The 227100-nt window shown below is 66.9% G+C and carries 201 protein-coding genes, 1 rRNA gene and 1 pseudogene (1 of these 203 only partly in view); 93 read left to right on the forward strand and 110 right to left on the reverse strand.

All coding sequences use genetic code 11. The features are described 5' to 3' along the window. Window positions 1–4 precede the first annotated feature (4 nt). A 5S ribosomal RNA gene (rrf, locus tag A9976_RS21385) occupies window positions 5–117 on the forward strand. A gap of 166 nt (window positions 118–283) precedes the next feature. On the opposite strand, the gene A9976_RS21390 is transcribed toward rrf, so the two are convergent. Then, window positions 284–1051: a class II glutamine amidotransferase gene (locus A9976_RS21390; RefSeq protein ID WP_183020850.1), complete on the reverse strand. Its 768-nt coding sequence runs from the start codon at window positions 1049–1051 to the stop codon at window positions 284–286. Window positions 1052–1150: 99 nt separating this feature from the next. On the opposite strand from A9976_RS21390, the gene A9976_RS21395 reads away from it, so the two are divergent. Then, on the forward strand, window positions 1151–1834 hold the full coding sequence (locus A9976_RS21395; protein WP_183020676.1) for a hypothetical protein: 684 nt from the start codon (window positions 1151–1153) through the stop codon (window positions 1832–1834). Between the two features lie 47 nt (window positions 1835–1881). Here the strand turns inward: A9976_RS21395 and A9976_RS21400 are convergent, their stop codons facing one another. From A9976_RS21400 to A9976_RS21410, 3 genes are all read right to left on the reverse strand, one after another. After that, window positions 1882–2070: a 4-oxalocrotonate tautomerase gene (locus A9976_RS21400; RefSeq protein ID WP_012202595.1), complete on the reverse strand. Its 189-nt coding sequence runs from the start codon at window positions 2068–2070 to the stop codon at window positions 1882–1884. A gap of 17 nt (window positions 2071–2087) precedes the next feature. After that, a complete protein-coding gene (locus tag A9976_RS21405) occupies window positions 2088–2342 on the reverse strand; it encodes a cysteine-rich CWC family protein (protein ID WP_183020677.1) in 255 nt (84 codons plus the stop codon). Between the two features lie 80 nt (window positions 2343–2422). Further along, window positions 2423–4615 (reverse strand): malate synthase G, encoded by a 2193-nt coding sequence (locus A9976_RS21410; protein ID WP_071954003.1) that lies wholly within the window; start codon window positions 4613–4615, stop codon window positions 2423–2425. Between the two features lie 304 nt (window positions 4616–4919). Here A9976_RS21410 and A9976_RS21415 point away from each other — a divergent pair, with 304 nt between their 5' ends. The 9 genes from A9976_RS21415 (at window position 4920) to A9976_RS21455 (ending at window position 13540) form a co-directional block, all read left to right on the forward strand. Continuing rightward, window positions 4920–5855, forward strand: a complete 936-nt coding sequence (locus A9976_RS21415) for a LysR family transcriptional regulator (RefSeq protein WP_013804758.1) — start codon at window positions 4920–4922, stop codon at window positions 5853–5855. Window positions 5856–5883: 28 nt separating this feature from the next. Then, complete coding sequence (locus tag A9976_RS21420; RefSeq protein WP_183020678.1) at window positions 5884–6489, forward strand: DUF3016 domain-containing protein; 606 nt, start codon at window positions 5884–5886, stop codon at window positions 6487–6489. A gap of 120 nt (window positions 6490–6609) precedes the next feature. After that, window positions 6610–7056, forward strand: coding sequence for a DUF2214 family protein (locus A9976_RS21425; protein WP_034389505.1), 447 nt, complete (start codon window positions 6610–6612; stop codon window positions 7054–7056). Window positions 7057–7110: 54 nt separating this feature from the next. Then, complete coding sequence (gene argS / locus A9976_RS21430; protein WP_183020679.1) at window positions 7111–8808, forward strand: arginine--tRNA ligase; 1698 nt, start codon at window positions 7111–7113, stop codon at window positions 8806–8808. A 20-nt stretch (window positions 8809–8828) separates the two neighbouring features. Continuing rightward, window positions 8829–9518: an SPOR domain-containing protein gene (locus A9976_RS21435; protein WP_012202602.1), complete on the forward strand. Its 690-nt coding sequence runs from the start codon at window positions 8829–8831 to the stop codon at window positions 9516–9518. An 81-nt stretch (window positions 9519–9599) separates the two neighbouring features. Beyond that, window positions 9600–10250 carry a thiol:disulfide interchange protein DsbA/DsbL gene (locus tag A9976_RS21440; protein ID WP_013804754.1) on the forward strand — a complete coding sequence of 217 codons (651 nt, stop codon included), beginning with the start codon at window positions 9600–9602 and terminating at the stop codon, window positions 10248–10250. A 171-nt stretch (window positions 10251–10421) separates the two neighbouring features. After that, window positions 10422–11084: a lipopolysaccharide transport periplasmic protein LptA gene (gene lptA, locus A9976_RS21445; RefSeq protein ID WP_183020680.1), complete on the forward strand. Its 663-nt coding sequence runs from the start codon at window positions 10422–10424 to the stop codon at window positions 11082–11084. Continuing rightward, on the forward strand, window positions 11081–11869 hold the full coding sequence (lptB, locus tag A9976_RS21450) for an LPS export ABC transporter ATP-binding protein (protein WP_183020681.1): 789 nt from the start codon (window positions 11081–11083) through the stop codon (window positions 11867–11869). Before lptA ends, lptB begins: the two co-directional genes overlap by 4 nt. A 54-nt stretch (window positions 11870–11923) precedes the next feature. Beyond that, on the forward strand, window positions 11924–13540 hold the full coding sequence (locus A9976_RS21455; RefSeq protein ID WP_183020682.1) for an RNA polymerase factor sigma-54: 1617 nt from the start codon (window positions 11924–11926) through the stop codon (window positions 13538–13540). Between the two features lie 38 nt (window positions 13541–13578). On the opposite strand, the gene rtcR is transcribed toward A9976_RS21455, so the two are convergent. Then, on the reverse strand, window positions 13579–15186 hold the full coding sequence (rtcR, locus tag A9976_RS21460) for an RNA repair transcriptional activator RtcR (RefSeq protein ID WP_183020683.1): 1608 nt from the start codon (window positions 15184–15186) through the stop codon (window positions 13579–13581). Between the two features lie 694 nt (window positions 15187–15880). On the opposite strand from rtcR, the gene A9976_RS21465 reads away from it, so the two are divergent. From A9976_RS21465 to rtcA, 4 genes are all read left to right on the forward strand, one after another. Next, window positions 15881–17020, forward strand: coding sequence for a slipin family protein (locus A9976_RS21465; RefSeq protein ID WP_183020684.1), 1140 nt, complete (start codon window positions 15881–15883; stop codon window positions 17018–17020). Between the two features lie 72 nt (window positions 17021–17092). After that, window positions 17093–17938: a hypothetical protein gene (locus A9976_RS21470; RefSeq protein WP_183020685.1), complete on the forward strand. Its 846-nt coding sequence runs from the start codon at window positions 17093–17095 to the stop codon at window positions 17936–17938. 31 nt (window positions 17939–17969) lie between these two features. Further along, a complete protein-coding gene (locus A9976_RS21475; RefSeq protein WP_183020686.1) occupies window positions 17970–19208 on the forward strand; it encodes an RtcB family protein in 1239 nt (412 codons plus the stop codon). Window positions 19209–19459: 251 nt separating this feature from the next. Next, the gene (gene rtcA, locus A9976_RS21480) at window positions 19460–20533 is read left to right on the forward strand and encodes an RNA 3'-terminal phosphate cyclase (protein ID WP_183020687.1); all 1074 of its coding nucleotides are present in this window, start codon (window positions 19460–19462) and stop codon (window positions 20531–20533) included. Between the two features lie 6 nt (window positions 20534–20539). Here the strand turns inward: rtcA and rocF are convergent, their stop codons facing one another. After that, window positions 20540–21511 carry an arginase gene (gene rocF / locus A9976_RS21485; protein ID WP_183020688.1) on the reverse strand — a complete coding sequence of 324 codons (972 nt, stop codon included), beginning with the start codon at window positions 21509–21511 and terminating at the stop codon, window positions 20540–20542. Between the two features lie 17 nt (window positions 21512–21528). Then, entirely contained in the window at window positions 21529–22602 is a 1074-nt protein-coding gene (locus A9976_RS21490) for an ornithine cyclodeaminase (RefSeq protein ID WP_183020689.1), read from the reverse strand. Between the two features lie 115 nt (window positions 22603–22717). On the opposite strand from A9976_RS21490, the gene A9976_RS21495 reads away from it, so the two are divergent. The 3 genes from A9976_RS21495 to sugE all read left to right on the forward strand — a co-directional run bounded on the left by A9976_RS21495 (window position 22718) and on the right by sugE (window position 24992). Then, a complete protein-coding gene (locus A9976_RS21495) occupies window positions 22718–23998 on the forward strand; it encodes a class I SAM-dependent RNA methyltransferase (protein WP_183020690.1) in 1281 nt (426 codons plus the stop codon). Next, window positions 23995–24483 carry a putative toxin-antitoxin system toxin component, PIN family gene (locus tag A9976_RS21500; protein ID WP_183020691.1) on the forward strand — a complete coding sequence of 163 codons (489 nt, stop codon included), beginning with the start codon at window positions 23995–23997 and terminating at the stop codon, window positions 24481–24483. Before A9976_RS21495 ends, A9976_RS21500 begins: the two co-directional genes overlap by 4 nt. 191 nt (window positions 24484–24674) lie before the next feature. Then, complete coding sequence (sugE, locus tag A9976_RS21505) at window positions 24675–24992, forward strand: quaternary ammonium compound efflux SMR transporter SugE (RefSeq protein WP_012202617.1); 318 nt, start codon at window positions 24675–24677, stop codon at window positions 24990–24992. Window positions 24993–25004: 12 nt separating this feature from the next. On the opposite strand, the gene A9976_RS21510 is transcribed toward sugE, so the two are convergent. From A9976_RS21510 to A9976_RS21520, 3 genes are all read right to left on the reverse strand, one after another. Continuing rightward, a complete protein-coding gene (locus A9976_RS21510; protein WP_183020692.1) occupies window positions 25005–25556 on the reverse strand; it encodes an N-acetyltransferase in 552 nt (183 codons plus the stop codon). Between the two features lie 402 nt (window positions 25557–25958). Next, the gene (locus tag A9976_RS21515; protein WP_183020693.1) at window positions 25959–28331 is read right to left on the reverse strand and encodes a cytochrome P450/oxidoreductase; all 2373 of its coding nucleotides are present in this window, start codon (window positions 28329–28331) and stop codon (window positions 25959–25961) included. A gap of 31 nt (window positions 28332–28362) precedes the next feature. Further along, the gene (locus A9976_RS21520; RefSeq protein ID WP_183020694.1) at window positions 28363–29343 is read right to left on the reverse strand and encodes a tripartite tricarboxylate transporter substrate binding protein; all 981 of its coding nucleotides are present in this window, start codon (window positions 29341–29343) and stop codon (window positions 28363–28365) included. Window positions 29344–29503: 160 nt separating this feature from the next. Here A9976_RS21520 and A9976_RS21525 point away from each other — a divergent pair, with 160 nt between their 5' ends. Continuing rightward, window positions 29504–30328, forward strand: coding sequence for an IclR family transcriptional regulator (locus tag A9976_RS21525; RefSeq protein WP_013804735.1), 825 nt, complete (start codon window positions 29504–29506; stop codon window positions 30326–30328). A 41-nt stretch (window positions 30329–30369) separates the two neighbouring features. Here the strand turns inward: A9976_RS21525 and A9976_RS21530 are convergent, their stop codons facing one another. Further along, the gene (locus tag A9976_RS21530) at window positions 30370–31194 is read right to left on the reverse strand and encodes a hypothetical protein (protein WP_180288354.1); all 825 of its coding nucleotides are present in this window, start codon (window positions 31192–31194) and stop codon (window positions 30370–30372) included. A gap of 194 nt (window positions 31195–31388) precedes the next feature. On the opposite strand from A9976_RS21530, the gene A9976_RS21535 reads away from it, so the two are divergent. Then, window positions 31389–32171 carry an IclR family transcriptional regulator gene (locus A9976_RS21535; protein WP_183020695.1) on the forward strand — a complete coding sequence of 261 codons (783 nt, stop codon included), beginning with the start codon at window positions 31389–31391 and terminating at the stop codon, window positions 32169–32171. Between the two features lies 1 nt (window position 32172). Here the strand turns inward: A9976_RS21535 and A9976_RS21540 are convergent, their stop codons facing one another. The 4 genes from A9976_RS21540 to A9976_RS21555 are packed head-to-tail and all read right to left on the reverse strand — an operon-like array spanning window position 32173 to window position 36317. Next, the gene (locus tag A9976_RS21540; protein ID WP_183020696.1) at window positions 32173–33297 is read right to left on the reverse strand and encodes a CaiB/BaiF CoA-transferase family protein; all 1125 of its coding nucleotides are present in this window, start codon (window positions 33295–33297) and stop codon (window positions 32173–32175) included. A 21-nt stretch (window positions 33298–33318) separates the two neighbouring features. Next, the gene (locus A9976_RS21545) at window positions 33319–34281 is read right to left on the reverse strand and encodes a tripartite tricarboxylate transporter substrate binding protein (protein WP_183020697.1); all 963 of its coding nucleotides are present in this window, start codon (window positions 34279–34281) and stop codon (window positions 33319–33321) included. A 46-nt stretch (window positions 34282–34327) separates the two neighbouring features. Continuing rightward, window positions 34328–35107, reverse strand: coding sequence for an SDR family NAD(P)-dependent oxidoreductase (locus A9976_RS21550; RefSeq protein ID WP_183020698.1), 780 nt, complete (start codon window positions 35105–35107; stop codon window positions 34328–34330). A gap of 22 nt (window positions 35108–35129) precedes the next feature. Then, a complete protein-coding gene (locus A9976_RS21555) occupies window positions 35130–36317 on the reverse strand; it encodes a thiolase family protein (protein WP_183020699.1) in 1188 nt (395 codons plus the stop codon). 162 nt (window positions 36318–36479) lie between these two features. Between A9976_RS21555 and A9976_RS21560 the strand changes: the two genes are divergently transcribed. The 4 genes from A9976_RS21560 (at window position 36480) to A9976_RS21575 (ending at window position 40680) form a co-directional block, all read left to right on the forward strand. Continuing rightward, window positions 36480–38045, forward strand: coding sequence for an AMP-binding protein (locus tag A9976_RS21560; protein ID WP_183020700.1), 1566 nt, complete (start codon window positions 36480–36482; stop codon window positions 38043–38045). Window positions 38046–38093: 48 nt separating this feature from the next. Next, window positions 38094–39236 carry an acyl-CoA dehydrogenase family protein gene (locus A9976_RS21565; protein ID WP_013804728.1) on the forward strand — a complete coding sequence of 381 codons (1143 nt, stop codon included), beginning with the start codon at window positions 38094–38096 and terminating at the stop codon, window positions 39234–39236. Window positions 39237–39507: 271 nt separating this feature from the next. Beyond that, the gene (locus A9976_RS21570; RefSeq protein WP_183020701.1) at window positions 39508–40332 is read left to right on the forward strand and encodes a UPF0149 family protein; all 825 of its coding nucleotides are present in this window, start codon (window positions 39508–39510) and stop codon (window positions 40330–40332) included. 33 nt (window positions 40333–40365) lie between these two features. After that, entirely contained in the window at window positions 40366–40680 is a 315-nt protein-coding gene (locus A9976_RS21575; RefSeq protein ID WP_034389565.1) for a helix-turn-helix domain-containing protein, read from the forward strand. On the opposite strand, the gene A9976_RS21580 is transcribed toward A9976_RS21575, so the two are convergent. The 5 genes from A9976_RS21580 to A9976_RS21600 all read right to left on the reverse strand — a co-directional run bounded on the left by A9976_RS21580 (window position 40661) and on the right by A9976_RS21600 (window position 45427). Further along, entirely contained in the window at window positions 40661–41152 is a 492-nt protein-coding gene (locus A9976_RS21580; protein WP_183020702.1) for a CinA family protein, read from the reverse strand. The genes A9976_RS21575 and A9976_RS21580 overlap by 20 nt on opposite strands. A gap of 10 nt (window positions 41153–41162) precedes the next feature. Then, window positions 41163–41663: a phosphatidylglycerophosphatase A gene (locus A9976_RS21585; RefSeq protein WP_012202641.1), complete on the reverse strand. Its 501-nt coding sequence runs from the start codon at window positions 41661–41663 to the stop codon at window positions 41163–41165. Window positions 41664–41793: 130 nt separating this feature from the next. Beyond that, a complete protein-coding gene (locus tag A9976_RS21590; protein WP_183020703.1) occupies window positions 41794–43458 on the reverse strand; it encodes a DUF4139 domain-containing protein in 1665 nt (554 codons plus the stop codon). 38 nt (window positions 43459–43496) lie between these two features. Beyond that, window positions 43497–44462 carry a thiamine-phosphate kinase gene (thiL, locus tag A9976_RS21595; RefSeq protein WP_183020704.1) on the reverse strand — a complete coding sequence of 322 codons (966 nt, stop codon included), beginning with the start codon at window positions 44460–44462 and terminating at the stop codon, window positions 43497–43499. A 65-nt stretch (window positions 44463–44527) separates the two neighbouring features. Then, window positions 44528–45427: a LysR family transcriptional regulator gene (locus A9976_RS21600; protein WP_183020705.1), complete on the reverse strand. Its 900-nt coding sequence runs from the start codon at window positions 45425–45427 to the stop codon at window positions 44528–44530. 70 nt (window positions 45428–45497) lie between these two features. On the opposite strand from A9976_RS21600, the gene A9976_RS21605 reads away from it, so the two are divergent. The 4 genes from A9976_RS21605 to A9976_RS21620 all read left to right on the forward strand — a co-directional run bounded on the left by A9976_RS21605 (window position 45498) and on the right by A9976_RS21620 (window position 50588). Beyond that, window positions 45498–46946, forward strand: a complete 1449-nt coding sequence (locus A9976_RS21605; RefSeq protein ID WP_183020706.1) for an acyclic terpene utilization AtuA family protein — start codon at window positions 45498–45500, stop codon at window positions 46944–46946. Beyond that, the gene (locus A9976_RS21610; RefSeq protein WP_183020707.1) at window positions 46943–47314 is read left to right on the forward strand and encodes a hypothetical protein; all 372 of its coding nucleotides are present in this window, start codon (window positions 46943–46945) and stop codon (window positions 47312–47314) included. The genes A9976_RS21605 and A9976_RS21610 overlap by 4 nt, the downstream gene beginning before the upstream one ends. A 48-nt stretch (window positions 47315–47362) precedes the next feature. Next, on the forward strand, window positions 47363–48346 hold the full coding sequence (locus tag A9976_RS21615; RefSeq protein WP_183020708.1) for a tripartite tricarboxylate transporter substrate binding protein: 984 nt from the start codon (window positions 47363–47365) through the stop codon (window positions 48344–48346). A gap of 121 nt (window positions 48347–48467) precedes the next feature. After that, complete coding sequence (locus tag A9976_RS21620; RefSeq protein ID WP_183020709.1) at window positions 48468–50588, forward strand: alpha/beta hydrolase domain-containing protein; 2121 nt, start codon at window positions 48468–48470, stop codon at window positions 50586–50588. A 20-nt stretch (window positions 50589–50608) separates the two neighbouring features. Here the strand turns inward: A9976_RS21620 and A9976_RS21625 are convergent, their stop codons facing one another. The 4 genes from A9976_RS21625 to apaG form a co-directional block, all read right to left on the reverse strand. Continuing rightward, complete coding sequence (locus A9976_RS21625) at window positions 50609–51733, reverse strand: YbdK family carboxylate-amine ligase (protein WP_013804717.1); 1125 nt, start codon at window positions 51731–51733, stop codon at window positions 50609–50611. Next, complete coding sequence (locus tag A9976_RS21630; protein ID WP_183020710.1) at window positions 51723–52985, reverse strand: cation:proton antiporter; 1263 nt, start codon at window positions 52983–52985, stop codon at window positions 51723–51725. The genes A9976_RS21625 and A9976_RS21630 overlap by 11 nt, the downstream gene beginning before the upstream one ends. Window positions 52986–53183: 198 nt before the next feature. Next, window positions 53184–55151: a site-specific recombinase gene (locus A9976_RS21635; RefSeq protein ID WP_183020711.1), complete on the reverse strand. Its 1968-nt coding sequence runs from the start codon at window positions 55149–55151 to the stop codon at window positions 53184–53186. Between the two features lie 52 nt (window positions 55152–55203). Continuing rightward, window positions 55204–55611, reverse strand: coding sequence for a Co2+/Mg2+ efflux protein ApaG (apaG, locus tag A9976_RS21640; RefSeq protein WP_183020712.1), 408 nt, complete (start codon window positions 55609–55611; stop codon window positions 55204–55206). 115 nt (window positions 55612–55726) lie between these two features. On the opposite strand from apaG, the gene rpe reads away from it, so the two are divergent. After that, window positions 55727–56410, forward strand: a complete 684-nt coding sequence (gene rpe / locus A9976_RS21645) for a ribulose-phosphate 3-epimerase (protein ID WP_183020713.1) — start codon at window positions 55727–55729, stop codon at window positions 56408–56410. Window positions 56411–56476: 66 nt separating this feature from the next. Here the strand turns inward: rpe and A9976_RS21650 are convergent, their stop codons facing one another. Further along, a complete protein-coding gene (locus A9976_RS21650; RefSeq protein WP_232245677.1) occupies window positions 56477–56866 on the reverse strand; it encodes a CzcE family metal-binding protein in 390 nt (129 codons plus the stop codon). A gap of 87 nt (window positions 56867–56953) precedes the next feature. Beyond that, complete coding sequence (locus tag A9976_RS21655; protein ID WP_183020714.1) at window positions 56954–58000, reverse strand: porin; 1047 nt, start codon at window positions 57998–58000, stop codon at window positions 56954–56956. Window positions 58001–58484: 484 nt separating this feature from the next. Here A9976_RS21655 and A9976_RS21660 point away from each other — a divergent pair, with 484 nt between their 5' ends. Together A9976_RS21660 and A9976_RS21665 are read left to right on the forward strand one after the other, a co-directional pair. Then, window positions 58485–59903 (forward strand): hypothetical protein, encoded by a 1419-nt coding sequence (locus tag A9976_RS21660; RefSeq protein WP_232245676.1) that lies wholly within the window; start codon window positions 58485–58487, stop codon window positions 59901–59903. Window positions 59904–59936: 33 nt separating this feature from the next. Continuing rightward, window positions 59937–60629: a winged helix-turn-helix domain-containing protein gene (locus A9976_RS21665; RefSeq protein ID WP_183020716.1), complete on the forward strand. Its 693-nt coding sequence runs from the start codon at window positions 59937–59939 to the stop codon at window positions 60627–60629. 47 nt (window positions 60630–60676) lie between these two features. Here A9976_RS21665 and A9976_RS31915 read toward each other — a convergent pair. Next, window positions 60677–60857 (reverse strand): annotated as a pseudogene (locus tag A9976_RS31915) (transketolase family protein); the annotation flags it as partial. Between the two features lie 85 nt (window positions 60858–60942). On the opposite strand from A9976_RS31915, the gene A9976_RS21675 reads away from it, so the two are divergent. Both A9976_RS21675 and A9976_RS21680 read left to right on the forward strand, forming a co-directional pair. Next, window positions 60943–61152, forward strand: a complete 210-nt coding sequence (locus tag A9976_RS21675) for a hypothetical protein (protein ID WP_183020717.1) — start codon at window positions 60943–60945, stop codon at window positions 61150–61152. A gap of 158 nt (window positions 61153–61310) precedes the next feature. Then, window positions 61311–63914: a bifunctional diguanylate cyclase/phosphodiesterase gene (locus tag A9976_RS21680; RefSeq protein WP_183020718.1), complete on the forward strand. Its 2604-nt coding sequence runs from the start codon at window positions 61311–61313 to the stop codon at window positions 63912–63914. A 26-nt stretch (window positions 63915–63940) separates the two neighbouring features. Here the strand turns inward: A9976_RS21680 and A9976_RS21685 are convergent, their stop codons facing one another. From A9976_RS21685 to A9976_RS21710, 6 genes are all read right to left on the reverse strand, one after another. Continuing rightward, window positions 63941–66466, reverse strand: a complete 2526-nt coding sequence (locus A9976_RS21685) for an ATP-binding protein (RefSeq protein ID WP_183020719.1) — start codon at window positions 66464–66466, stop codon at window positions 63941–63943. 24 nt (window positions 66467–66490) lie between these two features. Next, window positions 66491–67330, reverse strand: a complete 840-nt coding sequence (locus tag A9976_RS21690; protein ID WP_183020720.1) for an ABC transporter substrate-binding protein — start codon at window positions 67328–67330, stop codon at window positions 66491–66493. Between the two features lie 9 nt (window positions 67331–67339). Continuing rightward, complete coding sequence (locus A9976_RS21695; RefSeq protein WP_183020721.1) at window positions 67340–68104, reverse strand: HD-GYP domain-containing protein; 765 nt, start codon at window positions 68102–68104, stop codon at window positions 67340–67342. Next, window positions 68104–68475, reverse strand: a complete 372-nt coding sequence (locus tag A9976_RS21700; RefSeq protein WP_012202670.1) for a response regulator transcription factor — start codon at window positions 68473–68475, stop codon at window positions 68104–68106. Before A9976_RS21700 ends, A9976_RS21695 begins: the two co-directional genes overlap by 1 nt. A 268-nt stretch (window positions 68476–68743) precedes the next feature. After that, window positions 68744–69979: an HD-GYP domain-containing protein gene (locus A9976_RS21705; RefSeq protein ID WP_183020722.1), complete on the reverse strand. Its 1236-nt coding sequence runs from the start codon at window positions 69977–69979 to the stop codon at window positions 68744–68746. Between the two features lie 74 nt (window positions 69980–70053). Continuing rightward, window positions 70054–71751 carry a methyl-accepting chemotaxis protein gene (locus tag A9976_RS21710; RefSeq protein WP_183020723.1) on the reverse strand — a complete coding sequence of 566 codons (1698 nt, stop codon included), beginning with the start codon at window positions 71749–71751 and terminating at the stop codon, window positions 70054–70056. Between the two features lie 330 nt (window positions 71752–72081). On the opposite strand from A9976_RS21710, the gene A9976_RS21715 reads away from it, so the two are divergent. The 8 genes from A9976_RS21715 to A9976_RS21750 all read left to right on the forward strand — a co-directional run bounded on the left by A9976_RS21715 (window position 72082) and on the right by A9976_RS21750 (window position 80290). Further along, the gene (locus A9976_RS21715) at window positions 72082–72558 is read left to right on the forward strand and encodes a chemotaxis protein CheW (RefSeq protein WP_183020724.1); all 477 of its coding nucleotides are present in this window, start codon (window positions 72082–72084) and stop codon (window positions 72556–72558) included. Window positions 72559–72622: 64 nt separating this feature from the next. Further along, on the forward strand, window positions 72623–74368 hold the full coding sequence (locus A9976_RS21720) for a methyl-accepting chemotaxis protein (RefSeq protein ID WP_183020725.1): 1746 nt from the start codon (window positions 72623–72625) through the stop codon (window positions 74366–74368). A 152-nt stretch (window positions 74369–74520) separates the two neighbouring features. Continuing rightward, window positions 74521–75198 carry a phosphoglycolate phosphatase gene (locus A9976_RS21725; protein ID WP_043820118.1) on the forward strand — a complete coding sequence of 226 codons (678 nt, stop codon included), beginning with the start codon at window positions 74521–74523 and terminating at the stop codon, window positions 75196–75198. 146 nt (window positions 75199–75344) lie between these two features. Then, window positions 75345–76640, forward strand: a complete 1296-nt coding sequence (gene speE, locus A9976_RS21730) for a polyamine aminopropyltransferase (RefSeq protein WP_183020726.1) — start codon at window positions 75345–75347, stop codon at window positions 76638–76640. 235 nt (window positions 76641–76875) lie between these two features. Further along, window positions 76876–77568 carry a hypothetical protein gene (locus A9976_RS21735; protein WP_183020727.1) on the forward strand — a complete coding sequence of 231 codons (693 nt, stop codon included), beginning with the start codon at window positions 76876–76878 and terminating at the stop codon, window positions 77566–77568. A 170-nt stretch (window positions 77569–77738) separates the two neighbouring features. Then, window positions 77739–78239 (forward strand): hypothetical protein, encoded by a 501-nt coding sequence (locus tag A9976_RS21740; RefSeq protein ID WP_043820125.1) that lies wholly within the window; start codon window positions 77739–77741, stop codon window positions 78237–78239. Then, on the forward strand, window positions 78217–78903 hold the full coding sequence (locus tag A9976_RS21745; RefSeq protein ID WP_183020728.1) for a response regulator transcription factor: 687 nt from the start codon (window positions 78217–78219) through the stop codon (window positions 78901–78903). Before A9976_RS21740 ends, A9976_RS21745 begins: the two co-directional genes overlap by 23 nt. Continuing rightward, window positions 78872–80290 carry a HAMP domain-containing sensor histidine kinase gene (locus A9976_RS21750; protein WP_183020729.1) on the forward strand — a complete coding sequence of 473 codons (1419 nt, stop codon included), beginning with the start codon at window positions 78872–78874 and terminating at the stop codon, window positions 80288–80290. Before A9976_RS21745 ends, A9976_RS21750 begins: the two co-directional genes overlap by 32 nt. On the opposite strand, the gene A9976_RS21755 is transcribed toward A9976_RS21750, so the two are convergent. The 4 genes from A9976_RS21755 to A9976_RS21770 all read right to left on the reverse strand — a co-directional run bounded on the left by A9976_RS21755 (window position 80265) and on the right by A9976_RS21770 (window position 83038). Next, on the reverse strand, window positions 80265–80861 hold the full coding sequence (locus A9976_RS21755; protein ID WP_183020730.1) for a chalcone isomerase family protein: 597 nt from the start codon (window positions 80859–80861) through the stop codon (window positions 80265–80267). The two genes, A9976_RS21750 and A9976_RS21755, sit on opposite strands and share 26 nt — an antisense overlap. 355 nt (window positions 80862–81216) lie before the next feature. Beyond that, window positions 81217–82197: a CBASS cGAMP-activated phospholipase gene (locus A9976_RS21760; RefSeq protein ID WP_183020731.1), complete on the reverse strand. Its 981-nt coding sequence runs from the start codon at window positions 82195–82197 to the stop codon at window positions 81217–81219. Beyond that, the gene (locus A9976_RS21765; RefSeq protein WP_063327578.1) at window positions 82197–82646 is read right to left on the reverse strand and encodes a hypothetical protein; all 450 of its coding nucleotides are present in this window, start codon (window positions 82644–82646) and stop codon (window positions 82197–82199) included. The genes A9976_RS21760 and A9976_RS21765 overlap by 1 nt, the downstream gene beginning before the upstream one ends. Next, window positions 82643–83038, reverse strand: coding sequence for a hypothetical protein (locus A9976_RS21770; protein ID WP_013804688.1), 396 nt, complete (start codon window positions 83036–83038; stop codon window positions 82643–82645). Before A9976_RS21770 ends, A9976_RS21765 begins: the two co-directional genes overlap by 4 nt. A 357-nt stretch (window positions 83039–83395) precedes the next feature. On the opposite strand from A9976_RS21770, the gene trpE reads away from it, so the two are divergent. Then, window positions 83396–84895, forward strand: coding sequence for an anthranilate synthase component I (gene trpE / locus A9976_RS21775; RefSeq protein WP_183020732.1), 1500 nt, complete (start codon window positions 83396–83398; stop codon window positions 84893–84895). Further along, window positions 84892–85242: a chorismate mutase gene (locus A9976_RS21780; RefSeq protein ID WP_183020733.1), complete on the forward strand. Its 351-nt coding sequence runs from the start codon at window positions 84892–84894 to the stop codon at window positions 85240–85242. The genes trpE and A9976_RS21780 overlap by 4 nt, the downstream gene beginning before the upstream one ends. On the opposite strand, the gene A9976_RS21785 is transcribed toward A9976_RS21780, so the two are convergent. The 9 genes from A9976_RS21785 to fabI form a co-directional block, all read right to left on the reverse strand. Further along, window positions 85239–86471 (reverse strand): acetate/propionate family kinase, encoded by a 1233-nt coding sequence (locus A9976_RS21785; RefSeq protein ID WP_183020734.1) that lies wholly within the window; start codon window positions 86469–86471, stop codon window positions 85239–85241. The two genes, A9976_RS21780 and A9976_RS21785, sit on opposite strands and share 4 nt — an antisense overlap. Next, the gene (locus A9976_RS21790; protein ID WP_183020735.1) at window positions 86468–87940 is read right to left on the reverse strand and encodes a bifunctional enoyl-CoA hydratase/phosphate acetyltransferase; all 1473 of its coding nucleotides are present in this window, start codon (window positions 87938–87940) and stop codon (window positions 86468–86470) included. Before A9976_RS21790 ends, A9976_RS21785 begins: the two co-directional genes overlap by 4 nt. Beyond that, window positions 87937–90246, reverse strand: coding sequence for a DUF3141 domain-containing protein (locus tag A9976_RS21795; RefSeq protein WP_183020736.1), 2310 nt, complete (start codon window positions 90244–90246; stop codon window positions 87937–87939). Before A9976_RS21795 ends, A9976_RS21790 begins: the two co-directional genes overlap by 4 nt. Window positions 90247–90376: 130 nt before the next feature. Next, window positions 90377–90907, reverse strand: a complete 531-nt coding sequence (locus A9976_RS21800) for a hypothetical protein (protein ID WP_183020737.1) — start codon at window positions 90905–90907, stop codon at window positions 90377–90379. A 53-nt stretch (window positions 90908–90960) separates the two neighbouring features. Further along, entirely contained in the window at window positions 90961–92091 is a 1131-nt protein-coding gene (locus A9976_RS21805; RefSeq protein WP_012202690.1) for an ABC transporter permease, read from the reverse strand. A gap of 1 nt (window position 92092) precedes the next feature. Next, a complete protein-coding gene (gene rbbA / locus A9976_RS21810; RefSeq protein ID WP_183020738.1) occupies window positions 92093–94849 on the reverse strand; it encodes a ribosome-associated ATPase/putative transporter RbbA in 2757 nt (918 codons plus the stop codon). Continuing rightward, on the reverse strand, window positions 94846–95937 hold the full coding sequence (locus A9976_RS21815; protein WP_183020739.1) for an HlyD family secretion protein: 1092 nt from the start codon (window positions 95935–95937) through the stop codon (window positions 94846–94848). The genes rbbA and A9976_RS21815 overlap by 4 nt, the downstream gene beginning before the upstream one ends. A 17-nt stretch (window positions 95938–95954) precedes the next feature. Continuing rightward, window positions 95955–97430, reverse strand: a complete 1476-nt coding sequence (locus A9976_RS21820) for an efflux transporter outer membrane subunit (protein WP_183020740.1) — start codon at window positions 97428–97430, stop codon at window positions 95955–95957. Window positions 97431–97463: 33 nt separating this feature from the next. Then, window positions 97464–98231: an enoyl-ACP reductase FabI gene (fabI, locus tag A9976_RS21825; protein WP_183020741.1), complete on the reverse strand. Its 768-nt coding sequence runs from the start codon at window positions 98229–98231 to the stop codon at window positions 97464–97466. Between the two features lie 560 nt (window positions 98232–98791). Here fabI and A9976_RS21830 point away from each other — a divergent pair. From A9976_RS21830 to A9976_RS21875, 10 genes are all read left to right on the forward strand, one after another. After that, a complete protein-coding gene (locus A9976_RS21830; RefSeq protein ID WP_183020742.1) occupies window positions 98792–100288 on the forward strand; it encodes a hypothetical protein in 1497 nt (498 codons plus the stop codon). 153 nt (window positions 100289–100441) lie between these two features. After that, window positions 100442–101554, forward strand: coding sequence for a hypothetical protein (locus A9976_RS21835; protein ID WP_183020743.1), 1113 nt, complete (start codon window positions 100442–100444; stop codon window positions 101552–101554). Between the two features lie 22 nt (window positions 101555–101576). Beyond that, window positions 101577–102821, forward strand: a complete 1245-nt coding sequence (locus A9976_RS21840; RefSeq protein ID WP_183020744.1) for a toxic anion resistance protein — start codon at window positions 101577–101579, stop codon at window positions 102819–102821. A gap of 2 nt (window positions 102822–102823) precedes the next feature. Continuing rightward, complete coding sequence (locus A9976_RS21845) at window positions 102824–104434, forward strand: VWA domain-containing protein (protein ID WP_183020852.1); 1611 nt, start codon at window positions 102824–102826, stop codon at window positions 104432–104434. A 28-nt stretch (window positions 104435–104462) separates the two neighbouring features. Further along, window positions 104463–105086, forward strand: coding sequence for a hypothetical protein (locus A9976_RS21850; RefSeq protein ID WP_183020745.1), 624 nt, complete (start codon window positions 104463–104465; stop codon window positions 105084–105086). A 398-nt stretch (window positions 105087–105484) separates the two neighbouring features. Then, window positions 105485–106072, forward strand: coding sequence for an aminodeoxychorismate/anthranilate synthase component II (locus A9976_RS21855; RefSeq protein ID WP_183020746.1), 588 nt, complete (start codon window positions 105485–105487; stop codon window positions 106070–106072). A 29-nt stretch (window positions 106073–106101) separates the two neighbouring features. Beyond that, complete coding sequence (gene trpD / locus A9976_RS21860) at window positions 106102–107136, forward strand: anthranilate phosphoribosyltransferase (RefSeq protein WP_183020747.1); 1035 nt, start codon at window positions 106102–106104, stop codon at window positions 107134–107136. A 51-nt stretch (window positions 107137–107187) separates the two neighbouring features. Continuing rightward, complete coding sequence (trpC, locus tag A9976_RS21865) at window positions 107188–107991, forward strand: indole-3-glycerol phosphate synthase TrpC (RefSeq protein ID WP_183020748.1); 804 nt, start codon at window positions 107188–107190, stop codon at window positions 107989–107991. 165 nt (window positions 107992–108156) lie between these two features. Beyond that, window positions 108157–108393, forward strand: coding sequence for a hypothetical protein (locus tag A9976_RS21870; protein WP_183020749.1), 237 nt, complete (start codon window positions 108157–108159; stop codon window positions 108391–108393). A gap of 45 nt (window positions 108394–108438) precedes the next feature. Beyond that, the gene (locus A9976_RS21875) at window positions 108439–109170 is read left to right on the forward strand and encodes a uracil-DNA glycosylase (RefSeq protein WP_043780562.1); all 732 of its coding nucleotides are present in this window, start codon (window positions 108439–108441) and stop codon (window positions 109168–109170) included. Here the strand turns inward: A9976_RS21875 and A9976_RS21880 are convergent. Further along, complete coding sequence (locus A9976_RS21880; protein ID WP_183020750.1) at window positions 109164–111197, reverse strand: alkyl/aryl-sulfatase; 2034 nt, start codon at window positions 111195–111197, stop codon at window positions 109164–109166. The genes A9976_RS21875 and A9976_RS21880 overlap by 7 nt on opposite strands. A gap of 87 nt (window positions 111198–111284) precedes the next feature. Here A9976_RS21880 and A9976_RS21885 point away from each other — a divergent pair, with 87 nt between their 5' ends. Further along, entirely contained in the window at window positions 111285–111998 is a 714-nt protein-coding gene (locus A9976_RS21885; RefSeq protein WP_183020751.1) for a Crp/Fnr family transcriptional regulator, read from the forward strand. 48 nt (window positions 111999–112046) lie between these two features. Here A9976_RS21885 and A9976_RS21890 read toward each other — a convergent pair whose 3' ends face one another. The 5 genes from A9976_RS21890 to A9976_RS21910 all read right to left on the reverse strand — a co-directional run bounded on the left by A9976_RS21890 (window position 112047) and on the right by A9976_RS21910 (window position 115499). Continuing rightward, the gene (locus A9976_RS21890; RefSeq protein ID WP_183020752.1) at window positions 112047–112406 is read right to left on the reverse strand and encodes a hypothetical protein; all 360 of its coding nucleotides are present in this window, start codon (window positions 112404–112406) and stop codon (window positions 112047–112049) included. A gap of 97 nt (window positions 112407–112503) precedes the next feature. Continuing rightward, the gene (locus A9976_RS21895) at window positions 112504–112881 is read right to left on the reverse strand and encodes a roadblock/LC7 domain-containing protein (RefSeq protein WP_183020753.1); all 378 of its coding nucleotides are present in this window, start codon (window positions 112879–112881) and stop codon (window positions 112504–112506) included. After that, window positions 112871–113419: an ATP/GTP-binding protein gene (locus A9976_RS21900; RefSeq protein WP_183020754.1), complete on the reverse strand. Its 549-nt coding sequence runs from the start codon at window positions 113417–113419 to the stop codon at window positions 112871–112873. Before A9976_RS21900 ends, A9976_RS21895 begins: the two co-directional genes overlap by 11 nt. Next, a complete protein-coding gene (locus A9976_RS21905; RefSeq protein WP_183020755.1) occupies window positions 113412–114071 on the reverse strand; it encodes a hypothetical protein in 660 nt (219 codons plus the stop codon). Before A9976_RS21905 ends, A9976_RS21900 begins: the two co-directional genes overlap by 8 nt. A gap of 507 nt (window positions 114072–114578) precedes the next feature. Beyond that, the gene (locus A9976_RS21910) at window positions 114579–115499 is read right to left on the reverse strand and encodes a LysR family transcriptional regulator (RefSeq protein ID WP_183020756.1); all 921 of its coding nucleotides are present in this window, start codon (window positions 115497–115499) and stop codon (window positions 114579–114581) included. Between the two features lie 153 nt (window positions 115500–115652). Between A9976_RS21910 and A9976_RS21915 the strand changes: the two genes are divergently transcribed. The 4 genes from A9976_RS21915 to A9976_RS21930 all read left to right on the forward strand — a co-directional run bounded on the left by A9976_RS21915 (window position 115653) and on the right by A9976_RS21930 (window position 119260). After that, window positions 115653–116660 carry a tripartite tricarboxylate transporter substrate binding protein gene (locus A9976_RS21915; protein ID WP_043825478.1) on the forward strand — a complete coding sequence of 336 codons (1008 nt, stop codon included), beginning with the start codon at window positions 115653–115655 and terminating at the stop codon, window positions 116658–116660. An 18-nt stretch (window positions 116661–116678) separates the two neighbouring features. Continuing rightward, a complete protein-coding gene (locus tag A9976_RS21920) occupies window positions 116679–118280 on the forward strand; it encodes a gamma-glutamyltransferase family protein (protein ID WP_183020757.1) in 1602 nt (533 codons plus the stop codon). A gap of 97 nt (window positions 118281–118377) precedes the next feature. After that, a complete protein-coding gene (locus tag A9976_RS21925; RefSeq protein WP_034366457.1) occupies window positions 118378–118668 on the forward strand; it encodes a hypothetical protein in 291 nt (96 codons plus the stop codon). Window positions 118669–118678: 10 nt separating this feature from the next. Then, window positions 118679–119260 carry a DUF6036 family nucleotidyltransferase gene (locus A9976_RS21930; RefSeq protein WP_259649269.1) on the forward strand — a complete coding sequence of 194 codons (582 nt, stop codon included), beginning with the start codon at window positions 118679–118681 and terminating at the stop codon, window positions 119258–119260. 36 nt (window positions 119261–119296) lie between these two features. Here the strand turns inward: A9976_RS21930 and A9976_RS21935 are convergent, their stop codons facing one another. Genes A9976_RS21935 through A9976_RS21960 form a run of 6 tightly spaced genes read right to left on the reverse strand, consistent with a single transcriptional unit; the run spans window position 119297 to window position 125364 of the window. Beyond that, window positions 119297–119938, reverse strand: coding sequence for a nucleoside/nucleotide kinase family protein (locus tag A9976_RS21935; RefSeq protein ID WP_180318349.1), 642 nt, complete (start codon window positions 119936–119938; stop codon window positions 119297–119299). After that, entirely contained in the window at window positions 119935–120804 is an 870-nt protein-coding gene (locus A9976_RS21940; protein WP_183020759.1) for a sugar phosphate isomerase/epimerase, read from the reverse strand. Before A9976_RS21940 ends, A9976_RS21935 begins: the two co-directional genes overlap by 4 nt. Next, entirely contained in the window at window positions 120801–121838 is a 1038-nt protein-coding gene (locus A9976_RS21945; RefSeq protein ID WP_183020760.1) for an ABC transporter permease, read from the reverse strand. Before A9976_RS21945 ends, A9976_RS21940 begins: the two co-directional genes overlap by 4 nt. Beyond that, window positions 121835–122869 (reverse strand): ABC transporter permease, encoded by a 1035-nt coding sequence (locus A9976_RS21950; RefSeq protein ID WP_183020761.1) that lies wholly within the window; start codon window positions 122867–122869, stop codon window positions 121835–121837. The genes A9976_RS21945 and A9976_RS21950 overlap by 4 nt, the downstream gene beginning before the upstream one ends. After that, window positions 122862–124361 (reverse strand): sugar ABC transporter ATP-binding protein, encoded by a 1500-nt coding sequence (locus tag A9976_RS21955; protein ID WP_183020762.1) that lies wholly within the window; start codon window positions 124359–124361, stop codon window positions 122862–122864. The genes A9976_RS21950 and A9976_RS21955 overlap by 8 nt, the downstream gene beginning before the upstream one ends. A gap of 13 nt (window positions 124362–124374) precedes the next feature. Continuing rightward, entirely contained in the window at window positions 124375–125364 is a 990-nt protein-coding gene (locus A9976_RS21960) for a substrate-binding domain-containing protein (RefSeq protein ID WP_183020763.1), read from the reverse strand. 177 nt (window positions 125365–125541) lie between these two features. On the opposite strand from A9976_RS21960, the gene A9976_RS21965 reads away from it, so the two are divergent. Further along, entirely contained in the window at window positions 125542–126561 is a 1020-nt protein-coding gene (locus tag A9976_RS21965; RefSeq protein ID WP_310889408.1) for a LacI family DNA-binding transcriptional regulator, read from the forward strand. A 49-nt stretch (window positions 126562–126610) separates the two neighbouring features. On the opposite strand, the gene A9976_RS21970 is transcribed toward A9976_RS21965, so the two are convergent. From A9976_RS21970 to A9976_RS21980, 3 genes are read right to left on the reverse strand one after another with little or no spacing between them, the layout of a single operon-like run. After that, window positions 126611–127444: a DUF3037 domain-containing protein gene (locus A9976_RS21970; RefSeq protein ID WP_183020765.1), complete on the reverse strand. Its 834-nt coding sequence runs from the start codon at window positions 127442–127444 to the stop codon at window positions 126611–126613. After that, complete coding sequence (locus A9976_RS21975) at window positions 127441–128169, reverse strand: HipA family kinase (protein ID WP_183020766.1); 729 nt, start codon at window positions 128167–128169, stop codon at window positions 127441–127443. The genes A9976_RS21970 and A9976_RS21975 overlap by 4 nt, the downstream gene beginning before the upstream one ends. Continuing rightward, a complete protein-coding gene (locus A9976_RS21980; RefSeq protein WP_183020767.1) occupies window positions 128150–129187 on the reverse strand; it encodes a LysR family transcriptional regulator in 1038 nt (345 codons plus the stop codon). The genes A9976_RS21975 and A9976_RS21980 overlap by 20 nt, the downstream gene beginning before the upstream one ends. Window positions 129188–129298: 111 nt before the next feature. Here A9976_RS21980 and A9976_RS21985 point away from each other — a divergent pair, with 111 nt between their 5' ends. From A9976_RS21985 to A9976_RS21995, 3 genes are all read left to right on the forward strand, one after another. Continuing rightward, window positions 129299–130534, forward strand: coding sequence for an alpha-hydroxy acid oxidase (locus tag A9976_RS21985; protein ID WP_061289028.1), 1236 nt, complete (start codon window positions 129299–129301; stop codon window positions 130532–130534). A 51-nt stretch (window positions 130535–130585) separates the two neighbouring features. Beyond that, window positions 130586–131572 carry a tripartite tricarboxylate transporter substrate binding protein BugE gene (locus A9976_RS21990; RefSeq protein ID WP_183020768.1) on the forward strand — a complete coding sequence of 329 codons (987 nt, stop codon included), beginning with the start codon at window positions 130586–130588 and terminating at the stop codon, window positions 131570–131572. Between the two features lie 138 nt (window positions 131573–131710). Then, the gene (locus A9976_RS21995; protein ID WP_183020769.1) at window positions 131711–132214 is read left to right on the forward strand and encodes a carboxymuconolactone decarboxylase family protein; all 504 of its coding nucleotides are present in this window, start codon (window positions 131711–131713) and stop codon (window positions 132212–132214) included. Between the two features lie 15 nt (window positions 132215–132229). On the opposite strand, the gene A9976_RS22000 is transcribed toward A9976_RS21995, so the two are convergent. The 5 genes from A9976_RS22000 to A9976_RS22020 all read right to left on the reverse strand — a co-directional run bounded on the left by A9976_RS22000 (window position 132230) and on the right by A9976_RS22020 (window position 137842). Beyond that, entirely contained in the window at window positions 132230–133210 is a 981-nt protein-coding gene (locus A9976_RS22000) for a tripartite tricarboxylate transporter substrate binding protein (protein ID WP_183020770.1), read from the reverse strand. 42 nt (window positions 133211–133252) lie between these two features. Next, on the reverse strand, window positions 133253–134455 hold the full coding sequence (gene tcuB / locus A9976_RS22005; RefSeq protein WP_047328023.1) for a tricarballylate utilization 4Fe-4S protein TcuB: 1203 nt from the start codon (window positions 134453–134455) through the stop codon (window positions 133253–133255). Window positions 134456–134460: 5 nt separating this feature from the next. After that, complete coding sequence (gene tcuA / locus A9976_RS22010; protein WP_183020771.1) at window positions 134461–135885, reverse strand: FAD-dependent tricarballylate dehydrogenase TcuA; 1425 nt, start codon at window positions 135883–135885, stop codon at window positions 134461–134463. A gap of 87 nt (window positions 135886–135972) precedes the next feature. Beyond that, entirely contained in the window at window positions 135973–136935 is a 963-nt protein-coding gene (locus A9976_RS22015) for a LysR substrate-binding domain-containing protein (protein ID WP_012202727.1), read from the reverse strand. Window positions 136936–137035: 100 nt separating this feature from the next. Beyond that, entirely contained in the window at window positions 137036–137842 is an 807-nt protein-coding gene (locus tag A9976_RS22020; protein WP_183020772.1) for an IclR family transcriptional regulator, read from the reverse strand. A gap of 133 nt (window positions 137843–137975) precedes the next feature. On the opposite strand from A9976_RS22020, the gene A9976_RS22025 reads away from it, so the two are divergent. From A9976_RS22025 to A9976_RS22050, 6 genes are read left to right on the forward strand one after another with little or no spacing between them, the layout of a single operon-like run. Further along, window positions 137976–138986, forward strand: a complete 1011-nt coding sequence (locus A9976_RS22025; RefSeq protein WP_183020773.1) for a tripartite tricarboxylate transporter substrate binding protein — start codon at window positions 137976–137978, stop codon at window positions 138984–138986. A 55-nt stretch (window positions 138987–139041) separates the two neighbouring features. Beyond that, on the forward strand, window positions 139042–140541 hold the full coding sequence (locus A9976_RS22030) for a class I adenylate-forming enzyme family protein (protein ID WP_183020774.1): 1500 nt from the start codon (window positions 139042–139044) through the stop codon (window positions 140539–140541). A gap of 31 nt (window positions 140542–140572) precedes the next feature. Next, window positions 140573–141358: a citryl-CoA lyase gene (locus A9976_RS22035; protein ID WP_061289038.1), complete on the forward strand. Its 786-nt coding sequence runs from the start codon at window positions 140573–140575 to the stop codon at window positions 141356–141358. Between the two features lie 48 nt (window positions 141359–141406). Next, window positions 141407–142573, forward strand: a complete 1167-nt coding sequence (locus A9976_RS22040) for a CaiB/BaiF CoA-transferase family protein (protein ID WP_183020775.1) — start codon at window positions 141407–141409, stop codon at window positions 142571–142573. A gap of 36 nt (window positions 142574–142609) precedes the next feature. Next, the gene (locus A9976_RS22045) at window positions 142610–143614 is read left to right on the forward strand and encodes a tripartite tricarboxylate transporter substrate binding protein (protein ID WP_183020776.1); all 1005 of its coding nucleotides are present in this window, start codon (window positions 142610–142612) and stop codon (window positions 143612–143614) included. Between the two features lie 11 nt (window positions 143615–143625). Continuing rightward, window positions 143626–144396, forward strand: coding sequence for an enoyl-CoA hydratase (locus tag A9976_RS22050; protein ID WP_183020777.1), 771 nt, complete (start codon window positions 143626–143628; stop codon window positions 144394–144396). A 17-nt stretch (window positions 144397–144413) separates the two neighbouring features. Here the strand turns inward: A9976_RS22050 and A9976_RS22055 are convergent, their stop codons facing one another. Continuing rightward, window positions 144414–145340, reverse strand: coding sequence for a LysR substrate-binding domain-containing protein (locus tag A9976_RS22055; RefSeq protein WP_183020778.1), 927 nt, complete (start codon window positions 145338–145340; stop codon window positions 144414–144416). Window positions 145341–145442: 102 nt separating this feature from the next. Here A9976_RS22055 and mnmA point away from each other — a divergent pair, with 102 nt between their 5' ends. Together mnmA and A9976_RS22065 are read left to right on the forward strand one after the other, a co-directional pair. After that, a complete protein-coding gene (mnmA, locus tag A9976_RS22060; RefSeq protein WP_183020779.1) occupies window positions 145443–146561 on the forward strand; it encodes a tRNA 2-thiouridine(34) synthase MnmA in 1119 nt (372 codons plus the stop codon). Window positions 146562–146704: 143 nt separating this feature from the next. Continuing rightward, window positions 146705–148264 (forward strand): serine hydrolase, encoded by a 1560-nt coding sequence (locus A9976_RS22065; RefSeq protein ID WP_183020780.1) that lies wholly within the window; start codon window positions 146705–146707, stop codon window positions 148262–148264. On the opposite strand, the gene A9976_RS22070 is transcribed toward A9976_RS22065, so the two are convergent. Both A9976_RS22070 and A9976_RS22075 read right to left on the reverse strand, forming a co-directional pair. Beyond that, window positions 148233–150203, reverse strand: coding sequence for an ATP-binding protein (locus tag A9976_RS22070; RefSeq protein ID WP_183020781.1), 1971 nt, complete (start codon window positions 150201–150203; stop codon window positions 148233–148235). The genes A9976_RS22065 and A9976_RS22070 overlap by 32 nt on opposite strands. Before the next feature lie 5 nt (window positions 150204–150208). Continuing rightward, complete coding sequence (locus tag A9976_RS22075) at window positions 150209–150892, reverse strand: response regulator transcription factor (protein ID WP_183020782.1); 684 nt, start codon at window positions 150890–150892, stop codon at window positions 150209–150211. Window positions 150893–151083: 191 nt separating this feature from the next. Between A9976_RS22075 and A9976_RS22080 the strand changes: the two genes are divergently transcribed. After that, window positions 151084–151719 carry a TetR/AcrR family transcriptional regulator gene (locus A9976_RS22080; RefSeq protein WP_034389704.1) on the forward strand — a complete coding sequence of 212 codons (636 nt, stop codon included), beginning with the start codon at window positions 151084–151086 and terminating at the stop codon, window positions 151717–151719. 15 nt (window positions 151720–151734) lie between these two features. On the opposite strand, the gene paaN is transcribed toward A9976_RS22080, so the two are convergent. After that, the gene (gene paaN, locus A9976_RS22085; protein WP_183020783.1) at window positions 151735–153393 is read right to left on the reverse strand and encodes a phenylacetic acid degradation protein PaaN; all 1659 of its coding nucleotides are present in this window, start codon (window positions 153391–153393) and stop codon (window positions 151735–151737) included. A 148-nt stretch (window positions 153394–153541) separates the two neighbouring features. Between paaN and paaK the strand changes: the two genes are divergently transcribed. The 6 genes from paaK (at window position 153542) to A9976_RS22115 (ending at window position 160457) form a co-directional block, all read left to right on the forward strand. Beyond that, the gene (gene paaK, locus A9976_RS22090) at window positions 153542–154849 is read left to right on the forward strand and encodes a phenylacetate--CoA ligase PaaK (RefSeq protein ID WP_183020784.1); all 1308 of its coding nucleotides are present in this window, start codon (window positions 153542–153544) and stop codon (window positions 154847–154849) included. Between the two features lie 17 nt (window positions 154850–154866). Continuing rightward, window positions 154867–155526, forward strand: a complete 660-nt coding sequence (locus A9976_RS22095; RefSeq protein WP_183020785.1) for a TetR/AcrR family transcriptional regulator — start codon at window positions 154867–154869, stop codon at window positions 155524–155526. A 35-nt stretch (window positions 155527–155561) separates the two neighbouring features. Continuing rightward, window positions 155562–156713: an ABC transporter substrate-binding protein gene (locus A9976_RS22100; protein WP_183020786.1), complete on the forward strand. Its 1152-nt coding sequence runs from the start codon at window positions 155562–155564 to the stop codon at window positions 156711–156713. 83 nt (window positions 156714–156796) lie between these two features. Next, window positions 156797–157825, forward strand: coding sequence for a branched-chain amino acid ABC transporter permease (locus A9976_RS22105; RefSeq protein ID WP_012202505.1), 1029 nt, complete (start codon window positions 156797–156799; stop codon window positions 157823–157825). Beyond that, a complete protein-coding gene (locus tag A9976_RS22110; protein WP_063327652.1) occupies window positions 157822–159714 on the forward strand; it encodes an ABC transporter permease subunit in 1893 nt (630 codons plus the stop codon). Before A9976_RS22105 ends, A9976_RS22110 begins: the two co-directional genes overlap by 4 nt. After that, window positions 159711–160457: an ABC transporter ATP-binding protein gene (locus tag A9976_RS22115; protein ID WP_099751709.1), complete on the forward strand. Its 747-nt coding sequence runs from the start codon at window positions 159711–159713 to the stop codon at window positions 160455–160457. Before A9976_RS22110 ends, A9976_RS22115 begins: the two co-directional genes overlap by 4 nt. Window positions 160458–160557: 100 nt before the next feature. Here A9976_RS22115 and A9976_RS22120 read toward each other — a convergent pair whose 3' ends face one another. From A9976_RS22120 to A9976_RS22145, 6 genes are all read right to left on the reverse strand, one after another. Next, window positions 160558–161448: a hypothetical protein gene (locus tag A9976_RS22120; protein WP_259649270.1), complete on the reverse strand. Its 891-nt coding sequence runs from the start codon at window positions 161446–161448 to the stop codon at window positions 160558–160560. A 41-nt stretch (window positions 161449–161489) separates the two neighbouring features. Beyond that, window positions 161490–162578 carry a hypothetical protein gene (locus tag A9976_RS22125; protein WP_183020787.1) on the reverse strand — a complete coding sequence of 363 codons (1089 nt, stop codon included), beginning with the start codon at window positions 162576–162578 and terminating at the stop codon, window positions 161490–161492. A 1034-nt stretch (window positions 162579–163612) separates the two neighbouring features. Continuing rightward, complete coding sequence (locus A9976_RS22130; RefSeq protein WP_183020788.1) at window positions 163613–164584, reverse strand: tripartite tricarboxylate transporter substrate binding protein; 972 nt, start codon at window positions 164582–164584, stop codon at window positions 163613–163615. A gap of 104 nt (window positions 164585–164688) precedes the next feature. Then, window positions 164689–164955, reverse strand: a complete 267-nt coding sequence (locus tag A9976_RS22135; protein WP_013800326.1) for a DUF2783 domain-containing protein — start codon at window positions 164953–164955, stop codon at window positions 164689–164691. Window positions 164956–165100: 145 nt separating this feature from the next. Further along, window positions 165101–166777 (reverse strand): FAD-dependent oxidoreductase, encoded by a 1677-nt coding sequence (locus A9976_RS22140; protein WP_183020789.1) that lies wholly within the window; start codon window positions 166775–166777, stop codon window positions 165101–165103. Window positions 166778–166909: 132 nt separating this feature from the next. Further along, the gene (locus tag A9976_RS22145; protein WP_013800328.1) at window positions 166910–167875 is read right to left on the reverse strand and encodes an MBL fold metallo-hydrolase; all 966 of its coding nucleotides are present in this window, start codon (window positions 167873–167875) and stop codon (window positions 166910–166912) included. A gap of 149 nt (window positions 167876–168024) precedes the next feature. On the opposite strand from A9976_RS22145, the gene A9976_RS22150 reads away from it, so the two are divergent. After that, a complete protein-coding gene (locus A9976_RS22150; protein WP_380108133.1) occupies window positions 168025–168843 on the forward strand; it encodes an IclR family transcriptional regulator in 819 nt (272 codons plus the stop codon). Between the two features lie 42 nt (window positions 168844–168885). Here A9976_RS22150 and A9976_RS22155 read toward each other — a convergent pair whose 3' ends face one another. Further along, complete coding sequence (locus A9976_RS22155) at window positions 168886–170718, reverse strand: methyl-accepting chemotaxis protein (RefSeq protein WP_183020791.1); 1833 nt, start codon at window positions 170716–170718, stop codon at window positions 168886–168888. A 307-nt stretch (window positions 170719–171025) separates the two neighbouring features. Here A9976_RS22155 and A9976_RS22160 point away from each other — a divergent pair, with 307 nt between their 5' ends. Beyond that, complete coding sequence (locus tag A9976_RS22160; protein ID WP_183020792.1) at window positions 171026–171859, forward strand: GNAT family N-acetyltransferase; 834 nt, start codon at window positions 171026–171028, stop codon at window positions 171857–171859. A gap of 230 nt (window positions 171860–172089) precedes the next feature. Here the strand turns inward: A9976_RS22160 and A9976_RS22165 are convergent, their stop codons facing one another. From A9976_RS22165 to A9976_RS22180, 4 genes are all read right to left on the reverse strand, one after another. Next, the gene (locus A9976_RS22165; RefSeq protein ID WP_183020793.1) at window positions 172090–172599 is read right to left on the reverse strand and encodes a CoA-binding protein; all 510 of its coding nucleotides are present in this window, start codon (window positions 172597–172599) and stop codon (window positions 172090–172092) included. A 28-nt stretch (window positions 172600–172627) separates the two neighbouring features. Then, window positions 172628–173899: a Na+/H+ antiporter NhaA gene (gene nhaA, locus A9976_RS22170; protein WP_183020794.1), complete on the reverse strand. Its 1272-nt coding sequence runs from the start codon at window positions 173897–173899 to the stop codon at window positions 172628–172630. Window positions 173900–174134: 235 nt separating this feature from the next. Further along, complete coding sequence (locus A9976_RS22175; RefSeq protein ID WP_013800334.1) at window positions 174135–174668, reverse strand: hypothetical protein; 534 nt, start codon at window positions 174666–174668, stop codon at window positions 174135–174137. Between the two features lie 193 nt (window positions 174669–174861). After that, window positions 174862–177132, reverse strand: a complete 2271-nt coding sequence (locus A9976_RS22180) for a protein-disulfide reductase DsbD (protein ID WP_183020795.1) — start codon at window positions 177130–177132, stop codon at window positions 174862–174864. Between the two features lie 214 nt (window positions 177133–177346). Between A9976_RS22180 and A9976_RS22185 the strand changes: the two genes are divergently transcribed. Further along, on the forward strand, window positions 177347–178324 hold the full coding sequence (locus A9976_RS22185; protein WP_183020796.1) for a tripartite tricarboxylate transporter substrate binding protein: 978 nt from the start codon (window positions 177347–177349) through the stop codon (window positions 178322–178324). A 29-nt stretch (window positions 178325–178353) separates the two neighbouring features. Further along, entirely contained in the window at window positions 178354–179214 is an 861-nt protein-coding gene (locus tag A9976_RS22190) for a creatininase family protein (RefSeq protein ID WP_183020797.1), read from the forward strand. Between the two features lie 203 nt (window positions 179215–179417). On the opposite strand, the gene A9976_RS22195 is transcribed toward A9976_RS22190, so the two are convergent. From A9976_RS22195 to A9976_RS22215, 5 genes are all read right to left on the reverse strand, one after another. Further along, the gene (locus A9976_RS22195; protein ID WP_183020798.1) at window positions 179418–180392 is read right to left on the reverse strand and encodes a tripartite tricarboxylate transporter substrate binding protein; all 975 of its coding nucleotides are present in this window, start codon (window positions 180390–180392) and stop codon (window positions 179418–179420) included. Window positions 180393–180511: 119 nt separating this feature from the next. Next, window positions 180512–181195, reverse strand: coding sequence for a histidine phosphatase family protein (locus tag A9976_RS22200; protein ID WP_034398008.1), 684 nt, complete (start codon window positions 181193–181195; stop codon window positions 180512–180514). Window positions 181196–181286: 91 nt separating this feature from the next. After that, window positions 181287–182246: a PhzF family phenazine biosynthesis protein gene (locus A9976_RS22205; RefSeq protein ID WP_183020799.1), complete on the reverse strand. Its 960-nt coding sequence runs from the start codon at window positions 182244–182246 to the stop codon at window positions 181287–181289. 86 nt (window positions 182247–182332) lie between these two features. Continuing rightward, window positions 182333–183517, reverse strand: a complete 1185-nt coding sequence (locus tag A9976_RS22210) for a PLP-dependent aminotransferase family protein (protein ID WP_183020800.1) — start codon at window positions 183515–183517, stop codon at window positions 182333–182335. A 232-nt stretch (window positions 183518–183749) separates the two neighbouring features. Continuing rightward, on the reverse strand, window positions 183750–184352 hold the full coding sequence (locus A9976_RS22215) for a LysE family translocator (RefSeq protein WP_183020801.1): 603 nt from the start codon (window positions 184350–184352) through the stop codon (window positions 183750–183752). Between the two features lie 227 nt (window positions 184353–184579). On the opposite strand from A9976_RS22215, the gene A9976_RS22220 reads away from it, so the two are divergent. After that, window positions 184580–186031 (forward strand): PLP-dependent aminotransferase family protein, encoded by a 1452-nt coding sequence (locus A9976_RS22220; RefSeq protein ID WP_183020802.1) that lies wholly within the window; start codon window positions 184580–184582, stop codon window positions 186029–186031. 211 nt (window positions 186032–186242) lie between these two features. Here A9976_RS22220 and A9976_RS22225 read toward each other — a convergent pair whose 3' ends face one another. The 9 genes from A9976_RS22225 to motA all read right to left on the reverse strand — a co-directional run bounded on the left by A9976_RS22225 (window position 186243) and on the right by motA (window position 196038). After that, the gene (locus A9976_RS22225) at window positions 186243–186956 is read right to left on the reverse strand and encodes an RNA polymerase sigma factor FliA (RefSeq protein WP_012202528.1); all 714 of its coding nucleotides are present in this window, start codon (window positions 186954–186956) and stop codon (window positions 186243–186245) included. A gap of 5 nt (window positions 186957–186961) precedes the next feature. Beyond that, entirely contained in the window at window positions 186962–187843 is an 882-nt protein-coding gene (locus tag A9976_RS22230; protein WP_183020803.1) for a hypothetical protein, read from the reverse strand. Beyond that, a complete protein-coding gene (flhF, locus tag A9976_RS22235) occupies window positions 187836–189491 on the reverse strand; it encodes a flagellar biosynthesis protein FlhF (protein WP_183020804.1) in 1656 nt (551 codons plus the stop codon). Before flhF ends, A9976_RS22230 begins: the two co-directional genes overlap by 8 nt. Then, the gene (gene flhA / locus A9976_RS22240; RefSeq protein WP_183020805.1) at window positions 189488–191587 is read right to left on the reverse strand and encodes a flagellar biosynthesis protein FlhA; all 2100 of its coding nucleotides are present in this window, start codon (window positions 191585–191587) and stop codon (window positions 189488–189490) included. Before flhA ends, flhF begins: the two co-directional genes overlap by 4 nt. Then, window positions 191584–192759, reverse strand: coding sequence for a flagellar biosynthesis protein FlhB (locus A9976_RS22245; protein ID WP_183020806.1), 1176 nt, complete (start codon window positions 192757–192759; stop codon window positions 191584–191586). Before A9976_RS22245 ends, flhA begins: the two co-directional genes overlap by 4 nt. A 220-nt stretch (window positions 192760–192979) precedes the next feature. Continuing rightward, window positions 192980–193594 carry a protein phosphatase CheZ gene (locus tag A9976_RS22250; protein WP_183020807.1) on the reverse strand — a complete coding sequence of 205 codons (615 nt, stop codon included), beginning with the start codon at window positions 193592–193594 and terminating at the stop codon, window positions 192980–192982. Window positions 193595–193604: 10 nt separating this feature from the next. Next, window positions 193605–193991 (reverse strand): chemotaxis response regulator CheY, encoded by a 387-nt coding sequence (gene cheY, locus A9976_RS22255; RefSeq protein ID WP_012202534.1) that lies wholly within the window; start codon window positions 193989–193991, stop codon window positions 193605–193607. A gap of 124 nt (window positions 193992–194115) precedes the next feature. Next, window positions 194116–195153 carry a flagellar motor protein MotB gene (gene motB / locus A9976_RS22260; protein WP_183020808.1) on the reverse strand — a complete coding sequence of 346 codons (1038 nt, stop codon included), beginning with the start codon at window positions 195151–195153 and terminating at the stop codon, window positions 194116–194118. A gap of 24 nt (window positions 195154–195177) precedes the next feature. Beyond that, window positions 195178–196038, reverse strand: a complete 861-nt coding sequence (motA, locus tag A9976_RS22265) for a flagellar motor stator protein MotA (protein WP_183020809.1) — start codon at window positions 196036–196038, stop codon at window positions 195178–195180. A gap of 353 nt (window positions 196039–196391) precedes the next feature. Between motA and A9976_RS22270 the strand changes: the two genes are divergently transcribed. Beyond that, a complete protein-coding gene (locus A9976_RS22270; RefSeq protein WP_183020810.1) occupies window positions 196392–198044 on the forward strand; it encodes a glycosyltransferase in 1653 nt (550 codons plus the stop codon). Continuing rightward, window positions 198041–199210: a DegT/DnrJ/EryC1/StrS aminotransferase family protein gene (locus tag A9976_RS22275; RefSeq protein ID WP_183020811.1), complete on the forward strand. Its 1170-nt coding sequence runs from the start codon at window positions 198041–198043 to the stop codon at window positions 199208–199210. Before A9976_RS22270 ends, A9976_RS22275 begins: the two co-directional genes overlap by 4 nt. On the opposite strand, the gene A9976_RS22280 is transcribed toward A9976_RS22275, so the two are convergent. The 8 genes from A9976_RS22280 to A9976_RS22315 all read right to left on the reverse strand — a co-directional run bounded on the left by A9976_RS22280 (window position 199207) and on the right by A9976_RS22315 (window position 206729). Further along, on the reverse strand, window positions 199207–200460 hold the full coding sequence (locus tag A9976_RS22280) for a hypothetical protein (protein ID WP_183020812.1): 1254 nt from the start codon (window positions 200458–200460) through the stop codon (window positions 199207–199209). The genes A9976_RS22275 and A9976_RS22280 overlap by 4 nt on opposite strands. Window positions 200461–200471: 11 nt before the next feature. Further along, complete coding sequence (locus tag A9976_RS22285) at window positions 200472–201170, reverse strand: purine-nucleoside phosphorylase (protein WP_183020813.1); 699 nt, start codon at window positions 201168–201170, stop codon at window positions 200472–200474. Further along, the gene (locus tag A9976_RS22290) at window positions 201154–202386 is read right to left on the reverse strand and encodes a hypothetical protein (RefSeq protein WP_183020814.1); all 1233 of its coding nucleotides are present in this window, start codon (window positions 202384–202386) and stop codon (window positions 201154–201156) included. The genes A9976_RS22285 and A9976_RS22290 overlap by 17 nt, the downstream gene beginning before the upstream one ends. Before the next feature lie 93 nt (window positions 202387–202479). Continuing rightward, window positions 202480–203634 carry an aromatic ring-hydroxylating dioxygenase subunit alpha gene (locus tag A9976_RS22295; protein WP_183020815.1) on the reverse strand — a complete coding sequence of 385 codons (1155 nt, stop codon included), beginning with the start codon at window positions 203632–203634 and terminating at the stop codon, window positions 202480–202482. 389 nt (window positions 203635–204023) lie between these two features. Next, window positions 204024–204680 (reverse strand): NeuD/PglB/VioB family sugar acetyltransferase, encoded by a 657-nt coding sequence (locus tag A9976_RS22300; RefSeq protein WP_232245704.1) that lies wholly within the window; start codon window positions 204678–204680, stop codon window positions 204024–204026. 8 nt (window positions 204681–204688) lie between these two features. Further along, on the reverse strand, window positions 204689–205459 hold the full coding sequence (locus A9976_RS22305; protein WP_183020816.1) for an SDR family NAD(P)-dependent oxidoreductase: 771 nt from the start codon (window positions 205457–205459) through the stop codon (window positions 204689–204691). A gap of 2 nt (window positions 205460–205461) precedes the next feature. Beyond that, the gene (locus A9976_RS22310) at window positions 205462–206499 is read right to left on the reverse strand and encodes a ketoacyl-ACP synthase III (protein WP_183020817.1); all 1038 of its coding nucleotides are present in this window, start codon (window positions 206497–206499) and stop codon (window positions 205462–205464) included. Between the two features lie 5 nt (window positions 206500–206504). After that, window positions 206505–206729, reverse strand: coding sequence for an acyl carrier protein (locus tag A9976_RS22315; protein ID WP_183020818.1), 225 nt, complete (start codon window positions 206727–206729; stop codon window positions 206505–206507). 491 nt (window positions 206730–207220) lie between these two features. Between A9976_RS22315 and A9976_RS31780 the strand changes: the two genes are divergently transcribed. From A9976_RS31780 to A9976_RS22340, 5 genes are all read left to right on the forward strand, one after another. Beyond that, window positions 207221–209065 (forward strand): FkbM family methyltransferase, encoded by a 1845-nt coding sequence (locus A9976_RS31780; RefSeq protein WP_183020819.1) that lies wholly within the window; start codon window positions 207221–207223, stop codon window positions 209063–209065. Beyond that, window positions 209062–210288 carry a hypothetical protein gene (locus A9976_RS22325; protein WP_183020820.1) on the forward strand — a complete coding sequence of 409 codons (1227 nt, stop codon included), beginning with the start codon at window positions 209062–209064 and terminating at the stop codon, window positions 210286–210288. Before A9976_RS31780 ends, A9976_RS22325 begins: the two co-directional genes overlap by 4 nt. Before the next feature lie 150 nt (window positions 210289–210438). Next, complete coding sequence (locus tag A9976_RS22330) at window positions 210439–213240, forward strand: tetratricopeptide repeat protein (protein ID WP_183020821.1); 2802 nt, start codon at window positions 210439–210441, stop codon at window positions 213238–213240. Between the two features lie 272 nt (window positions 213241–213512). After that, on the forward strand, window positions 213513–214337 hold the full coding sequence (locus tag A9976_RS22335) for a flagellin domain-containing protein (RefSeq protein ID WP_183020822.1): 825 nt from the start codon (window positions 213513–213515) through the stop codon (window positions 214335–214337). 437 nt (window positions 214338–214774) lie between these two features. Continuing rightward, on the forward strand, window positions 214775–215602 hold the full coding sequence (locus A9976_RS22340; RefSeq protein ID WP_183020823.1) for a flagellin domain-containing protein: 828 nt from the start codon (window positions 214775–214777) through the stop codon (window positions 215600–215602). Between the two features lie 80 nt (window positions 215603–215682). Here the strand turns inward: A9976_RS22340 and A9976_RS22345 are convergent, their stop codons facing one another. After that, entirely contained in the window at window positions 215683–216285 is a 603-nt protein-coding gene (locus A9976_RS22345) for a methyltransferase domain-containing protein (RefSeq protein ID WP_183020824.1), read from the reverse strand. A gap of 246 nt (window positions 216286–216531) precedes the next feature. Here A9976_RS22345 and A9976_RS22350 point away from each other — a divergent pair, with 246 nt between their 5' ends. The 4 genes from A9976_RS22350 (at window position 216532) to A9976_RS22365 (ending at window position 219807) form a co-directional block, all read left to right on the forward strand. After that, window positions 216532–217413, forward strand: a complete 882-nt coding sequence (locus A9976_RS22350) for a flagellin domain-containing protein (protein ID WP_183020825.1) — start codon at window positions 216532–216534, stop codon at window positions 217411–217413. A gap of 165 nt (window positions 217414–217578) precedes the next feature. After that, complete coding sequence (gene fliD, locus A9976_RS22355; protein ID WP_183020826.1) at window positions 217579–218970, forward strand: flagellar filament capping protein FliD; 1392 nt, start codon at window positions 217579–217581, stop codon at window positions 218968–218970. A gap of 121 nt (window positions 218971–219091) precedes the next feature. Then, a complete protein-coding gene (gene fliS / locus A9976_RS22360; protein WP_183020827.1) occupies window positions 219092–219505 on the forward strand; it encodes a flagellar export chaperone FliS in 414 nt (137 codons plus the stop codon). Between the two features lie 2 nt (window positions 219506–219507). Further along, window positions 219508–219807, forward strand: coding sequence for a flagellar protein FliT (locus tag A9976_RS22365; RefSeq protein WP_012202553.1), 300 nt, complete (start codon window positions 219508–219510; stop codon window positions 219805–219807). 127 nt (window positions 219808–219934) lie between these two features. Here the strand turns inward: A9976_RS22365 and A9976_RS22370 are convergent, their stop codons facing one another. The 6 genes in view from A9976_RS22370 to A9976_RS22395 are tightly spaced (at most 23 nt apart) and all read right to left on the reverse strand, a layout consistent with a single transcriptional unit that may run on beyond the window. Next, a complete protein-coding gene (locus A9976_RS22370) occupies window positions 219935–221227 on the reverse strand; it encodes an HDOD domain-containing protein (RefSeq protein ID WP_183020828.1) in 1293 nt (430 codons plus the stop codon). Between the two features lie 21 nt (window positions 221228–221248). Continuing rightward, on the reverse strand, window positions 221249–222463 hold the full coding sequence (gene flgL / locus A9976_RS22375; RefSeq protein ID WP_183020829.1) for a flagellar hook-associated protein FlgL: 1215 nt from the start codon (window positions 222461–222463) through the stop codon (window positions 221249–221251). 23 nt (window positions 222464–222486) lie between these two features. Continuing rightward, a complete protein-coding gene (gene flgK / locus A9976_RS22380; protein WP_183020830.1) occupies window positions 222487–224475 on the reverse strand; it encodes a flagellar hook-associated protein FlgK in 1989 nt (662 codons plus the stop codon). 14 nt (window positions 224476–224489) lie between these two features. Further along, window positions 224490–225452, reverse strand: a complete 963-nt coding sequence (gene flgJ / locus A9976_RS22385; RefSeq protein ID WP_183020831.1) for a flagellar assembly peptidoglycan hydrolase FlgJ — start codon at window positions 225450–225452, stop codon at window positions 224490–224492. After that, window positions 225449–226597, reverse strand: coding sequence for a flagellar basal body P-ring protein FlgI (locus tag A9976_RS22390; RefSeq protein WP_183020832.1), 1149 nt, complete (start codon window positions 226595–226597; stop codon window positions 225449–225451). The genes flgJ and A9976_RS22390 overlap by 4 nt, the downstream gene beginning before the upstream one ends. A 20-nt stretch (window positions 226598–226617) precedes the next feature. Then, window positions 226618–227100: the 3' portion of a flagellar basal body L-ring protein FlgH gene (locus A9976_RS22395; protein ID WP_063327631.1), read on the reverse strand. It continues 225 nt past the right edge of the window; 483 of the gene's 708 nt are visible here — the last part of the coding sequence; its start codon lies off the right edge, out of view; it ends in the stop codon at window positions 226618–226620.

Here is a 227100-nt window from a genome sequence, read left to right on the forward strand (position 1 = left end):
TATGCCTGATGACCATAGCAAGTTGGTACCACTCCTTCCCATCCCGAACAGGACAGTGAAACGACTTTGCGCCGATGATAGTGCGGGTTCCCGTGTGAAAGTAGGTCATCGTCAGGCTCTTACAGCCCAAGAAACCCCGTAGCCCAAAGCTACGGGGTTTTTTGCATTGGGCTGCAGGAAACGGGGAAACAGGCAGAGCAGCCAAAACGAACATCCAAAACGGACATCCCAAAAAAAGAGAGCGCTGACGCGCTCTCTTTTTTCATCCTGAATGCGCAATGCTTCAGAGCGGCAGGCATTCACCCTGTACAAAGACCTTGAGTTCGCCCGACTGGATCGAGGTCCAGGCTTCATTCTTGGTCAACGGCGCAGTGACGATGATGGCGACACGGTCCTGGGGTGTGGTTTCCCGGGCGAAGTCCACGGTCAGGTCTTCATCCGACAGATGGGCCTGGGCAAAGGGATGGCGTCGTTCGATGTAGCACAGGTGCGTGGTGGCATGGGCCCACAGCGCTTCGCCGTTGGACAGCAGGAAGTTGAAGGTTCCGTGCGGCGAGATGCGCCTGGCCAGTTCGCGCAGCGTGTGCGTGAGTTCCTGCACGCTGGGCAGGCCGGCATGGGACTTCCAGAGCTCCTGAAGAATCCAGCAGAAGGCCTGCTCGCTGTCGGTGTTGCCTACCGGATGGAAGTGGGCATGCAGTTTGGGAGCAAAGCCCTTGAGATCCCCGTTGTGGGCAAAGACCCAGTTGCGGCCCCACAGTTCACGCACGAAGGGGTGGCAGTTCTGAAGGCTTACCGCGCCCTGCGTGGCCTTGCGGATGTGGGCGATGACGTTGCGGCTCTTGATCGGGTACTCGCGTATCAGCTTGGCGATGGGCGAGTCGATGGCGCGCTCATAGCCGACGAAGTGGCGCAGGCCCTTGTCCTCGAAGAAGGCGATGCCCCAGCCGTCCGTATGGTCGCCGGTATTGCCCGCCCGCTGGGTGAACCCCGAAAAGCTGAAGCGCACGTCGGTGGGCGTGTTGCAGTTCATTCCAAGCAGCTGGCACATGGCGGTATCGTTGTTTGCGTAGTTCAAGCCATAGCCTAACGCCTGGCGCGGCAGCTGCAAGCACAATGCGGGGCAAGGGCAAAAAAACGGAACAAACCCATGTCCATTCTCTGTCTGCACACGGCGCACAGCAACGCCGTGATCTTCGAACAGGCTGCTGCCGAACTGGGCTGGCCGGCCCACTCGATCATTCATCAGGTGCATGAGGCGCTGCTGTTGGAAGCGGAGGCTGCAGGTGGCATGAATGCGCCGCTTCGGCAGAAAACGGCAGGGCAGCTCGATGCGCTGGCAGACCATGCCGATATCGATGCCGTGCTGCTGACCTGCTCGACCCTGGGCCCTGCCGTGGCGGATTGCCGCAGTGGCAAGGTCTGGCGTGCCGATGGCATGCTGGCCCGCAAGGTGGCCGCTGCCTTGCAAAGTGACCCGGAATCGCGCATTGCACTGCTGTGCGCCGCTCCCACCACGTACGAAGCCACGCGCAATCTGTTCATGGAAGAACTGCAGCAAGGCAACGCAGATCAACGCATGCAGCTGCAGTGTGTCGAAGGGGCCTGGGCTCTTTTTCGCAGCGGTGATGCCGCCGGCTACGTGGCGTGCATGGCCGAGGCGGCTGTCCAGGCCCATGCCGCCGGTGCTACCCAGGTGGCCCTGACCCAGGTGTCCATGGATGGTGTTGCCAGACACTGGAAGCCAGATTCCACCATGCCCGTGCCCTGGACGGTGGCTGGGAGTGCACTGCAGGCACTCATGGAAATGCGGGATTTAGGCCCGGTTTCATGAAAAAAGGCAGCCAAAGCTGCCTTTTGCATGCATGGAGCGAAAGATCCTCAGCTGCGTTCGGACCAGAGCTTGCCGCCCGTGGCCCAGTTTTCGCGCTTGATGTCGGTGATCAGGATGTCCACCGATTCGGGCGAGCCGCCGAGGACTTCGACGGAGACGCGCGTGATCTCTTCGACCAGCTTGCGCTTTTGTTCGACGGTACGGCCTTCCATCATTTCGACGTGGTATGTGGGCATGTCAATCTCCTCAGGGATCAAGTTCTAGGGGGTTGGGTCGGCGACATCATATCGGCCGACGCGGGCGGTCGAGGCTTGTCGGTGCCAAGCGCGCAGGCGGGGCACAGGCAGGCCTTGTTGCGCATGGGCTCCGGAATGCGGGCCAGTGCATCGGGTGCCACCGGGGTGTCCATGCACCAGCAGTTCAGCGGATCAACGCCCGCAAGAATGGCGCACTGATTGCTGCGGCCGCACAGCGGACACAGGCTGGCATCGGGGGGAGGGGCACTCATCGTGATTCCGAGTGTAGGCCCATGAAAAAAGCACCTCAGGCAAGCCTGGGTGCTTTTGCAGCCTTGGGCGCCGCCAGGTGTCAGGCGGCTGCCTTGACCTTCAGGCGCCAGGCATGCAGCAGGGGCTCGGTGTAGCCACTGGGTTGCTCCTTGCCCTTGAAGACCAGGTCACAGGCGGCCTGGTAGGCCATCGAGGTGTCGAAGTGGCCGGCCATGGGCTTGTACAGTGCATCGCCCGCGTTCTGCTGGTCAACCACGGCGGCCATGCGCTCGAAGGTCTCGCGCACCTGGGCCTCGGTCACGATGCCGTGCTGCAGCCAGTTGGCGATGTGCTGGCTGGAGATGCGCAGCGTGGCGCGGTCTTCCATCAGGCCCACGTTGTGGATGTCGGGCACCTTGGAACAGCCCACGCCCTGGTCCACCCAGCGCACCACATAGCCGAGGATGCCCTGCACGTTGTTGTCCAGCTCCTGCTGCTTTTCAGCCGCGCTCCACTTGTCTTCCTTGACCACGGGCACCTGCAGCAGGTCGGCCAGGATGGTGGCGCGCTCGGCGTCGGCATTGGTTTGCTCCAGCTGCTTTTGCACTTCGGCCACGTTGACCTGGTGGTAGTGCAGGGCGTGCAGCGTGGCGGCCGTGGGCGAGGGCACCCAGGCGGTATTGGCACCGGCCTTGGGGTGGCCGATCTTCTGCTCCAGCATGGCCTTCATCAGGTCGGGCATGGCCCACATGCCCTTGCCGATCTGCGCCTTGCCGCGCAAGCCCAGGCCCAGGCCCACGAGCACGTTGCTGCGCTCGTAGGCGGCCAGCCAGGCGCTGCCCTTCATGTCGGCCTTGCGGACCATGGGGCCGGCATACATGGCGGTGTGCATTTCGTCGCCCGTGCGGTCCAGGAAGCCGGTGTTGATGAAGGCCACGCGCGATGCGGCAGCGGCGATGCAGGCCTTGAGGTTGACGCTGGTGCGGCGCTCCTCGTCCATGATGCCCAGCTTGACGGTGTTCTCGGGCAGGCCCAGGACCTTTTCCACGCGGCCGAACAGCTCGCTGGCGAAGGCGGCTTCCGCGGGGCCGTGCATCTTGGGCTTGACGATGTAGACGCTGCCCGTGCGCGAGTTGCGGATGCCGTTGGCGCCCAGGCCCTTGATGTCATGGACGGCAATGGCTGTGGTGACCATGGCGTCCAGGATGCCCTCGGGGATTTCCTTGCCGTTGCCCCAGAGGATGGCAGGGTTGGTCATCAGGTGGCCCACATTGCGCACGAACATCAGCGAACGGCCATGCAGCTTGACGCTCTTGCCATCGGCGCCCGTGTACTCGCGGTCGGCGTTCAGGCCGCGCGTCATGCTCTTGCCGCCCTTGTCGAAGGTTTCGGTCAGCGTGCCCTTGAGGATGCCCAGCCAGTTGGCATAGCCCACCACCTTGTCTTCGGCATCCACGGCGGCCACGGAGTCTTCCAGGTCCAGGATGGTGGACAGGGCGGCTTCGACCACAACGTCGGCCACGCCGGCGGCATCGGTCTGGCCGATGGCCGTGGTCTTGTCGATGCGGATGTCGATGTGCAGGCCATTGTTGAGCAGCAGCACGGAAGAGGGCGCTGCGGCATCACCCTGGTAGCCGACGAACTGGGCGGTGTTCTTCAGGCCCGTGGTGCCGCCGCTCTTGAGCGCGACGACCAGCTGGCCAGCTTCCACGCGATAGCCGGCGGCATCCTTGTGCGAGCCCGAAGCCAGCGGGGCTGCCTGGTCCAGGAAATCACGTGCGAAGGCGATCACCTTGGCGCCGCGCACGGGGTTGTAGCCCTTGCCCTTTTCCGCGCCGCCGTCTTCGCCGATGGCGTCCGTGCCGTACAGCGCGTCATACAGCGAGCCCCAGCGCGCGTTGGCGGCGTTCAGCGCATAGCGTGCGTTGAGAATGGGCACGACCAGCTGGGGACCGGCCTGGATGGCCAGTTCCGCATCCACGTTGGTGGTGGTGGCCTTGGCATCCTTGGGCTGCTCGACCAGATAGCCGATCTGCGTCAGGAACTGCTGGTAGCCGGCCATGTCGGTGATGGGGCCGGGATGGGCCTTGTGCCAGGTGTCCAGCTCGGTCTGCAGGCGGTCACGCTCGGCCAGCAGGGCGGCATTGCGGGGAGCCAGATCATTGACGATCGCGTCGAAGCCTTTCCAGAACGCCTCGGGAGCGACACCCGTGCCCGGGAGCACTTGTTCATTGATGAAACGGTGCAGCTCTGTAGCGACCTGCAGGCTGTGGGCTTGGGTGCGATCGGTCATGGTGGGAACCCCGGGTTGGATGGATGGAAAGGCTTGGCAGACCCTTTTCGGGCCTGACTATAAGGAATACTTTATTAGATTTATTTGCGTACATAAATAGACCATAAATCTTAAAACTCGTGACTTTTACGCAAAAATGTGGGAAGGTTATGCGCGCGCCAAAACCGGCCGGCTTTGGCGCGCAGCCCTATGCATGGTGCACATGGAGGACAGCCAGTGCCCACTATGCAAAAAGGCGAGTCGCAGGAGACGGGCGTGCGGTCGCATGCCCCACAAGAACACGGAAAAGAAACGGACAGCGGTCATGGACAAGCTCAAGGCATTCGAGTCATTCGTATCGGTGGCAACGCGCGGCAGCCTCACGGCGGCGGCCAAGGCGGAAGGCGTGGCGCCGGCCATCATGGGGCGGCGCCTCGATGCCCTGGAAGAGCACCTGGGCGTCAAGCTCATGGTGCGTACCACGCGGCGCATCTCCCTCACGCATGAGGGCAGCGCCTTCCTCGAGGATTGCCAGCGCCTGCTGTCCGATGTGTCCAACGCAGAGGCCAGCGTCAGTGCGGGCGGGGTCAAGGCCACGGGCCACCTGCGCATCACGGCGCCGGCGGGCTTTGGCAGGCGGCACGTGGCGCCCCTGGTGCCGCTCTTTCGGGATCTGCACCCGGATGTGACGATTTCCCTGAACCTCAGCGACCGCGTGGTCGATCTGGCCGGCGAAGGCTTTGACTGCGCGGTGCGCGTGGGCGATCTGCCCGACTCGGCCCTGGTCAGCGTGCGCATTGCCGACAACCGGCGCCAGTGCGTGGCCACGCCTGCCTATCTGGAGCGCCGGGGCACGCCGCGCCACCCGAGCGAGCTGACCCAGCACGACTGCCTGACGCTGTCCAGCGACGCTTCGCAGACGCGTGGCTGGGCCTTCCGCATTCCCCATCCCGACAGCGGCACCAGCGAGGTCGTGCACTTCAAGCCGGGCGGTCCGCTGGATTGCTCCGACGGCCAGGTGCTGCACGATTGGTGCCTGGGCGGCTGGGGCATCGCCTGGCGCAGCACCTGGGAGGTCGAGGCCGAGATCACCTCGGGCCGCCTGGTGGCCGTGCTAGAAACATTCGCGGCGCCGCCCAATGGCATTTTTGTCGTCTTTCCCCAGCGCAAGCACATGCCGCTGCGTGTGCGGCTGTGGATCGACTATCTCAAGCACCACTACGAGCAGCCGGATTTCTGGCGGCGTACCCACGCGGCCTGAGCGGGCCGCCCAGCAAGGAGGAATGAGCATGGCAGTGTCGATAGCGACGAAAGCGGTATCCGCAACGCAGGGCGCGGCCCCAGGACGGCGGCGCTGGATGCGCATGGCGCTGGAAGCCGCCTGCCTGGGCATGGTGGCGGGCTGCGCCGTCCAGGGGCCGGGGCAGGGCCGGCCGGACGGGATGCGGCAGGGCGCGGTGCCTGCCGGCATCGTGAGCGTGACCTTTGACGATCCCTCTCGGTTCGACGCCGGGCGCAACGGACCCCAGGAGTCCGAGAAGGCGCGCCGCGCCTGGGTCGATGCGCTGGCCCAGTTCCTGGCCGAGCGTGCCGCGCCCAGGCTGCCCCAGGGCCAGCGGCTTGAAGTTCACTTCACCGATGTGCAGCGCGCAGGCGGCTTCGAGCCCTGGCGAGGGCCCCAGGCTGCCGACGTGCGCATCGTGCGCGACATCTACCCACCGCGCATCGACCTGCGCTTCAAGCTGCTGGGAGCCGATGGAAAGCTGCTGCGAGAAGGCAGCCGCCAGTTGCGCGACGCCAGCTTCATGATGCGCCCGGACCTGTATCCCAACGATCCCCTGCGCTACGAGAAGACGCTGCTGGATGACTGGTTGCGCGCGGAACTGCCGAAGTAGGAGCCGACGCGACAGGAGGACCGCAGTGGTCTACCGATTGCCTCGGGCATCTCGATGGCAGTCCCTGTTTCTGGCGTAATGGAGCCTGGCCCGAGAGGCTCAATTCTGTACGGATTCCCCATGACGATAGAAGCCATCCTGGCCAGCCTCCACCTGCTGGCCATCCTCACCTTCGTGGTGTTCCTGTCCAGCCAGGCGGCGCTGTGCCGCAGCGAGTGGATGAGTGCCGCCGTGGTCCAGCGCCTGGCGCGGCTGGACATGATCTATGGCCTTGCCGTGGTCTTCCTGGTGCTCACCGGCATTGCGCGCCTGGTGTGGGGCGTCAAGGGCATGTCCTGGTACGTCTCGCAGCCACTGTTTCATCTGAAGATGACTTTGTTTGTCGTCGGCGCGCTGCTCTCGATCAAGCCCACGCTGGCCTTCCGGCGCTGGCGCCGCGCGCTGGATGCCGGCCAGGGCCTGCCCCAGCCGGCCGAGGTGGCCAGCACGCGCCGCTGGGTGATGTGGCAGGCCCATGTGGTGCCCGTGATCGCCGTCGTTGCGGTGTTCTGGGCGCGGGGCATGTAGGTCCCGTTTTCCTGTCCGGCGGCATGGGGTGGGCCTGCCACGTAGAATCCGCCGATGCTCTCCGTCAAACAGGAACTGCTCGCGGCTCTGGCCGGCGAGCTTGAAACTTTGTCGCCCGGCGCCGGTGCCCGTGCCGCTTTCGAATCCCCCAAGGTGGCTGCCCATGGCGATTTCGCCTGCACGGCCGCCATGCAGCTGGCCAAGCCGCTCAAGCTCAACCCGCGCTCGCTGGGCGAGCAGCTCAAGGCCGCGCTGGAGGCCACGCCGTCTTTCCAGCGCTGGGTCGATGCCATCGAGATCGCCGGCCCCGGCTTTCTGAACATCCGCCTCAAGCCCGCCGCCAAGCAGCAGATCATCCGCGAAGTGCTGGAGCAGGCCGAGAAGTTCGGCTGGCTGGCCGACCGTGGCGCAAAGATGCTGGTCGAGTTCGTCTCCGCCAACCCCACCGGCCCGCTGCACGTGGGCCATGGCCGCCAGGCTGCGCTCGGCGATGCCATCTGCAACCTCTATGCCACCCAGGGCTGGGGCGTGCACCGCGAGTTCTACTACAACGACGCGGGCGTGCAGATCGACACGCTGACCAAGAGCACGCAGCTGCGTGCCAAGGGCTTCAAGCCCGGTGACGAATGCTGGCCCATCGATCCCGAGAATCCGGCAAGCAAGGCCTTCTACAACGGCTCCTACATCCAGGACATCGCCGACGACTTCCTGGCCTGCAAGACCGTCAAGGCCGATGACCGCGAATTCACGGCCAACGGCGATGTCGAGGACTACGACAACATCCGCCAGTTCGCCGTCGCCTATCTGCGCAACGAGCAGGACAAGGACCTGCAGGCCTTCAACCTGCACTTTGACGAGTACTACCTCGAATCCAGCCTCTACACCAACGGCCATGTCGAGGACGCGGTGCAGCGCCTGATCGCGGGCGGACATACCTACGAACTCGACGGCGCGCTCTGGCTCAAGTCCACCGACTACGGTGACGACAAGGACCGCGTGATGCGCAAGCAGGACGGCAACTACACGTACTTCGTGCCCGATGTCGCCTACCACATCCAGAAATTCAAGCGCGGCTACTCCAAGGTCGTCAACATCCAGGGCACGGACCACCACGGCACCATCGCGCGCGTGCGCGCCGGCCTGCAGGCCGCCGACGTGGGCATCCCTGCCGGCTATCCCGACTATGTGCTGCACACCATGGTGCGCGTGGTGCGCGGCGGCGAGGAAGTTAAGATCAGCAAGCGCGCCGGCTCCTACGTCACGCTGCGCGACCTGATCGAGTGGACCAGCAAGGACGCGGTGCGTTTCTTCCTGCTGTCCCGCAAGCCCGACACCGAGTACACCTTCGACGTGGACCTGGCCGTGGCCCAGAACAACGACAACCCCGTGTACTACGTGCAGTACGCCCATGCGCGCATCTGCTCGGTGCTGGCCGCCTGGGGGGGTGACGCGGACACGCTCAAGGACGTGGACCTGTCGGCGCTGGAAGGCCCGCAGGCCCAGGCGCTGATGCTGCAGCTGGCCAAGTACCCGGCCATGCTGACCTCGGCCGCCGACGGCAATGCGCCGCACGACGTGACGTTCTACCTGCGCGAACTGGCCTCGCTGTACCACAGCTACTACGACGCGGAACGCATCCTGGTGGACGACGAAAAGCTCAAGCTCGCCCGCCTGGCGCTGATCTCGGCCACGCGCCAGGTATTGCACAATGGCCTGGCAGTGCTGGGCGTCTCGGCCCCGCAACGCATGTAACTTCGAGCGACAAGCGATCTATGAAGACACAGCAACGTGGGGGCACCGTCATCGGTCTCATCATCGGCATGATCGTCGGGCTGGCAGCAGCCCTGGCCGTCGCCGTCTATGTGACCAAGGTGCCCGTGCCCTTTCTCTCCAAGGGCGGCAAGACGGCCGACCAGGACGCGGCCGAGGCCCAGCGCAACAAGAACTGGGACCCCAACGCGCCGCTGCAGGGCAAGAACCCGGCGCCGCCACCACCGGCCGCCGTGACGCCCAGCCTCCCCGGCAGCACCGCGCCAACCGCCCCCACCCCGCCCGCCGTGGCCGGAGGCGTGACTCCGCCACCCGCGCCCGTGGACCCGGCCAAGCCGCCCGCCAAGCCCGAAACCAAGGCCGATGGCAAGAGCTCGGCCGATCCGCTGGGTGACCTGGTCAAGTCGCGCTCCGCCGCCGCCGAGAAGGCGGAAAAGGCGGAAAAGGCCGACGCCGCCTTCAACTACTTCGTGCAGGCCGGCGCCTTCCGCAGCCAGGGCGATGCCGACGCGCAGCGCGCCAAGCTGGCCATGCTGGGGTGGGAGGCGCGCGTGAGCGAGCGCGAGCAAAACGGCATCACCATCTTCCGCGTGCGTGTGGGTCCGTTCACCAAGCGCGACGATGCCGAGCAGCTCAAGCAAAAGCTCGACGGTGCCGGGGTCGAGTCCACGCTGGTGCGCGCCGCACGCTGAAAGAGCGTTGCGACAAGAGCGCTGAACTTTTGGCGGACCCCTGCCTCCTAACCTGCAGCATTGAACGAGGAGTTTGTTTTGATGAATCGCCGCGACTTTTCCCTGGCTGCCTCGGCAGCCGCTGCCAGCGCACTGACGCTGGGCACGTCCGCCGCCCAGGCCCAGGCCGCAGCGCCCAAGGAGGGCAAGGACTACATCAAGCTGGCCAAGCCCGCACCCACCAGCGCCGGCGCCGGCAAGGTCGAGGTGGTCGAGTTCTTCTGGTACAGCTGCCCGCACTGCAATGCGTTCGAGCCCACCTTTGCCGCCTGGAAGAACCAGGCACCGGCCGACGTGGTCGTGCACCGCGTGCCCGTGGCCTTCAACGCCAGCTTCGTGCCCCAGCAAAAGCTCTACTACGCCTTCGAAGGCATGAACCTGCTGGACACCATGCATGCGCGCGCCTTCCACGCCATCCATGTGGAACGCAACCGCCTGGCCAAGGACGACGAGATCTTCGCCTGGGTCGGCAAGCAGGGCGTGGACGTGGCCAAGTTCAAGGAGGTCTACAACTCCTTCAGCGTCTCCAACCAGGTTCGCAAGGCCACCCAGCTGCAGCAGGACTATGACGTGGAAGGCGTGCCGGCCATGGGCGTGGCAGGCCGTTACTACACCGACGGCACCAAGGCCGGCAACATGACCAATGTGCTGCGCGTGGTCGATCAGCTGATCGCCACCAGCCGCAAGGGCTGAGGCCGGGGCCTCGGCCCAGCCAAGCCGCGACAGGCCCGCCATTGCGCGGGCCTGTCGCTTTTGGAAACCTCTTTTTGTGCCTTTGTGTCAGCGCTTTGCGTGCGCGTCGAAAGACGCCAGGAACGGTTGCGCGCGACACCCCCTACAATGGATGCAAGAAGCGTGCCCTCCATGAAACAACGACTTTCCTCCCTCCTGCTCGCCGCCGCCCTGGCGGCTTTCGCCGGTATGGCCCAGGCCGAAAAGGCCGACAGCACCAAGCCCATGAACATCGAGGCCGACGCGCTGCGCCATGACGAACTCAAGCAGACCAGCGTCTTCACCGGCAACGTGGTGATGACCAAGGGCACCATCGTGCTGCGCGGAGCCCAGCTCGATGTGCGGCAGGACCCTGAAGGCTACCAGTACGGCGTGGTGACGGCCGAGTCGGGCAAGCGTGCCTTCTTCCGCCAAAAGCGCGATACCGTGCCGGGCCAGCCCGAGGAGTTCGTGGAAGGCGAGGGCGAGGTCATCGAATACGACGGCAAGGCCGACCTCGTGAAGTTCATCCGCCGCGGAGAACTGCGCCGCTATCGCGGCGGCCAGCTCAGCGACGAGATCACCGGCTCCATCATCGTCTACAACAACCTCACCGACGTGTTCACCGTCGACGGGCAAAAGACCAGCGGTGGCCAGCCCAGCTCCACGGCCGGCCAGGGCGGGCGCGTGCGCGCCGTGCTGGCGCCCAAGGAAGGCACGCCGGGCTCGCAGCCGCGCGCCCCCGCAGCGGGCACGCCGGGCACGTCCCTGCAGCCCAGCAACAGTCTGGACAGCCTCGGCGGTACCAAGCGATGAGCGGGCAAGCCGCAGCCTCGGCTGCCACTGTACGCGCCGACCAGGGCAGCGGCCTGCAGGCACGCCATCTGGCCAAGTCCTACGGCAGCCGCAAGGTGGTCAAGGACGTGTCGCTGTCCGTGAAAAAGGGCGAGGTCGTGGGCCTGCTGGGCCCCAACGGCGCGGGCAAGACCACCTCGTTCTACATGATCGTGGGCCTGGTGCGCAGCGACGGAGGCGACATCTTCATCGACGGCCAGGCCGTGGGCAACATGCCCATCCACCAGCGCTCGCGCCTGGGCCTGTCCTACCTGCCGCAGGAGGCATCGATCTTCCGCAAGCTCAGCGTCGAGGACAACGTGCGCGCCGTGCTGGAGCTCCAAAGGGACGAGCAGGGCCGGCCGCTGGCGCGCAGCGTCATCGAGGAGCGCCTGACGGCGCTGCTGCAGGAATTGCGCGTGGACCATCTGCGCGCATCGCCCGCGCTGGCGCTGTCGGGCGGCGAACGCCGCCGCGTCGAGATCGCACGCGCCCTGGCCACGCAGCCGCGCTTCATCCTGCTGGACGAGCCCTTTGCCGGCATCGACCCCATCGCCGTGATCGAGATCCAGCGCATCATCGGCTTTCTCAAGGCGCGCGGCATCGGCGTGCTGATCACCGACCACAACGTGCGCGAGACGCTGGGCATCTGCGACCATGCCTTCATCATCAGCGACGGCCACGTGCTGGCCCAGGGCACACCCGAGGAGATCGTGGACAACGCCGAAGTGCGGCGTGTCTACCTCGGCGAACACTTCCGGATGTAGCGCCATGCCCTGCCTGGCCCGTCTGCGAGACCGTCTGCGCGAAGGAGCTGCCGCTTGAAGCCCGGTCTGTCGCTACGCGTCTCCCAGCATCTTTCGCTCACTCCCCAACTGCAGCAGTCGATACAGCTGCTGCAGCTGTCCACGCTGGAGCTGGCGCAGGAAGTGGAGCAGATGCTGGGCGACAACCCCTTCCTGGAGCTGGCGAACGAGGAGGGCGATCACGAGGCGGCCGCCGGCACCCGCGAGCCTGCCGCGACCGGCGCCGAGGCCACGGAGTCCCTCCAGGAAAGCCGCGCAGACCAACCTTCGGCGGCGGTGGAGTGGGAGCCCTCGTCGGAGGCATCCTCCGGCGATGCCGTGGAGACTTCCGGCACGGCCGAGTCCCTGAGCTGGGAGGGCGACGGCCAGACCACCTCGGGCAACGATGACCGCGACTGGGGCAGCGATGCGCCCTCCAGCCGCACGCGCGGGCAGGGCGAGGAAGACGAGGCCGATGCCACCGAACTGGCTCGCAGCGCCGAAAGCCTGACCGACCACCTGCACCGCCAGGCCCTGAGCCTGCGTCTGGGCGAGGTGGACCGCGCCGCACTGCGCTTTCTGATCGAGAACCTCAACGACGACGGCTACCTGGAAGACCCGCTCGACGAGCTGGCACAGGGCCTGGCGGGCGAAGACCTGGAGGAGTGCGAGGAACTGGTGCACCGCTTCACCGTGGCGCTGCGCCTGCTGCAAAGCCTGGAGCCCGTGGGCGTGGGCGCGCGCGACCTGGCCGAATGCCTGACGCTGCAACTGCGCGACCAGCTGGCCGATGCCGAGCGCGAAGGCAACGGCAGTGCCGAGGATGAGGACCGGCAGGCCGTTCTGCGTACCGCGCTGGACATCTGCGCCCAGCCCATGGACCTGCTGGCGCGGCGCGACCTGCGCAAGCTCGCCAGCCTGTGCGGTGCGCGCGAGGAGCGGCTGCGCGAGGCGCTGGTGCTGATCACCCGGCTGGAGCCACGCCCGGGCCGGCGCTTTGCCGACGTGCAGCGCCAGATCGTCGTGCCCGACGTCATCGTGCGCCCCGTGCGCAGCGGCGCGGGCCGCATGGACTTCAGCGTGCAGCTCAACCCCGACGTCATGCCCAAGCTGCGCGTGCACGACATCTATGCCAGCGCGCTGCGCAGCCACAGGGGCAGCGAAGGCCATGCAGCGCTGCAGCAGCGGCTGCAGGAGGCGCGCTGGTTCATCAAGAACATCCAGCAGCGCTTCGACACCATCCTGCGCGTGTCGCAGGCCATCGTGGAGCGCCAGAAGAACTTCTTCGTGCATGGCGAGCTGGCCATGCGCCCGCTGGTGCTGCGCGACATTGCCGATGCACTGGGCCTGCATGAATCCACCATCAGCCGCGTGACCACGGCCAAGTACATGGCCACGCCGCAGGGCACCTACGAGCTCAAGTACTTCTTCGGCTCGGGCCTGGGCACCGAGGCCGGTGGCAATGCCTCCAGCACGGCCGTGCGCGCGCTGATCAAGCAGTTCGTCGCGGCCGAAGACCCCAAGAAGCCGCTGTCGGACAACCAGCTGGCCGACATGCTCAAGGAGCAGGGCATCGAATGCGCGCGGCGCACGGTGGCCAAGTACCGCGAGCTGCTCAAGATCCCGCCGACCACGCTGCGCAAGGCGCTGTAGCCCAGGCGCGCAAACTCGCCATCGCGCCATCGTGGTGTCTATGGCGTTCGGCCGGCCACGGCATCCCACTTCAAGCCGAATTTCAGCAGGTACTTGCGCAGGCGGTCGGCATCGTTGACCACGCTGCGCTGGGTGCGTGACCGGTCGAACAGGCGGCGCCCCGCATCGGACAGCGAAGGCGACTCCCGGCACACGCGCAGCACCGCTTCGAGCTGCATGCGGTCGAACAGATCCAGCGGCTCCAGCACTTCGGCAGACAGCAGGCTTTGCAGGCTGGCGCCGGCCGGTTGCACGGCATCGCCTCTTTGCCACAGCCACTTCAGGCGCTGGATCTCGGCATCGACCAGGGCCGTGGAGATGCGCCCCCCGTCGGCCAGCGTGGCCAGGCGTGTCATGCTGGCCGACAGGTCGCGAAAGTTGCCGCTCCACAGCGCATCGGGCGAGCGCGCAAAGCGCAGATAGCGCTCGCGGGCTTCCACGTTGAAACGCACCATCTGGCCGGTCTCGTCGGCCGAGCGCGCGAGCAGGTGATCCATGTTGGGTTCTATGTCCTCGGGGCGCCCGGCCAGGCCCGGCAGCGCATAGGACCACAGGTTGATGCGCGCGAACAGATCCTCGCGAAAGCGCCCCTGCGCCACGTCGATGCGCAGGTCGCGGTGCGTGCCGGCGACCAGCTGGAAGTCGCTGCTGACCTCGCGGTCGCTGCCCATGGGATAGAAGCGCTTTTCCTCCACCGCCTTGAGCAGCATGGCCTGCTCGTCCAGGCCCAGCTCGCCGATTTCGTCGAGGAACAGCACGCCCTGGTGCGCGCTGCGCAGCAGGCCGGCGCGGTCGGCCGCAGCGCCCGTGAACGCGCCCTTCCTGTGGCCGAACAGCACCGAGGCCGCACCATCACCGCGCAGCGTGGCGCAATTGACCTCCACGAAATCGCCCTGCACCTGGTGCCTGGCCTTCTTCAACTCGTACATGCGCCGCGCCAGATGCGACTTGCCCGCCCCCGTGGGACCCGTGAGCAGGATGGGCGCGCGCGAGCGCACGGCCACGCGCTCGATCTCGTCGATCAGCGCGTTGAACCCGGCGTTGCGCGTGGCGATGCCGCTCTTGAGAAATTGCACGGCCTCGCTCTGCTCGGCGCCGAAGCGCTGGGCGATCACGTCGTAGCGCGACAGGTCCAGGTCGATCAACGCATAGCTGCCCGGGTCGCCCATGCGCTGGCGCCGGGGCGGCGAGGTCTGTGCCAGCACGCCGGGAATGCGGCGCGACTCCACCAGCAGGAACAGGCAGATCTGCGCCACGTGCGTGCCCGTGGTGATGTGCGTCCAGTACTCCTCGCGCTCGGGGTCGAAGCGGTAGGCCTGCGTCCAGTCGAACAGCCGCGCATAGACCTCGCCGAAATCCCAGGGATCGGCAATGTCCATGGGCACGAGGTTCACCCGGGTCTCGGGCGATGCCGTGGCGATGTCGCCCTGCAGCAGCTGCGCCAGGGCCAGATGGGGCGGCGTGTAGAGCAGCTCCAGCCGCTCCACCACCAGATCCTCGTGCTGCAGGAGGGAGAGGGTCGGCCGCCATTTTTCCCAGCGCCCCGCGCCCCTGCCGGAGTCCAGCTGCGTACCCAGAAAGCCGATGACGACCTTTTTCTTTTCCATGTTTTTGTCTAGTTGAATAGCTGAAATTCTAGTTTCTTTGGATTGAAGAATAAGTCAGGAAAGGTGTGATTCGAGATTTATTCAAATAAATCAATGGGTTGAAGAATAGTTTGGCGCCTGATGCCAGGCTGGCACGCATCTCGCAATAACCAAGGCATCCAGTGCAAGCGGTGACCGCTCACAGGCCGGGGTTGGGGCAAAGGCCCGCCCCGCCGGTGCCGGAAGTCCGGGCCCCCAGGGGCTTGTCGATTTCCCGCATGCCGCACGCCGCAAGCGCTGGGTAACGGCAAGGTTGTGGAAACCGTCCCGCAAGGGACGCCTGGTTCGACTCCAGGCTTGCCAGCCACTGGTAGCTCAGTCTGGTAGAGCACCCTCGCAAGAGGACTGTCGCAGGTTCGATTCCTGTCCACTCTTCCGGCCGCAAGGCCGGGCTATTGAAACGGTCGAAAGACCACCCGCCGAACGCGGGAGGTGGCCACCGGGTTGCGATGCAGCCCCAGGCCGCCACCCGTCAGCGGCGGCGGCTGTGCCAGGTTCCGGCACGGTCCGCGCCCGCAGCCAGCCACGCTGCAACCTGTTTCCAGGGTTGCCGCCACGGCGCACTGCAAGGCCCGGGCCGTGCCCCCTGGAACCCCGCCGCTGCTGTAACGGCACCCCTATTGATTGCGGCGAAGACGCCGAACGAGGAGAAGAAATGCTGAAGATCCAACGCATCACCGTCAAGAAGAACGAACGCGCCCTGCTGCTGCGCAATGGCGATTTCGAGCGCGTGCTGCACAGCGGCCGGCACTGGCTGTTTGCCGGCACCGACCAGCTGCGCGTGGAAACCTTTGCCCTGGAGCAGCCCGCCTTCACGCACGGCCTGGCCGACTACCTGATGGCGCAGGAGCCCGCCGTGGTGGCCGCCGAATTCCTGCGCGTGGAACTGTCCGAAACCGAGGCGGGCCTGCGCAGCGAAAACGGCGTGCTGGTCGAGATCCTGCCGCCCGGCACGCGCCGCCTGTACTGGAAGGGACTGGTGGATGTGAGCGTGCAGGTGGTCGACCTGCAGGCCGGCGCCGAGCTGCCCGCCGCCCTGGCGGCGCGCCTGACCCAGACGCAGCTGCGCCAGCGCAGCGTGTCCGGTCTCAACGGCGTGCTGCAGGTGCAGGTGCCCGCAGGCCAGTGCGCGCTGCTGACCATCGACGGCAAGGTGGACCGCCTGCTGCAGGCCGGCAGCCATGCATTCTGGAAGTTCGGCCGCAGCATTGCCGTGGAGCTGGTGGACCTGCGCCTGCAGGCCGTCGAGGTCTCGGGCCAGGACATCATGACCCGCGACAAGGTGAGCCTGCGCCTGAACCTGAGTGCCACCTACCGCCACACCGACGTGCTGCGCGCCTTTGCCCAGTTGCAAAAGCCTGCCGAGCACCTGTACCGGGAGCTGCAGTTCGCGCTGCGCGCCGCCGTGGGCACCCGCACGCTCGATGAGCTGCTGGAGAACAAGACGGTGATCGATGACGTGGTGACCGCGCACATGGCCGCCAGGCTGCAGCCGTTCGGCATGGTCCTGGAGAGCGTGGGCGTGAAGGACATCGTGCTGCCCGGCGAGATGAAGGCCATCCTGACCCAGGTGGTGCAGGCCGAAAAGCAGGCCCAGGCCAACGTGATCCGCCGCCGCGAGGAAACGGCCGCCACGCGCTCGCTGCTCAACACCGCCAAGGTCATGGAGGACAACCCCGTGGCCCTGCGCATGAAGGAGCTGGAGACGCTGGAACGCGTGGCCGAGCGCATCGACAAGATCTCCGTGTTCGGCGGGCTGGACCAGGTGCTCAACGGGCTGGTGAAGATGCGTTGATCACGTGATGAGCAGGTATGGAGTGGCTGGCGGTGCCAGATGCTTCATGCCTGCCCTTGAAGGAGAGACACCATGGACAAAAACATGACATCGGGAAAGATGCAATCGCGTGCTGCGCAAATACAGGAGCGTGCAGACGCACTGGCTGCTGCAACACAGGCGCTCTACCAGAGCTTTGCGGGATACAGGTCGCCGTCGGTACCGCTGGACGCTTGCGTTGCATGCTGCATGGATCCGGACCTGGAGCGCGAGATGCGCCGCCTGCCTCTGCGCTGCCTGACCGAGCACCATTTCTACCAATACAACGACGCTGCCAAAAGCGTGGTCCAGCCTGCAGATGAGATCAAGTACCTGGCGCCAAGAATGCTGGAACTGCTGGCGCAGGGCGCAAGGCTGCACCACTCCACCGAGTTGTATCTGGACCGCCTCGGGCGTTGCGAGCCCGGCTCCTTTTCATCGCAGGAAAGCGCGGCCTTGCAGGGCTTCGCACAAGCATTCTTTGCCTTGGGGCTGGAGCAATGGGCCGAGCCGGAAGCAGGTGTCTTCCAGGGGGATGAGGCCTTCTCCGTCTTGCTCATGTGGGACTATGCCGGTGTGCCGCTCCAGCCATTGCTGGACCACTGGCTGACCTGCGACAGCGAGAGCGCCACGCTGCATTTTGTCGATGCCTGCTTCTACGAATTCATCTGGGACGGGCGTTGCATCAGCAACGCCTTCGCATCCGATCGCAATGGCTACCGGGCAACGATGGAGCAATGGCTTTCGCAGACCTCCACGAAGAACCACTGGGCCAGGCAATTGCTGCAGCTGGCCGAGCGAGGCCCGGCCAGCACCTGGCTGCCTTCTGGCAAGCGCGACCATCAGTGCTACCCGCTGGACGAGCGCCTGGGCGCGGTATTCGATGCCATGGCTGCTTGAAGCGCCAAACGATTCGATGAAGAACAAAGACATGAAAGAAAACAGCACCATGAACAGCTACCAACAGCATGAAGTCGAGGGCGGCGTCCCCATCAAGATGTGGACCAGGGGCGTGCCCGTGGAGGACGAGGCGCGCAAGCAGCTGGAGAACGCCGCGCGCCTGCCCGTGGTGTTCAAGCATGTCGCGGCCATGCCCGATGTGCACCTGGGTATAGGCGCCACCGTGGGCTCGGTGATCCCGACCATCAAGGCCATCATCCCTGCGGCCGTGGGCGTGGACATCGGCTGCGGAATGATGGCGGCCAAGACCACGCTGCGCGCCGAGGACCTGCCCGACAACCTGGGCCCGCTGCGCTCGGCCATAGAGCAGGCCGTGCCGCATGGCTCGGTGCCGCGCCACCGGGGCCGCGATCCGGGTAGCTGGGAGAATCCGCCCGTGTCGGTGGACCAGGTCTGGGCCACGCTGGCCGATGAGTTCGACCTGCTGTGCGAGCTGCATCCGCGCCTGGCCAACACCAACAACCGCAAGCACCTGGGAACGCTGGGCAGCGGCAACCACTTCATCGAGATCTGCCTGGACGAGGCGGGCTTCGTGTGGTTCATGCTGCACTCGGGCTCGCGCGGCGTGGGCAATGCCATCGGCACCCATTTCATCGAGCTGGCCAAGAAGGACGCAGAACTGCACCAGCGCAACCTGCCCGACAAGGACCTGGCCTATTTCGAGGAAGGAGCCCGCTACTTTGGCGACTATGTGCGTGGCGTGTCCTGGGCGCAGAAGTTCGCCATGCGCAACCGCGAGGTGATGATGGCCAACCTCATCGCCACGGTGCGCAAGGTGATCGCCAAGCCCTTCGAGTCGCATGTGGAGGCGGTGAACTGCCACCACAACTACGTGCAGCAGGAGCGCCATTTCGGCCAGGACGTGTTCATCACCCGCAAGGGCGCGGTGAGCGCGCGGCGCGGCGAGCTGGGCATCATCCCGGGCAGCATGGGCGCGCGCAGCTATATCGTGCGCGGCCTGGGCAACCCGGAGAGCTTCGAGAGCTGCAGCCACGGTGCGGGCCGCGTGATGAGCCGCACCAAGGCCAAGAAGATGTTCAGCGTGGAGGACCACATCAAGGCCACCGAGGGCGTGGAATGCCGCAAGGATGCCAACGTGGTGGACGAGATTCCCATGGCCTACAAGGACATCGATGCCGTCATGGCCGCGCAGCAGGATCTGGTCGAGGTGGTGCACACGCTCAAACAGGTGGTGTGCGTGAAAGGATAGGCACCCCCTGAGCGGCTGCGCCGCTTCCCCCCGTTGCACGGCGCCTCTCTACCCGCTTCGCGGGGGAGGGGGGCGACACCCTCGGTGCGGAGCGGCCGGCCCAGGCCCTTCCTCGGTGTCCCTTGCTTGGGGCATGCCAGTCTCATGAGGCGTGGCAATTGAAAAGAGAATCTGCGGGATGCCGTGGCGCGCTTTGGCGCAGATGCATAGCAAGACCCTGGACAAACCGAGAAGAAGAACAGGAAAGAGCAATGAAGATGATCGAGATCGACGGCTCCGCCGGGGAGGGCGGAGGCCAGATGCTGCGCAGCGCGCTGGCGCTGTCCATGTGCACGGGCCAGCCCTTTGCCATGCAGCGCATCCGTGCCGGGCGCGCCAAGCCGGGCCTGATGCGCCAGCACCTGGCCTGCGTCAATGCCGCCGCCGAAATCTGCGGCGCGCAGATGCAGGGCGCCCAGATGAATTCGCAGGTGCTGCAATTCACGCCGGGGCCGGTGCGTGCGGGCGAGTACCGCTTCGTGATCGCCTCGGCGGGCAGTTGCACCCTGCTGCTGCAGACGCTGTGGCCCGCGCTGATGCTGGCCGATGGAGAAAGCCGCCTGACCCTGGGCGGCGGCACCCACAACCCGGCCGCGCCGCCCTTCCACTTCCTGGAGCGCAGCTATGCGCCGCTGCTGCACAGGCTGGGCGCGCGCTCCGAACTGCGGCTGCGCCGGCTGGGCTTCTACCCGGCCGGTGGCGGCGAGATGGACGTGACGATCACGCCGGCAACCAATGGGCTGGCGCCTTTCGATATCACCGAACGCGGCGCCCCCGTGGCCAGCCATGCCGAATGCTTTGCGCCCGCGCTGCCACGCGCGGTGGCCCAGCGCGAACTGGACCATCTGGGCCAGGCCCTGGGCTGGTCTGGCGAGCAGCTGCAGGTGGCTGCCGTGCGCCAGAACGAGGGGCCGGGCAATGCGCTGCTGGCCACGCTGGCCTATGAGCGCCTGAGCGAAGTGTTCACGCAGTTCGGCATGAAGGGCATCAGCGCCGAAAAGGTGGCCCATGACCTGGCGCGCGAGGTGCGCCGCCACCAGGGCAGCCGGGCCGCGCTGGGCCCGTACCTGGCCGACCAATGGGCTCTGCCGCTGGCGCTGGCCGTCTGGCGCAGCGGGCGTGGTGCCTGCTACACCTGCACGGAACTGACGCCGCATGCGCGCAGCAATTTCGAGGTGATCGAGCGCTTTGTGCCTGTGCGCTTTGTGCCCGAGCGGTTTATGCCCGTGCGCTTCGCCACGGACGCCGCGGGCGACGGCTGGCGTGTTTCGCTCTCGCCAGCCTGAGCGGCCTCAGCGATCGGCCCGCACCAGGGTGCTCTTGCCGAACAGGCTCTCCAGCAGGTCCACCACCAGCTCGGCCGTCTGGTTGCGCACATCCAGCGCGGGATTGAGCTCCACCAGATCCATCGAGCCCAGGCGTCCGGTGTCCGCCAGCATCTCCATGCACAGCTGGGCCTCGCGGTAGCTGGGGCCGCCGCGCACGGGGGTGCCGGTGCCGGGCGCGATGTCGGGATCGAGATAGTCCACGTCGAAGCTCAGGTGCAGGTGGGTGTCGCTGCCTTCCAGGTCTTCCAGCGCGCGGCGCATGACCTCGCGCATGCCCAGTTCGTCGATGGCGCGCATGTCATAGACCTCCACGCCCAGCGAATGCAGCAGGCGCTTTTCCTGGTCATCCACGCTGCGCAGGCCGATCTGGCACAGCGAGGCGGCTGCCAGCGCCGGATCGCCGCCCTGGGACAGCGCGGTCAGCGCCGCGGGCCCCAGGCCGCACAGGCTGGCCACGGGCATGCCGTGCAGGTTGCCGCTGGGTGAGATATCGGGCGTGTTGCAGTCGGCGTGGGCATCGAGCCAGATCACGCGCAGCGCGCGGCCCCGTCGGCGGCAGTGGGTGGCCACGGCGCTGATCGAGCCCATGGCCAGGCTGTGGTCGCCGCCCAGCATCAGCGGCAGCTCGCCGTCGTCCAGCGCCTGGCCCACGGCCTGGTGCACGGCGTCCATCCAGGCGCGGGCCGGCGCGAGGTGACGCAGCCCCTGCTCGGGCGGTGTCTGCGGATTGGGCGGGCCTGCCAGATTGCCGATGTCGCTCACCTGGCAGCCCAGCTGGCGCAGCGCCGGGCCCAGGCCGGCCACGCGCAGTGCGTCCGGCCCCATGGCGCTGCCCAGGCGGCTGGCGCCGATGTCGGTGGGCACGCCGATGAGTCTCAGGGCGTGTGCGGTATTCGTGGCCTTGTTCGTGCGGGTGGTCATGCTCATGGGGCCCATGGTATGCAACTGCCGTGTCAGCCAAAGCCGCGTTCTGCCTGCCCTGCCTCGCGCACCAGCCGGTACAGATCGCGCGGGTCGGCCAGCGCGGGCACCAGGTCGATCGACTGCATCAGTCCGGTGTCGCGGGCCAGGGCCCGCAGCCAGCGCAGCGCCGAATAGTCCTCCAGCGCAAAGCCCACGGAGTCGAACAGCGTGATCTCCGTGTCATGGCCGCGGCCCGGCGCCTGGCCGTTGATGACCTGCCACAGCTCGGTCACGGGCGTGTAGGCGGGCAACTGCTGCAACTCGCCTTCCACGCGCGTCTGCGGCGTGAACTCCACGAAGATGCGTGCGCGCCGCAGCAGTGCCAGGGGCAGTTCGGTCTTGCCGGGGCAATCGCCGCCGACGGCGTTGATGTGGGTGCCCGGGCGCACATCGGCATCGGCGATCACGCAGGCACGGTGCTTGGCGGCCGTCACCGTGGTCACGATGTCGGCGCCCTCCAGGGCCTCGGCGCTGCTGGCGCAGCAGGTGATGCGCTGGGCCGCGATGCCCGCATGGCCCAGGTTGTCCACCAGCTTGCGCATGGCCTGGACATCGATGTCGAAGATGCGCAGCCGTTCCACGCCCAGCAGGTGGGTGAAGGCCAGGGCCTGGAATTCGGACTGCGATCCTGCGCCGATCAGCGCCATGCTGCGGCAGCCCGGCCGCGCCAGCCGGCGTGCGGCCAGCGCCGAGGTGGCGGCGGTACGCAGCGCCGTGGCCAGCGTCAGGTCGGACAGGAAGACCGGCAGGCCCGTGGCCACGTCGGCCAGGGCGCCGAAGGCCATCACCGTGGGCAGGTCCCGGTCGGCGTTGTCCGGGTGGCCGTTGACGTACTTGAAGGCGTAGTCGAGCGCATCGGACACGGGCATGAGTTCGATCACGCCGCCCGGCGAATGGTGGGCGATGCGGGCCGATTTCTCGAAATCGGGCCAGCGCGCGAAGTCTTGCTCGATGGCATCGGCCAGACCGGCCAGGCAGGCGGCAACGCCGACCTGCGCCACCAGGCGTGCGGCCTGCGTGGCGCCAAGGAAATCCGTGTGGACGGGCATGGTTCGAGGCTTCATGGTGCTCTCCCTGGCGGTTGCTTCCACTGTAGGCCCGGGCCCAAGCGCAGGCAAGCGGGTTTCGGCTGGCGCCTGCGCGGGGAATCGCGGTGCGCGTATGCTCGGCACCCTAGCTATGAACCAACTGCATCTGTTTCTGCCCTGCGCCGCCGGCGTCGAGGGATTTCTGGCCGACGAGGTCCACGCGATCACCGGCCTGAGCGGCCACGACCTCATGGTGGGCCGTGGCGGCGTGATGGTGCGCGGCCTGTGGCGCGACGCCCTGCTGCTGAACCTGCACAGCCGGCTGGCCCAGCGCGTGCTGGTGCAGCTGTCGCAGACCCTGTACCGCAACGAGAACGACCTGTACCGCGCCGCCAGCGAAGTGGCCTGGGAGATCTGGTTCTCCCCGCGCGAGAGCTTCAAGATCGAGGTCACGGCCCAGCACAGCCCGCTGACCAGCCTCAACTTCGCGGCGCTGCGCGTCAAGGACGCCATTGCCGACCGCTTCCGCGACAGGAAGGGCGTGCGCCCCGACGTGGAAACGCGCCACCCCGACGTGCGCGTGCACCTGCACCTGACCACGGACGAGGCCACCATCTACATCGACACCTCGGGCGAGGCGCTGTTCAAGCGCGGCTGGCGCGAGGACAAGGGCGATGCGCCGCTCAAGGAAACCCTGGCCGCGGCCATGATCGCCGCCACGGGCTGGGACCCGCACGGCGACGATCCCCAGCCGCTGTACGACCCCTGCTGCGGCAGCGGCACGGTGCTGATCGAGGCCGCGCAGATTGCCCGGCGCATTCCGGCCGGCATCCTGCGGCGCTTTGCGTTCGAGAAGCTGGTGCCCTTCCAGAGGCATGTGTGGGAAGCCATGCTGGACGAGGCCGAGGCCGCGATCCTGCCCGACAGCCCCGTGGCCATCTATGGCTCCGACGTGTCCCACCGCATGGTGGACTTTGCCCAGCGCAACGCCGAGCGTGCGGGCGTGGGCCAGACCGTGCAACTGCGCGGCGGCGACGCGCTGCAGCGCATGCCGCCCTGCGAGCAGCCCGGCCTGATGCTGCTGAACCCGCCCTATGGCGAGCGCATTGCCGCAGCCGGCTCGGCCGGCCGCAGCGCTGGCGAGCGCATGGAAGTGGTCGAGCGCGCGGGCCGCGAGACGGCACAGACCGAGGACGGAGTGGAATTCTTCAGCCAGCTGGCCACCCACTGGAAGAAGAACTACAGCGGCTGGAGCGCCTGGATGCTCACGCCCGACCTCAAGCTGCCCGGCAAGATGCGCCTGAAGGAGGCGCGCCGCACGCCCATGTGGAACGGCCCCATCGAGTGCCGGCTGTTCCGCTTCGACATGGTCCGTGGCGCAGTCAAGCCCAGAAAGGCCGCCGAAGGCCCGGCAGAGGGCGCCGCACCATGAAGATCGTGCTGCGCTGGCCGCAGTGCAACGATGGCTACCAGGGGCCCCTGCCCCGGCCCGTGGTGCTCGATACCAATGTGGTCCTTGACATGCTGATCTTCGACGATCCGCATGTCCCCCCCATCCGCGAACTGGTGGAGCAGGGACAGATGCGCTGGATCGCCGACCAGGCCCAGCGCCTCGAACTCGAACGCGTGCTGCACTACAGCCAGATCGCGCCGCGCGTGGCCTTCTACGGCAAGACGGCCGAAGGCGTGCTCTCGGCCTTCGACGGAGCCGTCGAATACGTGGCCGATGCGCCGCGCATCCGCTTTGCCTGCACCGACCCCGACGACCAGCATTTCCTGGACCTGGCCAGCCAGCACCAGGCGCTGCTGATCAGCAAGGACAAGGCCGTGCTCAAGCTGCGCAAGCGCGTGGCGGGCCTGGGCGCCACCGTGGGCAACATCCTGCTGGCTGAACAGGAAGAGGCGCTGGCCGCCTGAAGCCCGCCGTCGCTGTGGTGCGGCAACCACCCAGGCCAGGCCGGGGTACCGACACAGGCGCGCCCGCCTTGCCGGCTTTCTCCTAAACTGGCGGCCATGCAGCAGGCGCAAGCCCTTCTGCCAGGAGGACGGCCTCCCCCGCACCGGGACATGCATGCGCCGGGACGACCCGGCTCCACAAGGAGTTTTCCATGGCATGGGTCTATCTGTTGGTGGCGGGGCTGCTCGAAGTGGTCTGGGCGTTTTCGATGAAGCAATCGCACGGCTTCACGCGGCTGGTGCCCAGCGCCATCACCATCGTCACCATGATCGCCAGCTTCGGCCTGCTGGCCGTGGCCATGCGCAGCCTGCCGCTGGGCACGGCCTACACGATCTGGACCGGCATCGGCGCCGTGGGCGCCTTCCTGGTCGGCATCACGGTCCTGGGCGAGCAGGTCAGCGCCATGCGCATCGGCGCGGCCGTGCTCATCGTCTCGGGCCTGGTGCTGATGAAGCTGTCTTCGGACTGAGCGGGCGGCCGTTCAGCGACCCGTGCCCAGCTCCAGCGTCAGCCGCAGCATGTCGCGGTGCTGCACGCCGCGCTCCCACAGCTGGGTGGTGTAGTGCCTGAGGAAGAAATCCCTGTCTATGCCCGTCACGCGAAAACCCGCGCGCTGGTAGAAGACCAGCTGGTCGCCGAAGCTGCCCGTGCCGACCTCGATGCGGGGAGCATCTTGCGAGCGCGCCCAGGCAATGGCCCGGCGCAGCAGGGCGGTGCCCAGGCCCCTGTGGTGCAGCGATTCCGCGACCGCGATGTTCATCAGCTCCCAGGCGGGAGGGGCCGATGCCTCGTCGCCGCTGGCGCGCAGCGGCACCAGCACGCACATGCCCAATACCTCGCCGCGCCCGCCGGGACGCGGCGGCTGGCCTTCGCGCTGGAAGGACTCGCGCGCGGCAAAACAGGTGGAGCCCGCCAGATAGCCGCGCACCTTCTCCCGCGACGGATCCGCCGACAGCAGCAGCGGCCACGGCGCCTCGGCCGGGTTCAGCGGCTCTATGTGCCAGGGTGCGAGGGAAACGGAAGGCGCGGTCATAAGCCTGAATCATCCCATGCCTGACATTGGGACGCAGTTGGGCGCCTCCGCGGAATCTTGACGTGCGCTTGCAACTGTGCATTTGCACGCGTGGATCTAGTGGTTTATACTTAGACCTAGGGTAAACGCTTAGAGGGTTTTCCCGGCATTCGCGGCAGTTGAGATGCATGCCGCCAGTGATTGTTGAGCGTCTCAGTAAGGAAGTTCACCATGCGCCAAGCAATCTATTCCCTGATCGATTTCATCCAGCAAGCCCGCAACGCCGAGCTCGAAATCGCCAACCAGTAATCCGGTTGGAGGCAGGTGCGCCCTGAAGCGCGCCCACCGATGCGATCGCCCCATTGCCGATGATGGCCTTGGGGCTTTTGTGTTTCTGGGCGCAGGGCTGCCCTGTAGCCCTGGCTACAGGCCCAGCACCAGCCTGCCGCTCCTGGCGCGCGAGCAGCAGCTCATCATCTTGGTGCAGGCCGCGCGCTCGCCGCGCGTGAGCACCATGTCGCGGTGGTCCACCTCGCCTGCGAGCACGGGCACTTCGCAGGACCCGCACAGCCCTTCCCGGCAGTCGCTTTGCACTTCGATCTTCGCGCTGCGCAGGGCGTCCAGCAGCGTCTGGTCGTTGCGCACCTGCAGCACGAGGCCCGAGGCGCGCAGTTCCACCTCGAAGCCCTGCTCCCTGGCAGGGTCCAGCGCCCCCACGGTGGAGACGAAATGCTCCACGCGCAGGCTGTCCTCGGGCCAGTGGCGGCTGGCGGCCTCCAGGCCGTCCAGCAGGCGCGCCGGTCCGCAGGCATGGATGCGGGCTCCGGCGCGCGGCGTGGCCAGCAGGGCGGCGTAGTCGGCGCGCCGGCCTTCCTCCGCCACGTACAGATGCAGACTGGCGCCGTGCTCGGCCTGCAGCGGCGCCAGCAGCGCCATGGCCGCGCGGCGCCGGCCGCTGTAGTGGATTTCATAGGACAGGCCCAGCGCCCTGGCGCGCCGTGCCATGGCCGAGATGGGCGTGATGCCGATGCCCCCGGCCACCAGGATCAGGTGGCTGGCGCCTTCATCCAGCGGGAAATGGTTGCGCGGGCCACGCACCTGTACTTTGGCGCCGCGGTGCAGATGCTCGTGCACCCAGGCCGAGCCGCCACGGCCGTTGGCTTCGCGCAGCACGGCAATCTCGTAGCTGCCGGTGTCCTGCGGGTCGCCGCACAGCGAGTATTGGCGTGACAGGCCCGTGTCGCCGCATTGCAGGTCGATGTGCGAGCCCGGCGTCCAGCGCGGCAGGGCGTGTCCGTCGGCGGCCTTCAGGCGCAGGCGCAGCACGCCTTCGGCGGCGGCCTCGGCCTCGGCCACGACCATGGGCCGGCTGGCGCCGCCCTGCAGGGCTTCGCCGATGCGCACGGGCTGGCGCGCCTGCAGCAGGGCGGGACGGGCGCGCTCGGGGTTGAGGGCCGGGTCCCACTCCACCCACAGGTGCTCGGGGCCCCGGAACGAGGTGTTGGGCACGTAGGTGAACCGCTGCTCGGCCAGCCGCATGTGGGGCAGGCGGCGCGTGAACTCCTCCAGGAAAATCTGCATCTCCATGCGCGCCAGGTTCTTGCCCATGCACTGGTGCGAGCCATAGCCGAAGGTCAGGTGGTCGCCGGCGTTGTCGCGGTGGATGTCGAAGAAGTCGGCATCGGCGAAATGCCGCTCGTCGTGGTTGGCCGACGAGGTCACGATGAGCAGCTTCGAGCCCGCCGGCACGGCCACGCCGCCGATCACCACGTCGCGCGTGGCCAGGCGCCGCCAGGCGGCCACCGAGCCGTTGTGGCGCAGGCATTCCTCCACGGCATTGGGGATCAGCGCTGGGTTCTCGCAGATCTGCTTCCAGGCGCCGGGATGCTGCAGCAGCAGCTTGACGGCGTTGGCCGTGGCATTGGCCGTGGTCTCGTGCGCGGCCACGATGCCGGCCATCATCATGGAGTGCAGGTAGGAGTCGGTGACGACCTCGGGAAGCTCCTTTTGCTTGCGTATGCCGTATTGCATCCAGCCCGGCGCATCGGGGTTCTCGCGCATCTTGGCCAGCACCTTGCCGGCCAGCTGCCAGAAGTTGCCCACCGCATGGGCCACGGCCACCTGCTGCTCGGGCCGGGGCCGGCCCCAGGTGTTGACGGTGTGGGCGATGGAGTACTCGCGCAGCCGGTCCATGTCCTCCTCGGGCACGCCGAGAAAGTGCAGGGCCACGGTCAGCGGCACCTCCCACAGCATCTGGTCCACGAGGTCGGCACGGCCGTCGTCGATGAAGCGGTCCACATAGGCGCGCGCCAGCTCGCGCACCATGGGCTCGTGGTGGCGCAGCTCCTCGGGCGTGAACGGGTCCATCAGCGCGCGGCGGCGCGGCATGTGGGCGGGCTCGTCCTCGTTGACCAGGGTGCGGTTCAGCGCGAAGCCGTAGGAGGCCAGCACGGCATTGGCCTCCTCGCCCGTGGGCGTGATCTTCTCCAGCGCGATCGAGGGACTGAAGGCGATGTTGTCGCGGAACACCGCCTTGATGTCGTCGAAGCGCGTGACCACCCAGTAGCCCAGTTGCGGGCTGTAGAACACCGGCTCCTGCTCGCGCGCCCAGCGCACGTATTCGGGCGGGTCCTGCTGGTAGCCGTCGCTGAACGGGTCGAAGGCCGCGGCACCCGCGCTGACGGGGCAGCCCGTGGGGCCGGTCTGGCCGCTGGGCTGGCGGTGGTCGAAGGGGCAGCGCGCGGAGGCTGGCGCAGAGGTGGACGGGGCGGCGTTGGAGGCGGCGGAGGCAGTCATGGCAGGTTCGCAGGCAGGCAGGCGCGGAGGGTCAATCCAAAGTGATGTTCTGGTCGCGGATCAATTGGTGCCAGCGCGCGCTTTCGCTGGCCAGCAGCGCGGCGAACTGCTCGGGCGTGTTGCCCACGGGCTCCACGCCGAAATCCACGAGCTTCTGGCGCACGGCGGGCTCGTTGATCGCGGCCACGACCTGCCTGTGCAGGGCCGCGATGACCGGGGCCGGGGTCCTGGCGGGTGCCACCAGTCCCACCAGGGCGGCGGCCTGCACCTTGGGCAGGCCCAGTTCGGCGAATGTGGGCACGTCGGGCAACTGGGGCAGGCGCGTGGCGTTGGCCACGGCCAGCGGGCGGACCTTGCCGCCCTTGATGAAGCCTGCGCCCGCGGCCAGGTCCACCATCATCACGGGCACCTGGCCGCCGGCCACGTCGCCCAGCGCCGGCGCCGCGCCCTTGTAGGGTGCGTGCACCAGCTTCAGGCCGGCCTCCACCCTGAGCAGTTCCATGGCCAGGTGGTGCGGACTGCCGGCGCCGGCCGAGGCGTAGTTCACGCCGTCCTTGCCGGTACGCGCCTGGGCCAGGAAGTCTTTGGCCGTGGCCGCTGCCATGCCGGGGCCGGCCACCAGGATCATCGGGAAGCGGCCCATCAGCGTGACCGGCGCGAGGTCCCTGGCGGGGTTGTAGCTCAGGCTCTTGTAGAGCACGGGATTGAAGACCAGGGTGCCGTTGTCGGCCGACAGCACGGTGTAGCCATCGGCGGCGGCACGCGCGGTTTCCGAGGCGCCTATGGCCGTGTTGCCGCCCGGGCGGTTGTCCACCACGATGGGCTGGTGCACCTGGCCGCCCCAGGCCTGGCCTATGGTGCGGGCCAGGAAGTCCGAGCCGCCGCCGGCCGCGTAGGGAACGATCCAGCGCACGTTCCTGCTGGGGAATCCGTCCTGGGCCAGCGCGCCGGGCAGGGCGGTGGCCGATAGCAGGCCTGCGGCCAGTGTGGTGAGGAAAAGGCGCTTGTGCATGGGGCTTGTCTCCGGTGAGGCCTGGGTGGAATCCATGGAATCTTGTTTTGCGTAATTTTTCTACGCATTGCGTAAAAACACCGCCCGGGATTACCCGCAAGCTGCGGCACAATGCCCCGCCAGCCCTTAAAACAGGCCTTTCCAGACCCGCCCTGCCGCCATGACTTCCACTGTTGCCTCCGAGATTGACGAGCCCGCGCCGCCGCGCGAAAGGCGCCAGCGCGTGCAGGCCGCCGAGACCTGCCTGGCCGTGCTCAAGGCGCTGGCCACGCTGGGCGGACGCGCCAGCCTCACGGCCATCGCGGGCGCGGTGGAGGAAAGCCCGGCCAAGGTCCACCGCTATCTGGCCAGCCTGATGGCCGAGGGGCTGGTGGAGCAGGACCGTGGCGGCACGCAGTACGCGCTGGCGGCCGAGGCCATGCGCGTGGGCCTGGCCGCCATGCGGCAGTCCGACCCCATCCGCCTGGCCGAGCCGGCCCTATTGCACCTGCGCGAGGCCCTGCAGGTCACCAGCTTCGTGGCCGTGATGGGCAACCTGGGGCCGACCATCGTGCGCTTCGAGGAGCCGGGCCTGCCGGTCACCGTCAATGTGCGCGTGGGCTCGGTGATGTCGCTGCTGTGGTCGGCCACGGGGCGCGCCTTCTTCGCCTTCATGGACGACGATGCCCGCGTGGATGCGCTGCTGGCCCGGGAGCTGGCCGAGGCGCCGGCCGCGCGGCGCGCGCTGCTCGATGGCGCGGACCCGCTGGGCACGCTGCGCCGCGAGATCCGCGCTGCGGGCTGCGCCTCGGTGCGCGACGTCAACCTGCCGGGCATCAGCGCCGTGGCGGCGCCGCTGCACGACTACACGGGCCATGTGGTGGGCGTGCTGTGCGCGCTGGGCGCCAGCGGCGGCTTCGACCCGGACCCGCAGGGCGCGGTGGCCCGGGCCCTGCGCGCCGAAGCGGCGCGCGTCAGCGCCTCGCTGGGCCATCTGCCCGGCTGAAGGCCGGCTGAGGCCCGGCTGAGGCCTGCAGCCCGCTGACGCTACGGCGTCACCAGCGTGTAGGCCATGCGCACGCGCTGCATGTCGCGGCCCAGGCGGCGGCTTTCGGGCAGGCGGCGCACCCAGGCCAGCTGTTTCACGGTGCGCGCCATCAGGGCGCGGGTCTCGGGTTCCATGGACTGCACGAAGTCCCGCCAGGCCGTGCGCGCGGCCGGCATGGCGCCGGCCTGCTCCAGTATCCAGGCCGTGGAGTGGGCGTAGCACAGGGCATCGCGCACGCGGCACAGCGCCAGGGGCAGGTGGGCAGCGGGGTCGTCCTCGAAGTCGATGAAGCCGATCACGCCATCGGCACAGCAGACCATGTTGCGCGCAAAGGCCTGGCTCAGGCAGTCGCCGCTGCCATGCACCTGCTGCAGGGTCTGCAGGCCCTGCAGCCACAGCGCCAGCGTGCTGCCATCGCTCCGGGGCAGGGCGGCTTCCATGGCATTGCCCAGCGAGGGCGCCTCCACGCCGGGGCTGCCCAGGTGGCGCATGGCAAAGCCGTCCTCGCACTCGGCCAGCACGGCAGGCACGCGCAGGCCGCGTTGCGCGAGCTGGCGCAGGCGGCGTACCTCGGTGCGGATGGCTTCGTGGCCGCCCGGATTGGGCACGGGCCGCAGCACGGGCAGGCGCAGGCACAAGGCGAGCAGGGCCAGCGCGCGATAGCGCCATGCCGGGTTGCTGGCGCCCGCGCGCTTGACCCAGATGGTTTCGTCTTCCCGGTCATAGCGCTGGATGCTCAGGGGCTGGCTCAGCACATGGGCGCGCAAAAAGGCGTCGTAGTCTGGCGGCTCGGGAGGCGGGACGGCGGAGGACGGTTCGGACACGGCAGGCTCTGGAAAGTGAGTGGCTGGCGCGCAACGCCAGCCTGATGCGGCAATTGTGCCGTGCCAGGACTTGCCGCTTGCGCCGGCCGGCGGTGGCGCCAGGGTTTGCACTGCGGCAAGGCCGGTGGATTTGCCGCCCGGCAGCCGGAAAATTGAGACAATCGTTTCATCTTTAGCAGTGCCGAAAACCATTCATGAACACAGAAGACAGTGGCAAGCTGGTGGCCGCCCTGGTGCGCGGCATCTCCGTGCTCCAGTGCTTTTCCAACAAGCACCAGGAACTCAGCGCCCGTGAACTGATGGACATGACGGGCCTGCCCAAGCCCACGCTGTTCCGCCTGATCGACACCCTGTGCGAACTGAACCTGATGCGCTACTCGGACCGCCTGTCCAAGTACGTGCCGGGCGTGGGGCTGCTGAACCTGTCCTCGCCCGTGCTGGCGCGCATGCACATGCGCCAGTTCGCGCGGCCGCACATGCAGGAGCTGGCCAACCACCTGGAAGGCCAGATCCAGCTGGCCGTGGGGCATGGCCGCCAGCTGTGCCTGGTGGAGCTGGCCAACGGCCTGACCAACAAGGTCTTCCTGCCCGAGATCGGCGTGCACATCTCGCTGTCGCGCACCGCCACGGGCCGCGCCTACCTGCTGAGCCTGCCCGAGGCCGAGCGCGAGGCCTTCATCGCGGAACTGCAGGCCGACGATCCCGCGCGCGCCCAGCAACTGCGCGAGCGGCTCGACGATGCGCGGCGCGACCTGGCCGAGCACGGCTTTTGCCGCAGTCATGGCGACCTGCACCGCGAGATCCAGTCCATCGCCGTGCCCATGACTACGGCCCAGGACGGCGAGTACTGGGTGTTCTCGGTGTCGCTGCCCATCTACAGCCCGCAGAGCCGCGCGCTGGAAAGCGATGCCGGGCCGCGCCTGATCACGCTGGTGCGCCTGGTCGAAGGCATGCTGGGCGCCTCCAGCCTCTCGTGAGTCAGCGGGCGCTGCGCCAGACTTCCTGCACGCGGCCTGCGCTCACCTTCTCCAGCACGCTGGCGGTGTCGGAGCCTGCGGCATTTGCAGGACCCGGTGCATAGGCCTGGCCGTCAAAGCGCGGCGCGGGGCTGGCCTGCAGGGCGCCGCCTTCGGGCTGCAGATAGACGCCACGCGCCTGCAGGTGCGGGTGGCTGGCGGCTTCCACAGGGCTGAGCACGGCGCCGAAGCAGGCATCGCTGCCCTCCAGCAATTGCTGCCAGTGCGCGCGGGGCCGGGAGGCGAACAGCGTCTGCAGCTGCGCGCGCCGCGCGGGCCAGGCGGCGCGGTCCCACTGGGGGCCCTGGAACGCTGCGGCACCGGCCAGGCCCAGCCTGTCCAGCAGCAGGGCGTGGAACTGCGGCTCGATGGCGCCCACGGTGATGAAGCCGCCATCGGCACAGGCATAGGTTTCGTAGAACGGCGCACTGTCGTGGATGCTGTGGCCGCGCTCGTCGGCCACCAGCCCGCGCTGGCGCGCATGCAGCATGAGGTTGAGCATGTGCGCCGCACCATCGACGATGGCCGCATCCACCACGGTGCCGCGACCCGTGGCGCGTGCCTGCACGATGCCGGCCAGCAGCCCCGTCATCAGGTACATGGCGCCGCCGCCGATGTCGCCCAGCGTGGCAAAGGGCGAGACCGGCCGGGCATCGGCCGGCGAGCATCCCCACAGCGCGCCCGAGACGGCCGCATAGTTGTTGTCGTGGCCGGCTGCCCGGGCCAGCGGGCCGTCCTGGCCCCAGCCCGTCATGCGGCCATAGACCAGGCGCGGGTTGAGGGCCTGGCAGGCCTCGGGTCCCAGGCCCAGGCGCTCCATGGTGCCGGGCCGCATGCCCTCGATCAGCGCATCGGCATCGCGCACCAGGGCCAGCACCAGGTCACGCCCTTCGGGCGACTTGAGATCGGCGAACACCGAGCGCTTGCCGCGCGACAGCGCGGAGGCGGCTGAGGTGGCTGCGGGTTCCGCCTCGGGCCGCACGATGGACACCACATCGGCCCCCAGGTCCGCCAGATGCATGGCGCAGAACGGCCCCGGGCCGATGCCGCCAATCTCCAGCACGCGCACGCTGTCCAGCACCTTCATGGCGTCTCCGTCGAAATCGGGTCAGTCGAGTTGCAGCTGGCGGCTGGTGATCAGCGCGCCCCAGCTCTTGCGGTCGTTGTCCACCAGCTGGGTGAACTGCGCCTGCGGCATGCCGCCGGGGCGACCGCCCAGCTCGCGGTAGCGGCGCGCCACCTCGGGGTCCCGGAGCACGGCGACAAGGCCGTCGGTGAGCTTGCGCACCACGGCGGGCGGCGTCTGCGCGGGCAGGAAGAAACCCATCCAGCCGACCTTGTCGAAGTCCTGCAGGCCCAGTTCGGTGGTGGTGGGCACGTTGGGCAGCTCGGGCTCGCGCTGCGCGCCCGTCACGGCGATGGGATGCAGCTTGCCCGCCTTGATATGCACCAGCGATGCCGTGAGGTTGTCGAACATGAACTGCGTCTCTCCCGACACGATGGCCGCCGTGGCCGGTGCCGAGCCGCGGTAGGGCACATGCACCACGTCCACGCCCGTGCGCTCGCGCAGCAGCTCGCCCATCAGGTGCGTGGTCTGGCCCACGCCGGCCGATGAGAACGACAGCTTGCCCGGCGCCTGCCGCGCGGCCTTGAGCAGATCCTCCAGCGAGCGCACCGGCGATGCCTGCGGCACGACCAGCACGTTGGAGAACGAGATCATGTCCGTCAGCGCCACGAAGTCCTCGGGCCGGTAGGGCAGCTTCTTGTAGGCCGTGTAGTTGATGGCGTTGGAGCCCGTGTTGCCCACCAGCACCGTATAGCCGTCCGGCTGCGCGCGTGCCACCTGGCTGGCTCCTATGGAGCCGCCCGCGCCCGGCTTGTTGTCCACGATGACGGGCTGGCCCAGCCGCTCGGCCAGCTTTTGCGCCAGCAGTCGCGCGGGAATATCGGTCGAGCCGCCCGCCGCGCCTGGCACGACCAGGGTGATGGGCCGCGTGGGCCAGGCGTCGGCTGCAATGGCGGCCGTGGCGCACAGCCATGCGGCAGCGGCCAGCGTAAGGCGTTTGAACATGGTGTCTCCTCTGTGCGCCTTGGGTTTGGCGAGGCGCGGAAAGCGCTCAGCGAGGACTCATGCGGATGGCACCGTCCAGGCGGATGGTTTCTCCGTTGAGCATGGGGTTCTCCAGGATGTGCAGAGCCGTCATCGCGTACTCGGGCGGCTGGCCCAGGCGTGCGGGGTGGGGCACGGACGCGGCCAGCGACTGGCGGATGTTCTCGGGCAGTTTGGCCAGGATGGGCGTATCGAACAGGCCCGGCGCGATGGTGCACACGCGGATCATCCTGGTGGCCAGGTCGCGCGCCGCCACCAGGGTCATGCCGATGATGCCGGCCTTGGCCGAGGCATAGGGGATCTGGCCGATCTGCCCTTCGTAGCCTGCCACCGAGGCCGTCAGCACGCAGGCGCCGCGCTCGCCGTCCACCACCTCGTTGCGCGCCATGCTGGCCGCGGCCAAGCGCAGCGTGTTGAAGGTGCCGATCAGGTTGACGCGCACGATGTTCGTATATTTGTCCAGCGAGCCCGGGCTGCCGTCCTTCTCCACCAGCCGCAGCGGCCCGCCCACGCCCGCGCAGTGCACCAGGGCGCGGAATTCGCCGAAGTCCTCGGCGGCGGCAATGGCGGCAGCCATCTGGTCGGCGTCGGCCACGTCGGCCTTCACGAAGCGCAGGCGGCTGCCGTGGCGCTGGCGGGCGGCGTCCACCATGGCCGCGCCGCGCTCCTCGTTCAGGTCCACCACCACCACGTTCAGGCCGCGTTCCAGCAGCGCCTGTGCCGATGCCTCGCCCAGGCCCGATACGCCGCCCGTCACCAGGGCCGTCATGTTCTCTTGCAGCTGCATGGATGTGTCTCCCGTGCCTGGCTCACAGGCGTTCGATGATGGTGGCGTTGGCCATGCCGCCGGCCTCGCACATGGATTGCAGGCCATAGCGCGCGCCGCTGTCCTCCAGCGCGTGCAGCATGGTGGTCATCAGGCGGATGCCCGAGGCCCCCAGCGGATGGCCCAGGGCGATGGCGCCGCCGCGCGGGTTCAGGCGCTCGGGGTCGGCGCCCAGTTCCCTCAGCTCTTTCAGCCAGGCCAGGGGCACGGAGGCAAAGGCCTCGTTGATCTCGCAGTGGTCCATCTGCTCCAGCCGCATGCCGGCCTTGGCCAGCACGCGCCGCGTGGCGGGAATGGGGGCCGTGAGCATGTACAGCGGATCGTCGCCCACCACGTCCAGCGCCACGAAGCGTGCACGCGGGCGCAGGCCCAGTTGCTGGGCGCGCTTCTCGCTCATCAGCAGCATGGCGCTGGCGCCGTCGGTCATCTGCGAGGCATTGCCCGCCGTGGTGTGCCAGCGGATCTGCGGAAAGCGCGCCGACAGCTCGTCGTTCTGGAACACGGCCTTGAGCGCGCCCAGCTTCTGCGCCGTGGTGCCCGGGCGGATGGTCTCGTCGGCCGTGACGCGGCCGGCAGGCGTGGTGATGCCCACGATCTCGCGCTCGAAACGCCCGGCCGACTGGGCCGCATGGGCGCGCTGGTGCGAGCGCGCGGCATAGGCATCCAGTTCCTCGCGGCCCAGGCCCCAGCGCGCGGCCACGAGGTCGGCCGACACGCCCTGGCCCACCAGCCCCGGCGCAAAGCGCGCATCGAAGCGTGCGCCCGTGGTGTTCTGCCCCATGCGCGAGCTGCCCATGGGCACGCGGCTCATGGACTCCACGCCGCAGGCGATCACCATGTCCTGCGTGCCCGACATGATGGCCTGCACGGCAAAGTGCACCGCCTGCTGGCTGGAGCCGCACTTGCGGTCGATGGTGGTGGATGGCACATGGGCCGGCAGGCCCGCAGCCAGCCAGGCCAGGCGGCCCGGCGTGCCGGCCTGCTCTCCGGCCTGGCTCACGCAGCCGGTGATCACATCGTCCACCGCGCCGGGGTCGATGCGGTTGCGCTGCACGAGCTGCTCCAGCACCTGGCTGAGCAGATCGACGGGATGGAGCTGGGCCAGGGCGCCATCGGGCTTGGCCCGGGCCATGGGACTGCGGATGGCATCGACGATGACGGGTGTGTTCATGTGGATTTAATGAGACTGGAGGTTCATGAAATGAATGATAAGTCTCGAAATTTGCATTGAACAAAGCGTTTTCCCGGATGAAAAACCGCGCGCAAACAAAAATACTTGCTGAAAACCCGATGAATTCGAGACGTCGGATTCAAAAAAGCAAAGGAGACAGGCGTGCATGACTTTCACAGCTGGGCCGATGCCCGGCCCGACCGCGTTGCGCTGACCATGGGCGACAGCGGCCAGCAGCACACGGCGGGCGCGCTGGCGCAGCGCTCGCGCGAGGTGGCGCAGTGGATGGCCGGGCAGGGCCTGGCGGCCGGCGACACGGTGGCCGTGCTGATGGAAAACCGCGTGGAGATCCTGGAGCTGGTGCTGGCCGCGCGCCTGGCGGGCCTGTACGCGGTGGTCATCAGCACCCACCTGACGGCGCCCGAGGTGGCCTACATCCTGGGCGACAGCGGGGCACGCCATGTCTTTGCCTCGGCCGCCACGGCGGCGCAACTGCCGGCCGCACTGGCGGCCACCGTGCATTCGGTGGACGGGGACTGCGCATCCACGGGCCTGCCGTCGCTGGCCGATGCCCTGGCCGCCTGGCGTGCGCAGGCGCCCGCGCCCATCGACCTGTCGGGCCGTCCGCTGGGACGCGACCTGCTGTACTCCTCCGGCACCACGGGCCGGCCCAAGGGCATCAAGAAGGCACTGCCGGCGGCGCTCTACCGCACGCAGGCCGATCCCGAATTCCTGGCCTGGCAGCGCAACATGGGCTTTGATGCCGACGCGGTCTACCTCTCGCCCGCGCCGCTGTACCACGCAGCACCGCTGCGCTACTGCCTGCGCACGCTGGATGGCGGCGGCGCGGTGGTGATCACGGCGCGCTTCGACGCCCAGCAGGCGCTGGCGATGATCGAGCGCTACCGCATCACCCACAGCCAGTGGGTGCCGACCATGCTGGGCCGCCTGCTGCAGCTGCCCGAGGAGGTGCGGCACGGCTACGACCTGTCCAGCCACCGCTGCGCCATCCATGCGGCCGCACCCTGCCCGGTGGCCGTCAAGCAGGCGCTGCTGGACTGGTGGGGCGACATCCTGCTGGAGTACTACGCAGGCTCCGAAGGCTGCGGCATCACCCTGATCAACTCCGCCGAATGGCGCCGGCGTCCAGGCTCCGTGGGCCGCGCCAGCTACGGGCGGCTGCGCATCGTGGGCGACGACGGGCAGGAGCTGCCTGCGGGCCAGATCGGCCGCGTGTTCTTCTCGGACGTGGCGCCCTTTGCCTACCTCAACGACCCCGCCAAGACCCGCGAGGCCATCGACGAGCGCGGCTGGGCCACCTATGGCGACCTGGGCCATGTGGACGAGGAGGGCTACCTGTTCCTCAGCGACCGGCGGGCCGACCTCATCCTGTCGGGCGGCGTCAACCTCTATCCGCAGGAGATAGAGAACGCGCTGGCCACGCACCCGGCCGTGCAGGAGGTGGCCGTGGTCGGCGTGCCCGAGCCCGACTTCGGTGAGCAGCCCATGGCCGTGGTCGTGCTGCGCCAGGGCCATGCGGCCAGTGCCGAGATGGCGCGCGCCATCGTCGCCGAGGCCGGCGCCACGCTGTCGCGCCTCAAGCGCCCGCAGCGCCTGCAGTTCGTGGACGAGCTGCCGCGCCTGCCCACGGGCAAGCTGCTGCGCCGCGTGCTCAAGGACAGGCTGCGCGAGCAGCCCTACGCGGGCTTCAACCTGCGCAGCGCCTGAACGGCCCTTCACCGTCTTTCCTCATCGACCACCACCGGATACCGACCCATGCAAGACCTGACCGAGCGCTCCGTCTACCGCGAAGACCATGAACAGTTCCGCGAGCAGGCCCGCCGCTTCTTCGAGCGCGAGATCGTGCCCCACCATGCCGAATGGGAGCGCCAGGGCATCGTGCCCAAGGAGGTCTGGCGCAAGGCCGGGCGCGAGGGCCTGCTCAACCCCATGCTGCCCGAGCCCTACGGCGGCGGCGGCGACTTCGGCCATGCCGCCGTGCTGCTGGAGGAGATCGCGCGCACGGGCGCCAGCGGGCTGGGCTTTCCGCTGCATTCGGACATCGTCGCACCCTACATCCATGCCTATGGCAGCAAGGCGCAGAAGGACCGCTGGCTGCCGCGCATGGCCGCGGGCGAGCTGATCGGCGCCATCGCCATGACCGAACCCGGCGCGGGCAGCGACCTCAAGTCCGTGCGCACCACGGCGCGGCGCGAGGGAGATCACTACGTGCTCAATGGCCAGAAGACCTTCATCACCAACGGCATCAATTCGGAGCTGGTCATCGTCGTCGCCAAGACCGCGCCCGAGATGGGTGCCAAGGGCGTGTCCCTGATCGTGGTCGAGGACGGCATGCCCGGCTTCTCCAAGGGCCGCAAGCTGGAGAAGATCGGCCTCATGGCGCAGGACACCTCGGAGCTGTTCTTCGACAACGTGCGCGTGCCGGCCGACCACCTGCTGGGCGAGGAGAACGCGGGCTTCAAGTACCTCATGCACGAACTGGCCCAGGAACGCCTGGTGGTGGCCGTGCGCGCGGCCGCCTCCATCGAGGCCTTTTTGCACAAGACCATTGCCTACACGCGCGAGCGCAAGGCCTTCGGCCAGCCGGTGTTCGACTTCCAGAACACGCGCTTCAAGCTGGCCGAGGCCAAGGCCCAGGCCACCATGCTGCGCGTCTTCGTGGACGACTGCATCGCCCTGCACCTGCGCCGCGCGCTCGCCCCCGACCGCGCGGCCATGGTCAAGCTCAATGCCACGGCGCTGCAAAACCGCCTGCTCGACGAATTCCTGCAACTGCACGGCGGCTACGGCTACATGACCGAATACCAGATCGGCCGCGCCTGGACCGATGCGCGCATAGGGCGGATCTACGGGGGGAGCGACGAGATCATGAAGGAGATCATCGCCAGGACTCTTTGAACCCCCTGAGCCGCTGCGCGGCTTCCCCCTCTCTACTCGCTTCGCGAGGGAGGGGGACGGCGCCATCGCCGCGAGGCGGCTCTTGCTCGGCGCCCCTGGCTTTGGGCCGCGCCCGTCTCGGGGGTCACGGGCGATCGGGGCGGCCGGGCTTTCGGGGGCAAGTTCCGACCGGGCGCCACGGGCATGGCGGCGCGGCTACACTGCGGGCCATTCATTCGAGGGGCTGGCCGTGGCCGGTTCCTTCTCCCTGTTTTCCCCAGAGATTTCCGCCATGTCCAACGACGCCCACGAAGCCACCGCCCTGCCCGACGAGCCTGCCCTGACGCCCGAGGCGCTGGAGGAACTCGACGATCTGCTCGACGAGCTGCGCACGCGCGGCGAGGAGATTCCGCAGTGGGAGTTCTGCGACGGTTTCCTGACGGCGCTGATCTGCACGCGCCGCGAGGTGCCGGCCGCCGAGTGGCTGCCCATGCTGCTGGGCGACGGCGGCACGCTGGAGGTGGCCGAGGGCCAGCCGCTGCCGCTGATGGAAGTGTTCAAGGACGCGGCGCAGCAGGCGCGCTTTCTGGAGCTGGTGGGCCTGCGCATGGACGAGGTCCGCACCCAGCTGGACGCCGACGTGAAGACGTTGGAGGACGACCGCACATTCCAGCCCGAGGCCATGGACATGCGCGGCGCCATCCTGTCGCTGCCCGAGGAAGAGCGTCCCGATGACGGCGAGATCCCTTCGTTCGGCCAGATCTGGGCGCTGGGCTTCATGTTCGTGGTCGAGAACTGGGCCGAGGAATGGGCCGCCCCGCGCGACAAGGAAGCCGCCGGCTGGCTCAACGAGGCACTCAACGCCGTCGTGGCCCTGACCGAGGACGACACCGGCAAGCCCGAAGTCTGCATGTACGACGAGGACGGCCCCGCCAGCACCAGCCAGGAGCGAGTGGAGCAGTTCGGCGAGGCCATCTGGGCGCTGTACGACCTGCGCCAGATCTGGAAGAGCATGGGCCCGCGCCAGGAAACCATCGTCAAGGGCGAGCAGCCGGGCCGCAACGACCCCTGCCCCTGCGGCAGCGGCAAGAAGTTCAAGAAGTGCCACGGCGCCTGAGCGCCCGCGCCACAGGCTTTGGATGCACGGGCCATGAGACATATCGGTGAACGCATACGCGCCCGCCGCGCCGAACTGGGCATGACCCAGGGCCGGCTGGCCGAGGCGGCGGGCATCACGGCCTCGGCCGTCTCGCAGATCGAATCGGGGGCCATCCGCACCCTCAAGAACGACACCCTGGCCCGCGTGGCCCTGGCGCTGCAGACCACGGCGCTGGAGCTGACGGCCGGGCTGGAAGACGACAACGCGCCGCTGCCCGTGGACGAGCAGCGCCTGCTGGAAAGCTACCGCGCCCTGCCTGCACCGCTGCAGGAGATCGCGCACAAGCTCATAAAAGCCTTGCGCTGATCAGCGCATTGAGGCGCTGCAGGGCATGGACCATGGTGGCCTGGCGCACGGCGGCGCGGTCGCCGTCAAAGCGCAGGCATTCGCTGTGCGTGGTGCCGTACACGCTCCAGCCGAACCAGACCGTGCCCACGGGCTTGGCGGCGCTGCCGCCGCCCGGCCCGGCCACGCCTGTCACGGCCACGCTGCACTGCGCGCGTGAATGGGCGACGGCGCCCTCGGCCATGGCGCGCGCCACGGGCTCGCTCACGGCGCCGTGCTCGGCGATCAGCGCCTCGGGCACGCCCAGCAGGTCGTGCTTGGCCGCGTTGGAGTAGCTCACAAAGCCGCGCTCGAACCATTCGCTGGACCCGGCACGGTCCGTGCAGGCCGCGGCGATCATGCCGCCCGTGCAGCTCTCGGCCGTGGCCAGCATCCAGCCGCGCTGCAGCAGCAGGCCGGCCAGGGTGTCGACGAGTTCGTTGGATGCGTTCATGCCAGCTCCTTCAGCCGATGAAATGGCGCCACAGGGCGATGACCAGCAGCGTGCAGAAGGCGGCCACCAGGTCATCGAACATGATCCCCCAGCCGCCGCGCCAGCCGAAGCCCTTGAAACACCGGTCCGCCCATTTGACGGGCTGGGGCTTGGCGGCGTCGAAGAAGCGGAACAGCGCAAAGGCGATGAGCTGGCCCCAGAAACCCGTGGGCATGACCAGCCACAGCACCAGCCAGAAGGCCACGATCTCGTCCCAGACCAGGTTGCCCGGGTCGGCCACGCGCATGTGGCGCGCCGTGACCGTGCAGGCCCACCAGCCCAGGGGAATGCTGCCCGCGATCAGCAGGCCGATCTGCTGGGGCGTGAACCAGTGCTGCAGCAGCAGGAAGGACAGCCAGGCCCACAGCGTGCCCACGGTGCCGGGCGCGATGCGCCCCAGCCCCGAGCCCAGCCCCATGGCGATGAAGTGGGCCGGGTGGGACATCATGAATTCCAGCGTGGGGCGAGCCATGCCGCCCTGCGGCGGGCCTTCCGGTGGGCGCGCCGCAGAGGCAAAGGTAGGGGTAGCAGGATCGCCGGAAACCTCCGGCCGCAGCGGCGCGTCACTCATGGGGCCAGATCATAAGCGCGGCCCTGGTGCTTCACTGACGCTCTTCGACCGCCAGATCCTGCGGATGGCGGATCTGGTGGCGGGCCTCGAAGCCGGCGCTGGCGCCAGCGGCCAGCGGCTGCTGCCAGGCGATCATGCCGTTGCGGTCGTTCCAGCGCGTGGTGGCCGGCTGCGGGTTGTATTGGGACTGCACGCGGATCTGCTCGTTGCGCGAGACGGGTGCGGCATCCACCACCTGCAGTTCGATGGCGCGGTCATGGCGGTTGTCCACCTGGAAGCGCCGCGTGACCTGGCGTTCGGTGCTGCTGCCGAGCAGGCCGCCGCTGCCCGTGGCCGAGTCCACGGGCAGGTTGCGCACCACCACCTTGTCGTCACGGCCGAAAGACAGGCCCTGGGCCAGCGCGGTGGCGTTGCCGAAGTCCAGCCGGCCCTGGCCGGCGAAGGCGCCGTCGCGGAACAGGGCCACGGGGCCTGCGGGCCAGACACCGGCCGGCACGGCCAGCTGGGCCACCAGGTAGGCGGCCTCTTCCACGGCGGGCGCCGTGCGCGTGAGCAGGGTGGCCGGCAGGTTCTGCGAGCCCAGGGCCAGGGTCACGCGCTCGCTGCTGGAGGGCACGCTGATGCGGTAGGGCACGGAGAACTGCGTGGCGTAGGCGGTGTTGAGGCTGGCGACATCGAGCACCGGCAGTTCGGCGGCCTCGCCGGCCGCCCCGGGCTTGCGGGCGCGCTCCAGCATCATCGCAGGGGCCGCCGGGGCCGGCGCTGCCGCAGGGGCCATGGCGGCCACGGGGCGGGGCCGTTCCACATCCAGCGTCCAGGGATTGGGCAGGCGTGCCTGCGTGCTGCGCGAGGGCTGGCCGGTGGACAGCAGCAGCTGCACCTGGCTCCAGTCCTCGCCGCTGTTCTGGGCCACCAGGGCCAGGCGTTCGATGGCCACGGTGCCCTTGGCCGGGTCCAGCTGGGCGCGGTAGGTGGGCTGCCAGCTCGGGCCGCGCACCTGGTAGGTCAGCTGCACGTTCGCGTCGGCCGGGCTGGCCAGTTGCACGGTGACCTTCATCACCTGGGCGTTGCCCGCGCCCGTGCGGTCGCGTTCGAGCTGCAGCGGCCTGAGCTGCTCCTGCAGCGCCTGCTTTTGCCGCAGGATCTGGTGGGCGCGCAGCGTGTTGCCGCGGCTGGTGCTGCGCAGCGCCTCGGTGGCGGCGCCCAGCTGGCTGGCGGCGGGCAGGGCAGGGGCTTTGGCGTCATCGCCGGGCTTGGCCAGGCCTTGCAGGTAGTCGCCCACCAGCTTGGCGGCGGACTCGTCCGCCTCCAGCGCGGCCAGCTGGTCTTCCAGCGTGCGGATCTGCTGCTCCAGCGGGCTGGCGCATGCCTTGGAGGCCAGTTCGCGCGGCTGCGACTGCAGCTTGTAGTCGCCCAGGCGCACGCCGGCATCGGCGCTGACCTGCAGGCTCTGCGGGTCGATGGAGCCGGGCAGGCACTCGAACACCAGCTGTCGCGTGGCGGCCGTGATGCGCGCCGTGCGCTCCACCGAGGCCACGCCCGCATACAGGGTGACGCGCGCGATGGGGGCGCGGGCGATGGTGGCTTCCTGGGCTTGTGCCTGGGCCTGGGCCTGGACCTGGACCGGGGTGCCTGCCAGCAGGAAGCAGGCGGCGGCCAGGGCAGAGAGGGCGGGCAGGGCGGAGCGTTGAACCATGGGCAGTCCTTCTCGGATGAAAGTGGTTTGGCGCGGCGTCAGGCCGCGGCGAAGTGGTCGAATGAGGTCCACCGGGGCGCCATGGCCGCACCGTCCGGGCCGATCAGCCGCAGGCCGGGCTGCTCCTCGATGCAGCCGATGCGCGTGACGCGCGTGGCGCTGTCGCGGCCTGCGGCCTGCACGGCATCGCGCCGGTCGGCCGGGGCCGTGAAGCACAGCTCGTAGTCGTCGCCGCCGGACAGGGTGCACTGGTGCAGCAGGTCGATGGCCAGGGGCGTCTGCTGGCCGGCATCGAGCAGCGGCGTGACCAGGCGCGTGTCCAGGCTGGCGCCCACGCGGGATTGCTCGAGGATGTGGCCCAGGTCGCCCAGCAGGCCGTCGCTCACATCCAGCGCACTGCTGGCAATGCCGCGCAGCGCCTGGCCCAGTGCCACGCGCGGCGTGGGCGCTTCCAGGCGCTGGCGCGCGGCGGCCAGCGTGCCGGGTGGCAGGCTGGTGTGGCCCAGCAGGGCTTCCAGCGCCAGGCGGGCATCGCCCAGGCTGCCGCTGACCCAGATGTCGTCGCCCGCGCGCGCACCGCTGCGCAGCAGGGCCTGGCCGGGCGGCACCTCGCCGAAGACGGTGATGCAGATGTTCAAGGGCCCCTGGGTGGTGTCGCCGCCGACCAGCTCGCAGCCGTGGGCGTCGGCCAGCGCCAGCAGGCCGGCCGCAAACGCCTCGGTCCAGGCCGCATCGGCGCGCGGCAGGGACAGGGCCAGCGTGAAGGCCAGCGGGCGCGCGCCGCAGGCCGCCAGGTCTGACAGGTTCACGGCCAGGGATTTGTGGCCCAGCAGGCGCGGGTCCACGTCGGCGAAGAAATGCCGGCCCTCGACCAGCATGTCGCTGGAGACGGCCAGCTGCATGCCCGGCGCCGGGGCGAGCAGGGCGCAGTCATCGCCCACGCCCAGGGCGGCGCGGCGCACGGGGCGCTGGAAGAAGCGGCGGATCAGGTCGAATTCACCCACGGTGGCGGCTTTCGGATGCGTTTGGTGATCGGGCTATTGTGCTGCGAGGTTCGTGCTGCCCCGTTTCATGCGGTCTCGCCCGCACCGGGCCGGTGCTCCAGCGCCAGCGCGTGGAAGGCCTGGGCGGCCGGCGACAGGCTGCGCTGGCGCCTGCGCACCAGGTACAGGTCGCGCCGGCGGTCGGCATCGGCCAGCGGGCGCGTCACCAGGCCGGGCTGCACGAAGTGGAACAGCGCCAGCGCGGGCACCACGCTGATGCCCAGGCCCGCGCGCACCATGCCCATCACGGTGGCCAGGTGTTCCACTTCCAGCAAGGTGTTGAGGGGCGGGGCCTGCTCCTGCGATTCCAGGTACTGGCGCACGCTGCTGTGGCGCGCGAGCTGGATGAAGGGCTGGTCCCGCAGGTCGGCCATGGTCGGCGCGGGCAGGGCCGCCAGCGCATGGTCGGCGCGGCAGACCAGGTGCAGCCGGTCGGCGCAGAACCATTCGGCCTGCAGCTCCTCGGTGTCGGCGCGGATGGCGGCCAGCGCCAGGTCGGCCTGGCCCGAGGCCACCTGGGCGATGCAGGACTCGGACAGCAGGTCCGACACCTGCAGCTGTATGCCCGGATGGCGCGCATGGAACAGCGCCAGCACGGGCGGCAGCCAGGCCGCCGCCAGCGAAGGAAGCAGGGCGATGGACACGCGCCCGCGCTGCAGCGCCGCCGCCTCGCGCAGGCCCTGCACGGCATCGCCCAGGTCGGCGCGTATGCGCTGCGCGGCATCGAGGAACTGCGCCCCCTCCTGCGTCAGCGCCACATGGCGCGTGCTGCGGTCGAACAGCCGCACGCCCACGCCGTCTTCCAGGCCCTTGATCAGGGCGCTGAAGGCCGGCTGCGACAGATGGCAGCGCTGCGCGGCCAGCGTGAAGCTGCTGAGCTGGGCCAGGGCGATGAAGGCATCGAGCTGGCGGGAGGAGATATTCATCGGGTTTTTGGATGAGTTGATCCGAATAATCGATTTCACAGATTAGCAGCCCTTGCCTACATTGGCCTGCATGGACCACCTGGAAACCTTCTTTGCCCCGGACAAGCCCCCGCTGTGGGTGGGCTGCGCAGCCGGCTTCTCGGGCGACCGCACCGATGCCGCCGCGCCCGTGGTGCGCGCCCTGGCGGCCAGCGGCCAGAGCGCCTGCCTGATCTTCGAGACCCTGGCCGAGCGCACGCTGGCGCTGGCCCAGCTCGCGCGGCGCGAGCAGCCCGACGCCGGCTACGAGCCCCTGCTGGAGGACCTGCTGGAGCCCGTGCTGGCCGATTGCCTGGCGCATGGCATACGCATCGTCAGCAACTTCGGTGCGGCGAATCCCGAAGGCGCGGCGCGCTGCATCCAGCGGCTGGCGCAGCGCCTGGGCCTGCGCGTGCCGCGCGTCGCCGTGGTGCATGGCGACGATGTCAGCGGCCCGGCGTACCGCGGGGCGCTGCGGGCCGCGCTGGGTGCGGAGTTTCCCGAGGATTCGCTGGTCAGTGCCAACGCCTACATCGGCGCGCGCGCGATTGCCGAGGCCCTGCAGGCCGGTGCCGAGATCGTGGTGGCCGGCCGCGTGTCCGACCCCTCGCTGACCCTGGGGCCGGCCATGGCGCATTTCGACTGGGCCTGGGACGACTGGGACCGCCTGGCGCGCGCCACCATGGCCGGCCACCTGCTGGAATGCGGCGCCCAGGTCACGGGCGGCTACTTCGCCGACCCGGGCTTCAAGGACGTGCAGGGCCTGGCGCGGCTGGGCTATCCCATTGCCATCATCGAACCCTCGGGCGACTGCACCATCACCAAGCCCGAAGGCACGGGCGGCCTGGTCAGCGAACGCACGGTCAAGGAACAACTGCTGTACGAGGTGCACGACCCGGCCGCCTACCTGACGCCCGACGTGGTGGCCGACCTGTCCGAGGCCGAGGTGCACCAGGTGGGGCCTGACGCCGTGCGCCTGAGCGGCGTGCGCGGCCATGCGCACAACGGCCACTACAAGGTCAATGTCTGCCATGCCTCGGGCTGGCTGGCCGAGGGCGAGATCTCCTATGCCGGCCCGCGCGCCCTGGAGCGCGCCCGGCTGGCCGGCGAGGTGCTGCGCGAGCGCCTGGGCGGCGAGGCCGCAGGCGACCTGCGCCTGGACTGGATCGGCGTGGCCAGCGTGCTGGGCGACGACGCCGGCCGCTGGCGCGACGCGCAGCCGGCCGGCGCAGCCGCTCCCCAGGACGTGCGCCTGCGCGCCGCCTGGCTGCGCCCCACGCAGGCCCAGGCGCGGCGCCTGCCGCGCGAGGTCAATGCGCTGTACACCTGCGGGCCGGCCGGCGGCGGCGGCGTGCGCACGGCGCTGCGCGCGCGGCTGGGCACGGTGTCCTGCCTGCTGGCGCAGCAGAGCATCGCCACCGGATGGAAGTGGGCCGAGGGAGATGTCGATAAAGGCGTCGATAAAGGGGTCGAGAAAGAGGCCGGGGAGCACGCCGCATGAACACACTGCAGACCACGATGCCCGTCACCGTACCGCTGTACCGCCTGGCGCACGGGCGCACGGGGGACAAGGGCAACCGCTCCAACATCAGCCTCATCGCCTGGAATGCCGCCTGCTGGCCCGTGCTGGTGGAGCAGATCACCGAAGAGCGCGTGGCCGCGCACTTCGCCGCCCGGCGCCCGGCGCGCGTGCAGCGCTTCGTGTTGCAGCGCCTGCAGGCCATGAACTGGGTGCTGGACGCGGTGCTGGACGGCGGCGTCAACGACGCGCTCAACCTCGACAGCCACGGCAAGGCGCTGTCGTACTGGCTGCTGCAGATGCAGGTCCAGGTGCCGGCCTCGCTGCTGCCCCACCTGGCGCCGGAGTAGCCGGCAGGACCCGCCCGTCACACATTCATCACAACAAAGGAGACAGACATGCACTTTTCGCACAACTTCCCCCGCCGCCATGTGCTCGCGCTGGCCGCATGCGCGCTGGCAGCCGCCGCCGCACCGGCCCTGGCACAGGACTATCCGTCCAAGCCCATCACCTTCGTCGTGCCGTTTGCGGCCGGCAGCGCCACCGACCAGCTGGCACGGGCGCTGGGCCAGGCCGTGACCACGGCGACCAAGCAGGCCGTGGTGGTCGAGAACAAGGGCGGCGCCAGCGGCATGATCGCGGCCCAGCAGGTGGCGCGCTCGGCGGCCGATGGCTACACGGTGCTGATCACCACCAACACCACGCATGCGGCCAACCAGCATCTGTACAAGAAGCTGCCCTATGACGCGGTCAAGGACTTCGCGCCCGTGGCCGGGCTGGGCAAGGGCGGCCAGGTGCTGGTGGTGCGCGCCGATGCGCCGTACAGGAACGTGGGCGATCTGCTGGCGGCGGCGAAGAAGCAGCCGGGCAAGCTGTCGTTCGGCAGCGGCAGCTCCTCCAGCCGCGTGGCCGGTGAAATGCTCAAGCAGCTGGCCGGCGTGGACCTGATGCACGTGCCCTACAAGAGCAATCCGCTGGCCATCACCGACCTGCTGGGCGGCCAGATCGACCTGATGATCACCGATACCTCCACCGGCGTGCCCCAGGTCAAGTCGGGCAAGCTGCGCGCCCTGGGCTACTCCACCACCAAACGCAGCCCGCAGCTGCCCGAAGTGCCCACGCTGGAGGAAGCCGGCGTCAAGGGCTACGACATGGGCTACTGGTTCGCGGCCTATGCGCCCGCCGGCACGCCCGAGGCCGTGGTGGCCCGCCTCAACCGCCTGCTGTCCGACGCCGTGCACAGCGCGGGCGCCAAGTCCTTCTTCGAGATGTCCGGCTCCGAGGGCTGGACGGCCACGCCGCAGGAACTGGCCGCCTTCCAGGCCGCCGAGACCCAGAAGTGGGGCCAGGTGATCAAGGCCGCCGGCATCCAGCCCGAGTAGGCCGCTCCCCGCTCTCGTTCCCCGCTCTCCCGTTCCCTTTCTTTCCGAACCGCCCTAGGCCGCCGCAATGCACGGCGGCCAGGGCGGAGCCTTGCCTGTGCCATGACCCCAAGGAGACAACATGCACATCAGATCCATCCATCCACTGGTCCTTGCCCTGGCCGCATCCGGGCTGCTGACCGCCTGCGGCGGCAGTGACTCGCCCGCCGGCTCGCAGGCGCCTCGCATGCAGCTGAGCATCAGCGCCACCGAGGACTTTGCCGGCAGCTACGGCAGTGTCGGCGCCTACGAAAAAGTGACCGGCGTGCTGCGCGGCGAGCTGGACCCGGCCGACCCGAAGAACGCCGTGATCCAGGACCTGGTGCTGGCGCCCGTCAATGCGCGCGGCATGGTGGAGTACAGCACCGACTTCGTCATGCTCAAGCCCAAGGACATGTCCAAGGCCAGCGGCGTGCTGCGCTATGACGCGCCCAACCGCGGCAACATCCTGACCATGCCCAACCCCACGGCCACGCCCGGCGATGCGGTCTACCTGGAGCGCGGCTATGTGCTGCTGTACTCGGCCTGGCAGGGCGATGTGCCCAAGTCCACGCCCGCGCGCCTGACGGTCACCGTGCCCGTGGCCCGCAACAAGGACGGCAGCAGCATCACGGGCAGCTACCGCACCGAGCTGGTCCCGGCCGCCGCCGTGCCCTCCATGACCCTGCCCGGCGGCGTGTTCAACGGGACCATGATTCCTTACGAGCCCGCCAGCCTGGACAACACGCAGGCCGGCTACTCGCTCACGCGCCGCATCAACGAAACCGATGCGCGCCAGACCGTGCCTGCGGGCGACTGGAAGTTCGCCAGCTGCGATGCCGCCGCCAATCCCTTCCCCGGCACGCCTGCGGCCACCAGCGTCTGCCTGAAGGGCGGTTTCGATCCGCAGTACCTCTACGAACTGGTCTATGTGGCCAAGGACCCCAAGGTCATGGGCGTGGGCCTGGCGGCGCTGCGCGACACGGTGAGCTTCTTCCGCGCCAAGGCGTCCGACGCCGACGGCAAGGCCAATCCGCTGGCCGGGCGCATCACGCACACCATCGGCCAGGGCACCTCGCAGTCGGGCAATGCCATGAAGACCTTCCTGCACCTGGGCTTCAACCAGGCGCTCGATGGCGGCAAGGTCTTCGACGGCATGTATGCCCATGTGGCCGCGCGCCAGACCAACATCAACACGCGCTTTGCCGTGCCCGGCGGCGGGGGCGGCCTGCGCACCGACCACACGGCCTTCGGCCAGACCGCGCCGCGCGGCCTGGACAAGGACTACAGCGATGAGGTCAGCGGCCGCCAGGGCGGCGTGATGAAGCGCTGCGAAGCCAGCAATACCTGTCCCAAGTTCTTCCTGGGCCTGTCGGGCACGGAGTTCTGGCAGCTGCAGGGCTCGCCCGTGCTGACCGATGCCAACGGCCTGCGCGACATCGCCCAGCCCGCCAATGCGCGCATCTACTACTACGCCAGCACCCAGCACGGCGGCGCAGGCGGCACGGCCAGCATCGGCTATGCGCCCACGCGCAATGTCTATCCGGCCGGCACCGTGGTGCACTTCAACGACACGTTCCGCGCGCTGTTCATCGCGCTGGAGGACTGGGTGGTGCGCGGCACCGAGCCGCCGGCCAGCCAGGTGCCCAGGCTGGCCGACGGCACCCTGGTGCGGCCCGACAAGCTGGTCTTTCCCGCCATGAAGGGCCTGAGCTGGAACGTGGGCGGCGTGCAGACCGCCATCCCCGAGTTCCGCTACCTGGCGCGCCACAACGGCTTTGCGCTGCTCGACTTCGGCCCGCAGTACGTGCCGCAGGACGAAAGCGGCATCGCCACGCTGCAGCCGCCGCGCGCCACGGGCAAGGACTACGCCATCCTCGTGCCCCAGGTCGATGCGGCCACCGGCCTCACGCGTGCCGGCATCCGCAGCGTGGAGGCGCGGGCACCGCTGGGCACCAGCATGGAGTTCAACTACGTGGCCACGCCGGGCATCGCGGACCTGTCCAACCTCACGGGCAGCTTCATCCCCTTCCACAAGACGCGCGCGGCGCGGCTGGCGGCCGGTGACTCGCGGCCTTCACTGGAGGAGCTGTATGTCGACCAGGCCGGCTACGTGAGCGCCGTCACGGCCGCAGCCCAGGACCTGGTTCGCCAGCGCCTGCTGCTGCAGCGCGACGCCGACGCGCAGATCACCGCCGCGCGTGCGGCGGCGGTACTGCCTTGAGACTGCGCTGAACGCCGGCCTCAGACGGCCTGACCGCGAAAGCGCATGGCCGCTTGGCGCGAGACCTCGGCCAGCAGCTGCTCGCTGCGCTGGCGTTCGCGCAGCCAGCGGGCATCGTTGCTGCCGGCGGCCACGTCGCTGCGCAGCAGGTGCAGGGCGGGCGCGGCGCCGTGGCGGGCCGCGTAGTCGGCCACGGCATCCATGGTCTTGAGGATGTGGTCGGCCAGGGGCATGTGCTCGCCCGTGGCCGGGTCCACGTACACGGCTTCCAGGCCGAAGCGGCAGGCCTGGAAGCGGTTGTAGGTGTAGACCAGGTAGTCGTCCTCCACGGGCGTGAAGGGCTGGGTGTCCATGAACCAGGCGGCCAGCGCCTGCACATAGCCGGACAGGGCGGCTGCGCGCTCGATGGTCAGCGGCGTGTCGAACACGCGGATCTCGATGGTGCCGAACTCGGGCTTGGGCCGGATGTCCCAGTAGAAGTCCTTCATGCTCTTGACCACGCCCGTGCGCGTCATCTTGTCGAAGTACTGCTCGAACTCGCTCCAGTGCAGCACGCAGGGCGCGCGGCCCGACAGCGGGAAGGCGAACACCGAGTTCAGCCGCGCCGAGTCGAAGGCCGTGTCGTGGCCCTGCACGTAGGGGCTGGAGGCCGACAGCGCAATGAAGTGCGGGATGTAGCGCGACATGCGGTGCAGCATCAGCAGGGCCGCGTCGGCGTCGGGGCAGCCGATGTGCACGTGCTGGCCGAAGATGGTGAACTGCTTGGACAGGTAGCCGTACAGCTGCGACAGCTCCTGGAAGCGCGGCTTGTCGTAGATGCGCCGCTCATGCCACTGCTGGAAGGGGTGGGTGCCGCCACCCACCACGGCGATGTTGAGCTTGTCGGCGCTTTTGACCAGCGCATCGCGGATCTGGCTGAGCTGGCCCAGCACCTCCGAGGCCGAATGGCAGACGCTGGTGGAGATCTCGATCATGCTGTTCGTCATCTCGGGCACCACGCTGCCGGGCAGCGGGTTCTTGAGCATGAGGCGCAGCATGTCCTCGGCGTAGGGGGCCAGGTCGTAGTCGTGGGTGTTGACCAGCTGCAGTTCCAGCTCCACGCCCAGGGTCAGCGGTTCGGACGAGTTGAAGGCTTCAAGACTCACGTTCATCTCCTGCGGTATTCGAGCGGCTCAGCGGCTTCCAGGGGCGGGAGCTTTCGCCGGAGCGGTAGATGGCCACGGTGGCCAGGGCGGCGCCCAGCACCTCCATCACCAAAATGGTGGGCAGGGCCACGCCTGCGATCTGCGCGCCCAGCTCGGGCGCGGCGGCAACGAACTGCGATGCAATCAGCAGCGCCACCGACGACATGGGCGCCATGGCGCAGCCCACCCAGAAGGCCTGGCGCCAGTTGGCGCCGGTGCCCGCATTGCCCACGGCCACGCCCAGGGTCTTGGCGACCAGGCGCGCCAGGATCACGGCGCCCACCACGCCGGCCACCGGCGCGCTCCAGTCGGCCTGCGCGGCCACGGTGGAGACCAGCACGAACATCAGCATGGTCAGCAGCGAGGCCGCCGTGCCCAGCTGGCGCGGCCAGGCCCAGGGGCGCGGGTTGAACTGCTTGAGCAAGATGCCGCCCAGCAGCGCCGCCAGCGGCGCCGAGCCGCCCAGGTACGAGGTCAGCGGCACGCTGGCCGAAATCAGGGTGAGAAAGAGGATGGAGGTGTTCTCGCTGGCCGGGCTCATGAAGCGCAGCGCCAGGCGCATCAGCACGGCCAGCACCAGGGCCACGGCCACCGAGACGCCCAGCACCACCAGCACCGGCATGATCGAGGCCACGAAGCCCGGCTTGGGCTGCGTCAGCATGCCCGCCTTGGCGCTGCCCAGGGCCAGCGCATACAGCGTGGACAGGGTGGCCAGCACCAGGCCGCGATCGGTCACGGCGCCTGCGGCACGCATGTCGGCCACCACGCGCGTCAGCACCAGGGGCGATGCCGCCATGGCCACCAGGGCCAGCGGTCCGGCCACTTCGGGGGCCACGCCCAGCCAGCCCAGCACCAGGGAGACCAGCACATAGGTCAACGCGGATTCGGCCACGCTTTGCACCAGCACCATGGGGTTGTGGCGGAACCAGCGCAGCGTGATGCGCCCGCCGCATTCGAACAGCACGATGGCCACGCCCAGCTCCAGCAGGAACAATCCCGTGCCCTGCAACGGCCAGGCGGTGTTGGCGCCAAATCCGATCAGCCCGGCAATGCCCCCCACCAGCGAATAGCCCACCACCTTGGGCAGGGCCGCATGGCGCTGGCAGGCGTAGCCCACCATGGTGGCCACGGCCAGCAGCAGGGACCACTGCACCGTGGCCAGCCCGGCCGATGGCCGCAGCCACGGCTCCCAGAAGCTCAGCATGTCATTCATAAGCGAGGTCCTTTGCGCGAGCCAGCGGCTCGGAAGCGAAGCTCCGCAGGGCCTTCCCTGCGGCGCGGGCAAACCCGCGTCCCGTGCGCATGGCACGGGGACACTTCGTTGGCGATCCACTGGCGTGCCTGCCGGGCCGCAAGGCCGGGCGTGCATGCCAGCACGTGGGTTCCGCGTGTGTCCCGAGGTCCCGCAGGCTCAGGGGCGGAAGAAACTCAGCGGCGCTGTGCGCAGACGGCGGCGGATGGCCGAATAGATGCGCGAGCGGTCGACTCCGCTGACATTGTGTGCCCTCATCGCAACGCGGAATGCCAGATAAAAGCTGACAGTGACATTCAACGCGCCATTGACCGGCAGTAGGGCAACCGCCCACCAGAAGATGTTGGAGTGCAGCACCTGCCAGCCCAGGGCCGCCATGGCGGCACCGATCTGGCCGGCCGACAGCGTGACGTGGCGCACCTCCAGCCCCAGGCCGAAGAAGGCCGCGAACGCGGGCACCAGGCCCAGCATCATGCCCAGCGAGACGTTGGCGGCAAAGCCCGAAATGTTCTTGCGCCAGAAATGCGCCCAGCGGTCGGCGCGCCTGGCGCCCAGCCAGCGCGTGATGCCGGGGTTGTAGCGGATCACCGAATCCAGCCGGCGCAGCACGAACCAGTTCTCGGCCCAGCCCGCGATCAGGCTGCTGGCGAACAGCAGCACGCCCGTGAAGGCCGCGAACAGCGGCGACAGGCCCAGCAGGCTCAGCGAGTCGAGCACCGCAATCGCATGCGGCCCGTCGATGGGCGTGTGGCCGAACAGCTGGGCATAGCCCAGCGACAACAGCAGCACCATGGGCAGCACCACCAGCACGTTGCCCAGCACGGCCGCCACCTGCGAGCGCACCAGGTGGGCGACCTCGTCCACGAACTCCTCGATGGCCTCGCTGGCGCGCAGGTCCTTGAGCTTGGCGGCCATGGCCGGTGCCGTCATGGCCGGCTGCTTGGTCGCCACCGTGAAGTGCAGCAGCTGGATCAGCACAAAGCTGATGGAGTAGTTGATGCCCGCCGCCAGCCCGCCCCAGAACGCCGACAGCCCCAGCGCGTAGAGCGCGAACTTCAGCAGCGTGGTGAAGGCCATCACAAAGCCGCCGCCAGCGGCCTTGGTCGCCATGGACAGGTATTCGCGGCCGGTGCGCGTGATGTAGTGCTCGCCCGTCTCGGCGCTGCGCTCGGCCACCTTGGCCGCCAGCAGCGAGGTGTTGGTGGACAGCAGCGCGCGCAGGCTGCGCCGCTCAATGCCCACGGACACCAGGTTGGCCAGCAGGTCGGCCGTCTCGGTGGCGCGGTTGTCGGCCACCAGGCAGTCCAGCAGCCGCCTGACGCGCAGGATGCGCGCGCGCAGCTGGCGCAGGCGGAACACCAGGCCCACCGAGATCCCTTCGGACTCGAAATGGGTGTAGACCGATGTCACGGCCGCGCGGCAGGCATCCAGGCGCTCGCGCAGCCGGGCCTCGGCCGCATCGCGCCGGTCATTGGTGCGCAGCGCGTGCATCACCTCCACGCGCAGGCTTTCGGCGTCGTGGATCAGGGCGTGGAAGGGCTGGTCGTCGCGCGCCTGCTCGTCCATGCGCAGGCGCAGTTCGGGCGAGAAGCCCGTGGACAGGATCTGCCCGGTGCAATAGGTGATGGAGCCCAGCAGGCTGTTCTGCCAGAAGCTGCTGCCCTGGCCCTCGCTGCCGTCGGTCAGCAGCAGTGCGATGCGTTCGAGCAGCGGCGCTTCCAGCGCGTGCAGCCAGCGCGCGTCGAATTCGTCGGGCATGGCCAGCATGAACAGCTCGGAGGCATCCACCGTCTCGGGCGTGCTGGGCAGCAGCTTGTAGCGTGCGCGCTCGGACAGCTCGCTGAACATGTTGGTGCGCGGCGCAAAGCCGAAATCGGCCAGCAGCGCCGTGATGTCCACGGTGTCGATGAAGCGCAGCCACCAGGCATGCAGGCGCTGGCGCACGGCTGGGTCGGCCTCCACGGCCTCCACCAGCAACTGCACACGCTGCACGGCGCCGTCCACCGACGGCTTGGGCGCGCGCACCCACTCCAGCAGGTGGATCAGCCAGATATGGCGGTGCGCGAGGTCGGCCTCGGGGTTGAGTGCGGCCAGAAGGCCGGGCAGGTCTTGGGTGATTCGCTTCATGGATGGGTGGTGCGGCAGGGCAGGAGACTAGCGCGCCGCCCGATGGCCGCGCTCAGTGCAGTACGCGGTTGTCAGGGTCCGGAAAGCTGTCGCCGCCGGCACCGGATTTCAGCTGGAATCGCGGAATGCTGCACTCGAAGACCTCGCCCTCGTGGCTGATGCACAGATAGCTGCCCTGCATGCTGCCGTTGGGCGTGCGCAGCTGGCAGCCGCTGGTGTACTCGAAGGTCTCGCCGGGCTGCAGCAGCGGCTGGCGGCCGATCACCCCCAGGCCCTTGACCTCTTCGACGTGGCCCAGCTCGTTGGTGATGATCCAGTGGCGCGCGATCAACTGGCCCGGCACCTGGCCGGTATTGGTCACGGTGATCGTGTAGGAGAAGGCGTATACGCCCGCTGCTGGAGCGGACTGCTCTGGCAAAAAGGCGGGGCGGACCTGGACCTGAAACTCGTTCATGGGCATGGTGGCAATGGTAACTGCGTAGCTGCAGCGGCATTCAAACGTCCCCACGGCGGCCCCGGCTGACTATTTCATGACGTTTGATGTCGGGATGGGCATGCTGCGACAATCGCCTCCCATGAGCCCCACCTACCGCATCGCCCCCTCCATCCTGTCCGCCGACTTCGCCCGTCTGGGTGACGAGGTCAAGAATGTGATTGCCTCTGGCGCCGACTGGATCCACTTCGACGTGATGGACAACCACTACGTGCCCAATCTCACCTTCGGCCCCATGATCTGCGAGGCCCTGAAGCCCCATGCCAGGACGCCTGACGGCCAGCCCGTGACCATTGACGTGCACCTGATGGTCGAGCCCGTGGACGAACTGGCCACGGCCTTCGCCAAGGCCGGCGCCGACTACATCAGCTTCCACCCTGACGCATCCACCCATGTGCATCGCAGCATCCAGAACATCCGTGCCCAGGGCGCCAAGCCCGGCCTGGTGTTCAATCCGGCCGCATCGCTGGACGTGCTGGACTGGGTGATCGACGACATCGACCTGATCCTGCTGATGAGCGTCAACCCGGGTTTCGGCGGCCAGAGCTTCATCGACAGCACGCTGCGCAAGATCGAGCTGGCCCGCAAGCGCATCGAGGCCAGCGGCCGGGACATCCGCCTGGAGGTGGACGGTGGCATCAAGGAAACCAACATCCGCCGCGTGGCCGACGCGGGCGCCGACACCTTCGTGGCCGGCAGTGCCATCTTCGGCAAGCCGGACTACAAGGCGGTGATCGATGCCATGCGCAGCGCCCTGGCTGCCTGAACGACGCTGCAGCCACGGACAAGGACCCGCAATATGCGGGTCCCCTTTCCCTGGAGCGAGGCCCCTTCAGCCGCCCCGCTCATGTTCGCCGGGCGTGATATAGACGGCGCGGCCCTGCGTATCGAAACCAGCCGGCGCGAAATTCGACACCGCCACGCGGTTGTGCTGAATGGAGCTGAGTCTCCACGCGAATGTCTGGCCCTGGCTCGTGAAATTCACGGTTTCACCGCAAACGATGTTGATCGGCCCTTTCTGGGATAAATCGACGGTGCGATAATTTCCTGCAGGTGCGGGCGATCCGTAATAGGATTTTCCATTCGGGAAGGTATTGGCTTGGGCCTGCGATGCAACCAGGGTGATTGCTGCAATACCCAGGGTGAATAGGGATTTCATTGTATTTTCCTCCGGTGTGGCGGCATCTCCGTGAGGATTTGCCATGGACTGGATCCAGTCCATGGTCATGACTATATGGTTCGGTGTCTGGATATATCCGGGCTGCCAGATGACATATTCGTCATGATTTCCTAGGAGTCGAGGGAGTCCTCAGAAGCTGTGGCGCATGCCGAATTCGGTACCTGTGGAACTGCCGCCTGCAGCCAGTCCGGCCGCGCCGCCATTGAGGCTGAAATTGGCCCCGCCCTTGTTGGTCACGCGTGCCAGCGTGCCGTACAGCGCCGTGCGCCGCGACAGGTTGTGGACATAGCCGATGGCATACCGGTTGGCATCGCTGCCGTTGAAGGCGGCCGGGCCGCTGCGTGAATCGGTGCGCACATAGGAGGCTCGGATGTAGTTGGCACCCACGGGTACGGTCAGGCCGATCTGCCAGCGGTCCTCGGCGCCCGCAATGCGGCCTCCGTAGGTGCCGTAGGGCAGGTCCTCGCGCTGGAAATATCCCATCAGCCGGGCGAATCCGAAGTCGTAGGATGCGCCGGCGCCATATTGCTCGAGCTTGGCTCCCGCGGCATTGACTTCGGTCGTGCCATAGGTCAGTGCCAGGTTCAGCGGGCCGTTGTCGTAGGCCAGGCGGGCGCCGACATGGCGACCGACCTTGCTGACCGGGTCTTCATCCAGCGCATACATCACCTCGCCCTGGAAGCCGCTCCATTTGGGCGTGAAGTACTGGATGGCGTTGTCGCTGCGGTAGTAGTTCGAGAAGGTGCCGGGCATGCGGCTGATGAGGTTGGAATTGGCCAGGCCGATCACGTTGAACGGGTCGAACTTGGTGGGATTCTGGGCGGCCGGCGTGAAATCGCGGCCCAGGCGCAGCTCGCCGAAGCCGCCCGCCAGGCTCACCGTGGAGCGGCGCTGGAAGAACTTGCCACTGGCGTGTGTTGTGCCGGTGTCGGCATAGATGTCTGACTCCAGCCAGAACTCGGCCCGCAACCCGCCGCCCAGATCCTCGGTGCCGCGAAAGCCAAACCGGCCCGATGACAGCCCGCTGTTGTTCATGGTCGTGTTGCTGGGCAGATCGCTGTTTTTCACGTAGCGCCCGTTGACGTCAACGATGCCGAACAGGGTGATGGATGACTGCGCGCTGGCCGCCAGCGAAATGACGGGCAATGCGGCCGCCAATATACGATTGAATTTCATGCCTGGTCCTTGTATTGAATGTGGATTCCATGGGCATCCATTGCCAAACGGATGCTGTTGTAAATACTAGAATTCACAGGCCGGCGCCAGGAGCCTTGAAAAGGAATCGACGGGGGGTGGCAAGCCAATCACAGGTTTTTTTGGCTCAATATGTTCCGTCCAGCCAACACCGATGGATCGCAATTCCATTCATGGCAGGTATCTTTCTTCAATATGTCTTGAATGTCACTTTTCTGTTGGGTAGATGGGTTCTGAAGATTGCTAGCATCCCGTGGGGTGAATCCGGTAAAGAAGAAAAAAATTAATTCGTATCGGGTTGTTGATACGACTGTGAGCGGGTATCGAAAGGTATTAGGGGGGCAGGAAAATGCGGCGCGAGGATGTCAAGCTGAGGATGCTGGCCAGGCGAGGTGACACGGGAGCCAGGCTTCAGCTCGGGGAGGCCTATCTGACTGGGGGGCCAGGCATTTCCAGGAGCATCCCGGTGGGGCTGGAGTATCTGCAGGCCGCACTGCCTCAGGCCAGGCGCCAGGCCTCGGTCTGCATAGCCCTGCATCTGCCGCTCAGGGAGTTGCTGGAGCACGGGCTGCTGGAGACCCTGAGGATCGCGGCGGAGTATGAGGATGTCGGGCGCCAGAAGCTTGCCGCATGGCATCTCATCCGGGGGGAGCTGGATCTGGCTCTGGAATGCCTGGGCAAGTGCAGCGCCTCCCTGCCAAGCCATCTGGCAAGCAGCGTGTCTGCGCACACATCCGGCGAGCTGTTGCAGGCGTTGCAGATCCTGCGCGCCATACAGCCGCTGGACATTGCCGAAGTCATGGCCTGCGAGGCCCGGCAGGCCATGGCCATGGGCCAGTCGCACCGCGCCGTGCGGATGCTGGAGCTACTGTGCGACCTGCCTCATGCCGCCCCTGGCCCGGTCATACAGCAGCTGATTGCCGACCTGGTCCACCAGGCGGAGGTGGCGGGCCATGACCTGGGACGGCTGACCGTGGGCTGGATCGAAGCCAGCCTGGACCGATGTGCCGCCAATGGCGACGTGCGCGCCTGCCACATGCTTGGACGGGCGCTCTCGGGGCTGCCCTGTACACACCTGGCTCCCGAAAACCTCGTGAATGCGCAGAACCTGCGCAAGGCCGCAGCCCTGCTGCTGCGCGCTGCCGATGGCGGCATCGTCATCGCCTGGCTGCACCTGTTCCGCATCTGCTCCGACTACCGCAGCTCGGTGGCCAATCCCACCCTGGCACGCTTTTGCCTGGAGAAGGCGGCACGTCACGGGCTGCCCGAGGCCGAGCGCCGTCTGGGGGCTCTGGTGCTGCGTGATGCCACGCACATCGAACCCATGGAACAGGGCGTGGCCCTGCTCCATGCTGCAGCGGCCAAGGGGGACGTGCTGGCCGGGTTGCTGCTGCGTTCATTGCTGCTGCCCGTGGGCGGCGACAACGAGGAGGAGGCCCTCGCGGCCATCGAGGCCGTACAGCCGGATGCCCCGCTGCTGGCCATGCGCCTGCGCCTGGCGCGAGTGTTCGGGCTCACCAAGCTGGAGGCGCTGTCGGTCAATCCCTCGACCGCCATGCGTCCCTGGGGGCTGGTGGTGGGCCACAACCCCCTGGTGGCGAAGGCCCGGCTGTGCGAGCCCCGTGCCGTGCCCGCGACCACGCCCGATGCCCAGCGCTGCCTGGAGCAGGCCGCGTCCATGTTCTCGGCGCAGCAGGGGGAATCCCTGGTCCCGGAAGGCTCGCTGAGGGCCCGATCCCTGCAGATGCGGCGGCTGTTTCACCGCCTGCAGATCAGTGAAACGGTCTTCTTCGCTTCTGCCTCCTCACAGCAGCGCGATGCCATTCGCGTTGGCACGAAATGGGCCAGGCAGCAGCAGCAGATCCTCCGGCAGGTGCTGGCCTGAGCCTCGCCTGTGCCCGCGTGTGAAGGAAAAGACATGAAGATCCTGATCGTGGATTCCCACCCGCCGTCGGCGCAGTACCTGTGCCAGGGCCTGTGCCAGGACGGATTCAACGTGGATGTCGTGCACGACGGTCTGCAGGGCCGCAACCTGGCACTGAGCCGTGCCTACAGCCTGCTCGTGCTGGATCTGGACCTGCCTGGCCAGAGCGGGCGTGCGGTCCTGCAGGCCCTGCGCCAGGCGGGCGACACGCCCACCATCGTGGTCACCGCAAACGACAGTCTGGAGGACCAGGTGTTCTGCCTGCAGAACGGTGCCGATGACTACCTGGTCAAACCCGTCAGGTTGCCGGTGTTCCTGGCCCGTGCACGGCTGCGGATGCGAGGCTCCGCCGGCCAGGAGGGTCTGCGCCTGACATTGGCGGATCTGGTGCTGGACCTGTCGAAAAAGCGGGTCGAGCGTGCCGGCCGGCGACTGGACCTGACCCGCCAGGAATTCGCCGTGCTGTGGCTGCTGCTGCAGCGCCAGGGCGATGTGGTCTCGCGCGCCGAGTTGGTGGAGCAGGTCTGGAGCCTGCCCGTGGATGCCTTGAACAACGCCGTGGACGTGGCGGTGTGCAGGCTGCGCAGCAAGCTCGATGATCCCTATGCGGTCAAGCTGCTGCACACGGTGCGCGGCATGGGCTACTTGCTGGCGTTGCGCGACGGGGATTCCGCCAAGCAGCCCTGATCTGCCCTGCTCTGCTCTGGTGTGCCCGCCGCCACAACGCCGGGCATTCAGCCCAGCCACTGGCGGATGCGCCCCGCCAGCGCCTGGGCGCTGATGCCGTAGCGCTCATGCAGCGTGGGCAGGGCGCCCGCTATCGAGGAAGGCGTCCGGCAGGCCCGCCGGCCGAAAGCGCGCGGGCCGCACATCGCGCTCCAGCAGGGCGCCGGCCACGGCCTCGCCCAGGGCCGCGTAGAAGACGATGGCGTAGTGGCCTTGCGAGAGCAGGATGCGGTCGCGGCCCTCCCACTCGGGCACCAGGCGTTCGACGATGTTCATGGACGGCTCCCTGCACTTCCTGCGCACCCAGCATCGCCAGCCTCTGGCTCATGCCCCGGCTGCGGGACTTTGCACGGGCCTGCCCGCACCGATCAGCAGCCCTGCCGCCAGAGCCCGGACTGAGTTGGCCGCCGGCGCCGGAAAAGGGCAGAACGGATATTCCTGCATCGATTGCGAAAAACCTGCGATGCAATTTCTCTATGAATGAGCCAGTGTGCGGCAAATGGTTTTATTGCCCCTGTTTTCGGCGAATGAAGACGTGATTGCCCGCAGGGATTGGCAATAATTCGGGACAGCCATACACACAGGGAGTGCCACGCTGAAATGGCCAAATCAGCAAGACGCCGATTTATCGGACTGATCACGGTGAGCTACGGGTTGCTCGCATTCGGCTGGATCGTTCTGTCCGACAAGCTGTTGTTCGCATTGGCAGGGAGTGCGGATATCGGCTGGCTTTCCGTCGTCAAAGGGCTGTTCTTTGTGCTGGCCACGGACTTCCTGCTGTTCTTCGCGCTGTGCTCGGTGCCGGCCGGGCAGAACATCGGCGCCTCCGCCATCGCACAGGAAATGGGGCCGCGCCGTTTTCCGGTCTGGGCCTCCTATCTGTTTGCCCTGGCCATGAGCCTGGCCGTGCTGGCCGCCAGCAGCACGCTGGCCAGCCAGTTCGGTGAACGCTCGCTGCTGCTGCTGTTCATGCTGCCCGTGCTGGTCAGCGCGCTGATCGGCGGCCTGGGGCCGGGCCTGCTGGCCACGGCCTTTGCGGCCTACAGCCTGGACCAGACCGACGGCGTCGCCGTGCGTGACTGGGCGCAATGGGGGGTGGTGGCCGTCAACGGCCTGGCCGTGAGCGTGCTGGCCGAGACGCTGCAGCGCTCCCTGCGCAAGGCCAACATGCAGCGGCAACTGCTCGACTCGGTGATCTCGGGCACATCGGACGCGGTGTTCGTCAAGGACTTGCGCGGACGCTACTTGCTGGTCAACCGGGCCGCCGCCAGCGTGGTGGGACGGCAGGCCGAGGACATCGTGGGCAAGGACGACTTCGCGCTCTTTCCCTTCGGCGTCGCCAGTGACATCCGCAGGAAGGACCGGGATGTGCTGTGCCAGGAGGTGGCCACGCATGAAGAGCAACTGACGGTGGAGCCCGGCAGGACGCTGGACTTCCTGGTCACCAAGGGCCCGGTGCGCAACACCGCAGGCCACATCGCAGGCCTGTTCGGCATCTCCCGTGACATTACCGAGCGCAAGCGCTTCGAGCGCGAACTGGCCCAGGCCGCCGTGGTGTTCGACAGCAGCCACCAGGGCATCATGGTGGTCGATCCGGCGCGGCGCATCACGCGCGTCAATCCGGCCTTCACCCGCATCACCGGCTATGCGCCCGAGGACGTGATCGGCAAGACGCCGCGCATGCTGTCCTCGGGCCTGCACGGGCCGGAGTTCTACCGGCAGATCTGGGCCTGCATCGCGCGCGACGGCTTCTGGCACGGTGAAATCTGGAACCGCCGCAAAACGGGCGAGATCTTCGCCGAAATGCTGTCCATCTCCGCCGCGCAAGGCGCCGGCGGCGAGATCGAGCACTACATCGGCGTCTTCACCGACATCAGCCACATCAAGGCCCACGAGGCCGAGCTCGAGCGCGTCACCCACTACGACCTGCTGACCGGCCTGCCCAACCGCCGCCTGCTGATCGACCGGCTCAACCAGGCCATGCTGCGCACGGCGCGCGAGGGCCGCTCCCTGGCCGTGTGCTTTCTGGACCTGGACGGCTTCAAGGAAATCAACGACCTGTACGGCGCGGCCGCAGGCGATGCCCTGCTGGTGGGCGTGGCCGCGCACCTCAAGAGTGTGCTGCGCTCCGAGGACACGCTGGCGCGGCTCGGTGGCGACGAGTTCGTGCTGCTGCTGTCGCACATCGGCTCGGCCGAGCACTGCACCACCATCCTCGACCGGGTGCTGGAGGCGGCCAGCCGTCCCGTGCCCGTGCAGGACCGGGTGCTGTCCGTGACCGCCAGCCTGGGCGTCAGCCTCTACCCCGACGACCAGGCCGACCCCGACCTGCTGCTGCGCCATGCCGACCAGGCGATGTGCGTGGCCAAGCAGGCCGGGCGCAACCGCTACCAGCTGTTCGATCCGGAAAACGACCGCAAGGCCCATGCGCGCCGCCTGCAGCTGGGCTGGCTGCGCCAGGCGCTGGAGCAGGGTGAATTCCTGCTGCACTACCAGCCCAAGGTGGAGCTGGGCGGCGGCAAGCTGGTGGGCGCCGAGGCCCTGCTGCGCTGGCACGACCCGCGGCAGGGCCTGCGCGCACCGGGCGAGTTCCTGCCCTTCGTCGCGGGCAGCGATCTGGAGCGGCCGCTGGGCGACTGGGTCATAGGCGAGGCCGTGGCCCAGGCGGCCCGCTGGTTCGGCGAGGGCCTGGACCTGTGCGTGAGCATCAACGTCAGCGCCAACCAGTTGCTGGACGGCGGCTTCCACGCCACGATGGCCCAGGTGCTGGCCCGCCACCCGGAACTGCCGCCGCATCTGATCGAGCTGGAAATCCTGGAAAGCGCCGCCATTGCCGATATGCAGCAGGCCATCCAGGTGATGGGCCAGTGCCGGCAGCTGGGCATACGCTTTGCGCTGGACGACTTCGGCACCGGCTACTCCTCGCTCACCTACCTGCGCAAGCTGCCCGTGCAGTCGCTCAAGATCGACCAGAGCTTTGTGCGTGACATGCTGGCCGACCCGGATGACCTCGGGATTGTCGAAGGCGTGATCCAGCTGGCCAGCACCTTCCAGCTCGAGTCCGTGGCCGAAGGCGTGGAAACCCCCAGGCATGCGCGCCGCCTGCGCGACATGGGCTGCCACGTGGCCCAGGGCTACGGCATTGCCCGGCCCATGCCCGCCGACCAGCTGCCCGCCTGGGCCGCGCGCTGGGGGGCCGGGGACAACTGGCTGGCGCATGGGCGGCATATGCCGTCCGAGGCCTGAGCCTCACATCCCGGCGCCGGTGCCGGCTATGTCAACTCGGCTGGACGGGTTTCCATGGCATTGCGGGTGGGCAAGGTGATGCAGAACATGGCACCGCCTGCGGGGCCGTTGCTGGCGACGATGGTGCCGTCCATGGTGTCGATGATCTTGCGGCAGATGGCCAGGCCCAGGCCCGTTCCACCCGAGCCGTTCTTGGTCTTGCTGGACTGCACGAAGGGCTGGAAGATCTTGTCCAGTTCCTGCGGCGGAATGCCCGGCCCCTGGTCGGAGATGGCGATGCAGATGTCGCCCCGTCCGTCGATGCGGCCCTGCACATCGATGCGCCCGCCAATGGGCGAGAACTTGATGGCGTTGGCCAGCACATTGCGCACCACCTGCTGGAAGCGCACGGGGTCGGCCTTGGCGATCAGCGGCGCCTCGTCGAGCTCCAGCCGCAGGTCGATGAGCTTTTGCTGCTGCTGCGGCTCCAGCTCGCGCACCACGGGCCGGATCAGGCTCCTGAGGTCGGTGCGTTCCAGGTGGATGGTTCCCACGGCGCTTTCCAGCTTGGCGACATCCAGCAGGTCATTGACCAGGGCCAGCATGCGCTGGCCGGCTGCATGGATATCGTTGAACATGTCGGCCATGGCGGCATTGCCGCGCGAGCGCAGGCCACCCAGTTCGGCAAAGCCCATGATGGACTGCAGCGGGGTGCGCAGCTCATGGCTCATGTTGGCGACGAACTCCGATTTCACGCGGAAGGCCTCTTCGGCCGCGTCGCGGGCTTCGCGGGTGGCATGCTCGGCCGCGCGGAATTCGCTCACGTCCACAAAGATGCTGAGCACGCCGGTGATCCGGCCCTGGGCATCCTTGACTGCCGCCTTGGAGATCTGCACGTCGCGGTAGCTGCCGTCCACATGGGGCAGCCGGGCCTCCAGCACCATGCGCTGGCCCGAGCGCAGCACGACCTGGTTGCTGCGCATCTGCAGCAGGGCATCGTCGAGCGAGTGCAGGCCCTTGATCTCGTGGCCGAGCACGGCATAGCGGCCGCGGCCGAAGAAGTCCTCCCAGGCCTTGTTGACCAGGGCCACGCGCTGGTCCGCGTCGGTGACCAGCATGGGCAGGGGCGTGGTCTCGAACAGCAGGTGCTGGAAGGCCAGCTGGGTCTGCAGCTCCTGCTGGGCCTTCCAGCGGGCGGTCACGTCCACGGCGCTGCCGGCAAAGCCCACCAGCCGGCCATCGCGCAGCAGGGGCACCACGGCGATGTCGCACAGTATCTCCCTGTCGTCGGGAAGGCGAAAGCGCGCCTGGCAGTTGCGCAGTGCCAGCTTGGCCAGGGGGTCGAGCAGTGCCTGGATCTGAGGCCTGCAGGCTTCATGCACGATGCCCTCCAGCGGCTGCCCTACCGCCTCGACGCTGGGCTGTCCGGTCCATTGCTCCCAGCGGGCGTTCACGAAGGTCAGCCGGCCGTTGCTGTCGGTTCGGAAGATGAGTTCCTGCACGCTGCGCATGAGCACAGCCATCTCATGCTCGCTGCGAGCGATGCGCGCCTGGGCCTTTTCCATGGCCTGCTGTGCCGACCTCTGGACCCTGCGGGTCTTGAGCACCGACGCGCTCAGGCCCAACACAAGGGCAAGAAGTGCAAGTCCGGCCCCGAAGAAGGCGAAGGCATCGTCACGCCAGCGCGCGATCACCTCCGAGTAAGGTTCCTCCACGACCAGCAGCAGGGGCCAGTTGCGGACCGTGCGAAAGGACACGATCTCATGGGGGCCGAGCAGGCCGGCGCCAATGTAGGAGCCGAATTCGCTGCCTGGCAGCCATTTCTGGAAGATGGGGGTCTGCCGTGCAGAGGCCGTTTGAACGCCCCCGCCTGCGTTCGTGCTGGCCAGCGGCTGGCCGTCGTAGCTCAGCAGCACGGCCTCATAGCTGAGGGCCTCCAGCGTGGTCTGGTAGAAGTTGGCCACGGCGTCGGGATTGATCAGGGCCACCAGCACGGCGGGTGCGCCGTCGTCGTGCTCGAAGGCCAGGACCTGGGGCAGATAGTGGACGCCCCGCGGTGTCGCATGCGGGGCCGATGCCAGGGAGGAGAGACTGCGGCCGGTGACCAGGCGTCCCAGCTGGACCTTGCCCAGGACCGGGGCAGATGCCTTGTCAGGCAGCAGCTTCTGCACCTCGATCTGCAGACCGGTCTCGCCCGCTTGCGTGCTCGCCAGGATGCGTCCTTCGCCATCGAGCAGCGCCATGCTGCGCAGAACCGGCAACTGGGCGACAACTTGCGCCATGGCCGCCTCGCGCGCATCGCGCGGGCTAGCGGCGGACTGGATGACCGGATTGTGGGCCAGGCTTGCCAGGGCGACTTCGCCGGTCTCGAAGGTCTTCCCCGTCTGATCTTCAAGTACCCGAGCCAGCAACGCTGCCTGGGCGTTGCTCTGGTCGGCCTCGGCGTGCAGCTGACTCCAGACAAAGAGCACCAAACCTGACAGCACGCACAGAGCAAATGTCAGTACCAATACCTTGAGGTGGGCGCTGCGCCTGGCCTCCAGAAAATGATGTGCGGCCGTTTGTTTGGACATGATGAAAATGCTCCATCGGTCGTATCAAGGCGCGACGATGGCGCTCAACCCATTGTTGCGCGAAGCCCTGGTCAGGCGCCCGTCGCGCTTGATGTCGGAGACGAACTGGTCCAGGCGAGCGAGCCACCGGGCGTCGGCCGGACTGGTCGCGTAGCCGTAGGGAAGCACATGGAAGGGCTTGGGCGGCGCGATCAGATGGGCCCAGTCGGAGCTGTCGAGCAGCCTGCGGCTGTAGGGATAGTCGGTCATGAACACGTCCACGCGCCCCGCCATGAGTTCTTTTTCCCGGCTCTGGGGTGGCTCGATGGGCACGAGGCGCGCATGTCTGAGCGTCTCGCGCATCACGGGCTCCATGAAGGTGCCGCGCTGCACGGCCACCTGTACGCCAGGCTGGTCGATGTCCGCCCAGGATTGCACGGTCTGATTGCTCTTGGTGGTCACACCGTAGATGTCGCTGCTCAGATACGGCTGCGTGAAGCGCAGCTGCTTTTGGCGCTGGGGAAGTATGCCCACGGCGAACATGGCGACATCGCAGCGCGACTCCAGCAGGTCAGGTATCAGCCTGGGAAAGGAGGAGTCCACATACTGCACCCGCACGCCCAGATCCTTGGCCAGCTCCACCGAGAGCTCCGCATCGATGCCCGTCAGCCTGCCTGTGCGCGCGTCGCGGAAGGTGATGCCGTAGTAGTCAGGCCATATGCACACACGTATGGCACCCGTGGATGCAATCCGGTCCAGCACCTCGCCGGCCCCGGCAGAACCGGACCATTGCGCAAGCGAGAGCAGCAATCCGGCAAAGGCTGCCAGGCGGGCTGGCGCGCGCCGTTGAGGCGGTGCGCCGAAACAGGTCGATGATGGACGCATGGTGGGCTTTCAGGGTGTGTCGATCAGTTCAGTGAAGGACGGAGACTGCCGGGTCAGCGCCAGGCGCAGCGCATCGAGCTCTTCGATGTTGTCCATGAAAGCGTCGACGATTCCGGGGTCCAGGGCCTTGCCCCGTTCCGCCGCGATCATCTCCAGGGCCTGCCCTCGCCCGAACGCCGGCCGGTACACCCGGTCCATGGTGAGCGCGTCGAAGATATCGACGATGGAGGTGATGCGCGCCGACAGCGGGATGTCTTCGCCTGCCAAGCCCTCTGGATAGCCCTTGCCGTCGAAGCGTTCGTGGTGGCTTGCGGCGATTTCGGCGGCCATCTGGAACAAGGGGATGCGCGACTGGCCCAGCAGGCGTGCGCCGATCTCGGCATGCCGGTTCATGACGAGGCGCTCCTCCGGACCCAGCGGGCCCTCCTTCTTGAGGATGGTGTCCGGAATGCCGACCTTGCCTATGTCATGCATCGGGGCCGCCTTGCGCAGCAGGCTGGCGAATTCGATGCGGCAGCCCAGGCGCAGGGCCAGGGCCTCCGACAGGTAGCCGATGCGGACGATGTGCGAGCCGGTATCGTCATCCTTGAGCTCTGCGGCCATGGCCAGGCGCAGCAGGGTCTCGTGGTGGGCGCGTGTCACTTCCTTGAGAAGATCGTTGCGCTCGCGGTACATGCGGCCGAAGTCCTGGATGAGCAGCTCCATCTGCTCCACGGCCGCAGGGTCGAAACGTCGCGATGGCTCCCTCGGGATGCCGGTCTGGTACTGGGCCATCAGTCGATCCTCTGCAGGCTTTCGATCGTCTCCAGCAGCTTCAAGGTGCTGAAGGGCTTGACCAGGTACTCGTCGGCTCCGGCGAGGATGCCCGCCTTGCGGTCTTCGGCGCTGCCCCGGGCCGTCAGCAGGATGACCAGCGTATGCAGCAGCTCGTAGGAGCTCTTGATGCGGCTGCAAACCTCCAGGCCATTGATGGTGCCCGGCATCATGATGTCGAGCAGGACGATGTCGGGCCTGAGCCTCTGGGCCATCGTCCAGGCTTCATCGCCATCACAAGCCTCTACGACTTCGAAGTCACGGAATTCCAGCGTCATGCGCAGCAGCTTGCGGATGTCTGCATGGTCTTCGACGATGAGTATTTTTTGCATGGGGAGACCTTTCATGCCGAAACGGAAATTTGATCCGACATGTGAATCATAAATATCAATTCCATCAAATTTTATTGAATTTTTCTATCAAATACATGGCCGAGCCTGGTTTCCAGGTGGGCGCAGCCCATGCACGATCGCGACAAGAGCAGGCCGGCAAGGTGCACTTGGGGGGCTGAAGGCACAACTGATCCGCCAGCCAGGCAGGTGCCCGCCCTGAAGCAGGTTTGTCGCAGACCTGTCGCTGCGCCTGTGTGGAGGCCTGTCCCTAGGCCTCGTCCTTCCACAGTGCGTCGAGGTCGGTGAATCCCCATTTCTCGGGGTCTTCCCGGCTGGCGATCTTCTCCGTGCACCCAGGCCGGGCCAGGTCAACGGTCTCCGGTGCTATCCGCATGCCGCTGGCCGTGGAATAGAAGACCTTGACCTGCGGACAGGTCAGGGACTGGCGGCCCGGGTCGATGACCACTCCCAGCCTGCCCGTGGTCAGCCGCACCAGGGAGCCCACCGGATAGATGCCGATGCTTTTGACGAAGGCCTGGAATACGGTCTTGTCGAAGTGCCCGGCGCTCCATTCGGCCATCCTGTGCACCGCCTCTGCAGGGTCCCAGCCGCGCTTGTAGGGGCGGTCCGAGGTGATGGCGTCGTAGACATCGCAGACTGCGCCCATCTTCGCGAACAGGCTGATGTCCTCGCCGCGCAGCCTGTGGGGGTAGCCCGTGCCGTCCACCTTCTCATGGTGGTGAAGGCAGACGTCCAGCACGACCGGGTCATCGACGCCGCCGGCCCTGAGCAACTCCAGGCCTCGCGCCGGATGCTCACGCATCTCGTCAAACTCCTGGTCCGTCAGGCGCCCCGGCTTGTTCAGGATGGTGGTGGCAATGGCCATCTTTCCAATATCGTGCAGCAGCCCCGCATAGCCTGCCTGGCGCACCTGCTGCGGTGGCAGGTCGAGTTGGCGTGCCAGCACGATCATCAAGGCGCAGACCGCCACCGAGTGCATGTAGGTGTAGTCGTCGCTGCTCTTGAGCCTGGCGATGCTGACCATGGCGCACGGATTGCGGATGATCGACTCGGACACCTCGGCGACCACGTAGCGGGCCTCGTCCTGGTTGATCTCCCTGCCCATGCGCACCTCGCGGAACATGGCGGTGATCGCCTGCCTGGACTGGTGGCAGATGCGGGCGGCCCGCTTCACCTCCTCCTCGAAGGCAATGGGCCGCAGCTCGCACTCCAACTCGGCCAGCTGCGAGATCTCGGACAGTTGGGCGTCGATCACGGTGTCCACCTGCTCGCGCGAGCAAGACGGCCCGCCTTGCGCGACATCCAGGCCCTTGGCGGTATCGATCCAGACTTCCTGAATGGGGGAGTGCAGGATCCTCGCCAGGTCGGCAGGGTCGTCCAGCCTGAAGCGGCTGCGCCAGAACGGGTGTTCCATCCAGCTGCCGCAGAGGCTTTCCAGAAACATGCCCAGCCGCAACTGGCGCACGCTGATGCGCTTGATCATGAACACGGACCCCGCAACGGTTCACATAGATCCACCATCTTGCCGCCGTTTCCCTGCTTCGGTACGAATCCAGGTCAGAAGGCCGCCCATTCCTCCTCCTTGACTGGCTGTTGCGCACGGGCCGGCGATAGGCGTGGTTGCCTGGACGGCGGCGCGTGCCTGGGTGCCATGGCCTGGACGGTCACCGCGCGCGGCGCGATGGAGTGGCTTGCCCCATGCCCAGGATGCATCTTGAAAGTGGAGACGATCTGCGCCAAAGCTGCGGCCTGCTGCTCCAGGCTGCCTGCAGCGGCCGAGCTTTGCTCGACCAGCGCCGCGTTTTGCTGCGTCATCTGGTCGAGCTGGCTCACGGCCTCGCCGACCTGACGGATGCCCACCGCCTGCTCGGCCGATGCGCTGGAGATCTCGCTGATCATGGTGTCCACGCTGCGCACCTGCTCGACGATGCGGCCCATCTGCTCGCCGGCCCGTGTGGCCACCTCGGTGCCCTGCTCGACCTTTTGCAGGTTGGCGCCGATCAGCTCCTTGATCTCCTTGGCCGCCGTGCCCGAGCGCTGGGCCAGCGCGCGCACCTCGCTGGCGACCACGGCGAAGCCCCGGCCCTGCTCGCCGGCCCGCGCGGCCTCCACGGCTGCGTTGAGCGCCAGGATATTGGTCTGGAAGGCTATGGCGTCGATGACGTTCGTGATTTCGGCAATCTTGCGCGAGGCCTCCGAGATGTCCTGCATGGTATGCACCACCAGGGCCACGGACTTGCCTCCCTCGACAGCGGAGGCCGAGGCGGCCGAGGCCACCTTGTTGGCCTGCTGGGCCGTGTCTGCATTCGTGCGCACCGTGGCCGTGAGTTCCTCCATCGAGGCAGCCGTTTCCTCAAGGTTGCTGGCCTGCTGCTCGGTGCGCTGGCTCAGGTCCAGGCTGCCGGAGGCGATCTCGCTCGATCCCGTGGCAATGGAGTCGCTGCTCTGGCGCACACGGCCCATGATTTCGCGCAGCTTGTCGTTCATGCTGCTCATGGCTGAGAGCAACTGGGCTGGCTCGTCCCTGCCCTGTACCACGATGTTGGCCGTGAGGTCGCCGTGCGCCACGGTGTCCACCACCGAGACCGCCATGCGCAGGGGCTCGGTGATCGAGCGCGTGATCGCCCAGGCCAGCACGGCGCCCAAGACCACAGCCAGTGCGGCCAGGCCGCCGAGCAGGTACAGCGCCAGGTGGTAGTCCTTCTCGGCCTGCTCGGTGGCCTTGCGTCCGCCTTCCTGGTTCAGCGCGATGTCCTGGCCGACGACGTCCATGAGTTGGGCGAATGCCTGAGCGGTCGCTCCCGTGGCCAGGGCGCGCGCCTGGGCTGCCTGCTCGGGCCCTGCGCTGGACAGCTCGACCATCTTGCGGTCGGCGGCGCGGGCCGCATCCCACAGCACCACCATCCTGTCATACAGCTGCCGCTCCTCGGGCGAGGACACCAGCTTTTCATAGACGGCCAGCTCCGACTCCAGGGTTTTTTGGGCCTGCAGCAGCAGGTCCTCCTGGGCGCGCTTCCTTTGCACGTCGTCCTCGATCACGTGGCGCAGCCCCGCGCGCCGAGCCGCGTTGGCCGTGGCCCGGATCGAGGCAAGCACATTGGTGGAAGGCAGCCAGTTGGTACCCAGGTCGTTGGCATTGAACTGGACGCGGGCGATCTGCAGGGAGCCGATACCCGCCACCGTGCTCAGCAAGAGCAAAAGCAGGGTAAAGGCAACGATGAGCCTTGTGCGGATGGACAGAAGTCGGAGGAACATGGGGTCTCCTGGGAGGCGGTTGGAAGGAGTTTCGATCAATATGATGTAAATGATTGTTTTCTTGGCTTAAACGCAGCTTAAGAAATCAATTTTATCAATTTAAATCTGTGTGGCCCTTGCCCCCGAGATCCGGTCCCGCGGAGCCGCCACGCAGTCCTCTTCCTCTTGCCTGACCAATCGCCGCAGCCCTTTGGCGCCGGACGAAGCCTTCCGCCTGGCGTGCACGACGAGGCATCAGCGACCAAAGTTGTAACAGTCGGTTGTGCTTCTTGGTGCTCTCTGCTAAATTTTTATCAAATTCATCAAATAAATTTGATTGGAGTGATAAAGATGTCGCACACACTGAAAACCGATACCGCCAGCCAATGGCTCTCCTTCCGCGTGGACGATGAGGAGTACGGCATCGACCTGCTGCAAGTGCAGGAGATCCGGTCTTACGAGTCGCCCATGCGCATCGCCAGCGGCCCCGCCCACTTCAACGGCGTGCTGGAGCTGCGCGGAGAGGTCATTCCCGTGATCGATCTGCGGCTCAGGCTGGGGCTTTCGCACAGGCAGTACGACGCCTGCACCGTGACCATCATGCTGCGCCTGCCGGGTGGAGTGACGGGCATGGTGGTGGAGGGTGTCACTGACGTGGTGACGCTGATGCCGCAAGACCTCCGTCCCGTGCCCGCCGTGGAAGGGGGCATCGTCAACGACTGCCTGCTGGCTATGGGCGTGCTCGATGAGCGCTCGCTGCTGCTCATCGATGCCCACCGGCTCTTGTCGACGACTAAAGCGTCCCTTGCCGATTGCACTGCGAGCTGAGCAACTTGCTCCCGCACACCTCCGGCCATATCCCGTAATTTGCATATCCGACAGGAGACATGTCATGAATCCTCGTTTCTGGACTGTCAAGACCAAACTTTCCGTGGCCTTCACTTGCCTGGCGATTCTCACCATGGCAGTGTCCTTGCTGGCCCTTCAGGCGTTGAGCGAGGCAAATCTGAATCTTGTCCGCTTCGTCGAAGGCATCAACGCCCGTGCACACCTGGCAGAGAGGGTTCGCACAGCCGTGGACCGCCGGGCGATCGCGGCGCGCAACCTGGTGCTGGTGACCTCGCCTGCAGACCTGGCGGCGGAGAAGGATGCCGTGACCTCCGCGCACACCGACGTCAACACCTCGCTGGCCGAACTCCAGGCCAAAATGGCTTCGAAGGATGTTGCGGCCGATGCACGCGATCTGGTTGCCAAAATTGCGGGCGTGGAGCAACGCTATGGACCGGTCGCTACCGACATCGTGTCCCTGGCTCTGCAAAACCAGAAGGAGGCAGCGATCCGCAAGATGAACGAAGAGTGCCGGCCCTTGTTGGCGCAGCTGATCGAGGCCACCCGCCAGTACAGTGAACTGACCCGCCTTCGTTCACAGCAGATGATCGAGGAGGCCGCGCAGGCCTACGCGCACCGCAGAAACATGCTGATCGCCGCCAGCGTCATGGCCTTTGTCCTGGCCGTGCTGATGGGGCAATTGATAGCACGCGGCCTGACACGTTCCCTGGGCGCAGAGCCGGCGCAACTGGGCGACGTTGCCCAACAGATTGCCCAGGGCAATCTCAGCCCTGAATTGCTTCGCCACCAGGCCCCTGAAGGCAGCGTCCAGGCATCGCTCAATGCCATGCTCCAGAGCCTGGTCTCGGTCGTGCATGAAGTTCGCAACAATGCCGACGGGGTCGCTGGCGGCAGCACGGAAATCGCCAAGGGCAATGCCGACTTGAGCCAGCGCACCGAACAGCAGGCCAGTGCCTTGCAGGAGACTGCAGCGTCGATGGAGCAACTGTCTACCACCGTCAAGCAAAACGCGGACAACGCCAGGCAGGTCAATCAACTCGCCTTGGGCGCAAGCCAGGTGGCCACCAAGGGCGGCGGCTCCGTGCAGGAGGTCGTCAACGCGATGCAGGACATCAGCGAAAGCTCGCGCCAGATCGGCGAAATCGTGGGCGTGATCGACGGCATCGCGTTCCAGACCAACATCCTGGCGCTCAACGCCGCGGTCGAGGCGGCCCGCGCAGGCGAGCAGGGAAAAGGCTTTGCCGTGGTCGCCGGTGAGGTGCGCAACCTGGCGCAGCGCAGCGCGCAGGCAGCCCGGGAAATCAAGCAGCTCATCGCCACCAGTGCCACACGTGTCAGGCAGGGTACCGAGTTGGCTGACCAAGCCGGAGCCACCATGGCGGAAGTGCTGCATTCCATCCAGCGCGTGACAGATCTCATGGGTGAGATCAGCAGTGCCAGTGATGAGCAAAGCGCGGGGGTGGCGCAGGTCGGCAAGGCCGTCAGCCAGATGGACCAGGTAACGCAGCAAAATGCGGCGCTGGTGGAGGAAAGTGCGGCGGCAGCGGCCAGCCTCAGAACGCAGGCACAGCAGCTGGTGCAGGCCGTGTCGATCTTCCAGCTGGGTGGCCATGCGGCACAGCTTTCCTCAACCCCGCCGCTCCCGCAACCCACGGTGCGGGCGCGCAATCGGGCGCCCGCGACAGCGGCACTCCCCGTACGCCAGGCTGTCCGCGCCGTGCAGCCCGTGCCGCCCGTGCAGACCGTGCACAAGCAAGCGCAGGAGCAGGACGACTGGGTGTCGTTCTGATCAACCTGCCCCTTGCGTGCGGGATACGGGGCCACGGCCATGCAGGGTCTGCCAAGGGAACACAAGGCCCAAGTCCCGGGGCCCGCGCAAGTTCTGATATTTTCAACGCTGTTCCTGCGCAGGCAGCCCCCGGCTTTCGACACCCCCATTTCATGATTTCAAACTTCATTCCGTTGAACCCACAGCAACTGGACGCCGCCATCGTCGATCTCGACGGCACCATGGTCAACACCCTGGGCGACTTCGCCGAAGCCCTCAACCGCATGCTGGCGGACCTGCAACTGCCGGCCATCGCCCCGCAGGCCATCGAGAACATGGTGGGCAAGGGCTCGGAGCACCTGATCCGCTCGGTGCTGGCCCATGTGGGCGCGGCCGATGTGGATGCCATCTACGGCCAGGCCTGGCAGCGCTACGAGCACCACTACCTGCAGCTCAACGGCCAGTTCGCCGAGGTCTACCCGGGCGTGCTCGAAGGCCTGCAGGCCCTGCGCGCACGCGGCCTGCGGCTGGCCTGCCTGACCAACAAGCCGCTGTCCTTCGCGCAGCCGCTGCTGGCACAAAAGGGCCTGGCACCGCTGTTCGAGCAGGTCTTCGGCGGGGACTCCTTCGAGCGCAAGAAGCCCGACCCGCTGCCCCTGCTCAAGACCTGCGAGGCCCTGGGCACCTCCCCCGCGCGCACGCTGATGCTGGGCGACTCCAGCAACGACGCCCAGGCCGCGCGCGCCGCGGGCTGCCCCGTGGTGCTGGTCAGCTACGGCTACAACCACGGCCAGCCCGTGCGCCAGGTCGATGCCGACGGCTTTGTCGACGCGCTGACCGAACTGGCCTGATTCTCACAGTTCCAGGTTTTTTGGAAAAAGAATGGGATTTGGCGTTGGTTAACGCACTTTGACGGTGCGATTTATGTTTTTGCTAGAGTCGTCTGCTTTGCCATCCTGGCCGCGATCCGGCCACAGACAAGGAGGAAGCACGCGACATGCACGGACTGCACCTGACCGCCGATCTCTACCAATGCCAGGGCGACGCGCGCCACATGCTCGACGCCGATGCCATCGCCGCCCTGTGCCGCGCACAGACCGCGCAGGCCGGCCTGACCCTGGTGGAGGACCGCTGGGTCAAGTTCCCGGACTACCAGGGCCAGCCCGGCGGCGTCACCGGCACCGTGCTGCTGGCCGAATCGCATCTGGCCATACACACCTGGCCCGAGACCGGCTGCGTCACCGTCGATGTCTACGTCTGCAATTTCTCCGCCGACAACTCGGGCAAGGCCCGCGCGCTGATGGAGGGCGTGATCGCCGCCTATGCGCCGGGCCGCGTGGTGCGCCAGCACCTGATGCGCGGCGACATCGGCCCCGGCGCCCGGGCCGCAGCGGCGGCCGATGAAGGCGATTGGGCGCTGGAGGCGCTCACGCCCCATGCGCGCTTCGGCTGGCGCGCCACGCGGCGCGAAACCCTGCAGACGCCCCATCAGGAGCTGGAGCTGCTGCACACGCCGCAGTTCGGCAAGGTGCTGCGCCTGGATGGCCGCTTCATGACCTCCGAAGGCGAGGAGTTCTTCTACCACGAGGCCCTGGTCCATCCCGCTGCCCTGGCCCACCCGGCGCCGCGCAAGGCGCTGATCCTAGGCGGCGGCGATGGCGGTGCGGCCGAGGAACTGCTCAAGCACCCGTCCATGGAGCAGGTGGTGGTGGCCGAGCTGGACGAGGCCGTGGTCCAGGCCGCGCGCACGCACCTGCAGCAGGTGCACCGGGGCGTGTTCGATGACCCGCGCCTGCAACTGCGCATCGGCGATGGCATGGCCATGGTGGAGCACACCGAGGAGCGTTTCGACCTCGCGCTCATGGACCTCACCGACCCCGACACGCCTGCCAGTGCGCTGTACTCGGACGAAGCCCTGGCGCGCATGAAGCGCGTGCTGGCGCCGGGCGGCGCCCTGGTGCTGCACCTGGGCAGCCCCGTCTTCCATGGCGAGCAGGTGGCGCGGCTGGTGGCCAGCCTGCGCGAGCGCTTTGCCATCGTGCGCTGCTACGGCCTGTACATCCCCCTGTACGGCGCCTACTGGGGCCTGGCCGTGGCCTCGGACACGCTGGACGCGGCGGCGCTGCCGCCCGCCCAGCTGCGCCAGCGCCTGGCCGAACGCCGCCTGCCTGACCTGCGCTACTACAACGCCGAGGTGCACCCCGCACTGTTCGCGCTGCCCAACTATTACCGGGATCTGGTGCAGCCCGCGCCCCTGGCGGCGCTGCCCCCGCGCGCAGCCCGCTTCGGCTGAACCCGGTCCGTTCTGGAAACGGACCCGGCCCGGCCTGGCTGCAGTGGCAACTGCGCGCCCGGCAGGGCAAATTTGACACAGTGCTGCAATCTGGTGGCAAGTCTGCTGTAATGAAAAACGGCGGGAAGGCCCGTGCACCCGCCATTTTTCCGGCCTCCCTGGTATGTATTCCAGGGATATTGTGTGCTTGCAAGAACCATATCAACAGATAAAGCGCCAGTCGCCCTGTATCAAAATGACTGCTACCCTTTCAAAAACAAGAATATCTGCGTCCAAATACCATGATGATTCCATGCTGCGGCTTTGGAATTGGGCTTTATTGGCGGGGCTGGTACTGAGCTTTCCCCTGAGCTTTGTATTGCCGCAAAGCCTGAGCTGGGAAAATGGATTCCTGGAGAATATCCAGGCCGTGACCCTGCTGCTGGGCATGGTGGCGGCCTTGGTTGCGGCACGGCGGCAGAAGCACTCCTTCGCGGCCCCCCTGTGGTGGATCGCCTCCCTGTTCTGGCTGGCCTTCCTGGGGCGTGAACTGGCCTGGGGCGCGGCGTTCCTGCCCAGCCTGGAGGCCGGCAAGTGGGGGCCGGTGATCAGCTCCCAGGTCCTGTGGTACCGGCCCGCCGTCAAATGGGTAGTGGGTGCCATGCTGCTGCTGTGCTGCTATTGGTTCGTGCGCCACGGAGTCTGGAACAAGGTTATCAAGCGCCTGGTGCGCGAGCATGCGCTGCCGATATTCAGTCTGGCGATATTTGCCGCAGCCATGGTGATTTCCACCAATGCGGAAGGGCATGGCTTCATTGTCCTGCAGCAATGGTTTGATTATCAGGTGATCGTGTTGGAGGAGCTGGTGGAAACCTTTGGCTATATGGCACTGTGGCTGGCGCAGTGGGCGCTGGTCAGGTATGTTGCTGGCTGGCAGGAAGATATTTGAGTCAATATTGATCAAACCGGCCGCCTGCATATTTCCGGTGTAATGCGGCAGATTCAGGGGCCGGTAAGTCGCCAGTAAGACGCAATCGGGGAGCATGGCTGTTTTCCCCGCAGGTTTGCCGCTCCCGTGGCAGGCCGACGGAGCCTGAAACGACAGAACATGCCATCGCAATGCAAGCCTCCATCTACCAGGACGTGATAGGTATCCAGGCGGCGGGCCAGGCGTATTCCCTGGGTTCGCGCTTCCAAGAATGCAGCCAGCACCGTGCCGTGCGGCTGGAGACGATCTTCGAGCTGGTCATCCTCAAGTTCCGCGAGGATCTGCTGCAGGCGCTGGCCGAGGAGCCGCCAGGCCCTGCGCGCCACCTGCGCGCCTACGTGCGCTGCGTCTGCGAGCATGCCCTGTCCCGCCAGCGCGGCCAGAAGACGGCCGCACAGTTGCTGACCCGCGCAAGATTCCAGAACATATGGTTTGATTTCGTGGACGCGGCCTGCGCCGACGATCTGGTATCCGAGGACATTGCCCTGCAATGCCGCGCCATGGTCGAGGACCTGTGGGTCATCCATGTGCTGGTCGAGCCCATGGCGCCGCAGCGCATCACCGGGATCAGGGAGCATTTGCTGTCCCTGTGCGGCAACGACGGAAACCATGAATCGCATCGCATTAATTGAGGACCATGCCAGGCTGGCCACGCTGGTCAGCCGCTCGCTGGCCAACTCCGGTATAGAGACCGACGTCTTCCACCAGATCTCCACGGCCTGGCTGGCCCTGCAGGACATCGACTACGGCGTGATCGTCATCGACCGCGGACTGCCCGATGGCGACGGCCTGCAACTGGTGCAGCGCCTGCGCGCCGCGGGCCGCTCCACGCCCTGCCTGATGCTCACGGCCCGCGACGCGCTCAGCGACCGCGTGGGCGGCCTGGAAGCCGGGGCCGACGACTACCTGACCAAGCCCTTTCCCATGGAAGAACTGATTGCCCGCGTGCGCGCCCTGCTGCGCCGCCCGGCCCTGGTGCAGGAGCTGGCGCCCCAGCTGGGCGACATCAGCATCAGCCCGCAGCAGGCGTGCATGCACTGCGCGGGCTCGGCCATCGTGTTGCCGCCGGCCGAGCTGCAGATCATGCTCAGCCTGGTGCGCAAGGCCGGCGCCACGGTGCGCCGCTCTACGCTGGAGGCGGCGGCCTGGGGCATGAGCAGCGTGGTCACGCCCAACGCCCTCGATGTGGCCCTGCATCGGCTGCGCCGCAAGCTGGCCGCGGCCGGCTCATGCATGGAAATCGTCAACATCCGGGGTCAGGGCTATGCGCTTCGCGAACCTTTGCTGGCCCGGTAGCCTGCGCTCGCGGCTGCTGGCCGTCTATGGGTTGAGCATGGTGTTCAGCGCGCTGCTGGTGGGCGCGCTGGTGATCCTCGTCGCCAAGCCCTTCGACAGCTATGCGCTGCAGCGCGGCATGGGGCATGCGGCCGAGAAGCTGGCCGAATGGGTGAGCTTCGACGCCAAGGGCGTGCCCCAGGGGTTCAGCGAGCGTGAACTCAAGGCCTGGATGCTGACCAGCCTGGGCGAGGAAATGCAGCTGCGCATCACCGATGCCCGCGGCCGCGTGGTCTTCGCCCCCAACGGCGAAATGCAGCCGTTGACGCAGACCGGCCAGGGCTTCGACCCCGAGCTCAAGGCCTTTGCCTACGAGCGCGGCGGCGTGGTCATGCGCGCCGGCACCGCGCCGCTGGTGCACGACGGCACCACCTGGCATGTGCAGGTGGCCGTCAGCGACCGCATGGTGGACTGGCTGCGCGAATCGGTGGGCCTGCCCGCACTGTGGCGGGGCATGGTGGCCATCGGCGTTGTCTTCCTGGTCGTGTTCCTGTTCTCCACGCACCGCACGCTGCAGCGCATGCTCAGGCCGCTGGGCGTGGCCGCGCAGGATGCGCAGCGCATCACCCCGCAGACGCTGGGCACGCGCCTGCAGCCCAAGGACCTGCCGCGCGAGTTCGCGCCCCTGGTCGAGGCCTTCAACCACGTGCTGGACCGGCTGCAGGCCGGCTTCAGGAACCAGCAGGAATTCCTGTCCATGGCCGCGCATGAGCTCAAGACGCCGCTGGCCCTGATGCGCGTGCAGATCGAACTGGAGCCCGAGGACCGGCGCAGCCCCGAGCTGCTCAAGGACGTGGACCACATGGCGCGCCAGGTCCAGCAGCTGCTGCACCTGGCCGAGGTCTGCGAACACCAGCGCTACCGCATGGAAGACATTGCGCCGGCCGACATCATTGGCGAGGTCTGCGACTTCATGGCCCGCGCCTCGGAAAAATGCGGCGTGCACATCCACTGCGAGGTCAAGGACGATGCCCCAGCCTGGCGTGCCGACCGGGGCGCGCTGTTCGTGCTGCTCAAGAACCTGATCGAGAACGCCGTGCAGCACAGCCCGCAGGGCGCCACCGTCACCGTGAAGGCCTGCGGCCTGGGCTTCTCGGTGCTGGACCGGGGCCGTGGCGTGCCGCCCGAGGATCTGCCGCGCATCTTCGAGCGCTTTTGGCGCAGCAGCGAGCGGCGCGACCTGGGCGCGGGCCTGGGCCTGCCCATCTGCCTGGAAATTGCGCGCGCCCATGGCTGGACGCTCACGGCCCTGCCCGGTGCCACGGCGGGGCTGGAGATCCAGGCCCGCTTTGCCGGGCCGGTGCGGGAGCCCGCGCAGCCGTTCAACCGCCCAGCAAGGCCTTCTTGAGCTGATCGTCGGCCGGGTGCGGGCCCAGCCAGATGCCCAGCAGCGCCTGGAAGAACTCCGGCTCCTGGAAGGGAGCGCCCTGGGCCTGGCCCTTGACGAAGACCTGGGCGCCCTGGCCCGGCACCCAGTCCACCGAGAAGTTCTCACCCGGCAGCAGCTTCTTGTGCTGCGTGAAGATGTCGCTCATGCGCAGCACGCCGGGCACCAGGCGTGAGAAGCGCGCGCGCTCCATGTTGTCCTCGATCCCGCGCGCGAACAGCTTGCCCAGTTCGGCCGAATCGATCTCGCGCAGCATGGTCACGCTCACGCGCTTGGGGCCGGGCAGGGCCGCGATCTCCTGCAGGCTGGCGGCCGGTTTCTCCAGGTACAGACCCGCCGTGTAGACCTTGAAAATGGCCTTGTAGCGTATGCCCGCGCCATTGAGCTGCAGCGTCTGGCCGCCCACCCCGGCCTGCGCGGGATAGGCCACGCCCGCGACGGTGCGCGCAGGGTCCTGGGCAGTGGCGGCCAGCGGCATCGCCAGCGCCATGGCCAGGGCGGCTGTCTTCATCCAGCGGGGCAAGGCGGTCATGGTGTCTCCTGCGCGGGGCCTGTGGCCCGGTTGCGGTTTGTTACGTCCGGGCGAGATGTTGTGGGGATTGGAGAGGGGTGGCAACAGGGTTTTCGCGGGCCGGGGGATGGCGCTGCTTTGGCGGCGTTTCCGCACTGATTCTCTTTGCAAGCCCCTGTCGGGGCGTTTCTTTTCGAGGCCGGGTTTCGGCCCGGCGGCCGACTCACTTTCTTGTCTCGCTACAAGAAAGTGAGCAAAGAAGAGCGCCCGGATGTCCGCGACCCCTTCGCTTCGCTGCGGGGCAGGCGCTGACATACGGGGAGTTTGCCCGGGCCTTCGCTGCGCTCGGCCGGGTGGGCGAGAAGCCTTGGGCGTTTCAGCCCAGGACGTTCTTCAGCAGCGTCTTTTCCTGCTCCGTGAGGGCGGCGATGCATTCGTCGCCCAGGGCCTGCAGCAGCCGGGTGCTGTCGGCGTTGGCGACATCCAGGCCCAGGCGTTTTTGCTGGGCCGCGGGCTGCGTGAAGTTCAGGCGCAGGTAGTTGCTGGTGCCCAGTTCCTGGCGGGCCGCTTTCACGGCCTGGACTTCCTGGGCGGCCATGACCAGGTCCAGCAGGGGCTTGACCAGGGTCAGCCCGCGCCGGGGCATGGCCACGGGGTCCTGGCCCTGCTGGGGGTTGGCGGTGCCTAGGCTGATCATCACGATGTCGGCGGCCGGCCCCCAGAGCTGGCGTGCGGCCTGCAGGGCCAGCAGGTCGGGCGCATTGGCGGCGAGTCCGCCGTCCACGAAGACATGGCCCGCTGCGGCGTGCGCGGGAAAGTAGGTGGGTGCGGCCGATGTGGCCAGCATGGCGTCCATCAGCGTCAGGCCCAGCCGGTCCTTGTCGGGCATCGGGCCGCTGGCCAGCACCTGCAGCTGCGATGAATTCCAGTTGACGGCGGGCAGCAGCAGCGGCACCTGCAGTTGCCCCAGCGCGGACTGCTCCGCTTGCGGCATGGCCTCCTTGATCGCTGCGCGCAGCGGGGCGCTGTCATAGAGCGCCTTGCCCACGGCCTGGCGCAGGCCGGGCAGCCATTTGGAGGGAAAGATGGCGGGGCCATGGTCCAGCAGCAACTGCTTGATGCGCGCGGGCTGGCAGCCGCTGGCCAGGGCGGTGGCGATGATTGCGCCAATGGAGGTGCCGGCGAACAGGTCCACTTTCTCCAGCAGGTCGCCGTTGCCGAATTCGCGGTGGATGCGCTCCAGGACATGGGCGCTGAAGAGGCCGCGATAGCCGCCGCCCGACAGGCTCAGGACGACCCGGCGCCGGCGCAGGCCCAGGCGCACCGCGCTGGACAGGGGCGGTACGTCGAAGTCCATCACAGCGCGTGCACGGTGACGCCCCGGGCGGCAGCCTGCGCCAGGTAGAGGTTGGCGGGCTCGGTGTAGCAGACCTTGAGCAGGTCGGCCGTGGCGATGAGCAGCCGCAGGTCCTGCGCCAGCGGCGCCGTGCCCTGCGGGCCCTGGCTGTCCAGCGGCGCGAAGTTGCGCCATTCGATGAAGCGCTCCAGCACCTTGTTGTCCACGCTGGTCAGCATGGAGGCGCCTTCGGCGCGCAGGTTGGCATACAGCGCGTCGAGCAGGGAGAACCATTCGTTGCGGTCGCGCAGGTCGTGGAATGCCTCGGCCACGGCCGCCTTGGCGATGGCCATGGACAGGTCGCTGACGATGCAGTCCAGCGGCCGGATGGTGGAGAACCACTGCAGGGTCGCGGGCTCCTGGTTCGCCATCCACAGCAGGCAGCGGGGGCCCAGCAGGTAGCGGCTCATGGCGCGCGCCGGGCCGGTACGTCGATATCGCCGCGCGCCCCGGACATTTGCGCAGCGGACAGATCCACGGCCTGGCGCGGCAGTGGCAGGGACCGGCAGATGTCGGCCACCGTGCGGGGGGCGCGCTCGTTGGCGGACAGGGCCACCATGTGCTCCTCGCTGACGATCACGTAGCGCTTGCGGCCCTGGGAGATGAGGGCCACCCCGTCGTGGTCGGCCTGTTTGAGCACCGCGCCGTACTGCGCCTTGAAGACCGAGATCGGCATGGGCGTGGTGTTGCGCGGCATGGCCGAGCCGACCTGGTGGCTCAGGTCCCGCAGGGCGCGGTTCAGCGGGTCGCGTTCGCCCTCGGGCAAGGCAGCGTCGGTGCGGGCGGAGAAATGGGACGGCATGGTCGACCTTTCTGGTCAGGTTGTGCTGCCATTGTTGGTCAGGCTGACCAGGGTGTCAATTGTGGCCATGGCAGGCCCCTGCGGCGCCCCCGCAAGGCGCCGGTCCGCACTTGTACCCAGCCGCGTCTGCGCTACACTTGCCCGCTATGTTCATTCATCGCATGTTCATTGCAGGTTGTGGAGACCGGGGAGCCTGGCCCTGGCGCAAGCCTGTCCAACTGAACAGCTGAAGCACCCGGGGCGCGACCCGGCGTGCACCCGAGGCCCTACGGGCCAATCGAATGAATCGGCGCAATCCATGCGCAGCCCGCACCCCACACCAGGTCTGCCAGCGCCACGCAATCCGGAGTCTTCCCCGTGATCACCGAACTCGAATTCAAGAGCCTTGCCGCGCAGGGCTACAACCGCATCCCCCTGATGGTGGAGGCGTTTGCGGACCTCGAAACCCCTCTGTCCCTCTACCTCAAGCTGGCCCATGCGGGCGGTGACGGCAAGCACAGCTTTTTGCTGGAGTCCGTGGTGGGCGGCGAGCGCTTCGGGCGCTACAGCTTCATCGGCCTGCCTGCACGCACGCTGCTGCGCGCCAGCGGCTTTGGCGAGGCGGCGTGCACCGAGGTGGTGACCGACGGCCAGGTGGTGGAGACTGCCACGGGCAATCCGCTGGATTTCATCGCTGCCTACCAAAAGCGCTTCAAAGTGGCGTTGCGCCCGGGTCTGCCGCGCTTTTGCGGCGGGCTGGCCGGCTACTTCGGCTACGACGCCGTACGCTACATCGAGAAGAAGCTGGAAGATTCCTGCCCGCCCGACACGCTCAACTGCCCCGACATCCTGCTGCTGCAGTGCGAGGAAGTGGCGGTGATCGACAACCTGTCGGGCAAGCTGTACCTGATCGTCTATGCGAACCCCGGCGAGAGCGAGGCCTATACGCGCGCCAAGAAGCGGCTGCGCCAGTTGAAGGATCTGCTGCGCTACTCGGTCAGCGCGCCGCAGATCAAGGCCGGTGAGAGCCATCCGGCCCAGCGCAGCTTTGCCAAGGAAGACTACCTGGCGGCCGTGGAGAAGGCCAAGGAGCTGATCGCCGCGGGCGACTTCATGCAGGTGCAGGTGGGCCAGCGCATCCACAAGCGCTTCACGGCCAGCCCCTTGAGCCTGTACCGTGCGCTGCGATCGCTCAATCCCAGCCCCTACATGTACTACTACCACCTGGGCGATTTCCATGTGGTGGGCGCCAGCCCCGAGATCCTGGTGCGCCAGGAGGGCACGGACGAGGGCCAGAAGGTCACCATCCGCCCGCTGGCCGGCACGCGCCCGCGCGGCGCCACGCCCGAGGCCGACAAGGCCACCGAGAAGGAGCTGGTGGCCGACCCCAAGGAACGCGCCGAGCACGTGATGCTGATCGATCTGGCGCGCAACGACATCGGCCGCATCGCCAAGACGGGCAGCGTGAAGGTGACCGAGGCCTTTGCCGTGGAGCGCTACAGCCACGTGATGCACATCGTCAGCAACGTGGAGGGCATTCTGCGCGACGGCATGGACAACATGGACGTGTTCAAGGCCACCTTCCCGGCCGGCACGCTGACGGGCGCGCCCAAGGTGCATGCCATGGAGGTCATCGACCAGCTGGAGCCGACCAAGCGCGGCATCTATGGCGGCGCCTGCGGCTACCTCAGCTTTGCGGGCGACATGGACCTGGCCATTGCCATCCGCACGGGCGTGATCAAGGACGGTACGCTCTACGTGCAGGCGGCGGCCGGCGTGGTGGCCGATTCCGTGCCCGAGATGGAGTGGAAAGAGACCGAGCACAAGGCCCGCGCACTGATGCGCGCGGCCGAGCTGGTGGAGGAAGGACTGGAATGAGCACGGACCACGCCCGACGCGCCATCGACCTGGTGCAGCACTGCACCGACATGCTGGATGTGCGCCGCAATGTGGATGCGCTGGACGATGTGCTGGTGCCGCTGCTGGTCACGCGCATGGGCTACATGCAGCAGGCCGCGCGCATCAAGGCCGATGCGGCCCAGGTGCGCGACGAGGGCCGGATCGAGGCCATCGTGCGCCGCGTGCGCGAGCGCACGGCCGCCGAGGGCGGCCAGCCCGACATGATGGAGGCGGTGTACCGCCACCTCATGGAGGAATGCATTGCCTACGAGCACCGCGAGTTCGCGCGGCTGCGCGAAGGCGGTGCGCAGGACGATCGTTCCTAGCCCGGCAGCCAGCGCAGCGCATGGCGCGCTGCCACCCATTCCTCGTTCGTGGGCTCCACGCCCACGGTGACGGCGCTGCCGGTGGCCGAGATCACGGCCGCATCGCGCGCATTGGCCTCGGCGTCCAGCCGCAGGCCCAGAAAACCCAGGCCCTCGCACACGCGCCGCCGTATCTCGGCGCTGTGCTCGCCCACGCCTGCGGTGAACACCAGCAGATCCAGGCCGCCCAGCACGGCGACCAGGGCGCCGATCTCGCGCACGATGCGCCGCACGTACAGGGCCAGCGCATCGCGGGCACGTTCGGCCTGGGCATCGCCACCCGACTCCAGCGGCAGCAGCACGCGCGGCTCGGACGAGGTGCCCGAGACGCCCAGCAGGCCGGACTCGTGGTACAGGATGCGGCCCACTTCCTGCAGGCTGAGCTTTTCGATTTCCATCAGGTAGATCACGGCGCCGGGGTCCAGCGCGCCCGTGCGCGTGCCCATCATCAGGCCGTCCAGCGCCGAGAAGCCCATGGTCGTCGCCACGCTTTGCAGGCCCTGCATGGCGCACAGGCTGGCGCCGCTGCCCAGGTGGGCCACAAGGGTGCGCCCGCGTGCCAGGTCGCCATGCCGCTCGGGCAGGGCGGTGGCCATGTATTCGTAGGACAGGCCATGGAAGCCGTAGCGCCGCAGCCCGCGCTCCCAGGCCGCGTGCGGCAGGGGCAGCAGTTGCTCGACCTTGGGCAGCGTGTGGTGGAAGGCGGTGTCGAAGCAGGCCACCTGCACCAGTTCGGGCCGCTCGCGCAGCAGGATGTCCATGGCCTCCAGCGCAAAGGGCTGGTGCAGCGGCGCCAGCGGGATGAAGGCCTTGAGGTCGGCCAGCACGCCGGCATCGACGCGCACGGGCTCGAAGTAGCGGCTGCCGCCGTGCACCACGCGGTGGGCGATGGCGGCCACGCGGGCGCCGTCCAGCTGCGCCAGGCGCGCGGTGATGCGCTCGCGGATCAGCTGCAGCGCGGCGCGGTAGGGGTGGGCCGCGTCAAGGGCAATGGCGAAGGGCGGCACGCCGCTCTCGCCGAAGTCGGGCGCGGGCCCGCCTATGCCCTGGACCTTGCCGTTCCACAGCGGCTTGCGCGGCAGCGGGCGCTGTGCGCCGTCGAAGACGGCGAACTTGATGCTGGACGAGCCGCAGTTGAGCACCACGACCAGTTCGCGGGCGGGGGAGGATGCGGTGTGGGCGGAGATCATGGCGGGGAGTTCCGGTAGCGGTGGGCCAGCAGCAGGGCGATGGCACAGGAGGCGATGCGCGAGGCGCGGCTGTCGGCGCGGCTGGTCAGGATCACGGGCACCTTGGCGCCCATGACGATGCCGGCGCTGGCCGCCTCGCCCATGTACATGAGCTGCTTGGCCAGCATGTTGCCGCTTTCCAGGTCTGGCACGACCAGGATGTCGGCCTGGCCCGCCACGGGCGAATCGATGCCCTTGGTGCGCGCGGCGGCCATGGACACGGCGTTGTCGAAGGCCAATGGCCCATCGAGCACGCCGCCCGAAATCTGGCCCCGGTCGGCCATCTTGCACAGCGCGGCGGCGTCCAGCGTGGCCGGCATGTGCGGGCTCACGGTCTCCACGGCGGCCAGGATGGCGACCTTGGGCTCGGGCACGCCGATGGCATGGGCCAGGGTGATGGCATTGCGCACGATGTCGGCCTTTTGCTGCAGGTCGGGCGCGAGGTTGATGGCCGCGTCGGTGACGATGAAGGGGCGCGGGTAGTGCGGCGTCTGCAGCACGAAGCAGTGGCTGACGCGGCGCTTGGTGCGCAGGCCGGCGGCGGCGGCCACCACCTCGGCCATGAGCTCGTCCGTGTGCAGGCTGCCTTTCATGATGGCCTCGACCTCGCCGCAGGCGGCCAGCTCGGCGCCGCGCGTGGCGGCGGCGTGGCTGTGCGGCACGTCCTCGATGCGCAGGCCGCCCAGGTCCAGCCCATGCTCTGCCGCCACGGCCTCCAGCCGCGCGCGCGGGGCCACCAGAACGGGGTCGATCAGGCCTTCGCGGCGCGCGTCCAGCGCGGCCGAGAGGCTGGGCTCGTCGCAGGGATGGACCACGGCCACGCGGATGGGCGGCAGGCCGGCCACATGGGCCAGCAGGCGCTGCAGGCCGTCGCGTCCACCGGCTTCCAGGCGGATCTCGGGCAGGCTGGTGCGCTGGCGCTCGATGTGGCGCGCAGGTGCATGCACGGTGGCCTGGCCCTCGATCACGGCGGTGCCATGCTGGTTGGTGCAGGCCACGGCCAGCGTGACCTGGCGCTGCTCGGCCTGCTTGGCCAGCACCTGCACGCGCACGGTCAGCCGGTCGCCTGCGGCCAGCGGCGCCAGAAAGCGCAGCGTCTGGCCGACCAGGGTGGTGCCGGGGCCGGGCAGGCGCGTGCCCAGAACCGAGGCCAGCAGCATGCCGCCCCACATGCCATGGGCGATCAGGGCCGTGTCGTCATCGTCGGCGCCGGCAACCGTGCCAGCACCGGCACCGGCACCGGCACCGGCACCAGCGCCGTCGGCCACGGCCGCGCCCGACAGGGCGGCGAACAGGCGCAGGTCCTGCGTGCTCAGCGTACGTTGCAGGCTGGCGCTGTCGCCCACGTCCAGCTCGTCGAAGCTGTGGTTGCGCAGCAGGGCCAGGTCTTCGGGCGGCAGGGCCGCATCTGAGGCAGGGGAGAGGTTCATCGCTTCTTTCGGGTACCGGTGTGCGCGCGACTGGCCGGTGCGCGCGGGGTGGGCTTGGCGGCTGGTGCTTCGGGCGGGGCCGCCTCGCTGGGAGCCTCCCTGGCCTGCGCCACCTCCAGCGCCTGCACGAAATGCGCCATGGCCTGCAGCAGGCGCTGGTGCTCAGCATCGCTGAGGTTGCCGCCCTGGTTGGCCAGCTCGTCCACCGTGGTCATGCCCCAGCGGATATCGGCCGCCGGCGAGGCGGCCAGCAACTGGGTGATGCCGGCCATGGCGGCGTCGGGCTCGCGCTGCATCAGCAGGGCCTGGCGGCGCACGATGCGGCGGAACCGGGCCATGTCGGGCGGCACGCCGCCCAGGTGGTCCTGCAGCAGCCGCCAGGCGTGGCGGAAGTGGCGTTCATCGGCCTCGCCGCGGGCGCGCAGCACGTGGAACAGGGCGCGGATGACGGCCTCGTACAGCCCGCCCTGGCCCACGCTTTCGTGCAGCCGCGCCAGTTCCTGGCGCATGTACAGGCAGTGCTCGGGCGATTCGCCCGGGTGCGGGCGCGGCGGGCCGTCGTCCTGCCGGCTCTGGCCGGCCAGGGCCTGGACCAGCGGTGATCCATAGATGGCGTGGAACAGCCGCGCCTGCATGGCGTCGCGCTGGTCGCGGTAGGTGTCGAGCATATGCACCACGGCCTGCGACATGGCCTGCTGCGCCTTCAGAAAGGGGTTGTCGGGCTCGACGGGGTGGCGGTCCTCGCGCGCATGCTCGGCGGCCTGGACCACGACGGGCGCCAGCGGGTGCGAGTCCGACCAGCATTCATAGCCCACGCGCAGCGGGTGCATGGCCTGCAGCCAGCGCGCAGACAGCGGCGTGGACAGAGCCTGCACCCAGGGCTGCACGGTGTTGCGGTACAGGGCCAGGTTGATTTCGGAGACGCGCGCGGCAGCGGCGAAGTGGCGCTCGCTTTCGGGGTCGGGCCGGACGATGCCGCGTACCTCGGCCAGGTCGCTGCGGCGGATCTTCATCAGGTAGGCGGCGTCGGTCAGATCCTGCGGCGGCACACCGGCCGGGCGGTCGGCGATCTCGGCGCGGTAGATGCCGGCGGGCAGCAGGTCGATGATGTCGATGTGCGCCGCGAACTCGCGGTGCTCCTTGCGGCCCACGGCGCCCGAGACGAAGATGCCCAGGTGGCCGATGCTGTCATGCGTGGCGAAGACGATGGTCTGGTCGTGGGCGGCGATGTCCTCGTCGTCGCGGTACAGGTCGGTGATCCAGCCCAGGGCCTGGCCCGGCGGCGTGATGTTGTCGCCGTGCGAGCAGAACACCACGATGGGCGAGCGGATGTTGCGCAGGTCGATGCGCACGCCGTCCGAGGTCGTCAGCTCGGCCGTGGCCAGCCGGTTGCCGATGAACAGGTTGTCCACGATGTACTGCATCTCGCGGCCTTCCAGGAAGACATAGCCGCCCCAGTACTTCTCGAAGCCCAGGTAGCGCGGCCCCTCGGTGTCCACGTCGGCATAGACCTGGTACTGCTTTTCCCACAGCGTGTTGGCCGGGTTGAGGTTCTCGAAGTTCTGCACCAGCCATGCGCCGTCGAAGCGGCCTGCGCCCAGGTCGCTGGTCAGTGCCGTCATCCAGCTGCCGCCCATGAGGCCGCCGCCGTAGCGCATGGGGTTGTCGCCGGCCCAGTACGACAGCGGAGCGCCGGCCACGATGATGGGGCCGAACAGCTCGGGCCAGACGGCGGCCGTCATGAGGATCTGCCAGCCGGCCTGGCAGTTGCCGATGACGGCGGGCTTGCCCCGGCTCTCGGGGTGCAGCTCGGCGACCTTGCGCACGAATTGGGCCTCGGCGCGCATCACGTCCTCGACGGACTGGCCGGGCACGGGGTCGGGCAGGAAGCCCACGAAGTAGCAGGGATGGCCGGCCTTGAGCGCGGCACCGATCTCGCTGTCTGGCTTGAAGCCGCCGATGCCGGGGCCGTGGCCCGCGCGCGGATCGACGACGATGAAGGGGCGCTTGGCCGGGTCGATGACCGTGCCCTCCATGGGCGCGATGCGTGCCAGGCCGTAGTTGACGGGGCGCGGCAGGTCCAGGCCCGACATCACGATCTCGGCCTGGAAGCTCAGTACGTTGGGCACTTCCTCGGCCAGGTGCTCGCGGTACTGGTTGCCGCGCTGGCGCCGGATGTCGGCATACAGCAGCGAGCGCTGCCAGGCATCGGTGGCGTACTGCGCGGCTGCCTGCGACAGCTTCAGCGGATCGCCCCACATCCCTCCCACATCCACGGTGTCGTGGCTCTGCAGGTTCTCGTTCATCTGGCCCACTCCTTTACCGGCATGTCATGCCCTGCTCGTAGATTGCGTGTGCGTGTGCGTGTGGCTGGTCGCGGATGGCCGCCATGCGGCCCCGGACCTGCGGGGCCGCGCGGCGGCTTCCTTGGGTCCGTCAGCCCTGGGCTGTGGTGTCACGGGCCGTTTCGGCGGCCGCTGCCGCAATGGGCTGCTGCGCCGCATGGGCGGGCTGCTGCGCCGCATGGGCGGGCTGGGCCACGGACTGCACGGCCGAGGTCCAGCGGGCGAGCAGGTCGCTCCACGGCACGGCGGTGTCGGCCACGCCCTGGGTGCCGTTGCCCAGCGTGGCTGCCACCTGTTGCTGCCAGTCGTGCACGGCCTGCTGCACGCCCTGGGCCAGGGTCATCTGGCTGGCCATGGCGGTCTGGGCCAGGGCCTGGGCATGGCCCATGCGCAGATGGGCGTGGCGCCAGAAGGCCTGGGCGGGCAGGGTAGCCAGCTCCTGCCAGCTGCTGGTCTGCTGCACGCCTTCGATCTCGCTGCCGGTCTCGGCGATGCGCTCGGGGCCGTTGCGTGCGGCATGCTCCAGCCACTGCTGGCCGCTTTCCTGCAGCAGCCGGCCCAGGTGCAGCTGCAGTTCAAGCTGGGCCTTGAGCAGATGGAGGGGAATGGTCTGTGCGCTCATATGAAACTCCTTGCTGGTCGAGATGGAAAGATGCCTTGGCGGCGGGAACGAAATCAGGCCATCTGGCTGATGGTCTTGCGAAAACGCGTCAGCGTGAGGGCGAACAGCACCGAGCCGATCGCGGCCAGCGCGAGGAAGGGCTTCCAGACCACGTCCAGCCCCGCCCCGCGGTAGAGGATGGCCTGCGACAGCTCGACAAAGTGGGTGGTCGGCGCGGCCAGCATGATGTTCTGCACCAGCTCGGGCATGCTTTCGCGCGGCGTCATGGCGCCCGACAGCAACTGCAGCGGCAGCAGCACGAGCACCAGCAGCATGCCGAACTGTGGCATGTTGCGCGCCAGCGTGGCAAGGAAGATCCCCAGCGACGTTGTGGCGAACAGGCACAGCGCGGCCCCCGCCAGGAACAGCGGCAGCGAGCCTTCGATGGGAACGCCCAGGGCGCCGCGCACCACGAGGTTGAGCGAGGCAAAGGCGGTGACCAGCACGACCAGTCCCATGGACCATATCTTGGCCAGCATGATCTCGGTCGGTGTCACCGGCATGACCAGCAGGTGCTCCACCGTGCCGTGCTCGCGCTCGCGGATCAGGGCCGCGCCCGTGAGGATGATGGACAGCATGGTCACGTTGTTGATGATCTGCATCAGCCCGCCGAACCAGACCTTGTCCAGCGCGGGATTGAAGCGCGCGCGCACCACCAGGTCCACGGGCAGGGCGGTGGCGCCCCGAAAGCGCCGCACGAACTCGCTGACTTCGGCCGTGACGATCTGCTGCACATAGCTGTTGCCCGTGAAGGCCTGGCTCATGCGCGTGGCGTCCACGTTCAGCTGCAGCTCGGGGGCGCGGCCCGCCAGCACGTCGCGCTGGAAGTTGGGCGGGATGTTGAGCACGAAGGTGTAGGTGCCCGAGTCCATGCCCGGGTCCATCTGCGTGCGGTCGATCATGGCCGGCGGCGCGAACTGCGGCGGATAGAAGGCGCCCGCGATGCGCTGCGACAGCGGCGAGCCGTCCTCGTCCACGATGGCGATGGGCGCGTTGTGCAGGCTCTCGGGCATGGCCGTGGCCGCCGTGTAGATGGAGACCGTGAACACATAGGCGATGAGCACCAGCAGCACGGGGTCGCGCCACAGGCTCCACAGCTCCTTGACGCCCAGCCGGTAGATGTTGGAGAAAAGGCGGGTGCGCATGTCAGCTCTCCTGCTTTCTGGTCAGTGCAATGGCCAGCCCCAGGATCACCGGCACGGACAGCAGCAGCGGCCCGAACGAGCCGGCCAGCTCCCGAAATCCCAGCGCCTTGCTGAACACGCCGCGGCTGATGGCGATCATGTGGCTGGCCGGATAGACCTCGCCGATGATGCGGCCCGCCCCCTCCAGCGAGGACACGGGATCGACCAGGCCCGCGAACTGCGTGGTGGGGATCAGCGTGCCGATCAGCACCAGGAACATCGAGGCGATCTGGCTGCGCGTCAGCGTGGAGGCCAGCAGGCCGAAGCCCGTGGAGGCGCCGCTGAAGATCAGCGCCGCCAGGGCCAGCGTGGCAAAGCTGCCCGTCACGGGAACGCCGAACAGGGTGACGGCCATCAGGCACATCAGCAGGAAGTTCAGCATGGCCAGCACCACATAGGGCAGTTGCTTGCCCAGCAGGAATTCGGTGCGCGTGACCGGCGTGACGTAGAGGTTGGTGATGGAGCCGCTTTCCTTCTCGCGCACCACGGCCAGCGCCGTCAGCATGGCCGGCAAAAGCAGCAGCAGCAGGGGCATGACGGCCGGCACCATGGCCGGCAGGCTGCGCACGTCGGGGTTGTAGCGAAAGCGCGTCTGGATGTCGATGAGGCCGGCTGGCGTCACACCCAGGCGCTCGCGGGCCTGCTCGGTCAGCCAGTGCTGGTGGATGCCCTGCAGGTAGCCGCGCACGGTCTCGGCGCGCGTGGGCATGGCGCCGTCGAACCAGGCGCCCACCTGCACGGAGCCGCCGCGCAGCACATCGCGCGCAAAGCCCGGCGGGATCTCGATGGCCAGGGTCAGCTCGCCGCTGCGCATGCGGCGGTCCAGTGCGTCGTAGTCGGTCAGTGGCGGCTGCTCGATGAAGTAGCGCGAGCCCGACAGGCTCATCGCATAGCTGCGGCTGATGGTGGTCTGGTCGCGGTCCAGCACGGCAAAGCGCAGGTCCTCCACGTCCAGGCTGATGCCGTAGCCCATCACGAACATCAGGATCAGCGAGCCCACCAGGGCCAGCGTGGCGCGCACCGGGTCGCGCTGCAGCTCCAGCGCTTCGCGCCAGACATAGCTGAGCATGCGCTGGGCGCTGAAATGGCGGCGGCGCGCGGTGTGCGTTTCCACGGCAGCGGGCGTGGCCGGTGCGGCCTGCTGTTCCTCGGCCGGGGCCTCGCCGCCACCGGCCTCGACCAGGTAGCCGATGAAGGCTTCCTCCAGCGTGGCCGCGCCGCGCTTGGCCACCAGGCGCGCGGGCGTGTCGCTGTCCAGCACCTTGCCCGCATGCATCATGGACATGCGGTCGCAGCGCTCGGCCTCGTTCATGAAGTGGGTGGAGATGAAGATGGTCACGCGGTCGCGCCGCGACAGCTCCACCAGCAGGCGCCAGAAGCCGTCGCGCGCCACGGGGTCCACGCCCGAGGTGGGCTCGTCCAGGATGAGCAGCTCGGGCTTGTGCACCATGGCCACGGCCAGCGACAGGCGCTGGCGCATGCCCAGCGGCAGGGCGGCCGGCAGGCTGTGCTGCGCGGCCTGCAGGTCGAAGCGCTGCAGCATCTCGGCCACGCGCGCGGGAATGTCCACCTCGGGCACGCCGAACAGGCGCGCATGCAGCACCAAATTCTGGTGCACGGTCAGCTCGCCGTACAGCGAGAACGCCTGGGTCATGTAGCCCACGCGGCGGCGCGTGTCGATGTCGCGCGGGTCCACGGGCTGGCCGAACAGCCAGGCCTGGCCCTTGCTGGCCGGCAGCAGGCCGGTCAGCATCTTCATGGTGGTGCTCTTGCCGCAGCCGTTGGAGCCCAGGAAGCCGAAGATCTCGCCGCGGCGGATGCGGAAGGACACATGGTCCACGGCGACAAAGTCGCCAAAGCGCATGGTCAGGTCCCTGGCCTCGATGGCGATGTCGTCCTCGCCGCCCTCGGGCAGGGGCGCTATGGTCACGGGCGCATGGCCGCGCTTTTTCTCTTCGGGCAGCAGGGCGATGAAGGCCTCTTCCAGCGAGCGGCTGGCCGTGCGCTGCAGCAGCTCGGCCGGCGTGCCCGTGGCCAGCACGCGGCCCTCGTCCATGGCCACCAGCCAGTCGAAGCGCTGGGCCTCGTCCATGTAGGCCGTGGCCACCAGCACGCTCATGCCGGGGCGCTGGCGGCGGATGCGCGCGATCAGGTCCCAGAACTGGGCGCGCGCCAGCGGGTCCACGCCCGTGGTGGGCTCGTCCAGGATCAGCAGGTCGGGGTCGTGGATCAGCGCGCAGCACAGGCCCAGCTTCTGCTTCATGCCGCCCGACAGCTTGCCGGCCGGCCGCTCCAGGAATTTGCGCAGGCCCGTGGCCTGGGTGAGATCGTCGATGCGGCGGCGCCGCTCGGCCGCGTCATGGCCGAACAGGCGCGCGAAGAACTGCAGGTTCTCCTCCACCGACAGCGTGGGATAGAGGTTGCGCCCCAGGCCCTGCGGCATGTAGGCCACGCGCGGGCAGACGGCCTCGCGGTGGCGGCGCTGGGCCATGTCGCCGCCCAGCACCTCGACGCTGCCTTCCTGGATCTTGCGTGCCCCGGAGATCAGGGCCATCAGGCTGGATTTGCCCACCCCGTCCGGCCCGATCAGGCCGACCATGCGGCCTTCGGGAATGTCCAGGTCAATGCCCGCCAGGGCCTGGACCTGGCCATAGCGCTGGTGCACGCCCTTCAGGCGCACAACCCAGCCGCTGGCATGGGGTGTCGTGCTCTCGCTCATTGCGCGGGCTGGGCTGGCAGCTTGATGGCCAGGTTGGCGGGCCACTCATGGCTGGCATCGGTGCGCAGCCAGGCCATGCCGGGCACGCCGGTCTTGACCTGTTCCAGATGGCGGCGCAGCAGCTCCGGCGGGATCTGGGCGCGCACGCGGAACATCAGCTTCTGGCGCTCGCTGGCGGTCTCCACGGTCTTGGGCGTGAACTGGGCCTGGCTGGCGACGAAGGAGACGCGGGCCGGGATCACGTACTCGGGCGCGGCGTCCAGCACCAGGCGCACCTCGCTGCCCAGGGCAATGCGGCCGGCGGCGGTCTCGGGCACGAAGAACGTCATGTAGACATCGGACAGGTCCAGCAGGTTGAGCACGCGCCCGCCTGCGCCCAGCACCTCGCCGGGCTGGGCCACGCGCAGCTGCACGCGGCCGTCGCGCGGGGCCTTGAGCACGCCGTCGTCGATGTCGGCCTGCACGCGCGCCACCGTGGCCGTTGCGGCCTGCACCTGGGAGCGCACGCCGACCACCTGGGCCTCGGCCGCCTTCACGGCGGCCTGGGCGGCGGCGGCCTGGGCGCGCGTGGCGGCCAGCGCCGCCTCGCTGCCACGCACGCGGGCGCGGTCGTCATCGAGCTCCTGCACCGAAGAGGCCCCCTCGCGCGCCAGCGTTTCCGAGCGCTTGAAGCGGCGCTGCGCGGCGTCCACCTCGGTCTCGCGCTGCACGATCAGGGCCTGCGCGGCGGCCAGGTCGCTGCGGCGCAGGGTGACCTGGGCCTCGGCCGCGGCCACGCCGTGCTCGGCCTGCTGGCGCATGGCGTCGGCTTCCTGGCGCTGGGCGCGCAGGGTGTCGATCTGCATGCGTGCCACGGGCTGGCCAGCCTGCACGAAGTCGCCCTCGCGCACCAGGATTTCCTCCACGCGGCCGGGCAGCTTGGTGGAGATGTCGATCTCGGTGGCCTCGACACGGCCGTTGCTGCCGACGAAGCCCTCGCCGGGGCCCTTGGGCGTGAAGGTCTTCCAGGCCCACCAGGCCACGAGGGCCAGGACCGCCACGGCGGCGATCGGCACGATCTTGTTCTTCAGAGAGGTGTTCTTGTCCATGGGCGGGTCCGGAGGCTTCAGGAATTCGGGGGATCGGCAGGCGTTGCCGGCAGGGTGGCGGGCAGCGCGGCAGGTTCGGTGCCGCTGCCGCCGCCCAGGGCGGCATACAGGCCCACCTGGCTGGACAGCAGGGCGCGCCGCGCCTGCACCAGTTGCTGGCGTGCGGCCAGCAGGTCGCGCTGGGCGTCCAGCACCTCCAGGTAGGCGGCCGAGCCGTTGTCGTAGCGCAGCTGCGCCAGCCGCGCACGCTCGGCCTGGGCCTGCACGGCGGTGCGCTGCACGGTGATCTGCTCGGACAGCCAGCGGCGCGCGGCCAGGCCATCGGCCACCTCGCGGAAGGCGGTCTGGATGGCTTTCTCGTACTGGGCCACGGCCATGTCGCTGCGGATCTCTCCCAGCTCCAGGTTGGCGCGGCGCCGGCCGCCGTCGAAGATGGGCAGGGACACCGTGGGCACGAAGGCCCAGGCGCGGCTGCCGCCGTCGAACAGGCCGTCCAGCTCGGCACTGGCCGTGCCCCAGCGGGCCGTGAGCGCAATGCGCGGGAAGAAGGCGGCGCGCGCCGCGCCGATCTGCGCCCGGGCCGCGCGCAGCTGGTGCTCGGCCGCGGCAATGTCGGGCCGCGCCGTGAGCAGTTCCGAGGGCAGGCCCGGCCGCAGCTCGGCCAGCACCAGGGCGTCGTCAAAGGGCGCGGCGGCGGGCAGCGGGCCCGGATGGGCGCCGACCAGTTGCGCCAGGGCATGCAGCTGCTGCGCGCGTGCCAGCTCCAGCTGGGCCAGCAGGGCCTGCGCCTGGGTCAGCAGGGTCTGGACCTGGGCCAGCTGCAGGCGCGAGCTGGCGCCCACGGCCTCGCGGCGCGTGAAGATGCGGAAGGATTCCTGGCGCGTGGCCAGCGTCTCGCGCGCAATGGCCACGCGCTCGTCCAGCTCGCGCAGGCCCAGGTAGCCGTCGGCCACCTGGGCGATCAGCGCGGTCTGCACGGCGTGGCGTCCCGCATCGCTGGCCAGCCAGGTCTGCAGGGCCGCGTCCTTGAGGCTGCGCACGCGGCCCCACAGGTCCAGCTCCCAGCTGCTGAAGCCGACCTCGGCGCGGTACTCGCCGCTGACCACGGAGCGGCCCGAGAGGTTGAGGTCGCCAGGCACGCGTGCCCGTGCGGCCTGGCCGCCCACGCCAATGGCCGGGAACAGCTCGGAGCGCTGGATCTGGAAGGCCGCGCGCGCCTCTTCGGCGCGCAGCGCGGCCACGCGCAGGTCGCGGTTGTGCTCCAGCGCGGTGGCGATCAGCTGGCGCAGCACGGGGTCGGTGAAGTACTCGCGCCAGGGCAGGCCGGCGGCGGCGACACCCTGGGCGCCCGCCTGCAGATGGGCAGGCCAGGCCTCGGGCGTGGGCAGGGGCGGCGACTCATGCGGCGGCGCCAGGGAGGCACATCCCGCCAGGGCGGCGGCCAGTGCGGCTGCCAGCGCGGCGGTGGCGGTTCGGGGGAATGGGAGGGTCATCTGCAGTGCTGCGGGGCGCCGGTGCGGCAGCCGCTAGTTGAGGATGTGGTGGCCGCCATCGACATACAGCGTGCAGCCCGTGATGGCGCGCGCCCCGTCCGAGGCCAGGAAGGCGCACAGCGGCCCCACGTCGTCGGGCCGCAGTTCGCCGGCAATGGGCGAGCGGCGCACGCTGTCGGCCACGAGTTCATCGAACGCGGCAATGCCCGAGGCCGCGCGCGTGGCGATGGGCCCGGGCGAGACGGCATTGACGCGGATGCGCGAGGGGCCCAGCTCGGCCGCCAGATAGCGCGTGGTGGACTCCAGCGCGGCCTTGACCGGGCCCATGATTCCGTAGTGCGGCATGACCTCGCTGGCGCCCAGGTAGCTCAGCGTCATGAGGCTGCCGCCGCTGGCGGCCATCAGCGGCTCGGCCAGGTGGGCCATGCGGATGAAAGAGTGGCAGGAGATGTCCATGGCCAGCGCAAAGCCCTCGCGGGAGCTGTCCACCACGCGGCCCTGCAGGTCCTCGCGCGGGGCATAGGCCACGGCGTGCAGCACGAAGTCCAGCCGGCCCCAGCGCACGGCGGCGGCATCGAACAGTGCGCGCATCTGTTCGTCGTCGCCCACGTCCAGCGGCATGCGCAGCCCGGCACCGATCTCGTCGAGCAAGGGCTCCACATGCACACGGGCCTTGTCGTTCTGCCAGGTCGCGCCGATCTCGGCGCCCGCCGCATGCATGGCCCGGGCACAGGCCCAGGCAATGCTGTCGCGGTTGGCGATGCCGACGATCAGGCCTTTTTTGCCAGCCAATAGCGTCATCTCGAATGCTCCAGATCAGAAGGTCTGCCGGGAAACAGGCCACCCGGGGCGGCTTCGTCAGGAACCACGGGCCATGGCACTCCATTGCAAACATATGCGCCATGGCGAATGTTTGTATTTCCTGTGATTCCAAAGAATTTGATAGCTTGTTTTGATGCGTGCAAAAGCAAAGGTTTGCATGCAAATATCATCTCTTGTTCTTTTTTATTCTATCTATGTTGCACTGCAGCGACCGTTTTTGGCGATGCCGTTTCGTTATATCGATGCAGTTCAATCCATAGGCTTGACTCAGGTCAAAGAGAGCGACGTCAATGGGAGGATGTGGCCTGCGGCCGGTTGCTCTGCCCGGCTCGCCCATCGCACCTTTTGCGCCTCCTTCCGAAAATTCCCTGTATTGGCCGGCTTTCAGCGAATGCGGGGTATTCACACCATATTGGTGCACAGGAGGTAAAGAAGACCGGAAATCTGCCGATGGTCCATGAACAGAGAAAATCCCCTGCCTGCAAAGGCCTGGGCCGCCACATTCAGTCAGGACAAGACCGAAGGAAGACGATCAATCCATGACCAGCATTTCATCCACCGGCGCCAGCTTTGCCGCCAGCGCAGCGGGCATGCGGCCCACGGTGTCCGTGCGGTCGTCAGCGACCGCGGCAACTGCTGTACCCGCCGACCCGGGCACGCAGGTCACGCTGGGCCAGTCCCCGGGGTCCAGCGTCATCTATGCCAAACCGCAGCCCGTGGAACTGGGCCAGTTCAGGCTGGCCCGGGCCTGGGCTTCGCAAGACAGGGACGACATCAGCACCCTGATGGCACGCAACCTGGGCCTGGGGCCATCGGCCAGCCTGGCCGACCGCTGGCGCGGCCTGGGCGGCGCCCTGCTGTCGCGCTTTGCGGCGACGCCGTCGGACTACCAACAGGCGGTTGCGGAGTACCAGGCGCCCACGGAGGCCGACTCCGTCGCAGGCAGCGCGGATGCGCAGGCCCTGGACAAGTCCGCACTGAGCGATGTGTCCGTGGGCGCTGCCACCGTGAGCCTGAAGATCCGCACGCAATCGGGCCAGACCGTGGAGCTGCGGATTGCCACGAACGACGGCAGCGAAGCGGGCAGCAGCAGCGGGCTGCGGGTCGAGGTCAAGAGTTCCGGCCGCTTGAGCAAGGCCGAGAGCGCGGCCATTGCCCAGCTGGCCGACGGGCTGGACGAAGCGCTGGAAGGCCTGGGAAAGCCGGGCAAGCCCCAGCTGCAGCTGGGCAAGCTGATGGACTTCGACCGCAGCGTGCTGTCCGGCCTGGACCTGGACATCAAGAACCCCAAGCCTTCGCAGCCCCTGTCCTCGTTCAGCCTGCATCTGGGCGCCGATGGCCGTTCGGTGGCGATGAAGGGCGCGGCGGGCGAGCTGGCCGTCAACCTGGAGTCCGGTGCCCCCGTGGGCGCCAGCGCTTCGCAGCGCCAGGCCGCGCTGGACCAGCATCTGAAGCGCTTTGATGCCGCCGCGCAGCGCGGCCGTGCGGATGCGGCGCTGGTGGACATGTTCAAGAGTGCCTTCAGTCAGCTGCACAACGCGCAGGCGCCGGCCGCGCCGGGCGCCATCGCCGCGCTCTCCGGGCTGGAGCGTTCCGTGCAGTCCCTGCAAAGCGGCCTGGCCGATTTCCAGGCCAGCTTCAGCGGTGATTTCGAGAACACCAATGAATTCGGCGCCGTGACCGAAATCGGCCGCGCCGAGTACCAGGTGGGCCAGAAGACCAACCGGCAGTCCCGCGGCACGGAGGGCGAGTCGATCGCCCAGGTGGTGACCGAGTCCCTGAACGCCGAATCCAAAAAGGCGCGCAACCGCAGCATGCTGGATTTGCAGTCAGGCAACTATGACCTGACCAAGGTGCAGGACAGCCGCACCATCACCACGCTGATCGAGACAACCGGCAAGCAGGTCACCGGCGCGCTGCGCAAGACGCAAGAGCGCCAGATGCAGACCTGGGACCGGCTGGTGGAGCACCGCAGCCAGCAGCACCGCGAAACGCCCGGTGGGCGCAGCTTCACCGAGCAACTCGCGCTGAGGTAGTCGCGCTGAGGTAGTCGCGGCGCGGGCCGGGCTGCGTGTCGTCGTTGTGTCACAAAACTTCCGTATAAGAAGTTTTTTTGAACAAAACATGACAACGGCCCGCGCGTTCATGACCGAATTTCATCTTGCCTTCATCCAGGGCGGAGCCTCTCAATGAACGCGCGCCGTGCTTTGGCGGCGGGGCTGGCGGCGCTGCTGCTGGCGGCCGTGGGCGGAGGTATCTGGTATTCGCGCACGGCCCTGGTGCAGGACCGCCAGGCGCAGCTGACGCAGCAGCAGCCCGTGACGGCACGCGGCCTGATCGGCTCCGAGAAGGAAGCCTTCTTCCAGGACGAGCGCGTGCGCGACGTGCTGGCGCGCCACGGCGTGACGGTGACGGTGCAAAAGGCCGGCTCGCGCAGCATTGCCAACAGCTACGACCCCAATCAGTACGACTTCGGCTTTCCCTCGGGCGCGCCGGCTGCGGCCCAGCTCAAGGCGGCGGCCAGGGCCGGCACGGTCTACACGCCGTTCTACACGCCCATCGTGTTCGCCAGCTGGCGGCCCATTGCCGAGATACTGATCGCCAACGGCGTTGCGCAAAAGCAGGGCGACTTCTATTTCGTGACCGATCTTCCCGCCCTGCTGGCCATGGCCGGCAAGGGCACGCGCTGGCGTGACCTGAAGGCCTCCGGCGCCTTTGCCACCGGCAAGGCCGTGCTGCCCGCCAGCACCGATGTGCGCAGCTCCAACAGCGCGGCCATGTACCTGGCGCTGGCCAGCTATGTGCTCAACGGCCAGCAGGTGGTGCAAAGCCCGGCCGACCTGGAGCGCGTGCTGCCGCAGGTGGCGCCGCTGTTTTTGCGCCAGGGCTTCCAGGAAAGCTCGTCGGCCGGCCCCTTCGAGGACTACCTGGCCCTGGGCATGGGCAAGGCGCCGCTGCTGGTGGCCTATGAATCGCAGCTGGTGGAGTTCCTGCTGCGCCACCCGCAGCGCAGAAGCGGCGAGATGGTGATGCTCTACCCGCAGCCCACGCTGTATTCCAAGCATGTGCTCGTGCCCTACACGCCTGCGGGCGATCGCGTGGGCCAGCTGCTCGAATCCGATCCGCAACTGCGCGCATTGGCGCAGGAATACGGCTTTCGCACCGGCGGCGACACGCACGGCCCCGAGCGCTGGGCCGGGCAGGGCGTGCAGGCGCCCGCGCAGCTGGTGGATGTGATCGATCCGCCCAGCCAGGAGTGGCTGGAGCGAATGATCGTGGACATGGAGCAGCGCTTCAAATGACCGAAAGTTCCAGGAGCAACCGATGAGCAACATCCCCCAGACCACCACTGCCAGCGCCGCCGTGGCCGTGCCTGCACAGGCGCAGGATTTCGTGCTGGAGCCGCCTGCGCCCGCCCTGCCCGTGCCCATCGAGTCGGCCAGCGGCAAGGTCCGCCTCAAGGCCGAGGAAGTTCAGCAGTTGGACGCACAGGTGGCGCAGTTCATCGACGACATCACCGCCAACGACAGCCAGTCGCCCGCCTTCAAGGGCGCGGTCGAGCGCATCCACGGCATGGGCAACAAGGAGGTGCAGGCCGCTGCCGCCGTCTCCAGCCGCATGCTGGAGCGTCCCGTCAAGACGCTGAACAACGGCCTGTTCGACCAGGGCAGCCAGATCGGCCAGGGCCTGATCGACCTGCGCCGCCAGGTGGAGGCGCTGGATCCCTCGCGCCAGGACGACCTGTTCAAGCCGCGCAAGCTGCTGGGCCTGATCCCCATGGGCAACCGGCTGGTGGACTACTTCGACAAGTTCCAGTCCAGCCAGAGCCACCTGAACGCCATCATCGACAGCCTCAAGCGCGGCAAGGACGAGCTGCTGCGCGACAATGCCGCCATCGAGCAGGAAAAGGCCAACCTGTGGGGCCTGATGGAGCGGCTGGAAAAATACATCCACATCGGCAAGAAGCTGGACGCGGCGCTGGATGCCAAGGCCGCACAGCTGGACGCCAGCGACCCCGAAAAGGCGCGCGTGGTGCGCGAGGACATGCTGTTCTACGCGCGTCAGAAGGTCACCGACCTGCTCACCCAGATGGCGGTGAACGTGCAGGGCTACCTGGCACTGGACCTGGTGCGCAAGAACAACCTCGAACTGGCCAAGGGCGTGGACCGCGCGACCACCACCACGGTCTCGGCGTTGCGCACGGCCGTCATCGTGGCGCAGGCGCTGGCCAACCAGAAGCTGGTGCTGGACCAGATCACGGCGCTGAACACCACCACGGGCAACCTGATCGCCGGCACCAGCGAGCTGCTGCGCGAGCAAAGCGGCAGGATCCACGAGCAGGCGGCCAGCAGCACCATCGACATCGCCAGGCTGCAGCAGGCCTTCGGCAACATCTACCAGACCATGGACGCCATGGCCGACTTCAAGGTCAAGGCCCTGGCCTCCATGCAGACCACGGTGGACACGCTGTCGCAGGAGGTGGACAAGTCCCGCGCCTATCTGGAAAAGAGCCGCCGCGAGGACGTGCGCGAGGCGCTGCAGTCGCCCGCCGGCGAGGTGGTGCTGTGAGCATGCTCCAGCGCCTGGCGGCCGTTCTGCTGCTGGGTTTTGGACTGTCTTTGGCCGGCTGCGGAAAGTCGCCCGAACCCGCGCCGCAGGCCGCCGCCAAGTCCGATCCGTCCGCCGGTCCCCAGGGTGCATTCACCGTGCTGGCCGGCTCCGAGCTCAAGGACGTGGCGCCCGCGCTGGAGCAGGCCGCCACGGCGGCGGGCGTGCCGCTCAAGCTCAGCTATGCAGGCACGCTGGAGATGGTCGAGCGCATCAATGCGGGCGAGCAGTACGACGCCATCCTGCCGCCCAATGGCGCCTATCCCGCGCTGGCGCTGGCGAACAAGCCGCTGGCACGCGAAAAGCTTTTCTACTCGCGCGTGGCCCTGGGCGTGAAGGCCCCCGTGCTGCAAAAGCTGGGCTGGGACAAGGCCCCGCCCACCTGGGCCGGCATTGCACGCGCTGCCGCCCAGGGCCGGCTGCGCTACGGCATGACCAATCCGGCCAGTTCCAACACCGGCATGAGCGCACTGTTCGCCGTGGCCTCGGCCGTGGCCGGCAAGACCGAGGACCTGGACGCCAGGGAGGTCGATGCCAAGGTGCTCAAGGACTTTCTGTCGGGCCAGAAGCTCACCGCCGGCAGCTCCGGCTGGCTGGCCGAGGCCTTCGAGCGCGAGCCCGGCGCCGTCGATGCGCTGGTCAACTACGAGGCCGTGATCCTGCGCCTGAACGAGAAGCTGCCCGCCGCCGACCGCCTGACCCTGGTCTACCCGCGCGACGGCGTGATCTCGGCCGACTATCCGCTGATGCTGCTCAACGCCGGCCGCCGCGCCGACTATGACCGGCTGGTCGCCCAGTTCAAGGCCCCCGCCTTCCAGGGCCAGCCGCTGCGCCAGGCCCAGCTGCGCCCCGCCAGCCCCGAGGCACAGGCCAGCCCGGCGCTGCCCACGGCGCCCGTGGTGGAGTTGAGCTTTCCGAACCGGCTGGAGGTGATCGATGCCGTGCTCTCGGCCTACCAGAGCGATCTGCGCCGCCCGGCCACCAGCATCTTCGTGCTGGACGTGAGCGGCTCCATGAAGGGTGCGCGGCTGGCGCAGATGAAGGAGGCGCTCAAGCTGCTGTCCGGCGCCGAGGCGTCGGCCGCCAGCCAGCGCTACGCCGCCTTCCAGGCGCGCGAGCGCGTGCTGCTGATTCCGTTCTCGGGCCTGGTCGGCCAGCCCGCGCGCGTGCAGTTCGCGGCGGGCGAGCTGCAGGCCGCAAGCGCCCAGGTGCTGGCCTATGCCGACAGCCTGGTGGCCGACGGCGGCACGGCCATCTACGACGCGCTCACGCTGGCCCAGCAGCAGGCACGCCAGGAACTGAGGGCCGATCCCGAGCGCTTCGTCAGCATCGTGCTGCTGACCGATGGCGCCAACACGGCAGGCCGCGACTGGGCCGCGTTCGAGCGCGAGCAGCGCATGGCGCGCGACGGCGGCGCGCCGCTGGTGCGCGTCTTTCCCATCATCTTTGGCGAGGCGCAGTCCGGCGAAATGCAGGCCCTGGCCGAGCTGACGGGCGGGCGCGCCTTCGATGCGCGCAACACCGGCAAGAGCGGGCTGCCGCTGGTGTTCAAGGAAATCCGGGGCTACCAGTGACAGCACCGCCAGCGATCGGACCCGCCTGATGCGCCGCCTGCAGCTTTTCTTCTACGGCAACGGCAACCTCACCGGCCTGGCGCTGGCCCTGCTGGGGCCGGTGCTGCTGTTTGCGGGCGTGATCGGTGCCGGCTGGGGCTGGATCACGCTGGGCCTGTACGTTGCGGGCCTGCTGCTGGGCTGGGCCCTGCAGCCGGCGGGCGCCAGCTTCGAGCGGGCGCTGCAGCAGCACTGGAGCGCCGAGGACATCCGCGAACGCATCGATGAGCTGGTGCAAAAGGCCTGCCCGATGCTCACGCCCGAGATGCAAAAGCACCTGGACAGCGTGCGCGGCTCGGTGCACGAGGTGCTGCCTGCGCTGGCCGACGCCGGCCCGGTCTTCAACGACGGCCTGTTCACCGTGCGCGAGACTGTGCTGCAGTACCTGCCCGCCACGCTGTCGCACTATGCGGCGCTGCCGCCGCTGTTCCGTGTCACCCAGCCCGTGCAGGATGGCAAGACGGCCAGGCAGCTGCTGACCGAGCAGCTGGCGCTGCTGGCCGGGCAGATGCAGCAGGTGGTGGCCCATGTGGCGGCCAGCGATGCGCAGGCGCTGCTGGCCAACGGGCGCTTCCTCAAGCAGAAGTTCGACCAGCCGGACTTCCTGAAGTGAGGCGCCCGCAGGGGCGTCCCGCCACGCTGCGCGGCCCCTGTGTTAGCATGCTTCGCCATGCAGCCTGCTGCATTCCCGTCTTCCAGACACCTGAACTCTCGATCCAAGACAGCCATGAACGGTACGCCCGTTTCGATCATCGTTGCACAGTGGTGGCGCTTCCAATAAGGAAGCGGCACGTCGTCGCGGTTGCGTACCGCACCTTGCCGCCGTGACGGCAGCAAGGCTCACCCAGCAGATGGCTCCCCGGCACGGCGGCTCCCAGAACCCAGGAGATTGCCCAGATGCCCTCAGATTCCCCCTTCCAGACCCAGGCAGCATTGCGCGCATTCCCGCGCCAGCCTTCGCTGCGGCATGCCCGCGCCACCCGTTTTTCCCTTTGAGACCCAGGAGCCGGTATGACCAGACTGCTGATGATCGACAACTACGACAGCTTCACCTACAACATCGTCCAGTACTTGGGCGAGCTGGGTGCCGATGTCACCGTGGTGCGCAATGACGAGGCCACGCTGGACGAGGTGATCGCCCTGGTCGAGCGCGAGAAGATCGACCGCCTGGTGATCTCGCCCGGCCCCTGCTCGCCGGCCGAGGCCGGCATTTCCGTGGCGGCCATCCAGCACTTCGCGGGCCGCCTGCCCATCCTGGGCGTGTGCCTGGGCCACCAGAGCATTGGCGCGGCCTTCGGCGGCGACATCGTGCGCGCTGGCCAGCAGATGCATGGCAAGACCAGCGTCATCACCACCGACCGCAAGGGCGTGTTCGCCGACCTGCCCGAACGGTTCACGGTCAACCGCTACCATTCGCTGGCCATTGCCCGCTCCAGCCTGCCCGGCTGCCTGGAGATCACGGCCACCAGCGAGGACGGCGAGATCCAGGGCGTGCGCCACACCAGCCTGGCCATCGAGGGCGTGCAATTCCACCCCGAGAGCATCCTCACCGAGCACGGCCATGCCATGCTGAAGAATTTCCTGGAACAGAAGGCCTGAGCAGGCCGGCACCCAACCGAGACACCGCAATGACCCAGATCACCCCCCAGGAAGCGCTGCAGCGCACCATCGAGCACCGCGAAATCTTCCACGACGAGATGCTGCACCTGATGCGCCTGATCATGCGCGGCGAGCTGTCGCCCGTGATGACGGCGGCCATCGTCACCGGCCTGCGCGTGAAGAAGGAGACCATCGGCGAGATCGCGGCCGCGGCCGAGGTCATGCGCGAGTTCTCCAACAAGGTCCATGTGGAGGACACGCGCCACCTGGTGGACATCGTGGGCACGGGCGGCGACGGCGCCAACACCTTCAACATCTCCACCTGCTCCATCTTCGTGGTCGCGGCGGCGGGCGGCAAGGTCAGCAAGCACGGCGGGCGCAGCGTCAGCAGCAAGAGCGGCAGCGCCGACGCGATGGAGGCGCTGGGCGTCAACATCCAGCTCAGCCCCGAGCAGATCGCGCGCAGCATCGCCGACGTGGGCATCGGCTTCATGTTCGCGCCCAACCACCACCCGGCCATGAAGAACGTGGCGCCCGTGCGCAAGGAGCTGGGCGTGCGCACCATCTTCAACATCCTGGGTCCGCTGACCAATCCGGCCAGCGCGCCCAACATCCTCATGGGCGTGTTCCACGAGGACCTGGTCGGCATCCAGGTGCGCGCGCTGCAGCGCCTGGGCGCCGAGCATGCCATCGTGGTCTACGGCCGTGACGGGCTGGACGAGATCAGCCTGGGCGCGGGCACCCTGGTGGGCGAGCTCAAGGACGGCGTGGTGCGCGAGTACGAGATCCATCCCGAGGACTTCGGCCTGCGCATGGTCGGCACGCGCGCCTTCAAGGTGGACAATCCCGAGGAATCCAAGGCCATGCTGCTGGGCGTGCTCCATGGCGAGAAGAGCGCCGCGCGCGACATCGTCTGCCTGAACGCGGGTGCCGCACTGTATGCGGCCAACGTGGCCTCCAGCATCGAGGACGGCATGGCCCGCGCCCAGGCGGCGCTGGACAGCGGCGCGGCCCTGGCCAAGCTCAACGAACTCGTGGCCTACACGGCCCGGCTGACGGCCTGAGCCGAGCAGCCCCCAACCGACCACCGAATACGAGAAACCAAGGAAAGCAACGTGTCCGACATCCTCAAGCAAATCTGCGACGTGAAAGTGCAGGAAGTGGCGGCCGCCCAGAAGCGCATGCCCTTCGCCGACATGCGCCGCGACGCCGAAAGCCGCGTGCTCACGCGCGACTTCGTGGGCGCGCTGCGCGCCAGGATCGCCGCCGGCCAGGCCGGCGTGATCGCCGAGATCAAGAAGGCCAGCCCCAGCAAGGGCGTGATCCGCGAGGACTTCATCCCCGCCGACATCGCGCAAAGCTATGCCGAGGGCGACGGCAAGGGCGTCAGCGCCGCCTGCCTCTCGGTGCTGACCGACAAGCAGTTCTTCCAGGGCAGCGTGGACTATCTCAAGCAGGCGCGTGCCAGCTGCCACCTGCCCGTGCTGCGCAAGGACTTCATGGTCGATCCCTACCAGATCTACGAATCGCGGGCCATGGGCGCCGACTGCGTGCTGCTGATCGCCGCCTGCCTGGACGACGCGCAGATGGCCGAGATGGAACAGATCGCCCACAGCCTGGACATGGCCGTGCTGGTCGAGGTCCACGACGGCGCCGAGCTGGACCGCGCGCTCCGGCTGAAGACGCCGCTGGTGGGCATCAACAACCGCAACCTGCGCAGCTTCGAGGTCAGCATCCAGACCACGCTGGACCTGCAAAGGAACGTGCCGGCCGACCGCCTGCTGGTCACCGAGTCGGGCATCGGCAGCCGCGAGGATGTCAAGGCCATGCGCGATGCCGGCATCCACAGCTTCCTGGTGGGCGAGGCCTTCATGCGCGCCAAGGAGCCGGGAGAGGCGCTGGCCAAGCTGTTCGCCTGAGTCGCGCCGTTGTGCGGGCTGGCCGGTGGATCCGGGGTCCGCACGATGCGCACCACCCCGAGCTGGAGCCCCAGCATGGCCAAGATGCGGTTCATGGCCTGCACGTTGCCTCCGCTGCGCTCCTGCCCGGTGTGCTGCAGCGTCATGTAGGAAGCGCCGCGGAGCTTGGCCATCTCGGCCGTGGTCAGCAGCCAGGCTGGCAATGTCGCGCTTGATGTATTCGAGCACTTCCTGCTGCGGGTCGCTGCAGTGCTACTGAAGGTTTCCCGTATGCGTGCAACCATCATCTGCCTTTGGGGCACCATTGGCGGACTGCCCTCCCCCACCGCAGGGAAAGGTATGCTTGCCGTGATCCAACAGGCATGGCGCTTGCGCCCATGCATTTCAGCTGTACTTTTTTGAGGGTGGCTGCTGCCTCGGCATGTGGCGGCGGTGCCCCCATCCGCCATGGCCCTTCAAGACGACGCAATCGCCCCGGCGCAAGCCGACCAACTCCAATCCGCCGATCCCGCCGACTGGCCCGTTGCGCCCGACTGGCAGCCCCTGGTCGAGGACTTCTTCGCGGGTGCCACGGGCCAGCAGCTGCTGACCTTTCTGCACCAGCGCCTGGAGGCCGGCGCGGTGATCTTTCCGCCCCAGCCGCTGCGCGCGCTGGAGCTGACCCCGCCCGAGGAAGTGCGCGTGGTCATCCTGGGCCAGGACCCCTACCACGGCCGTGGGCAGGCCGAAGGCCTGTCGTTCTCGGTGGCGCCGGGCGTGCGCATGCCGCCCTCGCTGCAGAACATCTTCAAGGAGATGCAGCGTGACCTGGGCGTGCCATTCCCGCCCTTCCCCAACCCGGGCGGCAGCCTGGTCAAGTGGGCCAGGAACGGCGTGCTGCTGCTCAACACCTGTCTCACGGTGGAGGAAGGCCAGGCGGCCAGCCACTCGGGCAAGGGCTGGGAGCTGCTGACCGATGCGGTGATCCGACACATCGCCCAGGGCGCGCGCCCCGTGGTCTTCATGCTCTGGGGCAGCCATGCGCAGTCCAAGCGCGCCTTCATTCCGGCCGACCGAGGCCATCTGGTGCTGACCAGCAACCATCCCTCGCCGCTGTCGGCGCTGCGCCCGCCCGTGCCCTTCATCGGCAACGGGCACTTCGGCAAGGCGCGCGACTTCCGCGCCCAGCACGGTTACTGAGCGGCCCGCTCGGGGCGTGGCTCCACCATGGGGAACACGCTGTCGAAGCGGTCCAGCATGGACATGAGCGCCGTCACCTTGGAGGCGTCGCCCTCGATGCGCAGCTGGCCGCTCTTGATGGCCTCGGCCATCGTGGTCTCCTGGCCTGCAATGGCGTCCAGCGTGGCGCGCGTCAGGCGCAGGCTGGCATGGGCGGAGGGCGCAAGGCCCGGGCTCTGGGTGAGGGCGCTGTTCTCCAGGTTCAGGCTGCGCTGCTCGCCGGTGTCGGCGAAGGTCCAGTTGAGCACGATGCGCTGGCCTGCGGCCTTGCCCGCGTCCAGCCGCACGCCCAGATAGTCGAAGAACATCTCCAGCGGCAGGCTGCGCACCAGGTCGCGCGCGGTGCTGCCGGGCCTGGGCAGCTGCGGCACGCCCTGGCGCAGTTCCGCCGCGCCCTGCAGGAAGGCGTTGCGGGCCGTGGCCGATTCCATCTGGTAGCCCAGCTGTTCATAGGCATTGGCCGCCAGGCGGCGCGCGGCCTGGTTGGCCGGGTCGGCAAAGACCAGCTGCGAGGCGATCTGCGCCACCCAGCGGTATTCGCCGCGCTCGTAGTCGGCCTGCGCACGGCGCAGCACGGCGTCGGCGCCACCCATGTATTCCACGGTCTTGCGTGCGGCGGGCACGGGCGGCAGCGCCTCCAGCTGGGCCGGGTTGCCTTCGTAGTAGCCCAGGTAGTGCTGGTAGATGGCGCGGATGTTGTGGCGCAGATGGCCGTAGAAGGCATGCGTTGCGCCGTCGCGGGCCAGGGATTCGGGCATCTTCAGCATCTCGGCGATCTCCGAACCCACGTAGCCGTGGTTCATGAGGCGCACGGTCTGGTCGTGCAGGTATTTGTAGGTGTCGCGCTGGCCGGCCAGCAGGTGCTGCAGCCGGGGCTGGCCCCAGACCGGCCAGTGGTGCTGGGCAATCAGGATCTCGGCCTTGCCGCCATAGGTGTGCAGGGCCTCGTTCAGGTGGCGCGACCAGCCCAGCGCATCGCGCACCTGGGCGCCGCGCAGCGGCAGCAGGTTGTGCTGGGTGTGGACGGCGATCTCGGCCATGTTCAGCACCTTGAGCTGGGGGTAGTACATGATCATCTCGGCCGGCGCCTCGGCCCCGGGCGTGAGCGCGAACTCGATGTCCACGCCGTCGATGCGCAGTGTCTCGCGCGGTCTGTCGATCACGCGCGTGGGCGCTATCAGCCCCAGGGTGCCGGGTGCGCCGGCCTTGCCCAGCCCCGCGTCCACCTGCCCCCGGGCATCGCGCGGCAGCAGCATGCCGAACTGGTAGAGCGCGCGCCGGCCCATGGCGTGGCCGGCGATCACGTTTTCGCCCACGGCCTCGGCCATGAAGCCCGCCGGGGCGATGACCTGGACGCGGCCCGCATCCACCTCCTCCTGGCGCACTACGCCGCGCACGCCGCCGAAATGGTCCACATGGCTGTGCGAGTAGATGACGGCCACCACGGGCTTGCGCGGGCGGTGCTGGAAGTACAGGTCCATGGCGGCCTGGGCGGTCTCGGTATACATCAGCGGATCGACCACGATCAGACCGGTCTCGCCCTCGATGATGCTCATGTTCGACAGGTCCAGGCCGCGCACCTGGTAGAGCCCTTCCGTCACCTGGAACAGGCCGCTGACGCGGTTGCGCTGGGCCTGGCGCCACAGCGCGGGGTGCACGGTGTCGGGCGCCTGGTCCTGCTCCAGGAAGGCATAGGCCTGCATGCTCCAGATGGGCCGTCCCTGGGCGTTGCGCACGACCAGGGTGTCGGCCGGGGCGATCAGGCCGCGCCGGGCGTCCTCCATGGCCCGTGCATCGTCCAGCGGCTGCTGCGCCAAGGCCGCCTGCTGTGCCGCGCGCGTGGCGGCGCTGGCCGGCTGGGGCCTGGCCAGGTCGGAGACGGGCAGGGAGCCGTGGGCGCAGGCGCCCAGCAAAGCGGCTGTGGCCAGGCTGGCCAGCAGGCGGGAAGGGCGCGCCAGCGCGCGGGGCAGGGAGTGTGAGGCTTGCATGGGAAGGTCTCCTGGCATGTTCGATGTCAGCGGCGAAAATACGCAGGCCCGCCGGCTGTGTCTGTCAGCCACCCGACATCCCCTCTCATGCAAACTGCCCACGCCTTTTCCTACCTGCCCACGCTGCGCGCCGGCCGCTGGTTCAGCGCACTGGCGCCGCAGTTTGCCGATTTGCTGCTGGCGCTGGCCCAGCCGCGCAGCCTGGAGACGGGCGAAGCCCTGTTCCTGCGCGGCGATGCGCTGGAGGGCGGGCTGTTCGCCGTGGCTCGGGGCAGCATCGGTTTTTCGGGGGTGGGTGGGCAGAGCGAGCAAGCGCGCGAGGCGCTGCTCACGCGCATGGGAGCGGCCACCTGGTTTGGCGAGATCGCGCTGTTCGATGGTTCGCCGCGCACCCACGATGCCCACGCCATGGAGCCCAGCGTGGTGCTGCAGGTGCCGCGCCAGCCGCTGCTGGACTGGCTGCAGCAGCACCCCGCGCACTGGCATGACCTGGGCGTGCTGATGTCGGGGCGCATGCGCGCGGCCTTCGCGGCGCTGGAGGATCTGGCCCTGCTGCCCGCGCCCCAGCGCCTGGCGCGCCGCCTGGTGGCCATGGCGCGCGGCTACGGCGAGCGGCTGGACGACGTGCCGGCCCGGCCGCGCCTGGATATCACGCAGGAGCAGCTGGCGCGCATGCTGTCGATCTCGCGCCAGACCGCCAACGTGCTGCTGCAGGGCCTGCAGGCGCGCGGCATCATCCGCGTGCAGCGCGGCGAGATCGAGATCCTGCAGTGGCAGGCGCTGTGCGCCGAGCGGTTGTGAGAAGGCCCGTCAGCGGACGCACGGCCGCGCCGCTGGCATGTCCCTGCTTCAGACCACCAGCACGTCTTCCACGTCCTGCACCTTGCGCCGCGCCAGTGCGAGATTGGCCTTGGCCTTGTCCAGCACCAGGTAGAGGAACAGTCCCTCGTGGTGGGTGGAGGGGCGCAGGATGTGGTATTGCTTGCTCAGGGTGATCAGGATGTCCTCGATCGCGCCTTCCAGGCTCAGCGAGCGCATGGTCTTGAGCTTGGCGCGCACCAGCTCGGTATTGCCTGCAGCCGCGAGCTCCAGGTCCACGCCCGCGCCTTCCTGGCCCAGGATCATGCCGCTGTTGTAGTCCACCAGTGCGGCACACAGTGCGCCGTCGCAGCGCATCAGTTCGTCCATGGTTTGCTTGATGTTGGCCATTGTTTTTCTACCTTTCTTGTGTAGAGGGAATGTTGGGCACCGTCGTGGTACCCGTCTGCTTGCGGGACAGGTGCGGCTCATGCCGGACCCTGCCCGTTCACGCCTGCTCCAGCGCCCGCGCGGCCTCGCGCGAGACGTAGAGAATCTGGCCCAGCACGGCCTCCCGCGAGGCCACCACGCTGAGCACCAGCGTCAGGCCCGGGCGCCGTGCCTGCAGCATGACGATGCAGCCCTCGGCGGCTTCGATCACCACGTTGGCGCAGTGGCCCAACTGGTTTTCCTCACCGGCGATTGCGCCCAGCGCGGCCATGGAACTGGCCATGGCGGACAGCCGCGCCGGGCTGCCCTGGCCCTGTGCGGCGACCTCGAAACCATCCTCGGTGCTGACTACGCAGCCTCGCACGCCGCGCACCTTGCTTGTCAGTGCCTGCAGCACGGCATGGGCGCGCGCCTTCAGAGCGGAGTCATTCTTCATGGGGACGCTCCTGCGACAGGGCTTCGATCTGCAGCAGCAGCAACTCGATCAGCGCCACCACCTGCGCGGGCTCGCGAACATCGGCCGGCACCACCGGGCACAGCAGGCCACGCGACTGCAGGTGCAGGGCAAATCCTTCGAGGTCGGGACGACCATGCCGGTCCATTCGGCACACGGCCACCACGCAGGCCGTGGTGCGCAGCGTGGCGGACAGGGCATTGATGTAGATATCCAGATCGCCCAGTGGATCGGGCCGACTGTTGTCGATCAGCAGGATCACCCCCAGCGCGCCGCGCGAGAGGATGTTCCACATGAAGTCGAAGCGCTCCTGGCCCGGTGTGCCGTACAGGTACAGTTTTTCGCCGTTGTCCAGGGTGAGCTCTCCGTAGTCCATGCCGGCGGTGGTCAGAGCCTTGTCCACTGCTGCATCGGTGTTGCGCACGTCGGTGCTTACCGGCGCGATCTCGCTGACGGCACGTATGGCGGTGGTCTTGCCCGCGCCCGTGGTTCCGGAAATCAGGATCTTCAGTTCACTCATGCACGGAGGCTCTCGTCAATTGGGCAAGCCGCTGGCGGATGCGGTCGAGAATGCCCCGGGCGGGACCCGGGGCAGCGCTGCTGCGGGGTGCCGTGGCGGTCCAGCGCAGCAGGCCGATTGCGTCGAGGCGGTTCAGGAAGGCAGCGCAGATCTCTGGCGCAAGACCCGAGCGCCGGCACAGCGCCTGCAAGGTGGTCGGCTGGCCCGTCAACAACGTTGCCAGGCGCATGTGGTGTGCGCTTGTCAGCAGCCGCTGGGGAGGCCAGCGCAGCAACAGCACCAGCATGTCGGCCGCTGCTGCCGGGTGGGGTGCCGCCACCATGCGTTGCCCGGACGCCGTCTGGCGCGCGGCCAGGGCACGCATGCCCATGGCATTGAGGCAGACCTCCATCGCGTCGGCGCGCAGGGGCAGGCCCAGGTAGTTCCCCGTGGGGCGGGTGCTTTGGGGCTGGCGGCCCACGCGCAGCGTCACCCCGCTGGACGGCTGCTCGTGGATGCTTTCATGCAGTATCACCAGGTCGGCCGAGAACTCCGTCCATTCCCAGCGGTGCTGCGTGCGGTGGTCCACCAGCCGCACGAAGGAGCGGAACAACTTGGTGTCGCGTTCATCGAGGCCGCGCAGCGTGAAGGTGAGCGAGGTGCGCTCATCCATTCCGCATTCCCTTCAGCAATTGCAATTGCAGTTGCCGTGCCTGCAGGCTCCGGTCTGCCTGTTTCTTTGTGCCCATCACGTCGCCGCTTCCTGTCCTGAATGCGCAGCACGGCGAAGCAAGCCGCGCATGCCAATGATTTCAAAGGAGATGCAGGCGAATCATAGGAAGCGCTTGGAACGGGAGTGGGCAGTTCTCAGGCGCGATTCGGAATCGTCCGATATGTATCTGGATCAGTCCTATCGCATTGCGGTCTTGCAGCGAGGCTTCAGGCTTTTTGAGCGGTTTTTTTCGTCGTTTCCGGATTCTCGAAGCCATGACGGCGATGAAAAATAGGAGTTATCTGGTTGTTGTAACAAAGACCTTGGAATGCATTGCAAATTGAACAGGCTGGCTGTGTTTTGTGTCTGATCGCTCCAGCACTTTGGATGCCCGCACTGGCTTCGTGCACTGATGAACGCAAGACGCACGGCGCCGCCCATTCGGGCAACGGCAGGGTACCGGGTTGACTACCAGGAGGTTGGCAGCTTGAGCTGCAGCATTTCCAGGAAGGACTGCGCCGCATGCGGCAGCGTGCGGCCGGCCAGCGTCTGGACCTCGATGTCGCGCAGGTCCATGCCCCGGTCGCTCAGGGCCACCGCCACCAGTGCGCCCGTGGCCACCATGTGGCGCGCGGCGATCTCGCTGGCCACGGCCACCGCGGCGCCCTGGGCTGCAAAGTTCAGCAGGGTCTTGCCGTGGTTGCTCTCCATCACCGGCATCAGCATCAGTCCCTGGCGGCTGCAGGCCGCGTCCAGCAACTGGCGCACGGCAGTATCGGCCGGTGTGAGTGCCAGGGGGTGGCGTACCAATTGGGCCAGCGACAGGCGGCGCGCCTGGGCCAAGGCATGGCCGGGTGCGACCAGGGCCACCAGGGGCGCCGCCACGCGGCAGGCCACGGCAATGCCTTTTTCAGGCGCGCGGCTGAAGCACAGGCCGATGTCGGCCGTGCCGCTGCGCACGGCCTCTGGCACGGCAGGCGTGGGCAGCACCATCACCTCGAAGACGATGCCGGCATGCGCGCGCTGGAACGCTGCGCACAGGCGCGGCAGGAACTCGTTGGCAAAGGCGTCGGAGCTTGCGATGCGCACGCGGCCGCTGCGCAGCCCCTGCAGGGCCTCGATCTCGCCCAGCGCGCGCTCGGCATCCAGGCCGGCGCGGCGCACATGGTCGGCCAGGATCTCCCCGGCCGCATTGAGCACCATGCCGCGCGGGTGGCGTTCGAACAGCGGCGTGCCCAGCAGCCCCTCTAGCGCCGCGATCTGGCGGCTGATGGCCGAGGCCGCCACATGCAGCCGCGCCGATGCCTCGGTCAGCGATCCGCATTGCGCCACTTCGTGGAAGTAGCGCAGCGCGGTGTCCTGCAAAAGAAGGTGGCGGGCGTCGGGCATGTCGCCCCGATTGTCATCAATTTGCCGCAGAGGCAACGCAGGTTTGCAAATTTGCTGATGGCGGCAAAGGGGCGAGGGTTCTACGATGGCCTGTTGCGGCGTTGCTGGGGAGCAGCGGCTGCAGCCGTCCAACCCCTGTCCAGGAGTGTGCCCATGAAGGCATTGCCCAGCGTTTTACTTCCACGCCGCGCCATCGTGGCTGCAGCCTGTGCCCTGGCTGGCGCCATCGCCCTGCCCGCCGTGGCACAGGGCCAGGCGTCCTGGCCCTCGCACCCGGTGCGCCTGGTCGTGCCCTTTCCGGCCAGCGGCGCCACCGACCTCGTGGCGCGCGTGGTGGCGCAGCGCATGTCCCAGGACCTGGGCCAGCAGCTGGTCATCGACAACCGCCCCGGCGCGGGCGGCACCATCGGCACGGGCGAGGCCGCCAAGGCCTCGCCGGACGGCTACACGCTGCTGTTCACCACCAGCAGCACGCATGCCATCTCGCCGCATCTGATGACCCGTCTGGCCTACAAGGCCGACAAGGATTTCACGCCCATTGCCGAGATCGGCGGCGCGGCCAGCATCCTGCTGGTCACGCCCTCGCTGCCCGTGCGCAACGTGCAGGAGCTGATCGCCTATGCCAAGGCCCATCCTGGCGCCCTCAACTACGCCAGCAGCGGCAACGGCACCATCGTCCACCTGAACGCGGCGGCCTTCGCGGCGCGCGCGGGCCTGCAGCTGACCCATGTGCCCTACAAGGGCACGGCCCAGTCCATCACCGACCTGGCCGCGGGCCAGGTGCACCTGCTGTTCGACTCCATTCCCACCGGCATGCCCCATGTGGCCAGCGGCCGCCTGCGCGCACTGGCCGTGACCGGCGACAAGCGCAGCGCGCTGGCGCCCGACCTGCCCACGGTGGCCGAGTCCGGCCTGCCTGGCTATTCTTCGGTCACCTGGTTCGGCGTCTATGGCCCGGCCGGCATGAAGCCCGAGCTGGTGGCGCGGATCAATCAGGCCTTCAACAAGGCCATCCAGAATCCCGAGGTGGTGGCCAGCCTGGCCAAGCAGGGCGTGGAGGCCGCATCGCCCCGCACGCCCGCGCAGTTCGCTGCCATGGTGCAGGCCGACAGTGCGCGCTGGGCGCAGGTCATCAAAGACAACAAAATCACCCTTGACTAACCTTTTCCCCATCGAGACATGACAAGCACCATCAAGGACTGGACACTTCCCTACGCCTCGCACCGCTCTTCGGTGCTGGGCCGCAACATGGTCTCCACCTCGCAGCCGCTGGCCGCGCAGGCCGGCCTGGCCATGCTGCTGGCCGGCGGCAATGCCGTGGATGCGGCCATTGCCACGGCCATGGCGCTGACCGTGGTCGAGCCCACGGGCTGCGGACTGGGCAGCGATGCCTTCTGCATCCTGTGGGATGGCAAGGAGCTGCACGGCCTCAATGCCTCGGGCCGCTCGCCCCAGGCCTGGACGCCCGAGTACTTCGCCGCGCTGGGCGGCATTCCCGAGAAGGGCTGGAACGCCGTCACCGTGCCCGGTGCCGTCTCGGCCTGGGTGGAGTTGTCGCGCCGCTTCGGCAAGCTGCCGTTCGAGCAATTGGCCCAGCCCGCCATCCGCTATGCGCGCGACGGCTTTGCGGTCTCGCCCACCATCGCCACGCTGTGGGCGCTGGGCGGCGCCAAGCTCGGTGACCAGCCCGGTTTTGCCGAGTGCTTCCTGCCCGATGGCAAGGCCCCCAAGGCGGGCGAGGTGTTCCGCAGCGAAGCCCATGCGCGCACGCTGGAGGAGATCGCCGCCACCAAGGGCGAATCCTTCTACCGTGGTGCGCTGGCGCGCTCGATGGCCGAGCACGCCAAGGCCTGCGGCGGCGCCATGACCGAGGCCGACCTGGCCGCCCACCAGGCCGACTGGGTCGGCACGGTGTCGCAGACCTTTGGCGACTCGGTGATCCACGAGATCCCGCCCAACGGCCAGGGCATTGCCGCGCTGATGGCGCTGGGCATGCTGGACGCACTGGGCGTGGGCGCCGAGCCGCTGGACGGCGTGGAGTCCGTGCACCTGCAGGTCGAGGCCATGAAGCTGGCCCTGGCCGACCTGCACGAATACAACGCCGACGGCGACCACATGCGCGTCGAATCCGCCCATCTGCTGGACGCCGGCTACCTGCGCGAACGCGCGGCGCTCATTGACCGCGAGCGTGCCAGCGCGCCCACCTACGGCGCACCCCGCCCGGGCGGCACCGTCTACCTGGCGGCGGCCGATGCCAGCGGCATGATGGTCTCGTTCATCCAGTCCAACTACATGGGCTTCGGCTCGGGCGTGGTCGTGCCGGGCACCGGCATCAGCCTGCAAAACCGCGGCCACGGCTTCACCACGCAAGCCGGCCATGCCAACGAGGTCGCGCCGCGCAAGCGGCCCTCGCACACCATCATCCCGGCCTTTGCGATGAACGCCGACGGCACGCCCCAGATGGCCTTCGGCGTGATGGGCGGCCCCATGCAGAGCCAGGGCCATCTGCAGATGGCCCTGCGCGTGCTGCGCTACGGCCAGAACCCCCAGGCCGCCGCCGACGCACCGCGCTGGCGCGTGACGGGCGGCAAGGGCGTGGCTGTGGAGCCCGCCTTCGATGCCGAGGTCGTCGCCGCCCTGCGCGCACGCGGCCATGAAGTCACGGTGGAGGAAGGCCATGGCGTCTTCGCCTTCGGCGGCGCACAACTGGTGCTGCGCGACGGCGACCACTACATCGGCGGATCGGACCCGCGCAAGGATGGGGGCGTGGTGGCGTTCTGAGGGCGCGAAAGCCCCAAGGCCTGCCGCGCAGATCGAGTTCGCTTTAGAGTCATGGCATCGAAATCTTGATGCCATGGTGCGAACGGAGGTGGATGCAATGACGGCCAGAGATGATGAATCGGCGCTGCTATCGCGCTGCTCCTTCGTCGCCCGGGAGCGTGCTCAGCCCGCCCAGGACCAGCGCGAAGCCAACGTGTTTCGCCTGGCCGCCATGATCGTCCGTTCACGATTCCCCCAGGAATCTGCGAGCCTGATGCAGGCCAGCGAGCGATATTTCGCCTTGCATCCAGAAGAAAGACTGCCATCGGAAGATGTGGTCAGGCGGGGTTGGGTTCTGAGCCTGCCCCGTCTGCGCGATATGCTCAGCCTTCGGCTGCGTGGGCACTGAGGCCATGTCCATGCTCCCGATTTTTCATACCCATACGGCGCTGGCAGAAGGCCTGCGGGAGCTGTTCAAGCAGATGGAGCAGCGGCTTGCGCTGGGCCGCCCCTTGAATGTCTATCTGGCTGGCGGCATGGCCGTTCACCTCTACACAGCAGACCGCGTCACTACCGATGTGGATGCGGAATTCGGCGGACGCGTCCATCTGCCGAACGACCTGATGGTCGAGGTGATGCTGGAGGACGGCACCCCGCAGGTGGTCTACCTCGACACCAACTACAACTCCAGCTTTGCGCTGATGCATGAGGACTATCTCGATGACGCCATCCCTATCGACCTCGGTGTGGACCAGATTCGCGTGCATGTCCTCTCTCCCGTGGATCTGGCCGTAAGCAAGATTGCCCGGTTCGCCGACAACGACAAAGAGGACATCGCGGCCCTGGTTCGGCTCGGGCTGACCAGCGCCGATGCCATAGAGCAGCGCGCAACAAGCGCCCTGGCCGGCTACATCGGCGGACAAGCCATGCTGAAGCTGAATTTGCGGGACGCGGTGGCATTGGCGCGTCGGGAGGAAGGCGGTCGCTCCGGAACCCCCTGAAAGGCCTGGCTGCCGCAACCGTGTTCGCTCCCCCACTCACCCCCAGCGCAACACCCAATCCGCCCGCCCCCGCGTTGCCGCAATGCGGCGCGCATTGGGCTCGTCCACCTGCGCCACCCAGTCGCGTGCGGCCTGGGGGCTGCGGCCGTGGAGTTCGTGGCGGCGGGTCAGGCGTTCGATGCGAAGGCGGTCGTCCATGTCCACGTACCAGACCTCGTCCAGCAGCGCGCGCACGGCATGCCAGTGCGTGCCTGGCGCATCCTGTTCATCCATCAGCAGGTAGTTGCCTTCGGTGATGACCAGGGGCACGCCGGGCGCGATGGCGATGGCGCCTGCAATGGGCTCCTCGATGGCGCGCCGGAATTCGGGGGCGTAGACCGTTTCATCGGCCACGGGCGCGCGCAGGCGGCGCAGCAGGGCCACGTAGCCGGCCGAGTCGAAGGTGTCGGGCGCGCCCTTGCGCTGCGCGCGGCCCAGGCGCTGCAGCGCGGACTGCGCCAGGTGGAAGCCGTCCATGGGCACGGCCGCCGCCAGCGGGCCCAGCGCCTGCAGCAGGGCCGCGCAGGCCGTGCTCTTGCCTGCGCCGGGCGGGCCAGCCAGGCCCAGCAGGCGGCGGGGGCCGGAGCGTGCCAGCGCAAACGCACGCGCCAGGGCCTCGGGCGGCAGGATGGCCGTCATGCGCGTGCCTGCTGCGCGCTGGCCAGCCCGTCGGCCATGAAGCCGCGTGCGTGCAGGGCCAGGTCCATGCCGTCTTCCCACATCGGGCGCCAGATGGCCAGCGCGTTCGACAGCTGCTCGTTGACGATGGCGGACGAGAAACTCTCGAAGGTGACGGTGCCCTGGTAGCCGATCTGCGCGAGTGCGCCGAAGAACTGCGCGAAGTCGATGTGGCCCGCGCCCAGGTAGCCGCGGTGATTCTCGCCGATATGCACATAACCCAGCCGCTGTCCGCAGGCCAGCACGGGCGCGGCGAGGTCGGCTTCCTCGATGTTCATGTGGTAGGTGTCCAGGTGCACGCAGACATGGGGCCGGCCGACTTCGTCGATGAACTCCAGCGCTTGCGCGGCCGTGTTCAGCAGATTGCTTTCGTAGCGGTTGACCACCTCCAGGCCCAGCGTGACGCCGCGCTCGCCCGCGAAGTCGGCAATGCGCCGCACGGCCTCGATCGCGTTGCGCCGGCCCCGTGGCGAACAGGGGTGACCGTATTTCGCCATGGCGCCGTAGAGGATGCCGCCGAAATAGCGCCCGCCCAGGCGCGCCGTGATGTCCACGCCCTCTTGCAGCAGCGCCAGGCCGCGCGCGACCACGGAGGGGTCTTCGCTGGAGACATCGGCCTCGAAGGTCAGGCCCCGCGAGCAGCCCACGCCCAGGCCGTGCTCCTGCAGCAGATCACGCGTGAGCGCCAGGTCCATGAGCCGGGGGCCGTGCAGGGACAGCTCGACCAGGTCGTAACCGGCCTGGCGCGTCTGCTCGATCACATGGCGGGTGGATGCCGGCGACAGGTCGCCGGCCCAGACAAGGGCGTGGATGCCGAGGGGGTTCATAGGGGCTCCGGGTGGACTCTGCGAGAGCGTGAAGGGGAGGGTTCGGCGGGTGCCCGGGCACGGCCCCGCCAGCGCGCCAGCAGGTGGCGCGCCGCCACGGCGGCGATCATGGTGGCGCCCCACAGGGCCTGCGTGAGCTGGGCATTGGCGCCCAGCAGGTTCACCCCGCTGGACAGCACCTGCAGGATGAGCAGGGCGACGAACAGCCCCGACACCCGGCCGAAGCCGCCCATGGGATCGGTGCCGCCCAGTATGGCCGCAAGCACCGTGACCAGCAGGTAGGACTGGGCGTAGCCCGCACTGGCCGAGTTGAAGCGCGCCATCATCAGCACGGCCGCGATCCAGCACAGCAGCGTGGACAGGGTGTAGACGCCGATCAGCACGCGGCGCGTATCGATGCCCGCATGGCGCGTGGCCTCGGCATTGGAGCCGACCATGCGGATGGCCAGCCCGTGGCGTGTGCTGCCCAGGTGCAAGCCCACCAGGAGGCACACGGCCGCGAAGATCCAGAACGGCAGCGGCAGGCCCAGCCACTGGGCGGAGCCCAGGGCCAGAAAGGTCTCGGGAAAGCCTGCAATGGGCTTGCCGCGCGTGAGCCAGACGCACAGGCCGTTGATCAGCGACATGGTGCCCAGCGTGACGAGGATGGGATGGGCGTTGACGCGCGCCACCAGCCAGCCGCTGGCCAGTCCCACCAGCAGGCTGGCGAGGGCGCCCACGGTCAGTGCCGCGGCGATGAGCAGGCCCTCATGGCCCGACAGGTCCAGGCCCAGCGCCGACAGGCCTCCCACCAGCACCCAGGCCATGGCCAGGCCCGCCATGTTGGCGCTGGCGACCACGGCCAGGTTGATGCCGCCACTGACCAGCGGCAGCATCTGCGCCAGTGCCAGCAGGCCCAGCTCGGGGATTTGCAGCAGCACCGATTGCAGCGTGCCCAGGGTGGCGAAGCTGCCGGGCAGCAGCAGCGTGAACACGGCGCACAGCAGTGCCAGCAGCGCGATCAGGCCCAGCGGCGCGCCAGGGCTGCGGTTCATGGCGCGGCCCCCGCCAAAGGCGCTGCAGGAGTGGCGTCAGCGCTGCGCTGCTGGTTGCGTCGCTGCGTGCGCCGCAGTCCCGTTGCGGCCGCGCAGGCCAGCACCACGGCGCCCAGCAGCACCTGGAAGAAATACGGCGACACGCCCAGCAGGTTCAGCCCGTTGCGCAGCACGGCCAGCAGCAGCACGCCCATCAGCACGCCGCCCACGCTGCCCGTGCCGCCGAACAGGCTGGCGCCGCCCAGCACGGCAGCGGCGAGCACGAACAGCTCCGTGCCGACCAGGGCGTTGGGCACCGACTCGCCCACGCGGTGCGCCTGCACCAGGCCTGCGATGGCCGCCATCATGCCGAGCCAGCCATAGGCCACGCCCTGGATGGCGCCCAGCCCGATGCCCATGCGGTGCGCAGCCTCGGGGTTGCCGCCGAAGGCGTACAGGCGCCGCCCCAGCGCGCTGCGGCCCAGCAGCAGCGCCGTCAGCAGGGCGGCCGCAGCGGCCACGGCGATGGGCAGGGTCAGGCGCACGGGGTCTGCGCCGTCGGTGCCCGCGAAGCGGGCCAGCACCACGGAATCGCTCCACCACGACGGCAGGTCGTAGATGGACCGGCCGCCCGTGCCATGCATCAGCAGCGCGAAGTACAGGTTCAGCGTGGAGATGGTGATGATGATGGAGGTGGCGCGCAGGCGGTGGATGAGCAGGGCGTTGAATGCGCCCAGCACCAGTCCCGTGGCCAGGCCCAGCGCGATGCTGGCCGCCGGTGCCCAGCCCAGGCGTGTGGCCGCGAGGGCCGCAAGGTACTGCGCCACCGTGGCCGTGGCGGCAAACGAGATGTCGATGCCGCCCGCGACCAGCACCACCAGCAGGCCCACGGCCATGATGGCGGTGACCGATGCGCCCTCGGCCACGTCCATCCAGTTGCCCAGCGTCCAGAAGCCCGGCGCCAGGGCGCCGAACAGCAGGGCCATGGCGGCAATGGCCAGGCCCAGCCGGGCCACGGGGTGGTGCAGCAGCGCGTGTGCGTGTTCAGGCATGGACGGCCTCCTCGATCTGGCTTTCGGAATGCACCCCCGGCACGAACTCGCCGGCCATGCGCCCGCCGCGCATGTGCAGCACGCGGTCGCAGTGGGCATGGACCTCGGCCACCTCGTCCGAGATGACGATCACCGCCATGCCCTGTGCGGCGAGCCCGTGCACGATCTCGAAGATGCCCTGGCGGTTGCCGATGTCCACGCCCACGGTGGGCGAGTCGAGGATCAGCAGGCGTGGTGCGGTCGCCAGCCAGCGCGCCAGCACCACGCGCTGGGCATTGCCGCCGGACAGCTGGTGCACGGGCGCGTCCAGCGCGGGCAGGCGCATGTGCAGGCGGTCGCGCCACTGGGCTGCGGTGGCGGCGCGGCGGCTGGCAGGCAGCCAGCCCAGCGGGCCGGACAGGCGCGGCAGCATGGCCAGCACCAGGTTGTCCTGCACGGACTGGCGCAGGTTCAGGCCGAGGGACTGGCGGTCCTCGGGCACATAGGCAATGCCCGCCGCCATGGCGTCGCGGTTGCTGCGCAGCACCAGCGTGCGGCCGCCGAGGCGGATGCTGCCGCGGTCGGGCCGGCGCATGCCGAACAGGCCCAGGGCCAGCTCGGTGCGGCCCGCGCCCAGCAGCCCGGTCAGGCCCAGGATCTCGCCCTCGCGCACGTCGAAGCTCACGTCCTCGTAGTCGCCGTCGCGGCCCAGGCCGCGCACTTCCAGCAGCACGGGCGCGGCGGACATGTCGCGCGCATGCAGTCGCTCATCCACTTCCTGCCCGGTCATCAGCGCGGCCAGTTGCCGGCCCGACAACCGTTCGGCGGGCCAGGTGCCGAGCTTGCGGCCGTCGCGCAGCACGGTGACGCGGTCGGCGATCTCCATGACCTCGTCCAGCTTGTGGCTCACGAAGACGATGGCCATGCCATCGGCCTGGAGCCGGCGCACCACGGCCAGCAGCGCATCGACCTCGGCGCGCGTGAGCGAGGCCGTGGGCTCGTCCATGAACAGCAGCCTGGCCCGGGCCGCCATGCCCCGGCAGATGGCCACGAGCTGGCGGCCCGCAATCGGCAGGTCGCCCACCCGCGCATCCAGCGGCAGCGCAATGCCCAGGCGCCGCAACACTGCCTGGGCCGCCTCGCGCTGGCGCCTGCGGCGCACGGGCGCCCACCAGCGGCCCATGGCCTGGTCGAAGGCAATGTTCTCGGCCACGCTCAGGTTGGGAAACAGCGACAGGTCCTGGTAGATCACCTGGATGCCCAGGGACTTGGCCAGCGCCGGGTCCAGCCGCTGCACGGGCTGTCCGCCGATGTCGATGCGCGCGCCCGGCTGCGGCGCGTGCACGCCGCTGAGCACCTTGATCGCCGTGCTCTTGCCGCTGCCGTTGCTGCCCATCAGGCAGTGCACCTCGCCGGGCATCACGTCCCAGTCCAGCGCATGCAGCGCGGTGGCGTCGCCAAAGCGCACGGTGACCGCCTGCATGCGGACCAGCGCCGTTGTGGTGGCATCCATGGCAGCGCGCGGCTCACAGGCCCAGGCCGACCAGCCGGTCTATGGTCTGCCGGTTGATCGGCTCCAGCTTCTGGCCCTGGATGTTGCGGCGCTCGCGGTCCACCTGCACCTTGCCCAGGCCCGGTATCTCCATGCCGTCCGTGGGCTCGCGGCCGTCGATCAGCATCTTGCCCACATGCACGATGACTTCGCCGGCCAGCGCGGGGTTCCAGATGAAGCCCTCGCGGATCACGCCGTCGCGCACCAGCTTCGCCCCCTGGCCCGGCGAGAACGAGCCCACCACGGCAATGCGGTCGGCTTTGCGCGCGTCGGCCACCGCGCGGCCCGCGCCAATGGGGCCCTGGCTGCCGAAGGCCAGGAATCCCTTGAGGTCGGGGTGCGCGCGCATCAGGTCCTGGGCGCTGCGGTAGGAGTCGTCCAGGCTCTCGGCCACGCCGAAGCGCTCGGACACCAGCTGCATCTTCGGCCACTGTTTTTTCTGGTGGGCGATGGCCGCATCGGCCCAGGCGTTGTGCAGCGGCACGGTCAGCGAGCCCACGAAGACCACGTACTTGCCCTCGCCACCCATGGCCTTGCCCAGGCTGTCCATGTGGCGCTCGCCAAAGCCCGCGACGCTGCTCAGCTCGATGTTCCAGTCGGCGCCCTTCTGGTCGGGCGACTCGTGCGTGAGCACCTTGATGCCCGCGCTGCGTGCACGCCGGAACACGGGCTCCAGCGCCCTGGCATCGTTGGGCACCACGGCGATGACCTTGCTGCGGCGCGCGATCAGGTCCTCGACCGCGCGCACCTGCTGGGCCGCATCGGCCTCGGTGGGGCCGACCATGCCGCTGGAGATGCCCAGCTCGCGGCCTGCCTTGCGGATGCCGGTCTCCATGGCGTTGAACCACGGAATGCCCCCGACCTTGGCCACCACCGACACATCCTCGGCACCGGCCGCGCCTGCCAGCACCGCCAGGGTGCAGGCCAACAGTGCCCTCGAGAACCGGCTGAATCCATGGAACATGGCGCTCCTCCCTCTGTTTTGCACAATCGATTGCGCAAACTATAGACAGATGGACTTCCATTGCCGATGCGGGATTTCCCGGGCCGCTGCTGCGTGCCGGTGCCGGTCCGCCCGAATCGCTGCCGCAGCGGCTACGATGGCCGCCGAGCGCTCCCGTCCCAACCCCTGAAGAGCACCGTGAACCGCCCCCGAACCTCCACCATCTACGACCTGGCCGAACTGGCCGGCACCTCGGCCTCGACGGTCAGCGCCATCCTCAACGGCAGCTGGCAGTCGCGGCGCATCAGCGAGGAGACCGCGCGCCGCGTGCAGCAGCTCGCCCAGGAGCACAGCTTTGCCGTGAACCGCCAGGCCAGCGGCCTGCGCCGCCAGCGCTCGGGGCTGATCGGCATGGTGATTCCCACGCACGAGGACCGCTTCTTCGGCGCGCTGTCCCAGGCCTTCGAGCGCATGGCCCACGCGCGCGGCCTGTGCCCGCTGGTGGTCAGCACGCTGCGCGACGGCGCGCTGGAGGTGGAGACCGTGCGCTCGCTGATCGCCTTTCGCGTGGAGCACCTCATCGTCACGGGCGCCACCCGGCCCGACGCCATCAGCGCCGAATGCCGCAAGGCCGGCGTGCGCCATGTCAACGTGGATCTGCCGGGGAAAAAGGCGCCCTCCGTCACCAGCGACAACCGCTGGGGTGCGGCCGAACTCACGCGCCTGCTGCTGGCGCGCTCCAGGCCCCCGGCAGGTGCGCCGCAGGACGCCATCTGCTTTCTGGGTGGCGTCCGCAAGGAATACGCCACCGAGCAGCGCCTGGCCGGCTTTCGCGAAGCCCTGGCGCCCCACACGCCGGTGGCTGACGAGCACATCCTCTGCTGCGGCTACGACCCCGAAGCGGCCCGCCTTGCCATGGCCGCGCTCTACCAGCGCCTGGGCGGCCTGCCGCGCGCCCTGCTGTTCTCATCGGGCATCACGCTGCAGGGCGCCATCCGCTTCCTGCGCGCACTGCCCGATGCGGAACTGGCGCAATGCAGCTTTGGCAGCTACGACTGGGATCCCTATGCCGAATGCCTGCGCTTTCCGATGCACATGGTGCGCCAGAACGTCGAAGGCCTGATGGCCGAGGCCTTCCGCGCCATCGACGGCGAAGGCCTGCGCGCGGGGCAGGTGGTGCAGGTGCGGCCGCAGTTGGTGGAGTGGGGGGAGGGCTGACCGCTGGACGGCGCTGTGCCCAGTAAACGCGCGGTCGGCAGGGCTGCGCCTAGTGCTGCGCGAATTCCTTGATGCTCTGCATGGCGGACTGGCCTTCGCCAGCCACCACGATCACCTTGTGGTGCTCAAGCTCCCGCATGATGTCCTGGCTGACTTCCCTGTGAGCCTGCTTGTCCTGTGGAGGCAGGTTCACGTTGACGAGGATGTCTCCGGGCAATTCACGCTGCCGGATCAGTCGCGCGATCTTGCCGGTCCAGACGTCGCCATGCGCAGCAATGTCGTTGGCATCGCTTTGGCCCAGATGCAGGGCCTTGATGATCTTGCGGGGCTTGTCGCCCACCGTCTGCACGAAGTCGAACCGGGCACTGACGTACTCGTTGCCTATGCGCGCCGGCCTGAACGGCGCATCCAATTCGAGGCCGCCCAGCAAAGCCCTCAGGCGTTCGTTCATCGTGCGTTCCACGTACTCGGGCGTGGCAAAAGCATGGTCGACATAGTGGTCGAACTGCTGCTGCAACTCCCGGGCCGGGTCTTCCGTGAGCACCACTCTGGCGGGGCTGAAGCGCACGATGGCTTCACGTGGCTGCTCGAGCGCGGCCATCATCCCCCTCAAAGCATCTGTCTTCGCCTGCGGCGCCAGGCTGTAGGCGAGGGACTCGAGCCGCGACAACTCTTCCTCCACGGCCTTGACTGCGCTCTTGTAAAAATCCCTGTCAAGCGCATCGAAGAAATCGGTGACGCGCTTGGACTTGCGGCTTTGCAGCAGAAAACCGAAGTACCCGCTTTGCGGGCAGGTCAGCACAATGCCGATGTTGGCGAACTCGCCGGTCTCGGCATACGGGACAAATTGGACTATCGAATAGCGGCAGGCAAGAGGCTTCATGTGAACCTCCAAAAGTCGGGCGATTTGCACTTCGCAAGCGTCGCGGCAATGGCATTGATGTCCACCCTGGCGGGGATGTCGCATTCCGGGTTGTTCCAATGCCATTCCGGTGGAAGATTGTCGCAGGCAAAGCGGAAAACGGCATCCATCGCCTCGGAAAGTTGATCCTGTAGCCGGTCGCGCGACACAAGATCTGTCCTCTGCCAGCAGCCTCTGAAAATGTGATTCTCGATAAAGGTTGCGGCGTCCAGATGCGGGTCGAAGGCGAGGTTGTGGTCGATGACCACCAATGCGCTGCGATGCGCATCCCAAAGCAGGTTGGAGTTGCCGTCCATGCGGTCCACGTTCTGTACCCACCAGTCGAAGGCGAGGATGTTGGCCTGCAGGTCCTGCGGTACATGCAGGATCTGGGCTTTGTCGAACCAGGTGCATCCGGGATGACGCTGCGAGCCGAACGCTATGCCGCAGCCCAATTCACGCCATGGCCTGGGTGCCTCGTCCAGAAGTTCCTGGCTGACATGCAGCAGCTTGAAGGGCGGCAGCGGCAGGCCCAACTGCACGGCCAGATGCGCACAGATCCACTCGTTGCACAGGCTGGACCGATCCGTCTGCCGTCCTTTGACGTAGTAGGTCTGGCCATCGTCGGCCCGGCACAGAAACGGCTTTTGCGCGCCTTGCTCGGAGCGGCCCTGGATTTCAATGACTTCAGCGATGGCAGGCGGCATCTTCGTCTGTGTCGTACAGGTTACGGGAGGTCTGCTTCCAAGTGCCATCTTGCCCGATTTCGGCTGGATGGCCTTTGCTGCGAGTGTGATGCGGCGAGGCGTGCGGCCCTGCGCCCACCAACCCCGGCATCACCGTGAAATCCACCTGCGCCAGCGCCAGTTGCTGCATGGCCGGGATCAGGGCGCGGGCGTCGCCGCGCCGCCATTGGAAGGCGTAGTGCAGGGGCGCGAGGGCGGCCTTGGGATGGGCGCCCCCGACGGCGCGCAGGCCCAGGGCGGCGATCCAGCCGGTGGGCAGGAAGCCCACGCCCAGGCCGGCGCGCAGCATGCCGGCCACGGCGCCCCAGCTGTTGCACAGGATGCGCTCGCGCACGCTGGCGCCCCGGGCGAGCAGCCAATCGTCCAGCAGGCGCGTGGTGCCGGCCTGCGGGGGCAGGGTGACCAGCGCATGGCGCTGCAGCAGGGCTGCGGCGCCCAGGCGGCCCGCGCCTGCCAGGCCGGGGGCCACGGCCCAGGCAAAGCGCGCGGCGCCCACGGGGCGGGACAGCAGGCTGCTGCGCGAGGAGCGGCCCGCGATGACGGCAAAGTCCAGCTCGCCATCGTCCAGCCGCTGCTCCAGCACGCCGCCCACGTCCACATGGGGCTCCAGCACCAGTTGCGGATGGGCCTGGCGCGCGGCGGCCACGAAGGCCGGCAGCCAGGTCAGCGCCGACAGGTCGCCCACGCCGAAGCGGCAATGGCCGGCCAGCGCCTCGCGCGTGTCCAGGGCCTGGCCCAGCGCGGCCATGGCGTTGAGCACCTCCAGCGCGGCGGGCAGCAGGCGCTGGCCGGCGTCGGTGAGCACGGCGCGGTGGCCGCTGCGGTCGAACAGCGGCTGGCCCAGCGCGGACTCCAGTTCCGTGATGCGCTTGGACAGCGAGGACACGGACAGGTGCACGCGCTGCGCGGCCGTGGCGAAGTTGCTGCAGGTGGCGGCCCACCAGAAGGCTTCGAGCTGCTTGACCGAGGGTGTGGACATGGGTTTGTCGTTGGCAAAAAGCGAACAAGTGCATTCTAAATAATCCACTTTCATTCAATGGATGCGCGGCCTACAGTGGCGCCGGTTCCTGAACATTCCGAGGTCCGCACCATGGCCGCCATCGCTTCCTCCTCCGCCTCTGCCTCCACGCCTTCGGCATCCGCCCTGCCGGCGCCGCGCGCCCCGGCCGTGCTGCGCCGCATGCTGTCGCTGCATGATTTCGAGGAGGCCGCGCGCCGCAGGCTGCCCCGGCCCATCTTCGGCTACATCGCCGGGGCGGCCGAGGACAACGCCTCGCTGCGCGACAACCGCGAGGTGTTCGGCGAATGGGGCCTGACCACGCGCGTGCTGGCCGATGTGTCGCAGCGCTCCCAGGCCGTGGAGCTGTTCGGCGAGCGCTATGCCAGCCCCTTCGGCATTGCGCCCATGGGCATCAATGCGCTGTCCACCTACCGGGGCGACCTGGTGCTGGCCCGCGCGGCCCAGCGCGCGGGCATTGTGTCGGTGATGAGCGGCACTTCGCTGATCCCCATGGAGGAGGTGGCGCGCGAGAGCCCGGCCACCTGGTTCCAGGCGTACATCCCCGGGGACCAGGCCCGCATCGACGCGCTGATCGACCGCGTGGAGCGCGCAGGCTTTCGCACCCTGGTGGTGACGGTGGACATCCCGATCTCCGCCAACCGCGAGAACAACATCCGCACCGGCTTTTCCACGCCGCTCAAGCCCAGCCTGCGCCTGGCCTGGGACGGCATGGTGCGCCCGGGCTGGGTGGCCGGCACCTTCCTGCGCACGCTGCTGCGCCACGGCATGCCGCATTTCGAGAACTCCTTTGCCACGCGCGGCGCGCCCATCATGTCGTCCAGCGTGATGCGCGACTTTTCGGCACGCGACCACCTGAGCTGGCGCCATATCGAGGCCATCCGCCGCCGCTGGAAGGGGCCGCTGGTCATCAAGGGCGTGCTCAGCGTGGAGGACGCGCTGCAGGCGCGGCGCGTGGGGGCCGACGGCATCGTGCTGTCCAACCATGGCGGGCGGCAGCTCGACGGCGCGGTGTCGGCCATGCGCATTCTTGAGGACGTGGTGGCGGCCGTGGGGCCGGACTATCCCGTGCTGATCGACGGAGGTTTCCGGCGCGGCTCCGATGTGCTCAAGGCCGTGGCGCTGGGCGCGCGCATGGTGCTGGTGGGCCGGCCCTTCAACTATGCCGCCGCCGTGGGCGGCGAGGCCGGCGTGCTGCACGCCATCGGCCTGCTGCGCGACGAGGTGGACCGCAACCTGGCCATGCTGGGCGCCTCCTCCTGCGGCGCGCTGGACCGCTCGCACATCGTGCGCCGCGCATCGGCCTGACAGAAACCTCCACCGCCCGTTCAAAACACAGCCATTCCCAGGAGACATCCCATGAACCACTTCACTTCACGCCGCAGCCTGTGCGCCCTGCTGCTGGCCGCAGGCGCCGCACCTGGCGCCATGGCGGCCGATGCCGGCGCCTATCCCACGCGCCCGGTGCGCCTGATCGTGCCGTTTGCGGCCGGCGGCACCACCGACATCGTGGCGCGCGCGATCGCGCCGCGCATGGCCGAGGCCCTGGGCCAGCCGCTGGTGGTGGACAACAAGGGCGGCGGTGGAGGCGCCATAGGCGCGCACGAGGCTGCGCGCGCCCAGCCCGACGGCTACACGCTGGGCGTGGCCACCGTGTCCACCACGGCCACCAATCCGGCCATCAACCCGCGCCTGCCCTACAACCCGCTCACCGATTTCACGCCCATCACCAACATTGCGGCCACGCCCAATGTGCTGGCCGTGCATCCGGGCTTCAAGGCGCAGAGCTTTGCGGCCTTCGTGCAGGAGGTGAAGAAGAACCCCGGCAAGCATGCCTACGGCACGGCGGGCACGGGCTCCATAGGCCACATGCTGATGGAGCTGATGTCCAGCCGCTCGGGGCTGTCGCTCACGCATGTGCCCTACCGGGGTTCGGGCCCTGCGCTCAACGATGCGGTGGCGGGCCAGGTGCCCATCGTCTTCGACAACCTGCCCTCGGCCCTGCCCTTCATCAAGGCCGGCCGGCTCACCGCGCTGGCGGTGGCCGCGCCCGAGCGCCTGGCCCAGCTGCCCCAGGTGCCCACCTTCAAGGAGCTGGGGCTGGAGCCGGTCAACCGCAGCGCCTTCTATGGCATCTACGGCCCCAAGGGGCTGCCGCCCGAGATCGTGGCGCGCCTGCATGCGGCCGCCCAGCGCGCGCTGGCCAGCCCCGAGGTGCGCCGCCAGATCGAGGACACGGGCTCGCGCGTGATCGGCAACCGCCCCGAGGAGTTCGCGCGCGAGATCGCGGCCGAGAACGCCCTGTACCGCAAGATCGCCACGGAGCGGCGCATCGTGGCGGATTGAGGGGCAGCCGGCGGAAGGGAGGATAGGGGCTGCGAAAGAAATTTCGCCAACGCTGTCACAACGCGCACGCTCCATGCGTCTTGAAGGTATGGGCCAGCCATTCCGGCCGGCTGCTACATCCCTCAAGGAGTGTTTTCCATGACCGCTTCGTCTTCCGCCTCCACCGGCGCCCGTCCTCTTGCCGCCCCCACGCCGCGCCTGAACTTCCAGGCCGTCGCCCCCGAGCTGTACAAGGCCCAGGCCGGCATCAACGCGCTGCTGCACGAGTCCAGCCTGGGCATCCAGCTGCTGGAGCTGGTGTTCCTGCGCGTCTCGCAGATCAACGGCTGCGCCTTCTGCGTGGACATGCACACGCGCGAACTGCTGTCCCGGGGCGAGGACCTGCAGCGCATCAACAGCATCGTCACCTGGCCCGAGGTGGATTTCTACGACGGGCGCGAGCGCGCCGCCCTGAACTGGGCCGAGCGCTGCACGCGCCTGAGCCAGGCCCATCCCGAGCAGCAGGACTTCGAGGCGCTGCGCCCGCATTTCAGCGAGCGCGAGATGGTGGAGCTGACCTATGCCATCGGCAGCATCAATGTCTGGAACCGTCTGTGCGCGGGCTTTGCAGCGCCCGTGGCACGCAAGCCGATCAAGCTCTGAACGCCTGCAAGCCGCTCACTCCGCGGAGAGCTTTCGCTCCTTCACCAGCCTGCCCCACTGCTCGTACTCCTTCTTCATGAAGGCCGCGAACTCGGCGCGCGTGGTGGGCTGGGGCGTGAGGCCGTGCTTGTTCAGCGCCTCCTTGACGCCAGGGTCATTGAGTACCTTGACGATCTCGGTGTTCCAGCGGTCCAGCATCGGCTTGGGCGTCTTGCCCGGTGCCACGAAGGCATACCAGTTCAGCGCCTCGAAGCCGGGATAGCCGGCTTCGGCCACCGTGGGGATGTCGGGCATGTACGCCGGGCGCGTGAGGCCCGTGGTGGCCAGCGGGATCAGCTTGCCGGCCTCGATGTGGGGCAGGGCCGTGGGTGGCGCGGCGAAGTAGCTGGTCACGCGCTCGCCCAGCAGGTCCTGCAGCGCGGGCGCGCCGCCCTTGTAGGGCACGTGCACCATGTCGATGCCGGCGCGTTGGTTGAACAGCTCGCCTGCCAGGTGGGAGGCGGAGCCCGCGCCCGTCGATGCGTAGTCCACCGTGCCCGGGTTCTTCTTGGCCTTGGCCACGAACTCGGCCAGGGTCTTCACGCCCGCGCCCTTGTGCACCACCAGCACGTTGGGAAAGTTCACGCCGCCCGAGATGGGCGCCAGGTCCTTGAAGGGATCGTAGGGCAGCTTCATCAGGTGCGGCGCAATGGTCAGCGGCCCCACCGAGCCGAACAGCAGCACCGAGCCGTCGGCCGCAGCGTTGGCCACCTGCTGGTGGGCGATGTTGCCGCCCGCGCCGCCCTTGTTCTCCACCACCACGCTCTGGCCGATGTTCTCGCCCAGCTTCTTGGCGATCAGGCGCGCGGCTGCATCGGCGGCGCCGCCGGCTGCGAAGCCCACGACCAGGGACACGGGCTTCTTGGGGGGAAAGTCCTGGGCCTGCGCACCGGCGGCCAGGCCGAGCAGGGAGGCGGCCAGGGCGCTGGCATGCAGGAAGTTGCGCTTGTTCATCATGGGGTTGTCTCCGTCATTGGCTGGGAATCGGGGCGGATGCGGCTAGTCGGCACCCAGCCCGATGGGGCTGGGCTGGCGCTTTTCGGTGTTGTGGCGCAGCAGGGATGCCGTGCGGAACACGCCGTGCGCGAACTTGCCGTAGGGCAGGGTGGCGAACAGGGCGATCACCGCGCCCAGGTGCAGGCACAGCAGCAGGGCCAGGGCCGGCGTGCCGCGGCCCAGCCACAGCGCCATGCCGCTGGCGGCGACCAGGAACAGCAGGGCGATGAAGCCCAGGTCCATGGGTTTCTGGCGCGCGTCGCCATGCAGCGGGTGGCGCCTGCGGTTCAGGCGCCACAGGCCTGCGGTGCCCAGCATGAGGCTGGTGCCGCCCACGGCGCCCAGCAGCTTGGGCAGGCTGGGGAATTCGTAGGGCGCGGCCCAGCCGAACACGTAGTGGTAGACCGTGGCCAGCGCCGTGGCCGCAAAGCACAGCATGAATCCGTAGAAGGTCAGGTGGTGAAAACGCCTGCGGCTCAGGGTGTAGGCATCGTCCTCGTTGTGGCAGCCCTCGCCGTGGCCGCCGTCCAGGTATTTGAGGCGCAGCACGTCGTGCGCGGCCTCGGCCGCCGCCGGCGTGCCCACGTCCACGCCGCCGGTGGCGGGCTTGACGTCCTTCCAGAAGCGGCGCACGCCCATGGCCAGCGCCAGCACCACGAACAGGAACACGGGCGCGAAGATGCCCACCAGCAGGTTGTGCGGGAACAGGTTGTAGAAGTTGGCGCCCAGGTCCGCGCCCCACAGCCGGCCCAGGCCGCCCTGCAGGGCCACGGCCAGCACCAGGAACAGCGACAGGCCTGCGGCCAGGGCCAGCGACAGCGTGAGCCCGTTCCTCTGGTACAGGCGCCCCAGGGCGGGCGGCCAGGCGTAGTCGGCATAGGTCTGGCCGCGCACCTCGGCCATGGCCTTGGGGATGTTGATGGCGAATTCATGCGGCGGCGCGTACTGGCAGGCATGCAGGCAGGCGCCGCAGTTGTGGCACAGGTTGGCCAGGTAGTGCACATCGGCCTTGCCGAACTCCAGGCGCCGCGTCATGGCCGGGAAGACCGCGCAAAAGCCTTCGCAGTAGCGGCAGGCGTTGCAGATCTGCAGGGCGCGCGCCACCTCGCCTTCGGCGGCCGTTTCGGTGGAGACCGGCAGGATGGGGATGACCCGGCCGGCGGCCAGGTCCTGGGCTTCTTGGGCCAGGGCGTTCAGGGTCTGCATCTCGGTCAAGCCTTCTCTGTCACTGCGCCGCGCACGGCGGGGTGGCCCGTGGCGGCCAGGGCTGCGTTGCGGCCCGCGATGCGGCCGAAGGCCGTGCCGATGGACATGCCCACGCCGGCCGTATAGCCCTTGCCCAGCACGTTGCCGGCCATCATTTCGCCGGCCACGAACAGGCTGGTGCTGGGCTGGCCGGAAAAGCGCACGGCCGCCGTGTCGTCGGTCTCCAGGCCCAGGTAGGTGAAGGTCACGCCGGGGCGCAGCTGGTAGCCGTAGAAGGGCGCCGTGTCGATGGGGCGGGCCCAGTGGGTCTTGGCGGGCACCAGGCCCTCGGTATGGCAGTCGTCCAGCGCCGTGTGGTCGAAGTGGCCGACGCGGCAGGCGCCGTTGTAGGCATCCAGGGTCTGCATGAAGCGTTCTTCGTCCAGGCCCAGCTTGCGTGCCAGCTCGGGCAGGGAGTCGGCGCGCACGCCCGGGAAGACCGGCGGCATGAAGCGGCCAATGGCCTTGGCGTCGATGACGGACCAGGCGGTCTGGCCCGGCTGCTGGGCCACCAGGCGGCCCCAGATGGCATAGCGCTTGGGCCAGAAGTCCTCGCCCTCGTCGTAGAAGCGCTCGGCCTCGCGGTTGACCACCACGCCCAGCGAGACGCAGTCGATGCGCGTGCAGATGCCGCCGTCGTACAGCGGCGCGCGCGCATCGATGGCCACCATGTGGGCCTGGGTGGGGTCGCCGATGCGGTCGGCGCCATGGTCTTCGAGCAGGTGGCGCAGCAGCACGCCGCGGTTGAAGGCCGTGCCGCGGATCAGGAAGTTGTCGGACGGCCACTCGCCGCGCGCGTTCTGCCCCCAGGCCTCGCGCAGCCACTCGCGGTTGGACTCGAAGCCGCCCGCCGCCAGCACGCAGGTCTTTGCGGTGATGCGCTGCTCGCCCACCCAGGCGGCCTTGAACTCGCCGTCCTCGATCTCCAGCCGGTCCACGGGCGACGCGTAGCGCACCTGCACGCCCAGCCGTTCGGCGCTGCGGTAATAGGCATTGACCAGGGCCTTGCCGCCGCCCATGAAGAAGGCGTTGGTGCGCGCCACATGCAGGGCGCCCGACAACGGCGGCTGAAAGTGCACGCCGTGGCGGCGCATCCAGTCGCGGCAGGTGGAGGAGGCACGGATCACCATGCGCGCCAGGTGCTCGTTGGTGATGCCGCCCGTGACCTTGAGCAGGTCCTGCCAGAACTCCTCTTCGGGGTAGGCCTCGACCAGCACGTCCTGTGGCGCGTCGTGCATGCAGCGCAGGTTGCGCGTGTGGCCGGAATTGCCGCCGCGCCAGTCGCGCGGCGCCGCCTCCAGCAGCAGCACGCTGCAGCCTGCCTCGCGCGCCATCAGGGCCGCGCACAGGGCGGCATTGCCGCCGCCTATGACCAGGACATCGGGGTCCATGGAGTTCTCCTTGCATTCGCCATCGTGGGGATTGCGAATGTAGGGAGAACGCCGCGCGGCGGGCAGGGGCCCGCCGGCATGGGGGTATCAGTCTTCGTGATGGATGAGGGCCGTGCCGGCCCAGGCGCCGCCGCGCAGCAGCTGGCGCACGCAGTCGATCAGCACCACGCGCGCGGCCAGGGCGGCGGGCGACAGCTCATCCTCGGACAGGCTGCATAGCAGGTTGGTGCGCAGGGCATCTTTGTCCGTGATACGCGACCACTCGAAGCGCTGCGCGGCATCGGCATAGCGGCCCATGGAGGCCCAGGGCTGCACCGTGCTGCCCAGGCCCGCATCCACGGCCGCCATGACCATGGACAGCGAATCCACCTCCAGCACCAGATGCGGCGTGAAGCGCGCCTGCGAGAAGGCCGTGTCCAGCGTGCTGCGCAGGCCGTGCAGGCCCGTGGGCAGGATCAGCGATTCGCCGGCCAGGTCGGCCAGCGCCATCTGCGGCGGCAGCGGCTCGGGGTGGTGGCCGCGCGCGCGGATCAGGAACAGCTCTTCCTCGATCAGCGGGTGCACCTGCCACCGCCGCCCGCCTGCGCGGGCCTGACCGCCGTGCAGGCGGGCGTCGAACAGCACGGCCATGTCCAGCGCGCGCGCATTGAGCATGTCGGTCAGGTGGCCGGACATGCCCTCCACCATGTGCAGGCGCACATCGGGGTAGCGCGCGCGCATGGCCTGCATCATGGGCAGGCCCAGCATGGCCGAGGTGGTGGGCGCCAGGCCCACGCTGACCGATCCCGACAGCCGCGCCTGCTGCGCGCTGCGCACGGCCTGCTCGGCATGGCGCAGCGTGAGCTGGGCCTCGCGGAAGAAGGCCACGCCCGCCTCGGTGGGCACCACGCCGCGCGGCGTGCGCTGCAGCAGCCGGGTGGACAGCTCGCTTTCCAAGCGGCTGACCTGCTGGCTCAGCGCGGACTGGACCATGTCCAGGTCCAGGGCGGCGCGGCTCATGGAGCCCAGTTCGACGATGCGGACGAAGTAGCGGAGTTGTCTCAGTTCCATGGGGGCGGCGCTTGTGGATGGCAGCGGCGATTGTCGGTGCAGATCGTCGGCGCAGATTCTCGGTGCAGGCCGAGCGGGCCGCTGCACCGGGGGCTTGGCCTCAGATGCCGTGCGGCAGCAGGGCCGCCAGGGCATCGCCTATCGAGCGCGCAATCAGCTTCTGGCGCTCGCCAGGCATGCGCTCCAGCGTGGAGGCCACGCTGACGGCGGCCACAGGCTCGCCTTCGGCATTGCGCACCGCCATGCCCACGGCCAGCACGCCGCGCGTGGCGTGGTTGCCGATGACGGACCAGCCGCGCTGGCGCGTGGCCTTCACCAGCAGGGCCATGCGCTCGGGCGTCATGCCGCCGTACTGCTCCAGCACGGGCGCGTTGGCCGCCATCGCGGCCTGCACCTCGGCATCGGGCAGGGCGGCCAGCAGGGCCAGGCCCGCCGCTCCCACGCCCAGCGGCTGGCGCGTGCCCACCTGGATCACCAGGATCTGCACCGGATGCGTGCCCACATGGCGTGCGATGCAGTGCGATGCCGCGCCTTCGCGCACGATGGCGAAGGCCGCATCCGCGCAGCCCGCGCTCACGCGCTCCAGCACGGGCTGCAGCCGCACGGCCATGTTGGGCTGGCCTGCGCTGGCGGCCGTGGCCGCCAGCCGGTGGCCGGCCGCATAGCCGAAGCGCCCCCTGTGCGCCACATAGCCGCTGTCCACCAGGGTGGACAGCAGGCGGTACACCGTGGCGCGCTCCAGCCCCGTGGCGCGGCACAGGTCAGCGACGCGCAGGCCTTCGCGGCCAGCGGCCAGCACGGCGTCCAGCACCTGCAGGCCACGGCGCAGCGTGCGGCTGCCGGCATCGTCGGCGGAGACTGGAATGTCCGCTGGCCGGACGTTTGGATTGGTGCTGCGCGAAGGCATGGAAAAGAATTTCCCGGTGATTGCAGGCAGGGCAGAAAAGAGCCTGCGTGCAGCGCGCAGTGTGCCGCAGGCCGTCGAAAGCCCACACAAGCAGACATAAGCGGACATCAGAACGATCACCTGGAGACAAGACATGACAACCCCTGCCCGTTTCAATCCGTGGGCGCGCCGGCGCCTGCTGGCCTGTTCCTTCACCTGCGCACTGGCCGGCATGGCCGCCACGACCGCCGCGTTGGCGCAGCCGGCGGCCTGGCCTGCCCGGCCCGTGCGGCTCGTGGTGGGCTATGCGGCCGGTGGCGCCACCGACGTGATCGCACGCCTGGTGGCCGCCCGGATGGGCGAGCAGCTGGGCCAGAGCGTGGTGGTGGACAACCGCACGGGCGCCAACAGCAATGTGGGCGCCGAGGCCGTGGCGCGGGCGCCTGCGGACGGCTACACGCTGTATGTCTACACCATTGCCAACACCATCAATGCCTCGCTCTACCCCCGGCTCGGCTATGACCCGGTCAAGGACTTCGAGCCCATAGGCCTGATCGCCAAGATTCCCAACATCCTCGTGGTCAACCCGCGCCTGCCCATACAGAACGTGGCCGACTATGTGCGCCATGCCCGGCAGAGTGCGCAGGGCATCAGCTTCGCCTCGTCGGGCAGCGGCTCGTCGATCCATCTGTCGGGCGAGATGTTCCGGCAGCTCTCGGGCCTGCGCATGCTGCACGTGCCCTACCGGGGCAGCGCACCGGCCATCACCGACCTGCTGGGCGGGCAGGTGGATTCCATGTTCGACAACGCGCCCTCGGCCCTGCCCCATGTGCAGGCAGGCAAGCTGCGCGCGATCGCCATCACCAGCGCCCGGCGCTCGGCGCTGCTGCCCGATGTGCCCACGCTGGCGGAGTCGGGCTATGCGGGCTTCGACGTGCAGTCCTGGTTCGGCCTGGCCGCCCCTGCGGGCACGCCGCCCGCCGTGATCGAGCGCCTGAACCATGCCCTGAATACCGCCCTGGCCGCACCCGAGCTGCGCCAGCGCCTGGGCGAGATGGCCGCCACGCCCGAGCCCGGCACCCCGGCGCAGATGCGCAGCTTTGCGGCGTCGGAGATCAAGCGCTGGCGCGAGGTGGTCAAGGCCTCGGGCGCCACCGCCCAGTAGTTCGGCACACGTTCGGCAAAAGCTCGACACAACCGCCCCACAAGGAGACGACCCCATGCAACCCATTGATTTTTTCTGGCGCGCGGCCGAGCGCTGGCCGCAGCGCATCGCCATCGACGCGCCGGGCGGCTGCATCCGCTATGACGCGCTGGCCCGCAAGGTGGCCGCGCTGGCGGCCGGCCTGCAGGCGCTGGAGCCCGCCGTGCAAAGCCGCGTGGGCATCTGCGCGGGCAACAGCGCAGACCATATCGCCGCCCTGCTGGCGGTGATGGCCAGCGGCAAGGTCTGGGTGCCGCTCAATCCCAAGAGCACGCAGTCCGAGGTGCGCCGCATCATCGATGCCACCGAGCCTTCCATCGTGCTGTGCGATGCCGGTGGCGCTGCACTGGTGCAAGGGGCGCCGGGCATCCACCTGGTGCTGGGCGAGGGCACGGCGGCGCTGGAGCAGGCGCAGACCGGCGCCTTGCCTGTGACACCCGAGCTGCCCGCCGATGCCATCCAGGCCATCAAGTTCACGGGCGGCACCACGGGCCTGCCCAAGGGCGTGATGCAGCCCTGCCGCGCCTGGATGGCCGGCATTGCCAACCAGATCCAGGCCTGGGGGTTCGATGAGCATGACCGCTACGTCATGGCCGCGCCCATCACGCATGGCACGTCCACCTATCTGCTGCCCATCCTGGCGCAGGGCGGCTGCCATGTGCTGCTCGACGGTGCGGGTGCCGAGGCCGTGCGCAGCGCCTTTGCCCTGCGCGGCGGCACCGTGTGCTTCATGCCGCCCACCCTGATCTACATGCTGATGGCGCTGCCGGGCGCCAGCCGTGCGGACTTCCCCGGCCTGCGCCGCCTCATCTACGGCGGCGCTGCCATGCCGCCCGAGAAAATCCGCCAGGTGCGCGCCTTCTTCGGCCCCGTGCTGGCCACCACCTATGGCCAGACCGAGGCGCCGCAGATCCTCACGGCCATGCGGCCCGAGGACTTCGAGGACGAAGGCCTGTGGACCTCCGTGGGCCGGGCCACCTGGTTCAGCGACCTGGCCATCATGGCGCCCGACGGCCGCCTGCTGCCCCGGGGCGAGGTGGGCGAGGTCGTGGCGCGCGGCGACCTGCTGATGAGCGGCTACTGGCGCCTGCCCGGCAAGACGGCCGAGACCCTGGTGAACGGCTGGCTGCACACGGGGGACCGGGGCCTGATCGATGCGCAGGGCTACCTGCACCTCAAGGACCGCCTGAAGGACCTGGTCATCACGGGCGGCTTCAACGTCTATCCCGTGGATGTGGAAAACGCCCTGGGCCAGCATCCGGCCGTGCACGAGTGCGTGGTCTTCGGCATCCCCGACGACCATTGGGGCGAGGCCGTGCAGGCCGCCGTGCAATTGCGCGCCGAACTGCGCCCCGACCAGCGGCCGGACGAGGCCGAGCTGATCGCCTTCGTGCGCCAGCGCCTGGGCCCCGTGCAGACACCCAAGCGCATCCACTTTCACGCCAGCCTGCCGCGCTCGCCCGTGGGCAAGCTGCTCAAGACGGCCGTGCGCGAGCTTGCGCTGGCACCCCGCTGATCCCGCACACCATCACAAGGAGACCCTGGCCATGGCAACCCCCCAACCCCCCGTCACCCGCCTGTGCACCCACACCCTCACCAGCCTGCATTACCGCGATGCCGACCTGGTCGAGGACCTGATGGGCAAGAAGACCTTCACCGAGGTGATGCTGATGCAGATCCTGGGCCGCACGCCGCGCCCCGTGGACCTGCGCATCGCCGATGTGGTGCTCATCGTGCTCATGGAGCATGGCCTCACGCCCAGCGCCATCGCCACGCGCCTCATCTACATGAGCGCGCCCGAGAACCTGCAGGGCGCCGTCTCGGCCGGCCTGCTGGCCGTGGGCAGCTCCTTCGTGGGCACCATGGAGAACTGCGCCGCGCTGCTCGACCGCATCGCCGCCGCCGCCGACCCCGAGGCCGAGGCCCGCGCCATCGCCCGGCACCACAAGGCGTTGAAAAGCCCCGTGCCCGGCTTTGGCCACCACCTGCACAAGCCCGTGGACCCGCGCGCCTACAAGCTGCTGGACATGGGCCGCGCCGAACCCGAACTGGCGGGCAGCAGAATCCGCGCGCTCGAAATCCTGTCCGCCGCCGTGGACGCCGCAGCGGGCCGGCCCATCACCATCAATGCCACGGGGGCCGTGGCCGCCCTGCTGGGCGAGATCGGCGTGCCCACGGCCGTGATGCGCGGCTTTGCGGTGATCTCGCGGGCCGCCGGGCTGGTGGCGCATGTGGTGGAGGAGCAGCAAAGCCCGTCGGGCCGGTTCATCTGGGAAACGGTGGAGGAAGCCATCCCTTACGCGGGGCATGCAGTTTCCGCGAACGCTGCGTGAAGCAATGACCGATGGACCACCGCGCGCCATGCCGCGAGCATGGAGTCCATGCAACACAACCATGGATTGTCCGGCGCCCTCGACGGCCTGCGCGTGGTGGACCTGTCCCGCATCCTGGCGGGACCCTGGTGCACCCAGAACCTTGCCGACCTGGGCGCATCGGTGCTCAAGATCGAGCGTCCCGGCACGGGCGACGACACGCGCGCCTGGGGGCCGCCCTTCGTGCAGGCGCCCGGTAGCGAGGCCGTGTCGGCCTACTTCCTGTCCTGCAACCGCGGCAAGCAGTCGGTGGCGCTGGACTTCACCGAGCCGGCCTCGCATGCCTGGCTGCTGCGTCAGATCCGCGATGCCGACGTGCTGGTGGAAAACTACAAGGCCGGCGCGCTGGCGCGCCACGGCCTGGACCATGCGGCGCTGGCCGCCATCAACCCCGGGCTGATCTACCTGTCGATCACGGGCTTCGGCCAGAGCGGCCCGTTGGCGCACAAGCCCGGCTACGACTATGTGTTCCAGGGGCTGGGCGGCCTCATGGGCTACACGGGCGTGGCCGATGGCGAGGAGGGCGCGGGCCCGCTGCGCACGGGCGTGGCCGTGGTGGACCTGATGACGGGCATGTATGCCACCAGCGCCGTGCTGGCGGCCGTGGTGCAGCGCCAGCGCACGGGGCGCGGCCAGCACATCGACCTGGCGCTGCTGGACGTGGCCGTGGCCATGAATGCCAACCAGGCGGCCAACTACCTGGTCAGCGGCGAGAACCCGCGCCGCACGGGCAACGCCCATCCCAATTGCGCGCCCTACGAAGTGTTTGCCTGCGAAGACGGGCATTTCATCCTGGCCATCGGCAATGACGGGCAGTTCGCCGCCCTGTGCGCCGTGCTGGGCACGGACTGGCACCTGGACGCGCGCTTTGCCACCAATGCCGCGCGCCTGACCGGCATGGCGCAGCTGCGCCCGCTGCTGCGCGCGGTGCTGGGCCGCTGGCCGCTGCAGGCCCTGACCGATGCGCTGGACACCGCCCAGGTGCCCTGGGGCTGCATCAACACCATGGAACAGGTCTTCGCCCATCCGCAGGTACGGCACCGCCAGATGTTGCAGACGGTGGAGCACCCGCAGCTGGGCACGCTGAAGCTGGTGCGCAACCCCATGGTGCCGGCCGGCAACGGCGCCCAGGTGCCGCCGCCGCCCGTGCTCGGTGCGGCGCCGCAGGACCTCTGAATCCATAGACATCGACAAGCCAAGAAGGAGACAAGGATGACGAAACGCATGAACGCACTGAAGGCCGCCGTGGCAGCCGCCGCGCTGGCGGGGATGCCGCTGGCATATGCAGCAGGGGCAGCGGGGGCGGCAGGGGCAGGAAGCTATCCCGACCGGCCCGTACGCCTGGTCGTGCCCTATGCGGTGGGCGGCGCCACCGATGTGATCGCGCGCGTGGCGGCCCGCTACCTGGGCGAGACGCTGGGCCAGCCCGTGGTGGTGGAAAACCGCCCCGGCGCGGGCGGCAGCACGGGCTCGGCCTATGCGGCCAAGCAGCCGGCCGACGGCTACACCCTGGTGATGATGGTGGAGAGCTCGCATGCCGTGAACCCCAACGTCTACGCCAAGCCCGCGTATGAGCCGGTGAAGGACTTCACCCCCATCACCAACATCGCCAATGTGCCGGGCGTGATGGTGGTCAGCGCAGGCTCGGCCTACAAGAGCGCCAGGGATGTGAGCGACGCGGCGCGCGCCGCGCCGGGCCGGCTCAACTACGGCTCCTCGGGCAATGGCGGGCTCAGCCACCTGAGCGGTGCGCTGTTCGGCAGCACCACGGGCACCACCCTCACCCATGTGCCCTACAAGGGCCTGGGGCCGGCGCTCAACGACCTGATGGCGGGGCAGCTCGATGTGGTGTTCGACAACATGCCGTCCTCGGGCGCGCTGATCGCGGGCGGCCAGCTGCGTGCCCTGGCCGTGTCCAGCCCCGTGCGCCTGCCGGCCCTGCCCGGCGTGCCCACCTATGCCGAGGCCGGTCTCAAGCCCATGAACGACATGTCCTGGTACGGCCTGGGCGCGCCTGCCAGGCTCGATCCCGCCATTCTTGCCAGGCTCAGCGAAGCCATGCGCAAGACCTTGCAAAAGCCCGAGCTGATCAAGACCATAGAGCAGCAGGGCGCCGTCGTGGACTTCCAGGAGCCGGCGCAGTTCAGGCAGACGGTGGAGCGCTCCAACCGCGCCTGGTCCCAGCTGATCCGCGACATCGGATTCGAGAAACTTTGAGGAGATCTGCCGTGCATGCACAAGTGACCTTTCCCACCCCGCAGACCGCCGTGCTCACCATCACGGGCGGCGGGCCGCTGAACATCCTGGGCACGCCCGTGATCCGCGCGCTGACCGCGCAGCTGGCCGAGCTGGCCGAGCGCCCCGATCTGCACTGCCTGGTGCTGCGCGGATCGGGCACGCGCGCCTTCGTGGCGGGGGCCGACATCCGCGAGATGGCGTCGCTCGATGCCGCCTCGGCACGCGCCTTCATCAGCGGGCTGCGCGACCTGTGCAACGCGGTGCGGCATTTCCCCGTGCCGGTAATCGCCCGGTTGCAGGGCCATACGCTGGGCGGCGGGCTGGAGCTGGCCATGGCGGCCGACCTGCGCATCGCGGCCGATGATGCCGTGGTGGGCATGCCTGAGGTCAAGGTCGGCATTCCCTCGGTGATCCACGCGGCCATGATGCCCGCGCAGATCGGCGGCACGCGCGCCAGCTGGCTGCTGCTCACGGGCGAGAACATCGGCGCCCTGCAGGCCGAGCGCTGGGGCCTGCTCAACGAATGCGTGCCCGGCGACCAGCTCGATGCCCGCATCGCGCAGATTGCCGAGGGGCTGGGCGAGATCGGCATCGAGGCGCTGCGCCAGCAAAAGCGCCTGCTGCGCCGCTGGGAGGGCATGGGCGTGGACTCGGCCATCACCGACAGCGTGGCCGAGTTCGGCGCGGCCTTCAACACGGGCGAGCCGCAGCACCACATGAATGCCTTCCTGGAGCGCAAGCAGGCCAAGGCCCAGCCCTGAACCCAGGCCGGGCCGGGCTAGGCCTTGTCGGCCAGCCCTTTCAGAAAGCTGCGCAGCCGCTGCGCGGTGGGCGTCAGCGGCCGTTCGCTGGAGCGCACCAGCTGCAGCGGGCGCCGCGCCCAGGTTTCCTGCAGCGACAGGCAGGCCACCGCATGCGCGGTGCCGAGCCTGCGGTAGATGCTGTGCGGAATGATGGCCAGGCCCACGCCCTGCGAGACCAGCCGCACGATGGAGGTGAAGTCGTCCACGTGGATGCGGCAGCGCAGCGGCCGGCCATGGCGCTTGGCCAGCTCGCGCAGAAAGGCGTAGTTGCTGCTGGTCAGCGCCATGCCCACGAAGGCATGGGACAGGGTGTCGAAGAAGCGGCAGGAAGGGCCTTCGCCGTCCTCTTGCCTCTCGCCCGGCTGGGGTACCAGCGGATGGCCGGGCGGGGCAATCACCACCAGGCGGTCCAGCGCAAAGGTCTCGCAGGCCACGGCGCCCGCCATGGGCTCGCCCGCGTAGACGCCCAGGTCGGCCTCGCCCTCGGCCACGCTGGCGGCAATCGTCTCGCTGGTCTGCTCGACCAGGGTGAGGTTCACCTCGGGAAAGGCGGTCAGGAATTCGCCGATGTGCGGGCCTATGAAGCCGTGCAGCGAGGAGCTGTTGGCCGCCAGCGTTGCCTTGCCCTGCAGGCTGCTGCCCAGCAGGGCGGCCTCGGCCTCCATGCCGTCGATGGCGGCGAACACGCCGCGCGCATGCTCGAGCATGGCGTGGCCTTCCTCGGTCAGCCGCATGCCCTTGTGCTCGCGCGTGAACAGCTGGCAGCCCAGGGCCTGCTCCAGGTTGCGCAGGCGCTGGCTGGCGGCCGAAGGTGTGAGATGCCGTGCCTGGCTGGCACGCGAGAGATTGCCGGCCTGGGCGATGGCCATGAACAGCTTGAGATCGGTCAGGTCGTAGCGCATGCGGGCGTTTCCCAGGGGGCAAGAGGGCCATTATTCCTGCTGGCGCAGGGCTGCAAAGCCCGTGGCGCGCAGCCTTTGAAGGGCGCTGGGATAATCGCTGCCATGACTAAACACCGCGTCGTGGTGGGCCTGTCGGGCGGTGTGGACTCCGCTGTCACGGCCCATCTCCTCAAGCAACAGGGCCATGAAGTGGTCGGCATCTTCATGAAGAACTGGGAAGATGACGACGACAGCGAATACTGCTCGTCCAATGTCGATTTCGTCGATGCCGCCGCCGTGGCCGACGTGGTCGGCATCGAGATCGAGCATGTGAACTTCGCCTCCGAGTACAAGGACCGTGTCTTCGCCGAGTTCCTGCGCGAGTACCAGGCCGGCCGCACGCCCAACCCCGACGTGCTGTGCAATGCCGAGATCAAGTTCAAGGCCTTCCTGGACCACGCCATGCGCCTGGGCGCCGAGAAGATCGCCACGGGCCACTACGCCCGCGTGCGCCGTAACCCCGACACGCAGCTGTTCGAGCTGCTCAAGGGGCTGGACCCGGCCAAGGACCAGAGCTACTTCCTGCACCGCCTCAACCAGGCCCAGCTGTCCAGGTCCATGTTCCCCGTGGGCGAGCTGAAGAAGACCGAGGTGCGCCGCATTGCCGAGGAGATCGGCCTGCCCAACGCGAAGAAGAAGGACTCCACGGGCATCTGCTTCATCGGAGAGCGGCCGTTCCGCGACTTCCTGAACCGCTACATCAGCAAGGAGCCCGGCAACATCCTCGACGACCGCAACCGCAAGCTGGGCAAGCATGTGGGCCTGTCGTTCTACACGCTGGGCCAGCGCTCGGGCCTGGGCATCGGCGGCATCAAGGAAAAGGGCGCGCCGCGCGGCGGCGGCGACCATGAGCCCTGGTTCGTGGCACGCAAGGAGCTGGACACCAACACGCTGCGCGTGGTGCAGGGCCATGACCATCCCTGGCTGCTGTCGCAGTCGCTGCTGGCCGACCAGGTCAGCTGGGTGGCCGGCCACGCGCCCGCCGAGGGCAAGGCCTACGGCTCCAAGACTCGCTACCGCCAGCCCGACTCGCCGGCCCTGGTCTCGGGCGCCACGCCCGAGGGCTTCCGGCTGGATTTCCCCGAGCCGCAATGGGCCGTCACGCCCGGCCAGTCGGCCGTGCTCTACGACGGCGACGTGTGCCTGGGCGGCGGCATCATCGCGGCGGTGGATCCGCACTGATGCGGCACTGATGCGGCATTGATGCGGATTGACGCCGTGCAGGATGCGGCCCGGCGCCATTTGCTATCGTCACGGGGGGCGGCACAACCGCCCCTTTTTTCTTGTTCCTTTTCGTTCTTCACGACAGCACCACAGGAGACCCCATGGCTTCATCGATTCTTGCGCGCCGGCATTTTCTGGGAGCGGCCCTGGGCGCCGTGGCCACGGCGGGATGCAACGGCGAGGTGTCCTGGGGCGATCCCATCGATCCGCCCGTGACGGACCGCGTCAGGCGTGCGCTCGATCAACTCGATGGCCAGGTGCGCGCGCAGATGCGGCGCACGGGCGTGCCCGGCGTGGCCGTGGCGGTGGTGCATGAGGGGCGCCTGGTCCATGCCCAGGGCATGGGCGTGCGCAGGCTGGGCTCGTCGCTGGCCGTGGATGCGGACACGGTGTTCCAGCTGGCCTCGGTCTCCAAGTCCGTGGGCGCCACCGTGGTGGCGCAGCAGGTGGGCCAGCGCCGCGTGTCCTGGGACACGCGCGTGCAGCAGGGCCTGCCCTGGTGGACGCTGGAGGACGCCGATGCCGCCCAGCGCGTCACCGTGGGCGACATGTATGCCCACCGCTCGGGCCTGCCCGGCCAGGCCGGCGATGCGCTGGAGGAGCTGGGCTACAGCCAGCGCCAGATTCTGGAGCGCCTGCGCTACCTGCCGCTGCGGCCCCTGGGCACCCAGTACGCCTACAGCAACTTCGGCCTGACCACGGGCGCCGAGGCGGTGGCCGCCATCGCAGGCCAGTCCTGGGCGGCGCTGTCGCAGCAGGCCGTCTACGGCCCGCTGGGCATGACGCAGACCAGCTCGCTGTTTGCCGATTTCGAGGCGCGCGCCAACCGCGCGGCCGGCCACCTGCGCGTCAACGGCGTGTGGCAGGCGGGGCCGGTGCGCCGGCCCGATGCGCAGTCGGCTGCGGGCGGCGTCAGCTCCACGGTGCGCGACATGGCGCGCTGGATGACCATGCTGCTGGACGAGGGTCGCTTCGAGGGCCGCCAGGTGGTCGATGCGCAGGCGCTGCGCACGGCGCTGTCGCCGCAGATGCTGCAGTCGCCGGCCGGCAATGGCGAGCCCGCCCGCTACTACGGCTTCGGCTTCAACGTGGGCGTGTCCGAGGCGGGGCGCACCACCTACAGCCACTCGGGCGCCTTCGGCACGGGCAGCGCGACCAGCTTCACCGTCATGCCCGAGCTCAAGCTGGGCATCGTGGTGCTGACCAACGGCATGCCCATCGGCGTGCCCGAGATCGTGGTCTCGCAGTTTCTGGACCAGGTCGAATGGGGCCGCCAGCGCCAGGACTGGGAGAGCATCTGGACCAAGCGGCTGGCACCCATCATGCAGCCCCATGGCGAGCTGGCGGGCAAGACCCGGCCCCCTTTCCCCCGTCCGCCCCGGCCGCTGGGCGCCTATGTGGGCAGCTACGCCAACCGCTTCTACGGACCGGCCCAGGTCGGCCTGCAGTCCGGTGGCGCGGGGCTGCAGGTCAGCCTGGGCTCGCAGCGCATGCTGCTCAGCCACTGGGATGGCGAGGTCTTCAGCTTCGTGCCCGAGGGCGATTCGCCGGGCAGCCTGTCCAAGGCCACGTTCGATGGCAGCCAGCTCACGCTGGAGTATTTCGACGATGTGCTGACACCGGCCGGCGTCAGCGCGGGGATGGGGCGCTTTTCCCGCTGAGGTTGTCCTGCCTCGTGCCGTCGTGCAGGGGATCGCCGGGCACGGGCAGCCAGGCAGCCAGCATGGTGGCGCCAGGCTCCGAATCCATGTCCAGGTGGCCGCCCAGGCGCTGCAGGCGCGCCTGCATGCTGCGCAGGCCCACGCCCATGCCGGCCTGCTGCACGGCAGCCACGTCAAAGCCTGCGCCGTCGTCGGTGATGCGCAGCATCAGCCAATGCGGGTCGGGCCACTGCATCTGCACCTGTACGCACTGCGCGCGGCTGTGCTTGATCACATTGGCCAGCGCTTCCTCCAGCACGCGCGTCAGCGCCAGGCACTGCAGCGCACCGGGCGGCTGCGGCCAGGCGGCAGGCACCTGCCAGTCGGACTGCATGTCCAGCTCGTCGAACAGGCTGGCAAAGCGGTGGCGCAGCGGCGCAATCCAGGCCTGGGGCGTGTCCGGCACGGTGACGGAGACGCTGGTGCCGCTGTCGATCATCTGGCGCAGGTCGTCGCGCAGCAGCTTGAGCATGGACAGGAACTGGCGGTTGTGCATGGGGCCGCCCGCCTGCTCCACCATGGCGATGGAGCGCACCAGGGAGCCGCCCAGGCTGTCGTGCAGGTCGTGCGCCAGCTGCATCCGCTCCTGCAGCCGCGAGTGGCTGAGCGCCAGCGCATGCTCGCGCGCCAGCGTGCCGCCGAGCTCGTCGCAGGCACGCGCCACGCTGTCGGTCAGCTCCTGGTTGAACTGCTCGATGCGGCGCATGCCGAGCATGAACTGCCGGCCCAGCACCATGGACAGGGCCAGCATGGTCAGCGGCGCGGTATAGGGCATCCAGGGCGTGGCGGGGCCGATCACCTTCTTGAGCGCCAGCATGTCGTGCAGGCCCGCGCACAGGAAGACCAGCAGGCAGGCCGCGTAGACCAGGTGGCCCGGCTCGCGCGTGCGCCAGGCGTGCAGCGGAAAGTGCAGCGACACGGCCACGCAGATGCCGAAGTACACCAGGCCGATGTGCAGCACGCCGTCCACCAGCCACCAGGGCGCGAAGATGGCGGCGGCCATGCCGGCCAGCGTCAGCGCCCACAGCAGCTTTTCCAGCCGGGGCAGGTGCAGCCTGCCGAAGCGCCAGGTGAACAGGCAAAAGCTCTGGCCGAACAGCAGAAAGACCAGCAGGTTGCCGCGTGCCACGGCCAGGGTGTCGGGAAAGGGCCAGGCCTCGGTGGCCAGGATATTGGCCAGGAACAGCGCCCAGCAGAAGGCGTTGAGCGCATACCAGCCAAAGGCCTTGCTGGCGCGCCGCTGCAGCCAGGCAAAGGCGAACAGCACGCCCAGCACCAGCGAGACCACGATGTTCATGGCAAACAGCGTGCGATGGTTCCACCAGGTCTGCTCGTGCCACTGGCGCAGCGCCTCGGGCTCGCCCAGGCGCACCTCGCCCAGGCCCGGCGTCTGCTCGGCCAGGCCGTGCACGCGGATCCACACGCTGTTGGTGCCCGCATGCAGGGCGGATTCGGGCAGCAGCCAAAAGCGCGGCAGGTTCCAGCTGCGCGACAGGGGCTCGACCAGGTTCCGGTCGCGCCACAGCAGGTCGCCGTTCACGAAGACCTCGCCGGCCATGACCATGGAGTGAAGGGCCAGCGCCACGGGATCGGCGACGGCGGGAGCGGTAGCAGAAGCGGCAGGGGGGTGAGCGCAGCCGCGCTGCCAGTCGATGCGGTACCAGACGGCGCCGCTGTAGCCGGGCCAGCGGTCCAGCCAGTGGTCGGGCAGGGTCACGTTGTGCCAGTCGCGTACCGCGCTGGCGATGGGCGGCGGTCCCTGGCCTGCGGCCTTGGCGGACTGGATGGACAGGATCTGCGGCAGGCAGGCCTGGGCGAATGCGCAGGTACTGCACAGGAGGACCGCCAGGCCCAGGGCGAAGTGCCGCGCCAGGCCGCACCACCGGCGCCCCCAGCCCATGGCCGTCAGCCCAGCAATCCGCGCACGCGTGCCGTGTTGACGGCGCGCGTGCGCGAGGACACGGCCAGCTTGCGGTAGATGTGCTTGATGTGGCATTCCACCGTGTAGCGCGACAGGTGCAGCTGCTCGGCGATCTCGCGGTTGGTCAGGCCATCGGCCACCAGGCGCAGGATCTGGCTTTCGCGCGCGCTCAGCGTGGACTCGGTGCCGGTGCTCTCCGGCGTGGCGGGTGCCGCGCCCTGCAGCTCGGCGATCACGCGGCGCGCGATGAAGGGGTCGATGGGCGCACCGCCGCGCAGCACGCTGCGGATGGACAGCGAGACTTCCAGGTCGTCGCGTTCCTTGAGCACATAGCCGGTGGCGCCCGCGCGCAGCGCCGAGAGGATGGCATCCTCCGTGCTCCAGGCCGAGATCACCAGGATGCCCACGGCCGGGTCTGCGCTGCGCATCTCGGCGATCAGGTCGATGCCGCTGCCGTCGGGCAGGCCCAGGTCCACCAGGGCCAGGGCCACGGGCTCGGCCAGGCAGGCGCGGGCCTGGGCCAGGGAGCCGGCGAACAGCAGGGCATCGGGCGTGTAGCCCAGCTGGCCCAGCACGGACTGCAGCCGCTGGCGGATCAGCGGCTCGTCCTCCACCACCAGCACCGGGGCCGGAAGCGTGGACTCTGGGACAAGCAGGTGGGCGGGCATGGAAAAGGCGTGCGCAGCGGCGGGCGTAAAAAGGGGCAGGATGGCCGCCCGACTGTGGGCGAAGCCCGCATCTTTGCATATCCCTGAAAACTGGTAATCGCGGGGGCGCGTGCCGCTGCGCCGTCCATAATTCCGGCCCGGGCCGCACGGGCGGACTCTGGCAACGACACCTACCGAAAGGACGCCGCCGCATGGCACGCGTACGTGACCCTGCTGGCTACGATGGCCAGCGTGAAATGATCCTCTCCCACGCCGCCCAGCTGTTCGCGCAGCGCGGCTATGCGGGCACCTCCATGAACGAGGTGGCTGCGGCCTGCGGCGTCTCCAAGGCCACGCTCTACCACTATGTGATCGACAAGCACGACCTGGCCGTGCGCATTGCCGAAGAGCATGTGCTGCGCCTCGAAGCCCTGGTCAACGACACCCTGCAGGCCCATGCCGATCCCGAGCAGCGCCTGCATGCGCTGATCCGCGGCTTCGGCCAGGAGTACGCCCAGGCCCAGAATGCCCACCGCGTGCTGACCGAGGACGTGCGCTTCCTGCGCGAGGAAGACCAGCAGCGCATCCTGGACGTGGAGCGCCGCGTGGTCGCCGCCTTTGCGCAGACCATTGCCCAGGTGCGCGGCGAGCCCGCCGACAGCGCCCTGGGCAAGCCCCTGGCCATGCTGCTGTTCGGCATGATCAACTGGACCTTCACCTGGCTCAAGCCGGGCGGCACGCTGGACCATGACGCCATAGGCACCATGGTGTCCCAGCTGTTCTTCGGCGGCGTGCGCGCGGTCAGCGTGCCGGACGGCAAGAAGCCGCGCAAGGCCCGCCAGGCCTAGGCTCGGCCCGGCCCCTCACCACCTGCGCTGCACGACCACGAAGCGGTCAGCCACGAAGGCCAGCGTGGTGTAGCTGGCATTGGCCGCGGGATTGCCGCCCGTGGCGTGGAAGTCCGAGAAGCCTGCCGACTGGTTGACCATCACGCCCTGCGTGAGGTTGATGGACAGGGCCACGCGCGAGCGCAGCGCCGAGGCCGCCATGGCATCGACGAAGGCCGCATTCGTGGAATACACGCCCAGCGTCATCGCGCCATGCGCACGCACGCTGCGCTCGGCCAGCTCGCGCGCGCCCTGGGCCGAGGGCACGGCCACCAGGTAGGAGACGGGGCCGAAGCATTCGCGCTCGTAGATGGCGGCGTCCGCCACGTCCAGCGCGCGCAGCGCGGGCGTGCGCACCTCGGCCTGCGGGTGCTCTGGATGGGTGAGCTTTTGCGAGGCGCGCACGGCGCGGCCCACGGTGGCGGCCTGTTCCACGCGCTCCACGGTCTGCGCAGAGCCTATGGCGCCCAGCACGGTGAAGGCCACCTTGGGATCGGCCAGCAACTGGTCGATGGCGGCGGCCAGATCGGCGCCGACCTGCTCGAAGCTCTTGTGGCCCTGGTCAGTCTCTATGCCGCCGGCCGGAATCAGCAGGTTCTGCGTGGTGGTGCACATCTGGCCGCTGTACAGCGACAGTGACAGGGCCAGATTGCGCAGCATGCCTGCGTAGGCATCGGTGGACTCGATCACCACCAGGTTCACGCCGGCCATCTCGGCATACAGGCGTGCCTGCGGCGCATGCGCCTGCAGCCAATGGCCGAAGGCATTGCCGCCGGTGAAGTCGATGGAGGCCACGGCCGCGTGCGTGGCCAGGGCCTGGGTCAATTCGGGCTTGTCGCTCACGGCCAGGGTCACGAGGTTGGGGTCCAGGCCCTGCTCGGTCAGCACATCGCGCAGCACGCTCACGGTGAGCGCGGCCGGCAGCACGGCGTTGGGGTGGGGCTTGACGATCACGGGGTTGCCCGTGGCCAGCGCGGCGAACAGGCCCGGGTAGGTGTTCCAGGTCGGGAAGGTGGCGCAGCCGATGACCAGGGCCACGCCACGCCCCACGATCTCGAAGCGTTTGTGCAGCACGGCGGGCGCATGCTTGCCCTGGGGCTTTTCCCAGACGGCCTCGGCAGGCACGTCGGCCATGGCCTTCCAGGCCACGGCAATGGCTTCCAGGGCGCGGTCCTGGGCATGGGGGCCGCCGGCCTGGAAGGCCATCATCGCGCCCTGGCCCGTGGTCAGCATCACGGCATGCGCGATCTCGAAGCTGCGCTGGTGGATGCGCGTCAGCGCCTCCAGCAGCACGCCGGTGCGGCCCTGGGGTCCCAGCGCCTGCCATGCGGGCTCGGCCGCCTGGGCGGCATCCACCAGCGCCTGGGCATCGCACCCGGGGTAGCGGATGTCCAGGGCCACGCCATAGGGCGATTGCTCGGTGGCCACGCGGGCGGTTTCGCCGGGCTGGCGCAGCGGATAGTCCTTGCCGAACAGCGCCTGCACGGCGGCGTGGCCCTGGGCCTGGGCGGTCTCGCCATACACCTTGGGCGAGGGCGCCTCGGGGAAGGGCGACCAGTGGCCCCGGCGGGACAGGGCCTGCAGGGCGTCGTCCAGCAGGGGGCGGTGGCGTTCGTAGAGGGCGTGGGCGGGCATGGGATGTCTCCTGGGTTGGAATGTGGCGTCGCTATCAGGGTTAGTACCGGACAACAAGCCTTGTTGCTCAAGAAAGCTGCATCTTATAATCCTACCGTCCGGTCGGTCAATTATTCTGAACCCCTTGCCTCACGACGCCAGAACCCCGATGAACAAAGACCTGCGCCCCGCCCCCGGCGACCTCGATCCCCTCGAAACCGCCAGCCGCGACGAGATCGCCTCGCTGCAGCTGCAGCGCCTGCGCTGGTCGCTGCAGCATGCCTACGACAACGTGCCCCACTACCGCCGCGCCTTCGACGAGAAGGGCGTGCATCCGTCGGACCTGCGCACGCTGTCCGACCTGGCCCGCTTTCCCTTCACCACCAAGAAGGACCTGCGCGAGAACTACCCGTTCGGCATGTTTGCCGTGCCGCGCCAGAAGGTGGCGCGCGTGCATGCCTCCTCGGGCACCACGGGCAAGCCCACGGTCGTGGGCTACACGTTGAATGACATCGACAACTGGGCGAACCTGGTGGCGCGCTCCATCCGCGCGGCGGGCGGGCGGCCCGGCGACATGGTGCATGTGGCCTACGGCTACGGCCTGTTCACGGGCGGGCTGGGCGCGCACTACGGAGCCGAGCGCGCGGGCTGCACGGTGGTGCCCATGTCGGGCGGGCAGACCGAAAAGCAGGTGCAGCTGATCCAGGACTTCCGGCCCGACATCATCATGGTCACGCCCAGCTACATGCAGGTGATCGTGGAGGAGATGCAGCGCCAGGGGATGGACCCGCGCGCAAGCTCCTTGAAGATCGGCATCTTCGGCGCCGAGCCCTGGACCGAGGCCATGCGCCGCGAGATCGAGGGCAAGGCGGGGCTGGATGCCGTGGACATCTACGGCCTGTCGGAGGTCATGGGCCCGGGCGTGGCCAGCGAATGCGTGGAGAGCAAGGACGGGCCGGTGATCTGGGAGGACCATTTCTACCCGGAGATCATCGACCCGGACACGGGCGAGGTGCTGCCCGACGGCAGCGAGGGCGAGCTGGTCTTCACGTCGCTGTCCAAGGAAGCCATGCCCATCATTCGTTACCGCACGCGGGATTTGACGCGGCTGCTGGCGCCGACTTCGCGCAGCTTCCGGCGCATGGGCAAGATCGTGGGTCGCAGCGACGACATGCTCATCATCCGCGGCGTGAACCTGTTTCCCACGCAGGTCGAGGAGATCGTGCTGCAGAACGCCCAGCTGTCGGGCCAGTACCAGCTGGTGGTCACGCGCGACGGCAACCTGGACCGGCTGGCCGTGCGCTGCGAGATGCAGCCGGGTACGCAGGGCGACACCGGCGCTTTGGCCCAGTGGGTGCAGCAGCGCATCAAGACCCTGGTCGGCGTGAACGCCGAGGTCGAGGTGCTGCGGCCCGATTCCATAGAGCGCACCCTGGTGGGCAAGGCCCGCCGTGTGATCGACCACCGCAGCCGCTGAGCGCGCACAGGAGTCCCATGGCCCGAGGCCGATCTTCCGGATACGACGACCAGCGCGAACTGATCCTGGGCCATGCCGCCGCGCTGTTCGCGCGCAGCGGCTACCCCGGCACTTCGATGAACGAGGTGGCCCAGGCCTGCGGCCTGTCCAAGCCCACCATCTACCACTATTTCCGCGACAAGTACGCGCTGCTGGTGGACATCACCGACGGCCACATGACGCGACTGCAGTCCCTGGTGGACGAGGTGCAGTCCATGGACCTGCCGCCCGAGCCGCGGCTGCGCATGCTGATCGAGCGCTTCGTGCAGGAATACGCCCATGCCCGCCATGCCCACCGCGTGCTCACCGAGGACGTGCGCTTCCTGCAGGACGAGGACCGCCAGCGCGTGCTGGACAAGGAGCGCGCCGTGGTCGAGACCTTTGCCCAGGCGGTGGCCCAGCTGCGGCCGGACGCCGATGGCGCGGGCCTTTCCAAGGCGCTGGCGATGCTGCTGTTCGGGATGATGAACTGGATGTTCACCTGGCTGCGGCCCGACGGCTCGCTGGACCACGAGGCCATGGCGCCCGTGGTGGCCGACCTGTTCCTGGCAGGCCTGCCGGCTGTGCAGACCCCAGGCAAACCCGGGCATCAAACCGCTGGCAAAAAAATAGTTACCACGGTAAATTGTGGCGCCTGAAGGTGCCACGCCCCATCCAACACAAGGAGACAGACATGAAGCGTTTGACGAAACTGGGCCTGCTGGCCGCGACCCTGGCCACGGTCTGGGGCTCGGCCCTGGCCGACATCAATGTGGGCGTGGTGGTCTCGGCCACCGGACCGGCGGCCTCCCTGGGCATTCCCGAGAAGAACACCGTGGCGCTGATGCCGCGCACGGTGGCGGGCCAGAAGGTCAACTACATCATCCTGGACGATGCCTCCGACACCACGGCGGCCGTGGCCAACACGCGCAAGCTGATCAGCGAGAGCAAGGTCGATGTCATCCTGGGCTCCAGCATCACGCCCAACTCCCTGGCCATGGTGGACGTGGTCTCCGAGGCCAAGACGCCCATGATCACGCTGGCGGCCTCGGCCAAGATCGTCGAGCCCGTGGATGCCAAGAAATTCTGGGTCTTCAAGACGCCCCAGCACGACGCCATGATGGCCGCCGCCATCGGCGAGCACATGGCCAAGGCCGGCATCAAGACCGTGGGCTACATCGGCTTCAACGACGCCTATGGCGAAAGCTGGCTGCAGGAGTTCCGCAAGGTGGCCGAGGCCAAGGGCATCAAGCTCACCGCCACCGAGGCCTATTCGCGCAGCGACACCTCGGTCACGGGCCAGACGCTCAAGCTCATGTCCGCCAAGCCCGATGCGGTGCTGATCGCAGGCTCGGGCACGCCGGCCGCGCTGCCGCAGAAATCGCTCAAGGAGCGCGGCTACCAGGGCAAGATCTACCAGACCCACGGCGTGGCCAATGCCGACTTCCTGCGCGTGGGCGGCAAGGATGTGGAAGGCACGCTGCTGCCCGCCGGCCCCGTGCTGGTGGCCCACCAGCTGCCCGACAGCAACCCGGTCAAGAAGTCCGCCGTCTCCTACGTGGAAGCCTACGAGGCCGCCAACGGCAAGGGCACGGCATCGACCTTTGGTGCGCATTCCTGGGATGCGGGCCGCGTGCTGGAAGCCGCGATTCCCGCCGCGCTCAAGAAGGCCCAGCCCGGCACGGCGGAGTTCCGCGCGGCCCTGCGCGATGCGCTGGAGCAGACCAAGGACGTGGCCGGCGCCCACGGCATCTTCAACATGACGCCCACCGACCACCTGGGCCTGGACCAGCGCGCGGCCGTCATGGTCAAGATCGAGAACGGCACCTGGAAGTACCAGCCCTGAACCTGCGGGCCTGAGGCCGCAGCGGCTGCCGCACCTGGCGGCGGCCGCTGTGGCGCTCGGCCGCGCCTGCTCGAAAGTCGATCATGGATCTGCAAATCGCCCTGCTGCTGGGGCAGGACGGCATCGTCAACGGCGCCGTCTACGGCCTGATGGCGCTGGCCCTGGTGCTGGTGTTCTCGGTCACCCGCATCATCTTCATTCCGCAGGGCGAGTTCGTCGCCTTCGGCGCGCTCACCCTGGCCATGATGCAGGCCGGCCGCGTGCCCACCACGCTGTGGCTGCTGCTGGCCCTGGCCGCCGCCGTGCTGGTGGTGGACCTGCTGCGCTGGCGCGCGGGCAGCCAGGTGAGCTGGCCCGCCACCTTCCTGTGGTGCCTGGCGCTGCCGGCCATTGCCGTGGCCCTGGCCTGGGGGCTGCGCCCGTCCTCGCTGATGCTGCAGGCGCTGGCCACCCTGGTGCTGATCACGCCCATGGGGCCGCTGCTTTACCGCCTGGCCTACCGGCCGCTGGCCCATGCCTCGGTGCTGATGCTGCTCATCGTCTCGGTGGCCATGCATGGCGTGCTGGTCGGCCTGGGGCTGCTGTTCTTCGGTGCCGAAGGCTCGCGCACCCCCGCGTTTTCCGAGGCGCAGCTGCGCCTGGGCGACATCACGATCTCGGGCCAGTCCCTGGTGGTGGTGGGCGTGACCCTGGTGCTGGTGGCCCTGCTGTTCGTGTTCTTCGAGCGCTCCATGATCGGCAAGGCGCTGCGCGCCACGGCCATCAACCGCGTGGGCGCACGCCTCATGGGCATTCCCACGGCCATGGCCGGCGACGTGAGCTTTGCGCTGGCCGCGCTGATCGGCGCCATCTCGGGCCTGCTGATCGCGCCGCTGACCACGGTGTACTACGACACCGGCTTTCTGATCGGCCTCAAGGGCTTCGTGGCCGCCATCGTGGGCGGGCTGGCCAGCTACCCGCTGGCCCTGGCCGGCGCGCTGCTGGTCGGGCTGCTGGAGGCCTTCTCGTCGTTCTGGGCCAGTGCCTACAAGGAGGTGCTGGTGTTCACGCTGATCATCCCGGTGCTGTGGTGGCGATCGCGCAATAGCCACCATGTGGAGGAAGAAGAATGAGCGCCCCCGTTTCCTCGCAGGCCGCGGCGCCTGCAAAGGCCGCCTCGGGCGGCATCAGCACGCGCGTGCTCACCGTGGCGGCCATTGCGCTGCTGGCCGCGTCCTGGGGCTTTCTGCCCGATTTCACCGTCGTCATCCTCAGCTATATCGGCCTGTTCGCCATGGTGGCCGCAGGCCTGGTGATGCTGACCGGCGTGGGCGGCATGACCTCGTTCGGCCAGGCGGCCTTCGTGGGCATCGGCGCCTATGCCACGGCCTGGGTCTGCACGGCGCCTGCCTCGGTGGCCGCGCTGGGCGGCCTGGTGGGCGCGGCGGGCCTGCCCTGGGTGGGCCTGGCGCTGGGCCTGCTCATCACCTTCGTCGTGGCCTGGCTGCTGGGCGCAGTCACGGTCAAGCTGCAGGGCCACTACCTGCCGCTGTGCACCATCGCCTGGGGACTGAGCCTGTACTACCTGTTCGGCAACATGGAATTCCTGGGCGGGCAGACCGGCATCACGGGCATTGCGCCGCTGGTGATCGGCGGCGTCTCGCTGGCCTCGCCGCGCGCCATGGGCGTGGTGATCTGGGCCGTGCTGCTGGTGGCGCTGTGGCTGCTGCACAACCTGCTGGACTCGCGCGAGGGCCGGGCCATCCGCGCGCTGCGCGGCGGCCGCGTAATGGCCGAGTCCATGGGCATCGACACGGCGCACTACCGCGTCAAGCTCTTCGTGCTGGCGGCCCTGCTGGCCACGCTGTCGGGCTGGCTCTACGCCCACATGCAGCGCTTCGTGAGCCCGGCGCCCTTCAACCTGAACGTGGGCATCGAGTACCTGTTCATGGCCGTGGTCGGCGGCGCCGGCCACCTGTGGGGCGCGGTGCTGGGCGCCACGCTGATCACCCTGGTCAAGCAAAAGCTGCAGGACATATTGCCGGCCCTGCTGGGCACCAGCGGCAACTTCGAGGTCATCGTCTTCGGCCTGCTGATGGTGCTGGTGCTGCAGCGCTTTGCAGAAGGCCTGTGGCCCACGCTGCAGGCGCTCACGGCACGCTGGGTGCGCCGGCCCGTGTCCGATCTGAAGCTGGCGGACGCGGCGCCGCTGGCGCAGCGCGCGCTGCCTGCGGCGGGCCAGGTGCTGCTGGCGGCCGAGCATGTGACCAAGCGCTTTGGCGGCCTGGTGGCCAACAACGATGTGGCCATGACGCTCAAGGCCGGCGAGGTGCATGCGCTGATCGGCCCCAACGGCGCGGGCAAGAGCACCTTCTTCAACATGATCTCGGGCGTGGACTCGCCTACCGAAGGCCAGGTGCGCTTCATGGACCAGGCCATGAACGATGCGCCCTCGCGCCGCTTCGCCGCCCTGGGCCTGGGCCGCACCTTCCAGCATGTGCGCCTGCTGGGCCAGCGCAGCGTGCTGGAGAACGTGGCCGTAGGCGCGCACCGGCGTGCGCACCGGGGCTGGCTGGCCTCCATGCTGCGCCTGGACCGGGCCGAGGAGGCCTCGGTGCTGGCCGAGGCGCGCCGCCAGATCGAGCGCTGCGGCCTGGGCGCCTTCGCCGACGTGCCGGCCGCCTCGCTGGCCCTGGGCCAGCAGCGCATCGTGGAGATCGCGCGCGCCCTGGCCGGCCAGCCCGCGGCCCTGCTGCTGGACGAGCCGGCCGCCGGCCTGCGCCACCTGGAAAAACAGGCCCTGGCCGACCTGCTGCGCCAGCTGCGCGCCGAGGGGCTGGGCATTCTCGTCGTGGAGCACGACATGGAGTTCGTCATGAATCTTGCGGACCGCATCACGGTGCTGGAGTTCGGCACCGTGATCGCCGAAGGCACGCCGGCCCAGATCCAGGTCAACCAGCGCGTGCTGGATGCCTACCTGGGCGGCGGCGATGACGACGAGGCAACCGGAGAGACGGCATGAGCGACACCCTTTTGCAGCTCAAGGGCCTGAGCGTGTCCTACGGTCCCGTGGAGGCCGTGCACCAGGTGGATCTGGATGTGCGCAGCGGCGAGATCGTCACCGTCATCGGCCCCAACGGCGCGGGCAAGACCACGCTGCTGTCGGCCGCCATGGGCCTGCTGCCCTCGCGCGGCGAGATCCATCTGGACGGCAAGCGCATCGCACGCCCCGGCGTCGAGGTCATGGTGGCCAACGGCGTGGCCCTGGTGCCCGAAAAGCGCGAGCTGTTCGGCGAGATGTCGGTGGAGGACAACCTGCTGCTGGGCGGCTTCTCGCGCTGGCGCCGGGGCCTGCGCGACCAGGCGCAGCGCATGGACGAGGTCTTTGCCATCTTCCCGCGCCTGAGGGAGCGGCGCCCGCAGATGGCCTCCACCCTGTCGGGCGGCGAGCGCCAGATGCTGGCCATCGGCCGCGCACTGATGGCACGCCCGCGCCTGCTGCTGCTGGACGAGCCCTCGCTGGGCCTGGCGCCGCTGATCGTGCGCGAGGTGCTGCAGGTCGTGGCCGGCCTGCGCGACCACGGCGTCTCGGTGCTGCTGGTCGAGCAGAACGCGCGCGCCGCCCTCAAGGTGGCCGACCGTGCCTATGTGCTGGAAATGGGCGCCGTGGCCCTCAGCGGCGCGGCCAGGGAGCTGCTGCATGACCGGCGCATCATCGATACCTATCTGGGGATGGGGCGCAGTGCGGAGGCGGTGGCCGCATAAGTGAGTGGAGTGAGCGCTGTTGTCTGGTTCTGGTGACTGTGGTTGTGGTCGTGACATACAGGCAGGCCGCCAAGTCATCCAAGTCAATCCACCGCCAGCATCAGCGCTTCATGTCATCAAGATAGTCCTGCTTTGCCTTGTTGATGCTTTGGGCGACGCTGTTGCCTGGATAGTCTTTGATGTATCCCGAAATATAAAACAAGTATCTTTCGCGGGCGATTGGGTCTATGTGGTTCAAGAATTTTTCGTCCCTAAACGCGGACTGCAGCGCCAGCATTTCCCTGGGATCAGCCATCCTTGTTTGAATAAGATTTTCAAGCGTTTTATGAAAACTCGCTTCGTCAGGAGCATACGTCTTGAGGGATTTCAGCCAATCCTCATATCTGAAGACATCTGAAAATCCCAGTTCATGGATGCCACCGCTCAATTCCGGCTTGGCGCCATTTACCATATCGAAAATGGCATTCCTCTCGGATGCGGAGATGCTGTTGGGTAGGTCAAGATTGCTGCCTAGATTGCCCAGCAGTACATCACGGCCATATTTATTTCCTGATTCCAGAACTTCCTTGGTGATACTCGCAGGGGCATCCACCGAGATTGAAAGCATATGGGCCAATTCGCCGTAATACTCGTTTGTGGTCAGGATTTTTTCGTCGAAGGAATTTTTCAGCCGAACACGAGTGTCAGGGAAGTTTCCCTCCCTGGAGTAGCTGAAAACTGCTTTTTTCTTTTTCTCGAGAAGCTCCTCCATGCTGACCGAGGCAGTTCCTTGCGCCGTTGACGACGGTGCCATATTTCCGGAGCGTTCTGTTTGTGAACCGCTCGTACGCGTGCTGCTGATGCGCTCGGATCGATTTTGAGCGCTGGCAGGAGGCATTGAAGATGGCGACCTGTGTTCGCTTGCCAGCGAACCCGTCTGCGGATTGATGGGCTCCGATGAGTTGGTATTCAGATAGACATATAAGCCTATTGCCGAGGCAGTGGTGATCAAGACTGCCAATAATATGATTATATTATTTTTTGAAGACATATCTACCAATTTCTTTGTTGAAGGTTTGCATGCACATTTGCTGGAGTAATGATTCTGTTCCACGCGATTTGATAGCTCATTTGTCGGTTCCAACTATCCACCACGCTTTGATGCGAAGCTGCGTAGATTTCCTGACCCAGCAAAGGGGTGCCACCTCGAATGGCAGTACTGGTCCAGGCATCCAGAACAAGGCCATCGCAGCGGTAAAACCCTCGTATCGGTTTTCTTTCTACCTTCGTCATTTGGCATTGACTCGCGAACGGGCTGCAAAAGCTCTTGGTCCAGTAACTTAATCCTTGTCGAGCTGGCGTGAAATAAGCACTCAATGTGTAGGATGCACCTATTTTGTATTTGACATATGCGGATCTTGCAGCCATTTCCTGGAGCCAGGTGGTGCGGGTTTGGTTGCCTAATAAATACAACACACCATTGTCATTTTGTCTATGCCAACAAACCGACTCGTCGCAAAAACGCTGCCTGAAATCTCCTTGCCACACCGGGGAAATTGTTTTCCAGAGGTTGGGCTTGCTGGAAAACGATGACCAAGGGGTCTCCTTGATGGTGTCATTGGCGTCGCCGTACCCGATGGCTTCAAGTACGTTGCGACCATCCCAAATGCCGATATGCCCCAATGGCCCCACTTCCTGACTACCCAAGTCTCTGCCGACTACATCACCAATCACAGTGGGTTTTTCTTTTCCAGGTAAGGCGAAGAATTTAAGTTTTGCTGGTGTGTTGTTCAACCTTTCACTCCGGTTGTTGGCATATATCGCGTATACAGTCACATCGCGAATGGTGCCGTCCAGTAGAATGGCGGGAACATCGATGGAAATATCGAAACCATGACGTGAGGTAATGCTGTTGCAGGCGTATTGAACGGCAAATTCGCGGACGATGGCTGCGTTGCCGCCACCAATATAGTGACCATCAGCATAGATATGGATGCCTACGGGGTCGGCCGATCCCGGTTGGCAAGCCCATCCGATATATCTATTGTATGTAGTGCTAACGTCTAACCACCCTTTGCAGAATGCTGTTTTTGGTAGTAAAAATAATAGCGCAATCGTAAAAATAATATGGAATTTCTTCACCTTGACCTCCTGTGTTAATGATGTGAGGTAATAGAATTTTTCTTGCGCTTTTGTTTTGTAATCGTGGTTTGCTATGGAATTAATTAAAGGAAGACTGCAAGATATAAGCTTCTATGTTTGATGAAGCAGTATTTGGTCTGGGATTTTTATGTGGCTGCTGATCTTTTGGTCAATAATTGACAATTTTAAGAAAACGCAGAATTTAAATTAAGAAGAGAATTCTCATTTTTCTCTGCTATTTTCTGGGTAAGGCGTATTAGAAATTTTTTTGGGAATGTAGGGAATAGGGTTGAATCTGAAAATGAGGCCGCGGCGTATAAGAATCTTCTGATATTTCGCCGAATTTACTCGGATAAATCCTCGAGTGGCTTATGAGTGCTGCTTTGGAAAGAGCACGGCCACAGGTAGGGACATGCAAGCCCTGGTTGACAGAGTGCTGCGTGAAAAAGGAGGGTTGTCGCCCGTTATCTGATGCGGACGGATTTGCGGAGCCTTAGCGAGAGGACGAGTTGTGCAAGTCGTCAATGCCACACGCTGGTGTATGCGCTCGGCTGTCTAATTTGGAAATGGTCCATCGGTTGAACCCTAAGCACATCTGTCAATCCATGGAAAGACAGAGACAGATTGCAGTTCCCAAAGGCGCACTGGCGACGCCATTCGACCTGAGATCTAGATAGAGGACCGCTGCCTGTGTCCATGAACACCACGCGGTGGTGATCCGAAGGCTTGGGAATCAGGTGCGGATCTGGTCAAACCTTCACAGCCGCCCTCGCCGATGCTTGCTACGGCCAGGCGGTCCTGCGCCAGCAAGCTTGGAAAGGCAAAGGCTTGCCAGGTAAGGCCGTTTGGGAGGTGTGGTGGATTTGCTGAACGGGGCTTCGCTACTGTGGAAGTCTTGCCTGGGGCAAACGGGAATTCCTGCAAGGCGGCATCTGTCCCCTGGATTTGCTGGAAGTGCCGACCACCGGCGCAAGGGCCTGCTGAGGTCGGGCACTTTCATGGAGTCATCGCCGCTCGGGGCGGCGAGGGCTCACTCAATCCAGCTTGATATTGTTCGCCGCGATCACGCGACCCCACTTGCTGCGCTCGGCGCGCACGAACTGGCCCATCTGCTCGGCGCTGCCGGGCATGGGCTCCACGCCCATGGCGGCCAGGCGTGCCTTGGTGCGGGTGTCGGCCAGGGCCTGCTGCAGCGACTGGCTGAACTTCTTGACCACGTCGGCCGAGCTGCCCGTGGGCACGACGATGCCCTGCCAGGCATAGCCCTCGAAACCTTTCAGACCCTGCTCCTGCAGCGTGGCGACCTGGGGCAGAACGTCCACGCGGGCGGGGCTGGCCACGCCAATGGCCTTGAGCTTTTTCTCGCTCAGGAAGGGAATGATGGTGGCGCTGTCGGCCCACATGGCAGGGATCTGGCCGCCGACCACGTCCTGCACGGCAGGGGCCGCCCCGCGGTAGGGCACATGGGTCATGTTGCTGATGCCCGCCTGTTCGCGGAACAGTTCGCCCACCAGGTGGTGGGGGCTGCCCAGTCCGGCCGAGCCCCAGCTCACGCCGGTCTTTTGCTGTTTGGCCCAGGCCAGGAATTCGGCGAGGTTGGTGGCGGGCACCTCGTTGTTGACCACCAGCAGCATGGGAAAGCGCACCAGCATGCCCACGGGCTTGAAGTCGCGCTCGGCGTTGTAGTTGAGCTTGCTGAACAGGAAGGGGTTGGCCGCCAGCGTGGCGAAGTCGGCCGTGAACATGAGGTTGCCGTAGTCGCGCGAACGGGCGCTGTACTCGGCCGCGATGTTGGTGCCCGCGCCGGGCTTGTTGTTGATGACGATGACCCGCTCCATGTTGCGGCCCATGGCTTCGGCGATGACGCGGGCGACCACGTCCGAGCCGCCGCCGGCCGCATAGCCCACGACCCATTCCAGGGGCTTGTCCTGTGCCAGGGCGGCAGGCCCTGCGGCCAGGGCCAGGCCCGAGCAGGCCAGTGCGGCCAGAAACTGCTTGCGTTGCATCCTTGTCTCCATGTTGTATGCGGCGCCCTTGTGAGATGTCCAAGGTGTGAGGCGGGCGCCTTTGTGGGGATGGCAGGCCGCCGCACGGGCGGCGGCGCGCGGCTTCAGGCGGCCGCGTGCACCGGGGCGACCGGCGTCACGGCGCCGCGCTCGGCCGGGTCCGCGCCGGCAGGGGCAAGTCCTGCGCTGGCGCGGGCCAGTTCGAGCGCATGCAGCAAGGTGCCCTGGTGGCCGATGTGGTTGGCCAGCAGCAGCACGAGGCGGGCATTGAGGGCATGGCTTTGCGCGGTATCGAGCCCCTGGTGGGTGGCGATCAGGGCTTCGTAGAAATCGTCGCAGGCCTGCAGGTTGGGGTGGGTGGACAGCAGCATGGCGGTCTCCTGACAAAAATGGGGGAATCCTTTGGTGGGGCCTCCACCAGGGACAGCGAGCAAGGGCCGCCCCGCAGCGAGGCTGTCGTCCCCCTCCCGCGTAGCGAGAGAGGGCGCCGTGCAACGGGGGAAGGCGCGAATCGACTCAGGGGGAGGCTCTTTGGAGAGCGGCGCGCACGCCGGCCTCGTCGGGGCGGCGCCAGCGCGCGCAGACATGCTGGTCAGGCCGAAGCAGGTAGCTGGTGCCGGGGCGCGCATCCAGGCGTTGGGCCGCCAGGCCGCGCGCATCGATGAGGTCGGCACTGTGCGCATGGGCCTCGCCCTCGGCCGCGATGGACAGGTTGAGCACGCCGGGCAGCGCCTGTGCCCAGGCGGGCGTGGGGCCGAAGTGCAGCAGCGTGAAGTCCGGTCCCAGTGCGCGCAGCAGCCAGGCCGTGCCGTCTGCGCCGGGCCGGCGCATGGGCGCATCGGCCAGCACGGCGCCGGGCAGCTGCGTTCCGTCGAAGGTGTCGGTGTCGGGCGTGTTGAGCGCGGAGCCATGCAGCGTGGCCGGCACGGACAGCCGCCCGCTGTTGACGATGCGGCGCGCGAATTCATGGTCGCGCGCCAGGTCCAGCACGGCGTCGCGGAACAGGCGGCTGATCTCGCTCTTGGGCGTGATGAAGTCGGTGGCGCGCGTGGAGTTGCGGATGTTCTCGTCGGCCGCGTATTCGCGCTCGGCGCCGTAGGTGGCGATCAGCGAGGCATCGGCCTGGCCACGCAGCACGCGGTCCAGCTTCCAGGCCAGGTTCTCGGCATCCTGCACGCCGCTGTTGGCGCCGCGTGCGCCAAACGGCGAGACGCCGTGGGCGCTGTCGCCCGCGAAGACCACGCGGCCATGGACGAAGCGGTCCATGCGCAGGCAGGCGAAGGTGTAGACGCTAGCCCATTCCAGCTCGAAGGGCGCGTCCTTGCCCAGCAGGGCGCGGATGCGCGGCACGATGTTCTCGGGCTTTTTCTCTTCCTCGGGATCGGCGTCCCAGCCCAGCTGGAAGTCGATGCGCCAGACATCGTCGGGCTGGCGGTGCAGCAGCACGCTCTGGCCCGGGTGGAAGGGCGGGTCGAACCAGAACCAGCGCTCGGTGGGGAATTCGGCATGCATCTTCACGTCGGCGATCAGGAAGCGGTCGCGGAAGATGCGGCCATGGCTTTCCTGGCCCAGCAGGCCGCGCAGCGGCGAGCGAGAGCCATCGCAGGCCAGGACCCATTGCGCATCGATGCGGTAGCTGCCGTCTGGCGTCTCCACGGTCAGCAGCGCACCCTCGGCCTGCGGCTGCAGCGCCGTGACCTTGCTGTGCCAGCGCAGGTCGATCAGCGGCAGCTGCAGTGCGCGCTCGACCAGGTAGGCCTCGGCGTAGTACTGCTGCAGGTTGATGAAGGCCGGGCGCTCATGGCCGTCCTCGGGCAGCAGGTCGAAGCGGTACAGCGGCTGGTCCTTGAAGAAGACCTTGCCCAGGTTCCAGGACACGCCCTTGTCCACCATGGCCTGGCCCACGCCCAGGCGGTCCCAGATCTCCAGCGTGCGCTTGGAAAAGCAGATGGCGCGCGAGCCCGTGGACAGCCGGCAGTCGTTGTCCAGCAGCACCACGCGCTGGCCGCGCTGGGCCAGGTCGATGGCCAGCGACAGGCCCACGGGGCCGGCGCCGACGATGACCACGGGATGCCGGGCGGGCGTGTCCGCACCGGCGTCCTGGTCGGCATGGCGCTCGTAGGGAATGTGGATGGACTGTATGTCTGCGCCGCTGCCGCGCAGCGCTTGCAGGGAGATGGCGGGGGGGGACATGGTGTTCGTCCTCTGGCGTGGGCAGTGTGGAAAAAAGGGCGCAGCCATCCCCGCCGGCGCGCCAGGGCGCCGGTTCACGGACGGGTGCGATGGGCGGGCGTGCCGGTGCTCAGGCCCGGACGCCGCCGTGCATCAGCCTTCGAGCGCCAGCCACATCTGGCGGTCGCGCTCGGCGGTCCAGATGCGCGGGTCGGCGTGGCCCGATGCCTCGTCATAGGCGCGGGTCACGTCGAAGGGCATGCAGTGGTTGAAGATCACCCACTGGCCGTACTTGGGCTGCAGCTTGGCGAAGGCGGCCTCGTAGACCTTGCGCAGGTCCTGCTGGGCGTCGGCGCCGGCCTTGACCTCGGTCCACAGGTCGCTGATGAAGTCGCGCGTGCCGGCCAGGCCGGCCTGCACCTCGGCCGGCGTCTGCAGCGCGGCGCCGCGGCCGGGCACCAGCTTTTCGGGCTGCAGGGCGGCAATGGCGTCCAGCGTGTGCGGCCAGTCCTGGAAGTAGGCGTCGCCCGCATAGGGCGTGGCGCCGAACTCCACCAGGTCGCCGCTGAACAGCACCTTGTCCTGGGGCAGCCAGACCACGGTGTCGCCCTTGGTGTGGCCTCGGCCCAGCTGCAGGATCTGCACCTCGAGCTTGCCCAGCCACAGCGTCATCTTGCCGGTGAAGGTGAGGGTGGGCCAGGTCATGCCGTCGGGCACGCTTTCCACGTTCTGGAACAGGCGCGGGAAGCGGCCGATCTCGCTGGCCTTGTCCTGCTCGCCGCGTTCCACGATCAGGTCGTAGGTGTCCTGGCTGGCAATGATGTGTTCGGCGCCTTCCGCGAAGAAGGCCGAGGCGCCCAGCACGCGCACCGCGTGGTAGTGCGACAGCGTCACGTACTTGATGGGCTTGTCGGTGACCTCGCGGATGCGGCGGATCACGTCCTGGGCCATGACGGGCGTGGCCTGGGTGTCGATCACCATCACGGCGTCGTCGCCAATGATGATGCCGGTGTTGGGGTCGCCTTCGGCCGTGTAGGCGTAGGCGTGCTCGGAGAGCTTGTCGAAGCTGACCTGCTTGATTTCGAGGTCGGCGGCGGAGGCAAAGGTCTTGGTGGTCATGGGCATCCTGCTTTTGAGATGGACAAATGCATTTGTTTTTATCGAATGCCTGAATGCTAGGGAAAAATTCAACATTGAACAATTCATTTGACATAGTGAAAAACCCTCGGGGCCACAAACTCCGGGTTCCAGCCTTCACAATGCCTGCCATGTCCGATGCCGCCTCCTCCCCGAACGACCCCGTCTTCCCCTCCGACAGCGCCGATGACGAGCCCACGCGCGGCCCGCGCGGCATCCAGAGCGTGGAGGTCGGCGGCCAGTTGCTCAAGGCGCTGGCGCGCACAGGCCGGCGCATGGCGCTGAAGGATCTGGCGCGCGAGGCCGGCATGACGGCGGCCAAGGCCCACCCCTACCTGGTGAGCTTTTGCAAGCTGGGCCTGATGGAGCAGGACCGCGCCAGCGGCCACTACGGCCTGGGGCCGCTGGCCATACAGATGGGGCTGATCAGCCTGCAGCAGGCCGATCCCGTGCGCCTGGCGATTGCCGAGCTGCCCGCGCTGGCGCAGGAGGTGGGCAGCACGGTGTCGATTGCCATGTGGAGCGGCCAGGGGCCGACCATCATCCGCGTGGAAGAGGGGCCCACCCATGTCTACGTGGCCATGCGCCACGGCACGCCCGCATCGCTGCGCCATACGGCCACGGGCAAGATCTTTGCGGCCTTCGGCGAGCCCGGGCGCATTGCGCCGCTGCTGGACGCGGAAGGCCACAGCCTGGAGGAGCCGGCCTTCGCGCAGGAGCTGGCCGCCATCCGTGCCAGCCGCCTGAGCCGGGTCGAGAACCAGCTGCTGTCAGGCGTGAGCGCGCTGGCCGTGCCGGTGTTCGACGGCTTTGGCCAGCTGGTGCTGGCCATTGCTGCCATCGGCCCTTCGGCCACGCTGGACCTGGACCTGCAAGGCCGGCCGGCCCGGCTGCTGCAGGCCCAGGCGCGCAGCCTGTCCCAGCGCCTGGGAGCGCCGGCCCAGGCCTGAGCGCACGGCCCCCGGTGGGGTTCAGTGGCGCTTGGTTAAGGCTCAGTGCGTGAGCAGCAGCTGATCCCGGGCAGGCGCACGCCCTTCCAGCGTGAAGCCGGCCACCGTGCGCGACAGATGGTGGGCCTGCTCGTTGAGCACGGATGATGCGGCGGTGGACTCCTCCACCAGCGCGGCGTTCTGCTGCGTGGCGCGGTCCATGTCGGCCACGGCCTGGTTGATCTGGCCGATGCCCACGCTCTGCTCGGTCATGGCGCCGTTGATCTCGACAATGATCTGGGAGACGCGCTGGATGCCGTCCACGATCTCGCCCATGGTCTGGCCGGCGGCGCGCACGCGCTCCGTGCCCATGGCCACGCTGGCGCCCGAGGCGTCGATCAGGGTCTTGATCTCCTTGGCGGCCGCCGCGCTGCGGTGCGCCAGGCTGCGCACTTCTGCCGCCACCACGGCAAAGCCCCGGCCCTGCTCACCGGCGCGGGCTGCCTCGACGGCGGCATTGAGCGCCAGGATGTTGGTCTGGAAGGCGATGGCGTCGATGACGCCGATGATCTCGCCGATCTTGGACGAGGCCTTGGAGATGTCGTCCATGGTGCTCACGGCGCTGCCCACCACGTCGCCGCCCTTGGTGGCCGAGCTGCTGGCCGACTGGGCCAGGCGCGTGGCCATGGCGGCCGCCTCGGCCGACTGGCGCACATTGGCCGTCAGCTGCGACAGCGAGGCCGAGGTCTGCTGCAGGCTGCTGGCCGAGGACTCGGTGCGGTTGGACAGGTCCAGATTGCCCAGCTTGATCTCGTCGGTGGCGGTCTTCATGGACTCCACGCCGTTGCGCACATCCTTGAGCACGGTGCCGATCTGCTCGACGAAGCCGTTGAAGGACGAGGCGATCTGCGCCACTTCGTCATTGCCCGACACCGGCAGGCGCTGCGTCAGGTCGCCGCCGCCTGAGCCGATCTTGTCCATGGCGTCGCGCACCTGAGACAGGCGCCGGAAGGACTGTGCCGTCAGCGCCGCCGCCACGGCGGTTGCCAGGCAGGCCAGCAGCACGATGGCAATGGCCAGCGTCTTGAGCACGCTTTGCAGGCCGGTCGTGGCCTCGGCCTTGTCCAGCGCCACCACCAGCAGCCAGTCCGTGCCCTGCACCGGGCGGGCCTTGAGCAGCTTGGCGCTGCCGCCCAGGCTCACTTCCAGGGGCGCCGTGGCGCTGGCCAGCGCGGTCAACGCGGCCGGCGTCAGCAGCTCGGAGATGTCGGAGGTGGGCTTGAGCAGCAGCTTGGCATCGGCATGCGCCAGCACCTGGCCGTCACGGCTGACCACGAAGCCCAGGCTGCCGGGCGTGGGGCGGATGGCCGAGACCACCTCGCGCACGCCCTCCAGCGGCACGGCGCCGCTGATCACGCCCTGCAACGCGCCGCCGCGCAGCATGGGAGCCACGAAGGCCACATAGGGCACGCCCGTGGTGGAGTCGCCATAGGGCTTGGTCAGCGTCAGCTTGCCGGCCTGCACGGCGCTCTTGTACCAGGGGCGGGCCGTGGGGTCGTAGTCCGGCGGGGTGCTGGTGGTGGACTTGAAGGTCTTGTCCTGCCAGCCCACCGTGGTGATGGGGAAGCCGCTGGCCTGGCCCATGTGGGCGGCAAAGCCCTGCGGGTCGCCATGCTCGATCACGGCGGCGGCGGCACTGACGGCGCGTGCCTTGGCGGCCACCCACTGGTCGATGGCCATGGTGTTGCCTGCGGTGATGGCGTCCAGATCCTGTTCGATGGTCTGGAACGTACTGCCGCGAACGATGTGGTACGTGGCAGCCCCCGTGATGGCAAGGGCGCCGACCACGGTGGCTGTGCTGATGGCAAGGATCTTGGAGCGAAGGGTCTGGAGCATGGCGCGGCAAGGGAAGACTGAGGACTCCGCAAGCCGCGATGGCCGGGCATGCGGCCCTGTCATTAACGCACAATTTGTTTCATTTTTGACGACATGCCAACCCTGGGGTGGCGTGCACCAACTTGCGCGCAACACCTGTCATAGAGGCATTTGCTGCAGTGCACCATTGCAGTGCGGTGTGACATGTTGCTGTAACGCAACCGTCGCGGGACTTTCATGGCGGCTTTCCACAATGGCGGCACGCAGGCAAACCGAGTGGCACAGGCAGGCCACCGACTGCGTCCAACATGACGAGGAAGGCGGGCATATGGACGTTCTTGACACCCTTCGCAACGCGGCGATCGACGTCGCCAAGCCCCCGCTTTCCGCGCTTCTCCAGCCACCCCAGGCCGCAGACAAACCCCTGCGGCTGGACGTGCGCTGGGCCCGGCACCTTGACGAAGTGCGACAGGTGCAGCGTCTGCGCCATGCGGTGTTCGCCGCCGAGATGGGCGCCGTGCTGCAGACGCCGCTGGCCGGACACGACATCGACGCCTTCGACGACTTCTGCGAGCACCTCATGGTCTGCGATGCCGACCGGGGCGTGGTCATCGGCACCTACCGCCTGCTGACGCCCACCCAGGCGCTGCGCGCCGGCGGCCTTTACTCCGACCAGGAATTCGACCTCGCCCCGCTGCACGCCTGGCGCCCGCGCATGGTGGAGCTGGGCCGCAGCTGCGTGCATGCATCGCACCGCCAGGGCGGCGTGATCCTGGCGCTGTGGGGCGCACTGGCCGAATTCATGCAGCGCAACCAACTCGACGCCATGGTCGGCTGCGCCAGCATTCCCATGCAGTACCCGGGCCTGGCCCATGGCGAGGGACCGGCGCGCGTCTGGCAGCAACTGCGCCAGACCCATCTGGCCGAGCCTGAGCTGCAGGTGCGTCCCCGCGTGGCCCTGCCCGAGGAGCTGGCCTCGGTCAGTACCAGCGGCATGAGCGTGGAGCCGCCCGCGCTGATCCAGGGCTATCTGCGCACGGGCGCCAAGGTGCTGGGCGCGCCGGCCTGGGACAGCGACTTCAACACGGCCGACCTGCCCATCATGATGCGCATGCAGGACCTGCCTTCGCGCTACCTGCGCCTGTTCACGCGGCGCGGCTGAGGCCGGCGCGGCGATATTGGGGACATTCCGGGAAGAGAGGGCGGATCCGGCTTCTTGTGCAATGAGCCGGACCGTGATGTGCATCACAGGGCTGTCACAAAGACCGTGCATGATGCTGGATGTGGGCTGAAGCAGACACCCGGACGGAGGCAGGTAACCTGCACCGGACTGACCGGGCCTTGGTCCACGCCAATTCGAGGCCGCAGCCTGTTCGCAGGCTGCGGCCTTTTTCATGGACTACTTTCCTGGGTCATCGCCGGGCCATTGCCGGGCTGCTGTGCGGCGGGCGCCGCATCGGCCAGCAGACGCTGGTGCTCGATCTTCACGCAGCGGTCCTGCACGGTCCACAGGCCTGCGGCACGGGCCGGCTCCAGGGCGGCATCGTTGACCACGCCCAGTTGCAGCCACAGGCAGCGTGCGCCGACGGCAACGGCCTCGGCGGCCAGCGGCGGGATGTCCTCGCTCTTTCGGAAGCAATCGACCATGTCGATGCGCAGGCCCTGGGCGGCCAGCGCGGCCGCAGCGTCGGCCAGGCTGGCATGGACGGGCTCGCCCAGGATGCGGCCGCCCTCGCGCGCCACCACGGGGTTCACGGGAACGATGCGGTAGCCATGGCGCTGCATGTACTGCGAGGCCTGTTGGCTGGGCCGCTCGGGCTGCGGCGACAGGCCGACCACGGCCAGGGTGCGGCACTGCACGAGGATGTCACGCAGGCGGGAGTCTGTTGCTGTATCGCTCATGCGCCGCAGTGTACGCAGTGCATGCAGCTCAGGCGGGCAGGGCTGTCGCTTCTGCAGCATGGCGGCGGCGCAGCACCATCCCCCAGCCCAGCCCCAGCACGGCGGCCGTGGCCGAGGCCATCAGCACCCCCAGCTTGGCGGCATTGAGCAGGGCCTCGCTGTCAAAGGCCAGCGTGGCGATGAAGATGGCCATGGTGAAGCCAATGCCTGCCAGCAGGCCGGCCAGCAGTGTGTCGCTCCAGCCCATGCCTGGCGGCAGCGCGCACATCCGCAGGCGCACGGCCAGCCAGCAGCTGAGCAGCACGCCCAGCGGCTTGCCCAGCACCAGGGCCAGGGCCACGCCCCACATCACGGCCGATGCGCCCGCCACATCGATGCCAGCGGTGCCCGCGCCCTGCAGCGGCACGCCGGCATTGGCCAGCGCAAACAGCGGCATCACGCCAAAGGCCACCCAGGGATGCAGGTCCGCCTGCACGCGCTCCACGGGCGCGGCGCTTTCGCGGCCTGCCAGCGCGTGCACGGGTGTCACCAGGCCCAGCACCACGCCGGCCAGCGTGGGATGGGCGCCGGTCTGCCAGATGCCCCACCAGAGCACGGCGCCCGGCAGCACATAGGCCCAGGCGCGGCGCACGCCCAGCGACTGCAGCAGGAACACGCCGGCCAGGCCGGCGGCGGCCACCAGCAGCTGGCTCCACTGCAGCCCGCCCGAATAGAACAGCGCAATGATGAGCACGGCCACCAGGTCGTCGATGATGGCCAGCGCCAGCAGGAACACGCGCAGCGCGGGAGGCAGGCCCCGGCCCAGCAGGGCCAGCACGCCCATGGCAAAGGCGATGTCGGTGGCCGTGGGCACGGCCCAGCCGTTGCGCAGCGGCGGCGCGGCATTGAAGGCCAGGAAGATCAGGGCCGGCGCCACCACGCCGCCCAGCGCGGCCATCACGGGCAGCAGCGCCTGGCGCGGCTGGGCCAGTGCGCCGGAATGCATCTCGCGGCGTATCTCCATGCCGACCACGAGGAAGAACACGCTCATCAGCGCATCGTTGACCCAGAAATGCAGGGACTGCGACAACTGCCACGGGCCCAGGCCCATGCTCAGCGGCGTGTGCCACAGCGCCTCATAGGCGCCGGCCCAGGCGGAGTTCGCCCAGAGCAGGGCGGCGGCCGCTGCCAGCAGCAGCACGATGCCGCCCGCGGCCTCGGCATGGGACCAGCGGGACAGGAAGGCGCCGACGCGATCGGCGAAAGACAGGAAAAGGGGCGTGCGCGGGCCGGACGGCCGCGGGGTCGTGTAGGTGTTCATGTGCAAAGCAGCAAAGGGGCCTTGCGGCCCCGGTGCGCAGGCGGCCCGACCTGCGCTATCAACACCTGTCCTGCCGCCCCATGCGGTCTGGACACCCAGCCGCCATTATAAAAGAAGCCCCACGCTCCCTTTGCTGCGCAAGGTCCGCTGCCCCCCGAGGGGGCCGCTTTTTGCCTTGGGGCGGCCCGGCGGCGAAAAATCGGCGGCCGGGACCCTTGCGCAAGACCCTGCGGATTCAGGGCCTGGGCGGCTCATTGCGCGCAACGCATTCGGCCAGCAGCCCCAGCGAGGACAGCGCAATCATGAAGACCAGGAACACATAGGCCGCCGTTGCCACGCCCAGGCTCATGCTGAAGCCCCATTGCAGCACCGAGCAGGCCATGCCGGTCTGCGGGTACATCGCCGTGCATTGCGATGCGGCGGGCATGTGCACGTACCAGGTGACGGCGATGAACATGGCGCCCGCCACCATGGCGGCATTGCCCCAGGGATGGGTCTGCGGGTGGTACAGCGCATAGATCAGCGCCACGGGAACGGCCAGGCCCCAGGCGAACATCATCAGCCAGCTGAACACCGGCGAGACCGCCAGGATGGATTGCAGCCATCCCATCTTGGGCAATCCGTTGACGAAGCCCAGCAGGTCCCAGACAAAGGGCAGGACGATCCCCGCCACGGCCAGGCTGGCAAGCCCCAGCGCCAGCAGCAATCCCTTGCCGCGTGAACGATGGTGCACCCCCGAAGGGTGCGAATGGGTGATCAGTGCATGCATGGCCCACCTCCTGTGTCGTGCAGGGCGGGCAGTTGCCGCGCGGGCGGGTCTCCGGAGTCGGGCGGCAGCCGCGGCGCCTAGCGTTCGGATTGCGGTATTCCCCGGATGCATCCAGTCTAGGACGGCGTGCGCTGCAACAAATGTAGGCCTGGGACCTACCCAAAATCGGGGTTTGTCCCAGGAGGGCGTGCCGTCAAAGCGCGGCCAAGGCCCCCAGTACCTCGTTCTTCGATAGCAGCTCGCTGAGCACCACCGGCGGCTTGCCCGGCGCATGCAGCACATAGACGGGCACGCCGCTGCGGCCCAGTTGCTGCAGCGCGGCGGTGATGGCCGGGTCGCGCCGCGTCCAGTCGGCGCGCAGCAGGGTCACGCCGTGCTGCTCGAAGGCGGCCAGCACCTCCTCATGGTTGAGCGTGGTGCGCTTGTTGACCTGGCAGGTCACGCACCAGGCGGCCGTGTAGTCCACGAACACGGGCTTGCCCGCCGCCTGCAGCTCGGCCACGCGGGCGGCCGACCAGGGCTGCCAGCGCTCGCCTGCAGCGGACGCCGTGCCCGTGCCCTCCGCCTGGGCAGGTGTGGCGATCAGGGGGGCGGTGGTGACCAGCAGCGCGCCCCCCAGCGCCACGGCCAGCGTGGCCAGCACGGCCCGCGTGCGGCCCTTGAGCGTCAGCGTCCAGACCAGGGCGCTGAAGGCCAACAGCAGGGCCAGCAGCGCGGTGGCGGCGTCGATGCCGCTCTGGTGTCCCAGCACCCAGACCAGCCAGACCACGGTGGCGAACATGGGGAAGGCCATGGCGCGGCGGAAGGTATCCATCCAGGCGCCCGGGCGCGGCAGCCAGCGCACCACGGCGGGAACGAAGCTGGCCAGCAGATAGGGCAGGGCCATGCCCAGGCCCAGGGCGACAAACACCGTCAGCGCCTGCAAGGCCGGCATGTCGATGGCAAAGCCCAGCGAGGCACCCATGAACGGCGCCGTGCAGGGCGAGGCAATGGCCACGGCCAGCACGCCCGACAGAAAGGCATCGGCCACCGGATGCCGCGCATGGGCCGCAGCCCAGCGGCCGGGCAGCATGGAGCCGAATTCGAACAGGCCGGCCAGGTTCAGCCCCAGCAGCGTGAACAGGGCCGCCAGCAGGGCCACGATGGCCGGCGACTGCAGCTGAAACCCCCAGCCCAGCTGCTCGCCTGCCGCGCGCAGCGCCAGCAGCAGTCCGCCCAGGGCCAGGAAGGACAGGACCACGCCCGCCGTATAGGCCAGCCCTCCCAGCCGCTGGGCGCGGCGGTCCTGGCCATGTCGTGCAAAGCCCAGGATCTTGATGGCCAGCACCGGGAAGACGCAGGGCATGAGATTGAGGATCAGTCCACCCACCAGGCCACCGAGCAAGGCCATCCACAGGCTGGTGGCGCTGGCGGCCGGTGCGGCAGCCTGATTGGCAGCCAGGGCGGCGGCCAGCGCGGGGGAAACGCTGGCCATGGCGGCGGCCGTCCAGCGGCCCTCGACCGGGGCTTCGGCGCGCCAGGCCACGGGCTGGCCCTGCTCCAGCGCTGCGGCGCGCTCGGCAGGCGGCAGGGCCAGGACCACGGGCAGCCTGGCCGGGGTCTCGCCGCGCATGTCGGACAGGGGCAGCTCGGCCACCCAGGCCGCACCATCCCAGCGCTGCTGCCAGTCCTTGCCCAGTTCGGCTGCATGGCGGAAGGTGTCCGGTGATTCAGGATAGAAGTCCAGCGTGCGGCCCTGCAGGGCTTCCGGCAGACCCTCGATGCGCAGCTGCACACGCTCGTCGGGCGTACTGCCTTCTGCTGCTGGCTGGCTGGCCGGCACCACCTTGGCCTGGGCCGGCGCAGGCAGTGCCTGGGGCTTGAGCGCCCAGGCCTGGATGAAGGCCTGACCCTGGCCTGCCGTGCTGCCCTGCACGGGCAGTTGCAGCTGGAAATCGCCTTCCTCGGGAATGCACTCCACGCGGCAGACCAGCCAGTTCGCATGCAGGCGCAGGTCCAGCATGCCGGAGGCGGGCGGCTTGAAGTCGGCGGCCACCTGCACGGGCACCGGCAGCAGCACCTGGCCCTCATAGCCGTAGTTGAGCAGAGGGCCCACGCGCAGCGCCTCGGGAACAGGCCACTGGATCTCGCCCGCCGTCAGGCCTGCAGGCAGCTGCCAGTTCAGCTCGGTGGCCAGGCCGGAGTCACCGGCGTTCTTCCAGTAGGTATGCCATTCGGGCTGGTGGGTGATCAGCAGGCCCAGCCACAGCGTCTGTCCGGGCTGAACGCCTTCGGGTGCCTGGGCCACGAGCTCGGCCCGCACGCGTGGCGTGTCCACGGCCGCTGCCGGGCCGCTGCCGGTCTTCAGGCGGATCTGAGCGCCGGCATGGGAGGCCAGCAGGCCGGTGGCGGCCAGGAGGAGGGCGAGAAGCCAGAAGGCGAGGCGCTGGGGTGCGGTGTGGCGAGGAGGCGTTTGGAGTGGCATGGCGGACTATGGGAGCCCGGGGCGTGATCTTTGGTTCCCCTGGCTACAGGCGGCGATGGTAGCGGCCTGCGCCATGGAATCCTTTGTGCGTTTTCACAAGACGATTGGCAAAAGATATCGTTGCATAGGCGCTTGGTATTGGACAGGCGAAGGGTCCGCTGCCCATCATGGACCGGCCACCCATCCGGGATAGAGCAACACAAGGAGACAAGCCATGCAGGAGACATCTCGCCGCCACTTCCTGGCCGCCGGCGCGGCAGCGGCCGCAGCCTGGGGACTGCCGCAGCACGCAAGCGCGGCCGCTGCCTATCCCGACAAGTCCGTGCGCGTGATCGTGCCCTTTCCCGCAGGCGGCACCACCGACGTGGTGGCAAGGCTGGCCATGCAAAAGCTCGGGGAGCTGACCGGCCAGTCCTTCGTGGTGGACAACAAGGGCGGCGCCAACGGTGTCATCGGCACGGAACTGGCCGCCCGCGCCGCGCCCGACGGCTACACCCTGCTGATGAACACGGCAGGCGCGCAGACGCTGAGCCCCGTGCTCTACAAGACCAGCTACGAGGCGCTGTCCAGCTTCGAGCCCATCAGCCATCTGTGCGACGTGGGCTTCGTCCTCATCGCACGCAAGGACCTGCCCGTGAACAGCCTGCAGGAGCTGGTCGCCATGGCCAAACAGGGCAAGCCGTTGAGCGTGTCCTCGGGCAGCAGCATGATTTCGCTGATCACCGAGCAGTTCAAGAAGGTGATTGGCGCGCCGGGCATCGTCAACGCCCAGTACAAGGGCACGGCGCCGCAGATGCAGGCCGTGGTGGCGGGCGAGGTGGATTTCTCGTTCGACTCCTTCACCTCGGTGGAGATGATCCGCACGGGCAAGGTCAAGGCCCTGGCCGTGCTGCTGCCCCAGCGCGCCGAAGTCTTTCCCCAGGTGCCCACCATCAAGGAGGCCGGCGTGGACGGCATGGGCTTCAGCTCCTGGTCGGGCCTGCTCGCGCCCAAGGGCACGCCCCGCGACATCGTGGCCCAGCTCGCGCAGCAGATGGACAAGGTCATGCAGATGCCCGACGTGCTGGCCAAGCTGCGCAGCTACAGCTATGTGCCGCGCCGGGGAACGCCCGAGGAGTTCGCGCGGCTGATCGAGTCGGACAACGAGCGCTGGAAACGCATCGTCAGGGAATCCAACTTCAAGGTCGAATGAGACGCGGGGCGGGGGCTAAGATCATGGCCATGCCAAGCTCCCCGCCTCCACACACGTCCCTCGGTACCTGGCCATCGCGCTGGTGGGCCGAAGTATCGGCGCGCGATTTCGCGCTGGCCCAGGCGGGGCTTGCCGCGGAAACCGTGGCGGTGCTGCCCGTGGCCGCCGTGGAGCAGCACGGCCCGCACCTGCCGCTGTCCGTCGATGCCTGCCTGCTGCAGGGCGTGATCGATGCGGCCCTGCCGCTGCTGCCGGCCGAGCTGCCCGTGCTCTTTCTTCCCCCGCAGAACATCGGCTTCAGCGTGGAGCACCAATCGTTTGCAGGCACGCTGACGCTGTCGCCCGCCACGGTGATCGCGCTGTGGACCGAGCTGGGCGCCTGCGTGGCACGCGCCGGCGTGCGCCGGCTGCTGCTGCTCAATGGCCATGGCGGACAGGTCAGCGTGATGGACATCGTGGCGCGCGAGCTGCGCATGCGCCATGGCCTGCTGGTCTACAGCAGCAGCTGGTTCGGCCTGGTGGACGATGCGGCCAATGCGCAGTTCAGTGCACACGAGCACCGCTTCGGCATCCATGGCGGCGAAGTCGAGACGTCAATGATGCTGCACCTGGCGCCTGCGACCGTGCGCATGGAGCATGCGCGGGACTTCCATTCCACTTCGGAGGATAGGGCGCGGCGGCATGCCTTGCTGGGCAATGGGCGAAGCGCGAAGATGGGCTGGGCCATCGAGGATTACAACGTTTGCGGGGCGGTGGGGAATGCTGCGGGGGCTACGGCCGAGCGGGGGGCCTTGATGGTGGAGGCTTCGGCTCGGGGGCTGGTGCGGTTGTTGTCCGAGATGGTTGCGCTGCCTGCGGATACTGTCGGAAGGGCGCCGGAGCCTCTTTAGTTTTTGGTCTTTTTTGGACCCTGCCGGGTGGTTGTTTTTCGAGGCCGGGAGTCGGCCCGGCGGCCGACCCGCTTTCTTGCCGCGCAGCAAGAAAGTAGGCGAAGAAATGCGCCCGAATGTCCGCGACCCCTTCGCTGCGCTGCGGGGCCACCTGCGCTGACATACGGGGAGTTGTTGCAGGCCTTCGCTGCGCTCGGCCTTTTTTACTGTTTCGGGATCTTGGCCTGGACGATCACGTCGCCCCAGCGCTTGATTTCCGACTGCAGCAATTGCGCGGTCTGCTCGGGCGTGCTGGATTGGGCCTGCACGTTCATCTCGCGCAGTTTCTGCGTGACTTCGGGGGAGTTCACGGCGGCGGCGATTTCCTTGTTCAGGCGGGCGATGATTTCCGGAGGGGTCTTGGCGGGGGCGGCCAGGGCGTTCCAGGAGGAGGCGACGAAGCCCTTGACGCCTGACTCCTGGGCCGTGGGCACGCCGGGCAGCAGGGCCGAGCGCTTGTCGCCGGTGATGGCCAGCAAGTTGACGGCCTTGGAGTTGATCTGGCCCATGATGGGCGTGAGGATTTCCACGGCCGCGTCGATCTGCCTGCCGCGCAGGGCCGTGACCACGGCAGGGGTGCCGTTGAAGGGCACGATCTGGGCGTCGATGCCGGCCGTGGTCTTGAACAGTTCGGCTGCCAGATGCTGGGTGCTGCCGATGGCGATGCTGCCGATGTTGAGCTTGCCGGGGTTGGCCTTGGCCCAGGCCACCAGCTCGCCCAGGTTCTTGAAGCGCGAGTCGCTGGCGGTGAGCACGCCGATGTCGAAGTAGCCCAGGGTGGAGATGGGCTTGAAGTCCTTGACCATGTCGAAGGGCAGCTGGTTGAACAGCCCCACGGTGACGGCGCTGCCGTTGGACATGAGGAACAGCGTGTGCCCGTCGGGCGCGGACTTGGCCACGGTGTCGGCGGCGACGATGCCGCCTGCGCTGGGCTTGTTGTCGATGATGACGGGCTGGCCCAGTTGCGAGGCCAGCTTTTGCGCGACGACGCGCGAGGTGACGTCGGCCACGCCGCCCGCGCCAAAGGGCACGACGATGCGGATGGGCTTGTTCGAGAGGGGTTGGGCCTGGCTGGTGATGGCGGCCAGCAGCAGGGTCGCGCAGGCCAGTGCGCTGCGCGTGAAACGGCGTTTGTTCATGGGTCTTTTGTCTCCTGGCCGGCGAGTGTGGCGCAAAAGCGCAGGCCGGCCCAGAGCGCCCGTGTTCTGGCTGCTATGCCCTGGCGCGATAGCTGTGTGACAGCGTTGCCGGGGGCGGCTCAGGCGTGGGTGATCCAGCTGCGGTGCTCGTCCGTGTCCAGGTGGTTGAGCGTGTTGAAGGTCTGCAGCATCAGGCGCTTGGGGCTGGTGGTGAACTCGGTCACGGCGCTGTTGCGGATGCGCATGTTCAGCGCAATGGTGACCTCGGGCGAGGTGCCCAGCACATGGCCCACGGCCGTGGAGATGGGGCCGCCGCTGCTGACCAGGAGCACGTTTTCGTCGGCATGCTCGTGGCGCACGCGCTCCAGCACCTGGCGCACGCCGCCCGAGAAATCATCCCAGCTGGGCATGCCTTTGGGGCTGATGGTGCCGGCCATCCACTGGGCCAGGGCATCGCACAGCAGGCGGAAGTGGTGGCGGTACAGCTCGGGCGTGTCGGGCTTGGGCAGGGGCGCCGGATGGATGGCCTGCAGCAGCGCGCCGCTGTCGTATTCATCGAGGCCTGCAAGCGCCTGGGTGCGGTGCTGCTCGGCAGGCAGGCTGCCCAGGCCGTCGGCGATGCCGGCCAGCGTCTGCGCATGGCGGCGCAGCGTGCCCGTGTAGACAGCGTCGAAGCGCAGGCCGCGCTCTCGCCAGTAGGCACCCAGCCTTTGCGACTGCGCCGTGCCGCGCTCGCTGAGCTGGTCGTAGTCTTCGGCACCAAACGAGGCCTGGCCATGGCGCACAAGATAGAGGGTTCCCATGGCGCGGATTGTGGCCAGCGCCGGCGCCGGCGTTTGTCCTGCGGGCGACTGGCTGCCGCCTTGGCGACAGATTCCGGCAACCCGGCAGGCCCTACAACAGCACCTGGCCGCTCACGCATTCCACGACATGGCCGCCTATCCACAGCGCGCCCTGCGCGTCCTCGCTGACATGCACGCGACCGTCGCGCCCCACGCAGCAGCCCTGGCTGGCGATGTAGGGCGCACGCAGCAGGCCTTCGCCGCGCAGCCACAGGGCCAGGCTGGCGTTGAGGCTGCCGGTGACGGGGTCTTCGGTGACGCCGACGGGGCTGGCGAAGCCGCGCACTTCCAGGCGGGGGGCAGCATCCGCATCGGCCCCGGCCGGGCGCTGGCCCGTGGCAAAGGCGCGGGCCTCGCGGCTGCTGCGGCCGATCAGTGCCGGTGCATCTTGCGCGCTTTCGTACAACGCGCAGGCGCCCACCTTGGTGTTCAGCGCCTTGAGCCTTGCATGGTCGGGCTCCAGCGCCAGCACTTGGTCGGGGTGCTCGAAGAGCACGCCCATCCAGCGCGGGCCGTTGTCCAGCCAGGCCGCATGCAGGATCTGGCCGTGTTCTGCGCCCAGCGCGGCCGCCACGTCATCCAGCAGGCCGGGCTCCACGTCGCCGATGTCGGTGGACGGTGCCTGAAAGGCCAGGCGCCCGTCCTGGCGCACGATGCCGATCAGCCCCTTGGCGCATTCCTGCACGATGCGCCGGGCCTGCTGAGGCACGCCGCCCTGCGCCAGCCAGGCGTGGCAGCTGCCCAGCGTGGGATGGCCGGCAAAGGGCAGCTCGCCGCCCGGCGTGAAGATGCGCACGCGGTAGTCGGCGCCTGCAGCGCGGCCGGCCTCGGTGGGAGGCAGCACGAAGGTGGTTTCGGACAGATTGGTCCAGGCCGCGAAGGACTGCATCTGCGCATCGGTCAACCCGGTGGCGTCGAGCACGACGGCCAGCGGATTGCCCAGGTAGGGCCGTGCCGTGAACACGTCCACGGTCATGTAGGGGCGCTGGCGGGGAGCGGCGGTGGAGGTCATGGCAAGGGCAGGGTTGCGATGGGCAATGCGGGATGAAGAAAGCCGGCGCAAAGCCGGCTTTCAGGGGACAGCCGGGGCTGTGCGTATCAGGCCGACAGCTGCGAGCGGATGGCGTCGGCCAGGGCGGCGATGCCCTTGTCGATCTGCTCGGCCGACACCGTCACGTAGGACAGGCGCAGCGTGTTGGCCTGGGGCTCGTCCGCATAGAACGGCGCGCCGGGCACGAAGGCCGTGCCGCGTTCCACGGCGGCGGGCAGCAGCTTTTGCGCATCCATGCCCTGGGGCAGGCGCACCCACAGGAACATGCCGCCCACGGGACGGGTCCACTGCACGTCCAGGCCGGCCATTTCGCGCTCCAGCGCGGCCAGCATGGCGTCGCGCTGGCGCTTGTACATGGCGCGGATGGTGGGCACATGGCGGTCCAGGAAGCCGTCCTTGATGACCTCGGAGACCACGCGCTGGTTGAAGCCCGGCGTGTGCAGGTCGGCCGCCTGCTTGGCCTGCAGCAGCTTGTTGTAGACGGACTTGGGCGCGACCAGGAAGCCGATGCGCAGGCCCGGGGCCAGCACCTTGGAGAAGGAGCCCAGGTAGATCACGCCTTCCGGGTTGCGCGCGGCCAGCGGCAGGGCAGGGGCCTGCTCGAACCACAGGTCGCCGTAGGGGTTGTCCTCGATCAGCGGGATGTTGAGTTCGCGCGCCTTGTCCACCAGGGCCTGGCGGCGTGCCTCGGCCATGGTGCGGCCGGTGGGGTTCTGGAAGTTGGGCAGCACGTAGGCCAGACGGGCCTTGTCGGTGCCGGTGCCGGCCTTGGCGGCGAAGTCCTCGACGAGGATGCCGTCGTCATCGCTGTCCACGCCCACGGGAATCGGTTCCTGCGGTGCAAAGGCCTGCAGAGCGCCCAGGTAGGTGGGCTTTTCGACCAGCATGCGGCTGCCACGGTCCAGGAAGACCTTGCCGATCAGGTCCAGCGCCTGCTGCGAGCCCGTGGTGATCAGCACCTGGTCGGGGTCCACTTCCCAGGGCAGGAAGTCGGCCACGGCCTGGCGCAGGGGGGCGAAGCCCTCGCTGGTGGCGTACTGCAGGGCCGAGGCGCCATCGCGCTGCATCACGGTCTGGCAGGCCTGGGTGAACTCATCCAGCGGGAAGGCCAGCGGCGAGGGCAGGCCGCCCGCCATGCTGATGATGCCGGGACGGTCGGTGAGCTTGAGGATTTCGCGGATGGCGGAGGGGTTCATCTTGGCAGCACGGTCTGCCAGCGTCCAGGTCGTCATAAAAAAACAGTTCTAGGTCTTGCGGTGCCCGCCATGCGGGCGGACTGGTATGGATTGCCATGCCGTCGTGGGGCACGGGCCGGCCGCATGTGAAGAGCGGAGTGCGGATGGCGCGCCCGCTCTTGCGCCGGCAATGAGGGTATTTTGTCGCGGCCGTGAAGGGTCTGCGCATCCTCCCTTCAATAGCTGGGCAGGCCAGTACGGCCTTTGCCTGGGCGTGGGTGGAGGACCCTCATGCGGCCACCATCCACATCGCCGTCAGCGCCAGCATGGCCGCCATGGCACGGTTGAACCACAGCAGCCTGCGTCCCTGGGCCAGCCAGTGGCGCAGCAGCGCGCCCACGCAGGCATACAGCAGATTGCTGAAAAAGGCATAGGCGGCCATGACGGGCAGCACCACGGTCAGGCGCTCGGTCAGGTCCTCGCGCCCCGCCAGCCAGCCGGCGACGATGGCCAGCGCCAGCAGCCAGGCCTTGATGTTCACGAATTGCAGTCCCACGCCCTGCCAGAAGCCGACCTGCAGCTGCTGCGGCGATTGCAGCGAGGCCATCTGCGCGCTGCGGCTCAGGCGCCAGGCCATCCACAGCAGGTAGCCGATGCCGGCGGCCTTGACCAGCCACAGCAGCAGCGGCGCCGCGACAATGGCCGCGCCCACGCCGGCCGTGCTCAGTACCAGCAGCACGCACCAGCCCACGGGCACGGCCAGGACGAAGCGCAGCGCCGGGCGCAGGCCGTGGTTGGCGGCCAGGGCCGTGGACAGCGTGGTGTTGGGACCGGGGCTGAAGCTCATGGAAGCGGCGAGCAGCAGCAAGGCGGTGAGTTCGGACGGTGGCATGAGGCGGTGGCCCCGAAGGTCTCCATACAGGCGGCAGGGGCTGTTGGGGAGGAGGGCCCGGCAGGCCTTCTCCGCAGCACGAATGCATGAAATATAGGTGCAAGACCTGTACAGTGCCAATACAGTTGAACCCTCAATTGCATGTTCTGTATTGGTGCCTATCCCGATACAGTGACTTTCTGGTGACCCCTTCGCAGCCGTTTGCAGCCGTTCACACCCGTTTCCGCATGACCGTTCCCCTCTCGCGGCTGGCGCCGCAGACCCTGAGCACCCAGCTGGCCGAGCGCCTGGGAGAGCGCATCCGCATGCGGCTGCTGCCTGCGGGCGCACGCCTGCCTTCGGTGCGCGAATGCGCGCGCCAGCAGGGCGTGAGCACGCACACGGTGGTGGCCGCCTATGACCTGCTGCAGGCCCAGGGCCTGGTCGAGGCACGGCCGCAAAGCGGCTTCTTCGTGCGCGACTTCGTGCAGGATGCGCCGCTGCTGCAGCCCGAACAGGCCCGGGCCATCCCCGCCGAGGAGGCCCCTGGCGTGCCCAAGGGCACGCGCATCAATGCCTCCATGCTGGTGCGCGGCATGTTCCACCAGAGCGTGGGCGGCAGGCCGCAGCCCGGTGCGGGCGTGCTGCCGGCCGAGTGGCTGGAGGCCGGCTTCCTGGCGGCAGCCATGCGCAAGGCCTGCTCGGGCAAGTCCCTGCACGACTCCTGCGTGGGCTACGGCGACCCGCTGGGCGACATCGGCCTGCGCGAGGCGCTGTCGCGGCGCCTGGCGCGCCTGGGCATTGCGGCGGCGCCGCAGCACATCATCACCACCATGGGCGCAACGCATGGGCTGGACGTGGTCAGCCGCGCCCTGCTGCAGCCGGGCGACCCGGTGATGGTGGAGGAACCCGGCTGGGCCGTGGAATTCGCGCGCCTGGCATCGCTGGGCATGCGCGTGCTGCCCGTGCCGCGCGGCCCCGACGGGCCGGACCTGGCCGTGATGCAGCGCTACTGCGAAAGCTGCGCACCCAAGCTCTACGTCAGCGTGAGCGTGCTGCACAACCCCACCGGCTACAGCCTGTCACCGGCCAGCGCCCACGAGGTGCTGCAGCTGGCACGGCGATTCGGCTTCTACGTGGTGGAGGACGATACCTATGGCGAGATCGCGCCCGACCACGCCGCGCGCATGACCGTGCTGGACCGGCTCAGCCACAGCATCTATGTGAGCGGCTTCGCCAAACTGCTGGCGCCCAACTGGCGCGTGGGCTACCTGGCGCCCCCGCCCGCCCTGGTGGAGCGCCTGGTGGACACCAAGCTGCTGTCCACGCTCACCACCCCCTCGCTGATGGAACGCGCCCTGGCCCACTGCATGGACCAGGGCCAGCTGCGCCGCCATGCCGAGCGCCTGCGCCAGCACCTGGCCCAGGCCCGCATGCGCAGCGTGGCACTGGCCCAGCAGGCCGGCGCCCGCTTCGCGGCCGAGCCGGCCGGCATGTTCGGCTGGGTGGACACCGGCGTGGATACCGAAACCCTGGCCCAGCGCCTGCTGGACGCCGGCTACTTCATCGCCCCCGGCACCATGTTCCACGCCGGCCGCCAGCCCAGCACCTGCATGCGCATCAACTTCGCCACCACGCAGGAGCCCGCCTTCTGGCGCATCTTCGAGCGCGAAGTCCAGGCCATGCGCGGCAGCGCATAGAAAAGGGAATGGGAGAGGGAAAAGGGGGCGGAAGGCTGGGAGGCGGCATCGATCCGCAAACATAGATCAGACCAGCAGCGCCAAAACCCGGCGCGCCCCAAAACGAGAGACAGCAAGCAAGGGCCGCCCCGCAGCGAGGCTGTCGTCCCCCTCCCCCGCGCAGCGGGTAGAGAGGGGGAAGGCGCGTCAGCGCCTCAGGGGGTGCCCCCAGTCAATGCGCCCGCATCTTCGTGCGAAGACGCGCGATCGCCTGGCTGTGCAGCTGGCACACGCGCGATTCGGTCACGCCGAGCACGGCGGCGATTTCCTTGAGGTTCATGTCGTGCTCGTAGTACATGCCCATGATGTACTGCTCGCGCTCGGGCAGGGCCTTGATGGCTTCGACCAGGGCCACGCGCAGGCGATGGTCGCGCAGCAGGGCAAAGGGATCGGCGCCGCTGTCGGCCACGTGGCGTTCGAGGAAGTCCTCGCCCTCGTCGCCGCCCGACATGTCCTCCAGATACACCAGCTGCGTGCCGCGCACCTTGCCCAGCAGCGACTGGTAGTCGTCCAGGTCCATGCCCAGCTCGTCGGCGATCTCGGATTCCAGCGGCGTGCGCCCCAGGCGCTGCTCCAGGCGGTGCAGCGCGTGCTCTATGTCCTTTTGGCTCTTGCGGGAGCTGCGGCTCATCCAGTCGCCTTCGCGCAGCTCATCGAGCATGGCGCCACGGATGCGCTGGCTGGCGAAGGTCTCGAATTGCACGCCCTGCTCGCTCTCGAAGCGGGACAGGGCTTCGGCCAGGCCGATCATTCCGACCTGTATCAGATCATCAAGCTCCACATTGGGAGGCAGCTTGGCGATCATGTGCAGCGCGATCCGGCGTACCAGGGGTACATGCCGACGGATCAGTGCATCGCGGTCGAGTTGGCCTTTGGCGGTGTACATGGCGGTCAGTGGCTCCAGGCATGGGATGCGGGCAGCGGCGCGAAGCCGGCGGCCAGATCCTGGCCGCCATGTGGCAACACGCTGCCCGCATGGTTGAGCAGTTGCAGCGCCAGGCGCTGCAAGTCCGGTGCATGGTGCAGGCGCACGGGCAGCAGCCCCGGCGCATGGCCCAGGTGGCGCTGCGCGCAGCGCATCAGCGCGTCGATCTGGGACTGCATCTGTTGCGCGTCCTCGGCCTGGCTGCGGGCGCCTGTCTGTCCACGGCGCCAATCGTAGCTGGTCACGCCCAGGTCGTCAGGGTTGGGCAGCAGCGGCGCCAGCAGGCAGCGCAGGCCGGCATGCATGGCCAGCTGCTTGAGCTGGCGGTAGCAGCCCAGCACGCGGGTGCCTTGTTCGGGCAGCACCATCAGCGGGTGCACGGCCTGGCCGGCCAGGTTGCTGGCCAGCGTGTCGGCATTGGCATACAGCATGACGATGGCGTAGCCGCGCACGTGGCGCTGCAGCCACTGCATGGGCGTCATGCCGGCCTGGCGCGCCTGCTGGGGCAGCAGCTCCAGCCCCTGGCGGGCGGGCAGCACGGCCACCGAGCTGTGGCGGGGATCGGGGTGCAGGCCGGTACGGGCCTGCCAGGCGCTTTGCTGCAGCAGCTGCGCCAGGCCCGGCGCGTCGGCGGCCTCGCCCTGGCCGGCATCCAGCACGAGGACGGGCAGGCCCAGGCGCTGCAGGCTGGCGCAGACCGGCCACAGCAGGGATTGTTCGGCCTGGCCCTGCGGGTCGGTGGCCGTATCGCGCAGCATGGCCAGCACGCGCAGGCCCATGGGGGCGGCGGCGCCCGGCTGGCCGTGCAGGCCCAGGCCCTGGTGCAACTGGGGGAAGGTTTCAAGCATGGTGGATCTCGCCTTCCGTGCTGGGGCTGGACGGTGTGAAGAAGAAGTCCAGGTCCAGTGCCTTGGGATCGAAGGCCGAGCGGGTGGCGGCGCGCATGGAGGCGGAGACCAGTTGCTGCGCATCGGCGCGTTCCCAGTCTTCGGGCACGCGCTGGCCGTTGGTCACGCCGCGCAGCTGCATCTGGTGGCGGATCAGCGTGTCCACCGAGGGGCCGAGCTTCACGGCCTCGTCCACCTTGGTGAGGATGGCCTGGCTGGAGCCGCGCGCCTTGAAGGCCTGCATCACATCGTCCAGCGCATCGCCCTGGCCGGCCGCGTTCACGGCCAGCAGTTTCTGGATGCCGGGCAGGTCCAGCAGGTCGAGGATCTCGTCCTTGCGCGGATCGCGCGGGGCCACGCCCGTGGTGTCGATCAGCACCAGCTGCTTGTTGGCCAGCAGGCCCAGCAGGTCCTGCAGCGCGGCGCGGTCATGGGCCAGGTGGGCCACCACGCCCAGCATGCGGCCATAGGAGCGCAACTGGTCGTGGGCGCCGACGCGGTAGGTGTCCAGGGTGATCAGGCCGACGCTGGCGGCGCCGTACTTGGCTGCGCACAGGGCGGCCAGCTTGGCCGTGGTCGTGGTCTTGCCCACGCCGGTGGAGCCCACCAGGGCGAAGACGCCGCCTTGCTCGTACAGCGGTGCCTGGTCGGCGTCGGTGCGCAGATTGCGTTCCAGCACCTGCATCAGCCAGCGCACGGCATCGCCGGCAGACAGGTCCTGGGGCATGTGCTCGACCAGGGCGCGGGCCAGCACGGGGGAGTAGCCCGCGCGGATCAGCTTGTGCGTGAGGTTGGCGTGGATGGGGTTCTGGCGCGTCTGGCCCAACCAGGTCAGGGTGTTGAAGCGCTCTTCGATCAGGTCGCGCACGGACTGCAGCTCATCGCGCAGTGCCTGGGAGGCCATGGTCGGTGCGGGCTCGCTGCGCAGGGGCTCGCGCAATGGCGCTTCGGCGCTGGCGCGCAGCGGGTTGTGGCGGGCCACGGAAGGCGCGGGCTGTGCCTTGAACGGCTGCTGTGCCGCCATGGGCGCGGAGGCCGGTGCTTCGCGCAGGGCGTCGCCCAGGCTGCGGCGCTGGGCAAAGCTGGGCAGCGGCTCGTCAACGCCGGCCTCATGGCGGCGGCGCAGCATGCGTTCGCGCACATAGTCCTGGAAGGACAGGGTGCTCATGGCCAGCTGTTCGGTGTCTTCCTGCACGCTTTGGCGCAGGCCGGCCGGCTCGGCACCGTCTGCCGACAGCGAGGCTGCCTGCGAGATGGCCTGTGCAATCGCCGACGACGTTGCCTGGGAAGCACGCGATGGAGCCGCCTGCGCGGTCTGCAGTGCCGGCTGCGCCGTGCGCGGCTGGGTCCGCGCCTGGATCAACTGAGCCTGCACCTGCGGGCGCAGGCCCGTGGTTTCCTCTGCGGAGCGGCGCTCGATGGCCTGCTGCAGCGGCGTGCTGCTGGCAGCGGCCTTGCTGTGCTCCAGCGTGTCCTCGGCCGTGGCCATGACCTCCACACCATCGGGCGTGTTGCGGTTGGAAAGGATCAGGGTGCCCGCTCCGAAAGCCATGCGCGCCTTGGCCAGGGCCTCGCGGGAGGTGGGGGCGTAGAAGCGTTTGATGTTCATGCGGATGCACCTTTAAGAATCGAGCCGATGCGGATGGTGTGCGTTTCGGGAATCTCGCTGTGGGCGAGAACCTGCAGACGCGGCGCCACGCGGCGCACCAGGCGGGCAATGGAATTGCGGATGGAATCGGGAACCAGCAGGCAGGCAGGCAGGCCCAGCTCTTCTTGCTGGTTGGCCATGTCGGCCGCCTTCTGGGTGAGGATCTCGGCCACGCCGGGATCCAGTGAGGGGGAGCCGGGGTTGGACAGCGCCTGCACCAGCAGGCGTTCGAGTCCGGGCTCGATGGCGATGACGTTCAGCTCACGGGTCGGGCCGTAGATCTGCTGGACGATGGACGGCGACAGCGCAATGCGCACGCGGCGGGCCAGCTCGGCAGGGTCCTGCGTGGTCGAGGAGTGCTCGGCCAGCGTCTCGATGATGGTGCGGATGTCACGCACGTGCACCGAGTCCTCCAGCAGCAGCTGGAGCACTTTCTGGAACGTCGTGATGGACACCATTTTCGGAATGACTTCTTCGATCAGCTTGGGAGCCAGTTTGGCCACATGCTCCACCAACTGCTGCGTCTCGGTACGGCTGATCAGCTTGGCTGCATGCACTTGCATCAAGTGTGACAAATGGGTGGCCATCACGGTTTCCGAATCAACCACGGTAAAGCCTGCCATTTGTGCCGCTTCCTTCTGGCGTTCGTCGATCCAGTGGGCGGGCAGGCCGAAGGCCGGGTCGGTGGTCTGGGTGCCGATCAGCGGGGTGCTGATGCCGCCCGGATTGATGGCCAGGAACATGCCGGGGAAGGCCTCGCCCTCGCCCACCATCACGCCGCGCAGGGTGATGCGGTAGGCGCTGGGCTTGAGCTCCAGGTTGTCGCGCACATGCACGGCCGGGGGCAGGAAGCCCACTTCCTGGGCGAACTTGCGGCGCACGCCCTTGATGCGGGTCAGCAGGTCGCCCTGGCGGCCCTTGTCCACCAGGGTGATCAGGCGGTAGCCCAGCTCCAGGCCCAGCAGGTCCACGGGCTGCAGGTCGTCCCAGGTGGCTTCGCCGTCGCTGGGCGGGGCCACGGGTGCGGGCGCCTGGGCCTGCTGGGAGGCGCGCTCCTGCTGGCGGCGCGAGAGCATCCAGGCCAGCCAGCCCAGCAGCGCGCCCGTGCACAGGAAAACGACGTGCGGCATGCCCGGAATGACGCCCAGCAGGCCCAGCACGCCGGCCGTGATGCCCAGTACCTTGGGCGACATGAACAGCTGCTGCGCGATCTGCTGGCCCATGTCGGTTTCCTTGCCCACGCGCGAGATCACCATGGCCGCGGCCACCGAGATCAGCAGGCCGGGGATCTGCGCGACCAGCGCATCGCCCACCGCCAGCAGGATGTAGCTGTCGGCGGCCTGGCCGGCCGACAGGCCGTGCTGGATCATGCCGATGGCGAAGCCGCCGATGATGTTGATCACCAGGATCAGGATGCCGGCGACCGCGTCGCCGCGCACGAACTTGCTGGCACCGTCCATGGAGCCGAAGAAATTGGCCTCTTCCTGCACCTCGGCGCGGCGGCGCTTGGCTTCCTTTTCGTCGATCAGGCCGGCGTTCAGGTCGGCGTCCACGGCCATCTGCTTGCCGGGCATGGCGTCCAGGGTGAAGCGGGCCGAGACTTCGGCGATACGCTCGGCACCCTTGGTGATCACCACGAAGTTGATCACCACCAGGATGGCGAACACGATCAGGCCGACGGCGAAGTTGCCTCCGATCAGGAAGTGGCCGAAGGCCTCGATCACCGCGCCGGCCGCGCCGGGGCCGGTGTGGCCCTCCAGCAGCACCACGCGGGTGGAGGCCACGTTCAGCGACAGGCGCATCAGCGTGGTCAGCAGCAGCACCGACGGGAAGGCCGCGAAGTCCAGCGGCCGGATCATGTAGGCCGCCACCATCATCACCATCAGCGCCACGGCGATGTTCAGCGTGAAGAAGGTGTCCAGCAGCCACGGCGGAATGGGCAGCACCATCAGCGCCAGGATGGCCACCACCAGCAGCGGCGCCATCAGGCCCTGAGCGAACTTGGCGTTCTCGCTCGACCACATCGATTGCAGGGATTGGAGCGGATTCGTCGTCATGGAGCAGTACCTTCAGTGGTCGCGGCGGCGCCTGGCGCGCGGCGGCCCTGGTGCGGATCGAGTTCGGCGGGCACGACGGGTTCGCCGAGATCGCCAGGCATGGGGCCTTCGCCGCGCAGTGCGGCCTTCAGGCGGTAGACATAGGCCAGGACCTGGGCCACGGCCGTGTACAGCGCGGCGGGAATGGCCTGGTCCAGGTCGGCGTGCGCGTACAGGGCGCGCGCCAGCATCGGGGATTCGAGCACCGGTATCTTGTGGGCGCCCGCGACTTCGCGGATCTTCAGCGCCACCAGGTCCGTGCCCTTGGCGATGACCTGCGGGGCGGCCATGGTCTTTTCGTCGTAGCGCAGCGCCACGGCATAGTGCGTGGGGTTGGTGACCACGAAGTCGGCGCGCGGCACGGCGTTGACGCTGGCGCGGTCGGCGATCTCGCGCTGCTTCTGGCGGATCTTGCTCTTGATCTGCGGGTTGCCGTCGGACTCCTTGTGCTCCTGCTTGACTTCCTCGTGGCTCATCTTCAGGCGCGACTTGAACAGGTAGGCCTGCAGCGGCACGTCGATCACGGCCATCAGGAACACCACCAGCAACAGCAGGGCCACGCCGCTGGCAAGCCACTGGCCGGTCATGGTCAGCGCCATGGCCGAAGGCTGGGAGGAGATGGCGGCGATCTCGGCGAGATGGCTGCTCATGAACTTCCAGGCCACGAAGGCGAGGATGGCCGTCATCACCACCATCTTCGCCACGGTGACCATCTGCTGCTTGGAAAACAGATTGGTCAGGCCCGACAGCGGATTGAGGCGGTTGAACTGCGGCTGTATGGGCTTGAGGCTCAGGATCCAGCCGCCGGCCAGCATGCCCGAGAGCACGGCTGCAGCCGTGGTGACGGCGGCAACGCCCAGGGAAATCTTCAGGCCCAGGCTGCCCATGGACAGCATGCGCTCCATCATGAGGGCCGGCGTCTTGGCCGTGTGTGCGTCGAACACCAGTTGCTGGGCCAGTGCCATGCGCAGGTGCTGGATCAGGGGCTCGGCGCCCATCAGCATCATCAGCGCACCCGTGCCCAGAATGGCCAGGTGGGACAGGTCCCGGGAGCGCGCACCCTGGCCGTCAGAACGCGTTTTCTGCAGTTTGCGTTCGGTGGCGGGAAGGCTTTTGTCTTGGCTGGAGTCCATGGCGCAATGACGGAAGGATTTGCGTCATTGTCGGAACAAGCCAGGCAGGCGAAGCCCCGATAAGCGGGGCTCAAGCGGCGCTTATGTGCTGTCTGCACAAGGGGAGGAGCGGCAGCCGCATGGTGCAAGGGCGCCGCGAAGATGGCAGTCAGCCCCTTGCGCCCAAGCGAAAGAGGCTTCCCTGCAATGAGAGGGGAGGCGCCGGGCGCCCCCAGGATGATCAGAATCCCAGGCTGGCCAGGAGATCGTCCACCTGGGACTGCGAAGTCACCACATCGGGCGTCTTCTCGGGATCGACCACGGGGCCGGCGAGGTGCTCCTTGGGTTTTTCCAGGGGCTCCAGCGCCGTCTGCTGCGGGTTGGGCGAGGTCTGGATGAGCAACTGCACCAGCTGGTCCTCCAGATCGGCGGCCAGCGAGACCACGCGGGCGATGACCTGGCCCGTGAGATCGTGGAAGTCCTGGGACATCATGATCTCGGTGAGGTGCTCGTCGGCCTGCTGCGTGCCCTGCTCGACTTCCTCCAGGAAGTTCATCACCCGGCCCTTGGCCACGGCCGCCACGGGGTCCTCGACCATCTGTGCCCTCATGGCGCGCACGCGCTCGGCCAGCCGGTCCTGCTGGCTCTTGGCCAGCTCGACACGGTTGAGGACCTTCTCCGCGGCCTCTCCGGTCAGCCGCGCAATGTAGGAAAGGCGGCTTTGCGCATCCGGCAGCTCTCCCATGCTGCCGCGCAATCGGTCCGCATAGCCCAACTCGTTGAGCGAGTCATGCAGCTGGCGCGTGAGAACGCCTACCTTGTAGTGGACGCTGTCGGGGACATCCGGGTTGCTCATGGCGCGTGCCCTACAGGCCCAGCTTTTTGAGGATCAGGTTGACTTTCTCTTCCAGCGTGGCCTTGGTGAAGGGCTTGACGATGTAGCCTGCCGCGCCGCCCTGGGCCGCTGCCACGATGTCCTCCTTGCGTGCCTCGGCCGTCACCATCAGCACGGGAAGGTGCTTGAGTTTGTCGTCCTGCTTGATTTCGGTGAGCAGCTGGAAGCCGTTCATGTTGGGCATGTTGATGTCCGTCACCACGAAATCGAACTTGCTGTTGCGCAGCTTGTGCAGTGCCACGACGCCGTCTTCGGCTTCATCGGCTTCGGGAAAGCCGCTCTCCTTGAGCAGATTGCGCACGATGCGCCGCATGGTGGAGAAGTCGTCAACGATCAAAAAACGCAGGGCATTAGCCACGTGAGGCCCTTTCGGTCGGTAGGTGCTCGGTACTGGTAAGAATCCGCCGCGATGGTAACAATATGAAACCTTCTTGGCGTAATGTGGGAATTTTCCTGCTTTTCGGCAGCATCGGGCGCAAACCTTAATTTGTTACACGATCAGGTGACGCGGGCGCCGAGGGGGCGGCTGCGGGCGCGGTGGCGGCGGGCTGCGCAGCGGTCTCGCCGGCCGTGGGTTCGGCCGTGGCTGCATTCGCGGTGCCGCCATTGCCGCCGGCCAATGACGGCGGCAAGGCGTTGCGTGTCACGGGCCCACGGTGGCCCAGCAGGCGCTTTTCGGCCTCCTGCGTGAGCACGGTAATGGTGATGCGCCGGTTCTGGGGTGCGCGCGGATCGTCGGGCAGCAGCAGATCGCTGCTGGCCAGGCCCGTGATGCGTGCCAGCTGGTTCAGCGGCATGCCGGCGGCCACCAGCTCGCGGCGCGAGGCGTTGGCCCGGTCGGATGACAGCTCCCAGTTGCTGTAGCCGCGGTCGGCATTGCCGTAGGGGGCGGCATCGGTGTGGCCGGACAGGCTGATGCGGTTTTCCGCGCCCGCCAGGGCTGCGCCCACTTCGCGCAGGATGTCGCGCATATACGGTTTGACCAGGGCGCTGCCGCTGTCGAACATGGGGCGGTTTTGCTCGTCCACGATCTGGATCTGCAGGCCGTCAGGCGTGACGTCGGTGCGGATCTGCGAGCGGAATTCGTTGAGGCGCGCATTGCTGGTGATCATGGCGTCCACCTTGGCCTTGAGCGCCTTGATGCGGTTGGAATCCACCTGGGCCTGATCGGCGCGGCCCGCATCGACGCTGGTACGCCGGTTGGAGCTGTCCGCCGCCTCCGAGCGCCGCACCTGGCCGTGCACCTTGGCCAGGTCGTTGCCGCCGCCGGGAATCACGCTGGAGCTGTTGCCCGCGCCATCCCCGCCGGCCATCGCCACCTTCAGCGGCGAGGAAAAATACGCCGCAATGCCCTGCAGCTCGCCCTTGGCCGTGGAGCCCAGCAGCCACATCAGCAGGAAGAAGGCCATCATCGCGGTCACGAAGTCGGCGTAGGCGATCTTCCAGGCGCCGCCGTGGGGCGCATGCGCAGTCTTCTTGACGCGCTTGATGATGATCGGCTGTAGCTTTTTCTCTGCCATGGCTTGACGCTGCTGGACGCAGGATTACTTCTTGCCCTTGACGTGGGTTTCCAGTTCCAGGAACCCGGGACGTTCGGTGGAGAACAGCACCTTGCGGCCGAACTCGATGGCCGTGGCGGGGTTGTAGCCCTGCATGCTTGCCAGCAAGGTGGTCTTGATGCACTCCAGTTCCTTGGCGGCATCCTGGGCGCGCTGCTCCACCAGGCCGGCCATGGGCTCCACCAGCGCATAGGCCAGCAAAATGCCCAGGAAGGTACCGACCAGGGCCGAGGCGATCATGCCGCCCAGCACGGAAGGCGGCTGGCCCACCGAGCCCATGGTGTTCACCACGCCCAGCACGGCCGCAATAATCCCGAAGGCGGGCAGGGCGCCGGCCAGGCGGGTCAACGCATTGACCGGGGCATGCGCTTCGGCGTGATGCGCCTCGATCTCGCTGTCCATCAGCGACTCGATCTCGTGGGAGTTGAGGTTGCCCGACACCATCATGCGCAGGTAGTCGGTCAGGAACTCCACCACATGGTGGTCGGCCAGCAGCTCGGGGTACTTGGTGAAGATGGGCGACTCGTTGGGAGACTCCACATCGCTTTCGATGGACATCAGGCCCTCCTTGCGGGCCTTTTGCAGAATCTCGTACAGCAGGGCCATCAGCTCCATGAAGCGGGCCTTGGTGTAGCGCGAACTCTTCATCACGCCGGGGATGGCCTTGGCCGTGGCCTTGAGCACCTTGGGCTGGTTGCACACGATGAAGGCGCCGATGGCGCCACCGCCGATGGTCACCATCTCGAAGGGCAGGGCCTTGAGAATGACCTGGACGTTGCCCCCGTGCAGCACATAGGTGCCGAAGATGCAACCGAAGGCGACGATGTATCCGATGATGACAAGCATGGGAGTGGATTCTGTCAGAGGTGTCCCGATGGAAAAGTCGGAACTGGCTTGGAAATGCGCGCTTGTTTTGACACTGGGCCGTGGCGGGGTGGCGGCCATCGACGAATCCATGGCTTGTCAAGCTATCGGCCACGGATATCGATACTTGAGAGTCCCGACGCCCGGGCATACAGGCTACGCCATGCCTTGAAAGTCGGAAAAGGCCCGTGAAGCAGTCCCTGCTTGTGTCTTGCGAGGGGTGTGCTTAATGGTGGATTGAATGCGGCCCGTGCGAGGATAGTAGGCACAGCTTTATCCTTTGTGTCATAGCGCGCGCAAGCTGTACGACTTGCTGCCTGCCTCGTTCCACCGCCATGCCATCTTCAATCCTCGCCACCCCCACACCGCGGCTTTCCGACCTCGACAGCGAACTGGCCAACATCCGGGCAATGATTGATCGCGCCCAGTTCCTCGAAGCCCTCTCGGGCCTGGCGAGGTTGCTGGCAACAGGGGAGCGCAACTCCAAGGTCTGGCTGCATGTCGGTTTCGTCTATGTGCGCATGAACATCTGGCCTCAGGCCATCGAAGCGCTGCAGGCCGCTCTGGAGATTGAGCCTCGCATGCCTGATGCGCAGCGCCTGCTGGCGTTGGCCATGTTCAACACAGGCCGCAAGAAGCAAGCCTGTGGTCTGATCGATGATGCCTGCCGCCATGCCAAGCATGTCAACCAGCATTGGATGACGCGTGCCTACATCCACGCTCACACCAGCAGCGATCCGCTGAAGTCACTGGAAGTGGCGTGCGACTGGGGGCGGCGCTTTGCCGACCCGCTGACACGCGATGCCAGGCCCCTGCCGCCGCGTGACCGCAATCCGCGCAAGAAGCTCAAGGTCGGCTATGTGACGGCGGACTTTCGCCAGCACTCGGTAGCCTTTTTCATGCAACCCGTGCTGACCCACCACAATCCGGAAAACGTCGAGATTCACGTCTATTCCAGCGGCCGCCCCGACCAGATGACTGAGAAGCTGCGTGCCCTGGTACCGCATTGGCACGATGCGGTCGATCAATCCGACGACCAGCTCTACGAACAGATCCGCGCGGACGGCATCGACGTGCTGGTGGACCTGTCGGGATTCACCATGGGCCAGCGCCTGGCGGTCTTCGCGCGCCGTGCGGCGCCCGTACAGGTGACCTGGCTGGGCTATATGCACACGCTGGGGATGAAGGCGATGGACTACCGGCTGGTCGATGCAGGCATCGCACCGGCCGGTCATGCGCCCTATTACTCGGAAAGCCTGTTCCAGCTTGCCTGCATGGCCAGCTATGCCCCTCCGGAGTATTCGCCGCTGTGCGAAGAGCCGCCGATGGTTCGCAACGGCTATCCCACGCTGATTTCCCTGAACAACTCAGCCAAGCTGACAGACGAGATGCTGGCAGTCTGGGCGCGCATTCTTCAGGAGCGCCAGGACGCGCGTCTGATCATCATGGTCAAGGAGCAAGACCCGGATGCGGCGCAGGCCCACATGCAGCCGCGCGTGGAGGCGGCAGGCATGCCGCTGGACCGGGTCTCGGTCATGCACGAGCAGCCGCTGGACCGCTTCATGGAGCTGGGCCACATCGCCGACGTGGCGCTGGATACATCGCCGGTCTCGGGGGGGACGACGACGCTGCATGCACTATGGATGGGGCTGCCTATCGTGGCACTGGACGCGGAGAGGGCCGTGGATGCGTCTACTGCACGCGCACTGCAGGGCCTGGGGTTCGGGGAGGATGTGGCTTGCAGTATAGACGGCTATACCCGGACCGCGCTGCGGCTCATGGATGACGTGGATCGCCTCCGGCACTACCGGCTGACTGCGCGCCCCAGTCTGGAGCGCAGCGTGCTCATGGACTATCCAGCCCGTACACAGGAGTTGGAAAAGTCATTTCGCATCATGTGGCTCAACTGGTTGCGCGGCAGCAGGCACACGCTCGCGGTCACTGCTGACCTCGAGGCCCTGCTGGTGGATGCGGACGCGCTCGCATGAGCGGAGACATCACAGGTTCCGACTGGGTGCCGCTGCTGGTGCCCGATATGCCATCCCCGCAAGTGCTGATGCCTTGGCTGGAGCGAATGCATGCGGCTCGGCACTATTCGAACTTTGGTCCGCTTGTGCGTGAATTGGAGGCAGAGTTTGCGCAGCTCTTTGCCATTCCTGTGGATGAACTGACCACTGTGACCAATGCGACGCTTGGCTTGGAGCTGGTGCTGTCGGCACTGGATATGCCTCGTGGCTCCCGCGTACTCCTGCCGGCATTCACCTTTGTGGCGACTGCCACCGCCGTGGTGCGAGCAGGTCACATACCAGTGCTGGCGGATGTGGATTCGAATACCTGGATGCTCACGCCCGAGATCGCCAGAGCAGCCTGTACGGAGACGCATATCGATGCAGTACTGCCTGTTGCGACTTTTGGCATGCCCCATGATATGCAGGCATGGCAACTGTTTGAGCAGGAGACGGGGCTGCCTGTGGTCGTTGATGCGGCTGCGGCATATGGCAGCCAGTGGTTGCAGGGTGCGCAGGGGACACTGGTTTTCAGCATGCATGCCACCAAGAGTTTACCGGCAGGTGAGGGAGGACTGGTTGTATCCACCCGACCTGGCCTGGCTGCCCGCGTGCGCCAGCTGTCAAACTTCGGGATCAACCTGGATCCAGCCTCGGGCCTGCCGGTGGGCGCTTTGGCCAGCGTAGGATCTAACGCCAAACTCAGTGAATATCATGCAGCTATTTGTCTTGCATCGCTGCAGATATGGAAAGACCATGCATATCAACGACGATTGCTTCAGTCAGAGCTTGTCAATGCACTGGATGAGGCCTGTGATCAGCGATTGACATGGCAGATGCCTGGGGTGGCAGGCGGGCTGCAAGCCCCTTCGTTATTGTGCGTCCGCTTGCCAAGCGAGAGATTCCGGGTCGCGCTTGAGCGTTGCTGCAATCAAGACAGGATCATGGTCCGGCGCTGGTACCAGCCGTTGTTGCAAGATATGCCTGCATTAATGTCGTCTGTCATTACGCTGAATACGGACTGCGCTCGCTCATTGGCGCGGACTTTGCTGGGCCTGCCATTTTTCCTGGGCATGAACCTCAATCAGAAGGAGCTGATAAGGCATGCTGCTCGACGGGCATGGATAGAATGCTCGGGAGAGTGTTAGCCTGCTTTTCTGGCATAGTATTCGGCCATGCTGGTGTTTCTCTTGATTATTTCAAGAACCCTATGGTTTGTATGGCCTGAGTTGTTGACCAGATTGTCCCACCAATCCTTGTCGGGATTGATGTTGCTATCAAATTCCATGCCAAAGAGTGGGGTGTATTTCAGGGAATATGTAGTCAGCTCTGGTTCCAGGGGAACCAATTTTTCTCTCATGAATTGAAGGTGGTCTTCAATTGTTGAGTGAGGCAGGCCAATCTTCTTGGCATATTTGGACCATACATAATTCTCGTTCGTTGATCGCGCAAGCTCCGAAAAATGCATCTCTGGTGAAAATGAGAGGCTGGGATCGTTGTCCTGACGCTGGTCCTCATCAATGCTCCACAGCATGGCCATCTCATCGGCTCTCGCTATCATGAATGCTTCCGATATTTGAAATGGTATGTTTCGCATGGTCCACCCCATGTGAAAACCAATTCTGCCGGGATGGTAGTTTCCATGATGGCCGAATGTGTTTTGGATGTATTTTCTTACATTGCCAATCGCAACATTGCCGCTTCTCAGCCTGACGGAGTATTTTATGCCTTTTCTTTGTATATTCTCAGCACCTGCCCTGGCAGTACGGATCATGTAGTTTCGTCGAAGAGGGCCCGGGAACTCGGGCAGAGGGACCTCGATGATCTCATCGACCCATCTTGCGCACCTGCTTAGTGCTTCTGGCGACTGTCCAGCATCCGTGGCGAAGCAATGGTAGTCATTGGGGTAGTGGTATCTCTGGTATGCAAGTGCAAGCTCTGTAAATGGGAATATAGGGCCTTGAGTAAAGAATCCTATTTCGGAAAAGTGTTCCTTTCTGGGGGGAACCAGATGAATGTTTTTCTGAAGTAGCAAGAGCTCATCGACAATATCATTGCTTTGCATCCCATATTCTATTGCGGGGATTGAGCGGAATTTTCCGAGATTCCCGATCTGATGTGTTACTTCAACAAAGGATGCAGAAAATATTAAGATGAGAATATTTTCAGGATCCTCGTTTTCTTTTAGAAATTCAGGGGACTTCACTTCCAGATCATGAATGATCTTCCCTTGATTTTCTGAGGTTGGGCAAATCGTATATTCTGCAGTTATCCCCGCTAGTGGATAGAGGTCTCTGAAGAGCTGTCCTGCTCCCCAGGCGACAATTTTTACGTTGTCTGCATCGATGTTCGGATATCTGATGGCTATTCTTGATAGCCCGCCATGAAGTATTGCCATTTTAGGTGATTTTAAACAGGGAACAGCGCATCAAGAACTATTTGCACGGATTGCCTTGATAGCTCGACGCGTGACTGCGTACTCATTTTCTCTTCATTGTTGAAATTATCGGCGACTATATTGACGGTGAGCGCGTGGCGTTTTCGAATCATGGCCAGCAAATAGAGGTAATAGGTTTCCATGTCGACGCCAAGTATATTTGCATCTCTATATATATGCCACCAATCCGGTTGGATATTGTAAAAATTGTCGGAGGCGAAAAAAGATCCTGCGTGAATGCGATAGGGGTAGTTGGAGGCTGCGAGCATAAACTTGTTCAGCAATTCATGACTGCAGCAGGGAGAGATATGGCAGCCATTGATGCCAAGATGGCTATCGCTGGATGCACTCATGGGTACTATCAGGTCACCGATTGAAATTTCTGGCTGAAAGCTTCCGCAAGTGCCTATGCGGATGATTTGCTTTACGCCGTAAATATCAAATAGCTCGGTTGCATATATGCCAAGGCTGGGTTGCCCCATTCCAGATGCCTGGGTTGATATCCGATGACCCTTGTAGTGCCCAGTGAATCCCAGGCAATTTCTTATGCCATTGACCTGTTTCGGGTTCTCGAAAAAATTCTGAGCGATGTATGCAGCGCGTAAAGGATCTCCAGGCATGAGAACCGTTTCTGCATAGTCCCCGGGATTGGCTTCATTGTGAGGCGTCATGAATCATCTCTTTGACCATTTTGTACTTCGATTTGTTTACGTGGTTGGCTACACTGAAGCCATTAAGGCTGCTGAGCAGATTTTCGAATTTTGCAAGGATATTGAAATCCGCTTGCAACAGTTCAATTTCGATCAGCTTGATCGTTTTGTTGCGTACAGTGAAGCTGTACAGCACGAGAACGGCCTCATTTGATGTAAAGATGTGGCAGTTCTTTTGTATCTTGAAATCGAAGTGAGATGCAACGAGATTGAGGAAGGTCAGTACCGACTGCGTTTTTGTTCCCTGGGCCAGCTGGACGACCAGCTCAAAGCGATTCAAGGAGTTTGGATTGGAGTCCTTGATCGTTATATCAGAAGGAAAAGTTGCACCTGGTGGTTGCTCCCGATATCTGATGAATTCTATTTTCTCATTGGTTGGTGAGAAATAGTAGTCTGCGGAATTGACGTGTTCGTACGTGAATTCCTTGTTTTTTGAGAATATCTCAATAAAGGAACCCTCATCCACATCGTTGGCTATGTATTTCTTTTCTATTTCGCAGTCTGTGGAAATACTCGTCTTGGATAGATATTTGTTGTAATTTTCCCAGGTTCCGATGTCGATATAGTTGTTCTCATGTGTTCGACTGAAGCCGTAGATATTTATGATCTCCCCAATTTCCTGGGTTTTCTTGAAGATATCGTCTTCATGAAATTGCCTCAGATTTCTTCCGTCAAATTTTATGACGCCCCAGAAGCGGTCCGAATTATTGTCGGTTTTCGGTGATTTGACTTCAAATCTCGTTCCGCATAATGTCAGACGATCTACCTTGGTTCCGTCGGAGGTCGTGAACAGCCCCGCGCATATTCCAGGGTGACCCAGCATCTCCATATAGGGATTGCCATCGAAGATGCTGTCTGGCAAGCCAAAAAGGCACTGATCGTTATCTTGCGGTCGAACATTGATGTAAAAATCTCTCAGGATTTGTGCAAATCCAAGTTCTTTTTGTTCTATGTGGAGAAATTTCTGGTCATCTGAATAGAATGAAGTGACATCCTGTTTGAAGTTTTTCCCATGTATGAAAACGATCTTTTCCGCTCCGGCAAACAGCATTTTCTGCACGAGATGGTTGGATACAGGATTGTAGAATCCATAGTTCTTTTGCGGAAGCATCTCTTTGGAGTAGGGTAAGCCTAGTCGGCTTCCTTGGCCACCTATTGGAATAAGACCGTAGATCATGGCTTGAGGGTAGGATTGATTTTCGAGGGAAATTTATATCAATATGAGATGTTGGAGATTTTGATTTCGCATATCGACATGGTGATTTTTGATCTAGTTATTTTCAGTATGGCTGTATTTGGTGGGCTCTCTGGTCATCAGGGATTGATAGGATTTTTGAAAATGAGCCACACGGTCTTCTATTCCCTGGCCAAGAACTGCATACTGGGTTGCTTGCTCGACGCCTTTCTGAATTTTCCCACAGATATCGCCATCCTCTATAAATACCTTCCGGGTAAAAGAATGACCATCGGCGTGGATGCGCTCCATCATCTTGCATCCTACCTCGGTTGCATTGGTGAAATGGACGCCCAGAGTGCGTGAGTGTACATGCGTACGATTGGTGGAAATAGGGTCGAAGCGCTGTATATGGAAGCTGTAGCCCATGAACGATGTGACGGTGAGGTTGGGGAAGATCAAATGATGTGTGTAATGCTCGAAGCGCCATGGCCACTGCCCTATCTTTTTGCCCATGCGGGCGAAGCGTGTCACCCAGTCGGAATTCGCCGAATGCTCCAGGTGGCTATGCAAAGGATCATCCAGAAAAAAGGTGGGAGCCTGCTCTTCACGACTCATGCCATCTACCTGTCCGAAAGTACGGTTGTGTACTGCAGGGATATGATAGCCCTCCAGTGAATTCTCAATAACTATTTTCCAGTTGGCCGCCACATCCTCTTGAAATTCATCCAGTACACCATTCATGCCTAAACTCGCATGCTCAAGAAAATCGTATTGATTTCCCAGGTATTCCTGCAAAGATGGGCCCTGAGGGGAGAGTCGCACGAAGATGAATTGGCCCACGGCCGCGCAGGGGAACTCTTTTAGGCGAAACTTTTCAGGGTCGGCCATCACCATGGGAAATGCTTTTTTTTGCGGAATACCAGTGGGGATGCCTTGGCGATCAAATACCCAGCTATGGTAGGGGCAACGCACGGGGCCTTTGTGCAGACCCGGTTCACATAGCTTGGCGTGGCGATGGCTGCAGACATTGAGGAAAGCGCGTGGATTGCCTTGTGCGTCGCGCTGCAGGAGCAGTTCGGTCTCCCCCAGGCGCACTCCGTAATGCATTTTTTCCTGTAATTCCAGCATTAATCCGGCAAATAACCAGACATGGGGGAAAAGATGGAGTAATTCCTGGGTGCGCTGCTCGGGAGACCAGTAGGCCCGTGGATGTATGCGGTAAGAAAGAGATTCAGTGGAGGTATTCATGCGGGACTTTCCAAAAGAAACCTGCCTGTGAAATATATTGCGTACAGGATGGCGCCGAAGATGTAGCAATTATTCTGATGCAGACAGAGATGTGTTCGTGGGAAAGTATCAAAGAACTGTGCAATGTCAAGAAAAACTGCATTGCAATGATCTATTGGGGGTGGGTTCCAGTAGTCTGGATGAATCGCATGATGTTGACGCTACACACGCTTTTCTACCGGGCGTCATGAAAATTCTTGATCCGCCCAGGCATCATGGCATGAGAAATGCATTTGACGTGGACTTTCTTCTGGCTGAAAAATGCGCCTGCGCAATGGGCATGAAATGTTGTTGGTTTCTGGAAATTACTGGAGACTGGCCTGCTTTGAGCATGATTCAGTATGTTCAATTCAACGGAAGGAGAATCGTCGCGCCGGATTGCCAAGCACGGTAATGCCTGCGGGTATCTTTCCAATGACAACGCTGCCAGGGCCAACCGTGACTCCATCACCAATAACGGCTCTGCTGGTGATGACGCTGTTGGGATGAATGGTGACGAAATCACCAATGCGGGCACCTCCGGCGATCGTGCAATGACTGTTGATTTGGCACCAACTGCCTATTTGAGCATCATGGCCTATGACGGTGTATTCTTGGATGTGAGAGAATTCTCCGATCTGCACATCGACCGAAATTCCTACGTGTGGCGTAATGATGCAGCCATGTCGTAAATGGGCGTGACGATTGATGTGGGCGCGAGGATGTACGACGGTGGCAAAATCTGCATTGTGGACATTGCGCAGTGCTTCCGTGTATTTGAAGCGTTGATGCGGATCACCCAGTGCCGCCAGAAAAACGTCGTTGGACGCCGGTGTGTAATTCAATGGACTATCGATGATGGGCACGTCACGTGGTGTCGCGTCGAGTGCATGGGAACGACTGTCCAGAAACCCTTTGACTTTGAAAAGTGGGTTGTCATCCTCGATGTAACTCAGAACTTCACGTCCGAAACCGCCTGCCCCAACAATTAGAAGTGAACGGCGCATGTCAGCAGGTTGCATATCCATGAGGAAAATCAGCTGATGGTCAGGCCGCCATCCATGACCAAGGTGGTTCCGGTGATCCATCGGCTGGCATCGGAGAGCATGAAGATCGCGGCGTTCGCCACGTCCTCTGGTTTTCCGAAGCCGAGCGGATGATTGGCTTCTTGCTTGGCCATAGAGTCCGAGCCGGCCGTCTGCATGGCGAGGTCGAAGAGAGGGGTCGCCACCAGCGAAGGTGACAGGCAGTTGGATCGAATTTTTCTTTTCGCCACTTCCATTGCAAGGCAGCGCGTGGCCGCTATCAAGGCGGCTTTGCTGCCTGAATAGGCTCCCACACCAGGTACACCAATATGGGCAGCAATGGATGATATGAAAAGAATGGATCCAGCTGGTGCAATCAGGTTGCGGCGAAGAATGCCCTGTGTCAACAAAAGAGGGGCTTCGACGTTGATTGACTGCACCTCTCTCAAGTGCGCAAGTGTCATTTGACGGAAGGGTGACAGGCGAGAAATACCTGCAGCATGGACAACTCCGTTCAAAGGGGTTGTCAATGCCTTAAAGACTGTCTCCACACCTTCCTCTTGGGTCAGGTCGGCGCTGATGGTGCGATGGTCTGAGACCGAGATGGCCCGCAGGCTGGCCAGCGTCTCATCCAGGCGCGCCGTATCCCGTCCAAGCGCCGTGATGGTGGCTCCCATGTGCGCTGCAGAAAGCGCGATGGATTGCCCTATTCCCGAGCTGGCTCCGGTGACAAGGATATGCTTACCGTCCAGCGAAAAGGGGTTGGTGATTGGTGAGCTCATATTCATGCCTCCAGCATGGAAGGAAAGCAAGCGCCGTCAATATCGACAATGCAAGTCCCCCAGGACAAGCCGATTCCGAAGCCACTTAGCAGGACTTTGTGATGTTTCCGGGGCAGGACCTCATGCAGGCAATGGGTCATTGTCACAGGCAGGGTTGCACCGCTGGTGTTGCCATAGTTTGCAAGCGTGCTGGGGACTTTTTCAACGGGCAGCGCGAGTTTTTTCCGTATGGTCTCGTTGATCATTCGGTTTGCCTGGTGAAAAACAAAATAGTCGATCTCATCTTTTTCCAGGCCAGCATATTCCAAGGTGTTGACTACCGCAGGTGGTATGCGCTGTGTCGAAAAGCTCAGGACAGCAGGACCATCCAGAACGAGATCGGTAGGCAGCTGGAGCTTTCCATCGTCGGTGCGCTGGGGTATGCAGTGATAGGCTGCAAAAGGCTCGCGATGCCCGCCTACCGGCTTCATGATCGCCTTATAGCCGCTGCCGTCGCTGTTGAGATCGAAGTACATCGGGCTGGCATCCGGGTCAAACTCCAAGGCCGTAGCCGTACCAGCATCGGAGAAGAGAGGGTCGTTGATATTGGCAGACTTGTCCCCGACCAACAAAAGTCCTTTTTTTACGCCACCCGCGGCGATCATGCTTCCCAGCAGATGCAAGCCGAATGGATAGCCAGAGCAGCCGAGGTTCACATCGAACGCGATCGCCGTCTGAGGCAGGCCCAGCCGATCCTGAAGGATGATGGCGGTGGAGGGAATCAGGTAGTCAGGAGACTGTGTAACGACAATCAGGGCATCGATCTCATCGCGATTCCACTGCAGCTCGTCAAGCAGCTTCTCCGTCGCCGTGGCTGCCAGGTCAGAGAAGCATTGCCACTGTGGGCATATACGACGTGTCTGAATTCCGATGTTGCGGACCAGTCGTTCGCGCTCGGAGCGCTGCGCGGGAGGGCAATCGAGAAGATTGTCGAGCACATTCCTGGGCACGCAACTGGCGACTCCCGCAAGACGGACATTATGTAACGTGGATCGCGCCATGGTGATCAGCCCAACAGTTTGTGGAGGTCGCTGATGGTCGTGCAGTTCTTGAGATCGTCGCCGGTGATGGTCTTGCCGAACTCGACGTCGAACATGACGATTACGCCCAGGGCGGCCAGTGAATCCCACTCGGGCAGGCTCCTGAGTTCGGTCTCGGGCGTGACTTCCACGGCCTCCTGGAAGTCCACGGCGGTCTGAAAGCTTTCGATGAATTGGTCAATGTTGGGCACGAGTACGATTCCTGAGTGTGGTTACACGCTTGGGCAAGCAGTAGATTCTTGAAGAGCAGTTTGCCTTGTGCATGCTCTATGAAGGCACGGAGCCTGATGAATTTTCGCAGAGGCACTGGGGTCGTGAACGATGAAACTGACTGCGAAAGTCGCGTCAGTTCCCCTGCTGCTTGTGCGGGTGTCCCCGTCTGTGTCAGTCCTTGCAGCGCTGGAGGTGCACGGATATCGCACCCCGCTCGGCGTGGGCTTTTGGGAGGTGGTGGGGAGGTGGTGGGTGTTTCTCCTGCTTATCCGGCATTTGCCGCGTTCGGTTTGGTCGCAGGATCAAGGCATTTGTACGCTGTGCTTGCTCAAGCCCGAGGCGATGGTGGAGCGTTTCGCAGGATCCTCTGGTGCTACACGTTGGTGGAGGACAGCCGAACAGGCCCCTGTCCAGGTGCGTTTGCGCTGTGAAAAACGAAGACGGGATGATTTAAAAAATGAGATGCTGCGTGGTGATTCCGGTCGGCCCCGGGCACGAAAAGCTGGCCTTGCGTGCCAAGGCTTCCGTGCAACAGGCCGTGGGACACGGCATGGGCGCGTTCGATGTCGTGGAGGTCCTTTGCCAGGATGACTCCGGCGGGCTGGGGCGGTCCCGGGCCCGCAACCTGGCTGTCGGGCAGGCCGGGCGCATGGCGGCGGACTGGATCTTCTTTCTCGATGCAGATGACCTGATGCACCCGCAAGCCTTTGAGGCGGTCGCCGGATTCTTGCCGGGCCATGATGCGGTGTGGGGCGAGATCCATGAATCAAGTCCTGATGGACAGCATACGCTGCGCAGGCCGGACCAGATTGCTCCGATATCGGATATCGAGCAAATACTGAAGAACGATCCCTTCCTCACCCTGCAAATAGGGCACTTTGTCCGGACAGCGGTTGCCATGGAAAATCCATTCGATGAAGAAATGGATTGCGGCGAGGACTTCAAGTACTACCTGCAGATCTGGGGCCGCCATTGCTGCACGAAGATCGGGCAGCCGCTGTTCTTCAATGTGCGCGGACAAAGTTCCACGGGCCCGCGTTCCGCATCGAGTGAGGATTGGCGTCTTGCCGTGAATCAGGTCTTCACGCAGTTCTGCCTGGACAATGAGGTGCTGGTGGATGTGCCGCTGGCGGGGCGAGTGGCCAAGTTCCAGCTCAGCAATCCCCTGGATCACATTCAGAACTATCTGGCCCATGAGATATTCTTCGAGACCAAGGAGTTGATCGAGACGCTCTATCTCCTTCCTATGAATCCCCGCGTGATCGACGTGGGGAGCAATATAGGCAACCATGCGCTGTTCTGGAGCTGCATTGCGGATGCGGCCATGGTGCACTGCTTCGAGCCCGTGCAAAGCACGGCCATGCAGTTGCAGCGCAACTTCGAGATCAATGGCATCGATCCTTCCCGTTATCTGGTGGACACCACGGCCATCGGAAGCGCCCCGGGGCGGGCGCAGCTGGAGCATTTCGATCTGTCCAATCAGGGTGCGAGCCGGATCAGGGAGCAGGGCCAGGGGGATATCGAAATCAACAGCCTGGACGCTCTTTTGCCGGATGCGCAGGTTGACTTGCTGAAGATCGATGTGGAGGGGATGGAGCTCGATGTGCTCGCGGGTGCCCGCAAGCTGATCGAACGCGATCGCCCGATGATCATGGTCGAGGTGGCGAATCGGCTCAAGGGACGCTTTTTTGCCTGGACAGGGCAAAGCGGCTACCGCATCCACCGAGTCTTCGAGATGGTGAACGCCAGCAACTATCTGCTGTCTCCTCTTGAGCTGCGTCCGGGGTTTCATGAGCACGGCACCGTGGCCTGCCGGCAGGTCGCAGCAAAGTTGGCGTTTGCTCCTGCGCAGGAGCCTTGTGGCTGGTCCGTGGCGGAGTTCGTTGGTAACCGCTTTGCGGCTCGGCAGGTAGCCGAGTTGCAATGGGTCGATGCAGCGGGATGGCAGTTCGTCGAAGTGGGAACGCAGCGGGTATTGCATCAGGCCGCACATTGGCGCGATGCGCTTGCCGTTGCTGGCGATGCCCACATCGTGCTGCCCGTGCAGTCCCTGGGCCGATTGAATCAGGCGCAGCTCGGCCAACTGCTGGCACAGCTGCCCCAGGCTGCTTTCAGCATCGTGGGCATCATGGATGCGCGCTGGAACCATGTTCGCCAGGATGGCTGCATCTATCGTGATCTGGCGGGGTATGTCCGTGAGGCCAATGCCTGCGGATTCAAGCTGCTGGACTATCAGAACATTCCCAATAAAGAGGCTTTTGAGCTGGACTACCAGCTTGGTAATGAAATCACCATCCTGGATTTTGCAAAATGACGATGCTGGCGGAAAGTTTTGATCATCTCTTGAAAATTGCCGGAACGCAGAGCTTTGACAGGGTCGTGGAGCAGCATATAGCTTTGATTGCACAGCATCCCGAAGTGCCGGAGATCTATCATGCTCTCGCCATGTACTGCGCACGATTCAGGAGGTTCGATATCGCCGAGATGGCCTTGAAATCGACGCTGGAGCTGGATCCGGACCATGCTGCAAGTCTGTTTTACATGGGAAGGATTCTTGACGAGCAGATGAATTTCGAGCAAAGCACCCAGTTCTATCAGAAATCTGTGGACCATGGCGGCGGACGAAAGTCCGCCTTCCATCTGTCACTGGCTCAGCTGTCATCGGGTGATCTGGAAAAGGGATCCAGCAACTATGTCAACAGGCTGGACGAGGAGGCTGTGCACACCTTTGGACGCCTGGCTGAGTGGAGTGGGGAGGACAGCGGGAAGAGGGTGTTGATATGGGCGGAGCAAGGTCTTGGGGATGAGATCATGTTTTCCCGGTTCTTCGGGCTCCTGAAGACCTACGGCTGCGACTTCTGTATCGAATGCGATAGGCGCCTGCTGGCGCTCTATGAAAGAAATTTCCCCGGCTTGCGGTTTATTCCAAGGGGCACTGCAAAGGATGCGCTGAAGCATTTCGATGCCCAACTGCCCCTGGGTGGGTTGCTCCGTCTTTTCCACGCCCAGGTCAACGAGCCGCAGTTGCGCTCCCAGGTCATGGAGCCTGTGCTCTGCGAGCAGGCCGCCTGGGCCCGGCAGAAGGGGCGCAGGTATGTGGGCATCAGCTGGCTGAGCATGAATGAGGAAAGCGGGCCGCAGCGCTCCATTGCCATGGACAGCCTGCTTGCCGCGTTCGACGCCGAGCGCCATGGCCTGGTCAACCTGCAGTACCTGGCACCCGCGCAGGACATCGAGATCATCAGAAAGGCAGGGTTCGAGCTGATCGACCCGGTGGACTGCTTTTCGGACATGGCGGGCATGTCCGCGCTGATCGCCCAGTGCGATGGCGTGCTGACCATCGACAACACCGCCCTGCACCTGGCGGGGGCCATGGGGGTGGAGACCCATGCGCTGATTCCTTGCCTTCCCAACTGGCGCTGGAGGATCCGGGGCGGCGAGACCCCTTGGTATCCCCGGGTCCATCTTCTCCAGCAAAAGCAGCCGTTCAGCTGGGACCATGAGATCGGTTGGCTGAGAAAGCATTTTTCCACCTGAGCAGGGGCCGGCATGGCCGTGGGCGGATGGTGCGAACAGCAGGGCGTCGGCGGCGCTCATCCGCGCTCTGCATCCAGGCTTTTCGGGGCACGATACCGCCATTTGCACGGGGCAGGAGCCTGCCTGTGCTTGACCACATTCTGAAATCCGATGACCGATGCCAACCATTTGCAGCAGGCGCTGAAGCTGCATGACCAGTGGAAATTCGAAGCCGCCCGGCAGGCCTACGCCCAGGCCCTGAGGCAGGAGCCGGCAGACCATCAGGCGCTGTATGGCATGGGGCTGCTGCTGGGCCAGCACATGCTGCGAAGCAGCGAGGCATTGCCGTTCCTGGAGGCGGCGATCGGGGAGCAGCCCCGGGCTTTCTCCTACTGGCGCACCTACATCAACATGCTGATCCGCGAGGGGCTGGTCGACATGGCACGCTCGCTGATCGAGCTGGCGCGGACCAGGGGCATGCAGCAGATCGCGCTGGAACAGCTGGAAAAGGACATCGCGCTGACCCAGGGCCTGGAGGCCGTCGAGTTCCTGGAGGCGCAGGCTGCAAGCCTGGATGTGCCGCCAGCCTCTGCCGCGCTCCGGCCTGAAGCGCAGCCTGTACCGGCGCAACTGCTGAAGTCGTTGACACGGTTGCTGCAGGCCCGCGACTTCCATCAGGCAGACGAGCTGCTTGCCAAGGCACTGCGAGCCCATGGCCGCAGCCCGCTGCTGTGGCAGGCCAAGATCAACATGGAACTCGAACGCGGGGCGCATGCAGCCGCACTGGAGGCCGCCGACCGGGCCATCGCCCAGTTGCCCGAGGATGCGGACATGTTCATGCTGGCCGGCGAGATCCATCTGGAGCGCAAGGCACCCGTGCAGGCCGAGCCCGCGCTGCGACGGGCTGTCGCGCTGCGGCCCGATTCCTGCAAGGCCCATGAGCTCCTCGGCCATGCCCTGCTGGCCCAGGGCCGGGTCGAGGAGTCCTACCCACGGTTGGTCCAGGCCATGCTGCTGGCCCCTGACTCCGATACCCAGGCCATGATGCAGATGCATCTGGTCAACGCGCTGTATGCAGGCAAGCAGACCCAGCTGTGCGGCCAGTTCCTGGCCATGCTGCCGCAGCAAGCGCTGAATGCGAAGATGTATCTGGCCTGTGGCGACTGGATGCGCAAGCTGGGCTGGAATCTGCAGGCAGAGATGGCCTACCGCCAGGCGCTGCAGTTGGAGCCCGACATGTTCCTTGCCCTGGTGGGACTGAGCCTGGCCCTGGCCGGCGATGGCGCCAGGCTGGCCGAGCGCGAAACGGTGCTGCAGCGTGCCCTGGCGTTGTGCGGCAATGAAGCCGAGCGCATGCTCGCGCGCTCCGACCTGGCCTATGTGCTGTACGCCCAGGAGCGTTGGGACCAGGCGCTGGAAGTGCTTGAAACCATGCTGCAGGAGACCCCCGACAATCCGCGCGGCCATCGTCTGCGCTGCCTGGTCCTGCTGGAGCGACTGGATTTGGCGGGGCTGGCCGCGGCTCTGGAGAACTCTTTGCGGCATCTTCCCGGCGATCACGACCTGATGTACATACAGGCCTTGTACTGGGGCCGGCGTGGCGATGTCGGGCAGGCGATGGCCAGCTATGACGAGATGCTGCTCAAGCATCCGAACAGCATGGGAGGGCACAGTGCACGCCTGTTGACGCAATTGCATTCTCCCCATGCGAGTGCGGCGCAGGTGGGGCAATCTTGCCGCGCTTTCGGCCAACTGATGCGGCGCCTGCATGGCAGCCGCATCCCTCCAGAGCACCAAAACGAGAGAGATCCCGGAAAAGTGCTGCGCATCGGACTCGTGTCCGCGGATCTGCGGGGCCACGCCGCGGCCAAGTTCTTCCTGCCGACCATGCGCGAGCTCGCAAAACGCAAGGATCTGGAGTGCATCGCGTATTGCAACAACGATCTCTACGACGAGGTCACCCGGGAGTTCATGGAGCTGCTCCCGCAATGGCGCGGTGTCCAGGACATGCCTGACGATGCGCTGGCAAAAATGGTGCACGACGATGGCATCGACATTCTGATCGACCTCAGCGGCCATACCAAGGGGCACCGGCTCGAAGTCTTCGCACGCCGGCCCGCGCCTGTGCAACTGACCTGGATCGGCAATCCGGGGGGAACGGGCCTGGACACCATGGACTACATCATTCTCAGCGACCAGCTCCTGGATGGGCAGGCCATCAGGGAGCAACTGACCGAAAATATTCTGCGCGTGCCGCTGGCCTACGTGTTCGACGGCGGCATCCATGCCGAGCCGGTGGCGCCATTGCCCGCATTGCGCAATGGCCATCTGACGTTCGGGTCGTTCAATCGGCTCGTCAAGGTCAATCGGGAAGTGGTGCAGGTCTGGGGGCTGGTGCTTGAATCCTTGCCGACGGCGAAACTGGTGATTGGTGCCTGCGAACCCTCGGGACCTCCGCCCCATCTGCTTGAGTGGCTGCAAGACGCCGGCATCGATCTGCAGCGCGTGCGATTCGCCGCGCGCACGGATTTCGACGGCTATCTGAAGGCCCACCATGACATCGACATCTGCCTGGACACCTTCCCCTTCACCGGAGGCGTGGTCACCAACCATGCGCTGTGGATGGGGGTTCCCACCCTGACGCTGATGGGTGAGCTGCTGTGTGGACGCCAGTCCGCAGAAGTCATGGCCCGTGTCGGCCTGGCGGACGATTTCGCGGCCAGGGATGTCGATGGCCTGCTTCGGCTGGCGGCATATTGGTCGGACAATCTGCCGAGGCTGGCACAGGTGCGCGGGGCATTGCGTGAAGCCTTGGGGCCACTGGAGTTGCGCCAGGCCGATATCGTGGCCCAGTCCGTGGCCCTGGGCCTGCGCCGGGCGTGGGAGCGTTGGTGCCATGGCCAGGAGGCCGCCGACCTGCGGGTGAGCTACGACGATCTGCAGATGGATCCATTGCCCTCTCTCGGGCTCTGATCTGCCGGTCTGGCGGCAGGCCGGCAGCGATTCATGGATCCATGCTGCGGTGCAGCAGCGACCGTGGTCGGTAGTGGCAGAAAAAATCCAAAAAAAACCTCAAGTCCTCCCGGGACCCGTCGAAAACCCACTCAGCAGATGGAACAAAACATCTTGAGTTCCGCCAAAAGGCTAAGCCCCAGGCGGTTTTGATTGGGCCGGTGTCGCCAGCATCACGTCGAAGTGTGATGGCCACCCGGGTTTCATACGGATTTCACTGAGGAGTTGCCGCCATGGCCATGACCATCAACACCAACATGCAATCGCTCAATGCCCAGCGCAATCTGAGCACCACCCAGGGCCTGCTGTCCACCACCATGCAGCGCCTGTCTTCCGGCCTGCGTGTGAACAGCGCCAAGGACGATGCAGCCGGCCTGGCCATCGCCGAGCGCATGAACGCCCAGGTCAAGGGCATGAACGTGGCGGCGCGCAATGCCAACGACGGCATCTCGCTGGCCCAGACGGCTGAAGGCGCCCTGGGCAAGGTCACCGAAAACCTGCAGCGCATGCGTGAACTGGCCGTGCAATCGGCCAACGGCACCAACGGCTCCAAGGACCGCACGGCCCTGGACAAGGAGTTCAAGGCGCTGGCCGCAGAAATCGGTCGCATCACCGACAACACGGAATTCAACGGCAAGAAGCTGCTCAATGCCGCGGCAACCTTCACCTTCCAGGTGGGTGCGAACACGGCTGCTGACAACCAGATCGCGGTGGTCGCATCGGCTCCGACGCTGACGGGCCTGAATGCTTCCACGGCCACCCTGGGTGTCGATGAAGCCGCCGCCCGTACACAGATGGCCGCCATCGACACGGCCCTGGACAACGTCAACGGCATCCGTGCCGACTACGGCGCGGCGCAAAACCGCTTCGAAGCCACGATCGCCAACCTGCAGGTGGCATCGGAGAACACCGCCGCAGCCCGTGGCCGCATCATGGATGCCGACTTCGCCGGTGAAACCTCGAACCTGAGCCGTGCCCAGATCCTGCAACAGGCCGGCACCGCCATGGTGGCCCAGGCCAACCAGCTGCCCCAGGGCGTGCTGGCTCTGCTGCGCTGATCGCAGTACCCCTGCGTCCGCCGGCAGGAGGTTGAACCGTATTGCAGTGGCGGCTGCTATTGCCTCCTTCTGGCCAAGGCAGCGTGTGCGAGCACGCTGCCTTTTCTCATTGGCAGCCCGCAAGAAACCTTGGGTTCGCATGTCATCGGATCCGCGTCCTGTCGCATCGCCATTGCAGCGTCGGCCCACTGGGTTTCAGGTCGGGCGAGATACATGCAAACGCATAAAAAGGTCTCAAGTCGTATCAGGCTGCGCCGAAAACCCAGTCAGCAGATGGATGAAACATCCTGAGCCCCTCCAGCAGCTCTTGCGATATCTGGAATGATGCAAGCCGCTGATGGTAGGTTGATAGGGTTGACGCCGCCCGTCTCGCAAAATGCGGGACGCCGGTTGCGGTGACCCTGGTTTCATACAGATTTAACTGAGGAGCTGCCACCATGGCCATGACCATCAACACCAACATGCAATCGCTCAATGCCCAGCGCAATCTGAGCACCACCCAGGGCCTGCTGTCCACCACCATGCAGCGTCTGTCTTCCGGCCTGCGTGTGAACAGCGCCAAGGACGACGCGGCAGGCCTGGCGATTGCAGAGCGCATGAATGCCCAGGTCAAGGGCATGAATGTGGCGGCACGCAATGCCAACGACGGCATCTCGCTGGCCCAGACGGCTGAAGGTGCGCTGGGCAAGATCACCGAAAACCTGCAGCGCATGCGCGAACTGGGTGTGCAAGCGGCCAACGGCACCAACGGCACCAAGGATCGCACGGCCCTGGACAAGGAATACAAGGCGCTGGCCGCTGAAATCGGCCGCATTACCGACAACACGGAGTTCAACGGCAAGAAGCTGCTGAACGCCAACGCAAACTTCACCTTCCAGGTGGGTGCGAACACCGCAGCGGACAATCAGATCGCCGTGACCGTGAATTCGGCCACCAGCCTGACCAGCCTGAGCGCTTCCACCGCCACGCTGGGCACGGTCGAATCCGCAGCTCTGGCCCAGGTCACTGCCATCGACACGGCGCTGGACAACATCAACGGCATGCGCGCCGACTACGGCGCGGCGCAAAACCGCTTCGAAGCCACGATCGCCAACCTGCAGGTGGCATCGGAGAACACCGCCGCAGCCCGTGGCCGGATCATGGATGCCGACTTCGCCGGTGAAACCTCGAACCTGAGCCGCGCCCAGATCCTGCAACAGGCCGGCACCGCCATGGTGGCCCAGGCCAACCAGTTGCCCCAGGGCGTGCTGGCGCTGCTGCGCTGAAGAAGGCAGGCCGCACCGCTGCGGCATGCCGAAAATGCAAAAAGCCCGGCCTGGCCGGGCTTTTTGCATGGGCGCCAGTGTTACAGGCGGAAGTACTGGCTGGCGAGCGCTCGGATCTCATCCTCGTCGCGCGGGCTGTTGCTGGCGATGGCCCAGATGTCATAGGACTCGGGACGTGCCACGGACGCCACGATCGGAAAGCCTGCGGCGCGCAAGGTGTCGTTCATGGTCTTGTCCGTGAAGCCGCAGCGGTGCGACATGTAGAGATTGCCCTGGGCCATGGAGGTGCGCAGGCCATATAGGATGTCCAGCGGGCTGATGGGACCGGCCGGCGAAATATAGGCCGGGTCGGTCAGTTGGCCCTTCGCCACCAGTGCGCAGACCGACTGCAGGTCGGGACAGGTGATGATGGCGAAACCATCGGGTTTGAGTACGCGCCGGAACTCGGCAAGGGCAAGCGGAACTTCGTGCGGATACAGGTGTTCGATGTTGTGGCTGGAGTAGATGGCATCAATGGAGGCATCCGCCACGGCGGACATGTTCGTCATCGTGCCGATGAGGTCTGGCTCCACGCGTGCATCAATGTCCAGGCGCAGTTCCTGCCAGTCATCGCTCTGGAAGCCGGGGGAGGTGGAGGACTTGCGCTGCGGGCCACATCCAACGTGCAAAAGGGTTCGGGTCATGTGTTGAGCGCGTCTGGGCGCGGGAGGTGAAAGTGCGCACCTAGAGTAACCAGGCGGGAGCGGTGGAATGACGCGAATTGGGGGGGGATGCCCGTTTTTATCGCTGCTTTGGGCTCATGCCTCGTCGGGACAATGCATGGCATCAGATTGGCGGAGCTAGGCGGTGTCTGGCGTGCTGTCTGACGTTCGGTGGCCTATGGTCACGGAGCGGCTAGCCATTGTCCATGCCTAACGAGGAGTTGCCACATGGCATCCACCATCAATACCAATCTCATTTCGCTGAACGCGCAACGCAACCTCAACACATCGCAGTCCTCACTGTCCACCACCATGCAGCGCCTGTCCTCGGGTCTGCGTGTGAACAGTGCAAAGGATGATGCGGCGGGTCTGGCGATCGCCGAGCGCATGAACGCCCAGGTGCGAGGCATGAATGTGGCCATGCGCAATGCCAATGACGGCATTTCCATGGCGCAGACGGCCGAAGGCGCATTGAGCAAGATCGGCGAAAATCTCCAGCGCATGCGTGAGCTGGCCGTGCAGGCAGCCAACGATACCAACGGATGCAATGACCGAACTTCGTTGGACAAGGAGTACAAGCAGCTGGCACAGGAAATCGCACGCGTGGTCTCCAGCACGCAGTTCAATGGCCGCCAACTGCTGAACACCAGTGCTGCCGCCGTATTCCAGGTCGGTGCGAATACCGGATCTGACAATCAGATCCAGTTGGATGCTGTGAACCTGGCTGCAGCAACCACAAGTGGGGGCCTGGGCGTGACCACTGCGGCCGGTTCGGTTGCGACGCTGAATGGAGCGCTTGGGTCATTGGCCGATGGCAGCACCAATGCCGCAGCCGCACGCAATTCGATGGACGCGATCGACAAGGCCCTGGACCAGGTCAACAACACCCGAGCCACCTTCGGCGCAGCCCAGAACCGCTTCGAAGCCGTGATTGCCAACCTGCAGGTCGCAGCGGAAAATACGGCTGCCTCGCGCTCGCGCATCATGGATGCGGACTTCGCCGCCGAAACCGCCAACCTGAGCCGCACGCAGATCCTGCAGCAGGCCGGCACGGCGATGGTGGCCCAGGCCAATCAGCTGCCCCAGTCGGTACTCAAGTTGATCCAGTAAAGAAACGTGAAAAAAAGCGGCGGCATGGCCTCAAGTCTGGGGTCGGCATGCCGAAGCATTGGTGGTGGGGCTCCTTGCATGACGTGCGGCTTGCGCGCGCCCTGGGAGCCTTGTGCGCTGGCGCAGCACAGGCTCTAGGCCCGTAGCACTAAAAAGGAGTACGTTATGGCATTGACAGCAGCGGGAATTGGCAGCGGCCTGAATGTGGAATCGATGATTTCGCAATTGGTGACGCTGCAAAAGCAGCCTCTGGTGCAGTTGCAGACGGCTGCATCTTCCCTTGACACCAAGATCTCGACGGTCGGCAGCATCAAATCGCTCATGTCGACCTTGTCCGACTCGGCCCGAAAGCTCGCCGACAAGGATGCCTGGGCGCTGACGACGGCGACGGCGTCGAACACGTCGGTTTCCGTGAGCGTGACCGGCAGCGCGATGCCGGGCAGCACACAGATCGATGTGGACCAGGTGGCGCGCAACCAGTCGCTGGCATCGAAGAGCTTTGCCGCTGCCTCGAACTTCGGGCCCGGCACGCTGAAGTTCACCATGGGTGGAAAGACCACCGAGGTCCAGATCAGCGAATCGATGACCATGGACAAGGTGGTAGCGGCCATCAATGCCAAGCAGGGTGACAGTGGCGTGGTCGCCTCCGTGATCAAGGATGCGAACGGCGAGCGGCTGCTCATGCGTTCAAAGAATTCCGGCGCGGATGCCCAGTTCACCGTCGAGGTGACGGGCGCGGATGCCAATCTGTCTTCCCTGGCCTATGCGGGGCAGGCGGCCAATGGTGATACGAGCAATGGTGGCGTAGTTCAACTGGCCCAGAATGCCAAGGCCACGGTCAACGGCATCAAGGTGGAATCGGCGACTAACGAGTTCAAGGACACCATCCCCGGTTTGAGCTTCACGGTCAATCAGGCCACCAAGACCGGAGAACCCACACTGCTGACTGTCGTCTCCGACACCGAAGGCATGAAGAAGAACATCCAGGCCTTCATGGATGCCTACAACGCCATCAGCGACAAGCTCGTGGCGTCCACCAAGTACGATGCCGAGAGCAAGACCGCCGGCGTCATGCAGGGTGACTCCACCATGGTCGGCATGACCAATGGTCTGCGCGAGGTGCTTGCCTCTCAGATCGGTGGCATCAACCTGTCGGACCTGGGCATACAGTTGGGCAAGGGTGGCAAGCTGGCCTTTGGTACGCTGGCCAAGGACAAGTCCAATCTGGAAGCGGTTCTAAAGGATCCCAGCAAGTTGGCGCAGGTCTTTGCTGCGGAAGGCGAGCCCGACAAGCCCGAGACAAAGGGCCTGGCCCTGCGGATGAAGGAGTACGCCGACAAGGTCCTGGAATTCGACACAGGGGTGTTTGATGCCAAGACCAAGGGCCTGCAGCAGCTCAAGAAGGACAACACCAAGGCCCAGGACCGCGTCAACGAGCGCGCCGAAGCCTTTGAACAGCGCATGCGTGCACAGTACGCAGCGCTGGACAAGAAGATGGGATCGAGCTCGGTGCTTAGCTCTTACCTGTCTCAACAAGTAAGCCAGTGGAACAGATAGGCCGCGGGCCTTATGGTTGAGACGGGCCTGCGTACTAGGCTTGTCCAGCATGCAAGGCGAGGCTTCAGTTTCTCGCCGGGATGCCGAAAATCATGGCAACAAGACATCAAGGAACGCTGGAATGAATTCGATGTTCAACCGCCGTGGGGCTAGCGCCTACAACCAGGTAGGTGTTCAGTCGGTTGTGAATGGAGCCTCCCCGCATATGCTGATTCAGCTGCTGTTCAATGCCCTGGATGCATCTCTGAATGCGGCTAAGGGCGCCATGCAGCGCGGCAGTATTGAAGAAAAAGGCATCCAGATCGGCAAGGCGGTGCGCATCCTTGAAGAAGGCCTTAAGGCAGCCGTAGATGTTGATCAGGGCGGGGAATTGGCCCAGAACCTGATCACGGTTTATGACTACAGCATCACGCAACTGACATTCGCCAATCTGCGCAACGATGTGCAGTTGCTGCAATCGGTCCAGGACGTGCTGGCACCGATCGCGCAAGGCTGGAGCGATATCTCCAATACACCAGCCGTTGCCGGGACCTAGAAATGGAGCTGACATTGATTGACTTTTACCGGGCCATAGAAGACAGCAGCGCCAAGATGCTGCAGGCCGCACAGAACAAGGATTGGGAGGGAGTGACGCGCTACGAGGGCACTTGTGCCGTGCTGATCGAGCAGCTGCGGCTCAAGTCGCATGACGAGCCGCTGGCGCCCGATCAGCGCAAGGAGAAGGCGCGAATCATGCAGCGCATCCTGCGCAATGATGCCCAGATCCGCACGCTGGCCGAGCCCTGGCTGGCACAGTTCGAGCACATGTTCGACGGCCAGCCCCACGCCATGCATTGAGCAGGGCAGATCGGCAGGAGCTGCATCCGCAGCCTTCCTGCCGCCCATGAAAAAACCGCCTGAACATCAGGCGGTTTTTTCATGGGTGGAATCTGCGGATGGCAGAAGCCTCCATGGTTCTCGTGGATCAGGCCGCAGGCGCGGGCTGCACCTGCAGTTCGCTGAGCATGCGCAGCAGGATGCGGTTCACGTCCTCGATCTCGAAGGCGTGCTCCTCACGGAGCTGGCGAATCGGTGCGGGGTCGTCGGACTCCAGCGCAATGGCCATCACCAGTGCCGGCGCGTAGGGGCCGGTACGGGTCACGGCGGCGTCGAAGATGCGTTCGGACAGCGGCACGCGGCGCAGCGCGGTGGGCAGGGGTTCGCCCAGCAGCTGGTCCAGCTGCGAGAACAGGCCCAGCAGATAGACCTCGCGCTGCAGGTCGTGGCTGATGCCGGCCTCGATCAGTCGCTCGGTCAGGCTGGCGCGCAGCCGGATGGCGGTGCGCACGGGCACCAGGCTGGGCTCGGTACAGGCGTGGGGCAGCTGGTCGGACAGCCAGCGCTGCAGCGTGCCATAGCCCAGCATCACCAGGCCGCGGCGCAGCGAGTCCACATTGCCCCGCAGGCCCAGGGCTGCGGAGTTGGTGTAGAGCATGAAGCGGTAGGCCAGGATGGGGTCCTCGCCCAGGATCTGCTCGAAGGCTTCCAGCGATTGCTCTGCATCGACGGCGCGCATCAGTGCGAGCACGGTGTCGCGGCTGGGCAGGGCGGCGTGATGGCGCTGGGCATGCAGCGTATCGGCCACGGGCCAGCCGGCGATGGCGCCCGCATGGAAGCTGTCCAGGCACAGATCGGTCAGGGCCAGGCTGTCCAGCCCCTCGTACATCTGGCCGCCCAGCAGTTGCAGGGGCGGCAGGGCGGGTGCAGGCCTGGCGGCCTGCTTCAGGGCCTGGAGCTTGGTCGGTGCCTGGGCTGCCTGCGTGGCCTGTTGCAGCGCAAGCGCTGTCTGGTTGGGCATGCCCGAAGCGCCTTCGGGCGGCAGGTGCAGCAGGCTGCTGGCAAACCAGTGGGCGGCCTGGGCGTCGGGCACATCGGACAGCGGCCCGCGCCACACCAGCATGAGGCCGCGCGCATGCGCCTGGCGCACCAGGTCGTAGATGGCGGAGTCCTGCAGCCAGTCGCCACGCACCTCGATCCAGGGGCTGCCCTTGGAGGCGTTTTCCAGCAGGTCGCACAGCACCTGACGCGACTGGGGCGACAGCAGTACCGGCGGCGACTGCGTGCCCCAGGTCTCGCGCAGTATGCGCAGCAGGTGGGCCACGTCGGCCTGGACGCCGGGCTCCTCGTGAAGATAGAGCTGCACGCCCGCCAGACGGCGAGCCTGGTTCCAGAGCGGCCTATAGCCGAGGGTCAAAGAGCTCAGGACGGACTGGACCATGAATGCATGCGCGGGTGGCTATCAGTTGATGAAGTTGAACAGTGACAGTTTCTGGATCGAGGCATAGGACTGCAAGGCAGCCTGCATGCCCACCTTCTGCATGTCCACATCGGAAAGGGCCTTGATCATATCGATGTCTTCGGCCCGCGAACGCGCGCCCTCTTGTAGCGTCGCCTGATCCTTCATGTCGTCTTCGAGCCTGTCCGCGCGGTTGAGTTGGTCGCCAGCAAAGCTACGCATGGCCTGGACGCGGCTCATGCCAGAGTCCAGTTCATTGAGGCCGCGCGAGAGCATTTGTTGCATGGCGCCAGGGTCGGTTGCGCCGTCCTTGACGGCGGAGATCACGCCGTCAAGGACGCTGAAAAGGTCGGTGCGCTGGCTGGGTGCCAGTGTGAAGTTGTCGCCCACGCCCGGGGTGCCCGAGATCTTGACGGACATGCCGTCGATGGAAATGCTGTCGCCCGGCTTGAAGGCCGTGGCAGACACCACAGGATTGGTCGCACCCGAGGCGCTGGAGTCAATCGTGTACTCCATCTCGCCGGTCGTCGCGTTCTTGGCGAACTTGACCGTATAGGTGTTGCTAGTCAATAGGCTGGGATTCGTCACCGCGCCGAGATCGGCATAGGCCGAACTGCCCGTGGGCGACTGGCGAGAGACGCTGAACACGCCATTGCCCGTGGGAATGTTCATCCAGGTGGAGAACCCGTCCAGCGAGGAAGGCAGGCCGTTGTCGTTACCGGTGCTCTGGCCTGGCTGCAACTGAGAAACCGCGCCAGGGGTGGCGCTGAGCACCGGATTGTCCTGGCTGCCCAGCCCCCGGAAGATGGGCAGGCCGTTGGAGTCCTTTGCATTGGCATAGCCCAGCACCTGGTTGCGCAGGCTTTCCAGTTGCTGCACCAGTGCATCGCGTGCCTTCTGGTCATAGGAGCCATTGCCGGCCTGCAGTATCAGGTCGCGGAAGTCCTTGAGCGCATCCTGGGCCGTGCCCAGCTTGGATTCGCCCTGGGCGATCACATCGCGCTGCAGGCCCAGCACACGCTGGTCGTTCTCAGAGCGGGAGATGCGCGTGAGCGCGCGTTCGGCCTGGGCGGCGGCCACGGGGTCGTCGCTGGCGCGCACCACGCGCTTGCCGGAGGTGGTCTTTTCCATCAGGTCCACCAGACTCGTCTGACGCGAGTTCAGGTTGTTGATGGTGCTGTCGTACATGTTGGCCGTGCCAATGCGGGAGATGCTCATGGTGGAATGCTCCTGTCCGGTGATCAGCGGCCTACGGTCTGCAGAACGCTGTCGAAAATGCTTTGCGCGACCTGCAGCATCTTGGCCGAGGCCTGGTAGGACTGCTGGTACTGCAGCAGCTTGGCGGCCTCTTCGTCGAGGTTCACGCCCGAGACGGCCGTGCGGTCCGCCTCCAGGTTCTTGGCAATGGTCTCGGACAGCTTGGCCGCGTACTGCGCGCTCTGGGTGCGGGTGCCGACCTGGGCCATGGCGGTGGAAAAACCGTCGCTCAGCGTGGTTGAGCCATCGAACAACTTGGAGTCGCGCAATGCCAGGAAGGAGCTGGCGTTGCCGGCGTCGCGTTGGTAGGCATTGCTGTACTGGGGATCCAGTGCATTGCCGATGCGGACCACGTCGCCATCATGGGGCGTGCCTGTCAGTGTGACGGACCAACCGTCGATCTCGATGGACTGGCCGGAGGTGTAGGGCACTACGGTGGTTCCTGGCGTATAGGGCGTAGGCGCTCCTTTGGGAGGTGTGCTGGTGCCTGTGACGGTATAGCCTGTGGGCGGTCCAGGAACGAAGCTCAATGCCACACCGCCCTTGTTGCCCGGTGTTCCCAGGGGTGGCAGTACCAGCCCCGAGTTGGCCTGGAGCGAAACCATTTTCAGGGTGGCCTCGCCCTTGGATTCAATGCTGGCCGTGACGGGATTGCCCACGGCCAGGTCATTGGGCGAGTGCACGGCGGCCTGGATGTCGTGGGCGCCCGCCGCCATGGGGCGGAACAGCACGGTGTTGCCCGTCGCGCCTTCGGCCTTGAGGTCGAAGCGCAGGCCGTCGATTTCCTTGGTGCTCAGGTCGGCCATGTCGGTGAAGTCCGTCACCTTGCCATCCGACAGGCGGATGACCTTGCCAGCCGGCGCCGTGCTGCCGAACACGATCTGGTAGTCGGAGGTCTTGAGCTGGCTGGAGTCGACCACCGTGGTCGTCGGTGTGTTGGCACCTGCCCACTGCGCGCCCGTGGTCGAGCCATTGCTGACCATGGACAGCTTGAACAGATTGCTGCCGCTTTGGCCCGACAGCGTCAGGCCGAGGTTGTTTTGCTTGTTCAGCGTGTCGCCAATGGCCAGGGCCATGCGGCCCAGCAGGTTGCGGCCCTCGGTCAGGTCGCTGCCCTGGAACTGCAGCAGGCCGGCGATCTCGCCGCCACCCAGCATGGAAGGCGTGAGTTCCACGTTCTGGCCGCCGGGCTGCTGGAAGTACAGGGCCATCTTGCCGCTGCCCGGGAACTCGGTGGCCTCCTTGAGCGTGAGCTGTGCGGAATTGGGTCCCAGCACCAGCGGCTGGCTGCCTCCCACGAACAGGCTGATGCTGCCGTCGTCCGCAGGGATCTGGCTGGTCTGCACGTATTTGTTGATGTCGCGCACCAGCTGGTCGCGCTGGTCCAGCAGGTCGTTGGGCGTCTGGCCCGAGGCGATGGAGCGGCTGATCTGCGCATTGAGCGTGGCCACCTGGCCCGCCAGGCTGTTGACCACGGTCACATCGTTGCCCATCTGCTGCTTGGCGCTGTAGTCCAGCTCGTCCAGCTGGGCCGATGCCGAGCGAAAGCGCGCCGCCAGCTCGTTCATGCGCGTGAGCACCACCTGGCGCGCCGACGGGTCGGTGGGCGCACCGGCCACATCGCCGAACGAATTCATCATGTCGGTGATGGCTGCGCCCAGGCCGCTCTTGCCGCCGCCGAACACTTCCTGCATCTGCGCCAGCGAGGTGGCGCGCGCCGAATCGGCCGCCGACACGGCGCTGGCCGTGGCCGCCTGGCGGTTCAGCAACTCGTTGAAGTTGCGCAGGATGGTGTTCACATCCACGCCATTGCCGATGTAGCCGCTGCCCATGTTCTGGCCCGGCGATGTCTGGAAGGCCACGCTTTGGCGCGAGTAGCCGGCCGTGTTGACGTTGGCGATGTTGTGGCCTGTGGTCTGCAGGGCGATCTGGTTCGCCATCAGTGCGCGGGACCCGACGTTCAAAAGGCTCATGACGTGTTCTCTGGTTAGGCTTGGGCACGTGCCGCGCTCTGCACGGCGCTCTGGATGGCGCGGCTGAGCTTGCTGGCGTATTCGGGATCGGTGGCGTAGCCGGCTTTCTGCAGCTCGGTCGCATAGGCCAGGGCCGAGTCGGTCTTGCCCATGGCCTTCTCGTAGCGCGGATTGCCGGTGATCAGGCGCGCGTAGTCGCGGAAGGATTCCTCGTAGGAGCCATAGGCGCGGAACTTGGCCGTGACCTTGCGCGCCACGCCGTCGATGTACTCGGTGGTCGTGACCTCGGCGACCTTGCCCGTCCAGCCCTTGCCGGCCTTGATGCCGAACAGGTTGTGGGCGTTGCTGCCATCGGCATTCTTGATCTCGCTCTTGCCCCAGCCGGTCTCGTGGCCGGCCTGGCCCAGCATGAAGGCGGCCGGAATGCCGCTTTCCTGCGCCACGCGTGCAGCGGCGTCGCCGTGGTGGGACACGAAGTTGTCACGACCCTTGGGCGCGGGCGCGTAGGCGTTGACGGACTGGGCCGCGCTGGTGCGGGTGCCGCTCCAGGCACCTGTGGTGCCATTGGCGCTGCCGGCCGTGCTGCGCCAGGCGATGCGGCTCATGCTCAGCGTGGAGGGCACGGAGATCTCGGCATCCTCGGCGGCTTCCGAGCCCATGGTGCGGGCCAGCTGGCGCGTGATGGCGTCGGACAGGCCGCCGGGCTGGCCCGACATGGCCACCGACAGCTGCTGGTCCAGCATGTCGGTACTCAGGTTGCCCTGTGCGCTGTCCAGCAGGCCGGACTTCATGGTGGCCTCGCGCATGCTCTTGATCATCTCGCGCATGAACAGCGATTCCAGCTGTTTGGCGGTTTCCTTCGCGGCCTGCGGGCTGTTCTCGCCGGCTGCGAATTTGAGTGCGTTGAGGGACCGGGCGTCGGCCGCCAGCGCATTGCTGGCCGCAGTCTGCGATCCATTGGGAAGTGCGATGCTCATATCACCTCCAGTTCGGCGTTGAGAGCGCCTGCGGCCTTGATGGCCTGCAGGATGGCCAGCAGGTCCTGGGGCGTGGCGCCCAGCGTGTTGAGTGCGCGCACCACGTCGGTGAGCTGCGGGGAGCCGGGCATGTTGATGATGTTGCCGGGCTCCTGCTTGATCTGGATGTCCGACTTCTGGGCCACCACGGTCTGGCCCTGCGAGAAGGCGCCTGGCTGGCTGATCACCGGCGTGGTGCTGATGGTGATGGCCAGGTTGCCATGGGCGATGGCGCAGGGGCCCAGGGTCACGGCCTGGTTGAGCACGATGGAGCCCGTGCGTGCGTTGATCACGACCTTGGCCGAGGGCTTGGAGGTCTCGATCGGCATCTCCTGGATCTCGGCGATCATGCGCACGCGCGATCCCGGGTCCTGGGGCGCGGACACACGCACGGTGCGGCCGTCCAGCGCCTGTGCCACGCCCTGGCCCATGCGCTGGTTGATGGCGCGCACCACCTTGTCGGCGGTCTGGAAATCTGTGGCGTTCAGGCCCAGCGTGATGCTGTCGCCTTCATTGATCGGGGTGGGCACGGCGCGCTCGACCTGGGCGCCCTGCGGCACGCGGCCTGCGCTCAGGTGATTGATCTGTACCTTGGAGCCGCCGGCCGAGGCGCCGGCGCCGCCGACCACGAGGTTGCCCTGGGCCAGCGCATAGATCTCGCCATCGGCACCGCGCAGCGGCGTGGCCACCAGGGTGCCGCCCTTGAGCGACTTGGCATTGCCCACGGAGGAGACCACCACGTCGATGGCCTGGCCCGGCTGGGCAAAGGCCGGCAGCTCGGCGGTGACGATCACGGCCGCCACGTTCTTGAGCTGCAGCTGGCCCGCGTTGCCTGTGGCGGGCAGCGAGATGCCCATCTGCTCCAGGTAATTGGCCAGTGCCTGCTTGGTGTAGGGCATCTGGGTGGTCTGGTCGCCCGTGCCGTCGAGGCCGACCACCAGACCGTAGCCGGTCAACTGGTTGCTGCGCACGCCCTGTATGGCAGCGACCTCCTTGATGCGTGTTGCATGCGCCGGCAGGGTCAGCATGCTGGCGCCGAGGGCTGCTGCAACCCAGAAGGGGCGCTGCGCTTGGCGCAATGTCAGGAGCATGGACAGTACTTTCATGCTGTCCATTCTCCGGAGAATCAGAACGGCATAACGTTCAAAAAGAACCGGGACAACCAGCCAATTGACTGCGCTTCACCGGCCTGTCCGCGGCTGCGCGATTCCACGCGCACATTGGCCACCTGGGTCGAGGCGACCAGGCTGCCGGGCTGCATCGTGCGCGGGTCCACCGTGCCCGTGAAGCGCAGCACATCCACGTTGTGGTTCACGCCGATCTGCTTTTCTCCGGCGATCACCAGATGGCCATTGGGCAGCACATCGACCACCGTCGTGCTGATGGCACCCGTGAACGTGTTGTCGCTCGACGTCGAGCCAGAGCCCGTGTAGTCGTTGTTGTTGTTGAACCCGATGTTGGAGCGGTCCTTGAGATTGGCCAGCGCATTGCCCGAGAACAGCGGCAGCGCAGAAATCCCCGCCGTGGTCTTGTTGGACCGCTTGAGCCCCGAATCCGACTTCTGGCTGGCCGTCACGCGCTCAACGATCTGCACCGTCACCATGTCCCC

Origin of the sequence: Delftia sp. UME58 (assembly GCF_014170385.1) — a bacterium.
GTDB classification, from domain to species: domain Bacteria; phylum Pseudomonadota; class Gammaproteobacteria; order Burkholderiales; family Burkholderiaceae_C; genus Comamonas; species Comamonas acidovorans.

Excerpts from the sequence above, each read along its gene's own strand:
- A9976_RS22195 (WP_183020798.1), bottom strand. The coding sequence starts at position 180,392 with ATGAACAAACGCCGTTTCACGCGCAGCGCACTGGCCTGCGCGACCCTG.
- A9976_RS21500 (WP_183020691.1), top strand. The coding sequence starts at position 23,995 with ATGAAGATCGTGCTGCGCTGGCCGCAGTGCAACGATGGCTACCAGGGG.
- A9976_RS21895 (WP_183020753.1), bottom strand. The coding sequence starts at position 112,881 with ATGAAGAATGACTCCGCTCTGAAGGCGCGCGCCCATGCCGTGCTGCAG.
- A9976_RS22290 (WP_183020814.1), bottom strand. The coding sequence starts at position 202,386 with ATGATCTACGGTCTTATTCCAATAGGTGGCCAAGGAAGCCGACTAGGC.
- A9976_RS21400 (WP_012202595.1), bottom strand. The coding sequence starts at position 2,070 with ATGCCCACATACCACGTCGAAATGATGGAAGGCCGTACCGTCGAACAA.
- A9976_RS21780 (WP_183020733.1), top strand. The coding sequence starts at position 84,892 with ATGAGCACGGACCACGCCCGACGCGCCATCGACCTGGTGCAGCACTGC.
- A9976_RS22150 (WP_380108133.1), top strand. The coding sequence starts at position 168,025 with ATGTCCGATGCCGCCTCCTCCCCGAACGACCCCGTCTTCCCCTCCGAC.
- A9976_RS22370 (WP_183020828.1), bottom strand. The coding sequence starts at position 221,227 with ATGGTCCAGTCCGTCCTGAGCTCTTTGACCCTCGGCTATAGGCCGCTC.
- A9976_RS21700 (WP_012202670.1), bottom strand. The coding sequence starts at position 68,475 with ATGCAAAAAATACTCATCGTCGAAGACCATGCAGACATCCGCAAGCTG.
- fabI (WP_183020741.1), bottom strand. The coding sequence starts at position 98,231 with ATGACGCTATTGGCTGGCAAAAAAGGCCTGATCGTCGGCATCGCCAAC.
- flgL (WP_183020829.1), bottom strand. The coding sequence starts at position 222,463 with ATGAGCATCTCCCGCATTGGCACGGCCAACATGTACGACAGCACCATC.
- A9976_RS22300 (WP_232245704.1), bottom strand. The coding sequence starts at position 204,680 with ATGGATATGCAACCTGCTGACATGCGCCGTTCACTTCTAATTGTTGGG.
- A9976_RS22185 (WP_183020796.1), top strand. The coding sequence starts at position 177,347 with ATGCAGGAGACATCTCGCCGCCACTTCCTGGCCGCCGGCGCGGCAGCG.
- A9976_RS22230 (WP_183020803.1), bottom strand. The coding sequence starts at position 187,843 with ATGCTTGAAACCTTCCCCCAGTTGCACCAGGGCCTGGGCCTGCACGGC.
- A9976_RS22145 (WP_013800328.1), bottom strand. The coding sequence starts at position 167,875 with ATGACCACCAAGACCTTTGCCTCCGCCGCCGACCTCGAAATCAAGCAG.
- A9976_RS21590 (WP_183020703.1), bottom strand. The coding sequence starts at position 43,458 with ATGGTTCAACGCTCCGCCCTGCCCGCCCTCTCTGCCCTGGCCGCCGCC.
- A9976_RS21600 (WP_183020705.1), bottom strand. The coding sequence starts at position 45,427 with ATGAATATCTCCTCCCGCCAGCTCGATGCCTTCATCGCCCTGGCCCAG.
- A9976_RS21410 (WP_071954003.1), bottom strand. The coding sequence starts at position 4,615 with ATGACCGATCGCACCCAAGCCCACAGCCTGCAGGTCGCTACAGAGCTG.
- A9976_RS22020 (WP_183020772.1), bottom strand. The coding sequence starts at position 137,842 with ATGCCTTCGCGCAGCACCAATCCAAACGTCCGGCCAGCGGACATTCCA.
- A9976_RS22180 (WP_183020795.1), bottom strand. The coding sequence starts at position 177,132 with ATGCCACTCCAAACGCCTCCTCGCCACACCGCACCCCAGCGCCTCGCC.
- A9976_RS21920 (WP_183020757.1), top strand. The coding sequence starts at position 116,679 with ATGACAAGCACCATCAAGGACTGGACACTTCCCTACGCCTCGCACCGC.
- A9976_RS22160 (WP_183020792.1), top strand. The coding sequence starts at position 171,026 with ATGGACGTTCTTGACACCCTTCGCAACGCGGCGATCGACGTCGCCAAG.
- trpD (WP_183020747.1), top strand. The coding sequence starts at position 106,102 with ATGACCCAGATCACCCCCCAGGAAGCGCTGCAGCGCACCATCGAGCAC.
- A9976_RS22155 (WP_183020791.1), bottom strand. The coding sequence starts at position 170,718 with ATGCTCCAGACCCTTCGCTCCAAGATCCTTGCCATCAGCACAGCCACC.
- A9976_RS22095 (WP_183020785.1), top strand. The coding sequence starts at position 154,867 with ATGGCCCGAGGCCGATCTTCCGGATACGACGACCAGCGCGAACTGATC.
- A9976_RS22295 (WP_183020815.1), bottom strand. The coding sequence starts at position 203,634 with ATGAATACCTCCACTGAATCTCTTTCTTACCGCATACATCCACGGGCC.
- A9976_RS21705 (WP_183020722.1), bottom strand. The coding sequence starts at position 69,979 with ATGATCAAGCGCATCAGCGTGCGCCAGTTGCGGCTGGGCATGTTTCTG.
- A9976_RS22225 (WP_012202528.1), bottom strand. The coding sequence starts at position 186,956 with ATGTACACCGCCAAAGGCCAACTCGACCGCGATGCACTGATCCGTCGG.
- A9976_RS21845 (WP_183020852.1), top strand. The coding sequence starts at position 102,824 with ATGCTCCAGCGCCTGGCGGCCGTTCTGCTGCTGGGTTTTGGACTGTCT.
- A9976_RS21880 (WP_183020750.1), bottom strand. The coding sequence starts at position 111,197 with ATGCAAGCCTCACACTCCCTGCCCCGCGCGCTGGCGCGCCCTTCCCGC.
- A9976_RS22345 (WP_183020824.1), bottom strand. The coding sequence starts at position 216,285 with ATGACCCGAACCCTTTTGCACGTTGGATGTGGCCCGCAGCGCAAGTCC.
- A9976_RS21535 (WP_183020695.1), top strand. The coding sequence starts at position 31,389 with ATGAACACAGAAGACAGTGGCAAGCTGGTGGCCGCCCTGGTGCGCGGC.
- A9976_RS22100 (WP_183020786.1), top strand. The coding sequence starts at position 155,562 with ATGAAGCGTTTGACGAAACTGGGCCTGCTGGCCGCGACCCTGGCCACG.
- A9976_RS21420 (WP_183020678.1), top strand. The coding sequence starts at position 5,884 with ATGGCAGTGTCGATAGCGACGAAAGCGGTATCCGCAACGCAGGGCGCG.
- A9976_RS21800 (WP_183020737.1), bottom strand. The coding sequence starts at position 90,907 with ATGAGCGCACAGACCATTCCCCTCCATCTGCTCAAGGCCCAGCTTGAA.
- A9976_RS22270 (WP_183020810.1), top strand. The coding sequence starts at position 196,392 with ATGCCATCTTCAATCCTCGCCACCCCCACACCGCGGCTTTCCGACCTC.
- A9976_RS21465 (WP_183020684.1), top strand. The coding sequence starts at position 15,881 with ATGCTGAAGATCCAACGCATCACCGTCAAGAAGAACGAACGCGCCCTG.
- A9976_RS21955 (WP_183020762.1), bottom strand. The coding sequence starts at position 124,361 with ATGGATGCCACCACAACGGCGCTGGTCCGCATGCAGGCGGTCACCGTG.
- A9976_RS21790 (WP_183020735.1), bottom strand. The coding sequence starts at position 87,940 with ATGAACCTCTCCCCTGCCTCAGATGCGGCCCTGCCGCCCGAAGACCTG.
- paaN (WP_183020783.1), bottom strand. The coding sequence starts at position 153,393 with ATGCCCGCCCACGCCCTCTACGAACGCCACCGCCCCCTGCTGGACGAC.
- A9976_RS22220 (WP_183020802.1), top strand. The coding sequence starts at position 184,580 with ATGACCGTTCCCCTCTCGCGGCTGGCGCCGCAGACCCTGAGCACCCAG.
- A9976_RS21875 (WP_043780562.1), top strand. The coding sequence starts at position 108,439 with ATGGCCCTTCAAGACGACGCAATCGCCCCGGCGCAAGCCGACCAACTC.
- nhaA (WP_183020794.1), bottom strand. The coding sequence starts at position 173,899 with ATGAACACCTACACGACCCCGCGGCCGTCCGGCCCGCGCACGCCCCTT.
- A9976_RS21760 (WP_183020731.1), bottom strand. The coding sequence starts at position 82,197 with ATGGACTTCGACGTACCGCCCCTGTCCAGCGCGGTGCGCCTGGGCCTG.
- flhF (WP_183020804.1), bottom strand. The coding sequence starts at position 189,491 with ATGAACATCAAACGCTTCTACGCCCCCACCTCCCGCGAGGCCCTGGCC.
- A9976_RS21515 (WP_183020693.1), bottom strand. The coding sequence starts at position 28,331 with ATGACTGCCTCCGCCGCCTCCAACGCCGCCCCGTCCACCTCTGCGCCA.
- A9976_RS22065 (WP_183020780.1), top strand. The coding sequence starts at position 146,705 with ATGGCTTCATCGATTCTTGCGCGCCGGCATTTTCTGGGAGCGGCCCTG.
- A9976_RS21745 (WP_183020728.1), top strand. The coding sequence starts at position 78,217 with ATGAATCGCATCGCATTAATTGAGGACCATGCCAGGCTGGCCACGCTG.
- A9976_RS21390 (WP_183020850.1), bottom strand. The coding sequence starts at position 1,051 with ATGTGCCAGCTGCTTGGAATGAACTGCAACACGCCCACCGACGTGCGC.
- A9976_RS21630 (WP_183020710.1), bottom strand. The coding sequence starts at position 52,985 with ATGAATGACATGCTGAGCTTCTGGGAGCCGTGGCTGCGGCCATCGGCC.
- A9976_RS22070 (WP_183020781.1), bottom strand. The coding sequence starts at position 150,203 with ATGGGCTGGGGGCGCCGGTGGTGCGGCCTGGCGCGGCACTTCGCCCTG.
- speE (WP_183020726.1), top strand. The coding sequence starts at position 75,345 with ATGCACGGACTGCACCTGACCGCCGATCTCTACCAATGCCAGGGCGAC.
- A9976_RS21995 (WP_183020769.1), top strand. The coding sequence starts at position 131,711 with ATGACCGCTTCGTCTTCCGCCTCCACCGGCGCCCGTCCTCTTGCCGCC.
- A9976_RS21835 (WP_183020743.1), top strand. The coding sequence starts at position 100,442 with ATGAACGCGCGCCGTGCTTTGGCGGCGGGGCTGGCGGCGCTGCTGCTG.
- A9976_RS21785 (WP_183020734.1), bottom strand. The coding sequence starts at position 86,471 with ATGATCTCCGCCCACACCGCATCCTCCCCCGCCCGCGAACTGGTCGTG.
- A9976_RS21855 (WP_183020746.1), top strand. The coding sequence starts at position 105,485 with ATGACCAGACTGCTGATGATCGACAACTACGACAGCTTCACCTACAAC.
- A9976_RS21635 (WP_183020711.1), bottom strand. The coding sequence starts at position 55,151 with ATGAAGCGAATCACCCAAGACCTGCCCGGCCTTCTGGCCGCACTCAAC.
- A9976_RS22245 (WP_183020806.1), bottom strand. The coding sequence starts at position 192,759 with ATGGACTCCAGCCAAGACAAAAGCCTTCCCGCCACCGAACGCAAACTG.
- A9976_RS21470 (WP_183020685.1), top strand. The coding sequence starts at position 17,093 with ATGGACAAAAACATGACATCGGGAAAGATGCAATCGCGTGCTGCGCAA.
- A9976_RS21555 (WP_183020699.1), bottom strand. The coding sequence starts at position 36,317 with ATGAACACACCCGTCATCGTCGATGCCATCCGCAGTCCCATGGCCCGG.
- A9976_RS22210 (WP_183020800.1), bottom strand. The coding sequence starts at position 183,517 with ATGACGACCTGGACGCTGGCAGACCGTGCTGCCAAGATGAACCCCTCC.
- A9976_RS21540 (WP_183020696.1), bottom strand. The coding sequence starts at position 33,297 with ATGAAGGTGCTGGACAGCGTGCGCGTGCTGGAGATTGGCGGCATCGGC.
- A9976_RS22190 (WP_183020797.1), top strand. The coding sequence starts at position 178,354 with ATGCCAAGCTCCCCGCCTCCACACACGTCCCTCGGTACCTGGCCATCG.
- A9976_RS22035 (WP_061289038.1), top strand. The coding sequence starts at position 140,573 with ATGGCAACCCCCCAACCCCCCGTCACCCGCCTGTGCACCCACACCCTC.
- fliD (WP_183020826.1), top strand. The coding sequence starts at position 217,579 with ATGGCATTGACAGCAGCGGGAATTGGCAGCGGCCTGAATGTGGAATCG.
- A9976_RS22330 (WP_183020821.1), top strand. The coding sequence starts at position 210,439 with ATGACCGATGCCAACCATTTGCAGCAGGCGCTGAAGCTGCATGACCAG.
- A9976_RS22275 (WP_183020811.1), top strand. The coding sequence starts at position 198,041 with ATGAGCGGAGACATCACAGGTTCCGACTGGGTGCCGCTGCTGGTGCCC.
- rtcR (WP_183020683.1), bottom strand. The coding sequence starts at position 15,186 with ATGGAAAAGAAAAAGGTCGTCATCGGCTTTCTGGGTACGCAGCTGGAC.
- A9976_RS21510 (WP_183020692.1), bottom strand. The coding sequence starts at position 25,556 with ATGACCGCGCCTTCCGTTTCCCTCGCACCCTGGCACATAGAGCCGCTG.
- A9976_RS22165 (WP_183020793.1), bottom strand. The coding sequence starts at position 172,599 with ATGAGCGATACAGCAACAGACTCCCGCCTGCGTGACATCCTCGTGCAG.
- flgK (WP_183020830.1), bottom strand. The coding sequence starts at position 224,475 with ATGAGCCTTTTGAACGTCGGGTCCCGCGCACTGATGGCGAACCAGATC.
- A9976_RS21770 (WP_013804688.1), bottom strand. The coding sequence starts at position 83,038 with ATGCCGTCCCATTTCTCCGCCCGCACCGACGCTGCCTTGCCCGAGGGC.
- A9976_RS22110 (WP_063327652.1), top strand. The coding sequence starts at position 157,822 with ATGAGCGCCCCCGTTTCCTCGCAGGCCGCGGCGCCTGCAAAGGCCGCC.
- A9976_RS21395 (WP_183020676.1), top strand. The coding sequence starts at position 1,151 with ATGTCCATTCTCTGTCTGCACACGGCGCACAGCAACGCCGTGATCTTC.
- flgJ (WP_183020831.1), bottom strand. The coding sequence starts at position 225,452 with ATGAGCATCGCACTTCCCAATGGATCGCAGACTGCGGCCAGCAATGCG.
- A9976_RS21885 (WP_183020751.1), top strand. The coding sequence starts at position 111,285 with ATGCAAACTGCCCACGCCTTTTCCTACCTGCCCACGCTGCGCGCCGGC.
- A9976_RS21715 (WP_183020724.1), top strand. The coding sequence starts at position 72,082 with ATGTCGCACACACTGAAAACCGATACCGCCAGCCAATGGCTCTCCTTC.
- flhA (WP_183020805.1), bottom strand. The coding sequence starts at position 191,587 with ATGACGACGAATCCGCTCCAATCCCTGCAATCGATGTGGTCGAGCGAG.
- lptB (WP_183020681.1), top strand. The coding sequence starts at position 11,081 with ATGAGCGGGCAAGCCGCAGCCTCGGCTGCCACTGTACGCGCCGACCAG.
- A9976_RS21570 (WP_183020701.1), top strand. The coding sequence starts at position 39,508 with ATGTCCAACGACGCCCACGAAGCCACCGCCCTGCCCGACGAGCCTGCC.
- A9976_RS21910 (WP_183020756.1), bottom strand. The coding sequence starts at position 115,499 with ATGCCCGACGCCCGCCACCTTCTTTTGCAGGACACCGCGCTGCGCTAC.
- A9976_RS21695 (WP_183020721.1), bottom strand. The coding sequence starts at position 68,104 with ATGGCCCAGTACCAGACCGGCATCCCGAGGGAGCCATCGCGACGTTTC.
- A9976_RS21815 (WP_183020739.1), bottom strand. The coding sequence starts at position 95,937 with ATGGACAAGAACACCTCTCTGAAGAACAAGATCGTGCCGATCGCCGCC.
- A9976_RS21610 (WP_183020707.1), top strand. The coding sequence starts at position 46,943 with ATGAACACACTGCAGACCACGATGCCCGTCACCGTACCGCTGTACCGC.
- A9976_RS22075 (WP_183020782.1), bottom strand. The coding sequence starts at position 150,892 with ATGCCCGCCCACCTGCTTGTCCCAGAGTCCACGCTTCCGGCCCCGGTG.
- A9976_RS21805 (WP_012202690.1), bottom strand. The coding sequence starts at position 92,091 with ATGCGCACCCGCCTTTTCTCCAACATCTACCGGCTGGGCGTCAAGGAG.
- rocF (WP_183020688.1), bottom strand. The coding sequence starts at position 21,511 with ATGGGCCCCATGAGCATGACCACCCGCACGAACAAGGCCACGAATACC.
- A9976_RS22080 (WP_034389704.1), top strand. The coding sequence starts at position 151,084 with ATGGCACGCGTACGTGACCCTGCTGGCTACGATGGCCAGCGTGAAATG.
- A9976_RS21655 (WP_183020714.1), bottom strand. The coding sequence starts at position 58,000 with ATGAAATTCAATCGTATATTGGCGGCCGCATTGCCCGTCATTTCGCTG.
- A9976_RS22045 (WP_183020776.1), top strand. The coding sequence starts at position 142,610 with ATGACGAAACGCATGAACGCACTGAAGGCCGCCGTGGCAGCCGCCGCG.
- A9976_RS21940 (WP_183020759.1), bottom strand. The coding sequence starts at position 120,804 with ATGAACCCCCTCGGCATCCACGCCCTTGTCTGGGCCGGCGACCTGTCG.
- A9976_RS22215 (WP_183020801.1), bottom strand. The coding sequence starts at position 184,352 with ATGCCACCGTCCGAACTCACCGCCTTGCTGCTGCTCGCCGCTTCCATG.
- A9976_RS22390 (WP_183020832.1), bottom strand. The coding sequence starts at position 226,597 with ATGAAAGTACTGTCCATGCTCCTGACATTGCGCCAAGCGCAGCGCCCC.
- A9976_RS22175 (WP_013800334.1), bottom strand. The coding sequence starts at position 174,668 with ATGCATGCACTGATCACCCATTCGCACCCTTCGGGGGTGCACCATCGT.
- A9976_RS21710 (WP_183020723.1), bottom strand. The coding sequence starts at position 71,751 with ATGTTCCTCCGACTTCTGTCCATCCGCACAAGGCTCATCGTTGCCTTT.
- A9976_RS21615 (WP_183020708.1), top strand. The coding sequence starts at position 47,363 with ATGCACTTTTCGCACAACTTCCCCCGCCGCCATGTGCTCGCGCTGGCC.
- A9976_RS22105 (WP_012202505.1), top strand. The coding sequence starts at position 156,797 with ATGGATCTGCAAATCGCCCTGCTGCTGGGGCAGGACGGCATCGTCAAC.
- A9976_RS21960 (WP_183020763.1), bottom strand. The coding sequence starts at position 125,364 with ATGTTCCATGGATTCAGCCGGTTCTCGAGGGCACTGTTGGCCTGCACC.
- A9976_RS22130 (WP_183020788.1), bottom strand. The coding sequence starts at position 164,584 with ATGCAACGCAAGCAGTTTCTGGCCGCACTGGCCTGCTCGGGCCTGGCC.
- apaG (WP_183020712.1), bottom strand. The coding sequence starts at position 55,611 with ATGCCCATGAACGAGTTTCAGGTCCAGGTCCGCCCCGCCTTTTTGCCA.
- motB (WP_183020808.1), bottom strand. The coding sequence starts at position 195,153 with ATGGCAGAGAAAAAGCTACAGCCGATCATCATCAAGCGCGTCAAGAAG.
- motA (WP_183020809.1), bottom strand. The coding sequence starts at position 196,038 with ATGCTTGTCATCATCGGATACATCGTCGCCTTCGGTTGCATCTTCGGC.
- A9976_RS22055 (WP_183020778.1), bottom strand. The coding sequence starts at position 145,340 with ATGCGCTACGACCTGACCGATCTCAAGCTGTTCATGGCCATCGCCCAG.
- A9976_RS21900 (WP_183020754.1), bottom strand. The coding sequence starts at position 113,419 with ATGAGTGAACTGAAGATCCTGATTTCCGGAACCACGGGCGCGGGCAAG.
- A9976_RS21415 (WP_013804758.1), top strand. The coding sequence starts at position 4,920 with ATGGACAAGCTCAAGGCATTCGAGTCATTCGTATCGGTGGCAACGCGC.
- A9976_RS22310 (WP_183020817.1), bottom strand. The coding sequence starts at position 206,499 with ATGGCGCGATCCACGTTACATAATGTCCGTCTTGCGGGAGTCGCCAGT.
- A9976_RS21490 (WP_183020689.1), bottom strand. The coding sequence starts at position 22,602 with ATGAAGCCTCGAACCATGCCCGTCCACACGGATTTCCTTGGCGCCACG.
- A9976_RS22335 (WP_183020822.1), top strand. The coding sequence starts at position 213,513 with ATGGCCATGACCATCAACACCAACATGCAATCGCTCAATGCCCAGCGC.
- A9976_RS21850 (WP_183020745.1), top strand. The coding sequence starts at position 104,463 with ATGCGCCGCCTGCAGCTTTTCTTCTACGGCAACGGCAACCTCACCGGC.
- A9976_RS21585 (WP_012202641.1), bottom strand. The coding sequence starts at position 41,663 with ATGGCTCGCCCCACGCTGGAATTCATGATGTCCCACCCGGCCCACTTC.
- A9976_RS21605 (WP_183020706.1), top strand. The coding sequence starts at position 45,498 with ATGGACCACCTGGAAACCTTCTTTGCCCCGGACAAGCCCCCGCTGTGG.
- A9976_RS21525 (WP_013804735.1), top strand. The coding sequence starts at position 29,504 with ATGACTTCCACTGTTGCCTCCGAGATTGACGAGCCCGCGCCGCCGCGC.
- A9976_RS21565 (WP_013804728.1), top strand. The coding sequence starts at position 38,094 with ATGCAAGACCTGACCGAGCGCTCCGTCTACCGCGAAGACCATGAACAG.
- A9976_RS21820 (WP_183020740.1), bottom strand. The coding sequence starts at position 97,430 with ATGACCCTCCCATTCCCCCGAACCGCCACCGCCGCGCTGGCAGCCGCA.
- A9976_RS21720 (WP_183020725.1), top strand. The coding sequence starts at position 72,623 with ATGAATCCTCGTTTCTGGACTGTCAAGACCAAACTTTCCGTGGCCTTC.
- A9976_RS21405 (WP_183020677.1), bottom strand. The coding sequence starts at position 2,342 with ATGAGTGCCCCTCCCCCCGATGCCAGCCTGTGTCCGCTGTGCGGCCGC.
- paaK (WP_183020784.1), top strand. The coding sequence starts at position 153,542 with ATGAACAAAGACCTGCGCCCCGCCCCCGGCGACCTCGATCCCCTCGAA.
- A9976_RS21520 (WP_183020694.1), bottom strand. The coding sequence starts at position 29,343 with ATGCACAAGCGCCTTTTCCTCACCACACTGGCCGCAGGCCTGCTATCG.
- A9976_RS21435 (WP_012202602.1), top strand. The coding sequence starts at position 8,829 with ATGAAGACACAGCAACGTGGGGGCACCGTCATCGGTCTCATCATCGGC.
- A9976_RS22200 (WP_034398008.1), bottom strand. The coding sequence starts at position 181,195 with ATGGGAACCCTCTATCTTGTGCGCCATGGCCAGGCCTCGTTTGGTGCC.
- A9976_RS21765 (WP_063327578.1), bottom strand. The coding sequence starts at position 82,646 with ATGAGCCGCTACCTGCTGGGCCCCCGCTGCCTGCTGTGGATGGCGAAC.
- A9976_RS22030 (WP_183020774.1), top strand. The coding sequence starts at position 139,042 with ATGCAACCCATTGATTTTTTCTGGCGCGCGGCCGAGCGCTGGCCGCAG.
- A9976_RS21545 (WP_183020697.1), bottom strand. The coding sequence starts at position 34,281 with ATGTTCAAACGCCTTACGCTGGCCGCTGCCGCATGGCTGTGCGCCACG.
- A9976_RS22205 (WP_183020799.1), bottom strand. The coding sequence starts at position 182,246 with ATGACCTCCACCGCCGCTCCCCGCCAGCGCCCCTACATGACCGTGGAC.
- A9976_RS22025 (WP_183020773.1), top strand. The coding sequence starts at position 137,976 with ATGACAACCCCTGCCCGTTTCAATCCGTGGGCGCGCCGGCGCCTGCTG.
- A9976_RS21795 (WP_183020736.1), bottom strand. The coding sequence starts at position 90,246 with ATGAACGAGAACCTGCAGAGCCACGACACCGTGGATGTGGGAGGGATG.
- A9976_RS21475 (WP_183020686.1), top strand. The coding sequence starts at position 17,970 with ATGAAAGAAAACAGCACCATGAACAGCTACCAACAGCATGAAGTCGAG.
- argS (WP_183020679.1), top strand. The coding sequence starts at position 7,111 with ATGCTCTCCGTCAAACAGGAACTGCTCGCGGCTCTGGCCGGCGAGCTT.
- A9976_RS21975 (WP_183020766.1), bottom strand. The coding sequence starts at position 128,169 with ATGCCGCCTGCCATCGCTGAAGTCATTGAAATCCAGGGCCGCTCCGAG.
- fliS (WP_183020827.1), top strand. The coding sequence starts at position 219,092 with ATGAATTCGATGTTCAACCGCCGTGGGGCTAGCGCCTACAACCAGGTA.
- A9976_RS21550 (WP_183020698.1), bottom strand. The coding sequence starts at position 35,107 with ATGCAGCTGCAAGAGAACATGACGGCCCTGGTGACGGGCGGCGTATCG.
- A9976_RS21950 (WP_183020761.1), bottom strand. The coding sequence starts at position 122,869 with ATGCCTGAACACGCACACGCGCTGCTGCACCACCCCGTGGCCCGGCTG.
- A9976_RS21755 (WP_183020730.1), bottom strand. The coding sequence starts at position 80,861 with ATGACCGCCTTGCCCCGCTGGATGAAGACAGCCGCCCTGGCCATGGCG.
- A9976_RS22365 (WP_012202553.1), top strand. The coding sequence starts at position 219,508 with ATGGAGCTGACATTGATTGACTTTTACCGGGCCATAGAAGACAGCAGC.
- A9976_RS21935 (WP_180318349.1), bottom strand. The coding sequence starts at position 119,938 with ATGACGGCCATCCTGCCGCCCGAGGCCCTGGCGCGTGCGTTTGCGCTG.
- A9976_RS22115 (WP_099751709.1), top strand. The coding sequence starts at position 159,711 with ATGAGCGACACCCTTTTGCAGCTCAAGGGCCTGAGCGTGTCCTACGGT.
- A9976_RS22350 (WP_183020825.1), top strand. The coding sequence starts at position 216,532 with ATGGCATCCACCATCAATACCAATCTCATTTCGCTGAACGCGCAACGC.
- A9976_RS22140 (WP_183020789.1), bottom strand. The coding sequence starts at position 166,777 with ATGTCCCCCCCCGCCATCTCCCTGCAAGCGCTGCGCGGCAGCGGCGCA.
- rpe (WP_183020713.1), top strand. The coding sequence starts at position 55,727 with ATGAGCCCCACCTACCGCATCGCCCCCTCCATCCTGTCCGCCGACTTC.
- A9976_RS21980 (WP_183020767.1), bottom strand. The coding sequence starts at position 129,187 with ATGTCCACACCCTCGGTCAAGCAGCTCGAAGCCTTCTGGTGGGCCGCC.
- A9976_RS22280 (WP_183020812.1), bottom strand. The coding sequence starts at position 200,460 with ATGGCAATACTTCATGGCGGGCTATCAAGAATAGCCATCAGATATCCG.
- A9976_RS21990 (WP_183020768.1), top strand. The coding sequence starts at position 130,586 with ATGAACCACTTCACTTCACGCCGCAGCCTGTGCGCCCTGCTGCTGGCC.
- A9976_RS21930 (WP_259649269.1), top strand. The coding sequence starts at position 118,679 with ATGCTCCCGATTTTTCATACCCATACGGCGCTGGCAGAAGGCCTGCGG.
- A9976_RS21725 (WP_043820118.1), top strand. The coding sequence starts at position 74,521 with ATGATTTCAAACTTCATTCCGTTGAACCCACAGCAACTGGACGCCGCC.
- A9976_RS21970 (WP_183020765.1), bottom strand. The coding sequence starts at position 127,444 with ATGAAGCCTCTTGCCTGCCGCTATTCGATAGTCCAATTTGTCCCGTAT.
- lptA (WP_183020680.1), top strand. The coding sequence starts at position 10,422 with ATGAAACAACGACTTTCCTCCCTCCTGCTCGCCGCCGCCCTGGCGGCT.
- A9976_RS21890 (WP_183020752.1), bottom strand. The coding sequence starts at position 112,406 with ATGGCCAACATCAAGCAAACCATGGACGAACTGATGCGCTGCGACGGC.
- A9976_RS21650 (WP_232245677.1), bottom strand. The coding sequence starts at position 56,866 with ATGGACTGGATCCAGTCCATGGCAAATCCTCACGGAGATGCCGCCACA.
- sugE (WP_012202617.1), top strand. The coding sequence starts at position 24,675 with ATGGCATGGGTCTATCTGTTGGTGGCGGGGCTGCTCGAAGTGGTCTGG.
- A9976_RS21830 (WP_183020742.1), top strand. The coding sequence starts at position 98,792 with ATGACCAGCATTTCATCCACCGGCGCCAGCTTTGCCGCCAGCGCAGCG.
- A9976_RS21495 (WP_183020690.1), top strand. The coding sequence starts at position 22,718 with ATGAACCAACTGCATCTGTTTCTGCCCTGCGCCGCCGGCGTCGAGGGA.
- A9976_RS21580 (WP_183020702.1), bottom strand. The coding sequence starts at position 41,152 with ATGAACGCATCCAACGAACTCGTCGACACCCTGGCCGGCCTGCTGCTG.
- A9976_RS21440 (WP_013804754.1), top strand. The coding sequence starts at position 9,600 with ATGAATCGCCGCGACTTTTCCCTGGCTGCCTCGGCAGCCGCTGCCAGC.
- A9976_RS21925 (WP_034366457.1), top strand. The coding sequence starts at position 118,378 with ATGACGGCCAGAGATGATGAATCGGCGCTGCTATCGCGCTGCTCCTTC.
- rtcA (WP_183020687.1), top strand. The coding sequence starts at position 19,460 with ATGAAGATGATCGAGATCGACGGCTCCGCCGGGGAGGGCGGAGGCCAG.
- A9976_RS22305 (WP_183020816.1), bottom strand. The coding sequence starts at position 205,459 with ATGAGCTCACCAATCACCAACCCCTTTTCGCTGGACGGTAAGCATATC.
- A9976_RS21675 (WP_183020717.1), top strand. The coding sequence starts at position 60,943 with ATGGACGGCTCCCTGCACTTCCTGCGCACCCAGCATCGCCAGCCTCTG.
- A9976_RS21985 (WP_061289028.1), top strand. The coding sequence starts at position 129,299 with ATGGCCGCCATCGCTTCCTCCTCCGCCTCTGCCTCCACGCCTTCGGCA.
- A9976_RS22250 (WP_183020807.1), bottom strand. The coding sequence starts at position 193,594 with ATGAGCAACCCGGATGTCCCCGACAGCGTCCACTACAAGGTAGGCGTT.
- tcuA (WP_183020771.1), bottom strand. The coding sequence starts at position 135,885 with ATGGACCCCGATGTCCTGGTCATAGGCGGCGGCAATGCCGCCCTGTGC.
- A9976_RS21620 (WP_183020709.1), top strand. The coding sequence starts at position 48,468 with ATGCACATCAGATCCATCCATCCACTGGTCCTTGCCCTGGCCGCATCC.
- A9976_RS21690 (WP_183020720.1), bottom strand. The coding sequence starts at position 67,330 with ATGCGTCCATCATCGACCTGTTTCGGCGCACCGCCTCAACGGCGCGCG.
- A9976_RS21575 (WP_034389565.1), top strand. The coding sequence starts at position 40,366 with ATGAGACATATCGGTGAACGCATACGCGCCCGCCGCGCCGAACTGGGC.
- A9976_RS21840 (WP_183020744.1), top strand. The coding sequence starts at position 101,577 with ATGAGCAACATCCCCCAGACCACCACTGCCAGCGCCGCCGTGGCCGTG.
- A9976_RS22325 (WP_183020820.1), top strand. The coding sequence starts at position 209,062 with ATGACGATGCTGGCGGAAAGTTTTGATCATCTCTTGAAAATTGCCGGA.
- A9976_RS21665 (WP_183020716.1), top strand. The coding sequence starts at position 59,937 with ATGAAGATCCTGATCGTGGATTCCCACCCGCCGTCGGCGCAGTACCTG.
- A9976_RS22340 (WP_183020823.1), top strand. The coding sequence starts at position 214,775 with ATGGCCATGACCATCAACACCAACATGCAATCGCTCAATGCCCAGCGC.
- A9976_RS21915 (WP_043825478.1), top strand. The coding sequence starts at position 115,653 with ATGAAGGCATTGCCCAGCGTTTTACTTCCACGCCGCGCCATCGTGGCT.
- A9976_RS22000 (WP_183020770.1), bottom strand. The coding sequence starts at position 133,210 with ATGATGAACAAGCGCAACTTCCTGCATGCCAGCGCCCTGGCCGCCTCC.
- A9976_RS22285 (WP_183020813.1), bottom strand. The coding sequence starts at position 201,170 with ATGACGCCTCACAATGAAGCCAATCCCGGGGACTATGCAGAAACGGTT.
- A9976_RS22040 (WP_183020775.1), top strand. The coding sequence starts at position 141,407 with ATGCAACACAACCATGGATTGTCCGGCGCCCTCGACGGCCTGCGCGTG.
- A9976_RS21945 (WP_183020760.1), bottom strand. The coding sequence starts at position 121,838 with ATGAACCGCAGCCCTGGCGCGCCGCTGGGCCTGATCGCGCTGCTGGCA.
- A9976_RS21425 (WP_034389505.1), top strand. The coding sequence starts at position 6,610 with ATGACGATAGAAGCCATCCTGGCCAGCCTCCACCTGCTGGCCATCCTC.
- tcuB (WP_047328023.1), bottom strand. The coding sequence starts at position 134,455 with ATGCAGACCCTGAACGCCCTGGCCCAAGAAGCCCAGGACCTGGCCGCC.
- mnmA (WP_183020779.1), top strand. The coding sequence starts at position 145,443 with ATGACTAAACACCGCGTCGTGGTGGGCCTGTCGGGCGGTGTGGACTCC.
- A9976_RS21685 (WP_183020719.1), bottom strand. The coding sequence starts at position 66,466 with ATGTCCAAACAAACGGCCGCACATCATTTTCTGGAGGCCAGGCGCAGC.
- A9976_RS22135 (WP_013800326.1), bottom strand. The coding sequence starts at position 164,955 with ATGCTGCTGTCCACCCACCCCAACCTGCAGGCCTGCGACGATTTCTAC.
- A9976_RS21905 (WP_183020755.1), bottom strand. The coding sequence starts at position 114,071 with ATGGATGAGCGCACCTCGCTCACCTTCACGCTGCGCGGCCTCGATGAA.
- A9976_RS21750 (WP_183020729.1), top strand. The coding sequence starts at position 78,872 with ATGCGCTTCGCGAACCTTTGCTGGCCCGGTAGCCTGCGCTCGCGGCTG.
- rbbA (WP_183020738.1), bottom strand. The coding sequence starts at position 94,849 with ATGAGCGAGAGCACGACACCCCATGCCAGCGGCTGGGTTGTGCGCCTG.
- A9976_RS21740 (WP_043820125.1), top strand. The coding sequence starts at position 77,739 with ATGCAAGCCTCCATCTACCAGGACGTGATAGGTATCCAGGCGGCGGGC.
- A9976_RS21735 (WP_183020727.1), top strand. The coding sequence starts at position 76,876 with ATGACTGCTACCCTTTCAAAAACAAGAATATCTGCGTCCAAATACCAT.
- A9976_RS22015 (WP_012202727.1), bottom strand. The coding sequence starts at position 136,935 with ATGGAACTGAGACAACTCCGCTACTTCGTCCGCATCGTCGAACTGGGC.